Raw genomic sequence first — 230686 nt, 5'->3', positions numbered from 1 at the left:
TTGGCGCGATGTACCGGACTACGAGCACATCGGCTTTCCCATCGTCGAAGTCAACGCCGACGGCCAATTTACCGTGAATAAAGTCGCCGGCACCGGTGGGCTGATCAGCGAACTCAGCGTGTCCGAACAGTTGCTGTATGAAATCGGCGACCCGCGCGCGTATTTACTTCCCGATGTGATCTGCGATTTCAGCCAGGTCAACCTGCAGCAACAAGGCCAAAACTGCGTGCGCCTGCACGGCGCCAAGGGTTTACCGCCCACCGACCAGTACAAGGTCAGCGCGACTTACCCCGACGGTTTCCGCTGCACCGCCAGTTGCCTGATCGCCGGGATCGACGCGGTGGCCAAGGCCGAGCGAGTCAGCCAGGCGATCATCAACAAGACCTCGGAACTGTTCAGCCAACGCGGCTGGGCGCCTTACACCGAGGTAAACATTGAACTGCTCGGCAGCGAAGCCACCTACGGTGCCCACGCCCAGCGTCAGGATTGCCGCGAGGTGGTGGTGAAATTGGCGGTACGCCACCCCAGCAAGCAGGCCTTGGTGCTGTTCGCCCGCGAGATTGCCCAGGCGGCGACCGGCATGGCACCCGGCTTGACCGGCATTGTCGGCGGGCGACCGACCGTGTACCCGCTGATCCGGCTGTTTTCATTCCTGGTCGACAAATCATCCTGCGCACCGCAGGTCGACTTCCAAGGCGCGCGTCACGCCGTTGCATTGCCTTCATCAGCCCCGATGCGCACACCCGCCGCGCCGATTGATCCACCCAAACCCGAAGGCCGCGCGGACGCCAGTGTGCCCCTGGTGAAACTGGCCGTGGCGCGCTCCGGCGACAAGGGCAACCACAGCAATATCGGCGTAATCGCCCGCCACCCCGACTACCTGCCTTGGATCGCCGAAGCGCTTACCCCGGAGGTGATCGTCGACTGGATGAGCCACGTGCTCGACCCACTTCACGGCCGTGTCGAGCGCTGGTACTTGCCCGGCAGCCACAGCTTGAATTTCCTGCTGGAAAACGCCTTGGGCGGCGGCGGCATCGCCAGCCTGCGCATCGACCCGCAAGGCAAGGCCTTCGCCCAACAATTGCTGGAAATCCCCATCGCCGTGCCGCAACACATAGCCGATCAACTCTCCTAAAGGACCGTCGCCGTGGCCTTCGACTCGATCTTCAAAGCCGACCTGTTCCAGGGGCAAACCGTGATAGTCACTGGCGGCGGCAGTGGCATTGGCCGCTGCACTGCCCATGAACTGGCGGCCCTTGGTGCCAGTGTGATACTGGTGGGGCGCAAGCCGCAAAAGCTGCAACAGGTGGCCGCCGAAATCGCCGAAGACGGCGGCACCGCGCACTGGCTGGCCTGCGATATTCGCGATGAAGAAGCAGTGACAGCGCTGGTCACGCAGATCATCCGCGAGCATGGGCCGATCCATGGGTTGGTGAACAACGCCGGCGGTCAATACCCGTCGCCACTGGCTTCGACCAATCAAAAAGGCTTTGAAACCGTACTGCGCACCAACCTGGTGGGCGGTTTCCTGATGGCCCGTGAAGTGTTCAACCAGTCGATGAACAAGCACGGCGGCGCCATCGTCAACATGCTCGCCGACATGTGGGGCGGCATGCCCGGCATGGGCCACTCGGGTGCTGCACGCTCAGGCATGGACAACTTTACCAAGACCGCCGCTTTCGAATGGGGTTACGCCGGTGTACGCGTCAACGCCGTGGCGCCGGGCTGGATTGCGTCCAGCGGCATGGACACCTACGAAGGCGCGTTCAAGGCAGTGATCCCCACCCTGCGTGAGCACGTGCCGCTCAAGCGCATCGGCACCGAATCGGAAGTCAGCGCGGCCATCGTGTTTTTGCTCAGCCCCGCCGCCGCGTTTATCAGCGGTAGTACCTTGCGCATCGACGGCGCTGCCAGCCTGGGCAGCCGCGCCTGGCCGCTGCACAAGGCGCAGCCGCCGAGCGAGCCGTTCAACGGTTTCCACCGCGCCTATTTACCCGATGTGCTGAAGACGGAGCACTGAACCATGCCGGTGATTGAAAGCCTGATCGACGCCCACAGCCCACAGTTCGCGCACAACCGTGAAGCCATGCTGGCAAGCATCCAACAGTTGCGCCAACTGGAGCACAACCTGCTCGCCAAAGCACAGGAAGCCAAACCCAAGTTCGACAAACGCGGCCAGTTGTTGCCCCGCGAGCGCCTCAACCTGCTGCTGGACCCCGGCGCGCCGTTTCTGGAATTGGCCAGCCTGGCCGGCTACAAACTCCACGATGACAAAGACGGCAGCGCGGCCGGAGGCGGCTTGATCGCCGGTATCGGCTACGTCAGCGGCGTACGCATGCTGGTGGTGGCCAACAACAGCGCGATCAAGGGCGGCACCATTTCGCCGTCCGGCCTGAAAAAATCCCTGCGCCTGCAACAGATCGCCATGGAAAACAAACTGCCGGTGGTGACCCTGGCGGAAAGCGGCGGTGCCAACCTCAATTACGCTGCCGAGATTTTCGTCGAAGGCGCACGCAGCTTCGCCAACCAGGCGCGCATGTCGGCCATGGGCTTGCCGCAGATCACCGTGGTACACGGCTCGGCCACGGCGGGCGGCGCGTATCAACCGGGGCTGTCGGATTACGTGGTGGTGGTGCGCGGCAAGGCCAAGCTGTTTTTGGCCGGGCCGCCGCTGCTCAAGGCCGCCACCGGCGAAGTCGCGACTGATGAAGAGCTGGGCGGCGCCGAGATGCACGCGCAAACCGCCGGCACGGCCGAGTACCTGGCGGAAAACGATGCCGATGGCGTGCGCATCGTGCGCGAAATCGTCAGCCTGCTGCCGTGGGATGATCGCCTGCCACTCGCTCCACAACGGGCTTACAAGGAGCCGCTGTATCCTATAGACGAGTTGCTGGGGTTGATCCCCGATGACCCGAAAAAGCCCTACGACGTGCGCGAAATCCTCGCACGCCTGGCCGACGGCTCGCACTTTCTGGAGTTCAAAGGCGAGTTCGACGCCCATACCGTCTGCGGCCACTTGCATATCCAGGGCCGCGCCGTCGGTGTGATCGGCAACAACGGCCCCATCACCCCCAAGGGTGCGAGCAAGGCGGCGCAATTTATCCAACTGTGCGACCAGAGCCGCACGCCGCTGCTGTTCCTGCACAACACCACCGGTTTTATGGTCGGCACCGAGTCGGAGCAACAAGGCGTGATCAAGCACGGCGCGAAGATGATTCAGGCGGTGGCCAATGCGCGGGTGCCTAAACTCACGGTGGTGGTCGGCGGCTCTTACGGCGCGGGCAACTATGCAATGTGCGGCCGTGGCCTGGACCCGCGTTTTATCTTCGCCTGGCCCAACAGCCGCACGGCGGTGATGGGCGGCGCGCAAGCGGGCAAGGTGCTGCGCATCGTGACTGAGGCCAAGCAATTGAAGGACGGTCTGGTGCCCGACCCCAAGGTGCTGGACATGCTCGAACAGGTCACCGCGCAGAAACTCGACAGCCAGTCCACCGCCCTCTATGGCAGCGCCAACCTGTGGGACGACGGGCTGATAGATCCACGCGATACCCGCACGCTATTGGGGTTCTTGCTGGATATCTGCCACGAGGCCGAGGTGCGCCAACTGCAGCCCAACAGCTTTGGTGTAGCGCGCTGATCGTGCCCACGCTCCGCGTGGTAACGCAGCCAAGGACGCTCCGCGTCCCAACAAGGAGAACAACAACAATGATCTTCACCCAGGAACACCAGGAACTGCGCCGCACCGTGCGTGCCTTCGTCGACCGCGAGATCAACCCGCACGTGGACGAATGGGAAAAAGCCGGGCGTTTTCCCATTCACGAGATCTTCCGCAAGGCCGGCGAGCTCGGCCTGTTGGGCATTTCCAAGCCGGAACAATTTGGCGGCATGGGCCTGGACTACAGCTACTCCATTGTCGCCGCCGAAGAATTCGGCACCATCCGTTGCGGCGGCATCCCCATGTCCATCGGCGTGCAAACCGACATGTGCACGCCCGCCCTCGCCCGCTTCGGCTCCGATGAACTGCGCGACGAATTCCTGCGCCCGGCCATCAGCGGCGAGCAAGTGGGTTGCATCGGCGTCTCGGAAACCGGCGCCGGCTCCGACGTGGCGGGGCTTAGAACACACGCGCGCAAGGACGGCGACGACTACGTGATCAACGGCAGCAAAATGTGGATCACCAACTCGCCCAGCGCCGACTTTATCTGCCTGCTGGCCAACACCTCCGACGACAAGCCGCATATCAACAAATCACTGATCATGGTGCCAATGACCACCCCAGGCATCAGCGTCAGCCCGCCGCTGGAAAAGCTCGGCATGCACAGCTCCGAGACCGCCCAAGTATTTTTCGACGATGTGCGCGTGCCGCAACGCAACCGCATCGGCCACGAAGGCGCGGGGTTCATGATGCAAATGCTGCAGTTCCAGGAAGAGCGCCTGTTCGGCGCGGCCAATATGATCAAGGGCCTGGAGCACTGTATCGACAGCACCATCGAGTATTGCAAGGAGCGCCAGACCTTCGGCAAGGCGCTGATCGACAACCAGGTGATCCACTTTCGCCTGGCCGAGCTGTCCACCGAAATCGAATGCCTGCGCGCGTTGGTCTACCAGGCCACCGAGCAATACATCAAAGGCCAGGATGTGACGCGACTGGCCTCCATGGCCAAACTCAAGGCCGGGCGCCTGGGCCGTGAGGTCAGCGACAGCTGCCTGCAATACTGGGGCGGCATGGGCTTTATGTGGGACAACCCGGTGGCCCGCGCCTACCGTGACGTGCGGCTGGTGTCGATTGGCGGCGGCGCCGACGAAATCATGCTGGGCATCATCTGCAAATTGATGGGCACCCTGCCCGGGAAAAAATCATGAACACCCTGCTGCTCGAGCCGCACAACGGCGTGCTGCACATCACCCTTAACCGCCCCGCCAGCCGCAATGCGATGAGCCTGGAGATGGTCAACGAACTGCGGTCGGTATTGGCACAATTGGACAGCCAGGTGCGCGCCGTGGTGATCAGCGGCGCCGGTGGGCACTTCTGTGCCGGGGCGGATGTGAAAGACATGGTCATGGCGGGCGGGCAGTTGCCGGCGCTGAACCGCGCCTTCGGCACCCTGCTGCAAGCCGTCGAAGCCGTGCCGCAAGTGGTGATCGTGGTGCTGCAAGGCGCGGTGCTGGGCGGCGGCTTTGGGCTGGCGTGCGTGAGTGATATCGCGATTGCCGACCACCAGGCGCAGTTCGGGTTACCTGAGACCAGCCTGGGCTTGTTGCCGGCGCAGATTGCGCCGTTTGTGGTCAAGCGCATTGGCTTGACCCAGGCACGCCGGCTGGCGCTGACGGCAGCGAGGTTTGATGGGGTTGAGGCTGAGCGCTTGGGCGTGGTGCATTACGTCGAGCGCGATGCGCAGGCGCTGGCAGAGCGTCTGGATGAGGTGCTCGGGCAGGTGTTGCGCTGTGCGCCGGGGGCGAATGCGCGGACTAAAGCGCTGTTGCTCGCCAGTGTGGAACAACCGGTGGGCCCGCTGTTGGATCAGGCCGCAGAATGGTTTGCCGAGGCGGTGACGAGTGAAGAGGGGATTGAGGGGACGCAGGCGTTTGTGCAGAAGCGAAAGCCTGGGTGGTCTCGATGACGCCATCGCAGGCAAGCCAGCTCCCACAAGGGGAATGCATTTCAAACTGTGGGAGCTGGCTTGTCGGGTCGCCGCATCGCTGCGATAGGGGCCGAACATTCACCCAATGTGCCAAGGGATAAACCCATGCCTGCATTCACCAAAATCCTGATCGCCAACCGCGGCGAAATCGCCTGCCGCATCCAACGCACCGCCCAAGCCCTGGGCTACCGCACCGTCGCCGTCTTCAGCGACGCCGACGCCCAGGCACTGCACGTGCACATGGCCGACGAAGCCGTCCACATCGGCCCCGCGCCGGTTAACCAGTCGTACCTCAACATCCTGGCCATCCTCGACGCCGCCAGACGCACAGGCGCCGACGCCATCCACCCCGGCTACGGCTTCCTCTCCGAAAACGCTGGATTCGCCCAAGCCTGCCTGGACGCCGGCCTCACCTTCATCGGCCCCAGCGTTGCCGCCATCGAGCTGATGGGCAGCAAACGCCAGTCCAAACTCGCCATGCTCGACGCGGGTGTGCCGTGCATCGCCGGTTACCAAGGCAATGCCCAGGATGACGCGACCTTGCAGCAAGAAGCCAACCGTATCGGCTACCCGCTGATGATCAAAGCCAGTGCCGGCGGTGGCGGGCGTGGCATGCGCCTGGTCCACGACGGCAGCCAACTGCTCGATCAACTGCGTACCGCACGCTCCGAAGCCCTCAACGCGTTTGGCAGCGACGAACTGATCCTCGAACAAGCTTTGATCGACCCGCGCCACGTTGAAATCCAACTGTTCGGCGACAGCCACAGCAACCTCATTTACCTGGGCGAACGCGACTGCTCGATCCAGCGCCGCCACCAGAAAGTCATCGAAGAAGCGCCCTGCCCGGTGATGACACCTGCGCTGCGCCAAGCCATGGGCGAAGCTGCGCTGAAGGCTGGGCGTGCGGTCAATTACGTCGGCGCCGGCACCGTCGAATTTCTGCTCGACCGCAACGGCCACTTCTACTTCCTGGAAATGAACACCCGTCTGCAAGTGGAGCACCCGGTCACCGAACTGATCACGGGGTTGGACTTGGTTGAGTTGCAACTGAACATCGCCGCTGGCGAACCGCTGCCCTTGCAACAGGCCGACGTGACCCTGACCGGCCACGCCATGGAAGTGCGCCTGTACGCCGAAGACCCGGCCCAGGGCTTTTTGCCGCAAACCGGCGATGTGCTGCGCTGGGAGCCGGCTGCCCGGGTACGCATCGACCACGGCGTGCTTGAGGGCCAGCGCATCAGCCCGTTCTATGACGCCATGCTGGGCAAAATCATCGCCCACGGCGCCACCCGCGAAGAGGCCCGGCGCAAATTGCTGCGCGCAGTGCAAGACACCGTGTTACTGGGCGTCACCACCAACCAGGGTTTGCTGGTGGACCTGCTCGGGCAAGCGGACTTTATCGCAGGCGAGTTCAGTACCGGGTTTATCGCCAAACACTTCAATGACATCCCACGTCAGGCCGCGACAAAGGAGCAGGTCGCACTGGCCGCCGCACTGTTTTACCAACACAGCGCCAACACCCACCGCCAAGGCTTGTCGGGATGGCGCAACAAGGCCGCCTGGCGCTATCGCCTGGCGGTGAACGACGAGGTGCAGGACCTCGACGTCAACGTATTGGACGGCAACCATCTGCAAGCCAACGGCATCGAGATCCATGACCTGACCACCGATGGCCGCTGGGCCACACTGGTGATCGACGGCGTTCGCCGGCGCCTGCCCTACCATCTGGACGACACTCAACTCTGGCTGCCGGGCGTGAAGATCATCAACCGCACCCAACAGGTCGCCAGCCGCCAAGCCGACGCCAGCACCGGCATCGTCAAGGCACCGATGGACGGCGCGATTGTCGATATCCGCGTGAGCGCCGGTGAAAGCGTCAGCAAAGGCCAACTGCTGCTGGTGCTCGAAGCCATGAAAATGGAACATCCGCTGACGGCCGGCATCGACGGTGTGATCAAGGGTGTGCAGGTCGTCGCAGGTGATCAAGTGCGCAATCGCCAGGTTTTGCTGGAGATCGAATAACACCCTAGGCGGAACTACACGGCCCAGCTACGCTCTATCCCCATCAGGAAAGGACGAGTACGGGAACCTGCACGATGCCCCATTGGCTGATTATTGACCTTGAAGCCACAACGGATGAAGGCGGCTGGCCCGTGACGGAGATGGAAGTCATCGAGATCGGCGCCAGCCTCGTGAACCGCCAGGGCCGCGAACTGGATCACTTCCAGCGCTTTGTGCGGCCGCTGCGTCGCCCCTTGCTGACGCCGTTCTGTCGCCAACTCACGCATATCACCCAGGCCAACATCGACGCGGCGGCGCCGATCACCGAGGTGTGGCCCTTGTTTGAGCGTTGGCTGGGCCAACATCAAGCGCGCCTGGAAGGCTGGGCCAGCTGGGGCGACTACGACCGCGCGCAGCTTGAACTTGAATGGCAACGCCATGGCCTGACCAGCGCGCTCGCCCAGACCGCGCATGTGAACCTCAAGCAGCGTTTCGCCAAGGCCCGGCGGCTGGACAAGCCCTTGGGGCTCAACGGTGCGCTGCAATTGGCGGGGATGCAGTTCCATGGCCAGCAACATCGGGCATTGGAAGACGCGCGCAACACCGCACGCCTGCTCCCGTTGATTTTGCCGGTCTAGGCAGCACCCCCGGCCTTGGGCATACTGGCCGACCTTTCCAGACCCTTTTCCGAGGATTCACCCATGTTCAAAGTCAACGAGTACTTCGACGGCACCGTCAAGTCGATCGCTTTCGGCACCGCAGAGGGCCCTGCGACCATCGGCGTGATGGCACCGGGTGAATACGAATTCGGCACCGCCCAGCGTGAAATCATGCACGTGGTGTCCGGCGCCCTGTCCGTCAAGCTGCCAGATGCCAACGCCTGGGAAACCTTCGCGGCCGGCAGCCAGTTCAACGTGCCGGCCAACAGCAAGTTCCAACTGAAGGTTGCCGTAGACACCGCTTACCTGTGCGAATACCGCGGCTAAGGGTTACAGCGCAAAAAAATGCCCGTCTCGCAAGAGACGGGCATTTTTTATTCCAGGATCGTCACGGGCATTCCGACGGCTAATTCACCGCTGCCATCGTTGACCAGGTTCTGGCCGAACATCACGTCACCGCCCTGCTCACGGTAGGTCTTGAGTGTCGCCAGCGGCTCACGGTCGGCGCTGCGCTCGCCGCTGGCCGGGTCGATGGTGGTGAGGATGCAGCGCGAGCACGACTTGACCACGCGAAACTCCACGTCGCCGATACGCACGCGTTTCCAACCGTCTTCGGCGAAGGCCTCGCTGCCTTCAATCACTAGATTGGGACGGAAACGCAGCATTTCCATCGGCCGGCCGATGCGCTGGGACAAATCGTCCAACGAGGCCTGGCCGATCAGCAGCAAGGGGAAACCATCGGCAAAACCGACCTGATCGTCGTCCTTGCCATAACCGGCCTCGGTAGTACGTGCACGTGCCAGCGGCACCTGCACCAGCCGCGTGGGCTTGCCGATAAAGTCGCTGACCCAGGCCGCCGCCGCATCGCCGGCATCCGGCACACGCAGTGTGTCGCGCCATATCGTCACGCCGCGCAACTCGGCATCGCTGCCCGGCAGCGCCACGTCCAGCGTGGCAAAGCCAGGCGAATTCAGGGTCAGGCCACCGGCGCTGTTCCACAACGCCGACAACTGGCTCATCTTCGCCACCGCCCGCTGGGTCAGGAATCGGCCACTGGCTTCGTCCACCAGCATCCAGCGTCGATCCCCATCCAGCCCGAGTTTATCCAGGCCGATGTGCTGCAAGGCTTCGGCCTTGCCGGACTTCAAGGGGTAACGGTACAGCGCGCTGAGACGAAGCATGGGCCTGCATTCCTGAGGGGGACAAAGCGCCACCCTATAGGACGGGACTTCCAGAATCAAAGGTCGCTGGAGCTCTTGTGACCGGTAAGCTTACTGTGGCGAGCAGGCTTGCCCTGCGTTGGGGCGCGAAGAGGCCCTGAAACCAGGCGCTTCGGTTTTGCCTGAGGTTACGCGGTGTGTTTATTGGGGCTGCTTCGCAGCCCAACGCAGGGCAAGCCTGCTCGCCACAACAAGCCTGCTTGCCACAACAAGCCTGCCTGCCATCACGAGACTGCCTGCCACAATAGGCCGCCTGCTCAGGCGGGCACTTCGTCCAACATCAAGCGTTGGCGCACCACATCCACCAGCTTGTCTGGCTGGAATTTGGACAGGAAGTTGTCGCAACCGACCTTCTTGACCATTGAGTCGTTGAAGCTGCCCGACAGCGAGGTGTGCAGCACCACATAAAGGCCACGCAGGCGCGGGTCGTTGCGGATTTCGGTGGTCAGGCGGTAGCCGTCCATCTCGGGCATTTCGGCGTCGGTGAAGATCATCAGCAATTTGTCGGTCATGACCTGGCCGCTGTCGGCCCAGGCCTTGAGCATGTTCAGCGCCTTGAGGCCGTCGCTGGCAATGTGCATCTTCACGCCGAGTTGCCCCAGGGTGTCGCGCAGTTGCGAGAGGGCCACGTTGGAATCGTCCACCAGCAGCACTTCGCGGCCACGGGCACGTTCCAGCACCGGGTCTTCGAGTTTTTCGCGGGAGACTTTGGCGTTATAGGGCACGATTTCGGCGAGGACTTTTTCCACGTCGATGATTTCCACCAATTGGTCATCGACTTTGCTGATGGCCGTGAGGTAATGCTGGCGCCCGGCGCTGGCCGGTGGCGGCAGAATGGCTTCCCAGTTCATGTTGACGATGCGATCCACACCGCCCACCAGGAAGGCCTGCACCGAACGGTTGTACTCGGTGACGATAATCGTGCTGTTCGGCCCCGGCACCAGCGGGCGCATGCCGATGGCCTGTGACAGGTCAATGACCGGCAGGGTCTGGCCACGCAGGTTGACCACGCCGCATACAAACGGGTGACGCTGGGGCATCAGGGTCAACTTGGGCAGTTGCAGGACTTCCTGAACCTTGAACACGTTGATCGCAAACAATTGCCGCCCGGCCAGGCGAAACATGAGGATCTCCAGGCGATTCTCACCCACCAGTTGCGTGCGTTGATCTACCGTGTCGAGAATGCCGGCCATTAAAAGCTCCTGATGTGGGATTGTGCAGCTCACTTAAGGGTGGTTATCGGCGGCAAGCGCCAGACCTTGACCCCGGTAAAATGCCATGTAAATACATTGATGTCACACTGACATCATGGTTTACTGCAATCCGCTCTCCAGACGGTAGTACAGCGACCTTGCGCGACATTCAAATCGACGTAGGGTTCCGCTGCGTAAGGGATTCCCCTATGCACAATCAGGCCCGACCTGATATTCGCGATATCTAATAGCCATTAATGTGACGCCATTCTCATTGCATGAATGGAGTCAGGCTTTTGTTTGCCATCCCAAGCCCTCGGCCCACGGGTCTTCCAGACTTATACGTGGCGGCAACCAAAGTTGTGCAAATGACCCGAATGACCAGGGCCTTCCACGGCTACTCTGATCATTCAAGTAACGGTCCTACTGAAATTTCAGAAGCAGGCTACAGATCTCAGTCATATTTCAGCGGTAGTTTTACGCCATTCACCCGGTGCGACATCTCATCACCCGACCTTATGTTGCGGAGACTTGCATGATGAATAGCGCAAACGAATGGCAGACTGCACTTCCCGAGTTTCTGCTGGAAGCCGAAAAGCTTTTGGCCAAGTCAGAAGAGTGCCTGCACCATTTACATCTGATTCGCAACGACAGCGATGCCATCGACTGCATGAAAACCAGCCTGGCCAAGCTGGCGGAAAAAGCCGAAGGCCTGGCCCTGCAGGCGATCAGCGAGTTTTCCCGACATATCCAATACCTGATCGCCAACGCCGCAAGCCCCATGGAGCTGCACGACCAGGCGCTGAGTGCCCTGCATGACTGCCTGACGCTGCTGGCCTGGCAACTGGAGCTGATCGACATCCGCACCGGCGAACTGACGCTGGACGACAGCGAACAAACCACACTGATCGCGACCGTCACTTTGCAGATCCCGCAGAAAGACTTCACGCATAAACCACAACAGCGCGTACATCACGCGTCCTGAGTACTGACAGGTCGTATTTGATCGTCGAGTTATCTAAAAACGACCGTACATTAAACGGTCGACAATGATGCGTGGGCGATATATATCAATTAGCCATCAACGCAATATCGATACAAACAAACCAAATTAATATAACTATGCTGAGTAAACCGCTGGCTCTTTGAACTACGGAGTCAGGTTCCTCGGCGTTTGGCGCAGATTAGGCGGCACCGGGTAAGGCGCCAGGCGACCGACGGTAATAGTGGTGGTACTATGCCCCGTTCGAAGTGACTCAACTTCATCATGTATAAAAAAACGTTCCAGCACCGTATTCCACACAGAGCCCTGTCAGCCGCAGTGACCGGTCTTCCCGCAGCGAACCTTCATTGGCTCCATCCGCTATGTACGCCAGCCTAAAGTCACTCATCGCAAGGTCCGTGTCCCGCAGCAATGCTCGCCGCCTGGCCCTCGCCCTGTGCCTTTGCTCGCTGTTGGTCAGTCTGTGGGCCTACACACGCTCAGCTCCCCTGCCTTTGTTGATAGTGCTGCTCAACCTGGCCACCCTGGTGGTGGTGGGGCTGCAGCAGTGGCGCTCGCGCAAGTCGATAAAATTCCAGCCGCAGGAACTGGCCGACCGCCTGCTGCAGGTCCAGGAAAACGAACGCCACCGCCTCAGCCGCGAACTGCATGACGATATCGGCCAACTGCTGACCGCCGCCAAACTGCAAAGCGAATGGCTCAAGCGTCGCCTGCCCGACGACCTGCAAAGCCAATGCACGGTGTTATGCAATACCTTGAACGAAACCCTGGCCAAAGTGCGCGACGTGTCCGCCATCCTCAACCCCCGCCAGCTGGCCAGCCTGGGCCTTGAGGCGAGCCTGCGCGCGCACTTGCTCAAGACCCTGGAAAACACCTCGGTGCACTGGAGCCTGGAATGCCAGCAGCGCCTGACCGGCATCCCGGAAGAAATGGCCGTGGCCGCCTTTCGCATCACCCAGGAAGCGGTGACCAATATGTTGCGCCATGCCCAGGCGCAGAATTTGCTGGTACGCCTGCAACGCCTGCCCGAAGGCCTGTCGCTGATGATCTGCGATGACGGCCTGGGCTTTTCACCGGCGACCAACCCAGGCCTTGAAGGCCAACGAGGCATGGCCGGCATGACCGAGCGCATCGACCAACTGGGCGGTGCATTGTCTGTCAGCAGCCAGCCAGGCAAAGGCACGCGCATCGACGCGCTTTTTCCCTGGGCGCCCCGCGCCCTCGAACGGGCCAATTCCCCTAAGGTTCTCGAGTGACTTGCAACTTACTCCTGGTGGATGACCACGCACTGATCCGGGCCGGCGTACGCGCGCTGATCCAGGATATCCAAGGCTACAGCGTGATCGGCGAGGCCAGCGATGGCGCGCAATTGCTGGAGACATTCAGCGCGCTGCAGCCAGATATCGTGCTGCTCGACCTGTCGATGAAATACACCGGCGGCCTCGACGCCCTTCAGCAACTCAAGGCGGCCTACCCCAAAAGCAAGGTGCTGATCCTGTCGATGCACACCGACCCGGAGCTGATCATGCGCGCGCTGGAGTCCGGCGCCCATGGCTACCTGCTCAAGGACACCACCGCCAGCGAGCTGGAACATGCCCTGCTGGCCTTGCGTAACAACGAGCGCTACCTGAGCCCTGCGATTGCCCACACGGTGATCAACCAGGCGCTGATCCGCAGCCAGGGGCCTGCCTCCTCCGCCGCCGACAACCATAACCTAACGGCGCGCCAGCTGGAGATCCTGCGCCTGATCGTGCGCGGCAAGTCCACCCGGGAAATCGCCCATGGCCTGGGCTTGAGTATCAAGACAGTGGAAGCGCATCGCTCGCAGATCATGAAACGCCTGCAGATCTTCGACGTGGCGGGCCTGGTGTTATTCGCCGTTCGCGAGCAGATCATCAGCCTGGACGACTAACGGCGAGCCCAGCGGCAAGTGCACGCGCAGGGCCTTGGGCAGCGCGGAAAAACGCAGGTCATCGCCTTTCAATGGCTCGCCATCAAGGTTGATATACAGCCCTTCGGCCACTTTGATCTCGACCCATGGCAGGCGCGCGCGGACAAACATATTGTCCAGGCCCCAGCCGTCACTCATCAGGGTCATCAGCGTGCCGACCACTTCCTGGGGCGCCGGCAAAATACTGATATCAAGCAAGCCATCATCGGCCAGCGCGCCAGGGCACAGCACATGCCCACCGCCCGCCTGGCGGCCGTTGCCGATGCCCAGTGCAAGCAAATCGCCCTTCCAGTGAAAGCCCGGCCCTTCCAGCTCGCCATACGCCGCCTTCAACTCGCTGAAACGCGACAGCCCGGTGAACAGATACGCCGCGCCGCCCAGCACTTTTTTCAGGTCTTCAGAGGTATTGGCGGTGACCTGGCTACCAAAGCCGCCGGTGGCCATATTGAGGAACATCTGCCCACCGGCCTGACCGAGGTCGATGGCCCTGGGCGGCACATCCAGCAGCGCCAGCGCGCGTTCAGGCTCCAGCGGCACACCGGCGGCGCGGGCAAAGTCGTTGGCGGTGCCCAGCGGCATCAACACCAGGCTGGCGTCGGTCTTGGCCAAGGCCATGGCCTCGGCTACATCACGCAACGTGCCGTCGCCACCACCGGCGATCAAGTGGGTATAACCGTCGGCCAAGGCTTCATTGACCAGGCGCTGGGCATCGCCGCCCTCCCACGTCACCCGTACCGCCAGCTCCCAACCCTGCTCGCGCCGGGCCTGCACGGCAGCGCGCACGTCCTCATTGAGGGCTTGCTTGCCGTGCAGGATCAACAGTGCTTTGGGGGTGGTCATGGGGGCATTCTCCTGGGTTCAAGGGTTCCTGAAGGATGTGGACCTTTGAGGAGAAGAAAAAAGCCATCCGCTTGAAAATTAATTCGTCGCCGGGTTACATCAATTTCAAAGCCTGCGATTAAAAACCGACTACATTAAAACCAATGGTGCAGCGTTAACCGCTGGCGAGTCGCCAAAATTTTTGCTCAGGAGAGCCAGAATGAAAGACGACTCAACAGACGATAAACCCGCAATCGCCGCGCCCCTGGCTCGCCGGGACTTCCTCGGCAAAACCAGTCTGCTGGTTGGCAGCGCCGCGCTCGGGGTTGCTTTTGGCCCGTTGGCGCGCGCGGCACAGTCTCCCGGATCAGCCGATGAACAACTGGAAGTGCCGGCCTGGACAAAAACCTTGGGCGGCCCCACCGGTGTGCCCTACGGTAAACCGTCCAGCTTTGAGACGGATGCGGTGCGCAATCTCTACCCCGGGCTTACCGAGCGCATGTCGGCTTACAGTACTTCGCCCCTGCAGGAACTGGACGGCATCATTACGCCCAACGGGCTGTTTTTTGAACGCCATCACGCCGGCGTGCCAGCGATTGATCCGGCCAGGCACTTCCTGGTGATTCATGGGCTGACCGACACAGCGCTGCTGTTCACCCTCGATGAGCTACGCCAGTTTCCCGCCGTCTCGCGCATCCACTTCATCGAATGCTCGGGCAACCCTTCATTCCTGCCGCCCTGGGGCAAAACCGCCGCTGAAGTCGCGGGCCTGGTCAGCTGTGCCGAGTGGATCGGCGTGCCGCTGAAAACCTTGCTGCACGCGGCCGGCCTTAAGCCAGGGGCGAAATGGGTTGTGGCTGAAGGCGCCGATGGCGCTGCCATGACCCGCAGCCTGCCGCTCGAAAAATGCCTGGACGACGTGTTGGTCGCCTACAGCCAAAACGGCGAAAGGCTGCGCCCCGAGCAAGGTTACCCCCTGCGTCTTATCGTTCCGGGTTATGAAGGCAATACCCACATCAAGTGGCTGCGCCGCCTGCATGTCACCGATGCCCCGGCGTACAGCCGTGAAGAAACGGCCAAATACACCGACTTGATGCCAGATGGGCGAGCCAGGAAGTTCTCCTTCGTGATGGAGTGCAAGTCACTCATCACGGCCCCGTCCGGCACCCAGATACTCACCCGCAAAGGCCCGCATGAAATACGCGGGATCGCCTGGAGCGGCAACGGCAAAATCACCCGCGTGGACGTGTCCGTCGACGGCGGGAACAACTGGTATGCGGCCACGCTACAAGAGCCGGTGCTGAACAAATGCCTGACGGTGTTTCGCGCGCCCTTCCAATGGCAGGGCAAAGAAATGCTCATCATGAGCCGCGCCATCGACGAGACCGGCTACGTGCAACCCAGCCTGGAACAACTGAAAGCCGTGCGCGGGGACTTCTCGTTCTACCACAACAATGCAATCCAGCCCTGGCGCATCAACGCCAATGGGGAGGTGAGCAATGGCCGTGCATAACCTTACCGCCATGGCATTGGGGCTACTGAGCATGGGCGTGGTCGCGTGCGCATCGACGGCTGCGCAATCCGGCTTGGGGCAGCCCGTGACAGAGCACTACATCGCCCGCTGGAACATCGACGTCGCTCCCGATGGCAAGAGCCTGCCCGCCGGACAAGGCACGGTCATGGAAGGCGAAAAGGTCTATCAAACCAGCTGCCTTGGCTGCCACGGCGCCAACCTGGAGGGCGGCACCGGCCCGGCACTGATGGGCGGCGCAGGCTCGCTCCCCACACCCAAACCGGTCAAAACTGTCGGCAGTTATTGGCCCTACGCAACCACCCTGTTCGACTATGTCAGGCGCACCATGCCCTTCCAGCAACCACAGTCGTTGAGCAATGATCAGGTGTACGCAGTGGTGGGTTACATCCTCAACAAAAACGAGATAGTGGAAGCGAACGCCACGGTGGATGCTGCCACCCTCACTCATCTGAAGATGCCCAATCGCGACGGCTTCTACGTCGACGACAGGCCGGATGTGCGTGTGGAGCCTTGCTATAAGGAATGTATCGGCAGCCCGAAAGCACATTGATGCGCTTTTGATCCAACCACTCCGGTCGGCTTTCGATCTCAAGCGCAGATCAAAAGACCGCTGATTTCGCCAGCGAAAAGGATGTAATGGCCAGAGCAACAGAACAATACTCGGTCAACTGTGGGAGCTGGCTTGCCTGCGATGCAGGCACTTGGGTACATCAGGTACACCGAGTTGATGCCATCGCAGGCAAGCCAGCTCCCACATTTCGACCGCGGTGTCTCAGAGGATCGCCGCAATCAGCTCTTGTGCAACTTGCTCATCAACTGCGCCTCAGCCTGGGTCAACCCACACGACTGCGTCAGCTCATCCACCGTCGCCCCCATGCCGACCAATTTGGCCGCCTGGGCAAACGACAGGCTTGAAGGATCACGCTGCTCAATCTGCGCCAACTTATCCGGCAACGGCCCAAGAATCGCGCGCAGTTCATGCACTTCATCCCCGACCTTCACCGCACTCTGCTGGAAGTGATCCACACGCTTGACCAAATCCAGAATCCGTCGGTCACGCACAGCATCGCGCTCGGCCTGCTGCACGGCCAGTTCCCGTTGCTGGCGCATATAGCGCAGCAGGAATGCCAACGTCCCGGCCCACAACAGGGCCAGGACAATCACCGCCGCATCAAGGAACAATCAGATGCTCTCCAGTTCCGACCATTCTTCTTCGCTCATCATCTTGTCCAGCTCAACCAGAATCAACAGCTCGTTGTTCTTGTTGCACACGCCCTGGATGAACTTGGCCGACTCTTCGTTACCGACGTTCGGCGCGGTTTCCACTTCCGATTGGCGCAGGTAAACCACTTCAGCCACGCTGTCGACCATGATACCGACCACTTGCTTGTCGGCTTCGATGATCACGATACGCGTGTTGTCGTTGACTTCAGTAGGCATCAGGCCAAAACGCTGGCGGGTATCGATCACCGTCACCACGTTGCCACGCAGGTTGATGATGCCCAGCACGTAGCTCGGCGCGCCTGGGACCGGGGCGATTTCGGTGTAGCGCAGCACTTCCTGCACGCGCATCACGTTAATGCCGTAGGTTTCATTGTCCAGTTTGAAGGTAACCCATTGCAGGATCGGATCATCCAAACCTTGTGCGGATGCTGACTTGTTCATACCCCTGACCCCTTCAGTGTGTGCTTCTTCGACCGCGCAACCGCACGGCCCTTATTGTTCAATCAACTGCGTTTGTTCTGTGGCATCGTCTTGACCGCCCCACTGGCGATCAACTCGGCCAGTTCGGCGACGTCGAGCAACGCGCACATATGTTCAATCACGGTGCCCGCCAGCCAAGGCCGCTGGCCCCGGTGGCTGCGCCACTTGATTTCATTCGGGTCCAGGCGCAACGAGCGGCTGACTTGATGCACCGCCAGCCCCCACTCGTAGCCCTGCACCGAGATCACGTATTGCAAGCCCTGGCGAAAATCATCGCGGTAGCGGTCGGGCATCACCCAACGCGCCGTATCCAGCACCTTGAGGTTGCCGGCCTGGCTGGGCAGGATGCCGAGGAACCACTCCGGTTGCCCGAACAGCGGCGTCAGCTCCTGACCTTCCAGCGAGTAGATCGACCCCAGGCACACCAGCGGCACCGCCAGGGTCAACCCGGCGACGTCGAACAGCAGGCACTCGAACGGCTCGGCCGCCCACGATGGGCGACCGTCACCCGTGACCGGCGGCGGCGTGATGCTCGGCGGCAGGTGCACATCGACCACCGGTTCAACCACCACGGGCGTGACCACCACGGGCGCAGGCACAATCGGCACCACCACGTGGGCATCACGAGCCTGTTCTTCCAGCACCGCTAACTGAAATTCATCCAAGGTGCTTTCGGGTTCGACTACGGCCGGTTCAAGGACCAGAATCGGCTCGGGCAATTCTTCTGCCGTCGCATCCTGCAACAAGGCATCCAGGTAGGATTCCAGTGCCAGTTGCGGCCGGGTCTTAAGCTCAACGGGACGGTTCATCACGCCACCTGCGCCACAAGTTGCTGGGACAGCAGATGCTTAAGCAGCGCACGGTAAGCCAGTACGCCACGGCTCTTGCCGTCGAACTGCGACGGCGTGAGCCCGGCGCGGCTGGCGTCACGCAAGCGCGTGTCCACCGGAATGTAGCCGTTCCAGATCGTTTCCGGGTAAGCATCGCGCAACACCCGCAAGGTGCCCAGCGACGCTTGGGTACGACGGTCGAACAGTGTAGGCACGATGCTGAACGGCAGCGCCTGTTTGCGCGAACGGTTGATCATCGCCAAGGTGCTGACCATACGCTCCAGGCCTTTGACCGCCAGGTGTTCGGTCTGTACCGGGATCACCAACTGCTGGCTGGCCGCCAAGGCGTTGACCATCAGCACGCCCAGCAACGGTGGGCTGTCGATGATTGCGTAGTCGAAGTCCTGCCACAGTTGCGCCAGGGTCTTGGCGATCACCAGGCCCAGGCCGCTCTGCCCCGGCGACTGGCGCTCAAGGGTCGCCAGCGCGGTACTCGACGGCAACAGCGAAATGCTCTCGTTGCTGGTGGGCAGCAGCAATTGCCCGGGCAAATCTGCCGGTACGCTGCCCTTGTGCAGGAACAGGTCGTAACAGCTGTGCTCCAGCGCATCCGGGTCATAGCCGAAATAACTGGTCATCGAGCCGTGCGGGTCCAGGTCGACCACGACCACACGCTTGCCCGCCTCGGCGAGCAAGCCGGCCAAGGCGATGGACGTGGTGGTCTTGCCGACTCCACCCTTTTGATTGGCAACTGCCCAGACTCTCATTCAGTTGGTTCCTCCCGGTAGGCTAAGGCGCGACCGAGACATTACATAACATTATTGAGCCGGTGACGGAGAATTGACGGCGCTCTGACGAACCGGCGGCTTAACGGTTGGCGGTGCAGTTTGTGTGCCAGCCCGCTTCAAGGCTGCATCCGGTGTTGCGTTGGCAGTACCGGTGCCGGTCAGGCTGCGGCGCACATCCAGGTTACGTGACACCACCAGCACCACACGGCGGTTGCGCGCGCGGCCTTCGGCAGTGGCGTTATTGGCCACCGGTTGGAACTCACCGTAACCCACCGACGCCAGGCGCCCAGGGTTCACGCCCTGCATCGCGAGCATGCGCACGATGCTTGAGGCCCGTGCCGATGACAGCTCCCAATTGGTCGGGTATTGCGCGGTGCTGATCGGGAAATTATCGGTAAAGCCTTCGACGTGGATCGGGTTCTCAAACGGTTTGAGAATCGCCGCCACCTTATCGATGATGGTAAACGCCTGATCGCTCGGCAACGCATCGGCGCTGGCGAACAGCAGGCTGGAATTAAGCTCGATCTCCACCCACAACTCATTGCCGCGCACGGTCATCTGGTTGGATTTGATCAAGTCGCCAAACGCGGCACTGATGTCATCGGCGATGCTTTTGAGCGGGTCGCTGGTGCCACCGATGCCGGCGGCGGTTTCGTCACTGTCATTGACCAGCGGCTTGGCCGGGGTCACGGTCTTGGGCCGCTCCTCGCCAATCGGGATCGGCTTGATCGAGCGGTCGGCGTCGTTGAACACGCCCACCAGCGCCTGGGAAATAATCTTGTACTTGCCTTCGTTGATCGACGAAATGGAGTACATCACCACAAAAAACGCGAACAGCAAGGTGATGAAGTCGGCGTAGGACACCAGCCAGCGTTCATGGTTGACGTGCTCTTCAGGCTCGCGGCGGCGACGGCTCACAGGCAGATACCTCCCTGACCCCTATTGAGCGCTTCACTGGTGCCCGCTTCACTGTGGCGAGCGAGCTTGCTCGCGCTGGGGCGCGAAGCGGCCCCACTCCGGGCAATGCGTTTGTTCAGGCAGGTTGCGGTGTATGGTTTTGGGGCTGCTTCGCAGCCCAGCGTGAGCAAGCTCACTCGCCACAACAAGCCCACTGGCCACAACAAGCTCGCTCGCCACATCGAGTTCGCTCGCCACATCACGCTCACTGGCCACAGGTCGATGTGCATGGGCATTAATCCATGAAGCCCTGGAGCTTCAATTCGATGGAGCGCGGGTTCTCGCCCTCGGCAATCGACAAGATGCCTTCCAGCAGCATTTCGCGGTAACGCGATTGGCGCATGGCGATCGACTTGAGCTTGCTGGCCACCGGCAACAACACCAGGTTGGCACTCGCCACGCCGTAAATGGTGGCGACAAACGCCACGGCAATGCCGCTGCCCAGTTGCGACGGGTCGGCCAGGTTGCCCATCACGTGGATCAGGCCCATCACGGCACCGATGATGCCGATGGTCGGCGCGTAGCCGCCCATGCTTTCAAAGACTTTGGCGGCGTTGATGTCGCGGCTTTCCTGGGTGTAGAAATCCACCTCAAGGATGCTGCGAATCGCCTCGGGTTCGGCGCCGTCGACCAGCAATTGCAGGCCTTTTCGTGCATAGCTGTCGGGCTCGGCATCGGCCACGCCTTCCAGGCCCAGCAGGCCTTCCTTGCGCGCGGTGAGGCTCCAGTTGACGACACGGTCAATGCCGCCCGGCAAGTCCACGCGCGGCGGGAAGATAATCCACACCAGAATCTGCATGGCGCGCTTGAACGAACTCAGCGGCGACTGCAACAGCGCCGCGCCCACGGTGCCGCCAATCACGATCAGCGCCGCCGGGCCATTGGCCAAGGCGCCGAGGTGGCCGCCTTCCAGGTAGTTGCCGCCGATAATCGCGACAAACGCCATGGTGATGCCAATCAGGCTCAAGACATCCATCAGAGACAGGCCTCCACCAGATGTTTGCCGATGTCGTCCAGGCTATAAACCGCGTCAGCCAGGTCCGCCTTGACGATGGCCATGGGCATGCCATAAATCACGCAGCTGGCTTCGTCCTGCGCCCAGATCGCGCTGCCACCCTGCTTGAGCAGGCGTGCGCCTTCACGGCCGTCGGCGCCCATGCCGGTGAGTACCACCGCCAGAACTTTGTCGCCGTAGGACTTGGCCGCCGAGCCGAAGGTGATATCCACGCACGGCTTGTAGTTCAAGCGCTCGTCGCCCGGCAGGATTTTGATCGCGCCACGGCCGTCGACCATCATCTGCTTGCCGCCCGGTGCCAGCAGCGCCAGGCCAGGACGCAGGATGTCACCATCCTCGGCTTCCTTGACGCTGATGCGGCACAGCTTGTCCAGGCGCTCGGCGAAGGCCTTGGTAAAGGCGGCGGGCATGTGCTGGATCAACACAATCGGCGCCGGGAAGTTGGCCGGCAGTTGAGTCAACACGCGTTGCAAGGCCACCGGGCCGCCAGTGGATGTACCAATGGCGACCAGCTTGTAGGCTTTGCGCTTGGGCGCAGGCGAATGCGCGCTCGGTGCCGGGGCCCGCACCGGCGCCACTGCGGGCCGGGCTATCGGTGCCGGGGCCGGGCGAGCAAACGTCGAGGTGCTCGGCGTCGGCGCGGCAACTGGCGCAGGCGCACTGAACAGGCTGCGACGGTTACTGCGCGAAATGCTGTGCACCTTCTCGCACAGCATCTGCTTGACCTTGTCGGGGTTGCGCGAGATGTCTTCGAAATTCTTCGGCAGGAAGTCCACCGCACCCGCGTCCAACGCATCCAGGGTCACCCGGGCGCCTTCGTGGGTCAGCGAGGAGAACATCAACACCGGGGTCGGGCAGCGCTGCATGATGTGCCGGACTGCGGTGATGCCATCCATCATCGGCATCTCGTAGTCCATGGTGATCACGTCCGGTTTCAACGCAATGGCTTGATCAATCGCCTCTTTACCGTTGGTGGCCGTGCCGACCACCTGGATGGTTGGATCGGCGGAAAGAATTTCCGAGACGCGGCGGCGGAAGAAACCCGAATCGTCCACCACCAGGACCTTGACTGCCATAAACACTCCGTTAGGCGGGGCGGGCACTACCGCCCTGCCCCACCAGAATCAAATACGCCGAGCGGCGTAACGCTTGAGCATGCTCGGAACATCAAGAATCAGCGCGATCCGACCGTCACCGGTGATGGTCGCACCCGACATGCCTGGGGTTCCCTGCAGCATTTTGCCCAAAGGCTTGATGACCACTTCTTCCTGGCCCACCAGTTGATCGACCACAAAGCCGATGCGCTGGGTGCCCACGGACAGAATCACCACATGGCCTTCGCGCTGCTCTTCATGCTTGGCCGAAGCCACCAGCCAGCGCTTGAGGTAGAACAGTGGCAACGCCTTGTCGCGCACGATCACCACTTCCTGGCCGTCCACCACGTTGGTGCGTGACAGGTCGAGGTGGAAGATCTCGTTGACGTTGACCAGCGGGAAGGCGAACGCCTGGTTGCCCAGCATCACCATCAGGGTCGGCATGATCGCCAAGGTCAACGGCACCTTGATGACGATCTTGGAGCCCTGGCCCTTGGTCGAGTAGATATTGATCGAGCCGTTGAGCTGGCTGATCTTGGTCTTCACCACGTCCATGCCCACGCCACGGCCGGACACATCGGAAATCTCGGTCTTGGTCGAGAAGCCCGGCGCGAAGATCAGGTTGTAGCATTCGGTGTCGGTCAGGCGGTCGGCGGCGTCCTTGTCCATCACGCCGCGCTTGACGGCGATATTGCGCAGAATTGCCGGGTCCATGCCTTTGCCGTCATCGGTAATCGACAGCAGGATGTGGTCGCCTTCTTGCTCCGCCGCCAGAATCACCTTGCCGTTGCGGGACTTGCCCGAGGCTTCGCGTTCTTCCGGGGTTTCGACGCCATGGTCGACGGCGTTGCGCACCAAGTGGACCAGCGGGTCGGCCAGGGCCTCGACAAGGTTTTTGTCGAGGTCGGTTTCTTCACCCACCAGTTCCAGGTTGATTTCTTTCTTGAGCTGGCGCGCCAGGTCGCGAACCAGACGCGGGAAGCGGCCGAAGACTTTCTTGATCGGCTGCATGCGCGTTTTCATTACGGCGGTCTGCAAGTCTGCGGTGACCACGTCGAGGTTCGACACGGCCTTTTGCATGGCTTCATCGCCGCTGTTCAGGCCCAGGCGCACCAGGCGGTTACGCACCAGCACCAGTTCGCCGACCATGTTCATGATGTCGTCCAGGCGCGCGGTATCAACCCGCACGGTGGTTTCGGCTTCACTGGCAGGCTTTTCGGCTACCGGCGCCGCTGCGGCACGCGCAGGTGCGGCAGCCGGTGCCGGTGCGGGCTTGGCAGCCACAGGCGCGGCGGCTTTGGCTGGCGCAGGTTTGGCAGCCACAGGCGTTGCAGTCGCTGCTGCGGCCGGGGCCACTTCAGAGAACTTGCCTTTGCCATGCAACTCGTCGAGCAGCGCTTCGAATTCGTGATCGGAGATCAGGCCGTCAGCGGCAGGCTCAACGCTGGCAGGCGCAGCGCTGGCGGCAGGTGCGGCTGCGATGGCGGCGACTTCCGGCAAGGCTTCGGCAGCAAACGTGCCCTTGCCATGCAATTGGTCGAGCAGTGCTTCGAATTCGTCGTCGGTAATGTCGGTGGCGCTTGTAGATGTGGCAGACGCAGCAGGCGCTGCCGACTCAGCAGCAGGTGCCACGGCGTCCGGCGCAAACTGGCCTTTACCGTGCAACTGGTCGAGCAGGGATTCGAATTCTGCGTCGGTAATGTCTTCGCTGGTCGGCACGGCAGGCGCAGCCACCGCTTGCGGTGCTTCAGCTTCGGCTTTCACCGCGCTCAGGGAGTTGAGCAGCTGTTCGAACTCGCTGTCGGTCACATCCGGCTCGGCTTCAACCTCAGGCTCAGGCGCGGCGACCGGCGCAACCGAGGTATCGGCAGGTTCGGCCAGGCGTGCCAGCGCAGCCAGCAGCTCCGGCGTGGCGGCCGTGATCGGCGCACGCTCGCGCACCTCGCTGAACATGCCGTTGACCGCATCCAATGCTTCGAGAATCACGTCCATCAGTTCCGAGTCGACGTGACGCTCACCCTTGCGCAGGATGTCGAACACGTTCTCGGCGATGTGACAGCACTCCACCAGCTCATGGAGCTGGAGGAAGCCGGCGCCCCCTTTTACAGTGTGAAAACCGCGAAAAATTGCATTGAGCAGGTTCGCATCATCCGGTCGGCTTTCCAGCTCGACCAGTTGTTCGGACAGTTGCTCTAAAATTTCGCCGGCCTCTACAAGGAAATCCTGAAGGATTTCTTCATCGGCGCCGAAGCTCATGTGGGTGCTCCTTAGAAGCCTAAACTGGATAACAGGTCATCTACGTCATCCTGACCTGACACAACGTCTTCACGTTTATCGGCATGAATCTGCGGACCTTCACCCTTGGCGAGATGTTTTTGTGGATCTTTTTCCGAGAGGATCGCTGCGCGGTCATGTTCGATGCCGGCAAAACGGTCGACCTGGCCGGCCATCAGCACCAATTTGAGCAAGTTGCTTTCCACTTCGGTGACCAGTTGGGTCACGCGCTTGATCACTTGACCGGTGAGGTCCTGGTAATCCTGGGCCAGCAGAATGTCATTGAGGTTGCTGGCCACCGTGCGGTTTTCCTGTTCGGTGCGCGACAGAAAAGCCTCGACCCGACGCGCCAACTCACGAAACTCCTCAGCCCCCACTTCCCGGCGCATGAAGCGGCCCCAGTCAACGCTGAGCGCCTGAGCTTCGGTGGCCATGCCATTGACCAAGGGCGTGGCGTTTTCCACCAGGTCCATGGTGCGGTTGGCCGCCGCCTCAGTCAGCCGGACCACATAGGACAGGCGTTCGGTGGCATCGGTGATCTGCGAGATTTCTTCGGCCTGGGGCATGTGCGGGTCAATCTGAAAATTGACGATTGCACTGTGCAGCTCGCGTGTGAGCTTGCCCACTTCCTGATACAGGCCGCGGTCACGGGTCTGGTTAAGCTCATGGATCAACTGCACCGCGTCGCCGAACTGGCCTTTTTCAAGGCTGTCGACCAACTGGTGAGCATGCTTTTTCAGGGTCGATTCAAAATCGCCCTGTGACGTTTCTTTATGCTCCATAGCTCCCCCGTGGTGACATCAGCCGTGGATGCGTTCGAAGATTTTTTCGATCTTCTCTTTCAAGGCCAATGCAGTGAATGGCTTGACCACGTAACCGTTAACCCCGGCCTGGGCGGCTTCGATGATCTGTTCACGCTTGGCTTCGGCGGTCACCATCAACACAGGCAAGCTGCGCAGTTTTTCATCGGCGCGCACGTGACGCAGCAAGTCGATACCGGTCATGCCCGGCATGTTCCAGTCGGTTACCAGAAAGTCGATGCTCCCGCTGTTGAGGATCGGAATCGCCGTCAGGCCGTCATCCGCCTCGACCGTGTTGGTGAACCCAAGGTCACGCAACAGGTTTTTTATGATCCGCCGCATCGTTGAGAAGTCATCAACGATGAGGATTTTCATGTTCTTGTCCAATTCGACCTCCAAGCAGTCTTAAACGCGCCCAGCACCTGGACGCGCCATTTCAATCAACAGGCGTTACACAAAAAGGACTGCCCAGGGCACCACGGCACGAACCCGCAAAAGCGTAGAGCCTTTGCGGTAGCGTCTGCAGTGTCCCCACACTGCCTGTCAGCGCGCGCGCCACTCTCCCAATCGCCCCCGCAAGCGGGCGGCGCACTGGCTATGCAGCTGGCTGACACGCGATTCGCTGACCCCCAGGACCTCACCGATTTCCTTGAGGTTCAGCTCTTCGTCGTAGTACAGCGCCAACACCAGTCGCTCACGCTCCGGCAAATTGGCAATCGCCTCCGCCAACGCGCTCTGGAAACGTTCGTCTTCCAGGTCGCGCGACGGTTCCAGATGTGCACTCGCGCCGTCCTCGTGCAGCCCTTCGTGTTCGCCGTCCTGCAAAAGGTCGTCGAAACTGAACAGGCGGCTGCCCAAGGTATCGTTCAAAATCCCGTAGTAATCGTCGAGACTCAATTGGAGTTCGGCCGCAACTTCATGATCTTTAGCGTCACGACCGGTTTTTGCTTCAATTGCACGAATTGCGTCACTGACCATACGCGTATTGCGATGTACCGAACGCGGCGCCCAATCCCCTTTACGCACTTCATCGAGCATCGCACCGCGTATGCGAATACCCGCATACGTCTCGAAACTCGCGCCCTTGCTCGCGTCGTATTTGGTCGACACTTCGAGCAGGCCGATCATGCCGGCCTGGATCAAGTCCTCAACCTGCACACTGGCAGGCAGGCGTGCCAGCAAGTGATAGGCAATGCGCTTGACCAAGGGCGCATAGCGCTCGATCAGTTCGCCCTGACTGTCACGTGCCGACTTTTTGTAAAGGTTGTAGCCGCTGGATGTCATAGCACAGGTCCCGCGCTCGTCTGATGCACCAATCGCTCGACGAAAAACTCCAGATGCCCCCGAGGGTTGGCAGGCAACGGCCAAGTATCGACCTTCTGAGCAATAGCCTTGAACGCCAATGCGCACTTCGAACGAGGGAACGCTTCATAGACTGCACGCTGCTTTTGCACAGCCTTGCGCACACACTCGTCATAAGGAACTGCGCCCACGTATTGTAAGGCGACATCGAGGAAGCGATCCGTGACCTTGGTCAACTTGGCAAACAGATTTCGCCCTTCCTGCGGGCTTTGGGCCATGTTGGCCAGCACGCGGAAGCGGTTCATGCCGTAGTCACGGTTAAGCAGTTTGATCAGGGCATAGGCGTCGGTGATCGACGTGGGTTCGTCGCACACCACCAGCAGCACTTCCTGGGCTGCGCGCACGAAGCTGACCACGGACTCGCCGATCCCGGCGGCGGTGTCGATCACCAGCACATCGAGGTTGTCGCCGATGTCGCTGAACGCCTGAATCAGGCCGGCATGCTGCGCCGGGCTCAGGTGCACCATGCTCTGGGTGCCTGAGGCAGCCGGCACGATGCGAATGCCACCGGGGCCTTGCAGCAGCACATCGCGCAGCTCACAACGGCCTTCGATCACATCGGCAAGGGTGTGTTTGGGTGTCAGCCCCAGCAGAACGTCCACGTTCGCCAGGCCCAGGTCAGCATCCAGCAGCATGACGCGACGGCCAAGCTCTGCCAGGGCCAGGGACAAATTCACTGACACGTTAGTTTTCCCGACGCCACCTTTGCCGCCGGTCACCGCGATCACCTGTACGGGATGCATGCTGCCCATTTTATTTCTTTACCTTGTCTTGCTTAGACGCAGGCTACATGGCTTGGCCGCGTGAATCGCTTGCAGACCATCGATGTAGATACATTTCACGGTGTTCATCCTGCCTCACCCCACCCGCTTAGCCGGGTTGTGGTAAAGGTCGGCGAACATATCGGCCATCGCTTCCTCGCTAGGCTCTTCTTGCATTTGCACGCTGACAGCACGGCTGACCAACTGATGACGGCGCGGCAGATGCAAATCATCCGGGATCCGCGGCCCGTCGGTCAGGTAGGCAACCGGTAACTCATGACTGATCGCCAGGCTCAACACCTCGCCCAGGCTCGCGGTTTCGTCGAGCTTGGTGAGAATGCAACCGGCCAGGCCACAGCGTTTGTAGCTGTGGTAGGCAGCGGTAAGAACCTGTTTCTGGCTGGTGGTTGCAAGCACCAGGTAATTTTTCGACTTGATGCCACGCCCGGCCAGGCTTTCAAGCTGCATGCGCAGTGCCGGATCGCTGGCTTGCAGGCCGGCCGTGTCGATCAACACCACGCGCTTGCGCAGCAGCGGGTCGAGCGCATTGGCCAGGGACTGGCCCGGGTCGACGTGGGTCACTGTCACATTGAGGATGCGGCCCAAGGTCTTGAGCTGCTCCTGGGCGCCGATGCGATAGCTGTCCATGCTCACCAGCGCGATGTTCTGCGCGCCGTACTTGAGCACATAACGCGCGGCCAGCTTGGCCAGGGTGGTGGTCTTGCCCATGCCGGCGGGGCCGACCATGGCAATCACACCGCCCTCTTCCAGCGGTTCGATTTCCGGCGTGGCGATCATGCGCGCCAGGTGCGCCAGCAACATGCGCCAGGCTTGGCGCGGCTCTTCGACTTCAGCCGTCAGTGCAAGCAAATCGCGCGACAACGGGCCGGACAGGCCGATGCGTTGCAGGCGACGCCACAGGTTGGCCTGGTGCGGTTTACTGCCTTGCAGTTGCGTCCACGCCAGCGAGCCCAACTGCACTTCGAGCAGCTCACGCAGGCCATTGAGTTCAAAACGCATCGAGTCGAGCGCGCGCTGGTCGACAGCGGCGGCCGGGGCTGGCGCTGCAGGACGAGGCGGTTCTTTGAAGGTCGGTTCTACCAACGGCTCGGCGGCGGTCAGCGGCAGGCCGGCGAACAATTGGCGATTGGTGCTGGCATCGCTGTCGCCACGCATGCTCAATTCAGCCTGGGCCGAGACAATGCGCGAAGCGGTCTTGCGCAGTTCGTCTTCGAGTTCCATGTTCGGCACGCGCGGCGCCAGCGCCGACGGGGTGTAATCCAGGGCAGCCGTCAGCTCGACACCGCCGGCAATGCGACGGTTTCCAATAATCGCGGCATCGGCGCCCAGCTCATCACGTACCAGTTTCATGGCCTGACGCATATCGGCGGCGAAAAAACGCTTAACTTGCATAACCCACTACCTCAGCCGTTGGGCCCTACTGTCGCGACGATAGTCACTTGCTTATTGTCAGGAATTTCCTGATAAGCCAAAACGTGCAAATTCGGAACTGCCAGGCGACCAAACCGCGACAACATCGCTCGAACCGGGCCTGCCACCAGCAGAATCACCGGGTGGCCCGCCATTTCCTGACGCTGGGCGGCTTCGATCAACGAACGCTGCAGTTTCTCAGCCATGCTTGGCTCCAGCAGAACGCCCTCTTCCTGGCCAAGTCCGGCCTTCTGAATACTATTGAGCAATATTTGTTCCAACCTTGGTTCCAAGGTGATCACAGGCAGCTCAGACTCAATGCCTACAATGCTTTGCACGATGGCGCGGGACAACCCGACACGCACCGCGGCCACCAAAGCGGCAGTATCTTGACTCTTGGCGGCATTGTTGGCGATGGCCTCGGCAATGCTGCGAATGTCGCGCACCGGCACCTGTTCGGCGAGCAAGGCTTGCAGCACCTTGAGCAACTGCGACAGCGACAGCACGCCGGGTACCAGTTCTTCGGCCAGTTTCGGCGAGGCTTTGGCCAGCAAACCCATCAATTGCTGGACTTCCTCGTGGCCGATCAGCTCATGGGAGTGCTTGTAGAGGATCTGGTTGAGGTGGGTAGCGACCACGGTGCTGGCGTCGACCACGGTGTAACCGAGCGATTGTGCCTGGCTGCGCTGGCTGACTTCGATCCATACCGCTTCCAGGCCAAAAGCCGGATCTTTGGCGGTAATGCCATTAAGCGTGCCGAACACCTGGCCAGGGTTGATCGCCAACTCACGATCCGGGTAGATCTCGGCTTCGGCCAGGATCACGCCCATCAGGGTCAGGCGGTAGGCGCTGGGGGCCAAATCAAGGTTGTCGCGGATGTGCACGGTGGGCATCAAGAAGCCCAGGTCCTGGGACAGCTTCTTGCGCACACCCTTGATCCGCGCGAGCAGTTGGCCACCCTGGTTGCGGTCCACCAGCGGAATCAGGCGGTAGCCGACTTCCAGGCCGATCATGTCGATCGGGGTCACGTCATCCCAGCCCAGCTCCTTGGTTTCCTGGGCGCGGGCCGGGGATGGCAGCAAGTCTTGCTGGCGGGCGATTTCCTGCTGGGCCTGGACCTTGACCGCATTTTGCTTGCGCCAGAACAGGTAGGCACCACCGGCGGCCATGGCCGCCATGCTCAGGAACGACACGTGCGGCATGCCCGGCACGATGCCCATGATCGCCATGATGCCGGCGGCTACGGCCAGCGCCTTGGGCGAGGCGAACATCTGGCGGCTGATCTGCTTGCCCATGTCTTCGGAGCCCGAAGCACGGGTGACCATGATGGCTGCAGCTGTGGATAACAACAGTGATGGCAATTGCGCCACTAAACCGTCACCAATAGTCAGCAAGGCGTAGACCTTGCCCGCATCGCCGAAGGTCATGCCGTGCTGGAAGATCCCGACCGCGATGCCACCGATCAGGTTGATAAACAGGATCAACAGGCCAGCGATGGCGTCGCCGCGCACGAATTTACTCGCGCCGTCCATGGAGCCATAGAATTCGGCTTCCTGGGCGACTTCCAGGCGACGGGATTTGGCTTGGTTCTGGTCGATCAGGCCGGCGTTGAGGTCAGCGTCGATCGCCATTTGCTTGCCGGGCATGGCGTCGAGGGTAAACCGCGCGCTCACCTCGGAAATCCGCCCGGCGCCCTTGGTCACCACCACGAAGTTGATGATCATCAAAATCGCGAACACCACGATACCGACCACATAGTTACCGCCGATCACCACCTCACCAAAGGCCTGGATCACCTTACCGGCGGCGGCGTGGCCGTCCTGGCCGTGGAGCATCACCACCCGCGTGGATGCCACGTTCAGCGCCAGGCGCAGCAGGGTCGCGATCAGCAAAATGGTCGGGAATACGGCGAAATCCAGCGGCCGCAGGGCATACACGCAGACCAGCAGCACCACCACCGACAGCGCAATGTTGAAGGTGAAAAACACGTCGAGCAGGAACGGCGGCATTGGCAACATCATCATTGCCAGCATCACCAGCAACAACAACGGCACACCCAGGTTGCCCCGCGACAAATCAGTCAGGGTGCCACGGGCCGTGTTGAGCATTTGAGAGCGATCTACCACCGGTATTCCTCGTGTTCCTTGAAGCAAAGTTTTGACGCGGGAGAGCGTCCTGGAGGCGGTATTGCAAGAAGCCTTCCAACTTTGGTTTCAGGGCGACGATTGTCGAGTGGTCACCGGTTCAAATGTGGGAGCTGGATGGGGGAACGATCTTCAACCGGTTCCAGTGTGGGAGCTGGCTTGCCTGCGATTGCGGTGGGTCAGGCACTGAAGGGCCAGCCATGAGTCAGCCATCGCAGGCAAGCCAGCTCCCACAGTTGGATGGGTGTGTATCTGCTGTTACTGAGGAAATTTCCGACAAGGTTTTCGGGTTGCCCCTAGGAACCGGGCTCCCTAGTCTCCGTACACCACTGCAAATGCAGTGGTCGGGCGTCGCGGCCCGGTTTACTACGGAGTAAAAGCACCATCTCCCTTTCAGTCGACGCTTTTTTATCGTCTACTGTGCGGCGCTATGGCGGCTGTGCGCGGGATACCTTCGGGTATGCCGGGTTGCTCCTAGACCGGTCCGCGAACCTGCGTACAGCTGCCACCTTCAATCGCGTCGCGGCGATCAGTGGCGGCTCCACTTTCGCAAGGAGCTTCACAATGATCAAACCCACCCCAAATCCCCCACCCAGCGCAATCCTCACCCTAATCGACGGCATCAGCACCGAAGACCTGCTGGTCAACCTCACCGAAAACCTGGCATCCGCCCACGCCCTGATCTGCGATTTCGCCTTTGACCTGGAGGGAACACAGCGAGAAGGTGCGCTGGGTATTGCGCAGTTGATTGAGGTGGGACGGTTGTTGGCTGAGCGACTGCTGGATGACAGAACGCCGTCACCAGCGACAAAACCTGCCTGAATGATCGTGATGATCGTTCCCACGCGCAGCAAAGGAATGCAGCCAGGGACGCTCCGCGTCCCGACTTGAGCCTTGCGCAACGGTGACGCAGAGCGTCACAGGAGGCATTCCCACGCGGGAGCGTGGGAACGATCTTCATAAGGATTGGATGTTGGACGCTTGCTTGCCTTTGGGCCCTGTCGTTACGTCATAGCTGACTTTTTGGTTCTCTTGCAGAGATTTGAACCCAGCACTCTGAATCGCTGAAAAATGTGCAAAAAGATCCGGGCTACCATCATCTGGAGTAATAAAACCGAACCCTTTTGTTTCGTTAAACCACTTCACAGTACCCGTTGCCATAACCCTTCTCCTGACATTGCGCGCAAAAAATCCCGCTAGATAAGCCTGATACAAAACGCAAACACACCCTTTGGCCGGTGAATCCTGGCGAACTGCACCCGCTGGCCTTCTCTCCACCGGGTACACGCTGAACTCAAGCGGTCCAAACACACCGGTTCATCATCGCCATCCAACGCAATCAGCCCTTCACCGGTCTTGCGGTTATAAACCTTGATCGTCCCCGTTACCGCTTCCATCACCTTCCCCTGCATCTCGTTACTACTTGCGTACAGTGCCTGGCACCATCAAACCGCGAGAACGCAGAGCTGACTACTGTCAGAGTTGACAGGTAGCCGGGGATTAACGACCAGTGGTAGTGATTGTTTGCTGAGCAGGCGGGGGATTACTTTTTTCGCTTGCGGGATTGTCGCGCCTTGGGCGGCGTATCGATTTCGCCGCAGGGATTGCCCGCTGCCTGAACGGGTACCGCGTTGCCTTCGCGGTCGCGGGCGACAAAACCAATGCCCTTGACGGCGTCAAACCACCTGACCGTAGCCCTGTCCATGACCGCTCTCCCGAGCCGCGCATGACGGCGCACCTCGCCGCTCTATGTAACAGTGAAGGCGGTGCAATGGATACTGTCAAAGTTGACAGGTAACGCTGAACTTTAGACAGATGGCAACGCTGGTTGTTATGCCGCCAAGGGCTCCGCCCGCCGTGCCTGCCCCGCAGCCAGTCCGGCAAGTTCGGACAAGGGAGCAACCGAAGGGGTTGCCCAAGCAGGGTGCGGAGCTTCAAGGCTGGTGTTCAAACGTTCCGATTCTCATCTACGAGGTGTCAGCGCTTGGTAGGTCGTATCAGTTTGAAGTAGTCATGGTCTTGTTCCAGAACAGCTTTGTAACCGGCGCCTGCTTTGAGGGGAATCCTTACACTTTTGAAAATGTCATCCCATTGGGCAAATGCGGCTAGCGTTTGCTCAATGTAGTCGTTCGGCTTGAGGTACTTGTAGTCTGCGCACAGCTCCTGAATCAGCCTCCGGGTTGCCTTCCCTCGACCGTTATATGCCGTTGTGTGTTCACCCCGAGCCTCCGAGAAAGTCAGGTCGTATGCCGGCGCGAGCGTCCACCTTGCTTCGTCGCCAGGCTTCTCTGGCTCACGCCCGATGAACGCGAAGTTCTTGGTGTGATCGTCGTAGTTGTGAAACAGTGCATTGAAAACCATCACCCTGGCCATTTTTTCGACCTCTGCGGCACTACGCGTCAGCATGTTTGTGAGCTTCAGTAGCCCGCTGTAGTCCATGGATGGCAGTTTGTACGCAGCGTACATAAGCGCAGAAACCGTGATCATGTGAAGCTTTTTATCGCCCTGCCGGTCAAAGCGCTTTGTTGCGAAGAAGCCCTCGCGACTACCGTCATGCATGGTCATGTTCAGGACAGTCGACTCAGCCATTTCGACACCTGCGTCCCTGGCCATCAGGTAGTAAGCATACTCAATTGCGCCGGTTTCAACCGGCTCATCTGGTGCCCTGAATTTGACTATCCAGTGATCATAGCCCGGCAGAATTGGCCCAAAAGCGGACGTTGCATGCTGCCCATCAGGAGACATTGCGACAATCGCTTTAGGGCGGGCACCACCAGGCGATCCCCCTGCAAGCCTGAGCTTGGTAAGCACTGCCGAAGTGTCTCCTGACAGGACTTCCACGGAATTCTCGAAGAGCTCTGCAAGGTTAATTGCCCCCCTCAGCTCTCCTCTTTCCGCTTTTGGATGGTACTCAAACGCTCCCATGGCTCTGTCGCCCATGTAAGCGAGCCGATCCAGGGCAGTAACTGTGTAAGCAGTTCCCTCACCGAATGTGGCATTAAGGAATCTGTCCATCAGCAGCATGCCCCAGCCGTCTGGAAGAGAGTCCGCAAAGGGGCCGTGCAATCCTTCGAACAGTTCAGGAGCACGAGCAAGCTGGGGTTTGTCGTCAAACTTCATCGTGAACGGCGACAGGTTGAAGCCTGTAGCGAGCCATACCGGGTCGTAAGTGAAAAAAATCCCAACCCCCTCCTCCCTGTACAGATCACCGACTTTCACACCGCTTTTGGTGACCTCAAGGGATTCGAAACGCTTCAGCTTCGGATAATCCTGGCGCGGTTTCATTTAGAACCCCGTTTGCGCTTTGAGTTTTTCAGCTCTGTGAGGGAGTTCGGCTGCGAAGGTTTAAACAGAGTCGTTAGCGGAGTCAGCTCATCGAGCGCGGTGGCGAGCAGAATCATCGATTCGAGAGTAATAGAACCTGCAGTCTCGAACCGCTGGATCGACGACTCCGATACCCCTGAAAGCTCTGCCAAGGTCTTCCTCGTGAGGTTTTTCGATAGCCGTAGCTTTTTTGCATTTTTCCCCACATCGCGAGCGATCTCTGCGGGGGAGCTGAGCAAATGCATGAAGGACATGGCAGGCCTCGTTTAATTTTTACTAATGGCTAAATCTGACTTATTAAGGGCATAAAATCAGCATTATTAGTCAGTTTTGACCATTATAGTGCTATTGGCGTGCGCGAGGAAAAATCATATACCTTGCTAACAGTCAGATATGACTATTTATATGGAAAAATTCGCTTTAATAGGTCAGTTATGACTAATTATATTTTCCCTGCGCACAACTCAAACTTTGGTTGTCCGTGAGGCTCCCTATCCATTGGGGTTTAGATCATGCGCCGAACGGCGCGCTGCAAGCTCGGCGCACGGGCAGGAAAAAACGCGAGGTCGGAGCCGGGCTTGCCTGCGATGGCGTCGGTGCAGGACGACTCAGGAATCGCGGCGCAGCTCCGGCGGAATCGGCAGGTCCTTGAGCGGGTCTGGCCGCTTGCCCTTGCCCGCGCGGTATTGGCGGATCTGGTACACGTAGGCCAACACCTGCGCCACGGCCAGGTACAGGCCAGCGGGGATTTCCTGGTCGAGGTCGGTGGAGTAGAAGATCGACCGCGCCAGCTCCGGCGATTCCAGCAGCAGAATGTCGTTGGCCACGGCGATTTCGCGAATCTTCAGCGCGGTAAAGTCGCTGCCCTTGGCCAGCAACATCGGCGCGCCGCCCTTCTCCGGGTCGTACTTGAGCGCCACGGCATAGTGAGTCGGGTTGGTGATGACCACGTCGGCATCCGGCACTGCCGCCATCATCTTGCGCTGGGACATTTCGCGCTGCAGTTGGCGAATCCGCTGTTTGACCTCGGGGCGGCCTTCCTGGTCTTTGTGTTCGTCGCGCACTTCCTGCTTGGTCATCAGCAGTTTCTTGTGGCTTTCCCACAGCTGAATCGGCGCGTCCACGGCGGCGATGATGATCAGCCCGCAGGCCATCCACAGCGCACTCCAGCCCACCACCTGCACACTGTGAATAATTGCGGATTCCAGCGGTTCATGGGCGATGCGCAGCAAGTCGTCGATGTCGGATGACAACACCGTCAACGCCACAAACAGGATCAGAATGAATTTCGCCAGCGCCTTGAGCAGTTCCACCAGCGCCTTGGTGGAAAACATACGCTTAAGCCCAGGCCCAGGGTTCATGCGGCTGAACTTGGGCGCCATGCTGCCGGCGGCAAACAGCCAGCCGCCGAGGGACACCGGCCCGATCAGCGCCGCCAGCAACAGGGTGATAAGCACCGGCTGCACCGCCAGAATCGCGATCTTGCCCGAGTGCAACAGGTACTGGCCCATGGCGCCGGGGCTCAGCAGCACTTCGCGCGGCAGCGAAAAGTTGAGCTTCATCAGCTCCATCAGGTCCAGCGCCAGGCCACCGCCGTAGATCAGCAGGCCCCCGGCACCGGCGAGCATCACCGCCAGGGTATTGAGTTCTTTGGAACGGGCAATCTCGCCCTTTTCCCTGGAGTCCTTTTTACGTTTCTCCGTGGGGTCTTCTGTTTTGTCCTGGCCACTCTCGCTCTCGGCCATGGCTCAACGCGCCCGTGCCAGATCACGTAAGAACTGCAAGGCGTCGGTGGCCAGCGGTTGATACTGATTGAGAATGTCGGCCATGCCGATCCAGAAAATCCCCATGCCCAACACCAGGGTCAGCGGGAAACCAATCGAGAAAATGTTCAGCTGCGGCGCCGCGCGAGTCATCACGCCAAACGCGATGTTGACCACCAGCAGCGCAGTAATCGCCGGCAACACCAGCAACAACGAGGCGCCCAATACCCAACTCATACGCCCGACCAATTCCCAGAAGTGATTGACCACCAGCCCCGAGCCCACCGGCAAGGTGGTGAAGCTTTCGGTCATGACCTCGAACACCACCAGATGGCCGTTCATCGCCAGGAAAATCAAGGTCACCAGCATGGTCAGGAACTGCCCGATCACCGCCACCGACACACCATTGGTGGGGTCGACCATGGACGCGAAGCCCATGCCCATCTGGATTGAGATGATCTGCCCGGCGATCACGAACGCCTGGAAGAACAACGTCAGCGAGAAGCCCATTATCGCGCCGATCAATATCTGCTCGGCAATCAGCAACAACGCACTGAGGTCCAGGGCATTCACCGGCGGCATCGGCGGCAAACCGGGCACGATGACCACGGTAATGGCGAAGGCAAAATACAGGCGGATGCGCCTCGGCACCAAGGTGGTCCCGAACACCGGCATGGTCATCAGCACTGCCGTGACGCGAAACATCGGCAAAATGAAAGACGCCACCCAGGTGCTGATCTGGGTGTCGGTCAAGGCCAGCACAGATTGCATCGGTCAGCCGATCAACTGCGGAATACTGCCGTACAGCTGCAGGATGTATTCCATAAAGGTTTGCACCAGCCACGGGCCGGCGACGATCAGGGTGATCAGCATCACCAGCAAACGCGGGAGGAAGCTCAAGGTCTGTTCGTTGATCTGGGTCGCGGCCTGGAACATCGCCACCAGCAGGCCCACCAACAGGCTCGGCACCACCAGCACGGCGACCATCATGGTGGTCAGCCACAGCGCTTCACGGAACAGGTCGACCGCTACTTCTGGCGTCATGTCACTACACCCCGCCGAAACTGCTGGCCAGGGTGCCGATAATCAGCGCCCAGCCGTCCACCAGTACAAACAGCATGATCTTGAACGGCAGCGAGATAATCAGCGGCGACAGCATCATCATGCCCATGGCCATCAGCACGCTCGCCACCACCAGGTCGATGATCAGGAACGGGATAAAGATCATGAAGCCGATCTGGAACGCGGTTTTCAATTCGGACGTGACGAAGGCCGGCACCAGAATGGTCAGCGGCGCTTGATCCGGCGTGGCAATGTCGGTGCGCTTGGACAGGCGCATAAACAGCTCAAGGTCGCTGGAACGGGTTTGCGACAGCATGAAGTCCTTGATCGGACCCTGGGCCTTGTCGATCGCGTCCTGAGCCGAGAGTTTCTCAGCCAGGTAGGGTTGCAAGGCTTGCTGGTTCACCTTGTCGAACACCGGCGCCATGATGAACAAGGTCAAGAACAGCGCCATGCCGGTGAGGATCTGGTTCGACGGCGTCTGCTGCAGGCCCAGGGCCTGACGCAAAATCGAGAACACGATGATGATCCGCGTAAAGCTGGTCATCAGCATGACAAACGCCGGGATAAAACTCAGCGCGGTCATGATCAGCAAAATCTGCAGGCTGACCGAGTATTCCTGGGCGCCGGCCGCGTTGGTGCCCAGGGTGATCGCCGGAATCGACAACGGGTCGGCTGCCAACGCCAGCGGCGCGGCCAGCAACAGCATGAGCGTCAATAAAACGCGCATTACTTCTTATCCTTCTGATCCTTGCCCAGCAACTCCATCAGGCGCTGGGCGAATTCCGGCGTGGCGGTCTCGGTCCTGGTCGCTTCCACCGGCGTCTTGAGTACGTGCAACGGGGTGATGCGGCCGGGCGTGATACCCAGCAGGATTTGCTCTTCGCCCACCTGCACCAGCACCAGCCGATCACGCGGGCCGAGGGCGCGCGAGCCGATCATCTCGATCACCTGGGCATTGCCCGGCCCGATGCGCTGCACGCGGCGCATCAGCCAGGCGAGCACGAAGATCAGACCGACTACCAGCAACAATCCAAGCACCAGCTGGGTCAACTGGCCGCCGATACCACTGCTGACCACAGGTGCCGCAGCCGCCGCTTGGGTGACCGGCTCAGCCGCCATGGCGCTCAATGGCAGCGCCAGGAACAGTCCCGCCATCGAATACTTCATCTCAGCGCAACTTCTTGATGCGTTCGCTTGGGCTGATCACGTCCGTCAGGCGGATGCCGAACTTCTCGTTGACCACCACCACCTCGCCATGGGCGATCAGGGTGCCGTTGACCAGCACGTCCAGCGGCTCACCGGCCAGGCGGTCGAGCTCGATCACCGAACCCTGGTTGAGTTGCAGCAGGTTGCGGATGTTGATTTCGGTGCTGCCGACTTCCATGGAGATCGACACCGGAATGTCGAGAATCACATCCAGGTTCGGGCCGTCGAGGGTCACCGGGTCGTTGTTTTTCGGCACGCTGCCGAATTCTTCCATCGGCAGGCGTTTGCCGGCCGGCGCCATGGCGGCGTCGGCGGCCAGCAGCGCGTCGATGTCGTCCTGGCCGACATCGCCGGTTTCTTCCAGGGCCGCGGCCCATTCGTCAGCCAGGGCCTGGTCTTCGGCGGAAGTGTTTTCGTGTTCGGTAGCCATTACATGTCCTCGGCGCAGCAAAAATTCATCGATAGAAGGGGCAGATCAGCGACGGTTGATCGGTTCGATCACTTGCAACGCCAGGTTGCCCTTGTGGGAACCGAGCTTGACCTTGAACGACGGCACGCCATTGGCGCGCATGATCAGCTCTTCCGGCAACTCCACGGGGATCACGTCCCCCGGTTGCATGTGCAGAATATCGCGCAAACGCAGCTGGCGACGGGCCACAGTGGCGCTCAAAGGCACGTCGACGTCCAGCAGGTCTTCGCGCAGGGCCTTGACCCAGCGTTCGTCCTGGTCGTCGAGGTCGGACTGGAAACCGGCGTCGAGCATTTCGCGCACCGGCTCGATCATCGAGTACGGCATGGTCACGTGCAGGTCGCCGCCACCGCCATCAAGCTCGATGTGGAAGGTGGAGACCACAATGGCTTCGCTGGGGCCGACGATGTTGGCCATGGCTGGGTTCACTTCCGAGTTGATGTACTCGAAATTGACTTCCATGATCGCCTGCCAGGCTTCCTTCAAGTCGATGAAGGCTTGCTCCAGCACCATGCGCACCACACGCAATTCGGTAGGGGTGAATTCACGCCCTTCGATCTTGGCGTGGCGGCCGTCGCCGCCGAAGAAGTTGTCCACCAGCTTGAACACCAGCTTGGCGTCGAGGATGAACAGCGCGGTACCGCGCAACGGTTTGATCTTGACCAGGTTGAGGCTGGTGGGCACATACAGCGAATGCACGTACTCGCCGAACTTCATCACCTGCACGCCGCCTACCGCTACGTCTGCCGAGCGGCGCAGCATGTTGAACATGCTGATACGGGTGTAACGGGCGAAACGCTCATTGATCATCTCCAGGGTCGGCATGCGCCCACGGACGATGCGATCCTGGCTGGTGAGGTCATAACTTTTGACGCTGCCGGGTTCGGCAGCCATTTCGGTCTGTACCAGACCATCGTCGACGCCATGCAACAGCGCGTCGATTTCATCCTGGGACAGCAGGTCTTGCACGGCCATGTCGTGATCCTACTGCAATACGAAGTTAGTGAAGAGCGCCTGCTCGACCACGACTTTGCCGAGCTCTTTCTGGGCCACTTCCTGCACGCTGGCAGTGACCTTCTGGCGCAGCATTTCCTGGCCGACCGGGGTGGCCAGGCTGTCGAAGCTCTGCCCGGAGAACAGCATCACCAGGTTGTTGCGGATCACCGGCATATGCACTTTAAGCGCATCCAGGTCCGCCTGGTTACGCGCCAGCAAGGTGATGCTCACCTGCAGGTAGCGTTGGCGACCGTTCTGATTGTAGTTGGCGACAAAGGCCGGCAGCATCGGCTCGAAGATTGCCGGTTGCTTGACGTTAGTGGCGGTTTCGGCGGCGGGAGCCGGTTTGCTCGCGCTGCTGTGCATGATGTACCACGTGCCGCCAATCGAGGCGCCAATGGCCAGGAGCAGGCCCAGCACAATCAGCAGGATCAGCTTGAGCTTGCCTTTGCCTGCGGGTGGGGTTGCTGCTGCGTCGTCACTCTTCGCCATGCCAATAATCCGTCACTATTCGGGGATTCATAGATCTACGGGAAGGCAAGAGCAAGTGTTATGCCAGAGTTGTCTGGCAGTTGGGGAGAGAACTAACACCACAAACCAAATGTGGGAGCTGGCTTGCCTGCGATAGCGGTGGGTCAGTTAATACTTCTGTAACTGATGCACCGCTATCGCAGGCAAGCCAGCTCCCACATTGACCGCGTTTTCGGCTTAAGTCAGGCGTAGTAATCGACGGCGCTGGAGCCAACTATCGTCTGGCTCACCGGCGCGACCGCCGCCGCCACTTCAGCAGCGTCACCCGCTTCCCCACCATCACCGCGCCCGCCACTGCCGCTTATGCCGCGCGCCTGGTTCTGCTGCTGTTGCTCCTGGCCCTGACCCTGCCAGCCACGGGACTGGTCGGACACATTGACATCCACCTGCCCCATGCCCTGCTGGGCAAACATCTCGCGCAAACGGCCGGACTGGCTTTCCAGTGCTTCACGTACCACGGCGTGGCCGCTCATGAAGTTGACCTGGGCTTGCTGGTCGGCGGTCATATTGACCTTGATATCCAGGCGCCCCAGTTCAGCCGGCTGCAACTGAATCTCCGCCGACTTGAGGTTGGCGCTGGACAGGTACATCACGCGGTTGACCACCTCTTCGGTCCAGCCGCTCTGGTGCATGGCCAATGGCGCATTGGCCACGGGCGGCGAGGCGTTCGCGGTTTTCGGCGTGGCAGCCTGGGTCAGCGCGGCCAGGCGGTTGGCGAAATCATCCACCCGCGTGTCGCTGCCGGCGTCTTTCAAATCCTTGAGGCCACCTTCGATCAGCCCACTGAAGGCCTTGTCGCCGCCCTGGTCAGTGCTGTCTTTGGTGGCTTGCTGGTCGACCATGTTGGCAAGACCTGCGGCAAAGTTCTGCGCGGCGGTTGGCTGGTCCTGAGTGGTGGTCGGCGCGGCTTTCTGTGGCGTCTGGCTGCTGGCCGACACATGGCCGCCCTGCTCCATGGCCAAGCGCACGGCCGGCATCGAATCCAGCGGATCGGCTTCAGGGTCGAAAGCCGGTTGCTTGGCGTCATCGGTGGCTGCAAGCGGCGCCGCGACCACCGGCTGGGCCGTGTCGTCATGGGTGGCTACCGGCGCGGGCGCTGGCACCGGAACAGGCACCGGCGCAACAACGGCGACCAATGCCGGGTCGACCACCGGATCAGCCGGGGGCTGCTGCGCCACGGCCGGGTCGGCGGGCTTGTCGTCATCACTGCTGGCGCTGTTGTCAGCCTTGGCCGGCTTGGCAGGCAAGGGATTGCCGCTATCGGCAACCGCTGGCGTGCTGGCGGCAGGCTTGTCGTTGTTGGCGACCGGCTTGGTGTTGGTATCCGAAGGCTTGTCACGCGAGATTTTGACCGGAGTGTCATCGGTCTTCAGCGTGGGCTTGGGGCTTTGGTTGGCAAACACTTGAGCGAAACCAGGGCCCTTGTCCCGTGGGTCCGCGGCCGCTACAGGCGGTGTGGCGGCCGGCGCTTGAGGCTTGGCCGCAGCGGCAGCCTGAAGGAGCGAATTGGGGGCGACTGGCATAGTTAAAGGTCTCCACTGCATTGGGGGTCGGGGATGCAGTATTGGGAGGTAGAGCAAGAGTTGGGCCAGGTTTGGTTTTTTGACGGTAGATCCATTGTGCTCTGTGGGAGCTGGCTTGCCTGCGATGCAGACACCTCGGTGTATCAGGCAAAACCAGTCGATGCCATCGCAGGCAAGCCAGCTCCCACATTTGGCCGAGACCGGCTTGGCGACTCAATTCAAAGCTGAAAGCGCTGCCTTTCCGACTCATACAGCGGCCGCACCAACGCAAACTCATGATCAATCTGATCAACCAGCGCACCCAAGTCCGCCGACAACTCGACGGACTCCACCTCCAGCCGCTGACACAACTGCGCCAACCGCACCGCCCCAAGGTTGCCACTGCTGCCCTTGAAGCTATGGGCAATCCGGCCCAACGCCTTGGCGTCACCACGCGACTTGCGCAACGCATCGATACGCTTTTGCGAATCGTCCAGAAAAGTCTCCAGCAACTTCGGATATTCGCTTTCCATCACTTCCTGCAGGCCCGTCAGCACATCAGGGTCCAGATGAATCTCAAGCACTTGTTCGCTCCTTGATCAAGAATCGGCGGATTATGCCAGAGCCCCCCAGCAAAACTCCACGCACACACTGCGCCCGCCATCGGTCCAGCGTACATCGCTGCTCAGTTGCCGTACCAGGCTCAGCCCCCGGCCAGACAAACGGTCGATATCCAGCGGCCGCGCCAGCACCTGTTCCACGTCAAACCCTGGGCCACTGTCTTCGATGCGCAGCGTCATTTTGCCGCCCGTGGCAGTCGGCACCACCTGCACATGTACCCGCACATAACCGCTGTTCAACTGCGTCAGGCGCTCATTGCGCTGCCGGTAATACTCGGCAAATCCTTGGGCATCGCGCTTGAGTCGCGAATCCAGGCCCAGCACGCCATGCTCCAGCGCATTGGAATACAACTCGGCCATCACGCTGTACAACGCCCCGCTTTGCCCACGCAGGCCATGAATCTCCAGCAGCAATTGCAACAGGTACGGCAACGGGTTGTAGCTTTTGAGCGTTCGCGCACGAAACTCGAAGCTCACCGACCAATCCAACGGGCACGACTGGCCACTGTCGGCATACAGCGGCTCAGCCGCCCGCGACGGCTGGCCAGGCTGCAAGGTGATCTCCACCATGCTGACATCATCGCGCGCCTCACCCCGGAACGCCGCCAGGGCCTGCTCAATCTCCTCAAACAAGCGGTCAGGCTTGCGATTACTGGCAAATACCTGCTGCAAACGCGCCGCGCCAAATAACTGTTCACTGGCGTTGGCGGTATCCAGCACCCCATCGGACAACAAGAACACCCGGTCGCCCAAGGCCATGGGCCAGACTTCGGTGCTGTCATCAAACGCCTGTGCCGAAAGCACACCCAGCGGCAGGTGCCGGGATAACAAAGGCGTACGCTTGCCGGTGGCGATCTCATGCACATAGCCGTCGGGCATGCCGCCGTTCCATACCTCCACCACGCGCCGCTGGGTACTCAGGCACACCAGCGTGGCGCAGCAGAACATGTCCACCGGCAAGATGCGCTTGAGCTTGGCATTCATCTCGCGCAGGGTCTGCGCCAGGCCGTAGCCCTTGGCGGTCATGCCGTAGAAGACTTCCGCCAGCGGCATGGCGCCCACTGCGGCCGGCAGGCCATGGCCGGTGAAGTCACCGAGCAGCACATGCATGTCGCCGGACGGCGTATACGCCGCCAACAACAGGTCGCCGTTGAACAGCGCATAGGGCGATTGCAGGTAACGAATGTTCGGCGCCGCATTGATGCAACCCGAATGCGCCACTTTGTCGAACACCGCCTTGGCCGCGCGTTGCTCATGCAACAGGTAATCGTGGTGCCGGGCGATCTGGTCGCGCTGACGCAATACCGTGGCCTGCAGGCGCCGCAGACGGTCCATGGCATTGATCTTGGCGGCCAGGATCAGCGGGTTGTAGGGTTTGGGCAGGAAATCATCGCCACCGGCATCCAGACATTGGGCCAGGGCTTCGCTTTCGCGCAGCGAGGTGAGGAAGATGATCGGCACCAGCGCCTCACCCGCCAACTGTTTGATCCGCCGCGCCGCTTCAAAACCGTCCATCACCGGCATAAGGGCGTCCATCAACACCAGTTGCGGGCGCTCGCGGGCAAACACCTCGACGGCTTGCGCGCCATTGGTGGCGGTGAGCACCTGGTGGCCCTGACGCCGAATGATGGTCGACAGCAACAGCAAATCGGCGGCACTGTCTTCGGCGATCAGGATCGTCAGTGGTTCAAGGACCGGGGCCAAGGTGCTCAACTGATGTCGAACAGTTTGTCGAAGTTGGAGATGCCGAGGATCTTGCGCACATCGGAGTTGCTGTTGATGACCTGCACTTCAGCGTCATCGCCACCGGCATGGTCCCGCAACAACAGGAGCATGCCGAGCGCCGAGCTGTCCAGATAGGTGGCTTCTTTCAGATCTACCACGTAGATGTCGGGCACCTTGTAGAACCGCTCGTAGGCATCGCGAAAGGTCTGGTGGCTTCCGAAATCGAATCGGCCTCTTACTTTAATCGTCAACTTCGTCCCATCCAGGGATACTTCTGACTCGACTGACATGTGACTGCTTCCTTGTCATTGGCAATGTGCAACAAGGTTTAGCAGCTGAACCGGATCTGGGCAACACCGAGCACTCAATGTGGGAGCTGGCTTGCCTGCGATGCAGGCGACGAGGTGTATCAGTGATACAGCGGTGATGCTATCGCAGGCAAGCCAGCTCCCACACAAGCCAGCTCCCACCTAAGCCAGCACCCACACAGCCCAGCTCCCACAGTAGGCAAGTGGAAACTGTTAGTACTGTGACTGGCGGGGAAGGCGCTGTGACAGCTCATCGAGCAGCTTCTGCTCACGCTTGTCCTCAATCGCCCGCGCTTCGTCGATATAGCGCTGCACCAGCTTGCGCAAGCCTTCAACGCGGGCAAACGCCGCCTGCCAACTTTCACGGGCTTTATCGAGATTGTTCTGGTGCCAGGCCAGGCTCTGGCGCTGCTGGCCCACAGCGGTTTCCAACTGGTTGAGAAAGCCCTGGTAGCCCATCAACCACTGTCCGGACACACCCTTACTGCCACGCTCGATCCACTGCTGCTGGTATTCGCCGCGAAAGCGCTCCAGATCGCCCAGCTTGCTTTCCGCCAGGCGCACCTGACCCTGGAAGTAACCCAGGCGTTGCACGGCGGTTTTTTCGGCCTTTTCGGCCATGTCCACCACTGGGGCCAGGCGTGAAGAACGGGTGCTGGCCATGGCTTAACCGCCCGGCGCCGGAGCGAAGATCGAGCCCAGGTGAGCTTCGCTTTCGCCCATGCTGATCTTGTCGTTGAGCCCCTGGCGCAGGTAGCTCACCAGTTGCGGTTGCAGCGCGATGGCCAGGTCGGTTTCGCGATCACCACCGGCCACGTAGGCGCCGACGCTGATCAGGTCGCGGCTCTGCTGGTAGCGCGACCACAGTTGTTTGAAGTGCTGCGCACGCGCCATGTGCTCCGGGGTGACCACCGCCGGCATCACCCGGCTGATCGAAGCTTCGATGTCGATGGCCGGGTAGTGCCCTTCCTCGGCCAGGCGCCGCGACAGCACAATGTGGCCGTCGAGCACGCCCCGCGCCGAGTCGGCAATCGGGTCCTGTTGGTCATCGCCTTCGGACAACACCGTATAGAACGCGGTGATCGAACCACCACCGGCCTCGGCATTACCGGCGCGCTCCACCAGCTTGGGCAGCTTGGCGAACACTGAAGGCGGGTAGCCTTTGGTGGCGGGCGGTTCGCCGATGGCCAAGGCGATTTCCCGCTGGGCCTGGGCAAAACGCGTGAGCGAGTCCATCAGCAGCAGGACATTCTTGCCCTTGTCGCGAAAATATTCGGCGATACGCGTGCAGTACATGGCGGCGCGCAGGCGCATCAGCGGCGCATCGTCCGCAGGCGACGCGACCACCACCGAGCGTTTGAGGCCTTCTTCACCGAGGCTGTGCTCAATGAACTCTTTCACTTCACGGCCGCGCTCGCCGATCAGCCCGACCACAATAATGTCGGCCTCGGTAAAGCGCGTCATCATGCCCAGCAACACTGACTTACCCACGCCGGTACCGGCAAACAGGCCCAGACGCTGGCCACGACCGACCGTCAATAAACCGTTGATGCTGCGAATGCCCACGTCCAGCGGCACGCTGATCGGGTTGCGGTTGAGCGGGTTGATGGTCGGGCCGTCCATCGGCACCCAGTCTTCGGCCTTCATGCCGCCCTTGCCGTCGAGTGCGCGGCCGGCGCCGTCGAGCACGCGACCGAGCATGCTCATGCCCATGGGCAGGCGGCCGGTGTCGGCCAAAGGCACCACGCGGGCGCCGGGAGCGATGCCCGCGAGGCTGCCGACCGGCATAAGGAAAATCTTGCTGCCGGAAAAGCCCATCACCTCGGCCTCGACCTGCACCGGGTGGTAGCTGTCGTCGTTGATCACCAGGCAGCGGCTGCCCATGGCGGCGCGCAGGCCTTCGGCTTCAAGGGTCAGCCCGACCATGCGCAGCAGGCGCCCTTCGAGGATCGGCTGGCCGGGCAACTCCGTGGCCTCGGCGTAGCCGCCCAGGCGCTTGGCGAAGCTGGTGCGATCAAGGCGCATCGGCGGCGTCCAGGTCCACACTCAGGTCTGGCTCGGCCGGGTGCAGGGCTTGTTCATGCAGTTGATCAAACAGCTTGGCCATGATCTGGCTGATGCGGGTTTCCACCGTGGCATCGATGCGGCTGTGTTCGGTCTCGACGCGGCAACCACCCGGCAACAACGCCGCGTCCTCGACGATACGCCAGGTTTCTTCATGGCGCTCGCGCAGGGCTTTGACCTGTTCGAAATCCTGCGGGTTGATGTACAGGCGCACATTGCCCACGCCCAACGGCAGCAGCTTGAGGGCTTCGCGCATGACGCTTTCGATATGGCTGGAATCGAGCACCAATTCGCGCTGGATCACCTGGCGAGCAATGTGCTCGACCAGACCGACCATGGCTTTTTCGATCTGCGTATCCTGCTCGGCAATCGGGTCGAACAGCGTACCCATCAGCCGCTCAAGGCTGGCGAGTTTGACGCCGAGCGCCTCTTCGGCTTCCTGGCGTACTTTGAGGGTAGTGCTGCGAAAGCCGTCTTTTTCGCCGGCCGCAAAGCCTTCGTTGTAGGCTTCCTGGCGGATGGCTTCCAACTCTTCAAGGGTTAGTGGCTGGACTTCATCCAGTGGCACTTCTTCCATCTCTACCGGCGTTTCAACCAACGGCTCGGGCTCAGGTTCCGGCACATGTGGATCGAAGCTGGGCAGCGACCAGATGTCGAACCCGCCGACATCCCGCGCGCGAATCAGATCGCTGGGCGTCTCATCTTTGTTCGACATGGGACGCGCCTTAGATCATTTCTTCGCCGCCCTTCCCACCGAGAACGATTTCTCCGGCTTCGGCCATACGGCGGGCAATGGTGAGGATTTCTTTCTGCGCGGTTTCGACGTCGCTGACGCGCACCGGGCCTTTGGCTTCGAGGTCGTCGCGCAACAGCTCGGACGCACGCTTGGACATGTTCTTGAAAATCTTCTCTTTGACGTTTTCGTCCGAGCCTTTGAGGGCCAGCACCAGCACGTCGGAGGAGACTTCGCGCAGCAACGCCTGGATGCCACGGTCATCGACATCGGAGAGGTTGTTGAATACGAACATGAGGTCTTCGATCTGGCCGGACAGGGTGTCGTCGATCTCGCGGATCGAGTCCATCAACTGGCCTTCGACCGAGCTGTCGAGGAAGTTCATGATGTCGGCCGCACGCTTGATGCCGCCCAAGGTGGTGCGCGAAGCGTTCGAGTTGCCAGAGAACTGCTTCTCCAGAATCGTGTTGAGTTCTTTCAGGGCTGCCGGCTGCACGGTGTTCAGCGACGACACGCGCAGGATGATATCCAGGCGTACTTTATGGTCGAAGTGGCCGAGCACTTCACCGGCCTGGTCCGGGTCGAGGTAAGCGACGACGATGGCCTGGATCTGCGGGTGCTCGTAGCGGATCACGTCGGCCACCGCGCGCGGCTCCATCCACTTGAGGCTGTCCAGGCCACTGGTGTTGCCACCCAGCAGGATGCGGTCGATCAGGCCGTTGGCCTTGTCTTCGCCGAGTGCCGAGGTGAGCATCTTGCGGATATAGCTGTCGGAGCCGACGCCCAGGCTGGTCTGGTCGCCGACGATCTCGACGAACTCACTCATCACCTGCTCGACTTGCTCGCGGTGCACATTGCGCATCTGCGCCATGGCCACGCCCACGCGCTGGACCTCTTTAGGCCCCATGTGGCGCAGCACTTGGGCAGCGTCGGTTTCACCCAGGGACAGCAACAGGACTGCGGCTTTGTCGACCTTGGTGAGCTTGGCAACAGCGGCTCGATTATCACTCATCTGCGTTGATCCACTCTTTCACGACCTGGGCCACACGGCCCGGGTCTTCTGCTACCAGACTCTTGATTGCGTTCAGCTGAGCGTCATAGCCTTCGCTCGGGCTTGGCAACAGGATGCTTTGCGGGCCGCCGAGGCTGACGCGGTCGTTGGCCAGTTCGCCGTCCAGGCCGCCCATGCCACCCAACTCGACGTCGCCACCGGCCAAGGCCAGCTGTTTCTTGCCGTTGCCGGTGATGTTGTTGAGCACCGGACGCAGCACGCCGAACACCAGCACCAGAATGAACAACACGCCCAGCACTTGTTTAACGATGTCCCAGAACCACGGCTGCGTGTAGAACGCAGGGTCGGCGATCACTTCGGCGCGCTCGGCGGAGAACGGCATGTTGATCACGCTGACGCTGTCACCCCGGCTGGCGTCGAAGCCAACGGCGTCCTGCACCAGGCGCGTGAAACGGGCCAATTCATCAGTGCTCCACGGCGCACGGGTGACGGCGCCATCCGCCGGGTTGACCTTGACCTGATCATCGACCACCACCGACACCGACAGGCGATTGATCTTGCCCTGCTGCTGCTTGGTGTGGCTGATGGAACGGTCGAGTTCGAAGTTCTTGGTCGACTGGTTACGCTTGTCCGCCGGGTACGGCGCGAGCATCGGCTGGCCGGTGGCCGGGTCCATGATCTGCTGGCCGTTGGCGTCCAACAATGGCTGCCCAGGCTGGATCGCGCCAGCCGTAGCGGCCGCGCCACCGGTGGTTTGTGGTGCAGTCGCCGGAGCCGGTGGCTGGTTGCTGAGGGCACCCGGCACACCTTGCGGGCCATTGCTGGCGGTGCGTTGTTCGCTGGTGGACTGCTCGCTGCGCAGCGCCGGTTGGTCGGGGTTGAACTGTTCGGAGGTCGACTCGACCGCGCTGAAATCCACGTCGGCGGACACTTCAGCCTTGTAGCGATCGTTGCCCAACACCGGTTGCAGGATGTTGTGCACGCGCTGGGTCAGCATGCTTTCCATACGGCGGCTGTAGTCGAACTGTTTGCCGGCCTGGGTCAGCGCGGAGTTCTCGGCCTGGTCGGACAGCAGGTTGCCCTTCTGGTCGACCACGGTGATTTGCGACTTGCTCAATTCTGGAACGCTGGTGGCCACCAGGTTGATGATCGCCAAGACCTGGCCAGGCTCAAGGGAGCGGCCGGAAAACAGTTCAACCAACACCGAAGCACTGGGCTTGCGTTCGTCACGCACGAACACCGAGCTTTTCGGGATCGCCAGGTGCACGCGGGCGCCCTTGACGTTGTTCAGGCTGCTGATGGTGCGCGCCAGTTCGCCTTCCAGGCCACGCCGATAACGGGTGGCTTCCATGAACTGGCTGGTGCCCAGGCCCTGGTCCTTGTCGAGGATTTCAAAACCGATATTGCTGTCGGACGGCGTTACGCCGGCTGCAGCCAGCTTCATGCGCGCACGGGCCACGTCATCAGCCTTGACCAGCAAGGCGCCGGAGTTGGGCTCCACGGTGTAGGCGATGTCGGCGGCGGCCAGGGTTTCCATGATCTGCTTGGAATCCATGCCGGCCAGGCTGCCGTACAGCGGGCGGTAATCAGGTTGTTGCGACCACAACACCACGGCAAAACCAATCGCCACACTGGCGGCCAGGCCGACCATCAGGCCCACCTGACGCAGCATGGTCATTTCCGAGAGGTTTTCCAGGAACGACAGGCCAAACAGCGGCGGCTTGCCGTCTGCCTTGGCGGGTACGTTGTCGGAGACTGCTTCTGCCATGACTTAAATCTCGTCCTTAAACCGGCATCTGCATGATGTCTTGATAAGCCTGAACCAGCTTGTTACGCACTTGGGTCAAGGCTTGAAAGGAAACGCTGGCCTTTTGCGAGGCGACCATCACATCGGTGAGGTCCACGCCGCTCTTGCCGATCTCGAAGGCGGTGGCCAACTGACTGGAGGCTTGCTGGGTGTCGCTGACTTTGTTGATTGCCTGACCGAGCATGTCGGCAAAACTGCTTTGGCCCAATTCCGGCGCTGGCGCGACGGATTTCGGTTGAGCCATGGCATCCATTTGCATGGAGCGCATATCCAACATCAACCGATTGAACTCAATACCCTGGCTCATGACCTTCTCTCTCCGACGACCCGCAATTTTTTGACACTACGCAGCGGTTACTACGGGTGGTAGCAACAAGGGTGCCAGCTCCGTGGCAATTCGTAAGAAAAGGCGACAAACCCTGTCAGCCCAAGAATTTTTCACGTGGCGAAAAGGTAGGCTTCCACGTCCATCCCGGCGTCGCGCATCTGTGCCAGCTTGTAGCGCAGGGTGCGCGGGCTGATGCCCAGGCGCTCAGCGGCCTCTTTGCGGCGGCCGCGCTCGGCACGCAAGGTGTCGATGATCATCTGGAATTCGCGGCGGCGCAGGTCGTCGCCCAGCGCACCGCCGGACTCGGTGTCGGCAGCCGCCACCGGTGCGGGCGCCAGGCTCGGCAACGGCGCGCTGCCACTGCCCATGGCCAGGCAGAAGTCTTGCGGCTGGATCAAGCCGCCCTGCTGCAGAATCAGCGCGCGCTGGATGGCGTTGTCCAATTCGCGCACGTTGCCGGGCCATGGGTAGCTGATCAGGCAAGCCTGGGCCTCAGCCGACAACCGCGCCTGGGCGTGCTTCATTTTTTTGACGTGGTTGTTCAGCAGGCGCTCGGCCAGCGGGATGATATCCGCCGGGCGCTCGCGCAACGGGCGCCAGGCCAGCGGGAATACGGATAGCCGGTAGAACAGGTCTTCACGAAAGCGCCCCGCCGCCACTTCGCCCGCGAGGTCGCGGTTGGTGGTGGCAACCACGCGGATATCCAGCTGGATCGGCTTGCGTGCGCCCACACGCTCAACCTCACGCTCCTGCAACACCCGCAGCAGCTTGGCTTGCAGGCCCAGGGGCATTTCCGAGATTTCGTCGAGCAGGATGGTGCCGCCGTCGGCCTGTTCGAACTTGCCGGCCTGGGCCGCGATGGCGCCGGTGAACGAGCCTTTTTCATGGCCGAACAAGGTGGCTTCAAGCATGTTGTCGGGGATGGCCGCGCAGTTGATCGCGATAAAGGGTTGTTTGGCGCGGCTCGATTGCTGGTGGATATACCGCGCCAGCACTTCTTTACCGGTGCCGGACTCGCCGGAGATCAGCACGGTGGAATCGCTACGCGCCACACGCGCTGCCAGTTCCAGCAACTGTGCGCTGGCCGGCTCAAAGGCAATCGGGCCTTCGCCGTCGGCATTCGAAACAACGCCGAGTGCATGCCGGGCAACCAGCTCGATCAGGGCTTTGGGTTCAAAGGGTTTGACCAGGTAATCCGCCGCGCCCTGGCGCATGGCGTCCACCGCCCGCTCCACGGCGCCATGGGCGGTCATCAGCAGCACCGGCAACTGCGGCTGGCGCGCGCGCAGCAGGCCGAGCAACTGGTGGCCGTCCATGCCGGGCATGTTGACGTCACTGACCACCAGGCTGAAAGATTCCTGCTCGACCGCCTCCAAGGCTTCCTCGGCAGAACCGACCGCCCGGTAGTCATGGCCCGCCAACAGCAGCGTGTCAGCCAATGCTTCACGCAGGGCGCGATCGTCTTCGACCAATAAAACCTTGATAGCCATAGTCCTTTTACTCCGCGCTTGCCGTGCTGGAAAACAGCGGCAAGGTCATCAATGCACAGGTGCCACGCCCCAACCGGGAGTGCAGCTGCAATTCTCCCTGATGCGCGCGTGCCACGGCCTTGACCACGGTCAGGCCGAGGCCAGTGCCGTTGGTCTTGGTGGTAAAAAACGGTTCGCCCAAGCGTTGCAGCACACACGGCTCAATGCCGCTGCCGCTGTCGCTGATACACAGGCGCAGGGTTTGCTCGCGGGTGTACAGGTGCACCTTGAGCCGCGCCCCGGGCAGGCTTGCCTGGGTGGCGTTTTCGATCAGGTTGAGCAAAGCGCCGACCAGGGTGTCGCGGTTGCACAGCAATTCACCTTGGTGGCTGTCACACTGCCAGCGCACATTGGCGTCCTGGATATGGGTGGCCGCCGCCGCTTGCAGCGACTGCATCAACAGAGCGGGCGTAACGCGGTCGGTCAGCGGCAATTCGCCGCGGGCAAACACCAGCATGTCGCGCACCTGGTGCTCCAACTCATGCAGGCGTTCTTTGAGGCGGCCAGCAAAACGTTGGTGGGTGGCGGCCGGCAATTGCTCATCAGTCAAATGACTGGCGTAGATCAACGCCGCCGACAGCGGCGTGCGGATTTGATGCGCCAAAGAAGCGACCATCCGCCCCAACGACGACAAGCGTTCATGGCGCGCCAGTTGGTCTTGCAGGTGACGGGTTTCTGTCAGGTCGTTGAGCAACACCAGTTGGCCGGGCTCGGCGTCCAGCGAACGGGTGGCGATGGACAGGCGACGACCGTCCTTGAGGGATATTTCGTGGCCGTCGTCTTCACGCGGGGCGAAGCAACGGGCGATGACTTCGCGCCACAACTCGCCTTCCAGCGGCAGGCCGAGCATGTCGACGGCAGCCGGATTGGCTTCGCGCACGCGGCCCTGGTCATCAATGACGATCACGCCACCGGGCAGCAGCGACAGCAGGTTTTGCAGACGGTTGGCCAGGCGCTCTTTCTCGGCCAGCTCTTGCATGCGCTGGGCGCTGACCACCGCCAGTTCGCCTTTAAGCTCGGAAACCCGCGCCTCCAGCAAGCTGTAAGAGTCAGTCAGTTGGCTCGACATCTGGTTGAACAGCGAAAACGCCTGTTCCAGGCCATGTCGGCTGAGCTGCTCGACGGTCGGGACAGGCCCCTGAGCATCAGGGACCAAAGAGTGTTGGGCGGCGTGGGGCATCATGCTCTCTCGCTTGGCTGACCGTCAGTTAAACGGAACGTTGCGAGGGCTGTAGCAATACCCGTGCCGAAAAAAAACTACTGATATTTCAGTAGTTTAAAAAACAGGCGTCAATCATCCGCCTGTTCATCACCTTCCCGGCGGCTCATACCGTACTTGCGCATCTTCTCCACCAGGGTGGTTCGACGGATGCGCAAGCGTTCGGCGGCGCGGGCAACAATGCCGTTGGCATCGTCGAGCGCCTGCTGGATCAGGCCCTGTTCGAGGCTACCGAGGTAGTCCTTCAAGTCCAGGCCTTCGGGCGGCAGCATGGCGGTGGAGCCGAAGTCCGGCGTGTGGCCGTTGATGGCTACGCGTTCTTCCAGGTCGGTGCGCAGGCTGTCGACCAGTTGTTCGTCTTCGTCGTCGACGTAGCGGAATTTCTTCGGCAGCTCGACCACGCCGATCACACCGTAGGGGTGCATGATCGCCATGCGCTCTACCAGGTTGGCCAGCTCACGCACGTTGCCCGGCCAGCCGTGGCGGCACAGGGACATGATCGCGGCGGAGTTGAAGCGAATCGAACCGCGCTTTTCGTGCTCCATGCGCGAGATCAACTCGTTCATCAGCAACGGGATGTCTTCCACGCGTTCGCGCAGCGGGGCCATCTCGATGGGGAATACGTTGAGGCGGTAGTACAGGTCTTCGCGGAAGCTGCCGACCTCGATCATGCTTTCGAGGTTCTTGTGGGTGGCCGCGATGATGCGCACGTCGACGCTCTGGGTCTTGTTGCTACCCACGCGCTCGAAGGTGCGCTCCTGCAACACGCGCAACAGCTTGACCTGCATCGGCAGCGGCATGTCGCCGATTTCGTCGAGGAACAAGGTGCCGCCGTTGGCCAGTTCAAAACGCCCGGCACGGCTGGTGATCGCCCCGGTAAAGGCGCCCTTCTCGTGGCCGAACAGTTCGCTTTCGAGCAGCTCTGCCGGGATCGCCCCGCAGTTGACCGGCACGAAAGGCCCGTCGCGGCGCTTGGAGTGGTAGTGCAGGTTGCGGGCGACCACTTCCTTGCCGGTGCCGGATTCGCCAAGGATCAGCACGCTGGCGTCGGTGTCGGCGACTTGCTGCATCATCTGGCGCACGTGCTGGATCGCACGGCTGGTGCCGACGAGGCTGCGGAACAGGTTGGGTTCACGATGACGGCCGCGCTCGCGGGCCTGGTCATACATCTCGCGATAGACCTGGGCACGGTGCAGCGAATCGAGCAATTTGCTGTAGCTGGGCGGCATTTCCAGGGTTGAAAGCACGCGGCGGCGCTGGTCTTCCGGCAGGTCCACGGAAGAAATATCGCCCATCAGCAACACCGGAAGGAACTCATCCCAGGTCGACAGTGTCTTTAACAGGCCCAAAATGGCGCCAGGAGCATTTACCGTCCCGATCAGCACACAGATAACTTCACGGCTCGACGACAAAGAGCTGACCGCCTGCTGCCAGTCATGGCTGCCGCAGGGTAAATTTTCTTCACCGAGAAAATTTAAAATCACCGCTAAATCGCGGCGGCGGACGCTATCGTCATCAATCAGCAGAATTTTGGTTTCACGCCACATGCAATAGCAACTTCCCTAGTAAAACTTCCTGCCCCAGAGTGAGGGCAATCGAGACGCCTGTAGGACTTCATACCTTACTGACGCCTGAAATCTGAAAACAGCACTAGTTAAGTCAAAAATACGAGCACAGTCAAATATATGACGCGCTGTTCGGATTAACTGAGCCAGTTCAGCCGAACAGATGGTAAACCTTTGACGCACTTTGCGCGCGGTTGATCTGCGACATCTCTTCGAAAATCGCCTGGCGCTCGCCGGTCGTGACCTCCAGCAACTGCTGATACACCGCCAGCAAACTCTCCAGCTTCTCGCGCAGCCCGTCTTCGTCTTCTGGCGCCTCGCTGAGCGCCTCATCAATCACCGCGCGGCAACCCAGGTCCAACTCGCCAACAGCTTCCCAATTGCGTTCAGCCAGCGCGCCGATAAGGGCTTCGCGGGTTTCGTCAATGCGCTGCAGTGCTTGGCTCATGATGTGTACCTCAAGGCTACCCGCCTTATTGTGGAGCGATGGCATCCCAGCCACTTTTCACGGTAATCAGCAACCGTGCGACTTCATCGATAACTTCCGGATCGTTACTCGCGTTGGCTTGCACCAAGCGTGTATTCATATACTCGTAAAGGCTGTCCAACTGCTGGATCGCAGCCGGGTCTTCAGCTTTTTCTTCATCCAGACCCTGACGCAGGCCGGTAATGATGTCGATGGCTTTAGTGATCAACACGCATTTTTGCGCGACGTCGCCACGCGACATCGCGCCCTTGGCCTGCGCCAGGCGATCAAGGCCACCCTCCAGCAGCATCTGGATCAGGCGATGAGGGCTGGCCTCGGATACCTGAGCGTGGGAATTGACCTTCTGGTACTGACGAAGGGCTTTCATCGGATTCATGTTGCTACCTCGTTAAACGCCAAAAGGCGATTAGGTGTGCTCTAACCAGTTTTTCGACCATAACGTCAAAAACTTTAGTGCGGCCGGGACGGGCGGATCACCACCCTACCCGTCAGGTCGACTTAGGATTGTTCAGCGAGTTGAGCGTGGTCATGATGCTGGAGCTGCTGGCATTGATCTTGGCGATCAATGTGTCCATCGCCGTGTACTTGGCGCTCAGGGACAATTGCAGAGCGTCCATGCGGCGATCCAGGTCAGCCTGCTGCACCGTCAAGTCGCTGAACTTGGTGTTCAAGTCCTTGACCCGCGAAGCCAGCGTGCCCGTGGTACCCACATAGCTATCGGTGGCTTTGTTCATGCGCGAGATCAAACCGTTGGTGCCGGTGAACAGCTTGGCGATATCGGTCGGGTTCTTCGCCACGGCGGCATCCCACTGCTTGTCATCCAGCGACAGCAAACCGGTTTTCTGGTCAGTGGTAATACCCATCTGCGACAGACTGCTGATCGAGCCGCTGCCCGAACCGTTGACCAGCTCGCTGCGGATGCTCGACACCAGGTCGCGCATCGACGCATCACCCGTCAACGCACCGGCCGTGGTGGTCGCCTGGTCGCCGGTGGCGGTGACCTTGGTCTGCGCGTTGATCGCGGTCATCAGCGTGTTGTAGGCAGTCACGAACGACTGCACCGACGTCTTCAAAGTCGCCGTGTTGCTGGCCACGCTGACGGTGGTGGTCTTGCCCGTTTCCGTCGGTGCGACCAGATCCAGGGTCACGCCACTGATCGCGGACGTCACCGTGTTGCTGGTGGACTCCATCTTGATGCCATCGATGGAGTACTTGGCATTCACTGCCGCCGGGCCCTTGTCGTAGCCGACCGCCAGGTCCGCATCACCGCTCAGGGTGATATCAGTGCCGACGCCGCTGTTGGTGGAGCCAATGACCAGGCGCGAACCATTCGAGTCACTCAGCACGTTGGCGCTGATGCCCTGGGCCGAGAGCTGGGTGTTGATCGACTCACGGACCTGTTGCAGGGTCGCACCACCACTGATGATGACGTTGTAGCTCTTGCCCGACTGGTTGATCGTCAGGGTTTGGTTTTCTTCACCGGTGTTTGCCACGGCAGCCGCGCCCGTAAACAGCTTGCTGGTGACTTTCGAGGACGTCGCAAGGTTGTCCACCACCAGCGCGTACTTGCCGCTCGAGGCGCCATCGCCAAGGGTGACCTTGACGTTTTTGTCGTCGGTGGTCGTCGCCGCCAGGCCATTGAACGAAGCGGCGCTGTTCAACTTGGTGATTGCCGTCCGGTAAGCTTCCAGCGCACTTTTGACCGAGCCAACAGCCGACAACTGAGTGGTTGTGACCGTTTGCTGCTTGGTGATCTGGGACTGCTTGGGTGCTTTTTCAGCCCCAACCAGCGCCTTCACGATACCTTGGGTATCGTAGCCCGAACCCGGGCCGGTAATCGTTGAACTCGCCATTTGTTCTTCTCCTGTCCTGTGGCTGCCGCTTTCTTGGCGCAGTGTCGCCTATACGGCAATCAGAAACATGTTTCGTGCCAACTCAGGCCTTGCTGTCAAACAGCACGCTGCTGGCTTTGCTCAGGTCCTGCGCCAATTTCAACGCAGTCTCGGATGGAATCTGTCGAATCACTTCACCGCTGTCGGTCGCGATCACTTTGACCACGACACGACCGGTGGAGTCGTCGATGGAAAAGTCCAGGTTTCGCTGGGAAGCCTGCACAAATTCACGAATGTCGGTGACTGCTTTTTCCAGCGCCTGGCGCTGCGGCTCTACAGTGGGCGCCGAATCGGTCTCGGTTGCAGGACGAGGCTGCGCCGCAACGGCGGCATTGGCCTGGGTCGTGCCAGCCGGGTAAGACGCGTTCAGCTTGATGCTCATGTCCATGTCATCACCTCATAACTGAAAAAACGGAAGGGCACGTAGACGTACCCTTCCGTTATCTAACCGCTACCGATATTACTGAAGCAGCTTCAGTACAGCGGAGCCCAGCTGGTTAGCCTGGGACAGGATGGCGGTGGAAGCTTGTTGCAGGGTTTGCTGCTTGGTCAGCTCGGCGGCTTCGGAAGCGAAGTCGGCGTCCTGTACGCGGCTACGGGCTGCGGTGGAGTTTTCCGAGATGCTTTGCAGGTTGGCCACGGTGCTGTCAAAACGGTTCTGAACCGCACCCAGCTGGGAACGCTGGCTGTCTACTTGCTGGATCGCACCTTCCAGAGCCTGGATGGTTTGCTGAGCGCTGGCGGCGTTCAGGATGCTGAGGTCAGCAACGGTGGTGTCCATTTTGGTAGCAGTGGTGGTCACGGCTGCGGCAGCAGTCAGACCCAAAGTGGCCAGGCCAGTACCCGCGCTGCCGTCAGCAACAGTGATGTCCTTGGTGGAGAACAGGTTCAGGGTGTTGTCTGCGTTTTTGCTGGCAGTCACGCCGGTGCTGGCGCTGTTGATGGACGACACGATGTCAGCCATGGTCGAACCAGCAGTGAACTTCACTTCGGTACCGTTCAGGCTGACCGAGGTAGCCGCACCCAGCTTGGCTTCAGTAGTACCGGCCGACAGCCCCAGCTTGGCCAGTGCACCAGCACCGCCGTTGGCAGCAACGCCAGTACCGTTGCCCAGTTTGATTGCCTTGCCATCAGCCGAGGCCAGTTCCAGACGACCGTCAGCCGAAACAGAAGCAGTTACGCCGAACTTGTTGGTGGTGTTGGATGTGTTGATCTTGCCAGCGATAGCGGCCAGGTCGTCACCGGCAGCGAAGGCAACGTTGGTGCCGTTGACGTTGATTTCAGCAGCAGCAGTCAGCTTGCCTGGAACGGCAGGAGTGGTAGTGGTTACACCACCAGAGGCAGTAGCAGCGCTCAGACCGGAAGTAGTGGTACCAGTGATGGCGATCGCGGAGTTCGAAGTCAGAACGATCGTCGCACCGGTTTTGCTAGCAGTAACACCAGTAACACCGGCGCTGTTGATGGCAGTGATGGTGGCGTCAATGTCTGCGCCGCTAGCAACGTTTACGTCGGTGCCATTGATTTTGAACGTTTCAGCAGCGGTAGGAGCAGCGTAAGTAGCACCAGTCTGAACAAACGGAGTGGTGGTGCTGGTAGCCGGAGTACCGCCAGGCAGAACAACAGCGCTACCAGTTACGGAAGCCGACAGAGTGGTAGTAGTACCATCCAGCTTAGCTTCGCTGTAAGTACCTTTCAGGCCAGTAGCGCTCAGGTCGCTCATGCCGAACGAGATGGTCTGGTTAGCGTCCGAACCGATCTGGAAAGCTACGTTCTGGAACGAACCGTCCAGCAGGTTACGACCACCGAAAGTAGTGGTTTGGGCGATACGGGTCAGTTCACCGGATTTAGCGGTGAATTCTTGTTGCAGGGAAGCACGGTCAGCGTCGCTTTTATCACCGTTCGCGGACTGCAGAGCCAGTTCACGCAGACGTTGCAGAATGTTGGTGGACTCTTGCATCGCGCCTTCAGCGGTCTGGGCGATGGAAGTACCGTTGTTGGCGTTGGCGATGGCAACGGTCATGCCTTTGACCTGGGAGGTCAGACGGTTGGCGATTTGCATGCCAGCGGCGTCGTCTTTAGCGCTGTTGATTTTCAGGCCGGAAGACAGGCGGGTCATCGAGGTGCTCAGAGCATCACCGGCTTTGTTCAGGTTTTTCTGAACAGACAGGGAAGTGATGTTGGTGTTTACTGTTAAAGCCATGACGAAATCCTCGTGGGGTTGTTTACTGCGGCTTCCGGCCCTGGCAACCGCCGGGTGTGGCCTAGAGAACCTTCGTAATAGTTATCGTCGTGAAAGCAGGTTGCTTGAGGACTTTTTTGATTTTTTTTACTAGCACGGGGCCATCCTTTGTAATTCAAGCATTTACGATAGCCCAAAGCGCCGCAATTGCTGGGTTTTCTGGCGCCAAATAAAAAACGCCCAGGCTGTTTTCAGCCTGGGCGTTTTTATGTGCTGCGCTATCAGGGCATCACGGGCGATAGAGAATCGCCGAACCCCACGACAGGCCTACACCAAAACCGCTGATTGCCACGCGCTTCCAGGTAGCATCCATCACATGCTTTTCCAGCAGCAGCGGAATGCTCGACGACACGGTATTGCCAGTCTCGACCATGTCCTTGATGAACTTGTCCACCGGTGCATCTTCAAAACGCCGCGCCACGGCATCGACAATCGCCGCACTGCCTTGGTGAATGCAGAACGCATCGATGTCGTCAGCCTTGAGGTCGGACTCATTGAGCAACTCGTGCAAATGCGCCGGCACCTTGAGCAAGGCAAAGTTGAATACCTGGCGGCCATTCATAAAGAACACGCCGTCGCTGACCTTCAGGTGCGGTGCGCCGGAACCATCAGTGCCGAACTTGGACTTGCCCAGCAACCATGGCGCACCCTCGCCCATCCAGGTGGCGGTGGCGGCGTCGCCGAACAACATCGTGGTGTTGCGGTCTTCCGGGTCGACGATCTTTGAATACGGGTCGGCGGTGATCAGCAGGCCGTTTTTCAGGCCGGCGGCTTCCATGAAACCCTTCATCGCGTAAATGCCGTAGACATAGCCGGAGCAGCCCAGGGAAATATCGAAGGCGGCCACATGGGTCGGCAGGCCGAGCTTGTCCTGAACGATGGCGGCGGTGTGGGGCAAACCCTCTTCGTCGCCGTTCTGGGTCACGACGATCAGCGCGTCAATCGACTCACGCTTCAAATCCGGGTTGTTGGCAAACAAAGCGTTGACCGCCTCGACACACAGATCGGAGGTTTCCTGCGCGGCTTCCTTGCGCGGCAAGAACGCCGAACCGATCTTGCCAATGATGAACTCTTCATCCTTGGCGAATTTGGCACCCTGGGCGTAGTTATCGATCCCGTCTGCCGGCACGTAACTGGCGATGCTTTTTATGCCAATCATTGTGGCTTCCCAATACTAAATAGCTGGAGAACACCCCGCGAACTGCCTCGGGGGCGCTGACAATAAAGGGGATAACCCCGCAAAAACCTCGCTGAAAGCCTGCGCGCAACGACTTGGCGACGACTTATCCTTTTCACACGATACAGTGAAGATGCGCTTTATGACTCACAGGTCACTCAATTTTGTGTGCTTTGTGCAAAACGTTCAAACAATTGAGTCGCAAAAAAGACAACGGCCCACCCCGTTTCCAGGGTGGGCCGTTGGGTTGCTGCCAGCCGATCACATCTTGCTGAACAGGCTCAGCTGCGAGATTTTCACGAATGCCAACTGCGACGCTTGCAGCATGGTCTGTTGGAGCGTCAGGTTGACCGCCGCTTCAGCCATGTCCACGTTACCCAGAGAACTCATGGTCGAGGTATTGGCGATGCCCAAGCTGGTGTTCTCTTGCGTCTGGATATCCAGAGTGTTCAAACGCGCGCCAATGGAGCCCCGCACCTGGTCGATCTGGATCTTGGCGTTAGACAGGTTGCCGATGGACCTGGCCACTACGTCTTTAAGCTCTTTCTGCGCAAGCGGATTGCCATCTGACGGTGTTTCGAGGGTTTTACGCAACTTACTCAGCGTATCGAGCACATTTTCGTTCTTGTTGCTGGTAGCCCCAATCGAAAACTGGTCGCCCTCTGCCGGCGCCGGTGCGGTGGTGACATCGAAGGTCACCCCGGCAGCCGTGATAGACGTCGCACCGGTCGCCAGCGTGCCGTTGGCGATGGATTTGCTGTCCGTCGTATAAGGCTGCGCGTACACGTTGTAGGCACCGGCAGCGCCAAACTTGACGATCACGCCAGAGTTGGGGAACGTGCTGGCGTAAGCCGTCGAATCAGTGACCTGCCCACCGCTCAACTGCGCCGTAGTCGGATTGCTCGGCGTACGGGAAACACTAAACGTGTCCGGCTTGACCGCCAGGCTGAAGGCTCGATCTTTGACCAACGCATCGGACGGCGCACCCGGCGCCACGTCTTTGCCCAGGCTCAGGCTGATGTCGAACTTGACGCCGCGCAGGCTAACGCTTGAGGCGCCTTCCTTGGTGGAGTCAAACGTGCCGTTGCCCGGAATCTCGGAGGTAATGTCCTTACCCGTATTATCACTTACGGTGTATTGCGTGCTGCTGACGAATGTCAGCTTATAAGGCTGGCCATCGGCAAAGCTGCTGCTGTAACTGGTGCCCGAAGCAATGAGCCCTGCCGAGATGGCCACTTTGCCGTCATCGACCGCTGGCGGCACAAGAATAGGCGTGGTCTGGGTGCGGCCGGTGTTCGCCGAATTTTCCAGCATGGTTTTCGCGGTATCGCCCATCGAGATCGACAGGTTCTGCGACACCTTCAGACTCAACGGCGTGTCGTCGCCCTGGTAACTGTAGGTGCCATCGTTGTTGCGAGAATACGGTGGCGTGTCAGTCTTGCTCCCGGAAAACAGATAATTCCCATTGGCATCCTTGGAGTTGAGTAAGCCCAGCACCTGGTCCTCGATGGAGCCAACCTCGGCGGCGATGGACTTACGGTCCGCATCACTGATGCCGACGTTACCCGCCTTCAACGCCAGCTCGCTGGCCTTTTGCAGCGCCGTGTTAATGCTGTCCAGCACATTGTCTTCGCTGCCGAGCGCGTTTTTCAGCGTGTCGATATTGCCGTTGAACTGCCCAAGCATGTCTTTCTGCTGCTGCAGCATCAACAGCCGCGCCGCCGCCACAGGATCATCGGCTGCCGTTTGCACGCGAACGCCGGAGCTTGCCTGATCCTGAGCCTTGACCACGCTGGAATAGTTATCCTGGTACTTGGCGGAGCTGGTCTCGAAATATTGCTGTGTAGAAATACGCATCGTCCCAGCCTCCTTTAAAGTGCGTTGATCAGCGTGCTGAAGGTTTCTTGCGCGGCCTTGATGATTTGCGACGACGCGGTGTAGTACTGCTGAAACTTGATCATGTCGCCGGCCTCGTCATCCAGGTTAACCCCCGACACCGAGTTGCGTGCTTCCTTGTTGGCGCTGAGCAACGCACCGGTGGCCGCAGTGTCTACGTTGGCTTGGCTAGCCTTGGCACCTACCGTCGAAACCAGTTTGCTATTGGCGCCCACCAGGCTCACGCCCGCGTTACCGTCGCCCATGCCCACACTGGCTTTGGTTTGCAGGTTCAGCAGTTCCTGGGCATTACGGCCATCGGATTTACCGCCGCTGTTAAAGGCAAAGGTGGTGCTGTCGCCGTCAGCCGGGGAGCCGTTGATGGTCGTGTCAAAGCTGAAGCTCTTGCCGGTGATAACCGCACCGCTGGCGTCACGCATCGGCACATTGACCGTAACTTTGTTGCCCTGCCCCGGAATGATGGTGCCGGAGCCAATCGGGTTACCCTGGGCGTCACTGAGGCTATAGGACTGCGTGCCGTCGGCAGCCGCTTTGCCGAAGACCATTTTGACCGGCATCGAATTTTCGATACCGGCGCGCAATTGGGCCGTGTCGGCCCCCCCATGGATATCCAGTGGCACGGTCAGGGACGGCTGTGTGAAGGTACCTGTACCCGAATTGGTCTTGCTGCTGGTACCCGACAACGGACCGGCAAAAGCCAGTTTGTTTGCATCAGTGAGCGCCACACCAATACTGCTCGCCCCGGTCGCCGTAGGGCTGACCTTGAAGCTGTCACCAAACGCCATCGCCCCCTTGCCGTCCAGCGCCAGGGTGAAGCCATCCATCTGCGGCAGTGGTGTAGCAGTGATATCGAAGGTACCCATCGCCTTGCCGTCCGAGCGCAACACAGTGACCTTATTAGGGTTGGTGTTGTCGCTGAAGGTCACCTTGTAGTCGAACGTGGTCAGCTTGCTGCTGTCGCTGATCGATACATTCAGGTTGCCCGCACCGGCACTGTTACCCGAAGCACCCTGGCTTCGCGTAGCAATCGCGGCTGCGCTGTTGATGTCTTTAAACAGGGAGATCCCGAAGTCACCATTCAAGTCCAGGCCTTGGCCGAGCTGGTTATTGATGGTGTCTGCCGTCGCGATGGCGATACGCCCAAGGTCGTTGATGGCCGGCATCAATGCATCACTGCGATAACGCAACAGGCCACCGATACTGCCGCCGGTGATCACCGAGCCCAAGTCCAGACTGGTGCCGCTCACATTCAACTGAATGGTGTACTGGCTGTTATCGGTTTTGCTCGGCACCGCCGAAATAGTATTGGAAATGCCCCCCTCCACTAGCGACTGGCCACTGCCGGTGGTGACACTGAACTGGCCATTCTTCTCGGTGGCCGTCACTCCGATCAACTCATTGAGCGAGCGTACGGCTTCGTTACGCGAATCGAGCAAGTTGGCCGGCGCGTTACCCGACGCGCCCTGAGCCTGGGAGATTTGTTTGTTGAGCGAAGCGATCGAGGAGGTCAGTTGATTGACCTGGTCACTCATACTGCTCAACTGGCTATTGATGGTTTCTTTCTGCTGCGTCAACTGCGTCGAGATCGCGTTGAAACGGCTGCTCAGGGTCTGGGCATTGGTCACCAGCAACTGGCGGGCCGACAGATCACTGGGGTTCGATGCCGACGTCTGCAACGTAGCGAAGAACGAACTGAGCACCGAAGACAGGCCGGTGGTCTTGTCAGACAGCACCTTATCAACCGCGCTGACCTGGTCCTGATAAGCCTTGGCATCGTTGTTCAGCGCAGTACTGTTCTGGTAAGCCGTGTCCAGGTATTCGTTGTACACCCGGCGCACGTCAGCCAGGGTGGTGCCGCTGCCGATGAACACACCACCGAACTGGTTCGACGCATTGGCGGTCTGAGCGCTTTGCTGGCGCGAGTATCCCGGGGTATTGACGTTGGCAATGTTGTTACTCAAGACCGACAACGAGCCTTGAGCGGCATTGAGTCCTGACATCCCGATACTGAGCAAACTCATGGTTCAGACCTTATAAATGTGTGGTTGCGCCAGCGGCAGCGAAATTCTGGTAACTGTTCATCGTTTTGGCGATCTGCGAAATCTTGCTGGCGTAGTCCGGGTCGGTTGCATATCCGGCTTTTTGCAACTCGCGTACAAACTGTTCCGGGTTGTCGGCTGATTTCACAACTTCTTTATAGCGATCATTGCTTTGCAGCAATGTCACGAGGTCGTGGAAGCTGTCCTGGTAGGAGTTGTAGGAGCGAAATTGCGCCGTTTCCTTGACCATCGACCCATCACGAAACTCGCTGGTGATTGCACGCGCCTGGCCGCCCTGCCAGCTCTGCCCGGCCTTGATGCCGAACAGGTTGTGGCTGCTGCTGCCGTCCTCGGCGCGCATCACCGATTTACCCCAGCCGGTTTCCAGCGCGGCCTGGGCCACCAGGTACTTGGGATCGACGCCGATGCGCGCGGCGGCCGCCTTGGCCATCGGCAGCATGGTGGCGACAAATTCATCCTGCGAGCTGAAGGCTTTTTTCGCCGGCGCCAGCGGTGGCTGGGCAATCGCTCGGCCATAAACCTGCATGCGCCCGCTCGGCACGGCAAAGTTGCGCGCGGTGCTGTTGACCACGTTATCGGTGGCGGCGCTGTTACGCAGTGGCGCACTCGCGGCCTGCGTGGCGGGCTGAGTGCTCGGCACGATACCGGCCAGCAGGCGATCGGTCAGCTTGCTCGGCAACGCCATGCGGCGCTGGTTCATCAGTTCCATGTCGTTGGTGTGCGCACTGGCGCCTTGCGGCTCTGCAACGCGGTAAGCCCACAACGGCCGCTGGCCATTGGAGCGCCCCAACGGGCCATTAGCCAGGGTGCCGGCGCCGATTTCAGTCGGCACATCAACCTTCTTGGCCTTGACCGGCTCGGCCGCCGCCGGGCCTTGCAAGGTCGAGGACTGCGCCTCGACCGGCTTGTTCTTCTGCATCTGGCGCATCAGCACGTCAGCCAAACCGATACCACCGCCTTCGCGGGACATCGAGACCGCCAACTGCTGGTCGTACATTTCCTGGTACTGCTTGGCAGCCGGGGTGTTCAGCGGGTTGTCCTTGCCCAGCGCCTCGGTGGCCGAACGCATGGACTTGAGCATCTCGCTCAGGAACAGCGACTCGAACTCCTGCGCCACTTTGCGCATGTTGCCTTCGCTGTTCTTGTCGGCGCCGACCTTGAGCTGGTTCAGCCGGTTGAGGTCGGAGTAAGACCCCGAATCCGCCGTGCTGGTGAACCCGCTTTTGTGCATATCCATGGCCATGGCCTTAGATCACGATCAGGTCGGCTTGCAAGGCGCCGGCCTGTTTCAAAGCTTCGAGAATCGCCATCAAGTCGCCGGGCGCTGCGCCCACCTGGTTCACCGCGCGGACAATTTCATCCAGGGTGGTGCCGGGGCCGAATTTGAACATCGGCTTGGCTTCTTGCTGGGCATTGACCCGCGAGCGCGGTACCACTGCCGTCTGGCCATTGGACAGCGGCCCAGGCTGGCTGACGATCGGGTCTTCGGTGATGGTCACGGTCAGGCTGCCGTGGGTGACCGCCGCTGGCGACACCTTGACGTTCTGGCCGATCACGATGGTGCCGGTGCGCGAGTTGATGATGACTTTGGCCACTGCCTGGCCCGGGTCGACTTCAAGGTTTTCCAGGATCGACAGGTAGTCGACACGCTGGCTTGGGTCGAGCGGCGCCGTCACACGGATCGAGCCGCCGTCGATGGCTTGTGCTACGCCAGGGCCGAGCATGTCGTTGATCTTGTCGACCACACGCTTGGCGGTGGTGAAGTCCGAACGGTTGAGGTTCAGGGTCAGGCTGTTGCCCTGGTTGAAACCGCTGGGCACGGTGCGTTCAACCGTGGCGCCGCCGGGAATGCGACCGGCCGATGGCACGTTCACGGTGATTTTCGAGCCGTCACGGCCCTCGGCGTCAAAACCGCCGACCACCAGGTTGCCCTGGGCAATGGCGTAGACGTTGCCGTCGATACCTTTGAGCGGCGTCATCAGCAAGGTGCCGCCACGCAGGCTTTTCGAGTTACCGATGGAGGACACGGTGATATCCACCACCTGGCCCGGCTTGGAGAACGCCGGCAAGTCGGCACTGATCGACACGGCCGCGACGTTCTTGAGCTGCACGTTGCCCGACCCAGGCGGCACCTTGATGCCGAACTGCGAGAGCATGTTGTTGAAGGTCTGCAGGGTGAACGGCGTCTGGGTGGTCTGGTCACCCGTACCGTTAAGCCCCACCACCAGCCCGTAGCCGATCAATTGGTTGGAGCGCACGCCGGAAATACTGGCGATGTCTTTCAACCGCTCGGCGTGTGCTCCTGCGCTCAAGGCCAGCAATAACGCGGCAGCCATCAGCTGTTTGAGGTTCAAAATGGCCACCTAGAAAGGGAACAGCGGGCTAAGGAAGAAACGGTCGAACCAGCCCGGCTGACTCGCATCAGCAAACGAACCCGTACCCGAGTAGGTAATGCGTGCATCGGCAATGCGCGTGGACGGCACGGTGTTGTCGGTGGAAATATCATCGGCACGCACCATGCCCGCGATACGCACCAGCTCGTCGCCGGTGTTGAGGGTCATCCACTTTTCACCGCGTACGGCGATGATGCCGTTGGGCAATACATCCGCCACCGTTACGGTGATCGAACCGGTCAGGCTGTTGCCCTGCCCCGCCGCGCTCTTGCCATTGGTGGCACGGTCGCCGCTGTAACCGGCGTTGAGGCTCAGGTCGCCATCGCCCAAAGGGTTATTGGTGGTCAGGCCGCCACCAAACAGCGAGGTCAGGCCGATGCCGGTCTTGCTGGTCTTGCCGATCTGCGAGTTGGCATTCTTGCTGGCCTGGGTCTTCTCGTTCAACGTGATAGTGATGATGTCACCCACACGGAAGGCCTTGCGGTCGCTGTACAGGTTCTGTTCGAAACCGGCCTGGTAAATCGAGCCATTGTTGGCCGCCGCCGGCAACGGCGTGCGCGGCAACACCGGCGCGTAGTACGGGTCATTGGGTTTTGGCGTCGGGGCGACACAGCCCGCGAGCACGGCGATCCCACTCAATGCCAGAACAGAAACATAGCGATTCATGACCCTTACCTCACGGTGTTGCAGGCGCCGCAATAGGCGCCCCATAGACTTGATTACAGATTCTGCGTTACGAACGAAAGCATCTGGTCGGCGGTGGAAATCACCTTGGAGTTCATCTCGTAGGCGCGTTGGGTGGTGATCATGTTGACCATCTCCTCAACCGTGCTGACGTTGGAGGTTTCCAGGGTTTGCTGCAGGGTGGTACCGAAGCCGTTGAGACCTGGGGTGCCGATTTGCGGCGCGCCGCTGGAGGCGGTTTCCAGGAACAGGTTGTTACCCATGGCCTGCAGGCCGGCCGGGTTGATGAAGTCGGCGGTTTGCAGGTTGCCGATCACTTGCGACGCCGGGTTGCCGGCCACGGTGATGGACACGGTGCCGTCGGTGCCGACGGTAAAGGTCTTGGCATCGGCTGGAACCACCACAGCCGGCTCCAGCGCGAAGCCGTTGGCGGTGACGATCTGGCCATTGGAGTCCAGGTGAAAAGTACCGTCACGGGTGTAGGAAGTAGTGCCATCCGGCTGCAGGATCTGGAAGAAACCCCGGCCGTTGATGGCCATGTCCAGCGGCTGGTTGGTTTGCTGCAGGTTACCGGCGCTGAAGTTCTTCTGGGTGCCGACGATCTGCACACCGGTACCCAGTTGCAGGCCCGACGGCAGTTCGCTGTCCTGGGTCGACTGGGCGCCTGGCTGGCGCTTGATCTGATAAAGCAAGTCCTGGAACTCGGCGCGATCACGTTTGAAACCCGTGGTCGACACGTTCGCCAAGTTGTTGGAGATGGTGGTCAGGTTGGTGTCCTGCGCGGCCAAACCTGTTTTGGCAACCCATAGAGCCGGAAGCATAGTGTTCTCCTTCGTGCGCCTGTTTGTTGGCGCTGTGCTGCAAAATTAGTCTTCAGTAAACCGGCAATCAGCTCATCGACAGAACGCGGGTCATGGCCTGGTCGTCTTCTTTAGCGCTGTTCATCATCTTGATGTGCAGCTCGAACTGCTTGGAGAGCGACAGCACGGCGGTCATTTCTTCCACCGCATTGACGTTGCTCGCCTGCAGGAAACCCGAGGTCAGCCGCACGTTCGCGTCGGCCTGGGCCGGTTTGCCATCCTTGGTATGGATGGCGCCATCCAGGCCCTTGGTCATGTTCTTGAGGTCGGGCTGGACCAGCTTGATGCGGTCCACTTCAGCCATCACGCGCGGGCCTTCGCCCATGGCGCGGATGCTGATGGTGCCATCGGCGCCCACTTCGATTTTCTGCTCGGGCGGCACGGCAATCGGGCCACCGTTGCCCATCACCGGCATGCCGTTGCCGGCACGCAACACGCCCAACGCATCCACATTCATGCTGGCGCTGCGCACGTAGGCTTCGCCGCCATCCGGGGTTTGCACGGCCATCCAGCCGTCACCGCTGACCGCCACATCGAGGTCGCGACCAGTTTCAATCATGGCGCCCTGGGAGAAGTCGGTGCCCGGCCGTTCGGTCATGGCAAATGCCCGCGCCGGAAAGCTGTCACCGAACACCGGCATCGAGCGCGCCTGCTCCAGGTCCCGTTGAAAACCGTTGGTGGAAATGTTCGCCAGATTGTTGGCATGGGCCTTTTGCGCCAGTGCATTCTGGCTGGCGCCGGTCATTGCCACATAAAGGTACTTGTCCACGCTCTATCCTCTTTCTGACGGACGCTTGCCGCCCACCGTTGCTCTGATGAGGCTTAAGCAATTTGCGAACCAACTTTTTAAAATAGATTGAAGTCCATATGCGGCGGGGGTTTGCGGGCAGGCTTAGAGATTAGGTGGCAGGGATAGAGTCGAAAAAACGGCGGACTACTGCCGCCTGCGGCAAGCACCGGTCTTAAGGACGACAAAGATCAACTGTGGGAGCTGGCTTGCCTGCGATAGCGGTGGGTCAGTGATAAATGGGCCAGCTGACACACCGCTATCGCAGGCAAGCCAGCTCCCACAGTTTTAACCCCAGTGTGTCAGCAGGTTATTTATCGGTCTTGAGGATTTCGTAATCGCGCAACTTATTGGCAATGGTGGTGTGCGACACCCCAAGGCGCTTACCCAGCTGCCGACTGCTCGGGTGCTCGGCGTACAAAGCCTCCAGCACCGCCTTTTCAAACCGCCCAACGATGTTCTCCAACCCGCCTTCCAGGGAAAAATCCCCAAGCGGCTGGCGCACCCCATAATCCGGCAGGCGAATATGCTCAGCCTTGACCATGCCGCCGTCGCACAACGACACCGCCTGAAACAACACGTTTTCCAACTGCCGCACATTGCCCGGCCAATGGTAGTGACTGAGCCGGTCCATCGCCGCCGGCGCCAGCTTGGGCAGCGGGCAACCAATCTGTCGACTGGCCTGGTCAAGAAAGTGCTCAACCAGCGGCGCCAGGCCATCCAGGCATTCACGCAGCGGAGGGATATGCAGCGACAGCACGTTGAGCCGGTGATACAGGTCCTGACGGAATTCGCCACGGGCACAGAGTTCCGACAGGTCCACCTGGGTGGCACAGATCACCCGCACATCGAGGTACACCTCTTCATCACTGCCCACCCGGCGAAAGCAGCCGTCCTGCAAAAAGCGCAGCAATTTCACCTGCAAGCGTGCGCTCATTTCCCCCACGCCATCGAGAAACAACGTACCGCCCGCCGTCAGCTCCAGCAGGCCCAACTTGCCCTCGGCCCGCGCCCCTTCAAATGCGCCGGGGCCGTAGCCGAACAGCTCGGTCTCGGCCATCGACTCCGGCAGGCCCGCGCAATTGAGCGCCATCAAGGGCGATTGCCCGCGCGGACTGGCCAAGTGGCAAGCGCGTGCCAGCAACTCTTTGCCGGTGCCGGTTTCGCCTTCTATTAATAGCGGCGCATCCAGCGGCGCCATGCGCCGGGCTTCGCGCACCACCGCGGCCATGACCCTGGAGCTTTGGAAAATACTGTCGAAGCCGCGCAGCTCTTGCTTGCGCACATTGTAGATACGCTCGCCCACACGGTCGGCACGGTGCAGGGTCAGCACGGCACCGGCCATGGCCTCGCTGTCGTCGTGTTCGGAAGACTGCAGCGGCGCGATGTCCGCCAAAAACACGTCACCCTTGACCTTGACCCGCAAGCCGTTGATGCGCGATTTGCTCGCACGCACCAACTCCGGCAGGTCGAAATCCTCGGCATAACGCGACAGCGGAATGCCCGGCACCTCGTCCACCCGCACCCCGAGCAACTGCGCCGCCGCGCGGTTGGCGGCGACGATGGAGCCGCCCATATCAATCGACAACACCGGAAACTCCAGGGCGCCGAGCAGCGCATTGAGCTCCATATGCCGACGTTCGCTGGGCATCAGCCCTACCCTTTTAACGCCAAATACCCCGGCAATTGCTTCGAATTGCGGGCGCAGCGCCTGGAACTGCATGTTCACAAGGTTGGGGCAAAACAGGTAAATGGCGTTGCCATGTTCACCGCCTACCTCGCCTTTGGCGACGTTGACGCCGTATTCCACCAGCAGGTTGAGAATGTCCCGCAGGATGCCGATACGGTTCTGGCAGTGCACTTTAATACGCATGAAAAAGCCCAAATGGTGGGAAAGCGCCGGGGCTTTTTGCCGCTGGGCGCAGATAGTCGTCAAGATTATGTGACAGCTTGTGACCTTTTCCCAGCCCAAGACAACGAGAGGCCGGCATACCGTAACGAAAACTTTACGAATAACGGTAACTTTTCCTACGCGCAAGCACCGGAGCCCGATGGAATCCGTCGCCTTCCGCGTTATCAATAGGCTCATCGCAGGACATAACAAGAACGAATGCCTAGCAGGAGAGCCGTATGAAGCAGACGCACTACGTGGCCCGCGAGCCCGATGCGCAAGGTTTTATCCACTACCCGCCGGAAGAACACGCGGTGTGGAACACCCTGATCACGCGCCAATTGAAAGTGATCGAGGGACGCGCCTGCCAGGAATATCTGGACGGCATCGACAAGCTCGGCCTGCCCCTGGACCGCATCCCGCAACTGGGTGAGATCAACAAGGTGTTGGCCGAAACCACCGGCTGGCAAGTTGCCCGCGTCCCCGCACTGATCCCCTTCCAGACCTTCTTTGAATTGCTCGCCAGCAAGCAATTTCCGGTGGCGACCTTTATTCGCACCCGCGAAGAACTGGACTACCTGCAAGAGCCGGATATTTTCCACGAGATCTTTGGCCACTGCCCGCTGCTGACCAACCCATGGTTTGCCGAGTTCACCCACACTTACGGCAAGCTCGGCCTCGCGGCCACCAAAGAGCAACGCGTGTACCTGGCGCGCCTGTACTGGATGACCATCGAATTCGGTTTGGTGGACACGCCGCAAGGTCGACGCATCTACGGTGGCGGCATCTTGTCGTCGCCTAAAGAAAGCGTGTATTGCCTGTCGGATGAACCCGAACACCAGGCCTTCGACCCGCTGGAAGCAATGCGTACGCCGTATCGCATCGACATCCTGCAACCGCTGTACTTCGTACTGCCCGAGCTTAAGCGCCTGTTTGAAGTGGCGCAGGAAGACATCATGGGCATGGTCGAGCGCGGTATGCAGTTGGGTCTGCATGCGCCGCTCTTCACCCCAAAGGCAGTGCCGCCCAAACCCGAAGCTGCTTGAACCTTACATTTTGAGGCCAGGTGAATCTGTCCCCTGGCCGCGCGTTGCTTTAGGGTAACGCCCACTGATCTCAATCTTTCGAATTCAGGACACCCCCATGACCACCTTGAACCAAGCCCACTGCGAAGCCTGCCGCGCCGATGCCCCACAAGTCAGCGACGAAGAGCTGCCGGTACTGATCAAGCAGATTCCCGACTGGAACATCGAAGTACGCGACGGCGTGATGCAGCTGGAAAAGGTTTTCCTGTTCAAGAACTTCAAGTTCGCCCTGGCCTTTACCAACGCCATGGGTGAAATCTCCGAAGCCGAAGGCCATCACCCGGGCCTGCTCACCGAGTGGGGCAAAGTCACCGTGACCTGGTGGAGCCACTCGATCAAAGGCCTGCACCGCAACGACTTCATCATGGCCGCGCGCACCGACGAAGTGGCCAAGGACGCCGAGGGCCGCAAGTAATGCATTTTGATGCCATTGGCCGCGTGCCCGGGGACCCGATCCTCGGGCTGATGGACCTGTATGCTCAGGACGCCAACCCGAACAAGTTCGACCTGGGCGTGGGTGTGTATAAGGACGACCAGGGCCTGACGCCGATTCCGCACTCGGTAAAACTGGCCGAACAGCGCCTGGTGGACACGCAAACCACCAAGACCTATATCGGCGGCCATGGCAATGCGGCCTTCGGTTCGCTGATCAGTGAGCTGGTGCTGGGCGCCGATTCAGCGCTGATTCGCGAGCGTCGCGCCGGTGCTACGCAAACCCCTGGCGGCACCGGCGCGCTACGCCTGAGTGCCGACTTTATCGCGCAAAACCTGCCCGGCCGCGGCGTGTGGCTGAGCAACCCGACCTGGCCGATCCACGAAACCATCTTCGCCAAGGCCGGGCTCAAGGTCAGCCATTACCCGTATGTGGGCGCGGATAACCGCCTGGACGTGGCCGCGATGCTCGCAACACTGGCCACCGTGCCCAAAGGCGACGTGGTGTTGTTGCATGCCTGCTGCCATAACCCGACCGGTTTTGACTTGTCCCAGGACGACTGGCGCCAGGTGTTGCGCATCGTGCGCGAACGGCAATTGCTGCCATTGATCGACTTCGCCTACCAGGGCTTTGGCGACGGCCTGGAGCAGGACGCCTGGGCGGTACGGTTATTTGCCGCCGAGCTGCCGGAAGTGCTGGTCACCAGTTCCTGCTCGAAGAACTTCGGCCTGTACAGCGACCGTGTCGGCGCGCTGATCGTGTGCGCGGCAGACGCCGAGAAGCTCACGGACGTGCGCAGCCAACTGGCGAATATCGCGCGCAACCTGTGGTCGACGCCGCCGGATCATGGCGCCGCAGTGGTAGCGACCATCCTGGGCGACGCCGAGCTGAAAAAGCGCTGGAGCGATGAAGTCGAGGCCATGCGTTCACGCATTGCCCAACTGCGCTCCGGGCTGGTGGAGGCGCTGGCGCCCCACGGGCTGGCCGAGAAGTTTGCGCATATTGGTGCGCAGCGCGGGATGTTTTCCTATACCGGTTTGAGTGCTGAGCAGGTCAAGCAACTGCGCGAGAAGCACAGCGTGTATATGGTCAGTTCGGGGCGGGCGAATGTGGCGGGTATTGACGCGACACGCCTGGCATTACTGGCCGAGGCCATCGCCGACGTCTCGAAATAACTGAAGAAACCCAATCAAATTGTGGGAGCTGGCTTGCCTGCGATTACGGTGTGTCAGTCACTGAATAAGTTGACTGAACAACCGCCATCGCAGGCAAGCCAGCTCCCACATTTTTGACCGTGCGAACCTTCTAGCCCGCAACCATCTCAGCTTTGAGCAGCGCCTCTTTAGCCTGCGCATCCGCCAACCGATACAACTCGATACTGCCATCCCAGTGCTCGATCAACGCGGTGCACGACTCCACCCAATCCCCGCAATTAAGGTAGTCCACCTCGCCCACCTTGCGAATCTCGGCATGGTGAATATGCCCGCACACCACGCCATGCAGCTCGCGCTTGGTCACTTCGTGGGCGATCGCTTCTTCGAAATCGCTGATAAAACTCACCGCCGTCTTGACCTTGTGTTTCAGGTACGCCGACAACGACCAGTAGCCATAGCCATACCGCGCACGCCAGTGATTGAGCCAGCGGTTGAGCGTGAGGGTGAACTCATAGGCCGAATCGCCCAGGAACGCCAGCCAACGGTGGTATCGGGTGATCACATCAAATTGATCACCATGAATCACCAGCAAGTGACGGCCATCGGCGGTAACGTGTACGGCCTCATCCACCAGCTGGATATTGCCCAGGATCAGCTTGGAGTAGCGGCGCAGGAATTCGTCGTGGTTGCCGGTGACGTAGATCACCTCGGTGCCGCGCTTGGCCATGGTCAGCAGGCGGCGGATCACATTAGTATGAGCCTGAGGCCAGTACATGCCGCCGCGCATTTTCCAGCCGTCGATGATATCGCCGACCAGGTAGACCTTGTCGGCGTGGTAGCCCTTGAGGAACTGTGACAGGTGCTCGGCCTGGCAATCCCGGGTGCCCAAGTGCACGTCGGAGATCCACAGGGTACGAACCCGTTGTTTGCGGCTGGGTTTGGCGAACTCGGCACTGGTCATGGGCATCCCTCGACGGTGTTTTCGCGAGCTTGCGCCCAGGCGGTTAATAGCCCATGACAACTGTGCGTCATTCTGATGACAGCGATCAAAGCCCTTGAAGCGTTGTAGACTGCAGGCCTGCTGCCCAGGAGACCGCGATGAGACCGACCCTCACGCTGCGCCACTACATTGAAGAGCCGCTCGCCCACAGCCATGACCACGCCCAACTGGTGTTCGGGTTGTCGGGGCACCTGGACCTGGAAGTCGATGGCCTTGGCAGCCAGGTGCACGCCAGCAGCGTGATGGTGCTGCCCTTCTCGGCCCACCATGCCTGCGGCAGTCGCGACGGCAGCCGCTGCCTGGTGCTGGATGTTCCCGACGAGCATTGGGTGGCGCAGTCCTTGGGCGAACACGCCGACACCAGTCGCCGCCTGCTCGATCAACCGGCACGACTGACACTGGACGCCCGGCAAAGCCAGTTGGTGCAATGGCTGGCACACAGCCCGGTGGATGACCCGCTGATCGCCCAGCAAGGCGCGGTGTTGTTGCTGGCCAGTCTCAATCATCCGCTGGCCCAACCGCTACCGGGCAAGCGTTTGCCGTATGCCGCGTTCAATGCGCATATCGAACGCCATGCTGCGCGCCCGTTGCAGGTGGCCGACCTGGCGCGTATTGCCGACCTCTCGGTAGCGCGCCTGCATGCACGTTTTATGGCCGAGTGCGGGCAAACACCGATGGACTACCTGCGTAGCCGTCGCCTGCACATGGCGTTGAAACTTTTGCGCGAGACGCCGCTGCCTGTTGGCGAAATTGCCGAGCGCGTCGGCTACGCCTCGCAAAGTGCCTTCTCTGCCGCCATGTTGCGAGAATTTGGCGCATCCCCCGGCGCCTTACGCCGCTCATCGTAAGCATAAAGTCTGACCGCCCAGGCGGCTGATCCCAACAGCGAACACCGTCACTGTGGCGAGCGGGCTTGCCCCGCGTTGGACTGCGCAGCAGTCCCATTTTTGGGGTCGCTTCGCAACCCAACGCAGGGCAAGCCTGCTCGCCACAGGTTATTCGTTGCCTAATGGGATGATTGTGATGAGAGGCTGGCGCTAAGATTCGCGAGGTCCGCGACAGACACCGGCGCACCCAACCCTCTAGACTGCGATTCTGTCACCCCCGTTGGTTCAAGGATCGCAATGACTCCCCGCTCAGCCCTTGGCGCCCTGCATATCGGCGCACTGATGTTTGGCCTCACTGGTGTTTTCGGCAAGCTGGCAGCCGCCTCGCCGGCCATCATCGTGTTTGGTCGCGCCGCCTTTGCCGTAATCGCCCTGGCGATCTTTGCGCGATTTGCCAGCAACACCACCTGGAAAACCCTGGAGATGCGCGACTGGCGTCGCCTCGTGGTCAGTGGCGTGCTGCTGGCGGCGCATTGGGTGACCTTCTTCATTGCCGTCAAAGTCGCCGGGGTGGCCGTCGCCACCCTTGGCTTCACCGCGTTCCCGGCCTTTACCGTGATGCTTGAAGGGCTGATCTTCCGTGAGCGCATTCGCGCCAACGAAGTGTTGCTGGTGGCGCTGGTCACGGTGGGCCTGGTGTTGGTCACGCCAGACTTCGACCTCGCCAGCCAAGCCACGGGCGGCCTGCTGTGGGGGATTCTCTCGGGCCTGTTGTTCTCGCTGCTGTCGCTGAACAACCGCGCCAGCTCCGGGCGCATTCCGGCGGTGCAGGCTGCGCTGTGCCAGAACGTGGTGGTCGCGGCGTGCCTGCTGCCAGTCGCAGCACCGGGCCTGGCGGATGTACGTGCGATTGACTGGCTGTGGATCGGTCTGCTCGGGGTGTTCTGCACCGGCCTGGCCCATAGCTTGTTTGTCGCCAGCCTCGCGGTGATCAAGGCGCGCACCGCCTCGGTGGTGTTCGCCATGGAGCCGGTCTACGGCATCACCGTGGCCTGGCTGCTGTTTGCCGAAACCCCGACCTTGCGCATGCTGCTGGGCGGCGCGCTGATCATTGTCGCCATCGTGCTCTCAGGCTTGATGGGCAGTGCCAGCCAGGCCAAACAGCCGGCAGCCACCGCGTAGCCTTCAGGCTTGGCGGTCGTTGTGCCCCAGGTCGCGCTGCGGGTCGATCTGGTCGCGCACGCGCTGCTTGAGTACCTTGGTCTCTGGAAAGCCGCCGTCGGCCTTGCGCTCCCAAATCTGCACACCGTCGCAGGTGATGCGAAACGCCCCGCCGGTGGCTGGCTCAAGCGCCACACGGCCCAAGTCATCGGCAAATGTACTCAACAATTCCTGGGCCAGCCACGCCGCGCGCAACAGCCATTGGCATTGGGTGCAATAGGTGATGACGATCTCGGGTTTGCTGGCAGACATAATTAGAGAAGTTCCTGACATATCGGGCACGGACGATCGAGTGACTATAATACCGGCCTTTATCGCCCAGCCTCGAGATTCATGATGCGCCGCCTGTTGTCCTGCCTGTTTCTGTGCCTGCTTCCCCTGATCGCTGATGCCGTCGAAAGCCCACGCCCCAAAATCGGCCTGGTGCTGTCCGGCGGTGCCGCCCGTGGCCTTGCGCATATTGGCGTGCTCAAGGCCCTGGAGGAGCAAGGTATCCATATCGATGCTATCGCCGGCACCAGCATGGGCGCGGTGATTGGCGGCCTGTACGCCTCGGGCTACAAGATCGATGAACTGGAAAAGCTCGCGCTCAATATCGACTGGCAGCAGGCATTGTCCGACGCCCCGCCGCGCGAAGATGTGCCGTTTCGGCGCAAACAGGATGACCGCGATTTCCTCGTCAAACAAAAACTCAGCTTTCGCGATGACGGCAGCCTTGGCCTGCCGCTCGGCGTGATCCAGGGCCAGAACCTGGCGCTGCTGCTGGAAAGCATGTTCGCCCACTCCAGCAATACGCGTAACTTCGACAAGCTGCCAATCCCGTTCCGCGCTGTGGCCACCGACATCACCACCGGCGAAAAAGTGGTGTTCAGCAAGGGTCACTTGCCCCAGGTGATCCGTGCGAGCATGTCGATCCCGGCAGTGTTCGCTCCGGTGGAACTGGACGGACGGCTGTTGGTGGACGGCGGCATGACCGACAACATCCCACTGGATGTGGCGCGCGAAATGGGCGTCGACATCGCTATCGTCGTGGACATCGGCACGCCGCTGCGCTCACGCAAACAACTGGCGACGGTCGTGGACGTGCTCAACCAGTCCATCACCCTGATGACCCGACGCAACTCAGAAGAACAACTCAAGGCCCTGCATCCCAAGGATGTGCTGATCCAGCCGCCGCTGGCCGCCTACGGCGTGACGGACTTCGGCCGCGCCAAGGACATGATCGACGCAGGCTACCGCGCCACCCGCGCCCTCGACGTGCGCCTGGCGCATTTGCGCCCCGCCGAACCGATCGACCCACAATTGGTTGAGGCCCGCACCCCGGGCGAACGCACGCCGGTGATCACCGCCATCAAGGTGGAGAACGACTCGAAAGTCAGTGACGACGTAATTCGCTACTACATTCGCCAAACCCTGGGCGAGCCGCTGAATCTGGGCCGCCTGCAAACCGACATGGGCACGTTGTACGGCCTGGATTACTTCGAGCAGGTGCAATACCGCGTGGTGAAAAAGGGCCAGGACAATACCCTGGTCATCAGCGCGCGCGGCAAACGCAGCGGCACCGACTATTTGCGCCTGGGCCTGAACCTGTCGGATGACATGCGCGGCGCCAGCGCTTACAACCTCGGCGCCAGTTACCGCATGAACGGCATCAACCGCCTTGGCGCCGAATGGCTGACGCGCGTGCAGATTGGTGATCGCCAAGAGCTGTACAGCGAGTTCTACCAGCCACTGGATGTGGGCTCGCGCTATTTCGTCGCGCCTTATATCAGTGCCCAGGCGCAGAACGTCGACCTGGTGCTGGACAGCGACCCTATCGCCGAATACCGTCTGGAGCGCTACGGTTTTGGTTTGAACGTGGGGCGCCAGATTGGCAATAGCGGCGAGATCCGCTTCGGCGTCGGTGAAGCCTGGGGCAAGGCAGATGTGCGTGTTGGCGAGCGCGACTTGCCGAGTGTGAGCTTCAATGAGGGTTTCTATGAGCTCAAGTACTCGTTCGATTCGCTGGATAACGTGTACTTCCCCCATACCGGCGAAGACATCGGCCTGGCCTTCCGAGAGTTCGAGCCCGGCCTGGGTTCGGACCAGCGCTACCGACAGTGGGAGTTCAAGCTGGACAAGGCCATGAGCCACGGCCCGGACACCTTGATACTCGGCGGTCGTTATGGGCGCACGCTGGATAAATCCGACGTGGTGGTTTCCAGCTTTCTGCTCGGCGGTGCGCGGCAATTATCAGGCTTTCGCGAAGACTCAATCTCGGGGCAGAACATCGCACTGATGCGTGCTGTGTACTACCGCCGCCTGACGCCGCGCTCATACCTGCCGCTGGATTTCCCGCTGTACCTCGGCGCCTCGATGGAACGCGGCCGGGCGTGGAACAACGATAACCAGTTCGACAGCGGGTACATCAATGCCGCGAGTATTTTCCTCGGTTTTGATACGCCGTTAGGGCCGCTGAATTTCAGCTATGGGTTCAATGATGACAAGCAGCAGGCGGTGTACCTGAACCTGGGGCAGACGTTCTAGCTGGATGCCAGGCTTACTGTGGCGAGGGAGCTTGCTCCCGCTGGTGTGCGAAGCGCCCCCAATGCGGTGAATGCGATCATTCAGGTGCAACGAGGTTGATGGCTTTGGGGCTGCTACGCAGCCCAGCGGGAGCAAGCTCCCTCGCCACAACAAGCCCGCTCACCATTAAGTGGCCTGACTCAGGACTTTTCCAGGTTCGCCAGAATGTGCCCATGCACGCGCATGCACACGCGCAAATCTTCTTCATCCACGCCCACGAACAACTCATGGCGCAAGGCCGTGGCGATGGTTTCGATCTGATCAATCAACGGACGGGCGGTGTCGCACAACAGAATGCGTTTGGCGCGACGATCCTCCAGCACCGCCTGGCGCTGCACCAGGCCCTGGCCTTCAAGGCTGTCGAGCAGGCGAGCCAGGGTCGGACCTTCTACGCCGACGCTTTGCGCCAGTTCACGCTGGGTGGGCGCATCTACAAAACGGGCCAGGTGCAACAGCACCAGCCAACGCGCCTGGGACAAGCCCAGCCCCGCCAAACGGCGGTCGAGTTCGGCGCGCCAGCCTCGGGACATTTGCGCCAACTGCATGCCAAAGCGGTGTTGTTCGGTTAACGGCATAAAAAACTCATGATTTAGACTGAAAATAAAATGTGGCTAATTATTAGTCAGCTAAGCATGAGCCATGCCATGAGGCAAGCGGTGCTATGTACTGATTCGTTACATTGTCGTAATTGGCACATTAAATTTCGAATTCAGACTGCAAAGCGGCACGTACGCAATACAAAACCCCCTCAGGAACACGCCCGGTAAACAGCGGTGCGATCTCTGTGACAGGTGGCAATTCGCCTTCTCCGTCGAGGAAGGCATCCTGGATTTCACCGAGCAGATCTTCCGGTAAATCAAGGGCCTGCTCCAACGACAACTGTTGCTTGCCGATGGATTCAGCCAGCAAGGTGTAGACGTTTTTTTCCGAGCATTGCAGCTGGCCGGCGATCTGGATCGGGGTCATACCGGCACGTGCCAGGCTGATCAGTTCATGGCGGATGTCGGCGACTTCCTTGGGCGCCTCGGCCTGGCCGCCGAGCACTTCGAGGAAAGCCTGGCCGTAGCGTTCCAGCTTGCGCGCACCCACGCCGCTGACCTTGGCCATCTCGGCCATGCTGGTCGGTTGCTCGCGCAACATCTCCAGCAACGTGGAGTCGGGAAAGATGACGTAAGGCGGCACGCTGTGTTCCTGCGCCAGTTTGCGCCGCAGGGTGCGCAAGGCTTCCCACTGTTCGCGTTCTTCGCCACGCACCAATTGGCTGGCCGGGCTGGTGCTGCTGCTTTTGGCGGTGGTTTGCGGCTTAAGGTCGCGGCGCAGCTCCAGGCTCACCTCGCCCTTGAGCAATGGCCGGCAACTGTCGTTCAGGCGCAAGCCGCCGTAGCCTTCGATGTCGATGTCCACCAGGTTGCGCGCGACCATCTGCCGGAACAACGAACGCCATTCGCCTTCGGCGCGCGCCTTGCCGACGCCGTACACCGAGAGTTTTTCGTGGCCGAAGCTGCGCACTTTCTCGTTGTCCTTGCCCAGCAATACGTCCACCAGATGCCCCACGCCGTAGCGCTGGCCGGTACGGTAGATGGTCGACAACGCCTGGCGCGCCGGCTCGGTAGCGTCCCAGGTCTGTACGCCATCGGTGCAATTGTCACAGTGCCCGCATGGCTCGGGCATGTCCTCGTCGAAATACGCCAGCAGCGTCTGTCGGCGGCAGCGGGTCTCTTCGCACAGCGAGAGCATGGCATCGAGCTTGTGTTGTTCCAGGCGTTTGTGGCGCTCATCGCCTTCGGAGTTCTGCAACATCTGCTTGAGCATCACCACGTCTTGCAGGCCGTAGACCATCCAGGCATCCGCCGGCAGGCCATCACGGCCGGCGCGACCGGTTTCCTGGTAGTAGGCCTCAAGGGACTTTGGCAGGTCCATGTGTGCAACAAAACGCACGTTGGATTTGTCGATGCCCATGCCGAACGCGATGGTGGCCACCATGATCAGGCCTTCCTCGTTGAGGAAGCGCTTCTGATGGGCAGAGCGCGTGTCATTGGGCAGCCCCGCGTGATACGGCAGCGCCGGGTAGCCTTGCTCGCAGAGAAACGCGGCCACTTCATCGACCTTCTTGCGCGACAGGCAATACACGATGCCTGCGTCGCTGCGCCGCTCGGACAGGAACGCCAGCAACTGCTTGCGCGGTTGTTCCTTGGGCACGATGCGGTAAAAAATATTCGGCCGGTCGAAGCTCGACAGAAAGCGCTCGGCGTTCTGCAGATGCAGGCGCTCGACGATTTCTTCGCGGGTGCGTTTGTCGGCGGTGGCGGTCAGGGCGATGCGCGGCACGTCGGGGAACAATTCCGCCAGTTGGCCCAGTTGCAGGTATTCGCGACGGAAATCGTGGCCCCATTGCGACACGCAGTGGGCTTCGTCGATGGCGAACAGCGCAATTTCCAGACTTTGCAGGAAGGCCAGCATGCGTGGCTGCACCAGCCGTTCTGGCGCCAGGTAGAGCATCTTCACTTCACCGCGCTTGATGCGCGCAGCCAGCTCGCGCTGCTGTTCGGCACTCAAGGTGGAGTTCAAGGCGGCGGCGGCGACACCGAGTTCTTCTAGGGTGGCGACCTGATCGTCCATCAACGCGATCAGCGGCGACACCACCACGGCCAAGCCATTGCGCAACAGCGCCGGCACCTGAAAGCACAGCGACTTACCGCCGCCGGTAGGCATCAGGACCAGGGCATCACCGCCACTGGCCACGCGCTCAATGATCGCACCCTGGCGGCCACGAAAACTGTCGTAGCCGAAGATGTCCTTGAGGACGCGTTGAGCCTGTTCGAGCATGTAAAACTCCAAAATGGTGCCGAAATCCCTCTGTACAGGCTGGCCGAAAAAACACCGCTTCACGGGAAATAATCCGTAAGCGAAGTTTTCGCGGATTGGCGCTTGGCCTGCAGGGGCATCACAAAACGCGGCAGTATACCCGAGCGTTACCTGGCAAAGGGCGCCACTGACGAATAGTCACCCCGCTCCAGAACCCGGCAAATATGCCTTGCAGCTGGCCTGGACGCTCAAGAAAGCCTAGAATTGCGCATCGTTTATTCCCAAGGTAGCCCTTCAATGTCCTTCGCTGAGCAACTAACCCGCCTGCAAGCCTTCCTCGACGCCGATGAGCTGCATGACGAGGCGCTGGACTACGTGGCCGCTCACGGCTACCTGACCGCCCTGTCGATCTGCGCCGACGTCGTGCCCGACCGTGAATGGATCGACGCGCTGTTCGCCGAAGAACCGCACTACGCCGACGCCGCCCAACGCGAAGAAATCGAATCCACCCTGCTGGCCCTCAAGGCCCACATTGGTCGCCAACTGGCTTCCGATGAGGAATTCGAGCTGCCGTGCGAGCTGGACCTGGGCGAGGAGCCGGATGACTCCGACCTGCGCGGCTGGTGCATCGGCTTCATGGAAGGTGTGTTCCTGCGCGAAGCCGCCTGGTTCGAAACTGCCGAGGAAGAAGTCAGCGAAATGCTGCTGCCGATCATGGTCGGTTCGGGTCTGTTCGACGACCAGCCGGAATTCTCCGACATCGCCGCCGATGCCAACCTGATGGACGACATGATCGTACAGATCCCGGAAGCCCTCACCGCCTTGTACCTGCTGTGCAATGCGCCTGACGAAAAACCGGCGATCCTCAAGCCACGTCACCACTGAGTCGGTTGCCCATGACACCCATGGGCAAGCGCTCACTGCTCCTGCGCTACGTGCTGCTGGCCATCGGCTGGCTGAGCGTAGCGCTGGGCGTGATCGGTATCTTCCTGCCGGTATTGCCGACCACGCCCTTCCTGCTACTCGCAGCCGCCTGCTTCGCTCGAAGCTCCCCGCGCTTCTACCAATGGCTGGTGGAACACCCGCGCCTGGGGCCGTGGATCAAAGACTATCTGGACGGCAATGGCATTCCGCTCAAGGGCAAGGTCTACGCCATCGGCCTGATGTGGCTGAGCATTGGTTTTTCCTGCTACCTGGTGCCGCTGCCTTGGGCACGTGGGTTTATGCTGACCAGTGCAGTGTTGGTGAGCATTTACATCTTGCGTCAGAAAACCCTGCCGCGGCGGTGAGCGCGTTTTTTCGTGGTGGCGGGTGGCGGGTATATCCATTGCCGCGGTAACGGCGGCCTATGGTTCCGCTTTTACAGCGGGTCACTTTTGGCAAACGCCCGGAATGCCGGCCCAGCCAAAAGTCCAAAGTGCAAGGCAAAAGCCTATTTACCTGATGCAACGCGGTCTAAATGTGGGAGCTGGCTTGCCTGCGATGCAGACACCTCGGTGTGTCAGGTACACAGAGTTGATGCCATCGCAGGCAAGCCAGCTCCCACAGTTGACCGAGTATGGCTCTACTGTTGCTGTTGCTGTTGCTCCGGCTCTTACATCCTTTTCGATGACGAAGTCAGCGGTCTTTTGATCTGCGCTTTTGATCGTGATCTTGATCTGAAATCGCCCCCCCCAAATCAGTGTCGGATTGCGGGCATGCCGAGCCACAGCGAGGCACCGAGTGTTGGGGCGTGTACGGGACAACCACATGGGTTACACAAAAGTGAGCCGCTGTAAAAGCGGAACCATAGGCAGCCGTTACCGCAGCAACGGATATACACCCCACCCCGCCCCCCCTCACACGACCTTGGTCGACACTGACTAACCCCCAGCATCATGCGAGACTGTCCCACCGGGCTCGGAATGCCCGGGTGTTCTTATGCTCGGAGTTACCATGACGCTGTCCAGCGGGCTGATCGCCGCCGTTGCCCTGGCCTATATGGCCATTATGTTTGCCATCGCCTTTTACGGTGATCGCCGCCACGCGCCGCTACCGCCACGAATACGTGCCTGGGTATACAGCCTGTCGCTGGCCGTTTACTGCACCAGTTGGACCTTCTTCGGCGCCGTAGGCCAGGCCGCCGAGCAGCTGTGGGCGTTTTTACCGATCTACCTGGGACCTGTCCTGCTGCTGGTGCTGGCACCTTGGGTGTTGCAGAAGATGATTCTGATCAGCAAACAGGAAAACATCACCTCCATTGCCGACTTTATCGCCGCACGCTACGGCAAATCCCAATCGTTGGCGGTGGTGGTGGCGCTGATCTGCCTGGTCGGCGTGCTGCCCTATATCGCTCTGCAACTCAAAGGCATCGTGCTGGGCGTGAACCTGTTGATCGGTTCCGGCCCCGACACCACCGGCACCCGCGCCCAGGACACCGCGTTGATCGTGTCGCTGGTATTGGCGCTGTTCACCATTGTGTTCGGTACCCGCAACCTCGATGCCACCGAACACCACCGTGGCATGGTGCTGGCGATTGCGTTTGAATCCCTGGTCAAGCTGTTCGCCTTTCTGGCGGTAGGCGCATTCGTGACCTTCGGCCTATACGATGGTTTTGGCGATCTGTTCAGCCAGGCCATGCTCGCCCCGCGCCTTGAAGAATACTGGACAGAAACCATTAACTGGCCATCGATGGTGGTGCAGACCGGCGTAGCGATGATGGCGATTATCTGCCTGCCCCGGCAGTTTCACGTCACCGTGGTAGAGAACATCGACCCGCAGGATTTACGCCTGGCCAAGTGGGTGTTCCCGGCGTACCTGATCCTCGCCGCACTGTTCGTCATCCCTATCGCCCTCGGCGGCAAAATGCTCTTGCCCGCCTCGGTATTGCCGGACTCCTACGTGATCAGCCTGCCCATGGCCGAAGCGCACCCGGCCCTTGCCGTGCTGGCGTTTATCGGCGGCGCCTCGGCGGCCACCGGCATGGTGATTGTGGCGAGCATTGCCTTGTCGACCATGGTCTCCAACGACATGTTGCTGCCGTGGCTGTTGCGCCGCTCCAGCGCAGAGCGGCCGTTCGAAGTGTTCCGCCACTGGATGCTGTCGGTGCGCCGCGTCAGCATTGTGATCATCCTGTTGCTGGCCTACGTGAGTTACCGCCTGCTCGGCTCCAGCGCGAGCCTGGCAACCATCGGCCAGATCGCGTTTGCCGCCGTTACCCAACTGGCGCCAGCGATGCTTGGCGCGTTGTATTGGAAGCAGGCCAACCGACGAGGCGTATTTGCCGGCTTGGCGGCTGGCACTTTCTTGTGGTTCTACACCTTGGTCCTGCCGGTGACGGCGAAAAGCCTGGGGTGGTCGTTGAGCCTTTTCCCCGGCCTGACGTGGATGCATTCGCACCCCTTTGGTTTCACCGTCACCTCGTTGACCCTGGGTACTGTGTTTTCTCTTGCGGGCAATTTCACGCTGTTTGTGTGGGTCTCGATGCTGTCGCGCACACGGGTATCCGAGCATTGGCAGGCCGGGCGCTTTATCGGCCAGGAAATCAGCCAGCGCGCCAATGCGCGCTCGATGCTGTCGGTGCAAATCAGCGACCTGCTCAGCCTCGCGGCACGTTTTGTCGGCAAGGAACGCGCCGAGCAGAGCTTTATCCGATTTGCCTATCGCCAAGGCAAAGGTTTCAACCCCAACCAGAATGCCGATAACGACTGGATCGCCCACACCGAACGCCTGCTGGCCGGCGTGCTCGGCGCCTCTTCGACACGCGCAGTGGTAAAAGCCGCGATTGAAGGCCGGGAGATGCAGCTGGAGGACGTAGTACGCATCGCCGACGAAGCCTCCGAGGTGTTGCAATTCAACCGCGCATTACTGCAAGGCGCGATCGAAAACATCACCCAAGGCATCAGTGTGGTCGACCAGTCCCTCAAGCTGGTGGCCTGGAACCGCCGCTACCTGGAGCTGTTCAACTACCCTGAAGGCCTGATCAGCGTGGGCCGGCCGATTGCCGACATTATTCGCTACAACGCCGAGCGCGGCCTGTGTGGGCCGGGTGAGGCCCAGGTGCACGTCGCGCGCCGCCTGCATTGGATGCGCCAAGGCCGCGCGCACACCTCCGAGCGTTTGTTCCCGAATGGCCGCGTGATTGAGCTGATCGGCAACCCGATGCCCGGCGGTGGGTTTGTCATGAGCTTTACCGACATCACTGCGTTCCGGGAGGCCGAGCAGGCGCTGACCGAGGCCAACGAAGGCCTTGAGCAACGGGTGACCGAGCGTACCCATGAGCTTTCCCAGCTCAATGTCGCTTTGACCGACGCCAAGGGCGTGGCCGAATCCGCCAGCCAGTCTAAGACCCGCTTCCTTGCGGCTGTCAGCCACGACCTGATGCAACCCTTGAACGCTGCACGCCTGTTCTCCGCAGCCCTTTCCCACCAGCACGACGGCCTGTCTGCCGACGCGCGGCAATTGGTGCAACATTTGGACAGCTCGCTGCGCTCGGCCGAAGACTTGATCAGCGACTTGTTGGATATTTCACGCCTGGAAAACGGCAAGATCAACCCGCAGCGGCAGCCCTTTGTGCTCAACGAGCTGTTCGACACCCTCGGCGCCGAATTCAAGGCGCTGGCTCAGGAGCAGAACCTGCGCTTCCGCCTGCGCGGCAGCCGGTTGCGGATAGACAGTGACATCAAGTTGCTCAGGCGGATTCTGCAGAATTTTCTCACCAACGCGTTCCGCTATGCCGACGGCCCCGTGCTTTTGGGCGTGCGCAGGCGCAAGGACGAATTGTGCCTGGAAGTGTGGGACCGTGGCCCTGGCATCCCGCTGGATAAACAGAAGGTCATCTTTGAAGAGTTCAAGCGCCTGGACAGCCACCAGACCCGCGCCGAGAAGGGTCTGGGCCTGGGTTTGGCAATCGCTGACGGCCTGTGCCGCGTGCTCGGGCATACGTTGAGCGTGCGCTCGTGGCCGGGCAAAGGCAGCGTGTTCAGCGTGCGCGTGCCGCTGGCGCGTAACCAGGCCAGCCCGCAGGCCAAGATCGCGCCAGACAATGGGCTGCCATTAAGCGGCGCGCAGGTGCTGTGTGTGGATAACGAGGAAAGCATCCTGATCGGCATGCGCAGCCTGCTGACGCGCTGGGGCTGCGAAGTGTGGACGGCCACCGACCAGGCGCAGTGCGCGGCACTGCTGGCCGAGGGCGTGCGCCCGCAACTGGCGTTGGTGGATTACCACCTGGACCACGGCGAGACGGGCACGGAGCTGATGGGCTGGCTGCGGGCGCAGTTGGCAGAACCGATTCCCGGGGTGGTGATCAGTGCCGATGGGCGACCGGAGATGGTGGCCGAGGTGCATGCGGCAGGGTTGGATTACTTGGCCAAGCCGGTGAAGCCGGCGGCGTTGCGGGCGCTGTTGAGTCGGCATTTGCCGCTTTAAACAGAGTGTACTCGGCCCCACATTTTGGATTGCATTTACTCAGGCAGATGCGCCACGCCGTCTGAATCGGTCATCGCCCGTTCAAGCAAATCCGCTGGCAGACTTTTACTCGCACGCGCACCCAGCAACCGCAATTGCTCGGTACGGCTGACCAGATTCCCACGCCCATCTGTCAGCTTGTTACGCGCCGCGCTGTAAGCCTTATCCAACTGTTGTAGACGGTTACCGACTTCATCCAGGTCCTGGATGAACAGCACGAATTTGTCGTACAGCCAGCCGGCCCGTTCGGCAATTTCCCGCGCATTCTGGCTTTGGCGCTCCTGCTTCCACAGGCTGTCGATCACTCGCAGGGTAGCCAGCAAGGTCGTGGGGCTGACAATCACGATATGGCGGTCAAACGCCTCCTGAAACAGGTTCGGCTCGGCCTGCAGGGCGGCGGAAAATGCGGCCTCGATGGGCACGAACAGCAACACGAAATCCAGGCTGTGCAGCCCTTCCAGACGCTTGTAATCCTTGCCGGCCAAGCCTTTGACGTGGTTACGCAGGGACAGCACATGCTGCTTGAGGGCCGCCTGGCCAATCACCTCATCATCTGCCGCGACGTATTGCTGATAGGCCGTGAGGCTGACCTTGGAGTCGACCACCACCTGCTTGTCGCCCGGCAACATGATCAGCACGTCCGGCTGAAAGCGCTCGCCGTCCGGCCCTTTGAGGCTCACCTGGGTCTGGTACTCGCGGCCCTTCTCCAGCCCGGCATGTTCCAGTACCCGTTCAAGAATCAGTTCGCCCCAGTTGCCCTGGGTCTTCTGGCCCTTGAGAGCACGGGTCAGGTTGGTGGCTTCGTCTGACAGGCGCAGGTTCAATTGCTGCAGACGCTCAAGCTCTTTAGCCAGGGAAAAACGCTCGCGGGCTTCGTTCTGATAGCTTTCTTCCACACGCTTTTCGAAGGACTGGATGCGTTCCTTCAGTGGGTCAAGCAACTGGCCGAGGCGTTCCTGGCTGGTTTCGGCGAAACGCTGCTCACGCTCATCGAAGATCTTCCCGGCCAGCTCGGCAAACTGCGCGCGCAACTCATCGCGCGAGCCTTGCAGGTCGGCGAGGCGTTGTTGATGACTGTCCTGTTGTTCACGCAATTCGGCGCGCAAGGCAGCTGACAGCGCATCGAGGCGGCGCAGCTCGGTTTCCTTGGCGCTGCGGTCGAGGTTCCAGGCATGGGCGGCATCGCGGGCGTTATCGCGGTCGATTTGCAGCAGTTCAACTTCGCGGCGCATGGCGGCCAGGTCGGCCTGTTTCGCGGCATTGGCCTGGCTGAGGTCGCTGATTTCATCGCGGCTGGCGTCCAGTTGCGCGCCCAGCCCTTCCTGGGCCAGTTGCGCGGTTGCCAGGCGCTCTTCGAGCAGCTCCCAACCGGTCATGCGCGCGGTCAGTCGACGTTGAATCTGCCAGCACAGGGCCAATAAAGGCACTGCTGCACCCGCCAGACCCAAGGCAATACTGGTCCAGTCAAAAACCATAGCCATTTCTGCCATCACCGAAAAGGAGCAAGGTTAACCAAGCATGGGGCTCGAGGACAGCTCAGTCTTCGACCTGCCCCAACTCGCGCAGGGCGCGGCGGTCGCCAGCGCGAGCCGCCAGGCGCAGCAGGTCGTGGCCAATGCGGCGGTCGCGGGCGTTGCCGCACTCGCGGCACATCAACTGGCCCAGCCGACTTTGAGCGGCGACCACGCCATCGCGGGCCGGCTGCTTGAGCAAGCGCCCGGCGAAGTGCTTGATGTTGGCGTTATGCCCCAGCCGCGGGCTGTCGAGCAGCCACAAGGCAACCTTCAACGAAAATCGCTTGGGTGTGGTAACAGTTTGAGGGGTATCGGTAACAGAGGGTGATACTGAGCGAAACTTCATAAAGCACTGTGGGACAGATTGGAAGGCGCGCCACTCTACTCTTTTTTTCGCGCAGGTAAAGCTGGATAAATCCTACACGCCCGTTCTAGAGCAAGCGCTCGGGACAATCCACAGAAGCTGTGGATAACTCAGTGGACAACCCACCTTGAACCCGCTCAAAGCCCCATGAAACGGGGGCCGCAGTCAAACTGACGATTTTTTCACCAATAAAAAAAAGCGATGTTTTTCATTGACTTAAATTTTCGTTGCAGGCAAACGACTGCACTTGCGGGCAGTTGACAGAGTGGTTACACACCGCGCAACGAATGTGCACAAGTACCCATCCACTGGTTATATCGCCGACACTTTTTGCTTCAATCTGTCCGAAAATGTTACCGCCACAGAGCAACCAGCCTGCAAAACAGAGCACTTTTCAAAACCGCCCGCGCTCGCCACACTGCTGCACCAACGATGTCACTCTCCTGTAGGCGCAGATGAAAGGAATCCTGTTGTTCGCCGTGTTGCTGCTCGCCATCTGCGCGACATCATTGGGAATCAATGCAGCTTTGCCCTCGCCTGACGGGGCGTTGTTTGCCATCGCCATCCTGTTATCAGCGGCCTTTACTGCGGTAAGCCTGTGCATCGAGCTGGGTGAAGGCCGGATCAATGACATGCGCGACGTGATGAAGGTGATCGAAACCGGCCGCTCCTGGCGCCTGACCCTCGCGGCCTACGTGCTGGGCTGCTCGCTGGCGGCCGCCGTAACAGTGCTGGTCTATCGTGGCTTTCTAGGCAGCTGATAAAAGTTTTTTGCTCAGCCGCTTCCCTTCCCGGTTTCGATCCGTTACTATCCGCGGCGTTAGTACCAAGCTGAAAGTCAATTCTGGTCGAACAACTCCCCTGAACAACACGGGACCGACCACCTCGATGGTTTCCAGGTATCACTTGCGACGACACTGCCTTTGAACATGCAAAGGGTGCCGCGAAGTCTCAATACTCTGACCGAACCAACCTGCAAATTGATCAGGATCTTCACCCCGGGCCCAGAACCTTTGCCCCTGTTGTGCTGCCTGCCCTCCTAAGTACCTACCTGCCAGCCCAAGCGCGCCAACTTAATAGCGCTTCAAACTGGCTGCTTTGTTCCAGTCGGTTCTTCGTTTGATCAATGGTGATCAACGTTACTGGAACGTTTTAACGCTGCACGGTTCTTATCCGTGTCATTTGTAGGAACACCAATAATATGAACGCTCAAATCCACACTCAGGATGCCATTCGCACCCTCACCAACGCTTTTGCACCAATGAACTGCCTGATCATGGCCGCTCGCAAAGGCTGCTTCAGCTTCACCCTGGTCAACGAACACGGCATCGCTCGTCACAGTGAACGCCTGTACCCCGATCAATACTCCAGCGCAGAGCCGCTGCAGGCCGTGATCGAGCGTACCCGTCAGGCACTGACTGCCTGATCGACCCGAGTCGCTGAAACACAAAAACCCTGTCTAAAAAGCAGGGTTTTTTATTGCCTGAAATTCGGCATTGAAACATTTTCGCTAAGTTCAAATAGATATAAACGTTATAACTAAATGAAGAAGATGTTTTAAAAACAGTCCTTTACATCGTAAATATGACACTACACTTCAACTCAAGCGGCTTGATCCGCTTGCGACGGGCCTGAGATCCGATTCACAGCTGCCAAGCCCCCTCTCAGGCACCGTCGACCACTTTCATGGACCGAGGCTTGTATGGGTATCGCCGCCAGCGAATTGTGTCGTTATGTGATCCGGCCGACGTTGATTTACCTCGGCCGCCATGATGCGACAGCCGAAGCCCTGCTGCTGGGCATTGCTGCCAGCCAGTCGGAACTCGGCTCGGCCCTGCACGACCGGCGTGGCCACGGCCTATACAGCATCACCGAACCGCGCCACCGCGCCCTTTGGGACCATTACCTGGCGCGCGACCCCGAGCGCGCCAGCCTGGTACGCGGCCTGGCCAGTCAGCACGCATTCCTCAGTGCGCCCCAGCTTGAGTTAACCGTCAATCTGCGTTACGCCACCGCCATCGCCTGGCTGCTGGTGGAGCAGCACAGCCCTGCCCTGCCGCAGCCGGGCGATGTACTGGCAATGGCACGTATCTGGAAAGAAATTTTTCACCCACAAGGTCGGCTGCGGGACTTCACCCAAGCCTGGCAGACCTGTGTTTCATCCATGAATCAGGTCACTTGTTGACCAGGCGTTTTGCAAGATTCGGCTAAAAACCCCGATTCTGGTCGGATTGTCCTACAAAACCGCTCTATCTCCTGCATTACAGCCTATAGCGCTAACCTAAATTTATTGTTACTTTCCGCAGCGGTGATCACCACGGAGTTCTAATAATGAAAAAAGTAATGCTCAAGACCACACTTAGCCTCGCCGTTGCCATGGCCTCCACCCAACTGTTCGCGAGCGGCTTTGCCCTCAACGAGCAAAGCATCAGTGGGATGGGTACAGGTTTCGCCGGCCGCTCCTCATCTGCCGATGATGCAAGCACTGTCGCTGGCAACCCTGCCGGCATGTCACGCCTCAAGCGCGATCAAATCACTGCCGGTGTCGCAGCTATCGACGCCAAGACCGATATCAAAAACACCAGCGGTGGCCCACCCGGCAGCAGCAACGACGGTGACATGGTTCCTTTTACCAAAGTCCCGATGTTGTTTGCCGTGAAAAAAGCGACCGATGACCTGGCGTTCGGCCTGGGTGTGTATGCGCCGTTCGGCCTGATCACCAACTACGAAGACAGCTTCGGCGGCCGTTACTACGGCAAGAAGAGTGACGTTAAAGTCGTCACCCTCCAGCCGACTGTCAGCTACGCCTTCAACGAATACGTGTCCGTGGGTATCGGCCCGACGTTCAACAAGATCAGCGGTAACCTGACCTCGTCGACGCCGCTGGCGCAAACCTTCGGCCGCAATGATGGCCTGGTAGACATCAAGGGCGATGACACCGCATGGGGCTACAAAGTCGGTATTCTGGTGACGCCATGGGCGAGCACCAACATCGGCCTGACGTACACCTCCAAGGTTTCCTACAACCTGTCGGGTCACACCGATATTTCCGGCCGTGGTTTTGGTCCGTTCAACGGCGGGCGTTTTGACGCCAAGTTGAACATCACCACCCCAGAATCCTACGACATGTCCATCACCCACAAGCTGGATGACCAATGGACGTTGTATGCGGGTACCACGTGGACCCGTTGGAGCCGCCTGAAAGAAATCACCGTCAACAACTCGGGCGTTTCGCCTGCACTGGGTGGCGCGGCTGGCCCGATCGGTCGCATCAACGAGCCACAGAACTGGCATGACACCTGGGCCTCGGCCATCGGTGCTTCGTTCCAGGTCAACAAACAGTGGGTACTGCGCACCGGTTTCTCGGTTGACCAATCGCCTACCAACAACACCGACCGTTCGGTGCGTATCCCGACTGGCGACCGTAAGGCTGTCAGCTTTGGTGCCGGCTTCAGCCCTACCGAAGACTGGACGATCGACGCTGCCGTCTCCTACCTGTGGGAAGAAGAAGTCAACGTCAACCGTACCGGCAAGGGCAACGCCTACAACGCCGAGTACAAAAACAGCGCTTGGGGTTACGGCCTGGGTGCGACTTACAAGTTCTGATTCACTGCGAGCCTGACCGGCTCGCCAGCTGAATCTAAAAAAGCCCCGCTCTCCTGCACAGGAGGCGGGGCTTTTTAATCGCCGACGATCAGGGTTTGGAAGCCAATGCTTCTTCCACTGCCTTGATCAAGTCCGGGCTGTCCGGCTTGGTCAAACTGGAGAAGTTGGCAATTACCTTGCCTTGACGGTCGACCACGTACTTGTAGAAATTCCATTTCGGCGCGCTGGTCTGCTGCGCCAGCACCTTGAACAGGTGTACCGCGTCCGGTCCTTTGACTTTTTGCGGTTCGGTCATGGTGAAGGTCACGCCGTAATTCACGTAACAGACCTTGGCGGTCTCTTCACCGGTCTTGGCTTCCTGCTTGAAGTCATCGGACGGCACGCCAATCACTTCCAGCCCCTGGCCCTTGTAGCGCTGGTACAAGGCTTCGAGGCCTTTGAACTGTGGCGCGAACCCGCAGAAGCTGGCGGTGTTGACGATAATCAGGGGTTTGCCGGCAAAGCGCTGGCACAAATCGATGGATTCCTTGGCGCGCAGCTTGGGCAATTGGCCCTCAAGCAACGGTGGGCAATCAGCGGCCATGGCAACACTGCCAATGGCCATCAGGACGGGTACTGCAAGCCAGCGCATCTGCATGTCGTGAGTCCTTAACATTTCCAGACCACGAACTTAACAGATCGACATACCCAGTTGCATCAATGCCAGCCCACCACGCTGCCAGCCCCACCAGGCCAGCAGCATCAGCACGACCAGCGCCGCTACCGTCAAACACCGTGCCGTCACACTCATGCCGCCTCCATCTGCGCCTGCAAGCGCGCCACCGGCCGCTCGCGCACCGGCCAGTTCAGCGCGGCGGCGAGCACGCTCAGCAGAATCGCCACCTGCCAGATCAAATCGTAGTTGCCGGTTCGATCATAGACCACCCCGCCCAACCAGCCGCCGAGGAACGACCCGATTTGGTGGAACAGGAACACGATCCCACCGAGCATCGAGAGGTTTCGCACACCAAACAAGGTTGCGACGGTGCCATTAGTCAGCGGCACCGTAGACAGCCACAAAAAGCCCATGGCCATGCCAAACAGGTAGGCAGTGATTTCGGTGACCGGCGCCCACAGGAACAACACAATGACGACCGCACGCAGCAGGTACAGGCCGGTAAGCAAGCGCGGCTTGGACATGCGCCCGCCGAGCCAGCCGGCGGTGTAGGTGCCGAATACATTAAACAGACCGATCAAGGCCAGCACCGTGGTGCCCACCGTGGCCGGCAAATGCTGGTCGACCAGATACGCCGGCAGGTGCACGCCGATAAACACCACCTGGAAACCGCACACAAAAAAGCCGAATGCCAGCAACCAGAAGCCGGAATGGGAACAGGCTTCCTTCAAGGCTTCGCGCAAGGTTTGCTGGCCAGTCACCACCGGCAGCGGCTTGTCCTTGAGCATCGCCACCAGCGGCAGAATCAGCGCCACCATCAGCCCCAGCGCCAACAAGGCGGCCGACCAGCCCAGCCAGCCGATCAAGCCCAATGTGCCGGGCACCATGGCGAACTGACCAAAAGAGCCTGCGGCGCTGGCGATGCCCATGGCCATGCTGCGTTTTTCCGGCGGTACGGCGCGGCCCACCACGCCGAGAATCACCGAAAACGAGGTGCCCGACAGGCCGATACCAATCAGCAAGCCGGCACTTAGTGACAATGACCACGCCGAATCGGACATGCCCATCAACACCAGGCCCACGGCGTACAGTACGCCGCCGACGAACACCGTTTTGGTCGCGCCGAAACGGTCGGCCAGGGCGCCGGTGAACGGCTGCGCAAGGCCCCAGATCAGGTTCTGCAGGGCAATCGCGAAGGCAAACGTCTCACGCCCCCAGCCAAATTCGTTGCTCATCGGCGCCAGGAACAGGCCGAAACCATGCCGCACGCCCAAGGACAACGCCAGGATCAGCGCACTCCCCACAAGGATCCAACCACTGGTGCGCCACATCGAGGTCATGTTCTTATTCTCCGCTCGCGGGTATATACCCGCTTGTAATCGAACAAACCCGCGCTCAGGCGAGTTCATCCAGCAAGGCCAGCAAGGTTTCGCGCTTTTCGGCGCCTAACTGATCAATCAATTTTTGCTGCGCCGCTTCCCACGCCGGCAACGCCGCAGCCAGCCGTTCTTCGCCGGCTTGCGTCAACAGCACCAGGCGGTTGCGCAAGTCATCACCCTCGACCAACTGCACCAGGCCTTCGCCTTCCAGCACCCGCAAGTTGCGCCCCAAGGTGCTGCGATCCAGACCCATGGCGTCGGCCAGGCTGGAAATGCTCGGTTGGTCGAGACGCTGCAAGTTGCACAGCAAAGAATACTGGGCGACGTTGATCCCGAAGCCGTCGAGAGCGCCGTCGTAATGCCTGCTGACGCCACGGGCGGCACGTCGCAGGTTGGTGCATAAACATTGGGAGGCAAGCATGGAACGTGTATATACCCGCGATTAAGGAAATGCAAGAAAGTGTTACAGAGCCAAACCGATCAACACCGCGACTTCCAGCAACTCCAGGAGTGCGCCAGCTGTGTCGCCGGTGGTGCCACCCAGCCGGTTGACCATCAATTGGCGCAGGCCGATAAAACACAGCGCCGCCAGCAGAACAGCCATGCCGCCGCTGAAACCGCCGATCAGAATGCAGGCCAGGCCACTGAGGATCAGCACTTGTTGGCCGACAACCCGCGGTAAATGGTCCGACAGCGCCTGACCCAAACCGCCTGCACGCACATAGCGCGTGGTAAGGAACAGCGCCAGCATCGACGCCCGCCCGATCAATGGCGCCAGGATCAATGCCGCGCCATTACGTTGCTCGATCAACGCCACCAGCGCGGTGAACTTGAGCAACAGCACCAAGCCCAGGGTAACCACCGCAATCGGCCCGCTGCGCGGGTCTTTCATGATGGTCAGGGTGCGCTCGCGGTCGCCGAAGCCACCGAGCCAGGCATCGGCGCTGTCCGCCAGGCCGTCCAGGTGCAGGCCACCGCTAAGCAACACCCACGCGGTCAGCAATAAGGCGGCATGCAGCAACAACGGCGCGCCCATCAATACGCTGTTCAGCGCCCATAACAGCACGCCGAACAACAGCCCGACCACGGGATAAAACAGCAGCGAACGCCCCAACTCTTGTGGCTGCGGCATGCCCGGCAAACGAATCGGCAGGCTGCTGAGAAATTGCAGGGCGATCCAGAATGGCAGCATCGTCAGGTTCCTTCCTTCAACACACCATCGGCAGCCACATGCAGGCTGAACAGCCCACCATGGCCGACCTCGACATTCAACAACTGCTCGCGCGGCAAACCTCGCGCTCGCGCCAATAGCAGACGCATCACGCCACCGTGGCTGATCAGCAACACGCGCTCACCAGCATAAGCCTGGTGCAAGCGCGAGACGGCGCTGAGGACACGGTGTGAAAAGTCGCTGACCGGCTCACCCTCAGGGGGTGTGAAGCTGTAGGGATCGGCCCAGAACAGCCCCAACCCTTCAGCGTCGGTTTCCATCAGCGCCGCTGCGCTATGCCCTTCCCACGCGCCGAAGTGCAGCTCCTGCAGGTCTTTTTCCAGATTCACCGGCACACTCAGGCGTGCGCCCAACTCTTGGGCGAATAGCGCGCAACGCTGCAACGGCGAACTGATCACGCGATTCCACGGCCCCTGCTCTGCTACGGCGGCGCGCATCTGTGCCCAACCTTTGGCAGTCAAGGCGTCGTCAAGGCTGCCGCGCAGGCCGCCGCCCAGCTCGGTTTCGCCGTGGCGCAGCAGGTCCAGGTGCAAGGTCATGCCGGGCGGTCTGCCACAGCCGCTTCGGCGAATGTCGCCATTTGCCCGTGCAGCGCACACGCCAGGCGCAGCAACGGCACCGCCAGCGCCGCACCACTGCCCTCGCCCAGGCGCAGGCCGAGTTGCAGCAAGGGTTCGGCGTTGAGGCTTTGCAGTACGTGACGATGGCCCGGCTCGGCGCCACCATGGCCGAATACCAGCCATTCTCGACACGCCGGGTTCAGGCGCGTGGCGACCAGTGCGGCGACGGTGCAGATAAACCCGTCCACCAGCACGACGATGCCTTCTTGTGCGCAGGCCAGGTAGGCACCGACCAGCGCGGCAATTTCAAACCCGCCGAGGTTGAACAGGGTGTGCAATGCGTCATCGCGCTGTCCGGCATGCAGCGCCAGTGCGCGCTCGATAACTGCCACTTTGTGGCTGACGCCCCGGGCGTTCAAACCGGTGCCCGGGCCTGTAAGGTCGCTGACCTTGCAATCGAGCAACGCACAGGCCAAGGCGCTGGCGGCGGTGGTATTACCGATGCCCATTTCACCGCCGATAAACAGCTGGGCGCCACCGGCCAAAGCGCGCCGAGCGCTATCGCGACCGGCTTGCAGCGCCAGGCAGCCCTGAGCTTCAGTCATGGCTGGGCCGTTGACGAAATTCGCCGTGCCCGCGCCGATGTTCAGGTGACGCACTCCGGGCAGGTTCAGCGAGGGCGTCACCGTGCCGAGGTCGACCACTTCCAGCTGCGCATCCAGCTGACGTGCCAACACACTGATGGCTGCGCCGCCAGTGACGAAGTTGTGCAGCATCTGCCCGGTCACTTCCTGGGGAAACGCCGACACGCCTTCTGCGACGACGCCATGGTCACCGGCAAAAATGGCGATCCACACTTGGTCCACCAACGGTTTGACCTGGCCTTGCAGGCCGGCCAGTTGCACCGCCACAGCTTCGAGCTGGCCGAGCGAGCCGGCCGGTTTAGTCAGCTGTTGCTGGCGCGCCAGCGCTTGTTCGTACGCTGAGGCGTCGACAGCCTTACAAGGGTTGAGCCACCAGGTGTCAGTCATAACGCAGTACCTTTCAAAGTCAGGGGCAGGCCGGCAACCGTCAGGACAACACGCTGACACCGCTCGGCCAAGGCTTGATGCAGCCAACCGGCTTCATCCACATAGCGGCGAGTCAATTCGCCCAGCGGCACGACACCCATTCCGGTCTCGTTGCTGACAAAAATGATTTCACCCGGCAGTGCAGCCAGGGTTTGCAGCAATTGATCGCGCTCCAGCGCCAGGCGCGCCGGGTCTTCGAGCATCAGCAGGTTGGTGAGCCACAGGGTCAGGCAATCCACCAGCAGGCAGCGACCGGCAGCGGCGTTTTCGCGCAGTACGCGGGCCAGCTCGATGGGTTCTTCAATCAGGCCCCAATGATCGGGACGCCGCTCACGGTGATGCGCGACGCGCGCGCTCATCTCGCCGTCCAAGGGCTGGCTGGTGGCGATGTAGATGACGGGCAAGGTGCTGTCGCTGGCGAGTTTTTCGGCCAGGCGGCTTTTGCCGGAGCGGGCACCGCCGAGGATTAATTGATGCATGGGGTGGCACCTTGTTCGGCGGGTGGAGAGGTTGAAGTGTGCCGCGGCAAGTGGGGTGAGTCAGGTAGGCATGCAGTGGCTGAGCCATGGCCATCGCAGGCAAGCCAGCTCCCACATTTGGACTGGGTGTACACCGTCAGAGCCCGCATAGCTTGCGCAACAACGCGGTATCCAGGTGGTTCTCCACCAGGTCCGCCAAACGCTCGATATCGCGCTCGCGCAAGGCGCGGTAATCCACCTCCTGCACATCCTGCAACCCAGCCCAGCGCAACAAGGCGCTGCACGCCGCGGGGCTTTCGAACAGGCCATGCAGGTAGGTGCCGAGAATCTGCCCGTCGGCACTCTGGGCGCCGTCACTGCGGCCGTCATCCAGCCGCACGGCGGCGTTCGCCAGCGCTTCACCGCAAGTCACGCCGGCGTGGATCTCATAACCACTGACCTCGGCATCTTCCAGCAACAAGCGCCCACGCACATTGCGCAGCTGCTTCTCTTCCTCCAGCGTCGTACTGAACGCCAACAGCCCCAAGCCTTCACTGGAGCCAGCCGGCCCTTCCAGCCCGAGCGGGTCATGCAGCTGCTCGCCGAGCATCTGCAAGCCGCCGCAAATCCCCAGCACCTTGCCGCCATAACGCAAGTGCCGCGCCACGGCAGTGTCCCAGCCGTTGGCGCGCAAATAGGCCAAGTCACTGCGCACGCTTTTGGAGCCCGGCAGGATAATCAGGTCGGCAGGCGGAATCGGCTGGCCCGGCCCGACAAACTGCAAATCCACCTGCGGGTGCAGGCGCAGCGGGTCGAAATCGGTGTGGTTGCTGATGCGCGGCAATACCGGCACCACCACCTTGAGCACTTGGGCGGCCTTGTCGATCTGGCGCTGGTCGATGCCGTCTTCGGCTTCCAGGTGCAGGTCCATCACGTAGGGCAGTACGCCCACCACCGGCTTGCCGGTGCGCGCTTCCAACCAGTCGAGGCCAGGCTGCAGCAAGGCGATATCGCCGCGAAAACGGTTGATAATGAAGCCCTTGACCCGCGCCTGTTCGGTTGGCGAAAGCAATTCCAGAGTGCCGACCAGATGGGCGAACACGCCGCCGCGATTGATGTCGGCAATCAGTAGCACCGGGCAATCCACAGCCTCGGCAAAACCCATATTGGCAATGTCATTGGCGCGCAGATTGATCTCGGCGGGCGACCCCGCGCCTTCCACCATCACCACCGGGTAAGCCGCGCTCAGGCGTGTGTGAGAGGCCAGCACCGCCTGCATCGCGATGGCTTTATAGTCGTGATAGGCCACAGCGTTCATGCTGGTCACGGCGCGGCCATGGATGATGACTTGGGAGCCGGTGTCGCTGTTGGGTTTGAGCAGCACCGGGTTCATGTCAGTGTGTGGCGCCAGGTTGGCGGCCTGGGCTTGCACCGCCTGGGCGCGGCCGATCTCGCCACCTTCAGCGGTCACGGCACTGTTGAGCGCCATGTTCTGCGGCTTGAACGGCGCCACCGCGATGCCTTGGCGCACCAGCCAGCGACACAGCGCGGTCACCAGGGTACTTTTGCCCGCGTCGGAGGTGGTGCCTTGCACCATCAGCGTACTCATGGTGCTTCCTTGTAGACAGCCAGGGCTTCGTCGAGTCGCAGCCAATCTGCCTCGGTATCGGGCAAGCCAAAGCGCAGGCTGCTGTCGTGGACAAACAGGCGCAGCAGAATGCCGCGCTGGGCCATGAATTCATGCATGCGTTCGGCGTGCGGGGTGATCAGCCACTGGAACAGGGCGCAGCCACCGTGGGGTTGAAAGCCGTGGCGTTCGAGCAGGTCAAACAAGCGCCGGCCCGCTTCGACACAGCGCTCACGCTGACGAACCTGCCCGGCGGTATCACGCAGGCACACTTGGCCGAGCACGCGGGTCGGCCCGCTGACGGCCCACGGCCCAACCTGCTCGGCCAACAGCCGCAGCAACCGGCGCTCAGCCAGCACGAAGCCCAGGCGCACACCGGCCAGGCCGAAAAATTTGCCGAACGAGCGCAATACAATCAGGCCGACATGATGGGTGTGGCTGGCCAGGCTGAGCTCTGGAGTGACGTCCATGAATGCCTCGTCCACCACCAGCCAACCGCCGCGTTGGGCCAGCCGCGCGTGCCAGTCCAGCAGGCGTTGCGGGCTCAGGCTAAGGCCGGTGGGGTTGTTGGGGTTAACCACCACCAGCACGTCAAGGCTGTCGAGAAAGAAGTCGACTTCCTGCTCCTGCACTTCGCGCACCACATACCCGGCGCGGCGCCAGGCTTCGGCGTGCTCGGCGTAACAGGGCGACAACACGCCAACCTTGCCGGAGCGGCGCAGACGCGGCAGCAGCTGGATCGCGGCCTGGGAGCCCGGCACCGGCAGCAGGTGGGCGGCACCGTAATAGTCGCAGGCGGCCTTTTCCAGGCCGTCGTCGGCTTCCGGCAAACGCGCCCAGGCGCGCAGCGGGATGTCCGGGATCGACCAGGGCCAGGGCGCGAGGCCGCTGGACAGGTCAAGCCAATCGGCCTCGGCAATCCCGTATTCAATCACCGCCTTACGCAGGCGCCCACCGTGCTCAAGCATACAATTGCGCCCCCGCGCAGAGGATCAACAGCCATAACCAAACGCCACGCTGCACCAGTTGCCAGCCACGGTCGATGGCGTCGGCATCGGCGGCCGGGCCTTCGCCCAACTGCGGACGCTGATGCAGCTCGCCGTGATAGATCGCCGCGCCACCCAGCTCGACGCCCAGGGCGCCCGCCCCGGCCGCCATCACCGGACCCGCGTTGGGACTGTCCCAGGTGGGGCCTTGGGTGCGCCAGCATTTGAGCGCCAAGCGAGTTTTGCCTAAAACGGCGTAGGTCAGCGCCACCAGCCGTGCAGGAATATAGTTGAGCACATCGTCGATCTTGGCCGCTGCCCAGCCGAAGCGCTCGAAGCGTTCGTTGCGATAGCCCCACATGGCGTCGAGGGTGTTGCTCAGGCGGTACAGCACCACGCCCGGCACACCGGCGACCACAAACCAGAACAACGCGGCGAATACCGCGTCGCTGCCGTTCTCCAGCACTGACTCGGTGGCGGCGCGGGCGACTTCGGTGCTGTCCAGCTCGCTGGTCTGGCGACTGACCAGATAACTCACGCGTTTGCGCGCTTCATCCAGGTCACCGCTGCGCAACGCCTGCGCAACCGGGATCACATGTTCACCCAGGCTGCGCATGCCCAGCGCCAGGTACAGCGCCAGGATTTCCAGGACCCAGCCGATATAGGGCGCCCACGATAACGCGGTCGCCAGCAGTGTCAGCGGCACCACGGCGATAAACCATGCGGTCACGCCGTGGCTGCGCCAGCCACGGCCACCGGTGTTGAAACGTTGCTCGATGCGCCCGGCGAAATTGCCGAACGCCACCAGCGGATGCCAGCGCCTGGGTTCACCCAGCAGCGCATCCAGCGCCACCGCAGCGACACACAGCAAGGCCACACTCATTGACTCACTCCCCACACATTCTCATACAACATGTCACTCAGCGGCCGTGGTTCGGTCCAGCCTTCGAGTTGCAACATCGGTGCCGGGTAGAACTCGGCCACCGGGCCCAGGCACAACACGGCCAGGGGTTTGGCGCCGGGCGGCAGGCCCAGCAGGTCGGCCAGGGCTTGTGGCTCGAACAGCGAGACCCAGCCCATACCAATGCCCTCGACACGGGCGGCCAGCCAGAGATTCTGGATCGCGCAGGACAGCGACGCCATGTCCATCTCCGGCAAGGTGCGCCGGCCAAAAATATGGCGCTCGCGGTCGTCCATCAACGCGGCCACCAATACTTCGGCGCAGTCGTGGATGCCTTCGACCTTGAGCTTCATGAATTCGTCGGAGCGCTCGCCCAGGGCTTCGGCGGTGCGCACGCGTTCTTCCTCCACCAATTGCTGAATATTCCCACGCAGTTGACGGTCGCTGATGCGGATAAACCGCCAGGGTTGCATCAAGCCCACGCTGGGCGCCTGGTGTGCGGCCCGGAGCAGGCGGTGCAGCAATTCGGGCGCGACCGTGCCGCCGGTGAAGTGGCGCATGTCGCGGCGTTCGGCGATGGCGCGGTAGACGGCTTGGCGGTCGGCGTGGGGATAGGCGTTGTCCGTCATGGCCCTATCGCGGGCAAGCCCGCTCCCACATTTGCAATGCATTCCCCTGTGGGAGCTGGCTTGTCGGGTCGCCGCATCGCTGCGATAGCGGTCTCAATGCTCGGCGCAAAGAGTGCGGCCACCGCCGTCGGGTTAGACGGAAAATAAAAGTGCACGTATGAAGCCGTCATCCGCCCCTGCCGATACACCGCCTCCGCCCCGCGCCCGCCATTGGGGCTCAGGCCGCGGGCAATCGGCTGCCATTCGGTGCTGGTCAGGGAATGGTGATAGGTATGGCCGCGCAGCACGCCTTCGGGCAACTCGACACTTTGCAGGGCCAGGGCGGCAAGTTTCTTTTGCATCACCGCATCGCCTTGCAGCAGGCCGACCAGTTCGGCACGGGCGCCGTCCACATCGGTGAGCGAATCCAGCAGGTAGAGCATGCCGCCACATTCAGCCAGCAGTGGTTTGCCAGCCGCATGATGGGCGCGAATAGCCGCAAGCATCCGGGTGTTTTCAGACAGTGCCTGGTGATGCAATTCGGGATAGCCGCCGGGCAAGTACAGGCTGTCGGCGTCGGGCAATTGGTGATCATGGATCGGCGAGAAAAACTTCAACTCAGCGCCCATTGCCCGCAACAGATCCAGGCTGGCGCCGTAGGTAAAAGCGAAGGCTTCATCACGGGCTACGGCAATACGCACACCGGCCAACAGCGGCTCAGCCTCAATCAGTTGCGGCGCGGCGAACGTCACCGGCGGCGGCAACGCCACTTCGCAGCTGCTGCCCAGCGCCTGGGCTGCGGCGTCCAGGCGCGCATCGAGGTCATTGAGTTCACTGGCTTGCACCAGGCCCAGGTGACGACTCGGTAATTCAATTCCCGTTTCACGGGACAACGCGCCATACCAGCGCAGGCCTTCGGTGAGGCTGCCTTCGAGCAGTTGCGCATGACGCAGGGTGCCAACGCGATTGGCCAGCACACCGGCGAATGGCAAGTCCGGCTGGTAGCGCGCCAGGCCCAAGGCCAAGGCACCAAAGGTCTGGGCCATGGCGGTGCCATCAATGACCCCGAGCACCGGCACACCAAAGTGCCGCGCCAGGTCGGCGCTCGACGGTGTGCCGTCAAACAGCCCCATTACGCCTTCGATGAGAATAAGGTCAGCCTCGCCGGCTGCTTCCCACAGCAAGCGGCGACTTTCTCGCTCGCCCACCATCCACATGTCCAACTGATACACCGGCGCACCGCTGGCGCGCTCGTGGATCATCGGGTCGAGAAAATCCGGCCCGCATTTGAACACGCGCACCTTGCGCCCCAGGTTGCGGTGCAAGCGGGCGAGCGCGGCGGTGACGGTGGTTTTGCCCTGGCCGGACGCCGGAGCGGCGATCAATACGGCTGGGCAATGACGGGGCTGGTTCAAAGTTCGACGCCCTTCTGTGCCTTGATACCGGCCTGGAACGCGTGCTTGAGCATGCCCATTTCGGTGACGGTGTCGCCCATTTCGATCAGTTCAGGCTTGGCGCCACGGCCAGTCACCACAACGTGCTGCATGGGTGGGCGGGCCTGCAGGTCGCTGAGCACCTGGTCCAGATCGAGGTAGCCGTGCTTGAGGGCGATGTTCAACTCGTCCAGCACCACCAGGCCGATGGACGGGTCTTTCAGCAATTCGCGGGAAACTGCCCAGGCGGCTTCGGCGGCGGCGATGTCGCGCTGGCGGTCCTGGGTTTCCCAGGTGAAGCCTTCGCCCATTACATGGAAACGCACTTGCTCGGGGAAACGCCGGAAGAACAACTCTTCGCCGGTGCTGTTACGCCCCTTGATGAACTGCACCACGCCGCACTGCATGCCGTGGCCCATGGCGCGGGCGAGCATGCCGAATGCCGAGCTGCTTTTGCCTTTGCCGTTACCGGTCAGCACCAGCAGCAAGCCGCATTCGTTTGGGGAATTGGCGATACGCTCGTCGATCACGGCTTTTTTGCGCAGCATGCGCGCCAGGTGGCGTTCGTCGCGGTCGGGGGAATCAGTCATGGCAGCTCTCCGTTGGGGCTGGACAAAAACGGCGGGCAGGAAAAAGAAAAACAGACAGCCAAGCATCGCCCACCGTGATGCTGTTGGATGATCCAGGCCGGTCTCCGGGCTCATGAGTGGCGCTCTGCTGATAGCGCGAGCAGGCCAACGGCGCGCCTTCCCATATCACGCGGATACAGTGGCAAAAGGCACCGTTTTGACTCATTTACCGTTGCGGGGGCAGCGCCGGAATTGCGGCTGCGCTGTGTACAAACGCGCTCACTCACCGGCTTCCCTGTTTCACTCTGTCGGCACATGGGCCACAGAGCACCTGGAACAAGCCGCGAAGGTTAGTGGGTTGGGGGTGGAGCGTCAATTAAAGCTGGCCTTGCACTTGAACCATCCGACTGCCGCGCTTCTCTACCTTTACAGGTATTAAGGAGAAAACCATGCACAAAACCAGACTCGCCTTACTGATCATGCTGGCAGGCACCCTCGCCGCCTGCGGTGAAAGCTCTACCCTGCAGGTCTCGGAAGGCACCGGGCCATCGCCCAAGCTGCCGGAGCCGAACAAAACCCTTATCCCCACCGTAAACATCGCCCCGGCGATCGGCTGGCCGGAGGGTGCCAAGCCGACAGCCGCTGCCGGGACTCAAGTAGCGGCATTTGCCGAAGGCCTGGATCACCCGCGCTGGCTCTACGTTTTGCCTAACGGGGATGTGCTGGTAGCCGAAACCAATTCGCCACCCAAACCGGATGACGCCACGGGCATTCGTGGCTGGGTGATGGAGAAGGTCATGGGCCGCGCGGGCGCGGGCGTGCCGAGCCCGAACCGCATCACACTGCTGCGCGATGCCGACCATGATGGCGTGGCCGAGACGCGCACGGTGTTTCTGGAGAACCTCAATTTACCGTTTGGCATGACCCTGGTGGGTAACGACCTGTACGTCGCCGATTCGGACAAGCTGCTGCGCTTCCCTTACCAGCCGGGTGAAACCGCGATCAAGGAGGCCGGCACCAAGGTGGTCGACCTGCCGGGCGGCAGCATCAACCACCACTGGACCAAAAACGTGGTGGCCAACAAGGACGGCAGTAAGTTGTATGTGAGTGTCGGCTCCAACAGCAATGTCGGTGAGAATGGCCTGGCGGCGGAGGAAGGCCGAGCGGCGATCTGGGAGGTCGACCGCGCGACGGGCCAGCACCGTATCTTTGCCTCCGGTTTGCGCAACCCCAATGGCATGGCCTGGGAACCGCAGAGCGGCAAGCTGTGGACGGCGGTCAACGAGCGCGATGAAATCGGCAGCGACCTGGTGCCGGACTACATCACCTCGGTCAAGGATGGCGCGTTTTATGGCTGGCCCTTCAGTTACTACGGCCAACATGTGGACGTGCGGGTCTCACCGCAAAACCCCGACCTGGTCGCCAAGGCCATCGCCCCGGACTATGCCGTGGGGCCGCATACCGCGTCCCTTGGGTTGACGTTTGCCGAGGGCAGTAAACTCCCGGCACAGTTCAGCAACGGCGCGTTTATTGGCCAGCATGGTTCGTGGAACCGCAAACCGCACAGTGGCTACAAGGTGATCTTCGTGCCGTTCGAGGGTGGGCAACCCAAGGGGCAGCCGGTGGACGTGCTGACCGGGTTTCTCAATAAAGACGAAAAAGCCATGGGCCGGCCGGTGGGCGTGGTGATTGATCAGCAAGGGGATTTGCTGGTGGCCGATGATGTGGGGAATAAGGTGTGGCGGGTGTCGGCGGTTAAGTAACTGCCTTGTATGGGGCCCATGTGGGAGCTGGCTTGCCTGCGATGGAATCGCCTCGGTTTAACTGACAGACCGAGCCGCCTGAATCGCAGGCAAGCCAGCTCCCACACAAGCCGGCTCAGACACTTGGGCCCGAGTGGCTTAAGGATTACGCGCCAGGCTTGCCGGCAACACGCGCTTGGCGCTCAGGTAGGCATTCTGCCAATAGGCCTTGGACAAGGTGTCCAGCTTCACCGTACCGCCCGTTTGCGGGGCATGTACGAATCGCCCCTCACCCACGTAGATACCTGCGTGGCTTACACGCGAGCCGCCACCGGTGGCGAAGAAGATCAAGTCGCCGGTTTGCAGGTTGTTTTCGCTCACATCCTGAGCGCGCATCACGATCAGTTCGCGGGTGGTGCGTGGCAGGCTGATGCCGGCGGCGTCACGGTACACAAAGCCGATCAGGCCGCTGCAATCGAACCCGGAGTCCGGGGTGTTGCCGCCCCAACGGTAAGGCGTGCCGACCAGGCCCAGCGCACGGAAGAGCACGTCTTCGGCAGCTGGCGAGAAATTTTGGGTCGAATAGTTGAACACCGGCCTGGGCTTGACCGCGACAGGCGCAGGCGGCGGTGGACGGCTTGCGCAGGCGCTGAGGAGCGCGGCGCAAACAAGAAGAATGAGGCGGGCTGAGGTCGACATGGGCAGAACAATCCTGATCTGGATGCGGCTTTCGCTGCCGAACGCTGAAAACCAGAACGCGCAAGCAAAGCTCGCGCGAACGGATTACAACAATGTCCAGGGATTCTAGCGCTTACGCGTCAAACTTCAAGTATCACTTTAACTTTACTTACTAGCGGTAACCGTAGTCGGGGCCATGGCGAGGGCGCGCTTGGCTTCGATGAAGGTTTTGCTCCAGTAGCTGTCACCCAGGTTGTCGACTCGAACACCGCCACTGCGACGGCTGCTGGAGTGGATAAACTGGTTATCGCCCAAGTAGATACCGGCGTGGCTTACACGACCACGGCCTGCCGTACTAAAGAAAAGCAGATCACCGGGCTTGAGGTTGTTGCGTGCGACCAACGGTGCATCCACGTTGATCATTTCGCGTGTAGAGCGTGGCAAATTCATGCCGGCTTCTTCACGGAACAGGTAGCCGATAAAGCCGCTGCAGTCGAAACCGGCTTCAGAGGTACCGCCGAAACGGTAACGGGTACCGATCAGGGACATGCCGCGTTCGAGGATGCTGTCGGCCAGAACGGGAAGCTGGTAAGGCTTGTTGCCAGCGAAGGCAGCCAGTTCTTTCTCAGTAGCCTGCTCTTCTTTATAAAGAGCTTCTTCATAAACAGTAGAAGACTGCGCTGCAACGAACTTTGCCTGATTTTGAACCTGTGGTTTTTGCTGCTCAGCCACGTTTTGAGTGTGGGTGGCGCAACCAAACAACAGGGTAACGAGTGCGAGAGGCACGAGGGGTGCGAAGCGATTTAGCATGGGCACGACCGTGGCTGATGTGTAAAGAAGTCGAGACTATGCCCTCTATCACATCGATTTGCAAATTCAATCGTGATCTATGTGACTTCTGGTTTGGACTATGACATCTAAGCCCTTAACACCCTATTCATGCCTGTTGCGTGGCCAAACCGGCCCAAACGCAGGTTTTCTGGCGCCTGGAAGTTGCCGAAAACCCCACTGGACAAGGGCTGGCTACCAGCCGAGGGTTTCCTTGAGAAACGGAATGGTCAGCTTGCGCTGGGCCTGCAAGGAGGCTTGATCGAGCTGTTCGAGCAAATCGAACAACGCGCTCATACTGCGGGTGCCACGGGTGAGAATAAAGTGCCCGACTTCGTCGGTCAGGTGCAGGCCACGACGCGACGCGCGCAATTGCAGGGCACGCAGCTTGTCTTCGTCTGAGAGTGGGCGCATTTGAAAGATGAGCGCCAGGGTCAGGCGTGATTTGAGGTCAGCCAGTTTCACCGGCAGCTCACGTGGCGAGGTGGACGCAGCAATCAACAAGCGCCGGCCGCTGTCACGCAGGCGGTTGAACAGGTGAAACAACGCCTCTTCCCAATCTGCCTTGCCGGCGATGGCCTGCAGGTCATCCAGACACACCAGTTCGTATTGCTCAAGGTGGTCGAAGATGCCAATGCCACGGTCCATCAACTCAGCCAGCGGCAAGTAAACCGCCGGCTCGCCCATCTGCTCGAAGCGCAGGCAGGCCGCCTGCAACAGGTGGGTACGCCCCACGCCGTGTTTGCCCCACAGATAGATCAGGCTTTCAGTCCACCCGGCGTCGGCTTCGCAGAGCCGCTCGACATAGCCGAGTGCAGCGGCATTGGCGCCTGGGTAGTAATTGATAAAGGTGGCGTCGTCACGCAGACGCACACCCAAGGGCAGCTGAATCGGTTTCATGCTGACTGAACGGCTCCAAACGAACCGCTAGTGGCCTCTGTGTAAAGTTTGCAAAGTTTATACCCGTGAAGCCGGGCGCACAATGCAGCAGACCACAAGCAAAATCAAAGGTTTGCGTTAACTTGGGGCGATTTGCGCAAATTGTTTGACACCCCGCCCCAGAAACAACAAACCCGGCTTAGGCCGGGTTTGTTGCGAAACGGTTACAGGTCCGGGTCTTCAACCCCGGTATACGCATCCGAATCCTTATATAGATCATGGACGTGGCGCACCAACACCATGATCACCGCCGCCACCGGCAGCGCCAGCAAGATGCCAGTAAAGCCAAACAGCTCACCACCCGCCAGGATCGCAAAGATCACCGCTACCGGGTGCAAGCCAATCCGGTCACCCACCAGCAGTGGCGTCAGAACCATGCCTTCCAGAGCCTGGCCGACCATGAACACCGCGACGATCCCAAGCATCGGGTACAGGTCGCCGCCAAACTGGAACAATCCGGCCACCAGCGCCGCACCGATACCAATCACAAAGCCCATGTACGGCACGATGGCCGCCAAACCTGCGATCAAACCGATCAACAGCCCCAGCTCCAAACCAATCGCCATCAGGCCGGCGGCATAGATGATCCCGAGCGCCAGCATCACCAGCAATTGGCCGCGTACGAATGCGCCGAGCACCTCGTGACATTCTTGCGCCAGGGAAACGATGCGCTCTTCGTTGTTGCGTGGCAGCAGGCTGCGGATCTTGGCCATCATGATGTCCCAGTCCCGCAGCAGGTAGAACGCCACCACCGGGATCAACACCAGATTGGTCAACCAGCCGATCAATGCAAGGCTGGAGGCCGTAGCCTGGCTGAGCACCACACCGACAATGTCGGTGGTCTGGCCCATATGCTCACTGATCGCGGCCTTGACCTTGTCGAACTTCCAGAAGCCATCCGCCAGCCCCAGCTTGGCCTGAGCCCACGGCATCGCCGTGTGCTGCAACCAGTCGAGCATTTGCGGCGCCAGCTCATAGAGACGGAACAGCTGCTTGGCCAGCATCGGCACCAACACCAGCACCAAGGCGGTGATAATCAGCGTGAACAGTGCAAACACCGCAACCACGCCCAACGTTCGCGACAAACCGGCTTTCTCCAGGCGATCCACCACCGGATCGAACAGATAAGCGAGCAGCAACGCGACCAGGAACGGCGTCAGGATCGAATGCAGCAAGAACACAAAAACGCACAGCAGGACAACCCCACCAAGCCACACCCAACGACGCGTATCCGCCATAAACCACTCCATCTCTCATTTGCTTCCTTCTATCTATATAGAAGGAAGATCACCTACCAACGAAAACGTAACTGCGCCTGAGGCTCCGGAGCAGCCGGCGGCTGCGTACCATCGGCGACCGGCGGTTGAACCGGCGCTTCGCCCGCAGGCACTTCCTGCAACTTGGCCAGGCTCAACTGGGTGCGCAACTGATCGGCACTGCCGTTGACCCGATACACAATGCGATTGCCATCCACCCGTTGCGGCTGAGCACCAAAGGGCTCAAGCAAATGACCCAAAGCGGCATAGCGCTCCAGATTCATGCCCTGCACTTCGAGCAGCTGTTCGGTGCTCACACCTGGTTTGACGGCAAAACGCGGTGCCAGTTTTTGACTGACCGCCAACATCACGGCATCGGCCACCGCGCCAGTGTCAGCGCCCTGGGCGGTGCCCTGCTCGCTTTTGTCGCCCAGCCACAGGCGCCATTTGGCCTGCCACTGGCTGCCTTCCTGGCGCGCGTGCACGGCCAGCAACGCGTCGGCGCCGTAGCGTTCGGAGGCGGCGCGCAAGGGCGTGGCATCGGCACTTTCCAGATTCGGTGCAGTGGCGACGACCTGCTCATCCAGGTCACCCAAGGGCAAACGCAACGGCAAGCCGCGGTGTTGCGCGGCACGGCGCAGTGCACCGGCTATCGCCTGGCCATCACCGACCAGACTGCTGCCGTCAGTGGAATCGTTGAGCCACCAGCCGAGGATCGACGGCCGATTGCTGCCCCAGATCGACAAGCCGGCCTCACGCAATGCGCGATCAGTGCTCACAGGGTCGAAGTCTACTTGCAGGCTTTCCGGCGGGCCGGCGTCGTAGCCGTATTGGCTGATGATTTGCTGCGGGTCTTTGCGGATCGCCGCCAGGCCTGGGCCGTCGGCAGCCTTGGCATCGCCGGTCAGGCGGATCACCAGGGTTTGCACGGCGCGCTGGGTGGCCTGGTCACGCTCTTGGGGGGACTGGCTGGCAACCGGTTCAAGTACTTGATAAAGGCCATTGAGGGTTTCGGCATGACTCGCCAGGCTGACCAACGACAAGCAGCCTACAAAGAAGAAATTACACAGACGCATGGAAGATTCCCGAACGACAAATTTAGCGGCTGGAACAGACCGCGTGAACTCGGCTTGGCAAGGCTGTGACCACAGCAGCCGGTAAAACATTCACAGGGTCATGGCAGTTTTTGTACTGTCATAACGATAGCGGGTTAAAGGCTATACCTTAATACACGCCATTACCGGCACGTTTAGCATTTTTTTAACCGGCTTTTTTAACCTATATGGCCCTGCCCGTCGGCCCGAGGATGGCCGCTGCCCCTCAAGCCTGATAAAATCGCGCGCCTTCGCAGACCGTCAGCGGCTGGGCCTTTTACCAAAAGCGCCTGCCGGCTCGGTCGTTACCCAGAAATCCCCCCTAAAGGCCTGGATCATGAGCAAGCAACCCTCCCTGAGCTACAAGGACGCCGGTGTAGACATCGACGCCGGTGAAGCATTGGTCGAACGCATCAAGAGCGTCGCCAAGCGCACTGCGCGCCCCGAAGTCATGGGCGGCCTGGGCGGTTTTGGCGCCCTCTGCGAAATCCCGGCCGGCTACAAGCAGCCTGTGCTGGTGTCCGGCACCGACGGCGTGGGCACCAAGCTGCGCCTGGCGCTGAACTTGAACAAGCACGACACCATCGGTATTGACCTGGTTGCCATGTGCGTCAACGACCTGGTGGTGTGTGGCGCAGAGCCGCTGTTCTTCCTCGACTACTACGCCACCGGCAAGCTGAACGTGGACACCGCTGCTCAAGTGGTCACCGGCATCGGCGCCGGCTGCGAGCTGTCGGGTTGCTCTCTGGTCGGCGGCGAAACCGCTGAAATGCCAGGCATGTACGAAGGTGAAGACTACGACCTGGCCGGTTTCTGCGTCGGTGTTGTCGAAAAAGCTGAAATCATCGACGGTTCCAAAGTCGCAGCCGGTGACGCCCTGCTCGCCCTGCCATCGTCCGGCCCGCACTCCAACGGCTACTCGCTGATCCGCAAGATCATCGAAGTGTCCGGCGCCGACATCGAGAATACCCAGCTCGACGGCCAGCCGCTGACCGACCTGCTGATGGCCCCGACCCGCATCTACGTGAAGCCTTTGCTCAAGCTGATCAAGGACACCGGCGCCGTCAAAGCCATGGCCCACATCACCGGTGGTGGCCTGCTGGACAACATCCCGCGCGTGCTGCCTAAAGGCGCACAGGCGATTGTCGACGTGGCAAGCTGGACGCGTCCTGCCGTGTTCGACTGGCTGCAAGCGCAAGGCAATGTCAACGAAACCGAAATGCACCGCGTGCTGAACTGCGGCGTAGGCATGGTTATCTGCGTGGCTCAAGAGCACGTTGAAACCGCGCTGAACGTACTGCGTGAAGCGGGCGAGCAGCCTTGGGTTATCGGCCAGATCGCAACCGCTCCAGAAGGCGCGGCCCAGGTTGAACTGAAGAACCTCAAGGCTCACTGATGCCTGAGACCTGTGATGTCGTGGTGCTGCTCTCCGGCACCGGCAGTAACTTGCAGGCCCTGATCGACAGCACGCGCACCGGCGATAGCCCGGTGCGCATCGCTGCGGTGATCTCCAACCGCAGCGACGCCTACGGCCTGCAACGCGCCAGGGACGCGGGTATCGACACCCGCTCCCTGGATCACAAGGCTTTCGAAGGTCGCGAGGCCTTCGACAGCGCCTTGATCGAACTGATCGACGCCTTCAATCCCAAACTCGTGGTGCTTGCCGGTTTCATGCGCATCCTCAGCGCCGATTTCGTGCGGCACTACCAAGGGCGCCTGCTCAATATTCACCCGTCCCTGCTGCCCAAATACAAAGGGTTACACACACACCAACGCGCCCTTGAGGCCGGCGACACGGAGCATGGCTGCAGCGTGCACTTTGTCACCGAGGAACTCGATGGCGGGCCTCTGGTCGTACAGGCAGTGGTTCCGGTAGAGTCTGCAGATTCGGCGCAGACACTTGCGCAACGGGTTCACACCCAGGAACACAGGATTTACCCGCTGGCTGTTCGCTGGTTTGCCGAGGGACGATTGATTCTCGGCGAACAGGGTGCATTATTGGACGGTCAGTTACTCGCGGCCAGCGGCCACTTGATTCGAACCTAGGAGATTTTATGCGTCGCGCCCTGCTCTTCGCTTTTGCGCTGTTCGCCTTGCCCGCTGTGCAAGCAGCAGACCTTCACCCGTTCTCCGCCAGCTACACCGCCGACTGGAAGCAGTTGCCCATGAGCGGCTCGGCCGAGCGCAGCCTGGTCAAGAATGACAATGGCTCGTGGACCTTGAATTTCAAGGCGTCCATGATGATCGCCAGCCTCACCGAGACCAGTGTTATCCGTCTCGACAAAGATGCCCTGCAGCCCGTGAGCTACAGCTTCGAACGTGGCGGCCTGGGTAAGTCGAAGAAGATCAACCTGGACTTCGACCAGACGGCCAAGAAAGTCACCGGCTTTGAAAACAAAGACCCGGTCAACGTCGCCCTGCAAAGCGGCATGCTCGACAAGTCGACTTACCAGTTGGCACTGCAACGCGATGTGGCGGCCGGCAAGAAGAGCATGAGCTACATCGTCGTTGAAGGCACCGACACCGACACCTACGACTTCCGCGTGATTGGCCCGGAAAAGGTCCAGACCAAGGTCGGCTCCATCGATGCGATCAAGGTTGAACGTGTACGTGACCCGACTCAAAGCAAGCGCATCACCCAGATGTGGTTTGCCAAGGACCTGGGCGGCATTTTGGTTGCCCTGCGCCAGGTGGAAACCGACGGCAAGGAATACAACATCATGCTGCAGGACGGTACCGTTGATGGCCAGGCTATCAAAGGTAGCTGATACCGTGATGTGATTAAAAAGAGCCTCGCTGAAATGCGGGGCTTTTTTTCGCCTGGAGGTTTTGTGTTGAAACCACTACCGCTATCGCAGGCAAGCCAGCTCCCACAGGTGAATGCATTTCAAATGTGGGCGCTGGCTTGCCTGCGATGGCGGCTCAATGATCAACACAAGGCTGCAGCCGGTCGCAAACATGAAACTTTTGTCATAAAACTCAGCACTCTGCGGCGCGATGTCGCGGTTTGCACGGCCTGCAGCACTGTTGCATTTCCTGCAATAAATAGTTGCGCGCAAAATCGGTTTACTTAGCAAGCTAACAAAACATATAAAAGAGGCCTGCGACGACTTGCCGCAGATCAACCAGAGATTGGAGCAAGCAGATGACTGTAAAAGTAACTGAACGCGACGATGCACACATGTCTCACGAAGCACTGGGCCATGGGATTCACATCTGGGATGTACATCAACAAGACCAACTGGTCGGCATGTTCCACAACGAGAACGAAGCCCACAATTATAAAAACGAGCTCGAATCTCTTGAGATGAAACGCCAGGCTGAAGGCTCCTGAAACTCTGAAATCTGCCAGTCACCCAGCCCCACACAGCAGCTGGTGTGCCTACACACGAAAACCCCGCCTTTGAGCGGGGTTTTTCGTTTCTAACAGCCACCGTTTTCCTGTGTTCTGCCACGACCGCATGAAAGCAGATACACCCTACAGAACCTCAGGCTCCGTACTACAAGTCACCTCAAAGACACTGAACCAGCCTGGCTTAGCCCTTCAACCCTGATTCCAGACCTGCATGGTCGCTCTCTCCGGCTTCGAACCGCCCTCCTTTCGCCCCTGAATAATCGTTTCCGCAAAAAGCGTAACAACAAATAGACATTTGGTAATGATTCTCGATAGTATCCGTTCGCTTTTCACTCAGCCCTACGGATAAGGAGTTCGATTTGATGCACGGACAGGTCGCCACACCGGAAAAACTACTGCTGGAACGCTGGGGTGAAGCACTCTCCACTCGCCAATTCCTGGCTAAGCACGTCACGCTTGATGCCCTGATCGACACCCTCGCACCTGCCGCCGAACGCAGCTTCCAGCGCCTGATCCAAGCCCTGTTCCGTGAAGGCCTGCTCAACCCCACCACACGCACTTATGACGAACACAATCGCTGCTGGCTGGAGCTACCCGACCACACCCGCCTATGTTTTGATCACCTGCGCCCAGGCCGCATGGCCAGCTGGGATTTGCGCGGCACGGTGAGTGTCCTGCGCGCTGGCCAGCCCGAACAGAAAATCCGATTCCCCTCGCAGTTGCTGACATTACTCAACAGCAGCCTCGAATCATCTGCCGCCCCAGACGTCTTGAGCCGCCTCAACCGGGAGATAGACGACAGCTTTATCAACGATACGCTGTGCCTCGCCTTCCACGAGCAGTGGACCCTCGAGCTGCACGCCGCAATGGCCCCCGCGCATCAAAACAATTTGCTCAGCTACCTCAAGAACAACCCAAGCGTTTCCAACCCGACATCAGTACTCGAGCAGTGGGGCACCTTGGGCCATCCATGGCACCCCAACTACAAGACAAAGCTGGGCCTGGGAACAGAGCAGGTTATTGAATTCTCGCCGGAGTTCGAGGCGCGCTTTCCGGTATTACTCTGCGCGCTGCACCGCCAGTTCGCCCATGTCGAAAGCCTGGCCGGTACTGCAGATTACTGGCAGTGGTGGCAAAACCACTTCCCGCAGGCCGCCCGCCAACTGACAGCGTACTTAAGCGCTCAAGGCCTTGAGGCTGGCGACTACCTGCCGATGCCCGCTCACCCTTGGCAAGCTCGCCAAGAGCTGCCGCAACTGTTCGCCAATGAAATCGGTGACAGGCTGCTGGTGCTGACCGACATCGTCGCGTTCACCGCCCACCCCACCATGTCATTCAGGACCGTGTTGCCTGAAGGCCGGTACGACGCGCCAATGGTTAAACTTCCCGTGTCGCTGCGCTTGACCAGTGTGCAGCGCACAGTGTCGCCACGCTCCGCGCGCATGGGGCCACGGATCAGCCATTTACTGCAAACCATCCTGGCACGCGAGCCACACATTCAAAAAATCCTGAGCATCGTGCCCGAACGACTCGGCGTGCATTTCCAACCACAACCTGCCAATGACGAGCACTCCCGGCACCTGGCCGTCCTGTACCGTGACAACCCGCAGAGCCTGCTCGAACCGGGCGAAATGGCCATTCCGGTAGGCAGCCTGTTTGCCATTGATCAGCATGGGCACCCCTTGCTCAAGCAGTGGGTACGCCTGAGCAAAGGCGCTGATGACGCGCAGGCCATGCAGGCGTTTTTTAAAGACTATGCATCGATTGCAGTGCCGGCACTGCTGGGCATGTACTTGCGTTATGGCGTGGCCTTCGAGGCCCATCAGCAGAACTCCTTTATGGTCATGGGCACAAACGGGCAAGCAAACCGCCTGTTGCTGCGTGATTTCGGTGATATCCGCATCGACCGCAAGACCTTGCATGCCCATGGCCTCGACATCGAACTGCACGACCCGAAGATGACCTTGTACGACGATGCCGGCTTCGTGCGCGACAAGTTGCTGCACACCGTGTTCATGTGCCACTTGGGCGAACTGGTATTGCTCAGTGCGCGCCATTTCGATATTCCGGAGGGGCTGCTGTGGGACGAGCTGTCAGCCCAGGTCCGCGAGTGTTTCGATGATTTGCGCAGCCAGGTCGAACCCCAACGTTGGCAGACCGAACGTGCCGCGCTGCTGGAGCAGGACTGGCCAGCCAAGTCGTTTATGCGCATGCGCCTGATGGAAAGCCACGCCGATATCGTCGGACGCCTGCCGAACCCGCTGAGCACTGCCGCCAATGTCGGCTAACAACACTGCATTGCGCCTGTTGGTGGTGATTCAGTTGGTGTCGATGGGCGCCATGGAGATGAGCGGCCCCTTCTGGCCGTTGCAGATCCAGAAACTGCTGGGCGTTGCCAACGCCCAGTACACCGGCCTGCTGTCATCGCTGGTGTATGCCGGGCCGATGATGGCGGCGATGATCCTCACGCCAATGTGGGGGCGCCTGGGTGATCGTACCGGCCACAAGCCGATGATCATTCGCGCGCTGCTGGCCCTGGCGGTATGCCAGGCGCTGGCCGCTGTCACCACCGACCCGTGGCTGCTGGTGGTCATCCGCGTGGCGCAAGGCGCGCTGGCAGGTTTTATTGCAGCGGCCCAAGCCTATGCGCTGGCGTACTGCGCCGAAGGTGGGCGCGGGCACATTCTGGCGCGGCTGCAATCGGCCACCGCCGTGGGCTCGCTGGCCGGGCCGGTGCTGGGTGGCTGGCTGATGGATATTTCCGGTTTCGCGTTGCTGTGCTACAGCGCCACGGCGGTCTGCCTGCTGTGCGCGCTGATCAGCCTGTTTCTACCCAGCGATGCGCCGCGCTCAAGACCGGTACGCGCCTCAACGCCTACGGCACTGCCCAAAGGCTGGCTCGGCGCAATGCTCGCCATCATCGTGCTGATCCAGGCCGCCAAGATGATGCCCCAACCGTTTTATGCCCTGTACGTCGCCGATGTTCTGCACGCCCCTGCCTGGCTGATCGGCGCCAGCTACGCCGCCAGCGCACTGACGCTCGCGCTGTCCGCGCCGCTGTGGGGCCGCCTGTTTGACCGACACCCCGCGGCGCAAACATTACGCATCATCGAATGGGTCACGTGGTTTTGCGCCTTGACGCTGGCCTTCACGGCGATGGCCGGTGAATGGCTGGGGTTCCTCGCCAGCCGGCTGCTGTGGGGCATGTGGCAAGGCGCGCTGCTGCCGGTCGCCTACACGTTGATCGCCAACACCGTTGCACCCAGCCAGCAGGGGTTTGCCTTGGGCCTGGGCAATAGCGCCGCAAAAGGTGGCGCGTTGTGCGGTGCGCTGTTGGGAGGCGTCGGCATGGCAATGGTGGGCTTGGCGCACAGCTTTTGGCTGGTGGCACTGACCTATGCCTTGGCGGCCCTGGGTATCCGCGCCATCCGTTCGTTCACCCGAACACCTGAGACTACCGATTTTTCTGTCAATACTTCTAATAACTCAAAGGCAAGATCATGAACAAATCACAATGGGCCGTCCTGCTGCCCCTGCTCGGTTCGATAAGCGCGCCTGTCTGGGCCGATCAACCTGAAGACGCGCCAGCAGCGGCTACCAACCTGCAATTGCAGGCGACGGTCGTTTCGGCCACTCGCAGTGAAACCAGCATTGCCGCGATCCCAGGCTCGGTGCAGGTCATCGACGAAGCACAGATCCGCCAGCAGACAGCAGCAGGACGCCGGGTTGCCGATATCCTCGGGCAACTGGTCCCGGGCATAGCACCCTCCAGCGGTGGCATGAGCAACTTCGGCCAAACGCTGCGCGGGCGCAACACGCTGATTCTGATTGATGGCGTGTCCCAGAACGCCACGCGTGACAACTTCCGCCAGCTCAACAGCGTGGCACCGGAAAGCATCGAGCGCATCGAAGTGATATCCGGCGCCAGCAGCGTCTACGGCGCCGGCGCCTCAGGCGGCATCATCAACATCATTACCAAGCGCAACAAAGGCGAAGACCTGGCCTTCAGCAGCAAGATCGGCATGACCGCCGGTAACAATTTCAGCCACAAGGGGTTTTCCTACGAAGCCTTCCAAAGTGCCACCGGCCGCAAAGGCCCGGTGGACTGGTACGTGTCGGGCAATACGGTGCAACGCAACGACCAGTTCGACGGTAACGGCAAACGCATTCCCCAGGACACGTCCCAGGGCAGCAACATGGACACCGACACCTACGACCTGCAAGGTCGCTTCGGCTACGAGCTGGATGACGACAAGAAGATCAGCCTGTCGCTGCAAGACTATAAAGATGAACAGGACACCCGCTACACCAAGAACCCACGCATCACCAGCACTGCCGTCGCGGTAAAAGGCCTGGACCTGGATGACCAACCCTTCACCCACAACCAGGCGGTCAACCTCAATTACGCCGACAAGGACTTCTACGGCCAGGGCTTGCAGGTCGAAAGTTACTGGCGGCGTGCCGATGCACTGTTCTTCCCGGACCTGTCTCGCGGTCGTGCCGGGGTGTCCGACAACAACAGTGTGCAAGACGTCTATGGTGTGCGGGCAGCGATTGATACACAAATGCCGGACATCGGCTCGGCGACCGGTAACCTGGTCTGGGGCGCCGACTATGACCATGAAACCTCGCGCCAACGCGGCGACCAATACCGGGTCAACGGCCTGAGCTATACCAAGACCGGCACCACCTTTGAGATGGGCCCGGACATCGCAACCGCCACCAAAGCCATTTTTGGCCAGCTGTCCTACGATATCGATGACTGGACCTTACGTGGCGGCATCCGTCGTGAGTGGATCGAAAGCGAAGTGTCCGACAGCATTGCCTACGGCGAGATCGTGCAGACCGGCAACCGCGCCACACTGCCGGGCGGCACCCTCAAATACGATGACACGCTCTACAACCTGGGTGCGGTGTACCACCTGAATGAAAACCAGGATGTGTTCGTCAATTTCAGCCAGGGGTTTTCCCTGCCGGATATCCAGCGCTTCCTGCGGGACGTCAACAGCAAATACGACATCCAGGACTTGAACGCCCAAGCCCTCAAGGTCGACAGTTACGAGCTGGGCTGGCGTGGCAACTGGGACAAGTGGCTGGCCAATGTCACCGCGTATGAGAACACCTCGGACGTCACCCAGTTTTATGATGCCAATGACCGTGTGTTGCGCCTGATCAACCAGAAAGAGCGCGTGCGCGGCATCGAAACCAGCCTGACCTACAACGTCACCGATCAATGGTCGGTAGGCGGCACGTACGCCTACGCCAAAGGCGAGACCCAGCAAAACGGTAAATGGATCGACCTGCCCGCCACACGTATCTCGCCTGCCAAGACCACCGCCTTTGTCGGTTATGACCGTGGCGACTACAGCCTGCGCCTGCAAGGCATGCAACTGGCCGACTATGACGCCGCGGCCAAAGACAACAACGGCCGCGATATCAAAGGTTATACGCTGGTCGATCTGCTCGGTTCGGTCAGGTTGCCAGTCGGTCGCCTGGAAGGCGCGATCTACAACCTCAGTAACCGCAATTACCAGAACATGTTTGCCCAGGCCAACGCCCGTGCGCCGTATCCGAACGCTGAAGGGCGTACCTTCAGCGTGAGTTATGCAGTGGATTGGTGATCGGCTGAAGCTGCAGGTTAAAAACACAAACCCCGCCTTTTGAGCGGGGTTTGTTGTTTTTAACGCCTTACCACATCAGATCATCCGGGATCTGGTAGGCCGCGTATGGATCGTCCTCATCCGGCACCTGGCTTTCGGTGAGGATATTGAGCTGCACGATACGCTCTGGTGCGCGCTCCTGGATCTTCAGCGCCGCTTCACGCGGGATCACCTCGTAGCCGCCACCGTGGTGCACGATCGCCAGGGAGCCGTTGCTCAGTTTGTTGCGCATCAACGTGTTGACCGACAGGCGCTTGACCTTCTTGTCATCCACGAAGTTGTAGTAGTCCTCGGTAGTCAGCTTGGGCAGGCGCGAGGTTTCGATCAATTGTTTAACCTGGGCCGTGCGGGCCTTGGCCTCGGCTTTTTCCTGCTGCTGGCGGTTCAGTTCCTGGTCGCGCTTGACCTTTTCGGCATGCGCTTCGGCGGCCAGGCGCGCCTGGGTGTCATCAGCCTCGATCTGGCCTTTGTGGACCAGGCGCTGCTGCTTCTGTTTGTCTTTGCCGACCTGCTTGGCCTGCTTTTGGTTGACCAGACCTGCTTTGAGCAACTGGTCGCGAAGGGAAAGGCTCATGGTGCTTACTCACTTAGGCAACTGCTCAACCGCAGCTGGACACATTCTTTTCCTGGCGTTTGGCTTCGCCCCACAGGGCGTCCAACTCTTCGAGGGTGCAATCTTCTATGGGTTTGTGCGTATCGCGCAATGCCTGTTCGATAAATCGGAAACGTCGTTCGAACTTGGCGTTGGCGCCACGCAGCGCGGTTTCCGGGTCGACCTTGAGGTGACGGGCCAGGTTGACCGCCGCAAACAACAGGTCACCGACCTCATCGGCGATGGCCACCGAATCGTTATCAGCCATGGCTTCGAGCACTTCATCCAGCTCTTCACGCACGTTGTCGACCACCGGCAAGGCAGCCGGCCAGTCGAAACCTACCTGGCTGGCGCGCTTTTGCAATTTGGCGGCGCGGGATAACGCGGGCAAGGCCGCAGGTACGTCATCGAGCAGGGACAATTGCTCGGGTGCGTCGGATTTTTCTGCGCGCTCCTCAGCCTTGATCTGCTCCCAGCGTTCTTTAACCTGCTCTTCGCTTAACTGGGGAATATCCAACGGCGCGTACAAATCACCCGTCGGGAATACGTGCGGATGGCGACGAACCAGCTTGCGCGTAATGCTGTCGATTACCCCGGCAAATTCAAAGCGCCCTTCTTCCCGCGCCAGCTGGCTGTAATACACCACCTGGAACAACAGGTCGCCCAACTCGCCTTGCAGATGATCGAAGTCGCCGCGCTCGATGGCATCGGCAACCTCGTAGGCTTCTTCAAGGGTGTGCGGCACGATGGTCGCGTAGGTTTGCTTGATGTCCCACGGGCACCCGTATTGCGGGTCGCGCAGGCGATTCATCAGGTGCAGCAGGTCTTCAAGTGAATACATCGGTCAATCTCTGCCCATTGTCTGGAACCGCTGAAGATCTAATGTGGGAGCTGGCTTGCCTGCGATAGCCTCGACTCGGTCTATCAGACAGACCGAGTCGCCTGCATCGCGGGCAAGCCCGGCTCCCACAGAAAGCAGCCCACAGATATTTTCAGACCGCATCAAGGTGTGCGATTACGCCGCGTCTCGATGATGTTCGGCAACTGGGAAATCCGCCCCAGCAACCGCCCCAACGCGTCCAGCCCCGGGATCTCGATGGTCAGGGACATCAACGCGGTGTTGTCCTCTTTGTTCGAGCGGGTGTTGACCGCCAGCACGTTGATGCGCTCGTTGAGCAGCACTTGCGACACGTCACGCAGCAAACCGGAACGGTCGTAGGCACGGATGATGATGTCCACCGGGTAGGTGAGCACCGGCACCGGGCCCCAACTGACCTGGATGATGCGCTCGGGCTCGCGCCCGCCCAGTTGCAGCACCGAGGCGCAATCCTGGCGGTGAATGCTCACGCCACGCCCCTGGGTGATGTAGCCGACGATGGCATCGCCCGGCAATGGCTGGCAGCAGCCGGCCATTTGCGTCATCAGGTTGCCCACGCCCTGGATCTGGATATCACCGCGCTTGCCAGGCTTGTAGCCGGTGGCTTTGCGCGGAATCAGTTCCAACTGCTCGCTGCCGCGCTCCGGCTCGACCAGTTGCTGGGCCAGATTGACCAATTGCGCCAGGCGCAAGTCACCAGCACCGAGGGCTGCGAACATGTCTTCGGCGATCTTCATGTTGGCTTTTTCGGCCAATTTGTCGAAGTCCACCTGTGGCAGGCCCAGGCGCGCCAATTCGCGTTCAAGCAAGGTCTTGCCGGCCGCGACGTTCTGGTCGCGTGCCTGCAACTTGAACCAGTGAACGATCTTCGCCCGCGCCCGCGACGTGGTGATGTAGCCCAGGTTCGGGTTCAGCCAGTCGCGGCTCGGCGTGCCGTGCTTGCTGGTGATGATCTCGACCTGTTCACCGGTTTGCAGGCTGTAGTTGAGCGGCACGATGCGCCCGTTGATCTTGGCGCCCCGGCAGTTGTGGCCGATTTCGGTGTGCACGCGGTAGGCGAAGTCCAAAGGCGTGGCGCCCTTGGGCAGGTCGATGGCGTGGCCGTCGGGGGTGAAGATATAGACCCGGTCGGGCTCGATATCCACCCGCAGTTGCTCGGCCAGGCCGCCGATATCGCCCAGTTCTTCGTGCCATTCCAGCACTTGGCGCAGCCAGGAGATCTTCTCTTCGTACTGGTTGGACCCGGCCTTGACGTCGGTGCCCTTGTAGCGCCAGTGCGCACAAACTCCAAGCTCGGCCTCTTCGTGCATGGCGTGGGTGCGGATCTGCACTTCCAGCACCTTGCCCTCAGGGCCGATCACGGCGGTGTGCAGCGAGCGATAGCCGTTTTCCTTGGGGTTGGCGATGTAGTCGTCGAATTCCTTGGGGATGTGCCGCCACAAAGTGTGCACGATGCCCAGCGCGGTGTAGCAGTCGCGCATTTCCGGCACCAGTACGCGCACGGCGCGCACGTCGTAGATCTGGCTGAAGGCCAGGCCCTTGCGCTGCATTTTGCGCCAGATGGAATAGATGTGCTTGGCGCGGCCGCTGATGTCGGCGTCGACGCCGGTGGCCTGCAACTCGGAACGCAGCTGGCCCATCACGTCGGTGATAAAGCGCTCACGGTCAAGCCGCCGCTCGTGCAACAGCGTGGCAATTTGTTTGTATTGATCGGGTTCGAGGTAGCGGAAGGACAAATCCTCCAGCTCCCACTTGATATGGCCGATGCCCAGGCGGTGCGCCAGCGGCGCGTAGATGTCGAACACCTCGCGGGCCACGCGGTTGCGCTTTTCGTCGTCGGCGGTCTTGACCGCACGGATCGCGCAGGTACGTTCGGCCAGCTTGATCAGCGCGACGCGCACGTCGTCGACCATGGCCACCAGCATTTTGCGCAGGTTTTCGACCTGGCCCTGGGTGCCCAGCACCATGGACTGACGCGGGCTGAGGCTGGCGCTGATGGCGGCCATGCGCAGCACGCCGTCGATCAGCTTGGCCACCACCGCGCCGAAACGCTGGCTGACCGTCGGCAACGGGATATGCCCTTCACGCACGCCACGATAAAGCACGGCGGCGATCAGCGAATCCTGGTCCAGCTTGAGATCGGCGAGGATCTCGGCGATTTCCAACCCGGTGCGAAAGCTTGAAGTGCCTTCGGCCCACAGGTTCTTGGCCGCATTGTCTTGCTGTTCAGACTCACGAGCGAACTCGCAGGCTGCTTTCAAGGCTTCACGGTCCAGTGCCGGGTCGACACTGACGGCATGATCCAGCCATGCCTCGAGATTGATACTGCCGTCGGTGTTGATCGGCTGGTGTGCTCTCACCTGTACCATCTTGCTTACCTTCCCTACGACGCACCTTGGATGCGCCAAAAATCATCGCTGACCTGCTGCGTAACCCTAGCGGTGCAACCATTAGGCTAGGTAACACTCCCTGACAGGTCACGGCCCAGGAGACGACAGGCCAGTCGGATTAAACGGGCATCCTAGCCCGCTTCAAATAACGCCATGGCCTCGACATGCGCTGTTTGCGGAAACATGTCGAGGATCCCGGCACGTTTTAGCCGGTAGCCTTGCTTGACCAACTCAACCGTGTCCCGCGCCAGCGTGGCCGGGTTGCAGGACACATACACCAAGCGCTTGGCCCCCAGGGTGGCGAGCTTGCGCACAACCTCCAGGGCACCGTCACGGGGTGGGTCCAAGAGTACCGCAGAAAAGCCCTGTTTGGCCCACTCCGCGTCGGTCAAAGGCTGGGACAGATCGGCCTGAAAAAACTGCACATTATGCAAATTGTTGCTGACGGCGTTCTGCGCCGCCCGCTCGACCATGGCTTGCACGCCCTCTACCGCCACCACTTCGCGCACCTGTTTGGCCAGTGGCAGGGCAAAGTTGCCCAGCCCGCAAAACAGGTCCAGCACCCGTTCTTCGGCCTTTGGCGCCAACCACTCCAGGGCCTGGGCGACCATCGCATCGTTGACTCCGGCGTTGACCTGGACAAAATCTCCCGGACGGTAAGCCAGCTCCAGATCCCACGCCGCCAGTCTAAAACCAAGCGCCTGACCCGGCTCTACCGGCTCCGGCTGGCCCTCGCCATGCAGCCACAATTGGGCGTCATGGAAGGTGCAAAATTCTTTCAATACCTGCAGGTCCGCTTCGGACAGCGGCGCCATGTGCCGCAGCAACACGGCAATCGACGAACCACTGAACAACTCCACATGCCCCAACGCCTGTGGTTTGCTCAGGCGGCGCAGCATGTTCGGCAAACGCTGCATGATCGGTTGCAAGGCTTGTACCAGCACCGGGCAATCATCGATAGCGACGATATCCTGGCTGGCCACGGCGCGAAAACCCACCTCAAGCTGTTTGGCCTTGGCATCCCAGCGCACCGCCACACGGGCGCGGCGACGGTAGCCGAACTCCGGCCCGCTCAACGGTACCGCCCACTCTTGCGGTTCGACACCGGCCACACGGGTCAGTTGCTCGGCCAGCATGCGCTGTTTCAGGGCAAGTTGTTCGTCATGGGGCAGGTGCTGCACGCTGCAACCGCCACAGCGGCCGAAGTGCGCGCACGGTGCCGGGCGACGCAGCTCGCTGGCCTTGAACACACGCTCGGTACGCGCCTCGACGATTTTGCCGTGGGCGCCCAACACCCGCGCTTCGACTTCTTCGCCGGCCAGCGCGCCATTGACGAACCAGGTGCGACCTTCAAAGAACACAATGCCGCGGCCATCGTTAGCCAGGCGCTCGATGGTCAGGCGTTGCTTCTTGCCCACCGGAATCTGCGGGGCGCGGCTGCCGCCCGTCGGCTGAAAGCGCAGGCCTCTCTCGTGCTTGGCCATCAGTTGGGTTCGTCGAAGATGCCGGTCGACAAGTAGCGGTCGCCTCGGTCACAGATGATCGCGACGATCACCGCGTTTTCAACTTCTTTAGACAGACGCAACATACCGGCCACAGCGCCACCGGAGGACACGCCACAGAAGATGCCTTCTTCACGCGCCAGACGGCGGGTGGTGTCTTCGGCTTCACGTTGGGCCATGTCGATGATGCGGTCCACGCGCGTCGCGTTGTAGATCTTGGGCAGGTACTCTTCAGGCCAACGACGGATACCGGGAATGGCCGCGCCTTCCATCGGTTGCAGGCCGACGATCTGGATCGCCGGGTTCTGCTCCTTGAGGTAGCGAGAGTTACCCATGATGGTGCCGGTGGTGCCCATCGAGCTGACGAAATGGGTGATGCTGCCTTGGGTCTGGCGCCAGATTTCCGGGCCGGTGCTGGTGTAATGTGCCTCGGGGTTATCGCCGTTGGCGAACTGGTCGAGCACCACGCCACGGCCTTCGGCAGCCATGCGCTCGGCGAGGTCACGCGCGCCTTCCATGCCTTCTTCCTGGGTGACCAGGATGAGTTGGGCACCATAGGCGGTCATCGCCGCCTTGCGCTCGGCACTGCCGTTGTCGGGCATGATCAAGACCATCTTGTAACCCTTGATCGCCGCAGCCATGGCCAGGGCGATGCCGGTGTTACCCGAGGTGGCTTCGATCAGGGTGTCGCCCGGCTTGATCTGCCCACGCAGCTCGGCGCGGGTGATCATCGACAACGCCGGGCGGTCCTTGACGGAACCGGCCGGGTTGTTGCCTTCGAGCTTGAGCAGCAAGGTATTGCTGGTTTCACCCGCCATGCGTTGCAAGCGGACCAGGGGCGTGTTGCCGACGCAATCGGCGATTGTAGGGTACTGCAAGGTCATGGCGTATTCGCAATCCAGACTGCGGGGGCGAACATCATACCGGGAAAGGCCGGCGGGCCATATCACGCAAAGTGTGGTTCTTATTCCACTAAGATATAAACGTCATTACGTGCTACTGGCAAACCCCGTCCACGCCTGCTCAGTCAATTGGCGAACGAGGTTCGCCTGTGCCGTGACCATTGCCTCACCAATCCTGGCACTCTCGATGATGTATGCGTTTTCGCTCATTTCGCCACGCTGGGAGCGATCAAGCGCCTGCTCGAGGTCCTGGCTGAATTGACTGAGAGCCGAGTCGAACTCCGAGGGGTATTCGCGCCTCAAAAACGCCACCCAATGTTCCTCTTCCTTGAGCCGCTCAGGCCAGTTGATTTCGGTCTCCTCTCTGATAACACGATTGCGGTATGTATTTAACGACTGGGGGTCGATGTTCAGGGAGGATGGAGACAGGCTCGTCGTGAGCGGCATAGGCAGATCCAACGCCTTCGCCAAGGCAATCCGGCATGTGAGCAGGTAGGTACTTTGTTCGGCACTTGAGTGCAATGGATAATCAAGCCGAACCCAATATTCAATAGACTCGATCCGGCGACGTGCTCGGTAGCAGTTCAAAAAGTCCGCAGCCGAGGCTTGACTGCCAGGCGCCAGCATTTGCAATGGCAACACAGAAAGCTCCAGATCATTAAGACACAACAACCAGCCATCCGATTGCCCTTGCAGGTACCTGAATGGATCTTCACACAAGACCCGTTGGATCTGTGTGTCATGGGTTGCGCTGTCAATCAATCGCCAGACTCTACCGGTAATGTCCTCGCGCACCCCCCGATACGTTGCAGAGAACAACGGCGGATAAGAAGCCAATAGCCCCAACAATCCGAAAAAGTTCTCTGCGGTTTGCTGTGCGGCCATCAGATCCCAAAGTGCCCGCTGGCTTACACGTTGGTCTGCCGCAATCAACGCCAACCAGGGGTCAACGGAAACTAAAAGCGAAAGACTGCCATCCAGCACGCCGCTATGAACATTCTGGAAACCCGGCCTTTGGCGGTATTCGCGCAGTAGGTCCAATGTGGCCCCAGAAAGCTCGTTACCCTGCAGATCCATCGCAATATGCACGTTGAGCTCCGTGCCCAGCTGTGTTTCGGTCAGTGTATTGATTAAGTTATCGCGCAAATCAAACACTCGAAGCGCCTGCCGGGTCACCGCCCCCTTGGGCAACAGCTTGATACGTGTGCTTCTGAGCCTGAGCACTTTCAGCGCCTTCAGTTTATCTAAGTCCAGCTGTCTACCTTGCCCGAGAGGATTAAAGGAGAGATCCAGGCTGGTCAGGCGCTTCAAGGACGTCAACAGCAATTCATCCTGCAAATTCGGCCGAATGCGATTGTTCGACAAATTCAGCCGCCTTAGGTGTTTAAACTCTGTCAACCCTTCTGGTAAATGAACCAAAAGATTGTTTTCAACAGAAAGAACGCGAACAAACGGAAAACGCCATAGAAAACCTGAGGGTAACGTTTGTAATTGATTGTTCCTGAAGCTCAGCAACTCGACATGAAAGAAGCTCGCTTCAAGCTGAGGGAGATCATCCAGCGCCAGGTCGTCAAGGTTGAGCTCACTGGGCACTCCACGATTAGAGTCCTGCTTACTCCAACATCGTCGAATTCGCTCGGAGGCTTCAAGGCATGTCTTGAGCTTCACAGGGTTCGCCAGCAAGCACCACCGTTCAAGCCTAGCATTCAAGGTATCTCGCTCGCTGAAAAGGCCATTGATCAAGTCCTGCCGATCCTCGAAGAGATCACCTTCGTTGCGCAGAATCTCACTGGCCTGCGCATCGGTTTTGGTCGGATACAATTTCCGTAACGACGCCAATTGTCCGGGGTTTACATCACCTGCCCCACCGTCGCCGCTCAGCGGATACCCAATGCGTCCGTCACTCAATCGTCGTGGCGGGTTGAACCAGGGGAGCGGCTCTATGCCAAGTAGTTTTTCAATACCCAACTGCGTGATGTCCAGACGCAGCGCAATATTTTGCGTCAGCTCTTCAACGCCGGATGCATGGGTATAGCCTAACGCCTGGCGTTCAGTAACCGGCAGTGCACCGAGCAGCACCGACAGAAACCCACCGACGCTGCCGATCGGTTGACGCTCGCCATTACTTTGAGGGACGTACGCCTGATATTGACCGTCCATGACCTCCAGCACGCGCTTGAGTGGCGCGTCAGCGGGGCCAATGCTGTCAATCAGGCGCCCTCTTTCCGACACCTGCACGCGTAGATTCTTCGGCCATCCCTCGATGCCCGACACGGTATGCAAGATCAATTTAGCACTGTCTTGATTGCCCGCAGCGGGCAGATGCACGCCCTCCAAAGCCCTCACTTTGCGCAAATAATGCAGCCACCAACGTACCATCGGTGTCAGCGTCAAAGGCACACGAGCAGACTCCAGGCTGCTGCGTTCGGCAGGTGTAGCCTGGCTCACCAGGTCCTCGGCGATGACTGCGGTCAAGCTGGGAAAATCACGCTGCAGCACCCGAGCCAAAGGGTCGGACGATGGCTCGCTCTTATGACACAGGGCCTTGAAAAACAGCCGCTCCATCTGTGGCTTGTCGATGTTCAACTTTGTCTCAAGCACCGTGAGTTGATCGGTACGAGTCGCCCCCGTCGTCCCGACCAATGCGTCGGCAGCCTCAGCCCCGACTTCACCGAGCAGCTCATCGTAAAAGTCCCGCCCGACTTCCACACCCGATTTGACCCGCTGATGAATCGTGAAACGCTCAACCGTCTCACGCAGGATGGCAGGGGGGCGTTCGTTACGCACATGCACCCGGCGCAGGATAGCCGGCGTCACCCCGCTGATCTGCTGGATCTGCACAATGGCATCCGGCGTTAATTCACGCACCCAAGGCCCGAGACGCTGAAACGGTTTCTGCCCCTCCCAGGTCAGCGGGTTTTCCCATTCGTGGCGCCAGGCGCCGACACCATTGTGGGTCAACACCGGTGCATAAGCCTGCTTCAGGGACGGGTGTTGAATACGCCAGGGCTCAAGCCCTTGCTCCTGGACGACCTTGTAATACTCTCCCTCGATAAACAGGTAGTGATCGGTGCCCAGGCTGTAGAGGCCTAGCGCGTCAGGCGTGGGCACAATATTTGACGTCTCGACAACGCTGACGTATCGCCCGATCTCACGGCGTGACGGATAAAACCTGCCATCGGGCGTACGGTTGTCGAACAGGGTTCGGGCGACTGTGTGACGGAACTGAGAGGCGGCGTCCTGCGCGTCCCACCCCAACCGTAGCAGGTCGTATTCAGAGATCTGACTCACGACCGTTTGGTATAAATCATGGGTTTCGGTCGACCTTGGTTTGTGGCTTTGAGTGTCAAACACTGAGAACTGTCCGCGCCCGTGATCGATCACCACAATGGTTTTGTCCAGCGGACCTCGCGAAACATAAGGTACCGCTTGCGATTCAGGGCTGATGATCAGTACCTGGCCGGTCAGGTCGCGCAGTGCGCAGGCGGCAAACTCCGTGGCCCAATTCTGAGCTTTCTGACTAAAGCGCCGAGGATGGAGTACGCCGTCAACGATGACATCTGCGCGCGCCATCTGACGGGCAGAGCGCAGCGCGGTGTAAAGCGCTTCGGGTTGCAGTTGCGATTGCAGGAGTTGTGTCTGCTGATGTTCCGACAACGGATGTCGGCGTAGTACTTCCAGCAACCGCGCCCGGTTCAATCCGGGGTGCAATGTGTGTAACTGCTCAACCACGGGGTGCGGCGAGGTATCGCTGGCAACGCTGTCAGGCAGTAATCGAAGCACTGACGCGGGTGCGCCCGTGGCCATGGAGCGACTGGTATTACCATACGCCGTGAGCGCCTCAAACAGATCAATACGCAACGCAGCGGCTTGGTCAGCGAGTTGTTCGACCAACGTCGACCTGCCCGATAAAAAAACATCGGGTAGCAAGTCGACGATAGCCTGAGGCAAATGAACACTGATCCGGCGCGGCATTGAATAAGCGAACAAGCCGTCTTCCAACACGGTGACCGTAACCACTGCCGTGGTCTTGTGGTCCGCACGTTTGCTATAGCGCCGCACTTCCACGCCTTGCGGGTTAAGAAGGCTCAAGGATGTGTTCTTCGGCCAATCCTTATGCCGGGTGAGTAACGGTGCGAGAATATCAACGGCACCGACCGCCTCAGGACGGTTAGCGTCGGCCCCCTCGGCTGCCCAGTCGATCAACTTGTCAACGTTAAACCGATGCACCGCCTCGACCAGCGAGGCCGAGGGCGGTGCTCCATCCCAGACGTGCTCCAGGTCGGCTCGCGAGCTCTTGCTGAGGTTGACGATCCGCTCCAACGTTTGCGTGGGTACGTCAGTAGCGCCCATCATTTTTTCCACCAGTTGGCCGTCAGTCTGGCTCTTGCGCTCATCGGCCGTCATCGGTTTGCTTTGCTGGGTCAGCCGGTCGTACAGCGCTTGGTGTCGGCGCCTGACCGTCGGGGCCAACCGTGTGTGCAAGAACCTGCTACTGAGCAAGTCAGCAATATCCATCGCCACTTGCACCAAGTCTCCACGTTCATCCTTCTGCAGCCCCTGAAAAACTGTTTGCCCCATTGAAGCGAACATGGCGAACGCTCTCAACCGCCCCAGGCCTTTCAAAGGCCCTGGCGCCGGGATCAACAGCAGGTTGATGATTTCACCGAACAGCGTCTGGGAAAACTCAAGCAAGGTGGCCATGGCGCCCGGCGTTTCATGCGCCAATACCTTGAGGTTGGCTCGGCAACGCTCGATGTAAAAACGATAGAGGCTGACTGTCGGCGCGTTGTAAACGCTATCGCGCTTGTAGCCGATGTGGTTGACCTGGGTAAGCCTGCTTGCACGCCCGCACAACCGGTATAAGAACTGCGCAAATGCATTGAGCTCCTCCGGCCTGCTTTCTTTCGCCGGCCTGGCGTTCAAGCGCGCGTAGTCTGACAGCGACATGGACTGATACAACCACCCCATTTCCTTTCGCGCATAAAACGCCTTGAAGCCGACATAAAATTCGTCGGCAGCCTCCGAAAACTTGTCGTAGTGCTTGAGGGCACCGCCAGGCCGGTCGGGGAAATAGCTGAACGCGCCTTTGCATCCTTTGACCGAGAAAATCACATAAGGAATGCTCAGGTAGTCACCTCTTGGCAGGTCCGTGTATACGCCAAGCAGGCCATAGCGTTCGGTCCCATTGATATTGTTCGGGCCATAGGGAATGAACAGTTTCACTTCTTGAGTGACATCCCAAGGCGACTCGCCTGAAAACGCACCCACCACAGCGTGGTATTTTTCCCGATCAACCCGGCTCCGGTCGGTGGTCCTCAAGGCCTCTATCAACGCGAATTCAAGTTCTGCAGTTGCCAGCGCCAACACCTGCGCCCCCAATAGCGTGGAGTTCTGCAGCGCGCTGTCCAGGCGCGTGCGCAATTGGGTGCCAAGATTGAGTTCGCGCACCAGCTCGATGAAATCCGCCGCGCTGATTCCGACATTCGAATCCAGATAGCTGGCCTCCTTCAGGCTGACATGCCCCGGAAAGCCCCACCCCGACAAACCGCTGTAGTTCATGCAGGCGGCCTCCCACAGGGTGACGCTGGACAGGCCCTCGCTGTCCACGCGGTCATCTATCGCGCGTGGAACTCGCAGGGTTGGGTTGTTTGGCGTCGATGTATCAGCCGGTTTCACATAGCGGGTATGGATACGCGCAACCTTGGGATCAACCTCTTTGCCGGCCAGTGCTTTCAGCCTTGCAGTCAGGCTCGCCAACAAGGTGGTTTCAAGGTCCGCGCCGAGTTGCTTGATAGCCGCTTCGAATGTGGTTTGTGCGCTGACGTAGGCCTTTTGCAAACGTATGTAGTCTTGCTGCTCTTGCTCATCAAGGCTGCCGAAAAAGCGCTCAAGTGTCTTGCGCAAAGGTAACAAGACGCGTGTCATGGACCACTCTGCGCCAGTCATCAACGGCCCTTGGGCTTGTTGTTCCTGGATATACGCAGACAACGTATCCATGGGTCGAAGTGGGAGTGTCTCTTCAGGCTCTGTCATTTTTCCCTCAAAGGGTGTGATAAATGACGAGCCTAATCAGCGGCGCTTACGCCAGGCAGTAGCTATGTAACCTCTACGTGATTACGCTGGTAGACCGCCTCGCCCATGGCGGCAATCTGGCCTTCGATCAACGCATCGAAAGGCTTGAGCAACGCGTCAAATGAATCCGGGGCTTCGAGTACCTGCAACGCTTGCACGATTGCTTCCACCGTCGACAAAGCGCCCGGGCCGGGTGCCTTGCGTAACCGATAACGCGACACGCGCTCGCCCGCCAGGGCCGCGCGCGGCAAAGCCGCCAACAGCGGGTTGAGGTGCAGCAGCTTGCGCGCCTTGCGCCAAGTGCCATCGGGCACCACCAGCAACAGCGGTTGATCGCTCGGCGTATAGGTTTGCAACGGCTCAGCATCGTCCGCCGGGAACAGCAGGCGTGCCTGATAACCCGGCGGGCTCAACAGCGTGGCCAGGTCGTCAAACACCTCGCCCACCACCAACTGCGCATTGTTCAAGCCCAGTGCCGCCAAGCGCGCGGTATTGAGCGCGTGATTGACCTCACTCGGGTGCTGCAACAGCAAGATGCGGGTGCGGCTGTCGAGGCTGGGGATCAGCGCGCACAGACAGTGGGTAACGGGCCTGAGGCAGCGAGGGCATTGGGGTCTGGACATGGTTTATCAGGCCTGGTTGAGCTGCGCTTTGAGCAGATCGCGGAAAGTCTGGATCAGCGGTTCGCGACTGCGGCCACGGCGCATGATCATGGAAAACGGCGCCTGGTAGCCGAAGGTTGCCGGCAACAAAACGCGCAAGTCACCCTTGTCGGCCCATGCCTGGGCGTAGTGCTCGGGCAGGTAGCCGATATAGGCGCCGGACAGTACCAGGATCAACTGGGCTTCCATACTTTCCACGGTGGCCGCACTGTGTTTGAAACCATGCCGCGCCAGTTCGGCCTGGCTCCAATAGCCACGGCCGACCATGCGTTGCTGGGTGATCACTTGTTCGGGGATACGCCGCTCGTTGAACAGCGGGTGGCGCGTGCTGCAATACAGCCAGTGCTGTTCGCGATACAGCGGCATGTAGATCAGCCCGCTCATGCGGTTGGAGAACGCGCCGATGGCCAGGTCCAGGCGATTGTCCTGCACGCCCAGTTGCAGCTCGTAAGGGCTCATCACCGACAGATGCAGGTGTACGGCCGGGTGTTCAAGGCTGTAGGCGCCGATCACTTCGGCGAACGGCAAAGCCTTGTCGCTGACGGTGGAGTCCAGCACGCCAAGCTTGAGGGTGCCGCGCAGCTCGCCTTTGAGGGCGGCGGCGTATTGCTCGAAGCCTTCGAGTTCACCTAAGAGACGCAAGGTTTCCTGATGGAACAGCTCGCCTTTGCTGGTCAGGCTGAATCCACCCCGGCCGCGATGGCACAGCACCAGGCCCAAGGCCGATTCGAGTTGGCTCATGTAGGTGCTGATGGCTGACGTCGACAGGTTGAGTTCGTGCTGGGCATTGGCAAAACCCTGGTGGCGCACGACGCTGACGAAGATGCGCAGGAGTTTCAGGTCGGGCAAGGCGTTGGCCATTTGTTCTCCGCGGAACACAAAAATCCTGTGGGAGCTGGCTTGCCTGCGATCGCAACAGTGAATTCAACGCCGCCATCGCAGGCAAGCCAGCTCCCACATTTGGGCCGAGTTTAACTCAAGCATTAGTTTAGAAAAATCTGAACTAAGTATTTGCCTCTGCCGATTCTTCCCGCCACGGGCTTTTCGCAGAATCGGCCCCTAATAAACAAAACAACGATGAGGCACTCCCGTGGACAAGATTTTCCACCAACCACTGGGCGGCAACGAAATGCCGCGCTTCGCCGGCATCGCCACCATGATGCGACTTCCCCACCTGCAAACCGCCAAAGGCCTGGACGCTGCCTTTATCGGCGTGCCTCTGGATATCGGCACTTCGCTGCGCGCCGGCACCCGCTTCGGGCCGCGTGAAATCCGCGCTGAATCAGTGATGATCCGCCCTTACAACATGGCCACCGGCGCCGCACCGTTCGACTCGCTGTCGGTTGCGGACATTGGCGATGTGGCGATCAACACCTTCAACCTGCTCGACGCCGTGCGCATCATCGAAGAAGCCTACGACGAGATCCTTGAGCACGACGTGATCCCGATGACATTGGGCGGTGACCACACCATCACCCTGCCGATCCTGCGTGCTATCCACAAAAAGCACGGCAAGGTCGGGCTGGTGCATATCGATGCCCACGCTGACGTCAACGACCATATGTTCGGCGAAAAAATCGCCCACGGCACCACCTTCCGCCGCGCCGTGGAAGAAGGCCTGCTCGATTGCGATCGTGTTGTACAAATCGGCCTGCGTGCCCAGGGCTACACTGCCGAAGACTTCAACTGGAGCCGCAAACAGGGGTTTCGCGTGGTCCAGGCCGAAGAATGCTGGCACCACTCCCTCGCCCCCTTGATGGCCGAAGTGCGCGAAAAAGTCGGTGGCGGCCCGGTGTACCTGAGCTTTGATATCGACGGCATCGACCCCGCCTGGGCGCCCGGCACCGGCACACCGGAAATCGGCGGGCTGACCACTATTCAGGCGATCGAGATCATCCGTGGTTGCCAGGGCCTCGACCTGGTTGGTTGTGATCTGGTAGAAGTTTCGCCGCCTTACGACACCACCGGCAACACCTCGCTGCTCGGCGCCAACCTGCTGTACGAGATGCTCTGCGTACTGCCCGGCGTGGCGCACCGCTGATGAGCGCCCAAGAGGTGCTGAAAGCCGCCGCCGACCTGGTGGCGGCCTTCGCCGCTAATGACCGCGAGGCTTACTTTGGCGCGTTCACGGCCGATGCCAGCTTCGTGTTTTACACCCTGCCCCAGCCTCTGCTCAGTCGCGATGCCTACCAGGCGTTGTGGGACAGCTGGCGCGCGGACGAGGGGTTTGAAGTGCTGTCCTGCAGCTCAAGCAATGCCGTTGTCAGCCTGCAGGGTGACGCGGCGATTTTTATTCATGACGTGGCCACCGAGCTGCGCATGAACGGGGAGCAATTTTTTAGCCAGGAGCGCGAGACCATTGTCTTCAAACGGCAAGCGTCTCACCTAAAACAACAAGGCCTGTGGCTGGCCTGTCACGAACATTTGTCCGCTATGCCGGAAGGGCTGCCGCCCCCTTAGCCAATGTGATCGGAGCTGATCATGAATAATAAAAACAACGAAAACAGTATTCGCAAGATAGAAACCAACGGGGTCGAACAGATCCCGGACCACGAACGTACCGCCAGGCCCAAGGATCTGTTTCGCCTGATCTTCGGCGGTGCCAATACCTTTGCCACCGCCGTGCTGGGCTCGTTTCCGGTGCTGTTCGGTTTGTCGTTCCAGGCTGGGGTCTGGGCGATTGTGCTGGGCGTGTTGGTGGGCGCGCTGATCCTGGCGCCCATGGGCTTGTTCGGGCCGATCAATGGCACCAACAACGCCGTGTCTTCCGGTGCGCACTTTGGTGTGCATGGGCGGATTGTCGGCTCGTTTCTATCGCTGCTGACGGCGATTGCCTTCTTCTCACTGTCGGTGTGGAGTTCGGGTGATGCGCTGGTCGGTGGTGCGAAACGCCTGATTGGCCTGCCGGAAACCGACCTGACGCTGGGCTTGGCCTACGGCCTGTTTGCCTTGCTGGTGCTGACCGTGTGCATCTACGGCTTTCGCTTCATGCTGTGGGTCAACCGCATTGCGGTGTGGGCGGCGAGCCTGCTGTTTCTGCTGGGCATCTTCGCGTTCGCACCGGCGTTCGACAGCCACTTCGCCGGCACCGTCGCCATGGGCCAGGCTGGTTTCTGGGCTGCCTTCATCGGCTCGGCGCTGGTGGCCATGAGCAACCCGATTTCCTTCGGCGCGTTCCTGGGTGACTGGTCGCGCTACATCCCGCGTGAGACGCCGAAAATGCGCATCATGCTGGCGGTCGTGCTGGCGCAGATCGCCACCTTGATTCCGTTCCTGTTCGGCCTCGCCACCGCGACCATCGTGGCGATCAAGGCGCCGGACTATATCGCGGCCAACAACTATGTCGGCGGTTTGCTGGCCGTATCACCGAGTTGGTTCTTCCTGCCGGTGTGCCTGATCGCGGTGATCGGCGGCATGTCCACCGGCACCACCTCGCTGTATGGCACCGGGCTGGACATGTCCAGCGTGTTCCCGCGCTTGCTGTCGCGGGTCAAGGCCACGTTGCTGATCGGGGTGATGTCGATTGCCTTCATCTTTATCGGACGTTTCGCCGCCAACCTGGTGCAGAGCGTGTCGACCTTCGCCGTGCTGATCATCACCTGCACCACGCCGTGGATGGTGATGATGATCATCGGCCTGATCGTGCGCCGCGGCTTCTACTGCCCGGATGACTTGCAGGTGTTCACTCGCGGTGAGACCGGCGGGCGCTACTGGTTCAGCCACGGCTGGAACTGGCGCGGCCTGGGCGCCTGGGTCCCGAGCGCACTGGTGGGCTTGTGCTTCGTCAACCTGCCGGGGCAGTTTGTCGGGCCGCTGGGCAACCTGGCCGATGGCATCGATATCAGCCTGCCGGTGACGCTGGGGCTGGCGTCGGTGGTGTACCTGACCTTGCTTCGTGCGTTCCCGGAGCCGGCCGAGGTCTATGGCCCGGCCGTTTTGGCGAGGGAGCTTGCTCCCGCTGGGGTGCTTGCTCCCGCTGGGGTGCGGAGCTGCGCCCAAAAAGCCGGCTCCAGCTTCGCTGTCGAACGGGAGCAAGCTCCCTCGCCACAGCAAGCTCCCTCACCACAACAAGCTCCCTCGCCACAGCAAGCGCCCTCGCCAGAGCAGGCTCCCTTCCTGCAGAACACCTCTCAATAGCCTAAAAAAATAAACGGAGAACCGCCGTCATGGCTTTGGATTTATTCGTCGTACTCATCTACGCCGCCGGCATGCTCGTGCTCGGCTATTACGGCATGCGCCGTGCCAAGACCCACGAAGACTACCTGGTGGCCGGTCGTAACCTGGGCCCGTCGCTGTACATGGGCACCATGGCCGCCACGGTATTGGGCGGTGCATCCACCGTCGGCACCGTGCGCCTGGGTTATGTGCATGGCATTTCCGGCTTCTGGCTGTGCGCCGCACTGGGCGCAGGGATCATTGCGCTGAACCTGTTCCTGGCCAAGCCGCTGCTCAAGTTGAAGATCTTCACCGTCACCCAGGTGCTGGAAAAACGTTACAACCCGATGGCCCGCCAAGCGAGTGCGGTGATCATGCTGGCCTACGCGCTGATGATCGGCGTGACCTCGATCCTGGCCATCGGCACCGTGCTGCAAGTGCTGTTCGGCCTGCCGTTCTGGGTGTCGGTGCTGCTCGGCGGTGGCGTGGTGGTGGTGTATTCGACCATCGGCGGCATGTGGTCGCTGACCCTTACCGATATCGTGCAGTTCGTGATCAAGACTGTCGGCCTGATGTTTATTCTGCTGCCGATCTGCCTGTACCGCGTCGGCGGCTGGGATCAACTGGTGGCCAAGCTGCCAGCGTCGAATTTCAGCTTCACCGAAATCGGCTGGGACACGATCATCACCTACTTCATGATCTACTTCTTCGGCATCCTGATCGGCCAGGACATCTGGCAACGCGTATTCACCGCCCGTGACGAAAAAGTCGCCCAGTACGCAGGCACGTTCGCCGGTTTCTACTGCATCCTCTACGGCCTGGCCTGTGCCCTGATCGGCATGGCCGCGCATGTGCTGCTGCCGAACCTGGACAACGTCAACAACGCCTTCGCCGCCATCGTCAAAGCCTCGCTGCCAGACGGCATCCGTGGCCTGGTGATCGCCGCCGCACTGGCCGCGATGATGTCCACCGCCAGCGCCGGCTTGCTCGCCGCTTCCACCGTACTGACCGAAGACCTGCTGCCACGCCTGCGTGGCGGCAAGCAGTCGAGCCTGAGCATCAACCGTCTGTTTACGATGCTGACCGGTATCGCCGTGCTGGGTATCGCGCTGGTGGTCAACGACGTGATCAGCGCCCTGACCCTGGCCTACAACCTGCTGGTGGGCGGCATGCTGATCCCGCTGATGGGCGCAATTTTCTGGAAGCGCGCCACCACCTCCGGCGCCATTGCATCCATGACATTGGGCTTTGTGACGGCGCTGGTGTTTATGTTCAAAGACGGCTTGGACGCGAATACGCCGATCTACTACAGCCTGGCGGTTGGGCTGGTGAGTTTTGTATTGGTGAGCTTGTTGTCACGTCGGCCAGAGGCTTCGGTAGCTCGGGCCATTTGACAGGTAACAGGATTTAAAGCGGTTTCTTCAGCGGGCGCGACGTCGGATGTCGCGCCCGTTTTTTTGCCTTGCACAAAACGACTGTGGGAGCGGGCTTGCCCGCGATAGTGGTGTGTCAGTCAACTTTTTATCGACTGATACACCGCTATCGCGGGCAAGCCCGCTCCCACATTCTAAAAGCTGTTGCTACCTGAGCTTAGCGGCGACGCGGACGACGCTGCTCGTCATCCGTGCGAATCGGTATCGGCTGCAGTGGCGGTTCAATCAGGCCCAGCGCAACGCCGAGGTCGTGGAGCCAGTTTTGAATTTTCTCTTTCATGGTTGCCCCCTTTGAGGGTAATGCGGCTAGGCGGGAGTTCTGTCGCCTTTTCCTACAGTGATAGTAGCTCTAAGTCTTACGTAATGCTTGAACGAAACCACAACGAACTATTACAGGATTGATCTGAATCCTGACGGATCGTTCAAGCAATCGCGCGCGCGTCTTGCAGGAAATCGGCCTTGCCCTCTTGTTGCAGATCGATCCATGCATTGAGGTTAGCGCCGAGCATGCCCTTGCGCCACATTAACCAGGTAGTAGCAGTGGCAAAAGGCCCGGTCAACGGATGAACGGACACACTGTCCTTGCCTGGCAGGCTGTCGAGCATTGATTCGGACATCAACGCCACGCCGGAACCGGCGATCACGCAGGCGAGCATGCCTTGGTAAGACTCGATCTCGATGGCACGCCCCATGGCCACACGCTCGTGGGAAAACCAGGTTTCCAGGCGCGCACGGTAGGCGCAACTGCGTCGGAAGGTGAACACCGAACGGCCGGCGACATCCTGGGGGCCACGCACGGGCGGGTGATCCGCCTCGCAAATGATCACCAGGCGCTCTTCGCACAGCGGCACGCCGTCCAGCGTCGCGATCGTTATCGGGCCATCCACAAAGGCCGCATCCAGACGCCCGGTGATCAAGCCCTCTAGCAACTCGCCGCTGGGTGCCGATTGCACCTGGAGGTTCACCATCGGATACGCCTTGTGATAGCGCGCCAACAGTTTGGGCAAATGCACTGCGGCCGTGCTGTACATGCTGCCCAACACAAAATCGCCCGCCGGCTGCCCTCCTTGCACCGCGCCGTGGGCTTCATCATGCAGCGCCAGCAGTCGGGTGCTGTAGTCCAGCAACACTTTGCCTGCGGGAGAAAGCTGCAACCGCTGGCGTTCGCGCACGAACAACTCGACGCCCAGTTGCTCCTCCATTTGCTTGAGCCGTGTCGACAGATTCGAGGGCACGCGATGCAGGCGCTCAGCCGCGCGGGTGATGGAGCCCTCTTCCGCCACGGCCTGGAAGATGCGCAATTGACTGAACTCCATACCTTTCTCCAAAACTGAACAAGTTACTCACTATTATTCATTTTTACAGAAAGTCAATCCGCTTTAGCCTACAGGTCATTCGCTTCCCCGTAGGAAACCTGCACATGTCACCGCTCATTCGCTTAACCGCCAGCTTTATCGCCCTGATGATGGCCATGGGCATTGGCCGCTTCGCCCTCACCCCGCAGATGCCGCATTTGCTCAGCGAGGGGCAGATTGACCTGACGGGCGCGGGCCTGATTGCCGCCGCCAACTACCTGGGCTATTTCGTCGGCGCGGTGGACTCGATCTTCGCCCGCAGCCATCACCACATAAAAGCGCGTTTGTATGGCGGGCTGTGGCTGTGCGTGCTGCTGACCCTGGGGTCGTACTGGGCGCATGGCTTCTGGCCGCATTTGCTGCTGCGCTTTGGTACCGGCGTGGCGAGCGCCTGGGCGCTGGTAATGATCACCAGTTTGAGCCAGCCGCTGGCAATAGCCGCCGGGCGTCCGCGTTTGGGAGCGTTGGTGTTTGCCGGGCCGGGCCTGGGGATTCTGCTGACAGGATTGCTGGCACTGGGCTCCAATCTACTGGGCGAAGACTCTGCGACCTTGTGGCTGGTCTATGGCGTGGTGGCATTGGTGATGTTGCTGGCCATCCTGCCCTTTTTACCGAAACCGACCGTGACGGTGACCCATGCCACTAGCGCGGGCAGCAACGCCAGCATCGCGCACCTGTGCTGGATCTACTTCTTGTATGGCCTGGGCTACATCATCCCCGCAACCTTCTTATCGCAGATGGCCAACGCGCAGTTCAAAGGCGCCTGGCAAGCCGACCTGTTCTGGCCGTGCTTTGGCCTGGCGGCGGCGCTGGGTGTGGTGGTGGCGAGCCTGCGTCGCAAGGACCCGGACACCACCCGCCGCTGGTTGATGACGACGTTATGGCTGCAAGCGGCCGGGGTATTCGCCTGCCTGCAGGGCAATGGCTGGGGCCTGGCGCTGGGAGTGTTGCTGTGTGGTGCGCCGTTCCTGGCATGCATGCAACTGGTGATGGCGCGTTTGCGCGAGGTGGCGCCCCACGGCTACCAGCGCAGCACCGGGTTGCTCACCGCCAGCTTTGCCATTGGCCAATTGTGCGGCCCGTTGCTGGCCTCGGTGAGCAGCCACCTGAGCGGTGGCCTGCAACCGGCCTTGGTCATTGCCGGTTGCGGCTTGGTGGTGGCGGGCGCGGTGTTGGTCAACCGGCAACCAGCGACGTCGGCGCACGAACCTGCTCGCGCCGCGCCAGCACCAGGAAAAACAGCCCTCCCAGGAAGCACCCGGTAAACCAGGCAAAGTTGGCCATGCCCTGCAACGCGGGCGTGAAGGTGATAGCGACGCCCACCAGCGTCGCAGGCACCAAGGCTTTGACGGCGGTCCAGTTCACGCCGCCGTCGTAGTAATAACGGCCGTTGGGGCTGTCGTCGAACAGGGCATCCACGTCGATTTTCTGCTTTTTGATCAGGTAAAAATCCACAATCAAAATCCCGAACAGCGGCCCGATAAACGCAGCGAGAATGTCCAGGGTGTAGTGGATCATCAGCGGGTTGTTGAACAGGTTCCACGGCGTGATAAAGATTGAGGCCACGGCCGCGATCATGCCACCTGCGCGCCAACTGATCTTGCTCGGCGCGACGTTGGCGAAATCAAACGCCGGTGACACGAAGTTGGCGACAATGTTGATGCCGATGGTGGCGGTCACGAAGGCAAAGGCGCCGAGCAGCACGGCCATGCTGTTGTCGATGCGCGAAACCGTAGCGATTGGGTCATGCAACATTTCGCCAAACACCGGCAAAGTGCCCGAAACGATGACGACAGTCACCAGCGAGAACGCCAGGAAGTTAACCGGCAACCCCCAGAAATTGCCGCGTCGCACGTCGTGCATGCTGCGGCAGTAGCGGCTGAAATCACCGAAATTGAGCGTAGGCCCGGAGAAGTACGACACCACCAGCGCCGTCGCCACAATCACTTGGCCAAATGCCTGCCAGCCCGACAGGGATTTTTCCGCCAGGGTGAAACTGATGTTCGCCCAACCCGCCTTCCACACGATCCAGCCGGCCAGGGCAAACATCACCGCATAGACCACTGGCCCCGCCCAGTCGATAAAGCGGCGGATGGACTCCATGCCGGCCCAGAATACGGCTGCCTGCAGCGTCCATAAGCTGAGGAAGCCAAACCAGCCCAGGTAAGACAGGCCCGCAAAGTGCGGCTCTGCATACACCGCCATCTGTGGGAAAAAGCGCAGCACTACGATAATCAAGGCACTCGACGCCAAGTACGTCTGGATGCCGTACCAGGCCACGGCGATCAAACCGCGAATCACCGCCGGAATATTCGCCCCAAACACGCCAAATGCCAGCCGGCAGATGACCGGGTATGGCACCGCCGCTTGCTGGCTCGGCTTGGCCACCAGGTTGGCAATCAACTGCACGATGCAAATGCCGGTGAGCAAGGCGATCAACACCTGCCAACTGGCCAACCCGAGGGCAAACAGGCTGGCGGCGAACACGTAGCCGCCGACGCTGTGCACGTCGCTCATCCAGAAGGCGAAAATGTTGTACCAGGTCCATTTCTGCGGCAGCGGCCCGAGGTCCTGGTTGTACAGGCGCGGGCTGTAGCCTTTGGGCAATTGTTCGGTCATCGCTTGGCTCCTCGAAATACCGGCCTGCGCTGCCGTAACGGTGTGCATACGGGAGGCGGCCTGGTTTGTATACGAGGTATTCAGCAGAATATGTGCCAATGGCACACAATCCCTCTGAAACGGTGTTCCAAAGAGATTTATGAAGGCTTGTTGGCGGGGGTTATGCTCAGCAACGGTGCACGTCAATCCTGTACACAATCAATGCCGCACCCGATGTGCACACAAATAGCCGACACTGCAACAGACGGCCGTCAGGAAGGTGCCCCAGGCCATGTCCATCAGCGCCAGCTCGGCTGACCAGCCGTTCAGCGTGGCCCAGTTGCTCAGGTCATAGGTGCCGTAGGCCACCAGGCCGAGCAAAGCGCCAAGGCGTGCTGCACGTTGCCAACTGCCGCTGGGCAAAACCACGAACACCACACAACCGAGGGCATACAGCAGATAAAACAGCACAGCAGGCAGCAAGCGAGGCTGATCCAGCATCAGCGAGCCGAGCAGGGATCTGTAGGTCGGGCCCATGAGGACGCCGAGCCAGAGGCCGTCGAGCACCAGAAACGCGAGCAAGGTGCCGAGGTAGGCGAAGAGTGTTTTGCGGGTCATGGTTGCAGCCTCCATAGGCGCCGAGCGGCACCTACAGAAGAGCAAAACGCCATCAGCTTAGTTCAATGCGATCGGCGTGAATCACAATCTGGCCCTGCTTGTAGAGCGCACCAATGGCTTTCTTGAAGTTGCCTTTGCTGACACCGAACAAATTGCTGATCACCGCCGGGTCGCTCTTGTCGCTGACCGGCAGGGTGCCGTTGTTTTCACGCAACTTGGCGAGGATCTTCGAGTTCAGGCTCGAGGCCGCTTCCTGGCCAACCGGTTGCAGGCTCAGGCTGATGTTGCCATCGGCGCGGATCTCTTTGATAAAGCCTTTCTCTTCCTTGCCCGGGCGCAGGAACTTGAACACTTCGTTCTTGTGGATCAGACCCCAGTGCTTGTTGTTGATGATCGCCTTGAAACCCATGTCGGTGGCTTCGGCCACCAGCAGGTCGACTTCCTGGCCCACCTGGTAGTTGGCAGGTGTCTTATCCAGGTAGCGGTCAAGTCGCGCGGTGGCGGTGATGCGTTTGGTGTGCTTGTCGAGGTAGACGTGCACCACGCAGTATTCACCTGCGGTCAGCTGGCGTTTTTCTTCCGAATACGGCAGCAACAGGTCTTTTGGCAAACCCCAGTCGAGGAATACGCCAATGCTGTTGACTTCGACGACTTTCAAACTGGCGAATTCGCCGACTTGAACTTTCGGCTTTTCAGTCGTCGCGATAAGTTTGTCATCGCTGTCCAGATAAATGAAAACGTTAAGCCAGTCTTCATCTTCACTGGGAATATCTTTGGGGATATACCGATTAGGCAAGAGGATTTCGCCATCTTGCGCACCATCCAGGTACAAACCAAAGTTAGTGTGTTTAACCACTTGCAAGCTGTTGTAGCGCCCGACTAAAGCCATTTCCAGATACCTTCGTTACGTGGGCGGCATTCTACCCGAGTTGCGCCCGCCACGCGCGTGCGCCTGAAAAATCGCGGGCTGGCGTGGCCTCGTAATGGCACCGCCCCGCTCGTCTGATCAATCGATCGAATTTTACCCGCGGGCAGCAGCCGAATAAACCCTGTGGTTTCGAGTTAAAACAGTAAGTTAGGGGCTTATTTCAAGGTCAAATTTTGGCCGATTACATCGGCTTTGGTTATTCCCAGAGGATATTTGCCAAGCAATTGTCAAGTATTTCCTGTACGATGCCTGGCCAAGTTAATTTTCTACAGGTTAGTGGCCGCCATGCGCGTAAAAGCATCCAACAGCAAAGCAAAGCCAGCTCCCGCCGTTGAAACCAGCGAATCGATCAACAGCCAAATTGCTGCTTTCCTCAAGTCCGGCGGCGAAATCCAGCAAATTGCCAAGGGCGTGAGCGGCCAGACTTTCGGCCCGTCCAAGCAGATCAGCCTGGGCAAAAAGTAATACCCGCGCGTCCGCATCTAGCTCCTAAGCGTCTTGCCTTCCAAGGCGCCAGGACTAGAGTCTGAAACACCCTCCTGCTACATCTCCTGATGCGCTAATCGACGAACGGGGCTCACCGCGAAGCATTCGCCGGTATGCTTGCACCCGTCTAGCACGGGCATCTGTCCGATTTTTTCATTACTGCTCCTCGCTTTTCATGGAGTGAAGCATGCTCAAGCCCTGCTTGTTTCTCATCGCAGCCCTTACAGCAAGCCCCCTCGCATACGCACAGATTTTTCAGCGTGAACTGGGTGACTTCGACCTCAAATTAGGCACCACGCCCAGCCGCAGCATGGCCCAGGGTTTGGTCAAGCCCACCTCGCCGGGCAGCGATTCCTTCCACGGCGGCCTGGACCTGAGCCACGACAGCGGCCTGTATTTCGGCCAGTTTTCGCCCAATATGGGCCTGTCCTCGGCCAACAACCTTGAAGTCGACTCCTACATGGGCTTCAAGCGCCCCTTCGACCAGACCCTGGGCTACGAAGTAGGCATGATCCACTACAGCTACCCCAAGCTCAGCCCGCTCGACAGCCAGGAGTTCTACGGCGGCTTGAACCTGCTGGGCAATCGCTTCGGTGTGTCGTTCAGCAACGATCCGGATCGCCAGGACAGCACGCTGTTTGCCGACCTCGGCGGTACACAGCCCTTCGGCATCGGCGTCAGCATGAAGTACACCACTCACCAGCTCGGCACTCCAACTGCGGTGGAAGGCGGCACCATCAGCAACTTCAGCGACTGGTCAGTGCAGTTCTCCCGCGCATGGAAAGGCGTTGACCTGGACCTGATCTATAGCGGCTCCAGCCTCAGCGGTGGAGACTGCTCGGCCTACTCCGGACACAATTCGCAATGCGACGGCCTGTTGACCTTGAAGGCCGCGCGGTCGTTTTATTGATGGGCTGAACTGTCGCGCCTCGCACAGGTTCACATGCATGAACCCTCCCTGCGCAAGGACACGCCCATGCTGCGTCGGCTCAAATTACTGGTGGTATTACTGACGTTGAGCCTGGTGCTCGCCGGCTGCAATCGCGTGGGCCTGGCCTACCGCAACCTTGATGTGATCATCCCCTGGACCCTCAACGACTACCTGGACATGAACGCCGGGCAAAAGAGCTGGTTCAATAACACCCTCAAGGAACATCTGGCCTGGCACTGCACCACTCAACTGCCGGGCTACCTGGACTGGCTTGATCGCCTGCAACAAATGGTCGACAACAACCAGATCACCGACGCCGCGCTGCAAGCGCGCACCAGCGAAGCCAAGCAGGCGATCGCTGAAGTGGCCCGCGAGATCACGCCATCAGCCATCCAGTTGCTGCAGGGCCTGGATGATCAACAAGTCAAAGACATGGGAGATGCGCTGGCCAAAGACCTGCGCAAGCGCCAGGACGAATACCTCAAACCACCACTGGCCCAGCAGATCAAGGAGCGGACCGAGCGCATGAGCAAACGCCTGGATGCGTGGATGGGGCCTTTGAGTCCCAGCCAGCAGAACCGGGTGACGGCGTGGTCAATCGCGCTGGGTGAACAGAATCAGGAATGGATCGGTAATCGCGCCCATTGGCAGGCGCAATTTATCGACGCCTTGCAGCAGCGTCACAGCGCTGACTTCCCACAGAAAATCCAACAGCTGCTGGTGGATCGCGAGAGCCTGTGGACCCCGCAATACCGCACCGCCTATGCACAAACCGAAGCCGCTGCGCGCGGCCTGATCATCGACCTGATGGCCGAAAGTACGGCGCAGCAGCGCCAGACACTCACACAAAAAATCGGCAAGGTTCGCAGTGACTTCCAGGCCCTCAAATGCCTCAAGGCCGCGTCGATTTAAAATGTGGGAGCAATCCCGCTCCCACATTTTGGTCTGGGGTATGCCCTTTTACGCAATCTGCGCCTTGGAAGCCACCTCAGCAAACGTCGCCGGGTCCAGCGCGTCTGCCTGCTCGTCCAGCACTTGGCGCGGGTGATCGTTGCCGGGGATTGAGCTGTCGATCAGGGCCAGCAGTTGCGCACCTAGCGCTGTGAGGATGAAGTTCTCACCATTGCCGCCCTCTTCTTCCGGGCGCGATTCAATGAAACCGCGTTTGAACAACAGCGCTTCGTAATCGGCGGCGGTCTTTTTCAACGCGTCCAAGTTACCGGTGGATTCGCCCGCCGTGGCCTTCTCGGCGGCTTCCTGCTCGGCGTATTTGCGCGGCGCAAAGCTGCCTTCGCCGTTCTGCACTTCATGCAGTAGACGTTCGATCAGATCCCAGTTGTAAGTCGTCATCCTGATTACTCCCGCGGGCAGATTAAAAAAGTGGCCCGTCATAGGTAGTGACATGACCTGACACTGGCCGTTCATCCCAATAGACGAGCGTCATTTCTCTGAACTTTCCAGACGTTCGCGCCCTCAACTGAACACCACTGCCAAGGAGGTCCGACCATGAAAACCCTGATGAACCTGGCCATCGCCGCCGCCCTGCTGAGCGCCCTGCCCGCCTGGGCCTGCACGCCGGAAGAGGCCACGGCCAAACGCGAACAACTGGCCAGGGAAGTGACCAAACTGACCCAGCAAAACCCGGCCAAGGCCAAGGAAATCAACGATGAGTTGCAACACATGAACCTGGAGACTGCCAGCGCGGATCTGCCAGACAAGTGCCAACTGATCGACCAGCGCCTCAAGGAGCTGGACGAGGCGGCCGCCAAAGCAAAGAATTAACCACCACAACGGGACGCGGAGCGCCCCTGGCGGCATTCCCACGCAGAGCGTAGGAACGATCAACTGAGGGCATAAAAAAACCGGACAGCGTCCGGTTTTTTTATATCAGCGGCCTTATTCGGCAGCTGGCGCTTCTGGCTTGCGGCGCTTGAGCGGCGCCATGCCGTCCTTGCTGACGAGCGACAGGTTGTCGGTCTTCGGCCGGTTGGCAATCTTGCGCTTGGTTGGCGACTTGGCGCCGGTTTTCTTCTTGTCACCCTTGGCGTCGGTCTTTTTCTTCTTCACGCCAACGGCTTTGCCCGACGCCTTGACCTTCTTCGGCCCGGTGTAGGTGCCTTTGACTTCCTTGATGGTGCGGCGCTCGAACGACTGCTTGAGGTAGCGTTCGATACTCGACATCAGGTTCCAGTCGCCGTGGCAGATCAGCGAGATCGCCAGACCATCATTGCCGGCGCGCCCGGTACGACCAATACGGTGCACGTATTCGTCGCCGCTGCGCGGCATGTCGAAGTTGATGACCATGTCCAGGCCATCCACGTCCAGGCCGCGGGCGGCAACGTCGGTGGCGACCAGGATCTTCACGCCGCCAGCCTTGAGGCGGTCGATGGCCAGTTTGCGATCCTTCTGGTCTTTCTCGCCGTGCAGCACGAACGCCTTGTATTCCTGAGCCACCAGGCGACCGTAGATACGGTCGGCTGCTGCACGGGTGTTGGTGAAGACGATGGCCTTCTGATAGGTCTCGTTGGCCAGCAGCCAGTTCAGGATCTGTTCTTTGTGTACGTTGTGGTCGGCCATCACGATCTGCTGACGCGTGGTCGCGTTCAGGTCGCTGACGTTGTTGACCTGCAAGTGCTCAGGGTTGTTCAGCACCTTGGCAACCATATCGCGCAAGGTCGAACCGCCGGTGGTGGCGGAGAACAGCATGGTCTGCTGGCGATTGACGCACTCGGCAACAAGACGCTGCACGTCATCGGCAAAGCCCATGTCGAGCATACGGTCGGCTTCGTCGAGCACCAGCACTTCGACTTCCTTGAGGTCGAGGTTACCGGCGTTGAGTTGCTCGATCATCCGGCCTGGGGTGCCAATCAGGATGTCGGGCACCTTGCGCAGCATGGCGGCCTGGACCTTGAAGTCTTCACCGCCGGTGATGATGCCGGACTTGATGAAGGTGAACTGCGAAAAGCGCTCCACTTCTTTCAAGGTCTGCTGGGCCAGTTCGCGGGTTGGCAGCAGGATCAGGGTCTTGATGCTCACGCGGACTTTGGCCGGGCCGATCAGGCGGTTCAGCACCGGCAGGACGAAAGCGGCGGTTTTACCGCTGCCGGTTTGTGCCGTCACCCGCAGGTCACGCCCTTGGAGCGCGAGCGGGATGGCCGCTGCTTGCACAGGCGTAGGCTCGACAAATTTAAGCTCGGCCACGGCTTTGAGCAGGCGTTCGTGCAGGGCGAATTGGGAAAACACGGGTGCTACCTCGAAGAAATACAAAATATCAGCTGCATAGGGTAACGGTTTCGGGCGCTCAAACCGAGTTTCTTTACGCGAACGAGGCTAATCAGCTGCTTTTTTGTCAGCAGATTTGTCCGCAAAACCAACTTTGTTGCACATAAATGCTCTAATCGACCCGTGTTGTCTTACAGAAGAATCGGTTTTACCCATGGAAATCAAACAGCTCTGGCTCAACGTCCAAGACCTTTGGGGCGCCCTCGATGAACACCCGCTGCTGCATGCCAGCCTGGGTTTGCTGATATTGCTGGTAGTCGCCCTATTGGTCGGACGGGTAGCACGCTACCTCATCCTCCACGCCGTCAAACTGCTCGGCCGGCAACCGGCGCTGCACTGGCTCAATGACCTGCGGCATAACAAAGTCTTCCACCGCCTGGCGCAAATGACGCCCTCGCTGGTGATCCAGTTCGGCCTGTACCTGGTACCCGACCTGAGCAAGACCGCCACCCTGTTTATCGGCAATGTGGCGCTGGCGTTCACCATCCTGTTCATGACGCTGGCCGTGAGCGCCCTGCTCAACGCCTTGCTGGATATCTACGCGCGCACCGAACATGCCCGCACCCGCTCGATCAAGGGCTATGTGCAGTTGGCAAAGATGGTGCTGTTCGTGTTCGCCGCGATCATCATCGTCGCTACCTTGATCGACCGTTCGCCGCTGTTGCTGCTCTCGGGCCTGGGTGCAATGTCAGCGGTGATTTTGTTGGTGTACAAGGACACGCTGCTGTCGTTTGTGGCCAGCGTGCAGCTGACCAGCAACGACATGCTGCGGGTCGGCGACTGGATCGAGATGCCTCAGGTCGGCGCCGACGGTGACGTGGTGGATATCACCCTGCACACGGTCAAGGTGCAGAACTTCGACAAAACCATTGTCTCGATCCCCACTTGGCGCCTGATGTCCGAGTCGTTCAAAAACTGGCGCGGCATGCAGGCTTCCGGCGGGCGCCGCATAAAACGCAGCCTGTATATCGACGCCAGCGGCGTGCGCTTTTTGCGCGACGACGAAGAAGTGCGCATGACCCAGGTACACCTGCTCACCGACTACATCAGCCGCAAGCAGGCCGAACTCAAGGCCTGGAACGAAGCTCAGGGCCATAGTGCGCAACTGTCGGCCAACCGCCGCCGCATGACCAACCTCGGCACCTTCCGCGCCTACGCCCTGGCGTACCTGAAAAGCCACCCGGACATCCAGCCGAACATGACCTGCATGGTGCGCCAGATGCAAACCACCGCCCAAGGCGTGCCGCTGGAAATCTACTGCTTCACCCGCACCACGGCGTGGGCGGATTACGAGCGCATCCAAGGCGATATCTTTGATTATTTGCTGGCGGTGCTGCCGGAGTTTGGCTTGAGCCTGTATCAGCAGCCGAGTGGCAATGATTTGCGCGCGGGGATGGTGCCGGCGGTGTTGGGGGCCAGCCATTTGCCAGCCCTGGAAAACGAATCTGCCTAACGCCATCCATTCCCTGTGGGAGCGGGCTTGCCCGCGATAGCGGTGTATCAGTCGAAATATTTGCCGACTGACACCCCCTATCGCGGGCCGCTCCCACATCTGGATCAGCTTATGACCGGCACCTTGCGCACACCCAAGCGGCTGATCCACACCGCCCCCAGAATCACCAAACCTCCCAAAGCCAAGCGCCCCAACGGCTCATGCTGATTCCAGATCAGCAAGTTGAGCAACAACCCCACCGGCACATGCAGGTTATTCATCACCGCCAATGTACCGCCGTTGACCAGGCAGGCGCCTTTGTTCCACCAGTACATGCCCAGCGCAGTGCTGACCAGCCCAAGGAACACCAGCACGCCCCATTGCAGCGGCGCTTCGGGCAAAAAGTTGGTTTTTCCGAACAGCAAAAACGCCGGCAACACCACGATCAAGGCGCCCAGGTAGAAGTAGCCGAAGCGCCGGTAGTGCGGCAGGTCACTCGGATAACGCGCCACCAGGTGCTTGTACATCACCTGCCCGGCGGCGTAGGTGAAGTTGGCCAGTTGCAGCAGCAGGAAGCCCATCAGGAAGTTCGGCGTGATCTGGTCGAAGCGAATCACCGCCGCGCCGCCCACGGCCACCAGCGCAGCAATCAGCGCCCAATGATTGAATCGGCGGTTAAGCGCGTCTTCGATCAGGGTCACGTGCAACGGCGTGAGAATGGTGAACAGCAGCACCTCCGGCACCGTAAGTACGCGAAAGCTCAAGTAAAGGCATACATAGGTCACGCCGAACTGCAGCGCACCGATCAGCAACATGCCGCGCATGAAGGGTGGCGCCACCGAACGCCAGCGGGTCAGCGGGATGAAGATCAGCCCGGCCAACACCACGCGCACCAGCACGGCGAAGTAGCTGTCGACGTGACCTGCGAGGTATTCGCCGATCAAGCTGAAGGAAAATGCCTGAATCAGGGTGACAACCAGTAAGTAGCCCATGCGCGCCTCGTTTCGAATGGGCGGGACATTAAAGGTTTTCGGCGTTTACTGAAACTCAAGGCAAAAAAAACCCGACCTCGCTAAAGCGGCAGTCGGGCAGGAGCACTCAGGAGCAACAAGTGCAAAGGGAGGTTCGATACGCGTACTTGAAGGGTTTGCGTGGAGCGATATAAACACCACGCGATTATGTGACGATTAAAACGTTAGGCGACCTGTGCCAGCAGCGCTTTGGCGTGGTTGATGCCCTTCTCCTGGAAGTCACCGCTCAAGTTCACGCCTTCGGCATGAATGAAAGTGACGTCATGAATCCCGATAAAGGCCATGACCTGGCGCAGGTACGGCTCCTGATGGTCGGAGCTGGCGCCGGTGTGGATGCCACCGCGTGCGGTCAGCACAATGGCGCGCTTGCCGGTCAGCAAACCCTGCGGGCCGGTGGCGGTGTACTTGAAGGTCACACCGGCACGCAACACGTGGTCCAGCCAGGCTTTGAGGGTGCTGGGAATGGCGAAGTTGTACATCGGCGCGGCCATCACCAGCACATCGGCGGCGAGCAATTCGTCGGTCAGTTCGTTGGAGCGGTCCAGGGACGCCTGCTCGACGCGGCTGCGCTGGTCGGCGGGTTTCATCCAGCCGCCGAGCAGGTTGGCGTCCAGGTGCGGAACCGGGTTGAGGGCCACATCACGCACAGTGATCTGATCCGCCGGGTGGGCGGCCTGCCATTGGCTGATGAACTGTTGAGTCAGCTGGCGGGAGATCGAATCCTGCTGGCGGGCGCTGCTTTCGATGATCAGAACATTGGACATGGCTGGGTAGGCTCCATCTGTAAATGCTGTAAGACGATGGAGTGAAGATTAAACAGAGCCAATTCGATAAAAAAGCGTAAAAAACTGCTATAAACCATCTATAAATTTGTTTATAAGCGGAGTATTGCTGTGGGCATGCTCCGCTGCCGGTTTATTTTGGGGTGCAGGTCAGTGCGATACGCATTTTGATAATGGCGCGGCTGAAATTCACTGTGGTGTTGGTGGTTTTCCCCGCCGCAACTGTGACCTTGCGAGTACGCGGGGCTTCCGGGCCGTTGGTAAAACGCACCTTGCACTCCGCATCATTTGAGCCGTAGTTGGTCAGTCGGATCGAACTAATATTGCTGTCGACATCCGAGGCGCTGTAATCGATCTTCACACCCTGAATGTCTTTCGTCACATCGGTGCTGAATGCAAACGCGCTCATCGGCAGCAGCGCCAGCAACACACAACAGAATTTTCTCATTCGGCAGTCTCCAATAAGGACCGCCAGCTTAGGACAAGAGGAGCTCATCTTGAAAGCGCCCCGCGTTACCCTCGATCAATGGCGCACGCTGCAGGCCGTGGTCGACCACGGTGGCTTCGCCCAGGCGGCTGAAGCACTGCACCGTTCGCAGTCCTCGGTGAGCTACACCGTGGCCCGCATGCAAGACCAACTCGGCGTGCCATTGCTGCGCATCGACGGACGCAAGGCCGTGCTCACCGAGGCCGGTGAAGTGCTATTGCGCCGCTCGCGGCAACTGGTCAAAAACGCCAGCCAACTGGAAGACCTCGCCCATCATATGGAACAGGGCTGGGAAGCCGAAGTACGCCTGGTGGTGGACGCCGCCTACCCGAATGCGCGCCTGGTGCGTGCCCTCACCGCCTTTATGCCGCAGAGCCGTGGCTGCCGCGTGCGCCTGCGTGAAGAGGTGCTGTCGGGCGTTGAAGAGCTGTTGATGGATGGCATGGCGGACCTGGCCATCAGCGGCTTCATCATTCCAGGCTACCTGGGCACCGAAATGAGCGACGTGGAATTTATCGCCGTGGCCCATCCCGACCACTCGCTGCATCGCCTGAACCGCGAGTTAAGCTTCCAGGACCTGGAAAGCCAGATGCAAGTGGTGATCCGTGACTCTGGCCGCCAGCAGCCGCGCGACGTCGGCTGGCTCGGCGCCGAGCAACGATGGACCGTCGGCAGCTTGCCCACCGCCGCCACCTTCGTCAGCAGCGGCCTGGGCTTCGCCTGGTTGCCCCGGCACTTGATCGAACGCGAACTCAAGGATGGCCTGCTCAAGCAGCTGCCATTGGAAAAGGGCGGCAGCCGCAACCCGACGTTCTACCTGTACTCGAACAAAGACAAACCCCTGGGGCCGGCCACGCAGATTCTTATCGATTTGTTGCGCACCTTCGACACCGCTCCCCTGGACGCACCTTTCGCCGCCCCCCAGCAAGCCTGAAACGGAGTTCACCCATGGCCTGGTTCGACCACGAAGGCTGCAGCCTGCATTACGAGGAATACGGTCACGGCGCTCCGCTGATCCTGATCCACGGCCTGGGCTCCAGCAGCCAGGATTGGGAACTGCAGATTCCGGTCCTGGCCCGGCATTACCGCCTGATCGTGGTGGATATACGCGGTCACGGTCGCTCCGACAAACCCCGCGAACGCTACAGCATCCAGGGTTTTACCTTCGATCTGGTGGCGTTGATCGAACACCTGAACCTGCCGCCCGCTCATGTGGTGGGTTTATCCATGGGCGGCATGATCGCATTCCAGCTGGCCGTGGACGACCCCGCTCAGGTCAAGAGCCTGTGCATCGTCAACAGTGCGCCCGAGGTCAAGGTGCGCAGCGCCGATGATTACTGGCAATGGGCCAAGCGCTGGAGCCTGGCGCGCGTGCTCAGCCTTGCCACCATCGGCAAAGCGCTGGGCGATCGGCTGTTCCCCAAACCCGAGCAAGCCGACCTGCGGCGCAAAATGGCCGAACGCTGGGCAAAAAACGACAAACGTGCTTATCTCGCCAGCTTCGATGCGATTGTCGGCTGGGGCGTGCAGGAACAACTTTCCAGAATTACCTGTCCTACCCTGGTCATCAGCGCCGACCACGACTACACCCCCGTGGCGCAGAAAGAAAACTATGTAAAACTGCTGCCCGATGCGCGGCTGGTGGTAATCGAAGATTCCCGCCATGCCACGCCCTTGGATCAACCCGAAGTCTTTAACGCTACCTTGCTCGATTTTCTAAAGACAGTCGAAACCACTACCCAGGATCACTGACCCATGCTGAAAAAAATCGCCTTCTTTGCCGGCTCCGTATTGTTCGCAGCCAACCTGATGGCTGCTGAGCCTGCCAAGGCCCCTCACGTCCTGATCACCACCACCAATGGCGACATTGAAATCGAACTGGACCCGGTCAAGGCGCCGATCAGTACCAAGAACTTCCTGGCCTATGTCGACAAAGGCTTCTACACCAACACCATTTTCCACCGCGTGATCCCGGGTTTCATGGTCCAGGGCGGCGGTTTCACCGCGCAGATGTCGCAGAAGCCGACCGAAGCACCGATCAAGAACGAAGCCAGCAACGGCCTGCATAACGTTCGCGGCACCTTGTCGATGGCACGTACCAACGATCCAAATTCGGCCACCAGCCAATTCTTCATCAACGTGGCTGACAATGCCTTCCTCGACCCAGGCCGTGATGCGGGCTATGCCGTGTTCGCCAAAGTGGTCAAAGGCATGGACGTCGTCGACGTCATCGTCAACTCGCAAACCACTACCAAGCAAGGCATGCAGAACGTGCCAATCGATCCTGTTGTGATCAAGTCGGCCAAGCGCATCGACTGAGGTCCGCAGCAAGCTCCGCACGCGGCCCACAACGCCGCGTGCGCATTTGAAAGGAGAGCCCGCAACGCGGGCGTCAGACTGAATGCTCTATCGTCGCTTTGAACAACTGATCGACATCTTCCGCGACGCTCCCAGCGCCGCCCCTCCTGATAAAGTCCTGCCCTTCTACCTCTACTACCTGCGCCAGGTGTGGCCAAGTTTTGCCGCCTTGCTGGTGGTCGGCCTGATCGGCGCGTTGATCGAAGTGGCATTGTTCAGCTACCTCAGCCGCATTATCGATTTGGCCCAAGGCACGCCGCCCGCCAACTTCTTCCAGATTCACAGCGCCGAGCTGATCTGGATGGCCGTGGTTGCCCTGCTGCTGCGTCCGATCTTTAACGGCCTGCATGACTTGCTGGTACACCAGACCATCAACCCCGGCATGACCAGCCTGATCCGCTGGCAGAACCATAGCTACGTACTCAAGCAGAGCTTGAACTTCTTCCAGAACGATTTCGCCGGGCGCATTGCCCAGCGCATCATGCAAACTGGCAACTCCTTGCGCGATTCGGCAGTGGCGACCGCGGAAGCCATCTGGCACGTGTCGATCTACGCCATCAGCGCTTTGGTGCTGTTTGCCGAGGCGGACTGGCGCCTGATGATCCCGCTGATCACCTGGATCATTCTTTACAGCCTGGCGTTGCGTTACTTCGTGCCTCGCGTGAAAGAACGCTCGGTGATTTCCTCCGAGGCGCGCTCCAAATTGATGGGCCGCATTGTCGACGGCTACACCAACATCACCACCTTGAAGCTGTTCGCCCATACGCAAAATGAGCAGGAATACGCCAAGGAAGCGATCATCGAGCAGACCGAAAAAACCCAGTTGGCCGCGCGCGTGCTCACCAGCATGGACGTGGTGATCTGCACCTTGAACGGCGTGCTGATCGTCGCCACCACCGGCCTGGCGTTGTGGCTGTGGACGCAGTCACTGATTTCGGTGGGCGCCATCGCCCTCGCCACAGGCCTGGTGATCCGTATCGTCAACATGTCCGGCTGGATCATGTGGGTGGTCAACGGCATCTTCGAAAACATCGGCATGGTGCAGGACGGCCTGAAAACCATCGCTGCACCGCTGGCAGTGACCGACCGCGACAATGCCCCGCGCCTGAACGTGCCGCACGGCGAAGTGCGTTTCGAGCAGGTGGATTTCCACTATGGCAAAAAGAGCGGGATCATTGGCGGCCTGAACCTTCAGATCAAGGCCGGTGAGAAAATCGGCCTGATCGGCCCCTCTGGTGCGGGCAAATCAACCCTGGTCAACTTGTTGCTGCGCCTGTACGACCTGCAAGGCGGGCGCATCCTGATCGACGGCCAGAACATCGCCGAAGTCGCCCAGGAGTCCTTGCGGGCACAGATCGGCATGATCACCCAGGACACCTCGCTGCTGCACCGCTCGATCCGTGACAACTTGCTGTACGGCAAGCCGGATGCCACCGATGAGGAACTCAACGCCGCCATCCACAAAGCCCGCGCCGATGAGTTCATTCCGCTGCTGTCGGATGCCGAAGGGCGCACAGGGCTGGATGCGCACGTGGGCGAGCGCGGGGTGAAACTCTCGGGCGGGCAACGTCAGCGCATTGCCATTGCGCGGGTGCTGCTCAAGGACGCGCCGCTTCTGATCATGGACGAGGCCACCTCGGCACTCGATTCGGAAGTGGAAGCGGCGATTCAGGAAAGCCTGGAGACCTTAATGCAAGGCAAGACGGTGATTGCGATTGCGCACCGGTTGTCGACCATTGCGCGCATGGACCGGCTGGTAGTGCTGGAGAAAGGCCAGATTGCCGAGACCGGCAGCCATGCCGAACTGCTGGCCCATGGCGGCTTGTATGCCAGGTTGTGGCAGCACCAAACGGGTGGGTTCGTCGGCATCGATTGAAAACACACCGCAAAACAGCGTGGGAGCTGGCTTGCCTGCGATAGCGCACTGTCAGTACCGAATTGGTTATCTGGCACACCGCAATCGCAGGCAAGCCAGCTCCCACCTTTAATCAGCGCCAAGCCCCTAATCCACGGGCCCCTGGCGCTTTTTTTATGGCCTGGATTTGTATCAAAAGCGTGCTGTAATCAGTGCAGTGCCTAGAGGGGCGCTGAAGTAAATCTGCAGGGAGCATCACTGATTTGCTGATTCGGTAGAGCTATCTATCAAGGACGTGTCGCATGTCTTTGTTCAAACGTTCAATCACAGAGGGGTTAGGTACGTTTTGGCTGGTGTTGGGCGGTTGCGGGAGTGCGGTGTTGGCCGCAGCGTTTCCCGCCGTCGGGATCGGGTTCCTCGGTGTGGCCCTGGCCTTCGGGCTGACGGTGCTGACCATGGCGTTTGCCATCGGGCATATCAGCGGGTGCCACCTCAACCCGGCAGTGTCAGTGGGGCTGGTCGTGGGCGGGCGGTTTCCGGCCAGGGAGTTACCGGCTTACATCGTCGCGCAGGTAATCGGCGCCACTGTCGCCGCTGCGCTGTTGTACTTCATTGCCAGTGGCAAGCCGGGGTTCGAACTGGCGTCGGGCCTGGCCTCCAACGGCTACGGCGAGCATTCGCCGGGTGGCTACTCGATGGCTGCGGGGTTTGTCTGTGAGCTGGTGATGACGGCGATGTTCGTGCTGATCATCCTCGGCGCCACCGACCGTCGTGCTCCGCCGGGTCTTGCACCCATCGCCATCGGCCTGGCCTTGACCTTGATCCACTTGATCTCCATTCCCGTGACCAACACTTCGGTCAACCCGGCCCGCAGTACCGGCCCGGCACTGATCGTCGGCGGATGGGCGATCCAGCAGTTGTGGATGTTCTGGCTGGCGCCGATCCTCGGTGCTGTAATCGGCGGCGTGACCTATCGATGGCTGGGCAAGGAGCAGCCAGCCTGAGGCAAACGGGTTCAGCCCTGCCGATAAGGCAGGGCTGCCCTTGCCTCTTCGGCATACGCCAGAATCCCAACCCGCTCGCGCTCCAGAAAGTCTTCCACGGCATTCTTCAAACCCGGATGGCGCAGGTAGTGCCATGACCGTGTGATCACCGGTTCAAAGCCGCGAATCAACTTGTGTTCGCCCTGGGCGCCAGCGTCAAAACGTTGCAGGCCGTGGGCGATGGCGTAGTCCATACCTTGGTAGAAGCAGGTTTCGAAGTGCAGGCGGTCGAACTCCGCCAGGCAGCCCCAGTAGCGGCCATAGAAACTGTCGCCACCGATCAGGCTGAAGGCCATGGCCACCGGGCGTGCGCCTTGTTTGGCCAGCACCACGCGGATCGCCTCGGGCATGCGTTCGGCCAGCAGGCTGAAAAAGGCGCGGGTCAGGTAGGGTGACTGGCGACGCACCGCGTAGGTGTTGGCGTAACAGGCGTAAACAAAATCCCACTGCGCCTCGCTTAACTCGTGGCCTTGCAACCATTCAAAATCGATGCCCTGCCCCGCCACTTGCTCGCGCTCTTTGCGCATTTGTTTGCGCTTGCGTGAACTCAAGGCATCGAGGAAGTCCTGGAAGTCGCGATAGCCGCGGTTTTGCCAATGGAACTGGCAGCCCAGGCGCTGCAACCAACCCGCCTGCCCAGCCAATGCGGCATCGGCCAACGGGTCGGTGAAGTTGATATGGGCACTGGAGAGCCCTTCGATTTCCAGATACCCGGGCAAGCTACCCAGCAGTTCAACCCCGTCCTCGGCATTCCTGGCCAACAAGCGTGGGCCACTCACCGGACTGAACGGCACCGCCGTCAGCAACTTGGGGTAGTACTCGATGCCCGCACGCTCACAGGCATCCGCCCAGCCATGATCAAACACGTACTCGCCGTAGGAGTGCCACTTGCGGTAGCTGGGCAGGGCCGCCACCAGCCGCTCGCCTTCCCAATGCAGCAAATGCTCGGGCTGCCAACCGGACTGCGGGCCCAGGCTGGCGCTGTCTTCCAGGGCACTCAGAAAGGCGTGCCGCACAAAGGGTTGGGCCTGCGGCACCAGGGCATCCCAGACTTGCGGGGCGATTGCAGACAGCTTGTCCAGGCGTTGCAGCGGCATCGGCATCCTCACTGTTTCTTGGCGTGAAAGCCTGGCGAGTATCGCCTATCGCGGCGCCAGGCACACCTCGAAACGAGCGAGACAAACCTCGAAACAATTAGTTCCAGATTAAATAATTTGTCATCTAGGTGAAATCACTTAGCCACTACTCCGTCATAAACGATCGCGATACTGACGCCTGTTTTTAGAGCGCCCGGTTCTACCAGGCGGCTATTTTCCGTCCGTCATCGGTCGGTTGTGTCCTGGATGGTTTGCCATCCCTCCTCACTTTCGGAGATTGATATGCGTCTTGCTTCCACTAAAACTGCGGCGGCCCTGTGTGGCGGCCTGTTGCTGGCCCTGAGCGTTCCGGCCAGCGCTGCAGTCGACGCTAAATTGCTCGACATGCTCAAGGCCAACGGCCAGATCACCGCTGCGCAGTACACCGAACTGCAAACGGAATTAGCCAAGGACCAGAAAGAAAAGCAGATCGCACAGCAAGCTCAACAAGAGACCAACGAGCAGATCGCGGCCACCGCGAAAAAAACCAACGACCTCAGCGTCTTCGATCAGAAGCTGGCCTGGGCCGCACGCACTCAGCTCAAGGGTGATGTGCGCTTCCGTCAGGAAACCGTGAAGATCCAGGGCGAATCCAACAACGGCGGCCGCGACAAAGACCGTCAGCGCATCCGTGCCCGCCTGGGTGCCTACACCGAAATCAACTCCCAGGTCGACACCGGCATCCGCGTGGCCACCGGCAGCAGCGACGACGCGCGCTCCACCAACCAGGATCAGGACAACTACTTCGACAAGAAGTCGATCTGGCTGGACCTGGGCTACATCGACTACCACCCGGACCAGATCAAGAACCTGCACGTGATCGGCGGCAAGATGCTGCAGCCGTGGGTAAACATGGGCGACGTGATCTGGGATAGCGACATCAACCCCGAAGGCCTGGCCGTCACCTACAAGTACCCATTGGGCGGCAGCGCCGAGCTGTTCGGCAGCCTGGGTAACTACAACCTCAAGGACAACGTGGACGGCGACGGCGTGCAATTTCGCCACGACCTGCGCCTGACCTCCGGCCAGTTGGGCACGCGCTTCTCGCTCACCGACAACCTGAAAATGACCCTGGGCGGCAGCGTCTACGCCTACCAGAACGACAAGGACAGCCGCTGCACAACCACCACCACGCCATGCGCGCTGGCGGTCAACGGCAACTCGGCCAACAACGAATTCCGCCTGTATGAAGGCTTTGCCCAAGCCGACATCGGCGGCCTGGCCGTGCCTTTGGCGTTCTACGGCCAGTACGTGAAAAACAACGATGCGGTGACCGACCAGGACACCGCCTGGTTGATCGGTGCCAAATCCAAGGTGTTCGGTTTCAACCTGGACTACAACTACCGCGATACGCAACGTGATGCAGTGGTTGGCGCCTTCACCGATTCGGACTTCGCCAACGGCACCACCGGTTCGCGCGGTCACAAGCTCAAAGTCAGCTACGACATCGACAAGAACTTCGCCCTCGGCGCCACGTACTTCCTGACCAAGGCTGACTACGCCAGCCGCACGCAGCGTGATGCCAACACCAATACCTTGCAGTTGGATGCTGAAGCCAAGTTCTAAGGTAAGACAGCGGTAAGCTTCAAGCTTCAAGCTTCAAGCTTCAAGAAAGTACGTGTCACTTGCAGCTTCAAGCTTGCCGCTCGAAGCTGCTTCTCTAACAGCCTTGCGTGGGTGGGTCGATCCCCATCATCCGTTCGACTCACCCACGCGAGCCTGCCTCTTTCCCACCGTTACTGATCTTTGAGCCTTTCGGCCACCAGCCGATCAGCCAGTGCATCAGCGTCCTTTACCGGCTCCTCCGGCATGATCTTCAAAGTCGCCTGCATCAGGCGCATCTGACGAATAAATCGCCGGCAGTTGGGGCAGAACATCAAGTGATGACGCACCAGCAAACGCTCTCGAAAGGTCAATTGCCCATCGAGGTAGTCACTGGACCGCGCCACTTGTTCCTTACAGGTCAACATTCGCCCGTTTCCTCAAAATGCTCCACCGTGGCGAAGACTTTAAGCCGTGCTCGATGCAACAGCACACGGACATTGGAGAGCGAGAGGGTCAGAAGATTACAAATCTCCTCCAACTCCAGGCCCTGACGTTCACGCAACACCAATACGCTGCTTTGCAGCTCCGACAAGCTCAGGATTGTATGCTCCAGGCATTTGCGCAGTTCATCCTCGGTCAGCAAGGCTTCCGGGGTGTCCTGGTGCCAGGCATAAGGCGCAACGGCCCAGTGGCCGTCGTCGGGGACGAAGCGGTCATCGCCAATGGTGCCGTGGGGCGAAGGCAAATCGTCGAGCAATACTTCCCGTCGATTCTGTTTGTAGCGGCCCTTGGCGGAATTGGCGGTGATGGTCAGCAGCCAGGTTTTGAGGCTGGAGCGCCCTTCGAACTTGGCCAGGTTGCGTACCACTGACAACCAGGCGTCTTGCACCACTTCATCGGCGTGGCGCTGGCCGACAATGGCATAGGCTACCGCGCGCATGGCACTCTGGTAGGTGGTGACCAGTTCCTTGTAGGCCCGCTGCTCGCCCTTGAGCAGCCGTTCAAGCAGGTGCGCGTCGTCCGCTGCAGCCATTCAAACCTCGATCTTGCCTTGGAAATAGGATCAATGTGGGAGCTGGCTTGACTGCGATGCAGGCACCTCGGTGGATCAGTCACACCACAGTGATGCCATCGCAGGCAAGCCAGCTCCCACAAGATTAGCGCTTGCGCAGGATCACGCTGCCGATCGAGTAACCCGCACCGAACGAGCTGAGCACTGCAACCGAGCCCTTGGGCAGATCGTCCTGATAGGTATGAAACGCGATCACCGAGCCCGCCGAGCTGGTATTGGCGTATGTATCAAGGATCACCGGCGCTTCTTCCACCGAGGCTTCGCGGCCCAGCAGCTTCTTTACAATCAGGTGGTTCATGCTCAGGTTGGCCTGGTGCAGCCAGAAGCGCTTCACGTCGGTCACGCTCAGCTGGTTTTCTTGCAGGTGTACACCGATCAACTCGGCAACCATCGGGCAGACATCACGAAAGACTTTGCGGCCTTCCTGCACGAACAGCTTGTCCGGCGCGCCGATGCCTTCTTCGGCGGTACGGTTGAGAAAGCCGAAATTGTTGCGGATGTTATTGGAGAACTTGGTCAGCAGCTTGGTGCTGACCACGTCGAACTGGTGCTCGGAGGTCGCCAGATCAGCACGCTCAAGAATCACCGCCGTGGCCGCATCACCGAAGATGAAATGGCTGTCGCGGTCGCGGAAATTCAAGTGGCCGGTGCAGACTTCCGGGTTGACCATCAGGATCGCCCGGGCCTGGCCCAGTTGAATGCTGTTGGCAGCGTTCTGGATGCCGAAGGTGGCCGAAGAACACGCCACGTTCATGTCGAAGCCAAAACCCTGAATGCCCAGGGCTTCCTGGACTTCAATGGCGATGGCCGGGTAGGCGCGCTGCAGGTTGGAGCAGGCGACGATCACGCCATCGATGTCGGCGGCGGTCTTGCCGGCGCGCTGCAGGGCTTGTTCGGCGGCGCCGACGGCCATCTGGCAGAGTACCGACCACTCGTCGTTGCTGCGCTCGGGCAAGCACGGGGCCATGCGCTGTGGGTCAAGGATGCCGTCCTTGTCCATCACAAAGCGGCTCTTGATGCCCGACGCTTTCTCGATAAAGGCGGCGTTGGACTCGGTCAATGCCTGCACGTCACCGCGCTCGATGGCCGCAGCGTTGTCTGAATTGAACTGTTGCACGTAAGCATTGAAAGACTGCACCAGCTCTTCGTTGGAGATGCTGTTGGCCGGGGTGTACAGGCCAGTGCCGCTGATGACGACGTTATGCACGGTCGTTCCTCTAAATCTGTCAGGCAGAGAAGATATTGGTACCGTCGTACCAAACTTTAATTCGTTCGATACCCTCCAGCGGGCATCAAACTGGCAACGCTTTATCCCATCGCACCACAGTGTTTCGCGGCGTTACCGGTCTTTATGACTGCGAAGTTTGCCACAACCTCGCGCATTTGGCGCCATCCCCAGGATTAACCCCCGCAATCCACTGTGGGAGCTGGCTTGCCTGCGATGCAGACACTGCGGTGTATCAGTCAAACGGTGGTGATGCCATCGCAGGCAAGCCAGCTCCCACAGGGGTTGGGCGTTGTTTGGAGGATCGAGGAAGAACTCAGGCCTCGACCAGGCTCCACTGCTTGCTCAAACGCTTATCGGAAATCGGCACCTTGGTGCCCAACTGCTGGGCAAACAGCGACACCCTGTATTCCTCCAACCACCAGCGGTAAAGTTCCAACTGCGGGTCGCGCTTGCCTTCCTGGGCGTGTTTGTTCAGGCGGTTCTGGTACTGCGCCCACAAGCCGCCCAACTCCGAGCTCCAGACCCGATCCTTTTGCACCTGGCTTGGCAACTTCTCCAGGCGCAGCTCGATGGCCTTGAGAAAGCGCGGCAATTCCTTGAACCACTGCGCCGGGGTTTCGCGCACAAAACCGGGATACACCAGGTTGCTGAGTTGCTGTTTGATGTCGTTCAACGCCACCGCCTGGGCCAGGTCGATCTTGCCTTTGAAGCGTTTCTGCAAGCCATGCCAGAGTTTCAGCACGTCCAGGGTCAAGCGCGCCAGGCGTTCGGCGTGTTCGGTCCAACTGCCGCGCTTGCGTTCGGCCAACGCAGCCAGACCCGCACCGTCACGCGGCAGGCTGGCTTCGCCTTCGAGCACGCAGGTGTCGAGGCTGGCCAACAGAATATCTTCCACCAGCGCATCAATGCGCCCCAGCTCGCGGTACATCAGGCCCAGCTCAGTCAACCCAGGCAATTTGCCGCGCAGGAATTTTGCCGGTTCCGCCAGTTGCTGCATGAGCAGGCGCTGCAAGGCGCGGCGGTGCTGAAACTCGGCTTCGGCGGCAGTGGAGAAACGCCCTTCCTTGACCGTGCCGTTTTCTTCGACCAGTGCCGGATACACCGTCATCGACAGGCCAGCAATCTTTTGCTGGGTCTTTTCCGCCACGGCGGCAAACACCTTGGCTTCCACCGGCTGTTGGCTTTTCGCGGTTTGCGGTACAGCCAATGCGGCCTGGCTGGCCTCGGCGAAACGTGCGGTCAGCTCGGCCAGGTCGCGGCCTTCGCCCAGGAACTTGCCCTGGCCGTCAACCACCTCCAGGTTCATCTTCAGGTGGCTTTCCACCTGCTGCGCCGCCTCGGCCCAGGCTTCATCGCTGACCCGCGCGCCGGTCATGCGCAGCAATTCGCGGCCCAGCGCCTGGGGCAACGAGCCCTGGCCAAATTCGATACGTTGCAGGGCGGCCTTGACGAAATCCGGCACCGGCACAAAGTTCTTGCGCAGCGCCTTGGGCAAGTTGCGCACCAGCGCAATGCACTTGGCTTCGATCACACCCGGCACCAGCCACTCCAGGCGCTCAGGCGGCAACGCCGGCAACAGCGGCGCCGGTACGCGCAGGGTTACGCCGTCGCGGGGGTGGTTGGGTTCAAAGTGGTAACTCAGGGCCAGTTCCAGGTCGCCCAGGTTCAGGGTGTCGGGGTAATGCGCGGCGGTGACTTCACTGGCCTCGCGGGCCAGCACGTCTTCTTCACGCATGATCAGCAGTTGCGGGTCTTTCTGGCTGTTGACCTTGTACCAACTATCGAACGTGGCGGTCTGGTGGATCTCTGCCGGCAAGCGCGCGTCATAAAAGGCGTACAGGGTTTCTTCATCCGCCAGAATGTCGCGACGACGGGCCTTGGCCTCCAGTTCATCGAGCTGTTCCAGCAGTTGCTGGTTGGCCGTGAGGCACTTGGCGCGGGATTGAATCTCGCCGCGTACCAACCCTTCACGAATAAACAACTCGCGGGACACCACCGGGTCAATCGGCCCGTAATGTACCGGCCGGCGCCCGACCACAATCAGCCCGAACAGGGTGATCTGCTCAAACGCCACCACTTGGCCGCGCTTCTTTTCCCAGTGCGGTTCGAAGTGGTTTTTCTTGATCAGGTGCCCGGCCAGCGGCTCGATCCAGTCGGCGTCGATCTTGGCGACCATGCGCGCATACAGCTTGGTGGTTTCCACCAGTTCGGCGGTCATCAGCCATTGCGGACGTTTTTTGCCGATGCCCGAGGACGGGTGAATCCAGAAGCGCCGCTGCCGTGCGCCGAGGTAATCGCCGTCTTCGGTTTTTTGCCCGATCTGGCTGAGCAAACCGGACAGCACCGCCTTGTGCAGTTTCGCAAAGTCGGCCGGCTCCTTGTTGACCGTCAGCTGCATATCGCGGCAGATCAGGCTCAACTGGCGATGGGAGTCACGCCACTCGCGCAGGCGCAGGTAATTCAGGAAGTTCTTGCGGCACCAGTTACGCAACGGGCTGGCGGTCAACGCCTGGCGCTGTTCTTCAAAGCCGCGCCACAGATTAACCAGCCCGGCGAAGTCCGAGTCTGCATCTTTCCACTGTGCGTGGGCCTGATCGGCGGCTTGCTGGCGCTCCGGCGGACGCTCGCGAGGGTCCTGGATCGACATGGCACTGGCCACAATCAACACTTCCTGCAAACTGCCAAGCTTGGCCGCTTCGAGCAGCATGCGGCCCATGCGCGGGTCCACCGGCAAGCGCGCCAGTTGGCGGCCCAGCGGCGTGAGCTGGCTGTTGCGGTCGACTGCCGAAAGTTCTTGCAGCAGGTTGAAACCGTCGCTGATCGCCTTGCCATCCGGCGGTTCGATAAACGGGAAGTCGGTGATTTCGCCCAGGCGCAGGTGCAGCATCTGCAGGATCACGGCAGCGAGGTTAGTGCGCAGGATCTCCGGGTCGGTAAATTCCGGACGGCCGATAAAATCTTCTTCGCTGTACAAGCGAATGCAAATGCCCGGCTCAACCCGGCCGCAGCGGCCTTTACGCTGGTTGGCACTGGCCTGGGAAATCGCCTCGATCGGCAGGCGCTGCACCTTGGCGCGGTAGCTGTAGCGGCTGATGCGCGCGGTGCCGCTGTCGATCACATAACGGATGCCCGGCACGGTCAGCGAGGTTTCCGCAACGTTGGTCGCCAACACCACGCGGCGGCCTGGGTGGGACTGGAAAATCCGCTGCTGTTCGGCCGGCGACAGGCGCGCGTACAGCGGCAGAATTTCAGTGTGTTTGAGCTGGGCCTTGCGCAGCATGTCGGCGGCGTCGCGAATCTCGCGTTCGCCGGGCAAAAACACCAGCACATCGCCGGGGCTGCGGCGTTCGCTGCGCTCATAGGCGGCGATTTCGTCGAGGGTGGCGAGGATCGCCTGGTCGACGGTCAAGTCATCCTCGACACGGTTACCCTCCTCGTCCTGCTCAAGCGTCAGTGGGCGATACCAGGTGTCGACCGGGAAGGTGCGGCCCGAGACCTCGACAATCGGCGCATCGTCGAAGTGCTTGGAAAAGCGTTCCAGGTCGATGGTCGCCGAGGTGATGATGACTTTCAGGTCCGGGCGGCGCGGCAGCAGGGTTTTCAGGTAACCGAGCAGGAAGTCGATGTTCAGGCTGCGTTCGTGGGCTTCGTCGACGATGATGGTGTCGTAGCGTTCCAGATAACGGTCGTTCTGGGTTTCCGCCAGCAAAATGCCGTCGGTCATCAGCTTGATCAGCGTGTTGGAGTCACTCTGATCTTCGAAACGCACCTGATAGCCGACCAACGCGCCCAATGGCGTGGCCAGCTCTTCGGCAACCCGGCTGGCGACGCTGCGCGCAGCAATCCGGCGCGGCTGGGTGTGGCCGATCAGGCCGTACTGGCCGCGACCGATCTCCAGGCAGATCTTCGGCAACTGGGTGGTTTTACCCGAGCCGGTTTCGCCGGCAATGATAAGCACCTGATGCTTGTTTAGCGCCTCTTTGATCTCGTCACGCTTGGCCGCGATCGGCAGGCTGTCGTCATAGCGAATCACCGGCAGGCTGGCACGCCGCGCGGTGACTTGGGCGCAGGACGCCTGCATACGCGTGACCCATTGCGCCAGCTTCTCCTCGTCGGGCTTCTTGCGCAGCTCAAGCAACTGGCGCCGCAAGCGGTGGCGGTCGGCGAGCATGGCGTGATCGAGGTTTTTGAGCAGTTGGTCGATAGCGGGCGCTTGGTCAGTCATCAGGTACTTTGCAGGTCGTCTATTTATGCACGGCCGGCAAGTGTGGCAGAAAAGCAGCTGATCTGGCAGACGGCTAAGTAAACCGGATCAAATGTGGGAGCAACTGTCTTAACCCACGCTCCTCTGTGGCGAGCAGGCTTGCCCTGCGTTGGGCTGCGCAGCAGCCCCATTGTAGACACCGAGATACTCCTGAAAGAACTCTAAGTCTGTTTTTGGGGCCGCTGCGCAGCCCAACGCAGGGCAAGCCTGCTCGCCACAACAGCCCACTTCGCACAGACGTTGTTAAATTGGAGCAAGCCTCCTCCCAAACGGTATATGCGTTTACAGCGGGTCTTTGCGCCGATACGGAAACACATCAATCACCTTGCCGGCGCGAATCGCTTCCTGCAGGCCTTTCCAGTAGTCGGCGTTGTACAACTCACCATGCAACTCGTCGAACAGCTTGCGCTGGCCGGCGTCGGCGAACAGGAACGGCGGGAACTCTTCCGGGAACACGTCCAGCGGGCCGATGGAGTACCAGGGCTCCGAGGCCATTTCATCTTCAGGCGTGCGCGGCGCGGGGATGTGGCGGAAATTGGCCTCGGTGAGAAAACAAATTTCATCGTAGTCATAGAACACCACACGACCGTGGCGGGTGACGCCGAAGTTCTTCAGCAGCATGTCGCCGGGGAAGATGTTCGCCGCCGCCAGTTGCTTGATCGCCAAGCCATAGTCTTCCAGGGCTTCGCGCACCTGGGCGGGGTTGGCGTTGTCCAGATAGAGGTTGAGCGGGGTCATGCGCCGCTCGGTCCAGCAGTGGCGAATCAGTACCGTATCGCCCTCCACCTGCACCGTGCCGGCGGCGACTTCCAGCAGTTCGGCCAGGCATTCGGGCTCGAACTTGCTCAACGGAAAACGGAAGTCAGCGAATTCCTGGGTGTCGGCCATGCGCCCCACACGGTCAACACTTTTGACCAGCCGGTACTTCTCAATCACCGTGGCGCGGTTGACGTTCTTCGACGGCGAAAAACGGTCCTTGATGATCTTGAATACGGTGTTGAAGCCCGGCAGCGTGAACACACTCATGACCATGCCGCGCACGCCGGGCGCCATGATGAATTGATCATCGGTGGTCGCCAGGTGGTTGATCAACGCGCGGTAGAACTCCGACTTGCCGTGCTTGTAGAAACCGATCGAGGTGTACAGCTCGGCAATATGCTTGCCGGGCAGGATGCGCTTGAGAAAGCCGATAAACTCGGCCGGCACCGGCACATCGACCATGAAGTAGGAGCGCGTGAAGGAGAAGATGATCGACACATCGGCTTCGTCGGTGATCAGCGCATCGATCTGGATGCCGCGCCCTTCGCGGTGCAACAACGGAATCACCAGGGGCCATTGCTCGTCACGGGTAAAAATACGACCAACCAGATAGGCGCCTTTATTCCGGTAAAGCACTGACGAAAACAGCTCGATGCTCAGCTGCGGGTCTTTGCACACCCAATCCGGCAGGTTTTCGCGCAACTGCGCCTGGAGGCGGCGCAGGTCGCCGTCGAGGTCGGCGTAGGCTTCGCTGAAGCGGTAATCGGCGAAGATCTGCGTAAGCGTCGCCGCCAGGTCACCCGCAGGCTTATAGGTACGCGTTTGCGCCGCACGTGCCCGGCGCAGGCTGGGCCGCGTGGTGTGGACGAACATGCAGCCGTCGCTGATCAGGTCATGGCTGAACAGCCCGCAGAAGATCGAGTTGTACCAGGTCTCGGACAGCTCATCGTCAAAACGCAGGTCGATCAGGCCGATGTACGCGCTTTTGACCAATGGCCACTCGTCCACTGCCAGCAACACCGCCTCATCGAAGTGGGCACGCAGACGCGCCGTGACTTCAGCGACCTTCTCTTCATACAAATTGATCCGCGCCGCCGATGCCGCCTGCCCTTGTTGCCACTGAGCCTTTTCGAAACGCTCGCGAGCGCCGTCGGTGATCTGGCGAAAGTGCTCACGGTAATCGTCGAAGCCATCGAGGATCATGCGGGCAATGGCAGGGGCGGATGGCGACATGCGGGAAACCTCGAACGGGTATCTGGATGCCTGAGCTTAGCCAGTGAATCGAGGCAGGAGAAGGATGATTTGCACGGCCTGACTGTACAACATCATGCAATTTGTACATTTATTTTCAGTTTTCACCAATCGACCGCACGGTCAGCAAAAACACCATAAAGTCGCGCCGCCCACCGCTACAGGCCTGGAGCTGCGGGGCTTGACGCTCGTTGCCAGGAAACCGCGCAAACCTGTGAGTTCTCAACGTATGTAACACCCTTGATACCACTTAGGGGAAACCCCGATTACCACCTTGATGGCACTTTGATATATAGCGCGCCCTTCCCAACCTAACAAGGTCTGAAGACCGACCCGGGAACCGGTTCAAATCGCCTAAGGAGCACTAAGATGTCATTGAGGAATATGCCGATCGGTCTGCGCGCCAGCCTGAGTTTTGGGGTGTTGGCCAGCATGCTGGTGATCGTCGGAATGTTTGGCCTGGGGCAGATGGCCAAGCTGCGCGAAAGCGCGTTGGTGATTGAAGAATCGTGGATGCCGAGCATCGAGAATATCCACGACGCTGCAGCCTGCATCGCCAGCATCCGCCTGGAGTCGATGCGCATGGCGACCACTGACGAATCACGGATCCGCGACAACAGCAAAAGCCTGATCGCCAACCAGCGCAGCGAACTCAACACCCTGCTGGAGCACCACGCAGACCTGCTCAGCGGCGACGACGAACGCGCCATGCTCAAGCAGCTCAACATCAATGTGAACACTTACAACAGTATCGTCAGCCAGATGGTGGAGCTGGTCGACAAGGACCAGCAGCAAGACGCCATCGACCTGCTCAGCACGCGCCTCGGCCCGCAGGGCACGCTCCTGAATAAAAGCCTGGAGGACATGATTACCTTCAACCAAAAAGGCGTGGAAACCGCAGCAGACGCGGCGGCGCAGATGTATACCAGCGCACAGTGGGTGGTCGGCCTGATCATTGTGTGTGCGCTGATCGCGACCTTGTTGCTCGCCTGGCTGCTGACCCGCAGCATCACCGCCCCGCTCGGCCAGGCCCTGGCCGTGGCGCGCACCATTGCCGGTGGTGATTTGAGCCAGCCCGTCGTGGTCAAAGGCAGCGACGAACCGGCGCAACTGTTGACGGCCCTGGCCACCATGCAGGACCAGTTGCGCACCACCCTCCATGGCATCAGCGAGTCGGCGCAGCAACTGGCGTCCGCAGCCGAAGAGATGAGTTCGGTGATGGAGCAGAGCACCCGTGGCTTGCAAGCGCAGAACGATGAGATCGAACAGGCCGCCACCGCCGTCAACGAGATGAGCGCGGCGGTGGACGAAGTCGCGGCCAATGCGGTGTCCAGCGCCGAGGCATCCAAGGCCTCCGACGAAGACAGCAAGCACGGTCATTACCAGATCAGCGAAACCATCAGCTCGATCCAGAACCTGGTGGACGAAGTGCTCGGCGCCTCGAACAAGGCCGAAGGGTTGGCCGTACAAGCCCAGGACATCAGCAAAGTGCTGGAAGTGATCCGCGGCATCGCCGGGCAAACCAACCTGCTGGCGCTGAATGCCGCCATCGAAGCCGCCCGCGCAGGTGAGGCCGGGCGTGGGTTTGCAGTGGTGGCCGACGAGGTGCGCTCGCTGGCGCAACGCACCCAGGACTCCACCGAAGAAATCGAGCAGATGATCAACGGCATCCAGCAAGGCACCCAAGGCACCGTCGAAGCGCTCAACAGCAGCGCCGAGCACGCCGGCCAGACCTTGCAGCGGGCCAACAACGCCGGCAGCGCCCTGGAAAAAATCACCGCCGCCATCTCGCAAATCAGTGAACGCAACCTGGTGATCGCCAGCGCCGCCGAGCAACAGGCCCTGGTGGCTCGCGATGTCGACCGCAGCCTGGTGAACATCCGCGACCTGTCGACCCAGACCGCCGCCGGTGCCACCCAGACCTCGGCGGCCAGCCACGAATTGTCGCGCCTGGCGGTGGACCTCAACGGCATGGTCACGCGGTTTGTCCTGTAATTAGCGATTGTGTCGCGCAGGCCACTGGGCAACACTCGCCGCCTTATTGATATAGGAGTGTTCCGTGAGACCTGTCGACACCCTGTACCTGTTGGGGCTGGCTGCCATTTGGGGCGCCAGCTTCCTGTTCATGCGCATCATTGCGCCGGAAATCGGCACGGTGCCGACTGCGTTTTTTCGCGTGTCGATTGCTGCCGCCGGGTTGCTGGTAATTCTCACGATGATGCGCGTGAACTGGGACTTCCAGGGCAAGTTCAAAACCGTGCTGCTGCTCGGCGTGATCAACTCCGGGATTCCCGCCACCATGTACTCCGTGGCGGCCCAGGTGCTGCCGGCAGGCTACTCGGCGATCTTCAACGCCACCACGCCGTTGATGGGCGTGTTGATTGGTGGGCTGTTCTTCAGTGAACGCCTGACGCCTTCGAAAATCGCCGGTGTGTGTTTGGGCCTGTTTGGCGTAGGAGTCCTGACCCGAGCCGGGCCGGTAGCCTTTGATAGGGACTTGTTGATGGGCGCACTGGCCTGTCTGCTGGCCACCACGTGCTACGGCTTTGCCGGTTTCCTTGCGCGACGCTGGCTCGATCAACGTGGCGGCCTGGACAGCCGACTTGCGGCGTTGGGCAGCATGCTCGGCGCTACCCTGTTCTTACTGCCGTTCTTTGCCTACAGCGCCATCAGCCATCCACCAGCGAACTGGGGTGGTTGGCAGGTATGGTCTTCGTTGCTGGGGTTGGGGCTGGTGTGTACGGCGTTTGCCTACATCCTGTACTTCCGTTTGCTGTCGTCCATTGGGCCGGTGAAGTCGATGACGGTGACGTTTATGATTCCGCCGTTTGGGGTGTTGTGGGGGGCGTTGTGGTTGGTGTTGCGACCCGGAAAATTGGCGAAAGCGTTGTAGGAGATCGTGCCCAGCCCAGGACGGGTGTGGGCACGCTCAAGTGCCTGACAGGAAGGCCAACTAGGCGAAGGTTTCAGCCTCAGCAAAACGGGTGGCATTGGTATCTTTGGCCGACAGCGTAGGCGGCTCGGAAATCGGCCAATCGATAGCCACGTCGGCGTCATTCCAGGCAAGACTGCGCTCATGCTCTGGCGCCCAGAAATCGGTGGTTTTGTACAGAAACTCAGCACTTTCAGACAGCACTACGAAGCCGTGAGCGAAACCCTCGGGTATCCAAAGCTGGGCTCGGTTGTTCTCGCTGAGGTAAGTGCCCGCCCACTGGCCGAATGTGGGCGAGCTTTTACGCAGGTCCACTGCCACGTCAAAGACTTCTCCGCGTATCACACGCACCAGCTTTCCTTGGGCCTGCTTGATCTGATAATGCAGGCCGCGCAGCACGCCTTTTGCAGATTTTGAGTGGTTGTCCTGCACGAAGTGGACAGGTTTTCCGACAGCCTCCTCGAAAACCTTCTGATTGAAACTTTCGTAGAAAAACCCGCGCTCGTCCCCGAATACTTTCGGTTCAAACAGAATAACGTCCGGGATGGCGAGGGAAGTGGCTCTCATTTTTACGGTATCTCCAACATGTTATCGGGCCAGCTTGGCGGTGCCACGGATCGACCTTAAGGCAGCAACTGGGGATGCCGCGTTCCACTCAGGCCATCAAAAAATCTTGTCACTGAGCAATCGCTTGAGATATTGGCCATAGCCATTCTTGGAAAGCGGCACCGCAAGTTTCTCCAACTGTTCGGCGTCAATCCACTTCTGGCGAAACGCAATTTCTTCAGGGCAGGCAACTTTAAGCCCCTGACGATGCTCAAGCGTTGCAATGAAGTGGCTGGCCTGTAGCAGTGAGTCATGCGTGCCTGTATCCAGCCATGCGTAGCCACGACCCATAATCTCAACCGACAGCTTGCCCTTCTCCATATAGAGACGGTTGAGGTCGGTAATCTCGAGTTCGCCACGCGGCGACGGCTTGATGCTTTTAGCCATTTCAACCACGTCCTGGTCGTAGAAATACAGACCGGTAACCGCGTAGTTTGACTTGGGTTGCAGCGGTTTCTCTTCCAGGCTGATCGCTTTGCCCTCAGTATCGAACTCTACGACGCCATAACGCTCCGGATCGGTCACGTGATACGCGAAGACACTGGCGCCGTCCTGACGCAACATTGCGCTCTTGAGCAGCTCATTAAAATCATGACCGTGATAGATGTTGTCACCCAGCACCAGTGCAGACAGATCATTACCGATGAAGTCCTCACCGATGATGAACGCCTGCGCGAGGCCATCCGGAGACGCCTGTACAGCGTAGGAAATATTCAAACCCCAGTTGCTGCCATCGCCCAAAAGTTGCTCGAATCGCGGGGTGTCCTGTGGCGTGGAAATGATCAGAATGTCGCGAATACCCGCCAGCATCAACGTGGTCAGCGGGTAGTAGATCATCGGCTTGTCGTAAACCGGTAGCAACTGTTTGGAAATAGCCAAGGTTGCAGGGTGAAGGCGCGTGCCCGAACCGCCGGCCAAAATAATTCCTTTGCGTTTTAGCATAGTCATTTCTCTAGAATTTCTTTAAGCATCCGTGCCACACCGTCCTGCCATTCAGGCAGGCAAAGGGAGAAGGCATTCTGCAGTTTTTGAGTATTGAGTCGAGAGTTGCCAGGACGCTTGGCAGGCGTAGGATAAGCGGCCGTGGTTATCGCGCCGACGGATGCCGAAGCGACTTTGAGCTCCACACCTGCCGCCTGCGCCTGGTCGAGCACGAAACGGGCATACCGGTGCCAAGTGGTCTCACCGGCTGCCGCAAGATGGTAGATGCCTTGCAATTGAGGGTTCAAACGCACCGCACGGATAGCATGGGCGGTGACGTCCGCCAGCAGGTCCGCCCCGGTAGGGGCGCCAAATTGGTCGTTGATCACATTCAGGCTGTCACGTTCTGCTGCCAGGCGCAGCATGGTCTTGGCGAAGTTATTACCGCGCGCCGCATACACCCAACTGGTGCGCAAGATCAGGTACGTGCAGCCGGAGGCCTGGATCGCCTGCTCACCTTGCAGTTTGGTCGTGCCATAGACGCTCAGCGGGCCCGCTGGGTCGCTTTCCTGCCAAGGCGTATCACCCTGGCCGTCAAACACATAGTCCGTGGAGTAATGTACCAGCAAGGCATTCAGCTTTCGGGCTTCTGTTGCCAGCACCGCGGGGGCTTCAACATTCACGCGCAGCGCTTGGCCCGGCTCACTCTCGGCCTTGTCGACGGCGGTGTAAGCCGCTGCGTTGACGATTACGTCAGGCGCAAACCGCTGCACGGTAGCCGCCAGCCCTTGCAGATCGTTCAAGTCACCGCAGTAGTCCGGGCTTTTGGAGTGCAACGCCAGGACTTGCCCCAAAGGCGCCAAGCTACGTTGGAGTTCCCAGCCTACCTGGCCATTTTTGCCAAGCAGTAAGATTCTCATATAGAACGCTCGGAGTAGCGCTTCACTACCCGGCCCAATGCCACGTTTGCACCGATAAAGCCTGCACCGCCGGTTACTAAGATAGTCATTGAGTTAAATCTTTTCAGTAATGTCGCAAGGATGGGCCCGAAGTTTCCCATCAACGTCTGCCGATTCACACCCGCCAACCGAAACCCTAGCACTCGTCTGATAAAACCGCCTCGACGATTAACAGGCAAGCAACACGCTGAGTGAGCGCTTGAAACACGAAGAGGTCGGCGAAACGGGGAAAATTAGGCGTTGCACCAGCGAAACCGCCACTTTCAATACGACGAGAGTATAGAGACCGATTTTAAACAAATACGGCCTGCAACCACGACTTTGTCACTAGAGAGAAACCCTCGACCGAAGCCGGCAGCGTTGCTCAGCCAGCCGCCACCTGCAGACGCACCGATTACCCCATATAAAAATAACTTACATTCTAAAGGGCGGAATTATTACAGCATCGCCCTACAGGTACAACATGACCCTCTGATGCCCAAGGGGGCGTTTCGGCGTGCGATCTACCGCCCCCTTGGTGCTCACCTTCTAGTGTTTACGGAAGACAAACGCCAAGCCGATGATGATCAAAATCATCCCTAGCACACTCAATACCGCGAGCCGATTGCCAAAGATCAGATAGTCCATCACGGCCGTTACCGCCGGCACCAGGTAAAACAGGCTGGTGACATTTACCAGATTGCCTCGCGCAATCAGGCGGTACAGCAACAGCGTCGCCAGCAATGACACCACCAACCCCATCCACAACACTGGCAGGTAAAAGCCGGCGTTGTGTTCAAAGTGGAAGGGCTGGAATGGCACAAATACCGAGCACAGCAACAGCCCGGCCAGGTACTGCACCGGCAGCGTGCCCAAGGGGTTGTCAGTAATGCGCTTCTGCATGATGGAACCAAAGGTCATGCTCGCCAGCGCCAGCAGCCCGAACAGCATCCCTGCCAGAGACATGCCCGACAGCCCAATGCCCTGGTAGACCACCATGATCAACCCCGCCAACCCCAGCGTCAGGCCGAACATGCGGCTTAACGAACGCTGACGTTCCATCAGCACCACCGTCAGGATCGGCTGCACGCCCATGACGGTTGCCATCACGCCGGGCGTCACTTTGAGGTCTAGGGCCAGCAGATAGAAAATCTGATACGCCCCCAACAGCACCAGCCCGGTTGCCGCCGCATACAACATCGACTTGCCGGTGCGGGGTAGCTTCAGCTTGAGGATCGGCACCAAGATCACCAACCCTGCCAGGGCGATGGCAAAACGGATCAACAGAAAGGCAAAGGGCGAAGCATGGGCCAGGCCCAACTTGGAGAAAATCGCCCCGCTGCTCCACAGCAGGACAAACAGGCTCGTCGTGGCCGCCGCGGCCACGGATTGTTTCGAAAGGACGGACATGGTTACCACCTGTAATCAGGCAAAAAAAGCCGATTCAGCAAACGCTGAAATTCAGTTGATTTTTTTCAGGCAGGCAGACGGGAACAGCGATTCGCTGATCAGCCCGAAATGCCAACACCCGGCGGTGATACGACTGCGTACACCGGCGTGCTACTGACAGGTGGGGGGTAGTGACTGATCTGCGCAGGCTGCTTGTTCCCGCACGGCACGACCACAGCGTTGAGCGCTGAATCGATTACCGCTATGCAAGGGAAAGCTGGCATGGGCTGATCTTGTATGAAGGGGTGAACAAGCCACGACTATAACCAGCTGCCGGCAGGCTTGGCAATCACCCTGACCCGAGTCGGGCGCGTGGATGACTTTTCATTTTAAGGCAAAGGTAGGGTCGCTATAATGCCGACCAGTTTTTTTCAAGGATTACACATGCTCACCCTGCCCTGGCTGTACCTGGCACTTCTCTGCGCTGGCTATTTGATCGCGTTGGCCTACGGGCAACTTGGCGTAATCGCCGCCGTCTCAGTCGCTCTATTGCTGATCGCCGGATATGCAGTCCGCCAGCAACGCACACCTTGGGCGCGTTACCTCGGCCACGGCTTGTTCATCGTGATGGCGCTGGGCTTGGCGATGCATTGGTTGCCGGGCTTCTACAACGGACGCGGAATTGCTCCGCAGCGTTTTACGCCTGACGCCGTGCCTTTCTCGATGTACCTGAACCAGGACAAACCGCTGCTTGGTTTCTGGTTACTGCTGGCCTGCCCATGGATCGTGGCGCGGCGCTCGTTGCGTCTGACGCTATGCGTCACGGCACTGGCGTTGACGCTCACAGCCGTGGCGGCATTGGGTGGTGCAGTGTTGTTGGGGATTACCCACTGGGCACCGAAATGGCCGGAACAGGCGTGGTTATGGGTATTGAATAATCTGTTACTGGTAACACTGGTAGAGGAAGCGCTGTTTCGAGGCTATATCCAAGGCGGGTTGAGTCGACGCTTTAAACAGCTGCCTTACGGGGAAAACCTCGCGCTGTTACTGGCGTCCTTACTGTTCGGACTGGCTCATGTCGGTGCTGGCTGGCAGTGGACATTGTTGGCGGGTGGTGCCGGGGTTGGGTATGGTTTGGCGCATAGATTTGGCGGGTTGGGAGCGGCGGTGGTGACACACTTTGGGGTGAATTTGCTGCATTTTGGGTTGTTTGTGTATCCGATGGCGGCTTGAAGGATAGGATCAGGGAATCCGTCATAAATATAGTGTGCGAGCATAACGTGTCGAAAATAAGTGTTTTTGCCGAAAAAAATCGTGTCGTGAGCCATAGGCGACCTCTAAGTACGATAAAAACGCGGATTCAGTAATTAGTAAAAGCCTTACGTTTAGCTCAGTCATTGTCATTCGAACAGTCGGTGGATAATAGAATTCACCGATCAGTTCTAAATGCAAATCCCTAGCGATCACACAACCGTGTAGACAGGCTTGCTACTAAGGGTGGAGAGACCGATTTACTTAGGCAGTAGGCGCCCATAGCATCAAACGTTAGGTCGCCCCCTGCTACGCAGCGAGAGGTCAGCACGGGCTGATACAGAGTGACAAGGTAAGAAAGTGGTGAACTATCGACAAAAAGCAACTTGGAAGAAATTTACTTATTCTCGATGCTAATGTGCATTCATAAGTCAATTAACTGCGCTCTGTGGATGCTATAGCAAAGGCGATTCATATATGCAGCATAATTATAAGACACGACAGATATCAAAATGACATACCTGCTATGCGTATGTAGAATCACAGCACTAAATCGAGCTACGAAGAATGATGTGAAAAACGCACCGAAAAATTGGAACACACTCGAACACAAAAAATAGATGAGCGAATATAGAATCACTGCCAAATTACTATATAAAAACCAAAACCTCAAAAAATAAAATCCGCCTACATAGCTTAAAAAAACCAAAATGGACCATTCATGAAAAAACAGGAAAAAAATTATCTTTGCGAACCAACTAAGAGGTATCGCCGCAACAATGGTACTTCTAACACATTGGTGCGCCGTATATTGGTACAATAGATATATCGTCGCAAAATACATCCACGCACCGATAGAGACGGTTTCGGCTTCGTCTTGGACAGACCTCATAACACTACCAACATTCAATTATGGAACTCTTGGAGTTGCTTTATTCTTCCTAATTAACGGCTTTGTGATACCTTCTCATTAAAAATGACTACCACCTGAAGATTTTTATTTGCAAAAGCATTAAGAATATATCCGATCTATTTTATCGGCTCGCTAATAATGCTAACTGGGACATGGCTTTCATCAAACCACTGGGGCATCGAGTATTCACTAGATTTTTTCAATGTAGGAATCAACCTCCTCCTAATCAATAACGACTTCTCTCAACCTACAATAGATTTCATAAATTGGACACCGGCTGTAGAAATAAAATTTTACATCGTATGCGCCATACACATAACACATATAAGACAGGCGCACACGACGGCACTCCTAATGACATCAACGCTTATACTTGCCTACCGCGAATGGATTCCACCATCGCCTGACTCAATTCAGGTACTTGGGGGTAGATATTTTTTCAATACCCAACCTCAAATGGCAACTAATACTGATTAGTATATAACGGCACAATATTTTATTACTACTAATCGGGAATATTTCACTCAAGAAATTTTTAGCGCACGTATTGATACTTGCAATCATACTCACAACCGGCACATCACCCCCCCCTTTCATGAGTCCAGTCGCGATTTACAACTTCACTTATGGATTGATATTTTTTTCTTTAGCTGTTTCTCTTTGTAAATTCTCAAGAAAGAATTCGATTTTGGATTTCATGGCTAAAATAAGCTTTCCAATTTATGCAACGCACTCGATTTTAGGCTATTCCCTAATCAGAGTTCTCACGGACCAAGGAATCTCTGCTAGCGTTTCTCTACTCATCGTTTTCTTCATCACAATACTACTCGCCCTATTCATTCACATCACAATTGAAAAACCTAGTGCAACGCTGGGAAAACTTATAACCAAAAAACCGGCTGACACGGGCAAGGAAACTTCAGACGCAGCACGAGCCTAAAAAACCCACGATCATTATTAATAGTGATGGGCAATAGCGCACTATAACCAAATTTATAAATGCGAGATAAGCGACTGGACTTCTACTTAAACCCCCAGTGAACTTATAGAGATCTAAATCATAGGCCACACAATTAAAAATAGATTATATCGGACGCCTTTTCCTTCCGAGCCTAAGACCCCAACAACATTTTCTAAATATCTAAAACATACAATCACTTATAAACAATAAAAAGTCTATCCTATTAAAAGGTTCCTATTGTCTTTCAATTTTTCTAGACGTTAGATATCGGCATACGATAATGCCCCACTCTGGTTACTTCAGTAGGCGGGTAGCTCACCTTCCGACACTTCCGATTTGATCTGCGCTCCAGTACCGTGTTTTCTCTCAGCATGGAAGCTAACACCGCATAAGCGCCCCGACCAATTCAGTGCCTCAGCACCTCACTACTTACGGCGATATCGTGTCAGCAGGTGGTACTAGCAGCATAAGACAGGCAAGCCCGCGTCCACTAGATACGTATTTTACGAAGGGGGAGGGGTAGATCAGGTAGAAAATCAGTGGTGGCAGCTGTCCACCACTGACTCACCTAATTTACGGTAGCGGGCGAATAGTTAGAGTATTTAAGCCAATACCCAATAGGCGCGGATCTTCACTCACACCTAGCTGTTTAGGTGAAGAAGGACGCGGAACTTTTATAAGCAACTTATCTACTTTGTCTGGATTGTCAATGCGGACTGTGTGAGAGGTCATCTCGCCCGATAACTTTAGCGGATAGTTCTTATTATCCACCTCCACATCGAATACTTCATTCTCGTTAGGCCCATACGCATTTGCAGTAATGACCATTTCAAACGCCGCTGGCAGCGGCTGACTGAAGGTAATCGCAACATTAGAACCATCCGACCAAGTCCCCCAGTTTTCAACATGAGAAAGCCCTGAAATCTTCGTTACTGAATCTGGTGTTGAATTAGTGCTGAAGTCAATGACCAACGGGTAAAGGTTGGAAATCTTCCTGGCGAGAGAATATCCATTGAACCTCATTACTTTAAAGTCCCCTTTCACTAAGTCTACGTCACCAAACACCAAGATCCACTTTTTGTCAGAGGGCGTCTGCGCCGCAGTGTAAGGCTCACCTGGAATATAGCTTCGGTCCGGAGTCGCATGTATGTTATCAACATAAAAAAGAGATCTCATTACCAGTGCCGGGTTGTCGCCCACAACCACAAGACTGCCGAGTTCAGCTGGGGGAAGGTAACTTTTTACGAACATACCACCTAGGTCATAGGCATCAGGCACCATACGCTCTCTGACTTCCATCGTGTTGTATACAGTACTGACTGCTATACAAAGAGGTAGATAGACAAATAGAAAACCGGCAGCACCTGCACTAACCGATTTATACCAAAGGGCTAGCGTAAACACAGAGAGCGCAGCTAAAACCATTAGCCACTTATTATTAAAAGTATAACCGCGAAGCTCCGGATTATCAATATAACTCGTGGTAAAAGGTAGCATATGGTTCAGTGCTGCATAACAAATTCCTGCACCGAGAACTACAATCAGGGCAAATCGCGCATATTTATGCGTCGCATCGTGAACGCTATTGATTTTAGAGCCAACTGCAATAAAAAGCATCGGCAACATGAAATCGTAATATCTCATGTGAAGCCTGAAAGCAGTTTCAACTATATTCGTTCCCGCTACTGAAGCAGTGAAAAGCGCAACAATTGCGATCAGATTAAGTAACAAAGTAAGCGTACAAAAAGCAAATTTATCTTCGGCAAGAATAGTTTTATTAGAAAACGCTTTAAGCATTCCAAAAATAATTATTGCCAACGCGCCCCCAAACATCAACGCATTAGCGAGAATATGCCCTTCAGCAATTTTCGGAGCAGCGGATATAATGTCCAAGTAACGCTGTATCGTCGTCGTGTTTGACTCAAGAGTTGATGTATAGAAATTACCAAACAATGTCAAGCCTGATTTGCCAGCCACTAAAAAACTGATCACGAATTTTGTCGAAAGCATCGTTACCACAAAGAGTACCGAGTTCTTCAGCCCCGTTGCGATCCAGTTCTCGATGTTTTTATACGAAAAGAAAAAGATACACAAACAAAACCCTGGCACCACGAACAACGCGTGAGGCTTGATCAGTGAGGTGCACCCCATAATAACGCCAAAAATCAACCAATTCTTTACAGGAGAACTCGCATCAAGGCTCAAGAAGTAGAACATACCTATCCAGAACGATAGGAAAAAGAGCGCTTCTGGCATAAAAAAAGAAGTATAGCTGTTGATGGGTCCCAACATACTAAGCGCAACAATTATTACCGAAACACGGACGCCGCAGTATCGCCGAGCGGTCAGGTAAATAAAGGGAGCGGCAGAAACAAAAAACAATGAATTAAAAAGCTTCACACAGCCCATAAAACCATTGCCGCAGACTAGCGTGAGTTTGTAAATCGAAAGGTATAAATAGCCGGGAATACTGGCTGCTGACAGCGGCATCAACCTCGACATGGAGTTGTACGTATACTCATCACCTAGCACCGACGTGTAGAGCCCACTAGAGCGTAGCATGAGCAAAATAAAAGTGAGCACCATAATGCCCATAATTGCCACGGGTGCGTCTAAACGCACCCTATTTGATAACCGCATACAGCATCCTTCCTTATTTAATGTTTGCCCTAACAGCTTTATAGATCAGCCATCTTTATGACTTTACCGCCAGAATGATGCCGCACATTATGAAGAGAACACCGACAAAATACTGTGTGTGAAAGCGCTCGCCCAATATGAAGTGACTGCCAATTGGGACTAGGACAAATGCCAGCGCCATGAGCGGATAGGCTTTACCCAGCTCAACTTTCTGCAAAACCCAGACCCAGGCAATTGTAGTTAACCCATAAAGGGCAAAGGCGGAACCAAGAATCATCAGGGTCTTAAGATCAAAAAAGGTTCCTGCACGCTGCAGTGAACTCGCGCTTATTTTGAACATTATTTGTCCAGCGGCGATGCCAAACACGCACAATACAGCGATTGCATAAACCATCAGCGATTACCTGCCTTGGGTTTGGATTTCAGTTTTGACAAGTGAAAAGCCCTCCTGGGCACAGAGGCGATATCCTGACCTAGAAATGCCAAAATAAACTGGATGCCCAAAATGATTGGCAGGGCTGATAGCATAACAGTGCCGGCCGGTGTTGGAAGGCCAGTGTACATCGAGTTGATCCAGTGAGAGGTACCGAATATTACGCCGCTTACCAGCATCAGCAGACCTACGGGCAGTTCGATTGACGCTAACGACATGTCACGGAGGTAGTAGTTATAAAAAATACGCTTGCTAAAATTCCGCACATGCTTGACAAAGAACTCCCCCACAATTTTAGATATCTTCAAATTACTTACTTCATCGCCATACTTGGCATCCATCGGTATATCTACGACTACCGCACGAAGCGTGTTCAGCCTGAACAAAATATCGGTCTCGAAAAAGTAGCGTCGACTAATTTTGTTAAAGGGTAAGTGCTTGGCGACATCTCGATGTATCGCTGTGTAACCATTTGTTGGATCAAACAGATCCCAATAGCCGGAAGAAAATTTTGTCATGAACGAAAGTACAGCATTACCAAACAGGCGAATCTTCGGCATCGCTCGGATTTCTTCGAGGTCGTAGAAGCGGTTGCCCTTTGTGTAATCAGCCTCACCATCGAGAATTGGATTCACAAAGTTCAACAGCAACCCAGGGTCCATTTGGTCATCGCCATCAATTTTGACAATGATGTCCATTCCTTCGTCCACCGCAGCCTTATAACCATTCATCACCGCGCCACCAACCCCCTGATTCTCAGGGTTACGCAGAACCACCACTCGCCCATCAGTACAGTGTTGTTCCACGTAGGCCCCTGAACCTTCCGGACAGCAGTCATCAACAACATAAATGCGTTCGACTTCAGGACCAATTGCTGCGATCACATTCAAAATTTGGGCGATTACCTTATAGCAAGGGATTACCACGGCGATCTTATTACGCTGATCCTCTTCAACTGCGCCGATGAAGCCTCGCTCGAACTGGTCTTGGTGGGCTGTGGTCATATTTCAGTTTCCCTGCTGGTCTCAGTCTACTAATGGATCAAATTTACAAAAATAAAATGGCAAGCGACAGAGTTAAACGCGCTCAAGGGCGGTCGACTCTAAAATGCATTGGCTGGGCGGTCCATATCCGTAGGACCGAGCGGTGTAAACCTGCCGAAAAAAATTATAACGGATTGAATGATGAGAGGGTGACGGCATGCTGAATAATCCCCTCATAGCCCTGAATAATCCGCTGATTTACCCGGTCCTTCACTGGTTTTCACTCCTTTGGCAACAACTGAGGCCCGCTAAAGACGCCAACACGCGCCTCTTCATTTATTTGCTGGAGTGCTTAAAAGCTCAGCATATTTTTTCATGTATTCTTCGCCCATCTTACGAGAAGTAAAAACTTCCAAATAGCGCTCCCTTGCAGCTAGTCCGAAACGCTCAGCGAGCACTGGCGATTCCCATAGCTGCGTCATCGCTGCCCGCATTGCAAGTGCGTCCTTGGGCGGCACCACAAGGCCGGAAACCTGGTGCTGATTGATGTAGCTGGTCCCCGTGCCTATTTCACTGCACACCATGGGTTTACCAAACATGGAAGCCTCTAAGAGGCTTATACCAAAAGCCTCCGAGCGAAGGTGTGATGGAAAAACCACCGCGTAGCAGGCGGCCAATAAATTGACTTTTTCCTGCTCACTCACCTGCCCAATGAAGTGCACATTATGCAGCTCCCTCTCGGCTGCCACACTCATCAATTCCTGCTCCAACGGTCCGGCGCCTACTATCAAGAGAGGCCAGTCTTTGCCCTCAACTGCCTGAAGCAAAAACTCTAATCCTTTGTAATAACGCAACACTCCGACAAATAAGAAGAAGCGGCCACGTTGCAACTTTAATTCAGCCACTTTTTCTGGCTGAACCGGTAGATACATAGACTCTTCCAGGCCGATCGGGATTGCGCTGGTCTTATTCAGATATTTCGCTAATATCGGCGAGCTTTTCAGGTAATTTGGGCTCGTGGCTACAATAGCATCAACGCTATTTAGAAATGCATTTTGCAAGGGCGTATAGAAGCATTTTAGTACTTTCTGGCGAACGATATCAGAGTGATAAGTTACGATCGTTGGTTTCTTGAGGCGCGTGGCAAAATGCACGACGTCCATAAACGGCCACGGAAAGTGGTAATGGATAATATCCGCTGACGTGCCTAGCTCAGAAAAAACCTTGAAAGCAGAGAGCGAGACACCCGTAGATGCCAGATTAAAGTTTTCCTTGGCATGAACCAGTCGATAAGCCGGTCCTTCCTCCGACGACGCCCCTTCCGGAGCTAAAGAAAGCACAACGTTTTCACACCCTTGCTGACTTGTTGCATGGGTTAGATGGCGAATAAACATTTCCACGCCCCCATGTTGGTGGGCGGCAAAGGTTTTGTAAAAATGTAGTATCTTCAAACAGCACCTATATCGGCTTGAGGAACATCTTGCATAGAGTCAGCTCATTCGCCTTTCGTTTCGTAGACGTCGTAAAATATTCAAACGGACGTGGTTTTCAAATAGCATTGCGCTGGTATCTGCCTCCGCAGCGGAGCTGTTTTACTATAATGAACTCAATGGGTAAGCAGAGCCCTTCGCCTTCACGTAGGCCTTTAGGGTTTCCTGCGCGCAACGCGACCAGGAAAATTCACTCGCGCGGATCTTGCCGTCGTAGGACATGCGGGTACGCAACGCCGGATCCTCTATAAGCTCAGAGATGGCCGTCGCCAGTACCGCAGCATCTTCGACGTCGAATAACCTGCAGGCGCCGTTAGAAAATTCGGCCATTGAAGTTCCTGCCCCACAAATAACGGGTACACCGCTGGACATGGCTTCTAGTACGGGTAAGCCGAATCCTTCATAAATGGATGGATAGATGAAGGTAGCAGCGCCCGCATAGATAAATGGCAAGTCGTGTGAACTAACGTATTGAAGAAAGCGAACTTCGCCTTTCGCTTGCATCGCTAAGATGCGACTGATCAAATCCGCATTCCGCCAGCCCGGTGCGCCGGCAATGACCAAAGGCCAATGGCGACGAAGTACCTCGGGCAGGCGATCCCATGCATCCAGCAATACGGTAAGCCCCTTACGCGGTTCAATTGTTCCCACAAACGCCAAATAGCGACCATGTACTAAGTCATACTTGGTCAACACCGATGTGGTCGCCTCTTCAGTACGTGCTATAAAGCGGGAATCGGCGCCAAGATAGACAGCTGTCACCCGATCAGGCGCTACACTGAATTGCTCAATCAACTGCGCGCGCACAACTTCTGAGTCAGTAATAACGAAATCCGCACGGTCGAGCGTGCGCGGGAGCTGGCGAGTCAACCAGGCCACTCGCTCCGCTGGGTGGAATTCAGGATGACTGACGAATGAGAGGTCATGAATGGTGGTTACGCTAGGGCCGTCATGAGGTTTGAGAATGAAATTGGGTTCGTGATAGACAAAGTCTCGACGCGTACGGCCACCCTGCTTGAACCGCGATTCAGACCACGCTGCCTTGAGGCGATAAGCCAAAGGTAACGAGCGTAGAGAACTGCGTAGTTTGCTCTTCCATCCGCAATTGGGGCTGTCGACGCGGGCAGGCTGCGCGGAGCAGTCGTGCCCCTTCAAGACCTCTGAAGCGGGAGAGAATCGATCACCGTTAAAACAATCCACGGCCTCAATAACCTCGAGCGTGTTAAATTCTCTCAGCAAGTTGAGCGTGTAATTGCCAATACCGGTCAAGGGAGGTCGCAACGACTCCGTGCCCATCATCACTTTCACTATTCAGCCACCACACGCAAACGCCAGTCAGCCAGCAACGAAGCCAGGGTGTCTTTCAGCGGGGTAGCTGGTTGCCAGCCGAGCACGTCGCGGATGCGGTCACAGTTACCCACAGCAAATGGAATATCAGATGGACGCAAGCGCTGGGGGTCGAGTTCTACAGTAATGCTGGCAGTGCTCTGACTGATCATCTCATCAAGAATGTCGCGAATCTTGCGCGCCTGCCCCGATGCGATATTGAACAGCCGTGGATGATCACGACCATCGCTCAATTCCAGCAACTGCAAGTAAGCGGCACACACATCACGCACATCGAGAAAATCACGGCAAGCTTCAAGGTTGCCGACTTGCATGATAGGGGCCTGTTTGCCACTTTCGATCAGCGCAATCTGCCGGGCAAATGAAGCGGTCACAAAGTCAGGCGACTGACCACTGCCAATGTGATTGAAGGGACGTGCAATGACGCCACGAACGCCTTGTTTGAAGTACTGCTCAAATGCCAACTCCGCAGCCAGTTTGCTGGCGGCATAAGGATTCATCGGCAAGCACTGGCTGCCTTCATCCAGTGCTACGCCGGCCTTGAAGGCCTGTCCGTAGACTTCCGAAGAACTGGCTAATACAACAAATGCGCCCGGGGCCTTCTGCTTGATGGCTTCCAGCAGATTCAGGCTTCCTATGACATTGGTATTCCAGGTCAGCAGTGGGTCGCGAAAACTGGTCGGCACATGGGAAATGGCGGCCAGGTGGATAATATGGGTTGGGTTCAACCGCTCCAGCGTCGCTACACAAGCGCTTGGGTCTCGGATATCCAATACAACCTGTTCGACACCTGCACGGGGTGACGCGTTAGGCGTAGTACAAGCACAGCTTACTCGGTAGCCCCCGGCCAATAGTTGGTCAAGCAGTACTTTACCGACAAAGCCATTAGCTCCGGTCAACAGAACATGTTTCACCGCAATTCACCTTTGGCCTAAATAACATGAGTAGGACGGAGCGGGTTCGAACGCAAACCCGCCCGCTTACAACGCAAGTGATTGCGCTTTTGGGCCTTAGAACGAAAAGCCTTGTTCGTTACGGCGCAAGTCTTCCTGCACCATCATTCGGCACAGCTCTTCCAGGCTGGTTTTTGGCTCCCAACCCAGTACTGCCTTGGCTTTGGCAGGATCGCCAATCAACAGCTCAACTTCAGCCGGGCGGTAGAACTTCGGATTGACCTGAACCACAGTCTTGCCGCTCGCTGCGTCAATAGCGTGCTCTTGGTCACCCTCGCCTTTCCAGTCGAGGTTGATATCAACTGCCTTAAATGCCAGCGACACGAAGTCACGTACGGTTTCAGTACGGTTGGTCGCCAGAACGAAGGTATCCGGCTCATCGGCTTGCAGCATGCGCCACATACCTTCAACGTATTCCTTGGCAAAACCCCAATCGCGCTTGGCGTCCATGTTGCCCAACTCAAGGACGTCCAGCTTGCCCTGAGTGATCTTGGCCACGGAGTCGGTGATCTTGCGGGTTACGAACTCACGGCCACGCAGCGGCGACTCGTGGTTGAACAAGATACCACTGGCACCAAAGATACCGTAGGACTCACGGTAGTTGATGGTCATCCAGTGCGCGTACAGCTTGGCAACGCCATAGGGGCTGCGTGGGTAGAACGGTGTGGTTTCGATCTGCGGAATCGCTTGAACCTTGCCGAACATTTCCGAGGTAGAAGCTTGATAGAAGCGCACTTTCGGGTTAACGATACGGATGGCTTCCAGCAAGTTGACCGCGCCAAGACCAGTGATTTCAGCGGTGGTCACTGGCTGGTCGAAGGACACTCCCACGAAGCTCTGGGCCGCCAGGTTGTAAACCTCGGTGGCTTCGGTGGTCTGCAGCAGGCGAATGCTAGAGGACAGGTCGGTCAGATCGTATTCAACCAAGTGCAGGTTAGGGTGCTGGGCGACACCCAGTTCATCCATGCGCCAGAAGTTGACCGAGCTAGTACGGCGGTAGGTGCCGTAGACGGTGTAGCCTTTTTCCAGCAAGAGCTGAGCAAGGTAGGCACCGTCTTGGCCGGTGATGCCGGTAATAATTGCTTTTTTCACGTGTAGCTCCCTCAGTAAACCAAATTCAAAAATATGGAGTTTCTTGCAGTCATTGGAGGTCAGGCGGCCGTTTTATACAAAAAAACCGCTGAAGCCTGCTCACTGAAATATCACGCGCTCTAATTGTTTGGCGCTTTGTTGCCAAGTTAGCCAAGGCATTTGAACCGACGAGGGGTGCAGCCCGGCGTCGAACAAAGCCATCCATTGCTTTATGGATACTGCCAGGTCGTGTGGAGCAAGCCCTGTAAAATAAAACGCATGCTCACCTGCGACCTCCCGAAAAACAGGAATATCACGGGCAATTATCGGCAACTGATGCTGGGCCGCTTCGATTAATGGCAAGCCGAAGCCCTCTCCCTCTGACGCGGCGATTAGACACGTGCACGAATCGTATACTTTTTCCAAGTATTCATCGCTGACACCTTCCAACCAAAAGAGTCTTGAGTTTCGTTCAGGGTGATGCTCTAACATTATAATCAGTGAATCAACCAGCCAGCCCCTCTTACCCACGATTACCAAGTTACAGTCAACCCCCTCCGCCCATAGCTGCTCAAAAGCAGCTAACGTTTGAGCATGTCCCTTGCGCGGTTCAATCGTGCTTACCATCAAAAGGCTAGGACGCTCTATTAGCTTCGCAAGGACTTTCTTAGCAGTATCAGGCAACCCGCTAGACGGCACACTATTAGTGAAATCCGCTCCCAAATGGAAGCTCTTCACCTCGGGGCCACTGCGGATACGGTCAGTTAAATTAGTAGACATCCACGACGACAATTCGTTGGCGACTGCACCCGAAATGCAAACCAAACCGGTCGCTACACTCGTGATTCTATTGAGCCAATTATTGAAAAACTCCGGATTGGGCGCGTGCCACCAGTCCGGACGATGAACGAGAAGTAAATCATAGACAATGAAATTAACTTCCACACCCAGAGACTGCATTTGGGCATGGAGCGGATAGAGTTCATCCGCCAAATGCATATTCAAGTCCAACGATAGGTATACATCACCTTGGGCATAGTCGATTTGATCATCATTCGAGTCGGCCTCAACGGAAAAAAGCTTAGCGACAAACTTATTCGCATAGTAATAGTTCCCAGCCTCGTAGTAAATAGGCCGCACAATTACCGAGGCAGGCGGCGAGCTGAGGAACTCCTGCAGCAAACTTCTCACTACTCGTTGTATGCCTGACTTAGCGTCACTGTGAACAATACTCGACACATCCAACAGCAACTGACGTGCGTCACGACCTAAGAAGTTGAATGCGATACTTTTTGCAACCTGTACCACCTCATTCTCCGAGGGCGTGCAACTTGGCAGACGCGCCAGCGTATTTAGCAGCTCAGTTTGTGAGTACTGGTAACTAGAGACATTACCCTCGCGCTGTGTTACTTCAAGAGCGGCTATTGCCTTGCGAGCAGATTCGTCCCAGGAAAATTTAGCAGACTGCTTAAGCGCGTGCGCCACCAATTTTTCACGAAACGCACCATCCTCCAACGCTTCAGTCATTTTATTTGAGATTTCAACGACCGAGAATGGATCAAATAACGCTTCGTCCAAACCGATAACTTCAGGGACGCTACTGCAATTCGACCCAATGACCGGCGCTCCGCACGCCATAGCCTCCAAAACTGGAAGCCCGAAGCCCTCATGAGTAGAAGGAAATACGAACACTGAGGCAAGAGAATAAAGTGCGATAAGGTCTTCGTCCTCTACATACCCGGTTAACACTAACTCACTGTCTTTCAGGCCGAATTTTTGAGCCAAATCCAACAATTCGATTCTTTGTTGGTCATGCAATTTACTAGCAATTACCAACTGGTACCGGTCGCGCAGCTCACGTTTCAGATTGGTATAGGCTTCAAACAGGCGAGAAAAGTTTTTTCTCGGATCAAATCCACCGGGGGCAAAGAGGATAAACTTATCTTCAACGCCTAACCGACGCAGCAAGCTTACGGCGTCTGCCGCAGAAAAAACCCGTCGATGGAATTGTCCACCAATGGCCGCCGAAATATTCGCCACGTTATCCTGTGGAAAACTAAGATACTCTACAGCCTCCTCGCTAGAAGACCCTGAGATAGCTAACAGGACGTCAGCCTTTTTCAGCGAGTCAATCTTACGGAAATAGTATTCCTGCAATTCGACTGTTGGTAGGTAGACCTCCCTATTCAGCAAAGGAATCAAGTCATACAAAATAACAGCCGTTTTGTGGCGATTCTCAGTGGCACCGATGGAAGTAACCGCTCCTGCCCATGGTCCCTCGAACATGCTACTGATTAAAACGATATCTGGCGCCAACGAGCAAAAAAACTCTTCTCTAATTACTTCGGATGCACGCGCCATCCACGGTGTGGGATTCAAATCACATGGCACATCAAATACGCGCACTCGATCCTTAGGAATCAAGCCGGAGAACGCTGCCCGAATGTCCTGGACGCTCTCTTGCATGCGGGCATTAAGCGCGATCCAAACTTCATGCTCACCGGCATTCCTGGCGATGGCCAACGCCAGTGAAAGCGAGTAGCGGCCAATACCTCGAAATCGGCTTTCCGACTGAGCGCCTTGCAGATCAATGACTATCCGCATCAGTGTTTATCCTTACGCTCAAAGACAGCTTTCAATTCAGAATAAACCTTGGATACTCGCGGGCTCAGCGCCCCTACATGGGCCTCGACAGGCATTGAAGATGACACCTTCACACCCTCGGGAACTTGCTCCGGGCGCCTTGACACCAGCCCGCGATGCACTGCGAACTGCCTTAAATGTCCCCAGACACGTGGATATTTCTTCACTGCATTGTTAAGCCGTTGATGAACAACCGGCCGACGGAGTACGAAACGTAGCGCCTTCATCAAAACTGAGCGAACCACAAATTTTACGGCACGAAAGGGAAGCTTGACCAACCAAGTTCCTGCTCTCACACAGAGGCGTATCGGCGAAGTTACTTTCCAGGACGTGCTTTTGAGCAATGCGTTCACGTGCTCTTCGTGTGCGACTGCTTTCAACCACCAGTGATGAGTATCGGTCATGGCGACATCGAGGCGCTGGCTGAGCGCATGTATCTGGGCCTCAAGCTCGCATACGCGCGCGAGATGGGACTGGTGATCCGATTCCAATTGACGCTTGTGCTCTTCCGAACGCAGAAGCTGTTCAGTCAGGGTCTCCACCTGCAAACCGAGATGCCTGGGATGACCTTCCAGATATTCAACCTGCGCGTGAGCCCCTACAGCGTCCACACGCAGTGAATCACGCTCCATCTCCAGTTCACCAGCGCGATGCTCCAGCCCCTTGATCTGATCCTCAAGGGCTATTCGGCGCTGTTGCTCCACTTCGTACTGCAGCGCAACCTGCTGATGCCCTCTATAAAGCTCCAGCAATTCGTTAGTTGCCTGCCTGGCTTGATCACGCAATACGTCATTTAACGCTTCAGCCGACAGGCGCTTAAGTTCCGCCTGCGTTGCGCGATTGATACTCTCCCGCAATGCTATTTCAGTCTCCTGGCTGCGGCGCTCGGCTGATTGAATCCGAAACCCCGCCTCCTGGAGTTGAAGGCGTTGTTGCTCAGCAACGGTTTCGCTATAGATTGCACGACGCTCGAAATCCCTCACCCCCCCTTGGGCATCAAAAGCGATTTCGGCGACCTGCTCCAAGCGACTTCGCACTTTTTCAAGTTGCGCTTCCATTTCGTAACTATTCCCTAGCAATTTGCCATCTAAGTTTTTTATATAGCCACTGTGCTGACCAAGCGCTTCTTCAATCGCTTGCATCCAAAGATCTTCTGTCTTTTCTGCACTACCATCAGCGGACGCCTCATTCAAAGCGTCCAGATGCTCAAGCATGAGTCGGAAGCTCCATTGCTGCACCGGCACTGCCCACAATCCCGTTGCCCAGCTACGAAAAGGCTGTGGCAAGTTAAATGGTGCGATAGTGATTTGCCGGATAGGCGACGGATCAACAACGTGCCCCGTTGCCAACTCATGTACAAAGACCATAAAGGACAAATAAATATTATGAGGCCAGACACAGTCTTTGAAATCTTCAGATATCGCACCATAGTCTATAACCCGTGCACCTGAATCCGGTGTGACGACGATATTCCAAGCACGAAAATCACTGTGATACAGCCCTACAATCTCAAGCTCTGTCAATTGATCCAATACTTCTCTGAGTACCTTCTTTCGGTCTAAGGACGGATCATTCAAGACATCGAGCAAAAGGTCGCCCTGGAACCTTTGCATGACCACCCAGCCTTCGCTTTCACTTTCAGAACTTGCAAAGAACTCAGCAACCGGGTACTCCGACGGTGCGTTGGTCAAGAATGCTTTTTCGCGATGAAACTCGACACGGTTGTGCTCTGCACGCGCTCCGATGAACCGATACAGTTTGACGACTTCTCGTTCGCAAAAAAAATAACGACGTGTGCCCTCATGCGTATTTTTTGCTAACGCGTGGGACTCGGTGCTCCACGTATCAAACTTTCCAGCTTTACCTTCCACGGTCCAATAATGGTTACTGGCGAAATATAAAGGGCGCTGCACACTGGTCAAGTGTGTCTGACAGCGACCCATTTCACGAACACAATGAACAGATTCCAACAACACCGTAGGGTCTTCAGGCTGGGAAGTCGCCCAATATAAGTCGCCTTCTCGCAATGCAATCTCAAGAATCAGCGCACCGCACATCTCAGCAGCACGCTGAAAAAGCCGTTTGACCTCGTCAATACCACGCTCATAAATGACGTGATGAAAAACACTCAGCCCCAACACAAGGTCGTATTGACCAGGCTCCAGACGGTCAATAACGTCTTCAACACGTCCTACTTCAAAAACGGCGTCCAGTTCAGAATGCTCGTCTGAAAGCGCTGAACATACGGCGACATTCTTATCTAGAAAGTCCACCCCACGAACCGACGCGCCTCGGCTGGCAAGGCTAAGACTGAAGTAGCCTTGGGCACAGCCCAAGTCCAGCACTTTAAGGGGGCGGCCGAGATGGGCTTGCAGCGCCTCATAAATGCCAACGATAACGTCCAGCCTGTCTGCGCACGGCCGTGACACATGGTCAGAAAGGTCTGAATGGCCAAAGATCGGCTGATAAACTTCAGGTAAATCGGCTACCAATTGTTCAATCATTTACAACAACCTCAAAGCCTAAAGCATCCTGATACTCAACACTGAACGTTGCGCCCATATCAGAAATTCCCCAAAACTGAACAGCCCTGCTGATTTTCAACATCACCGAATCATAACGTCGATCCAACGGTATTAGATCGCCTGCCAGCGGGTCACCGGACGACACACCAAACGACACCAGAAAGTCTCCGGCATTTAAATTAAGTGGGAGAGAAAACTTAAACATCCTGATGTCGCCGGCCTTCACTGAAATGACAGCCTGACCACGGCTTGATACAAAGGAGTTAGTTCCGTACAAGAAGATACCGTCCAGCGTCTTGATCAAAAACCCGGGCACGACACTTTCAAAGTCCGCATCAAACTTGACCTTGAAATAAAAATCACCATTGGAATTACTTTCGATACGTGACGGAAAACGCTCACCGTCAACGATCAGCAAATAATCCAGAATCGAAGCACCGCCATGTCCCCATCGGTATTCAGATGGGTTGTACCCACCACGGCTGGCAAACACATCGCTGGTGTTCAGGAAGTCTTCCTGAACGAGGCCTGGGCTGGCGACATCGGTTTGGTGTCCTGCGCCTCTTTTCTTGCCAAACAGCTCATCCAGATAACGGTTAGTGACATCCCGAGAAGGGCCGTCAAGCTCGACGTGGCCATTCTTCAACAAGATAGCTCGTTCACAATGACGAACAATGTCATCAGCGCTGTGGGAGACCAGAATCAGGGTCATGCCCTCATCGCGATATTGCTTGATGCGCTTGAAACACTTGGCTTGAAAGTAACTGTCGCCGACAGAAAGGGCTTCGTCGACGATGAGAAGATCGGGTTTGAACGCTGTCGCTACGGCGAAAGCAACGCGCATTTGCATGCCGCTGGAATAGGTTCTCACTGGCTCATCAAAGTACTCGCCGATTTCAGCGAAGGCCTCGATATCTGGCATCGCCTCCTCGATCTCAACTGCGCTAAACCCCATGAGACCTGCTGAGTGGTATACGTTTTGGCGTCCACTCAGTTCCGGGGTGAACCCCATGCCTAACTCCAAAATGGCAGCGATACGCCCATTGATCTGCACGCCGCCCTCGGTGGGTTGCAGTGTGCCGGTGATCATTTTGAGCAACGTCGATTTACCAGCACCATTCTGGCCCACAATTCCAATAGACTCGCCAGGGCGTATTGTAAAATTCACCCCGCGCATCACCCAGTGCTCTTCACTGGGTTTTATTGGCAATCCAAACCAACGACCGATACGCTGAAACTCTGAGGCATATACGCGGTAAGCCTTGCCCAGGTTGCTGACACTTAAAAGGCTCATAGCACGTCCACCATTTCTGGCGCAGCACGCCTGAACATCATCAAGCCTAACAACATCAACACGATCGCAATAACCGTGGGAACTATCAGCCCATCGAGGTTCGGCATCCGCGCATGTACCAGCGCGTCATGGTAAGCAGTGACAACGGGGTACATGGGGTTGTAGTCCATCAAGCCTTTGAAATCGTCGGGTATGATGTTGTCCGGGTAAACGATCGGGGTAAACCAGAACCAGGCCTGCAGGACAATAGGCACAACTTGGCCCGTGTCGCGTACAAATACATTCAATATGCCAAGCACCAGGCCAATGCCCACCGCTAAGGCAGTGACGACGACCGTCAGAGGTATGACCCACAGAATTTGCACGCTCAGTGACTGACCGAGGAGCGCAAAAACCAATAACAATGCAACGAAGAGCAGCCCGTAGTTGAGCAAGCAGGAACCCACCGTAATCACCGGCAAGGTGATGCGCGGAAAGCGCATTTTCTTCATCAGGTTTCCCTGATCGATGAATAGCGTCAGGCAACGACCGATGATTTCAGAAAACAGGCTCCAGGCCAGAACGCCGGCCATCAGATAAAGCGCATAGGCATATTTATTATCAATACCCGGCAACTTCGCCGCCAGCACGTTGGAGAGCACCAGCGCATAAATCGCAACCTGCGCCAGCGGGTTAATAATCATCCACAACCCACCCAATCGACTCCGGGCAAAACGGGCAACGAATTCATTACGAATGGACGACCAGACGAAGCCACGGTATTCCCAAAGGCTTCTAAACAACCCCAACATCACTGACTCCTGAAAAAAAGGTCAAGCGTACGCCTGAACTGCTGCAACACCTATCACCGGCTCCGCACCCTCATGCTTCAAGCATTAGGAGTGCAACTCACCAACCACCAGCCGTATCTCTTCCGGCGTCTGCTCAGCCAGCGACCCGACCGTAGATATCTTCAAACCGAACGATATCGTCCTCACCCAAATAATCGCCACTCTGCACCTCAATCAACACCAGATCGATAACCCCTGGGTTCTCCAGGCGGTGTGTATGACCAGCGGGAATGAAGGTTGATTCATTTGTGTTGAGCAAAAACTCGCGATCGTTGTTAACCACGCGCGCCATGCCGCTCACTACAATCCAGTGCTCACTGCGATGATGGTGCATTTGCAGCGAAAGCGATGCCTGAGGCTTAACCACGATTCGTTTGATTTTGAAGCGCTGATCTTCTTCCAAGGTCGTGTAAGCGCCCCATGGGCGACGGACCGTAGTGTGATCAAGGTGTGCGCCATGACCATTTTTCTTCAACTGAGCCGTGATCGCTTTGATGTCTTGTGCATGATCTTTATGGGCGACCAGCAGAGCATCCGGCGTATCGACGATGATCAGATCCTCAACCCCAACCAAGGCGGTCAAGCGACGCGGGCTACGCACATAGTTGTTGTTGGCGCCGTGAAAAATCGCCTCGCCTTCAACGCGGTTGCCCTGCTCATCTGCCGGCGACAACTCGCTCATGGCGTTCCAGGAACCGATATCACTCCAGCCAATGTCGCATGGGACAGTGGCGACTTTGCTGGAGCGCTCCATCAGGGCGAAGTCGATGGAAATATCGGGAACCTTGGCAAAACTTTCAGGCTCCAGGTGCAGGCTGCGATGGCTGCTACCTGTCATCGTGCCGGAACCGGCCAGGCACAGGTCAACGGCACTGGACACATCCGGTGCGCACAACGCCATTTCTTCGATCAACGTGCCGGCGCGGAAACAGAACATGCCGGAATTCCAGAAATACTCGCCTGACGCCAAATAGCCTTGAGCTGTTTCCAGGTCCGGCTTCTCAACAAAACGCTTGACCTTGAAACCGCTGCCAACCGGGCTGTCGTTGTCTTTTTGGATATAGCCGTAACCGGTTTCCGGGTACTCCGGCTTGACGCCGAAAGTCACCAGCAAACCAGCTTTGGCCAGCTCGGTCGCAGCCGCAACCGCTTCTGCGAACGCCGCTTGATTATCGATCAAGTGATCAGCGGGCAGCACCAGCATGATGGCATCAGGCCCATGAGTCCGAGCAACTTCTTGAGCTGCCAAGGCAACGGCGGCGGCGGTATTACGCCCGAACGGCTCAAGAACAAAACTGAGATTCGTGAATTGGGGGGCTTGCGCGCCGTATTCGTCGAGCGTTTTGAAATAGAGGTCACGATTAGTGATTGTCAGTACTTCGCTGACCGCACCAAGAGCCAACGCCCGGCCGTAGGTTTTGCGAATCAGATTGCCGCCGTCCGGCAGTTCGATAAACGGCTTAGGATGTGCTGAACGTGAGACAGGCCACAGGCGGCTGCCTGCACCGCCGCAGATAATGACTGGAACAAGTGTCACATTGTACTCCTTTACGTACTGCCACCTCATTTCGACTGCCGCTCTCGCCCCCTCCGATGCGGCAGATTCGAATACAAAGTGACGTAGAGTCTTTCAGCTATAGAAGAGTCAAATCGCCGAAGCGTCTGGGGGATGAAATATGGTATTTTTCTTACAGAATAACCCGATCATTCTCAATTAAATGGTCATTTATGTCTAGAAAAACAGGGAATATTCCTACACGCAGAAGCCTTTTTGATCATTCCGCAGTGCCCGCGCGCCCAGAACATGTCACTTTTAAAACCCCACACCACCACACACATTCATAAAAGGCTTTGTAAAAACACGCAGCCCTGATCTAGAGCCTTCGCAACAGCTGTCGGTTTTCAGCCTGTAGCCCCGACTACACTGTTCATCGGAAATTTCCCTCAACAAATACGCACAACCGCCGATAACCCCTGAAAGCCTTGCGGATTGAACAACCATGCGTAATAACCAACCCGTTACCCAGCGCGAACGTACCTTCCCCGCTCAGCAACGGTTGATCTCCACCACAGACGCCAAAGGTGTGATCACCTACTGCAACGACGCTTTCGTCGAAATCAGTGGGTTCACCCGCGACGAACTGGTCCGAGCGCCGCACAACCTGGTGCGTCACCCGGATGTTCCGTCGGCTGTGTTCGCGCACATGTGGTCCACGCTCAAACAAGGCTTGCCATGGATGGGCATCGTCAAGAACCGCTGCAAGACGGGTGATCACTACTGGGTTAACGCCTATGTGACGCCAGTCTTCGACGGCAACCAGGTGATCGGCTACGAATCGGTGCGCATCAAGCCCACCGCCGAGCAGATCCGCCGGGCCGAAGCGCTCTATCAACGCATCAACCAGGGCAAGTCCGCCGTGCCGCAGCGCGACAAGTGGCTGCCGGTGTTGCAGGACTGGCTGCCGTTTATCCTGGTCAGCCAGCTGAGTTTCATGATCGGTGCATCGCTCAATTCCCACTGGGGTTTTGCCCTGGCGGCAGGCTTGTCGGTGCCACTGGGTCTATTGGGGCTGAGCTGGCAGCAGCGCGGCCTCAAGCGTTTGCTGCGTTTGGCCGAGCAGACCACCTCCGACCCGTTGATCGCGCAGATGTACACCGACAGCCGAGGCGCGCAGGCGCGGCTGGAGATGTCGATTCTCAGCCAGGAAGCGCGGCTGAAGACCTGTCTTACACGCTTGCAAGACACGGCTGAACACCTGAACGACCAAGCTGCGCGGTCCAACACCCTGGCGCATAACAGCTCCAGCGGCCTGGAACGCCAGCGTGTAGAGACCGAACAAGTAGCCACGGCGGTCAACCAGATGGCAGCGACCACTCAGGAAGTCGCCAGCCATGTACAGCGCACGGCGGACGCCACTCAGGAAGCCAATCGCCTGACCGGTCGCGGCCGCGATATCGCCGGGGAAACCCGCGAGGCGATCCAGCGTCTGTCGGTGGCCGTGGGCGAGACGGGTGTGACCGTCACCCAACTGGCCAAGGACAGCGATGAAATCGGCGGTGTGGTCGATGTGATCAAAGGCATTGCCGACCAGACCAACCTGCTGGCACTGAACGCAGCCATCGAAGCGGCCCGCGCCGGTGAGATGGGCCGAGGTTTTGCGGTGGTGGCTGACGAAGTTCGCCAACTGGCGCAGCGCACTGCGGAGTCCACCGGGCAGATCCATACGCTGATCGCCAAGCTGCAACACACCGCAGCGGCGGCCGTGCAAACCATGGACGCCGGGCATCGCCAGGCCGAAGAAGGTGTGGCGCGGGTGATGGAGGCGGATCAGGCGTTGGTGGGCATCAGTGAGGCGGTGGCCAATATCACCGACATGACGACGCAGATTGCAGCCGCGACCGAAGAGCAAAGCGCAGTAGCCGAAGAGATCAGCCGTAACATCAGCACGATTGCGCTGTTGGCGGACCAGACCTCGGAACAGGCGATGAACTCGGCGCAATTGAGTGAGGAGCTGACGCACACCGCCAATACCCAGTATTCGCTGGTAGAGCGTTTTAACCGGTAAATCGCTATCGCAGGCAAGCCAGCTCCCACATTTGAAGGTATTCACAATTCAAAATGTGGGAGCTGGCTTGCCTGCGATGGGGCCCTAACAGGCGCCCAAAAACCCAGCCACCTTCACCGCAGCCGCCTCCAAATGCTGCTCATGACCAAACCCCGAAGCCTTCAACGGCTTCAAATCATGATCCCCCGCCACCAGCCACATCACTTCGATGCTCGGCGATAACGCATACCCTTCCACCGCCGCCCGATTACCCAGCGCATCGCGCTCACCCTGCACAATCAACGTCGGCGTCTTCAACCCGGCCAGATGTTCGACTCGAGGTTTTTCCGGCTTGCCCACCGCATAAAACGGATAACCCAAACACACCAGCGCGTCAGCCCCCAGATCATCGGCCAACAAACTGGCCATGCGCCCACCCATGGACTTGCCGCCAACCGCCAGCGTCCCAGCGACATGACGTCGCACCTCGGCATACACCTCGCGCCAGCATTCGAGCAGTTTCGGCGCCGGGTTCGGCGGGCGTTTACCACCGTCCACGCGGCGTTGAGCCATGTACGGGAACTCGAAGCGCAACACGTTCACACCATGCCCGGCAAGGCGTGCAGCCATGTCGCCCATGAAGGCTGAGTCCATCGGTGCACCGGCGCCGTGGGCCAGGATCAGTGTCACCGGCGCACGCGCGATAGACCCCGTCGCGGCATTCCACAACCAGCCATGTTCCCGTACACACTGCGCCCATTGATCCCCGTCAATACTGGCCTTGTGCTCTTTGCCCATGCTTGCCTCGCTTTTTAGTCTGCCTATAACTCCAGCCCAAGTGCCGCATTTGCTTGGGTTGAACCGTGGATGGGGAACCATGAACACTACTTTAAGTACCGCCTATAACTACAAGGTGGTCCGCCAATTCGCCATTATGACGGTGGTGTGGGGCATCGTCGGCATGGGGCTCGGGGTTTTTCTCGCCGCCCAATTGGTATGGCCTGCGCTCAACTTCGATTTACCCTGGACCAGCTTCGGCCGTTTGCGCCCGCTGCACACCAACGCGGTGATCTTTGCCTTTGGTGGCTGCGCACTGTTCGCCAGCTCGTTTTACTCGGTGCAACGCACCTGCCAAACCCAGCTGTTCGCGCCGAAAATTGCCGCGTTCTGCTTCTGGGGCTGGCAACTTGTGATTGTGCTGGCCGCTATCAGCCTGCCACTGGGCTACACCACATCCAAGGAGTACGCCGAGCTGGAATGGCCGATCGCCATTCTTATCGCCGTGGTCTGGGTCGCCTACGGTGTGGTGTTCTTCGGCACGGTGATGAAGCGCAAGACCAAGCACATCTATGTCGGCAACTGGTTCTTCGGTGCGTTTATCATCACCGTGGCCATTCTGCACATCGTCAACCACGCGTCCCTGCCAGTGAGTTGGACCAAGTCCTACTCGGCCTATGGTGGTGCGACGGATGCGATGGTGCAGTGGTGGTACGGGCATAACGCGGTAGGCTTTTTCCTCACCGCAGGCTTCCTGGGGATGATGTACTACTTCGTACCCAAACAGGCCGAGCGTCCGGTGTATTCCTATCGCTTGTCCATCGTGCACTTCTGGGCGCTGATTACCCTGTACATCTGGGCCGGCCCCCACCACTTGCACTACACCGCGCTGCCGGACTGGGCACAGTCGCTGGGCATGGTGATGTCACTGGTACTGCTGGCACCCAGCTGGGGCGGCATGATCAACGGCATGATGACCCTCTCGGGCGCCTGGCATAAGTTGCGCAGCGACCCGATTCTGCGCTTCCTCGTGGTCTCCCTGGCCTTCTACGGCATGTCGACCTTCGAAGGGCCGATGATGGCCATCAAGACGGTCAACGCCCTTTCCCACTACACCGACTGGACCATCGGCCACGTACACGCCGGGGCGCTGGGTTGGGTAGCGATGATTTCCATCGGCGCGCTGTACCACATGATCCCGAAAGTCTTTGGCCGCGAGCAGATGTACAGCCTCGGCCTGATCAACGCGCACTTCTGGCTGGCCACCATCGGCACCGTGCTCTACATCGCTTCGATGTGGGTCAACGGCATCGCCCAGGGCCTGATGTGGCGTGCGGTCAACGAAGACGGCACCTTGACCTACTCCTTCGTCGAAACCCTGGTGGCCAGCCACCCTGGCTTCATCGTGCGGCTGGTGGGCGGTGCGATCTTCCTCAGCGGCATGTTGCTGATGGCTTACAACACCTGGCGCACCGTGCGTTCGGCGCAACCTGTCGAAGCCACTACCACTGCGCAGTTGGCCTGAGGAGTCGATGATGAAACACGAAACGATTGAAAAGAACGTCGGCCTGTTGATGCTGCTCATGGTGCTTGCCGTGAGCATCGGCGGCCTGACCCAGATCGTCCCGCTGTTCTTCCAGGACGTCACCAACAAACCGGTGGAAGGCATGAAGCCCTACACCGCGCTGCAGCTTGAAGGCCGCGACATCTACATCCGCGAAGGCTGTGTGCAGTGCCACTCGCAGATGATCCGCCCGTTCCGCGCCGAAACCGAACGCTACGGCCACTACTCGGTCGCCGGCGAAAGCGTGTGGGACCACCCGTTCCTGTGGGGTTCCAAGCGCACCGGACCGGACCTGGCACGCGTTGGCGCACGTTACTCGGACGACTGGCACCGCGCGCACTTGTACAACCCGCGCAACGTGGTGCCGGAGTCGAAAATGCCAGCCTACCCATGGCTGGTCACGGCCCCGGTCGACAGCAGCCACACCGAGACCAAGTTGAAGGTGATGCGCACCCTCGGCGTGCCGTACACCGACGACGACATCAGTGGCGCCGTCGCGAGCCTCAAGGGCAAGACCGAGATGGACGCGCTGGTTTCGTACCTGCAAGTGCTCGGCACTGCCATCAAGAGCAAGAGGTGAGCCATGGGATTTGAATTCGATGCGGGCACCATCCGCGGCCTTGGCACGCTGGTGGTCGCCATCGCCTTTATCGGCCTGTCGCTGTGGGTGTTCAACAACCGGCGCAATGCGGACTTCGAGCAGGCCCGCCTGCTGCCGTTTGCCGATGAACCTTCTCCATCCGACGCTCAAGAAGAGCCTGCAACAAGGAGCACCCGCCCATGACTACCTTCTGGAGTACATGGATCTGCGTACTGACCCTCGGCAGCCTGATCGGCCTGACTTGGCTACTGATCGGCACCCGCAAGGGCGAGACCAAAGGCAGCGTGGACCAGACCATGGGCCACGCCTTCGACGGTATCGAGGAATACGACAACCCGCTGCCCCAGTGGTGGTTCATGCTGTTCGCCGGCACCCTGGTGTTTGCCGTCGGCTACCTGATCCTCTACCCGGGCCTGGGCAACTGGAAAGGCGTGTTGCCGGGCTATGAAGACGGCTGGACCCAGACCAAGGAATGGGACAAGGAAATGGCCAAGGCTGATGCCAAGTTCGGGCCGATCTTCGCCAAATTCTCGGCCATGCCGGTGGAAGAAGTGGCCAAAGACCCGCAGGCGCTGAAAATGGGTGGGCGCCTGTTCGCCTCCAACTGCGCGGTGTGCCACGGCTCGGATGCCAAGGGCGCGTATGGTTTCCCGAATCTGGCGGACAACCTCTGGCGCTGGGGCGGCTCGGCTGAGGCGATCAAGGCCACGATCATGAGCGGGCGCCATGCGGCAATGCCGGCCTGGGGTGAAATCCTCGGTGAGGACGGCGTTAAGAACGTCGCCGCCTATGTGCGTCATGACTTGGCCAAGCTGCCATTGCCGGCTGACAACACGGCCGACCTGGTAGCCGGCCAAGCCGCGTTCAACACCACCTGCGTGGCGTGCCACGGCCCACAAGGCCACGGCATGGAGCCCATGGGCGCGCCGAACCTGACCGAGCCTGCCGGCTTCATCTACGGCACCAGCCTGGCCCAGTTGCAGCAGACCATCCGCCATGGTCGCCAAGGGCAGATGCCGGCGCAGGATGTACTGCAAGGCAATGACAAGGTGCACCTGCTGGCGGCCTATGTGTATAGCCTTTCGCATCAGTAGCAGCAGATGAGCTGCCAGTTTTGAGCTACAAGCTGCAAGAGCAGAGCTCCCAACTCTGATCTTGCAGCTGCTTTTTCTTGCGGCTTGCAACTTGCCGCTTGCAGCTGCTCCCCTGCGGCCCTTCGTCACACACCTGCGAAGTCCAACTTTCCCCTCCTCACTTTCGGGTCTACGCTTGTTCCCACAGTGGACCAATCCTGGCCTACGCGACGGTATTCGTTGCGCCCCTGAAAATTCCTGTCCACTCGATCAGCTTTCCATTTCCGATTTTGTCCCTACGTAAAACATGGAAAGGGCGCAGAATCTGGCTCGGAACGCATTGATACAGGTCAGTCATTGCGTTGCAATGGCCCCTCGCTTTCTACATACTTGCGGCCGATTTTACCTATAAAAAAACCTAAACCGTGGAACCTTAGAATGAGCACAGCAATCAGTCCGACTGCTTATAACTATAAGGTCGTCCGCCAGTTCGCCATCATGACGGTGGTCTGGGGGATCCTTGGCATGGGGCTCGGGGTGTTTATCGCCTCGCAACTGGTGTGGCCGGAATTGAATTTCGGTTTGCCCTGGACGACCTTCGGCCGCCTGCGCCCGCTGCACACCAACCTGGTGATTTTCGCCTTCGGTGGTTGTGCGTTATTTGCCACTTCCTACTATGTCGTGCAGCGAACCTGCCAGACGCGACTGATCTCCGATGGCCTCGCCGCCTTCACCTTCTGGGGCTGGCAAGCCGTAATCCTCGGCGCCATCATCACCCTGCCGCTGGGCTACACCACCACCAAGGAATACGCCGAGCTGGAATGGCCGATCGCGATTTTGCTCGCCATCGTCTGGGTGACCTACGCCCTGGTGTTCTTCGGCACCATCGTCAAGCGCAAAACCAAGCACATCTATGTCGGTAACTGGTTCTACGGTGCGTTCATCCTGGTGACGGCGATGCTGCACATCGTCAACCACGCTTCCCTGCCGGTGAGTTGGTTCAAGTCCTACTCGGCCTATGCCGGGGCGACCGATGCGATGATCCAGTGGTGGTACGGCCACAACGCCGTGGGGTTCTTCCTCACCACCGGCTTCCTGGGGATGATGTACTACTTCGTGCCCAAGCAGGCCGAACGCCCGATCTACTCGTATCGCCTGTCCATCGTGCACTTCTGGGCGCTGATCACCCTGTACATCTGGGCCGGTCCCCACCACCTGCACTACACCGCGCTGCCGGATTGGGCGCAATCGCTAGGCATGGCGATGTCGATCATCCTGCTGGCCCCAAGCTGGGGCGGCATGATCAACGGCATGATGACCCTGTCGGGCGCCTGGCATAAGCTGCGCACCGACCCGATCCTGCGTTTTCTGGTGGTGTCGCTGGCGTTCTACGGCATGTCGACCTTCGAAGGGCCGATGATGGCCATCAAGACGGTCAACTCGCTGTCCCACTACACCGACTGGACCATTGGCCATGTACACGCCGGCGCGCTCGGCTGGGTGGCGATGATCTCCATCGGCGCCCTGTACCACATGATCCCCAAACTGTTCGGCCGCCCACAGATGCACAGCGTTGGCCTGATCAACGCGCACTTCTGGCTGGCCACCATCGGCACCGTGCTCTACATCGCGTCGATGTGGGTCAACGGCATCACCCAAGGCCTGATGTGGCGCGCCATCAACGATGACGGCACCCTCACCTACTCCTTCGTCGAAGCGCTGCAAGCCAGCCACCCGGGCTACATCGTCCGCGCCATCGGTGGTGCGTTCTTTGCCAGCGGCATGCTGTTCATGGCCTACAACGTCTGGCGCACCGTGCGTGCCGCCGACCCGGCAGAAGCCGAAGCCGCCGCCAAGATCGCTGTTGTGGGAGCTCACTGATGAAGCATGAAGTAGTCGAGAAGAATATCGGCCTGCTGGCCTTCTTCATGGTCATCGCCGTGAGCATCGGCGGCCTGACCCAGATCGTTCCGCTGTTTTTCCAGGACGTGACCAACAAACCCGTAGAAGGCATGAAGCCTCGCCCAGCGCTTGAAGTTGAAGGCCGTGACGTGTTCATCGCCAACGGCTGTGTAGGTTGCCACTCGCAGATGATCCGTCCGTTCCGTGCCGAAACCGAACGCTACGGCCACTACTCGGTTGCCGGGGAAAGCGTCTGGGACCACCCGTTCCTGTGGGGCTCCAAACGGACCGGCCCGGACCTGGCCCGTGTCGGTGGGCGCTACTCCGATGACTGGCAGCGTGCGCACTTGTACAACCCGCGCAACGTGGTGCCTGAGTCGAAAATGCCGGCGTACCCGTTCCTCGTGGAAAACAAGCTCGACGGCAAGGACACCGCCAAGAAACTCGAAGTCTTGCGCACCCTGGGCGTGCCCTACACCGATGAAGACATCGCCGGTGCAGCCGCTGCCGTGAAGGGCAAGACCGAAATGGACGCACTGGTGGCCTACCTGCAAGGCCTTGGCACCATCATCAAAAGCAAACGGTGATCTTCATGGATATCGGGATGATTCGTGGCCTGGGCACCGTTGTGGTGATGGTGGCCTTTGTCGGCCTGGCGCTGTGGGTGTTCAGCCCGCGCCGCAAGTCGGAGTTTGACGACGCGACCATGCTGCCCTTTGCAGATGATCCCGAGGCCATCAAGCACGTCGAGCAAGCTTCTAGGAGTAACAAAGAATGACTACGTTCTGGAGTCTGTACGTCACAGTCCTCAGTCTGGGTACCATTTTCGCCCTGACCTGGCTGCTGCTGTCGACCCGCAAGGGCCAGCGCACCGAGCAGACGGACGAGACCGTCGGCCACTCGTTCGACGGCATCGAGGAGTACGACAACCCGCTGCCCAAATGGTGGTTCATGCTGTTCGTCGGCACCATCATCTTCGCCCTCGGCTACCTGGCGCTGTACCCCGGCCTTGGCAACTGGAAAGGCCTGCTGCCAGGCTACAACTACCTCGACAACGACAAGCAAACCCCTTTCGCCAACGGCCAGACCGGCTGGACCGGCGTGCACGAATGGGAAAAGGAAATGGCCAAATCGGACGCCAAGTTCGGCCCGATCTTCGCCAAATTCGCTGCAATGCCGATTGAAGACGTCGCCAAAGACCCGCAAGCCTTGAAGATGGGTGGCCGCCTGTTCGCCTCCAACTGCTCGGTGTGCCACGGCTCCGACGCCAAGGGCGCCTACGGCTTCCCTAACCTGACCGACGCCGACTGGCGCTGGGGCGGCGAACCAGCCACCATCAAGGAAACCATCATGAAAGGCCGCCATGCGGTGATGCCGGCCTGGGCCGATGTCATTGGCGAACAAGGCGTGGCCGACGTGGCGGGCTTTGTGGTGACTAACCTCGATGGCCGCAAACTGCCGGAAGGCGCCAAGGCCGACGTGGCCAACGGCGCGAAACTGTTCGCCGCCAACTGCGTGGCCTGCCACGGCCCGGCCGGTAAAGGCACGCCAGCAATGGGCGCGCCGGACCTGACCCACCCGGGTGCATTCATCTACGGCTCAAGCTTCGCGCAATTGCAGCAGACCATTCGTTATGGCCGTCAGGGCCAGATGCCGGCGCAGGAGTTGCTGCAAGGCAATGACAAGGTGCACTTGCTGGCAGCGTATGTTTACAGCTTGTCCCATGGCGATGAGCCAGCCAGTCCGGAGTGATACGTTAAAATCACAAAAGCCCTGCCGATGTTGAATCCGCAGGGCTTTTTTGTATTGTGAGGATCAGGCACCCTCACGCAGCGGCCATATACGACTTATCGAGCTTCCGCGCCAGCTGTTGTTTCCTCATGCTCCCTCAACAACACGTCCATGTAGGCACGGATGTCCTGCCGGTCAAACTTGCCGTCGCGCTCGCCTTTGTCATCCATATCAAGCGACGCGGTGAAACCGCCACGCTTGAGCACTTCCAAAGCGAGCACTTGGTCCGCCGAGGTAAATTTGTTTCCGGCCATACCCATGGCGATGTAACCCAAAAATTCTACCGTCAAAAACCCCCTGTTTTCAGGGTCTTCAAATCGCTCAAATTGGTTACCCAATAGCTTGCCCAGCTCATACCTGTCCATGTTGGCGTACACAGTGGACATCTCTCGCAGCGTTGCACGTGCATATTGGGCGTCTACAGCCGAAGGTGCTGAGGCGTTATAAGTTGGAAGCGTCGAAGAAATATTCAAGTTTTCATCTCATTAGTAGTAAGCAATCCCACACCCGACACGGGTGCTGGATCACGCATGAGTGTTCTATCTCAACGCCTCAGTTCCGCTCTCACATACGGACTTACACACTGCGTCACGCCGCCACACCTCTGGCCCGGACCGCCCTGTAGTGGGTGAGACAGATGTTCAGTCAGGCTGCGTTCCACTGATTAATCCCGAATGGACGCATGACCGCTGGTAACGACAAGCTTGATGCCTGTTATCGCCAAGTAGTAACGTAACTACATCGAACTCACCCAAGGGGAGTACCCCATGACCATCACCACCATTTCCAGTCGTGAATTCAATCAGGACACAAGCGGTGCCAAAAAAGCCGCCAGTAAAGGCCCGGTTTTTATCACCGATCGCGGCAAGCCTGCCCATGTACTGCTAAGCATTGAGGACTACCAGAAACTGACAGGTTTGAACGTCAACATCGTTGACCTGTTGGTGATGCCGGAAGCGGCCGAAATCGACTTCGAAACCGAACGTGCCGTGATCACTCATCGACCCGTGGACCTCTCTTGATGTATCTACTCGACACCAACGTAATCTCTGAACTGCGTAAACCCCACGCCGACGCCAGGGTAGTGGCCTGGGCAAAAAGTGTTATCGCTGCGCGCATGTTCATCTCGGCCATTACGCTGAAGGAATTGGAAACCGGTGTACTGCGGATGGAACGCCGAGACCCGGTTCAGGGGAAAGTGTTACGGACATGGCTCAAACGCCATGTGATGCCAGCGTTCGATGCCAGGATATTGCCGGTTGATGCCGCCGTTGCGCTGCGTTGTGCCTATCTGCATGTGCCGGACCAGGCCAACGAGAGTGACGCATTGATTGCCGCAACCGCTCTGGTGCATGGGCTCACCGTGGTGACGCGCAACGTCAGTGACTTCAAGTCCAGCGGGGTTCCATTGCTTAACCCATGGGACGAATGACCTGCTTACCGGCAAAAACCGTCCATACTTGCCAAGTCAATTGATCCAGATCACATATACCATCGATTGATATTCCCCAACGCGACCAAAGGTCGCACCCGTTAAGCAGCATCAGGGGCGTATCATTACGCCACTGCAACACCCCCAATTTGACCCCGGTTGGCACGTACTGGCCGAGGCAAATCTCCACCGCCGTGGGATGCAATGATGAGCAACCAGATACCGGTACATGACGTTACCCCGCCTGCCAATAACGCCAGCAGCACTGTCGACCTCTACGCCTCGCGCGAGAAAATCTACACCCGCGCCTTTACCGGCCTGTTCCGCAACTTGCGCATGCTCGGTGGCGCCGCTCTGTTCTTGTTGTACTTCGGCACCGTGTGGCTGAACTGGGGTGGCCACCAGGCCGTCTGGTGGAACCTGCCGGAACGCAAATTCTTCATTTTTGGCGCCACTTTCTGGCCTCAGGATTTCATCCTGCTCTCGGGCATTCTTATTGTGGCGGCCTTTGGCCTGTTCTTTATCACCGTGTACGCCGGGCGCGTGTGGTGCGGTTATACCTGCCCGCAAAGCGTGTGGACATGGATCTTCATGTGGTGCGAGAAGGTCACCGAAGGCGACCGCAACCAGCGCATCAAGCTCGACAAGGCGCCGATGGGCGCGAACAAATTCCTGCGCAAGTTCAGCAAGCACACGCTGTGGCTGCTGATCGGCTTTGTCACCGGCATGACCTTCGTCGGCTACTTCTCGCCCATCCGCGAGCTGGTGTTCGACTTCTTCACCGGCCAGGCCGATGGCTGGTCGTATTTCTGGGTCGGGTTCTTCACCCTGGCCACCTACGGTAACGCCGGCTGGTTGCGCGAGCAGGTGTGCATCTACATGTGCCCCTATGCGCGTTTCCAGAGCGTGATGTTCGACAAAGACACCCTGATTGTTTCCTACGACCCGCGCCGTGGCGAAGTGCGTGGCCCGCGCAAAAAAGGCATCGACTACAAGGCCCAGGGGTTGGGCGATTGCATTGACTGCACGATGTGCGTGCAGGTGTGCCCCACCGGCATCGACATCCGTGACGGCCTGCAAATCGAGTGCATCGGTTGCGCCGCCTGTATCGACGCCTGCGACAACATCATGGACAAAATGGACTACCCACGCGGCCTGATCAGCTACACCACCGAGCACAACCTGTCCGGGCAGAAAACCCATAAGTTGCGCCCGCGCCTGATCGGTTATGCCTTGGTGCTGCTGGCGATGATCGGCCTGTTGGCCGGCGCATTTTTCATGCGCTCGCTGGTGGGCTTCGACGTCAGCAAAGACCGCGTGCTCTACCGCGAAAACGCCGAAGGTCGCATCGAAAACGTCTACAGCCTGAAAATCATGAACAAGGACCAGCGCGACCACACTTACGTGCTCGATGCCTCGGGCCTGCCGGATCTCAAGCTGCAAGGCCGACGCGAGATCAAGGTCGCCGCCGGGGAGATCTTCACGATGCCGGTAGAGCTGTCCAGCGCCCCTGAGCAACTGCCATCGAGCACCAACGAGGTGAAATTCATCCTCAAGGATGCCGACGACGACAGCGTCCACATTGAAGCCAAGAGCCGATTCATCGGCCCACAAGTCCGCTAATAACAGAGAGCACAACAATGCCCGCAGCTACTGCCGCAAGCCCTTGGTACAAGCACCTCTGGCCCTGGATCATCATTGGGATCCTGGCCTGCTCGGTGACCTTGACCCTGTCCATGGTGACCATTGCGGTGAAGAACCCGGACAACCTGGTCAACGACAACTACTACGAGGCCGGCAAAGGCATCAACCGCTCCCTGGACCGTGAGCGGCTGGCCCAGACCCTGCAACTGCGCGGCAAGCTGCACTTGGACGAGTTGACCGGTGAAGTCGAGTTGCAACTGACGGGCTACAGCAACCCGAACACTCTGGAACTGAACCTGATTTCCCCGACCCAGCCGCAGAAGGATCGCAAGATCAACCTGACCCGCAGCGACAGCGAACCCGGCCGCTACATCGGCCAGGTCACCGACAAGGTAGAGGGTCGGCGCTTTGTGGAATTGCTCGGCGTGGAGGGCGACAAGACCTGGCGCCTGTTCGAAGAAGAAGAGGTCAGCCACGACAAGGACTTGCTGCTGGGTGATGAACCGTTGCAGGGTGCCGAAGACCTGAAAAAGTAAAACCCTTGCGCTTCGCGCATCGCGGGCAAGCCCGCTCCCACAGTGGATCGCGGTCTCCTGTGGGAGCCGGGCTTGCCCGCGATGAGGCCCTCCCAGCCGATATAGATTTCACACCATGACCAGCCCAACCCCCTGCTACCACTGCGCCCTGCCCGTCCCACCCGGCAGCCGGTTCACCGCCGAAATCCTCGGCGAGCGCCGCGAACTCTGCTGCCCGGGCTGTCAGGCCGTGGCCGAGGCGATTGTGGCCGGCGGGTTGCAAAGCTATTACCAGCACCGCAGCGAAGCCTCGGCCAACCCCGAGGCGCTGCCGGTGCAACTGGTCGACGAATTGGCGCTGTACGACCGCGCCGACGTGCAAAAACCCTTTGTGCGCCACGAAGGCGATCTGGCCGAAACCACCCTGTTGATGGAAGGCATCAGCTGCGCGGCCTGTGGCTGGCTGATCGAAAAACACTTGCGCAGCCTGCCCGCCGTGGCCGAGGCGCGGCTGAACCTGTCCAACCATCGCCTGCACGTGCGCTGGGCCGATGGGCAATTGCCGTTGAGCCAGGTGCTCAGCGAACTGCGCCATATCGGCTACGCCGCCCACCCTTACCAGGCCGATCGCGCCGCCGAGCAATTGGCCAGCGAAAACCGCCGGGCCTTGCGCCAGCTGGGCGTGGCGGGGTTGTTGTGGTTCCAGGCAATGATGGCGACCATGGCGACCTGGCCGGAATTCAATATTGACCTGAGCCCGGAGTTGCACGTGATCCTGCGCTGGGTGGCGATGTTTCTGACTACGCCCATCGTGTTCTACAGCTGTGCGCCGTTCTTCAAAGGCGCCCTGCGCGACCTGCGCACGCGCCACCTGACCATGGATGTGTCGGTGTCCCTGGCGATTGGCGGCGCGTACCTGGCGGGCATCTGGACCGCCATAACTGGCACTGGCGAGTTGTACTTCGACGCGGTGGGCATGTTCGCGCTGTTCCTGCTCGCCGGGCGCTACCTGGAGCGTCGGGCACGTGAGCGTACCGCCGCCGCCACCGCGCAGTTGGTCAACCTGCTGCCGGCGTCATGCTTACGCCTCAAAAGTGATGGTCAGAGCGAGCGCATCCTGCTCAGCGAACTGGCCGTAGGCGATCGCGTACTGGTGCATCCCGGTGCCGTGCTGCCGGCCGATGGGCTGATTCTTGATGGCCAGTCGAGCATTGACGAGTCCCTGCTCACCGGCGAATACCTGCCGCAGCCGCGCAACGTCGGCGACGCGGTCACCGCCGGCACGCTCAACGTCGAAGGCGCGCTGACCGTCGAGGTGCGCGCCTTGGGGCATGACACCCGCCTGTCTGCCATCGTGCGCCTGCTGGAGCGTGCCCAGGCCGAGAAGCCGCACCTGGCGCAAATCGCCGACCGTGCTGCGCAATGGTTTCTGCTGTGCTCGCTGATCGCGGCCGCGCTGATCGGCCTGCTGTGGTGGGAAATGGACGCGTCACGCGCATTCTGGATTGTGCTGGCGATGCTGGTGGCAACCTGCCCTTGCGCGTTGTCGCTGGCGACACCGACCGCCCTCACCGCCGCCACCGGCACATTGCACAAACTCGGGCTGTTACTCACTCGTGGGCACGTGCTGGAAGGCTTGAACCAGATCGACACGGTGATTTTCGACAAGACCGGCACCCTGACCGAAGGCCGCTTGGCCCTGCGTGCCATCCGCCCGTTGAGCACGTTGAACAGCGACGACTGCCTGGGCCTCGCCGCCGCGCTGGAAAACCGCTCCGAGCACCCGATTGCCCGCGCCTTCGGGCGTGCGCCGCTGGCCGCCGAGGAAGTCCTGAGTTTCCCAGGCTTAGGCCTGGAAGGTCGTGTGGGCGAGCATCAATTGCGCATCGGCCAGCCGGGCTTTGTGTGCCAATTAAGCGGCTGCGCGATTCCCGCCTCGCCGGACGAAGCAGGCCAATGGTTGCTGCTGGGCGATCGTGAAGGCGCCCTCGCCTGGTTCGTGCTCGATGACCGCCTGCGCAGCGATGCGCCCGCCCTGCTGGCCGCGTGCAAAGCGCGAGGTTGGCGTACGCTGTTGCTGTCGGGTGACAGCTCGCCGATGGTCGCCAGTGTCGCGCTTGAGTTGGGGATTGACGAGGCCAAGGGCGGCTTGCGCCCCGACGACAAACTGCAGGTGCTGCACCAGTTGCACCAGCAAGGCCGCAAGGTGCTGATGCTTGGCGACGGCGTCAACGATGTGCCTGTGCTCGCCGCCGCCGATATCAGCGTGGCGATGGGCTCAGCCACCGACTTGGCAAAAACCAGTGCCGATGCCGTGCTGCTGTCCAACCGTCTCGACGCGCTGGTGCAGGCGTTTACCCTGGCGCGGCGCACGCGGCGGGTAATCATTGAAAACCTGCTGTGGGCCGGGCTGTACAATGGCCTTATGCTGCCGTTTGCCGCCCTCGGTTGGATCACCCCGATCTGGGCCGCGATCGGCATGTCCCTCAGCTCGTTGACCGTGGTGCTCAACGCCTTGCGCCTGACTCGGCTGCCGAGCACGCAGGCAAACAGTGCCACCTTAGTAACCCGCCCGCTGCCGGCTTGAGCCGCGTGGGCATGGAGTACCGATGCCAGCTCTCTACGTGATGATTCCGGCGGCGCTGCTGTTAGTCGGCGTGGCCATTTACATTTTCTTCTGGGCGGTGGACAGCGGCCAGTACGACGACCTCGACGGCCCGGCCCACAGCGTGCTGTTCGACGACCAGGATCCGAACCACCTGGCGGGCGTCGACGAAGCCAACCGGGCCGAGCAACCGCCCAAAGACCCACCCCATGCTTGAGTTGGCGCCATTGCTGGTCTCGGCCTTGATCCTCGGGCTACTGGGCGGCGGCCATTGCCTGGGCATGTGCGGCGGGCTGATGGGCGCACTGACGCTGGCAATCCCCAAAGAACAACGCAGCCGCCGTTTTCGCCTGCTGCTCGCCTATAACCTGGGGCGCATCCTCAGCTACGCCGCTGCCGGGTTATTGATCGGCCTGGCCGGCTGGGCGGTGGCCAACAGCCCGGCGGCGATGTTCATGCGCGTGCTCGCCGGGTTGTTGCTGATCAGCATGGGCTTGTACCTGGCCGGTTGGTGGAGCGGCCTCACCCGTATCGAAAGCCTGGGGCGCGGCCTGTGGCGCTACGTACAGCCGGTCGCCAACCGTTTGCTGCCGGTGTCCAGCCTGCCACGCGCATTGCTGCTGGGCGCGCTGTGGGGCTGGTTGCCGTGTGGGTTGGTCTACAGCACGCTGCTGTGGGCGGCGAGCCAGGGTAATGCACTGGACAGCGCAATGCTGATGCTGGCCTTTGGGCTTGGAACCTGGCCAGTACTGCTGGCGACTGGCTTGGCGGCGGAACGTGTCACGGCGGTGCTGCGCAAACGCAGCGTGCGTGTGGCCGGTGGCGTGCTGGTTATGCTCTTCGGCGTTTGGACGTTGCCAGGCCCGCATCAACACTGGCTAATGGGCCATTAAATCGCCATGTGGCATAGCGCCGCTCCCCGTTGATGCAAATCAAGATGGTACCTGCGGCGTGCCCCTAGACTCGGCCCACTAGCCAATCCCGGGGACCGCCCGCATGCTCGACGCCATTCGTTGGGACACAGATCTGATTCACCGCTACGACTTGGCGGGGCCGCGCTACACGTCCTACCCCACCGCCGTACAATTCGACAGCCAGGTCGGCACCTTCGACCTGCTCCACGCCCTGCGCGACAGCCGCAAGGCCGTACGGCCCTTGTCGCTGTATGTGCATGTGCCGTTCTGCGCGAACATCTGCTACTACTGCGCCTGCAACAAGGTCATCACCAAGGACCGTGGCCGTGCCCAGGCCTACCTGCAACGCCTGGAGCAGGAAATCCAGCTGGTGGCCTGCCACCTGGACCCGAAACAGCCCGTGGAGCAACTGCACTTCGGCGGCGGCACGCCGACTTTTCTCAGCCACGACGAACTGCGCCAGGTGATGACCCGCCTGCGCCAGCACTTCAATTTGCTCAATGATGATTCCGGCGACTACGGCATCGAGATCGACCCGCGTGAAGCCGACTGGGCGACCATGGGGCTGCTGCGCGAACTGGGCTTTAACCGCGTAAGCATCGGCCTGCAGGACCTTGATCCCGAGGTGCAGCGTGCGGTCAACCGCCTGCAAAGCCTGGAAGAAACCCGTGCGGTGATCGATGCGGCGCGCACCCTGCAATTTCGCTCGATCAATATTGATTTGATCTACGGCCTGCCCAAGCAGACGCCGCTGAATTTTGCGCGCACCGTCGAAGAGGTGATCAACCTGCAACCGGATCGCCTGTCGGTCTTCAACTACGCGCACCTGCCCGAGCGCTTTATGCCGCAGCGGCGCATTAATGCCGACGATTTGCCCTCGCCGGCAGAAAAACTGCTGATGCTGCAAACCACCATCGAGCAGTTGACCCGCGCGGGCTACCGCTACATCGGCATGGACCACTTTGCCCTGCCGGATGACGAACTGGCCGTGGCCCAGGAAGAAGGCACGCTGCAGCGTAACTTCCAGGGCTATACCACCCACGGGCATTGCGATTTGATTGGGCTGGGCGTGTCGGCGATCAGCCAGATCGGCGACCTGTATTGCCAGAACAGCAGTGACCTCAATCACTACCAGAACGCCCTGGCCGGGGCGCAACTGGCCACCAGCCGTGGCCTGGTCTGCACCACGGATGATCGTTTGCGCCGGGAAGTGATTCAGCAGTTGATCTGCAATTTCAGCCTGGCATTCGAGCGGATCGAACAGGCTTTCAACATCGATTTTCGCGGCTATTTCGACGAACTATGGCCACAGCTGGAGACAATGGCCGCCGACGGCCTGATCGAACTGGATGCACACGGCATCCGCGTATTGCCCGCCGGGCGCTTGCTGGTGCGTTCGGTGTGCATGGTGTTCGATGCCTACCTGGAGCACCAGAACAGGCAGCGATTCTCGCGGGTGATCTAAAGGCAGCTACTTCATTGCCAGGGCAGCGGTCTTAGCTGCGTCGCTCGCGCTCATGTCTTTCATCGCCTTAGTCAAAGACGCCTGCATGCCAACCAAGCTGGCTTGTAAGGCGCTCAACGCACTTTGCAGACCGGAGAGGCGGGCTCGCATCTGATCAGGGCTGAGGTTTTTATCTGCCATCAGCGCAGCCATCTCAGCCTGCTTCTCGGCAATCTGCTTTTTGATCTCACGAATCATCTTCAGCAGATTCTTGACGTTATCCGCCAGGCCGCTGTCGTCGATATCGCTGTTGGAGGTTTTCTCATCCGCCGCAGCTTTCATCGCCGCGCCGGAAATTGTAACCGCCACACCTTCGACCGCCGCGGAATCGGCCTGCGGTGTCGAAGCGCTGTTGGTGTTGTCTGCCACCGCGTCCTTTTGGGGTTGTGGCGCAGCAGGAATACGAATACTTGAAGGATTGACACCCATGATGGAAGACATGGCTCTGGTCCACGGTTATTGAGTTGTGATCTTGTATCGACCCCGATACAAAAAGCTTTATATCTTTGCTGCTTTTTTGTACACGCTGGCCTCACAGTCCCCCGGTGCGTTACCCTTACGTCTTATGTGTGTTTTCCCACAAGGATTTAAGAAATGTCCGAGCCAGTTAAACTGCGCGCTCACAGCCAGGCTCACTGCAAGGATTGCAGCCTGGCCCCCCTCTGCCTGCCACTTTCGTTGAATTTGGAAGACATGGAAGCGCTGGACGAAATCGTTAAACGCGGCCGACCGCTGAAAAAAGGCGAGTTTCTGTTTCGCCAGGGCGACAAGTTCGATTCCGTTTATGCAGTACGTTCAGGCGCGTTGAAGACCTTCAGCCTTAGCGACGGCGGCGAAGAGCAGATCACCGGCTTCCACCTGCCCAGCGAGCTGGTCGGGTTGTCTGGCATGGACACCGAAATTCACCCGGTGTCGGCCCAGGCCCTGGAGACGACCTCGGTGTGCGAAATCCCCTTCGAGCGCCTGGATGAATTGGCCCTGCAGCTGCCGCAACTGCGCCGCCAATTGATGCGGGTGATGAGCCGCGAGATCCGTGACGACCAACAGATGATGTTGCTGCTGTCGAAGAAAACCGCCGACGAGCGCATCGCCACGTTTTTGGTCAACCTGTCGGCACGCTTCCGTGCCCGTGGGTTCTCGGCCAACCAGTTCCGCCTGAGCATGTCGCGCAACGAAATCGGCAATTACCTGGGACTGGCGGTGGAAACCGTGTCCCGCGTGTTTACCCGTTTCCAGCAAAACGAACTGATTGCCGCCGAAGGCAAGGAAGTGCATATCCTCGACCCGATCCAGCTGTGCGCGCTGGCCGGGGGCTCGCTGGAAGTCTGAGGCAGACACTTGCGGCCGCGCCAATCGGCAGGGCCGCAGGTATACTTCGAGTCCGTTTTCCGCTCCCAGGACTCTTCGACGATGACCTTCGATTCGTTCGACATCAAATCCCTGATCCGCCCCGTCATCGACTTCCCCAAGCCTGGGGTGATCTTTCGTGACATTACCCCGCTGTTCCAATCGCCCCGCGCCCTGCGCCTGGTGGCCGACAGTTTTGCCCAGCGTTATGTCGAGGCCGACTTTACTCACATCGGCGCGATGGATGCCCGTGGCTTCCTGATCGGTTCGATCATCGCGTACCAGTTGAACAAACCGCTGATCCTGTTCCGCAAACAAGGCAAGCTGCCCGCTGACGTGCTGGCTGAGGGTTACCAGACCGAATACGGCGAAGCGTTTCTCGAAGTGCACGCCGACAGCCTGTGTGACGGCGACTCGGTGCTGATGTTCGATGACCTGATCGCCACTGGCGGCACCTTGATTGCTGCCGCGAACCTGGTGCGACGTATGGGCGCGAAGATCTTCGAAGCGGCGGCGATCATTGATCTGCCGGAGCTGGGTGGTTCGCAACGCCTGCAGGATATGGGCATTCCGACGTTTTGCCTGACGCAGTTTGGGCTGACCGAAGTTTAAAAGTTGCCTGGGCCGGCGTTATCGCAGGCAAGCCAGCTCCCACATTTTGATTTGCAAACACAGTCAAAGGTGGGAGCTGGCTCGCCTGCGATAGCGCCTGAAAGAACACCACTAATCACAACCCCATCTGCTTGCTGATGATCTCGTTCATCACCTCACGGGTGCCACCGCCAATCGACAGAATGCGGTTATCCCGATACAGCCTCTCCACCAGGCTGCCACGCATATACCCCTGCCCACCCAGTATCTGCACCGCGTCATAGGTCACCCGATCCGCGGTATCAGTGGCCAGGTTCTTGGCCATGGAAATCTCCTTGATCACACTCTTGCCGGCCGCCATCTTCGCCGCCTGGCGGTAGGTGAACTCGCGGGAGACTTCCACTGCGGTGGCCATTTCCGCCAGCCGATGCTTGAGCACCTGGAATTTGCCGATGGGTTTGCCGAAGGCTTCGCGCTGGCTCGCCCACTTGAGGCTTTCTTCCAGGGCGAGCTGCGCAGTCATGTTCGCCATCAGCGCCAGCGCCAAGCGTTCGCTCTGGAAATTGCCCATGATGCAGGCAAAGCCCATGTTCTCGACGCCGATCAAGTTGCCTACCGGCACGCGGCAATCGTCGAAGAACAACTCAGCCGTGTCCGACGCCCACCAGCCCATTTTCTTCAACGGTTGGCCGACGGTGAAACCTGGCGTCTGTTTTTCGATCAGCAATAAGCTGATGCCGCCGAAGCACGGCCCGCCGGTGCGTACGGCTACCGTATAGAAGTCGGCGCGGATGCCGCTGGTGATAAAGGTTTTGCTGCCGCTGACGCGGTAACAGTCGCCATCGCGAAGGGCGCGGGTTTGCAGGTTGGCTACATCGGAGCCGCCACCGGGCTCGGTGACGGCCAGGGCGATGATCTTCTCACCGGTCAGCACTTGAGGCGCAACGCGCTCACGCACCTCGGGGCGCGCCCATTTGACTACCGGCGGCAAGCCGATATCCAGCGAACCCAGGCCCGCGACCACGCCACCCGAACCGCAACGCATCAACTCTTCGCTGGCGGCGACCTTCGCGAACAGGTCGCCTTCATGGCTGCCGCCCAGGCTTTCGGGGTAGCCGATGCCCAGGATCCCCGCCGCGCCCGCCTTGAGGTACAGCTCACGGGGAAAGCTCTCGCCCTCCTCCCATTGCTCGATGCCCGGCAACATCTCGCGCTCGACGAAACGGCGCACGCTGTCGCGGACCAATTGGTGGCTGGGGTCGAAGTAGTCCTGATAGGCAGACATCGGCAAGCTCCACGGTGAGGTGGAGAGAACTTACCAAGCGCTTGCTTGGTTATCAAGATATCCCTGACAACACAAAACCACTGTGGGAGCTGGCTTGCCTGCGATAGCGGAGTGTCAGGCGACATCAATGTCACTGATCCACCGTTATCGCAGGCAAGCCAGCTCCCACATTTTAGAGCGCGATCGGCTTGCGACCGGCGAACGAATGCGCCAACGTGCCGCCATCCACCAATTCCAGCTCGCCACCCAACGGCACGCCATGGGCGATACGCGAGGTGATCAAGCCTTTGTTGGTCAGCAATTGGGCGATGTAATGCGCCGTCGCCTCGCCTTCCACCGTCGGGTTGGTTGCCAGGATCACCTCGGTAAACGTGCCCTGCTCTTCAATGCGCGTCACCAGTTGCGGAATGCCAATGGCTTCCGGCCCCAGGCCGTCCAGCGGCGAAAGATGCCCCTTGAGCACAAAGTAGCGCCCGCGATAGCCGGTCTGCTCGACGGCGTACACGTCCATCGGCCCTTCAACGACGCACAGTAAAGTGTCGTCGCGACGTGGGTCGGCGCATTGCGGGCACAGGTCTTCTTCGGTCAGGGTGCGGCACTGGCGGCAGTGGCCCACGCCGGTCATGGCCTGGCTCAAGGCCTGGGCCAACCGCGTGCCGCCGCTGCGATCACGCTCCAGCAGTTGCAGCGCCATACGCTGGGCGGTTTTCTGGCCCACACCCGGCAAAGTGCGCAGGGCGTCGATCAGTTGGCGAATCAGGGGGCTGAAGCTCATGGGCGAAGGGTCCGACAAAACAACGAGACGCGGTTTATACCCGCGCCTCGGATTAGCGTCAAATGCTCAATCCTGTGCGACGCGCACCACCAACTTGCCGAAGTTGCGCCCCTCGAGCAAACCGATAAAGGCTTCGGGTGCCTGTTCCAGGCCATCGACCACGTCTTCGCGGAACTTGATCTTGCCGTCGCGCACCCACGGCGCCATGGCGCTGAGGAATTCGGGCTGGCGATCGCCATAATCGTCGAACACGATAAAACCCTGGATGCGCACGCGCTTGGTCAACAAGGTACGTTGCAGTGCCGGCAGCCGATCAGGACCGCTGGGGGCTTCATGGGCGTTGTAACCGGCGATCAGGCCGCACAGCGGAATGCGTGCCTTGGGGTTGAGCAGCGGCAGCACGGCGTCGAAGACTTTGCCGCCGACGTTTTCAAAGTAGATATCCACGCCTTTGAAACAGGCCAACGCCAGCTCATGGGCAAAATCGGCGCTCTTGTGGTCGATACAGGCGTCAAAGCCCAGCTCATCGACCACGTAGCGGCACTTGTCCGCGCCGCCGGCAATACCCACCACGCGCAAACCCTTGAGCTTGGCCACCTGCCCGACCACCGAACCCACCGCGCCGGAGGCAGCCGCCACCACCAGGGTTTCGCCGGCCTTGGGCTGGCCGATATCCATCAGGCCCATGTACGCGGTCATGCCAGGCATACCCAATACACCGAGCGCCATCGAGGGGCTGGCCAGGCCTTTGGGCAGCGGGATCAGGTTGTTTCCGTCTGAGATGCTATGGCTCTGCCAGCCGGTGGAACCCACCACAAGATCACCCGCTGCGAATTTCGGGTTACGCGATTGCTCGATACGGCTGACAGCACCACCGGTCATCACTTCGTCGATTTCCACCGGAGCTGCGTAGGACGGCGCGTCACTCATGCGCCCACGCATGTAGGGATCGAGGGACAGGTACAGGGTTTTGAGCAGCACCTGGCCATCTGCCAATTCCGGCAGGTTCACGCGTTCCAGGCGAAAGTTTTCCGGTGTCGGCGCGCCTTGCGGGCGCGAGACCAGGACAATGCGCTGGTTAAGAATGGGTTCTTGAGGCATGAGGGGCTCCTTTAACGAATCTTTCGGTATAGGGTGCAGACCCTGCTTGCCATGCCAGGGTTCGATCGGATTAGCACAAACAAAAATGCCAGGCGCGATGCCTGGCATTTGAGTCTAGCTAACGCTGCACGATCAAAACGGCAGTTTCATGCCCGGCGGCAGTTGCATGCCAGCGGTCACGCCACCCATTTTTTCCTGGCTGTTGGCTTCGATCTGCGCACGGCGTCGTTGACGGCCGCGGCGAACAGCGCTTCGAGCATTTCCAGGTCATCTTCGCCGACGCCAGGCAATACGCTTGGGTCGATGCTCACGCGCTTGATGTCGTGACGACCGGTCATCACCACGCTGACCATATCGCCACCGGCTTTACCGGTGACTTCGGCGTTGGCCAGTTCTTCCTGCATCTTGGCCATCTTTTCCTGCATCTGCTGCGCCTGCTTCATCAGGCCGGCCATGCCACCTTTCATCATGGGAATCACCTCAAAGTACGTGGATCAATCAATTAGTAGCCCGGTTTTATGACGCTTGGGGCACCGGGGCTTCGACAGGTTCAATAGTATCGTGACGCACCACCGCACCGAACTGTTGCATCAACTGTTGGATGAGCGGATCGCCATGGATCGAGTCTTCAGCCTCGCGCTGACGGTTGATGCGCTTACGAGTCGCCGCCTGGGCCGGGGTTTCCTGCTCAGGCTTGATCAGTTCGATGGCGATGGTCAACGTGCGTTCATGGTACTGGTTGAGCGCATCGTTGAGTCGGCGTTGCTGAGTGGCGTTGAACAAGGCGCTGTGGGCCGGGTCCAGGTGCAACAGCCAGTGGTCGCCCTCGATGGCGATCAAGGTGCAGTTGGCGGCGATGCTGCCGGTCATGCCGGAGATCGGCAATTTCGGAAACAACTCCAACCATTGCAACGCCAGGCCAGTGGCCGGGGCCGCAGCGGGTTCCGCTTCGGGCTCGGGGGCCGGTTCGGCGGTGTGCTCGCTGGCCAGGTCGTCCAGGTAGCTGTAGGCCGAATCCATGTCCGGCTCGATGTAATCTTCGTCCAGCGGCGGCTCGTCATCAAGGTCGATGCCCGGCGTGGCAGCGTCCACCTGCGCGACAGTCGGCTCGGCAACCGGTGCCGACACCCATTCCGGCGCGTCCGGCACCGCACTGTCCGGAGTCGGCGTGGGCATCGGCGTCAGCTCGGGCTGCTCGCCGGTGGTTTGCAGCACGGGCTCCACAGCAGGCACTTGCTCGACTTCAGGTTCAGGCTCAGGTTCAGCTTCTGCGTCGACCGGATCGTTCCAAGGCAGGTCAACCACCGGCGCGGGAGCAGGTTCAGGCTCAACCACGGGCGCAGGTTCGACCACCGGCGCGGCAACCGCAGGCTCGGGTGCTGGCGCAGGTGCAGGCGGCGCAGGTTCAGGTGCAACAACTACTGGCGCGACTACCGCCGCGCCAGCCACTGGTTTGGCGGAATCAACTGTGGCCTGGCTGATCCCCACTGGCTTTAGCGGCTGTCTCGGTGCGTCCGCCGAGTCGGCGGGCCGGAAGGCCAGCATCCGCAGCAAGACCATTTCAAAGCCGCCACGCGGGTCTGGCGCCAAGGGCAAATCGCGGCGGCCGATCAGGCCCATCTGGTAGTAGAACTGTACATCTTCGGCTGGCAACGCCTGGGCCAGCGCCAACACGCGGTCGCGGTCGCCATGGCCGTTGTCGACACCTTCGGGCAATGCCTGGGCGATGGCCACGCGGTGCAGCACATTGAGGATTTCCGAGAGCACGCCGTTCCAGTCCGGGCCTTGCTCCGACAAATGGCGCACGGCTTCGAGCAACGCCTTGGCGTCACCTTCGATCAGCGCGTGCAACACGTCGAACACCTGGCCGTGGTCCAGCGTGCCGAGCATGGCGCGTACATCCGCGGCCATGACCTTGCCTTCACCGAAGGCGATGGCCTGGTCGGTGAGGCTCATGGCGTCACGCATCGAACCATCGGCGGCGCGGCCGAGCAGCCACAACGCGTCGTCTTCGAACGGCACGTTCTCGACGCCGAGCACATGGGTCAAATGCTCGACCACGCGCTCGGGCGTCATGTTTTTCAGTGAGAACTGCAGGCACCGCGACAAAATCGTTGCAGGAAGTTTCTGCGGGTCGGTGGTGGCCAGGATGAACTTAACGTAGGGCGGCGGCTCTTCCAGGGTTTTCAACAGGGCGTTGAAGGAATGGCTGGAGAGCATGTGCACTTCGTCGATCAGGTAGACCTTGAAGCGCCCACGGCTCGGCGCGTACTGCACGTTGTCGAGCAGCTCGCGGGTGTCTTCGACCTTGGTGCGGCTCGCGGCATCGATCTCGATCAGGTCGACAAAACGCCCTTCGTCGATCTCGCGGCATACCGAACAGGTGCCACAAGGCGTCGACGTGATGCCGGTTTCACAGTTCAGGCACTTGGCAATAATGCGCGCGATAGTGGTCTTGCCGACCCCGCGAGTACCGGTGAACAGGTAGGCATGGTGCAGCCGTTGGCTGTCCAAGGCATTGATCAGAGCCTTGAGCACATGGGTCTGGCCGACCATTTCGCGGAACGAGCGCGGGCGCCATTTACGTGCAAGAACCTGATAACTCATCGAAAACCGTCGCAACTGGGAAGCGGAAGCCGGTAATGCTAGCGGAGCAAGGGGGAAATTGCATCCGGCACGCTCGTCTAATCTGACTAAGCTTGCCTGACTGGCCCCACAAAGGCCTGAACCCGGAGAGTGTATGCGTGTAGTCCTGGGCGCTTTATGGATGATTTCCGTTGCTTGCCTGGCGGCGCCCGCACCGTTGCGTTTTTCGGTTTCCGACAGCTGGGCAATGCCCATGGCACAGATAGAGGGTGACCAGCCCACACAGGGCATTTTGTATGACTTGATGTTGAGCCTGGCCACCCAGGTCGGGCGGCCAGCCGAGTTCCACGTGCTGGCCCGGGCGCGACTCGCCGGTGCCATGGCACGCGCAGAGGTCGATGTGCGCTGCTATGTCGCCCAGGATTGGCTCGGCGAATTGTCCGGCGACTACAGCTGGAGCGTACCCTTGATGGTGCAGCGCAATGTGTTGGCCAGTGTCCACGCACCGCCCGTTCAGGTGGCCAGGTTGGCACCGCAGGCCATTGGCACGGTGCTCAACTACCGCTATGTCGTCCTCGAACCGCTGTTCGCCAGTGGCCAATTGACCCGCGACGATTCGCGCAGCGAGGAGTTGGTGCTGCACAAGCTGGTGGCCGCGCGTTTCGAATACGCCGTGATCAACGAATGGACCCTGGACCGTTTCAACCTGAAAGTGCCCCCAAGCCTGCGTCTGCACAACGTCGCGGTGATCGACGAACAAAACCTGGGCTGCATCGTGCGCAATGACCCGAGCGTGCCGGTGCAACGGATCTTGCGCACGCTGCTGCGGATGAAAATGTCGGGCGAGATCGATGACCTGATCAAACTGTACACCGGGGAGAACGCGCGACCGCTGCGCACTCCTGACAAGAACGCTCCTGACAAGAACTGACAGGGCCGTCCCCTAGACTGGGCTCACTTAACCGCCCGTAATCAAGGAGCCTGCATGCACACCGTCGCCCATTACTTCCTGCTCTACGTCGACAGCCCGGCCACCAGCGCCAACTTCTATAGCCGCCTGCTGGGCAAGCCGCCGGTGGAACTGAACCCGACGTTCGCCCTGTTCATTCTCGACAACGGCGTCAAGCTGGGGCTGTGGTCGCGTCACACCGTAGAGCCTGCGGCTCAGTTTACCGGCGGAGGCGGTGAGGTAGGTTTTTCGCTGGGGGACCCAGCCGCCGTAGACGCCCTTTACGCTCAATGGGTAGAGCGCGGCGCGACCATCATTCAGTCACCGACCCACCTTGACTTCGGCTACACCTTCGTCGCCGAGGACCTCGACGGTCACCGCCTGCGCGCGTTCAGCCTGAGCGATTGAGCGCCAGCGCCCTTCAAGGCTGATGGCGGCGACACTGGCCAGCACGATCACCGCGCCCAATATCACTTGCAGGGCAATGTGCTCGCCCAGCAGCGTCGTCGCCATCAGCATGGCCACCGGCGGAATCAGGTACATCGCCACCGAGGCGCGGCTGACGTCCACGTGCTTGAGCACATAGCCCCAGGCCAGGTAGGCCAGGGCGCTGGGGAAAATCCCCAATACCAGCACCGACAGATTCTCCGGCATTGGCGCCTGGGCCACCGCAGCCGGCAAGCCCGGCAGGTTCACACACAGCATCAAGGTGCCCGCCCACACCATGTAACACGCCATGGTCAGCGGGCTGTAGCGATGGGCGTAGTGTTTCTGGATGACGAAATACACGCTCCACGACACGGCTGCCAGCAAGATCAGCAAGCCGCGCGGGTCGATATCACCGACGCCATGATCACCCCAGATCACCACCAGCACACCCAGCAAGCCGAGCAAGACGCAGCCCCAACGCCAGAGGCTGACCCGTTCCTTCAAACAGAAAAACGCGATCACCACACTGAACAGCGGCACCGACTGCGCCAGTACACTCGATGCCGCCGCCGTCACCCACTGTTGCCCGTAGTTGAGGCTGGTGTGGTGCAGGAACACGCCGAAAAAACCCAACACCAGCAACCACGGCAGATCCCGCACACGCGGGCAGCCGATGCCTACCGCCAGGGCGATGCCGCCCATGAACACCGAGGCGATCAGAAACCTCAGCAACGCCAACTGGCCAGGGCTGTAGCTGTGCAGCCCCATGTGCACGCCAATCGGCGAATAGGCCCAACAGAGAATCACGCCAGCAATGACTAGCGTAAGCTTTACGGGTGACGGGGCATTCATCGACGGCATCCAGATACTGAGAAGGAATACCGTCAGTCTTGAGCCGCGCAAGGCGCAGGACAATTAAGCGTTTCTGACTTCTGAAATCATTGGAACTGAGCAATGGAACTGGCCCAACTGAAAATGGTGCGCGCCGTGGCACAAACCGGCAGCGTGGCCCAGGCCGCGCTGCAACTGCACTGCGTGCCGTCCAACATCACCACGCGCATCAAGCAGCTGGAAAGCGAGTTGGGCACACCGCTGTTTATTCGCGCAGGCCGTGGGCTGGCCATCAGTGCCGCCGGGGAAATCTTCCTCGATTACTGCGAGCGCATCCTGGCCCTGGTGGATGAGTCCAAACGCGCAGTGGATGCCAACGCCATCCCGCGCGGCACGCTGCGCATCGGCGCGGTGGAATCCAGCGCCAGCGGCCGCCTGCCGCCGCTGCTGGCCGAATACCACCGGCGCTACCCGGACGTCAGCCTGGAACTGGTCACCGGCGCCTGGGCGCAACTGCTCGACGACCTGCAACACCATCGCCTCGATGTGGCGCTGGTGGCCTCGGGCGGCAAGCGCGCCAAGCTCGAACACAGCGTGGTCTACAGCGAACGCCTGGTGCTGATCGCCAGCGCCTCCAGCGCGCCGATCAACAGTGCCGAAGACTTGGCAGGCCGCACCTTGCTGGTGTGGCCGCCCGGTTGCCCGTATCGCGCGGCGCTGGAGAACTGGATCAAACCGCACGCCTTCAAACCAAGCATCGCCAGCTATGCCAGTTGGGGCACCATCATCGGTTGCGTCAGTGCAGGGATTGGCGTGGCGTTGGCGCCGGAAGGCATCCTGGCCCGCTACGAGCAGGCCAATCAACTGGCCTCCTACCGATTCGAGGAGTTGCAGGCCGTGGACAACCTGCTGTTCTGGCACAAAGACACCCAGCGCCACCTGGCGCGGGATGCGTTTGCCGGGCTGCTGCGGGAGACGTTTGGCTAGTTGGCTTGCGGCGCCGTCAAGCGTGCGTACTGGTCCTGGCTGATCCAACCGGTGTAGGTATGGTCTTTGGCATTGGTGAACTCGACCTTGGCCCAGCCGTCCTTGAACGCCAGCACGCCGACCACATCGTCCTTGACGATATACGCGCGTTTGGCCGCTTCAGCGCCTGGTTTTTTCAGCAGGTAAGCCTTGTCGGCCGTCACGGTCACCAGGCCGATCCATTGCTTGCTGGCCGTTTGGGCCAGGTCCAGGCCGGTGGCTATTTCCGGCATCAGCACGCTGATGCAACCGGGATGCTCGCGCCCCTGCTCCACCGTCAAAGTCACGCCGTCGGAGGACGCTGCGACGCTGCCAGGGTAGGCCTTGTCTAGCCAGGTGGTGAGCGCTTCAGGCTGGCCTTGCAGGTAAAACGTGCAACTGCGGGTCACACCCTCGCCCAGTTCTTCTGCGTAGTAGCCTTCGACCTGATGCTCAGGGGTGACCGCCAGCATCAGTCCTTCGTATTTGCCAGAATGCAGCTCGGTCGCACCTGCCGCTGCAGACACCACCGCACATAGCGACAACACAGCAACCCCTAGGAAACGGACCATATTATTTTTTCCCTTCAAGTGCTTCATAGGCCTTTTTCATAAGGACGTCATAGTTACCGTAGTCCTCGCCATTATAGTTACGGGCCATGGCAGTAAAGTTCTTCTCTTTCATCGCTTTCATCAGCGCCGGGCTGTGGCTGCACAGGGCAAGAAAGGCCTTGAGCTGGTTGCCGGCATTCACCTTCAGCGCGGCGACGAACTCAAACACCGTCTTGAAACCGCACGAGGCGAAGTTGAATCCCATGATCTGAAACATTCCCCAGGAGGCAGACAGCAAGGCCGCTTCCTGGTCCAGAGCAAACGCGGTGCCCATGGTTTCCCACGCTTTGGCCTGATCTTTGTTATTGACCTGCCACTGCGGGCCGGCCTTTCTCACGTAAATGTATGACAGCAGTGGGTGCGCTTGATCGTAGATGTGCTTGGTGTACTTGCGGAACTGGTGACCTTCAAACGCAATCACCGGCAACTTGGCCGGCCCGAACCCGGAACGCCCGCCGGATTCGACCGTGGCGAAAGCCTTGATGATATTCACCGAAATGCCGCTGCCCAACTGGGTGGCAGCGCTTTGAAAGTCGGTATCGGTCAGCGTCATGCCACCATCGCACGTGGCCTGGAGCATCAACTGGCGGTTACGCCGCTCGGCCTCGATAGTCGCGCGCATGCGCTCCAGGTACACATTGACCGTGGCCTGTACCGCATCGCCGCCGTTATTGCCAAACGCGTTGAGAAAGCTCGGAATGCGCATCGTCGGAAACGCCTTCACCGGCACTTTGACCGCCTCTTCTATCAGGCTATTGAAGGTTCGACCGGTCGGGTCGATCACGCCATCAGGATGCGCATACTTGAGGTGCCGGAACTGATACTGGCTGATGCACTGCACCAATTGCCCATCGCACTTACCGTTTTCGGCCAGCGCAAAACCCATCTTGGGAATGATCAGATTAAATAGATACTGGATGCACTGAACATCGGCGGGCAAGTTGCGCGCTTTACCCGGCGCGCCCACTGAAGCACTGATAAGACGGGGCAACCCTTGCAGGCTTTTCATCATGGACATCCTTGTTAGTTCAAGAAGTGATAGCACTTCAATATCAGCACCGCACACCTGTCATAACTTGAAACAAGTGGCTGGCGGAAACTAACAAGATGATTTTGGGTTGTCCAGTGGGCCACCTCAACGATGTGAGGCAGCCAGCAGGTGCGGCTATTTTTTCCGTTCCAGCGCCTCGAAGGCTTTTTGGATACGCCTGTCGTAGTCGCCATAGCTTGAGCCATTGTAATTGCGCGCCATGCCGGCAAAGTCCTTGCTTTTCATCGCTCTGAGCAAGGCTGGATTCTTGCGGCAAAAGCCGCAGAACGCCATCAATTGCTGGCCGGCGTTAAGCTTCAGTGCAGCCACAAACTCGAACACGTTCTTGTAACCACAGGCAGCAAAATTAAAGCCCATGACCTGGAACATACCGTAGGACGCCGACATCAGCGCTGCTGCCTGGTCCAACGTATAAGCATCGACCAGAGTCCGCCACGCAATCGCCTGGGTTTTATTGTTGGCTTTCCATTGCGGGCCAGCATTGACCAAAAAGGGGTAGGACAAAAAGGGGTAGGTCCTGTCGTACTTATGTTGAGTGTACTTGCGAAAGATATGGCCCTCGAAGGCGATAACCGGCATGTTGGCCGGCCCGAACCCGGATCGCCCACCAGACTCAACGGCGGCGAACGCCTTGATCAGGTTCACCGAAATACCGTTGCCCAGCGCTGCAGCCGCGCGCTGAAAATCAGCCTCGGTCAGGGCGATTTGACCGTCACAGGTGGGCCTGGTGACTAACGACTGGTCGGGAAGAACAACGGCATTGGCTTTGCCTGCATCGTCGACCAGGCTATTGAACGTCCGACCGCCCGGGTCAATCACCCCATCAGGTTTGCTGACCTTGAGACGATTCGCCTGATAGTCGCTGATGCGCCGCAACAACAGCGGGCCGCACTTTCCGTCCTCCACAAGGCGCGAAGCGGATTCTGGCGTGATCAGATTAAACAGATGCTGGATAAAGCGAACATCAGCAAGCACATTCTGCGCCTTGCCTGGGGCGCCGACTGAAGCACTGAGCGTTCTGGGTAAAACGGGAAGGCTGGGCATGGCAATCATCCTTGTTGATCAAAGGAGTGCCATCACTTCTTTACTACTCCAGCACAGGGTCGCTCACAAGAATGACGCTAGCAGGCCGCTGAAAGTTTTCCAGCACAACGCCGTCATCGCTGCGCAAAAAATGGCAGATGGGCGAGTAAAACAATGTTTGATTTGAAACAGGAAGGGTAGAAACAAAGGAGAGCGTTATGGAGGCAACCCCACCAGCCACACCCCGGCACACAATGTTCCCGCTGTGGCTGCTGCCTTCCGGCTCTGACCAGGTTCACGGGTAATCGTTGCGGGGGGACCGATGGGGTCACCATAACGACGCTGGCCTCTCGGCAAGCCGCGCCATTGTACCGATCTCATCGGAACTTACAACCGTTGTTCCGGATTAAAAATATGAAGGGGCTCAAGCACTTGTCCACAACCTCGATAACCTGCCAGAACCTTGTGGGAGCCGGGCTTGCCCGCGATTGCGGTGCATCAGTTGGGGCATTCACTGGATGATGCACCGCAATCGCAGGCAAGCCAGCTCCCACATAGGGGTGGATTACTGTGCTTGTACGACTTCGTCGGCCCTGCCGCCCTCCTCCTGAATCACCAAGTGAATGAAGTGCAGCTTGGCGATCACCGCCGGCGGCAACACAAAGGGGTAGAAATCCGGCTGGCCCATGCTGCGCGACAGTTCGTTGAGCATGCCGGCCAGTTCGATCCAGGCGTTGACGAACGACAGGAAGGCCGGGCCGCCAGGGTGTTCGGGGTCGTAGAGCGTGGTCAACGGGAAGGGCTGGTAATCCAGGTCCATCTCGCGGGCACTCATGCCAAAGCCCAGTGCGGTGTCGACGGCGTCCATCATGTGCAGGTAGTGAGCCCAGGTTTCGGCCCAGTCTTCCCAGGGGTGCATGGTCGCGTAGGCGCTGACACAGGTTTGCTGCCAGTCGGCGCGCGGGCCGTTCTGGTAGTGCTGCTCGAGTGCCTCGGCGTAACTGGCGCGTTCGTCGCCGAACAGGCTACGAAACGATTCAAGCCAATGGCTGTTGGCAATCAGCCGGTCCCAATAGTAATGGCCGACCTCATGGCGAAAGTGGCCGAGCAACGTGCGATACGGCTCGCGCATTTGCACACGGACTTTCTCGCGATGGGCGTCGTCCGCTTCCTTGATATCGAGGGTGATCAGGCCGTTGGCGTGGCCGGTGGTGGGTGCGTTGCCTTCAAGGTCAATGCCGACGAAATCGAAGGCCAGGCCGCTGTTTTCGTCAACACTTTTGGGCACCACTTGCAGGCCCAGGCTGATCAGTTGCGCCACCAACCGGCGCTTGGCGGTTTCGACTTTGCGCCAGCGTTCGGGGTTTTCCGGCACCGATAAGTCGGGAATGGTGCGGTTCAGGCTGCACGCGACGCACAGCGTTGCGGTGCTGTGGGCAGGAATCAGCCAGTTGCAGGCGGCCGGGGTGTCGAGGTTGGCGCAGCGGCGGAAGGTGCCGGCGTCAAGGTTATCGTCCTGTAGCCATGTGCCATCGACTGGGCCGGGCTGTAGCGACGACAGCCGGCTTTGCTGGGGCTGATAGCCCAACAGCGCAGAACAGACCAGGCACTGGCTGTTGCGAAAGAACAGCGACTGGCCGCACCGGCACTGCCACACCTTGCTGCTGCGCGAGGATCCGGCCATGAACGGTGCGGCGATGCGCGTGCTGAGTTGCTCGAAGTAG

208 protein-coding genes, 1 other RNA gene, 1 pseudogene and 1 riboswitch (2 of these 211 cut by a window edge) are annotated in these 230686 nt (G+C 59.3%); of the genes and pseudogenes, 76 read left to right on the top strand and 134 right to left on the bottom strand.

Annotated features, from left to right (window positions below):
• From ACQY47_RS23830 to ACQY47_RS23795, 8 genes are all read left to right on the top strand, one after another.
• Positions 1-1135, top strand: partial view of an acyclic terpene utilization AtuA family protein gene (locus tag ACQY47_RS23830; RefSeq protein WP_428552431.1) — the 3' portion only. Its footprint begins 644 nt before the window's first position; 1135 of the gene's 1779 nt are visible here — the last part of the coding sequence; its start codon lies beyond the left edge, outside the window; its stop codon occupies positions 1133-1135.
• 12 nt (positions 1136-1147) lie between these two features.
• Positions 1148-2020 carry an SDR family oxidoreductase gene (locus ACQY47_RS23825; RefSeq protein WP_428552428.1) on the top strand — a complete coding sequence of 291 codons (873 nt, stop codon included), beginning with the start codon at positions 1148-1150 and terminating at the stop codon, positions 2018-2020.
• 3 nt (positions 2021-2023) lie between these two features.
• Positions 2024-3637 (top strand): geranyl-CoA carboxylase subunit beta, encoded by a 1614-nt coding sequence (atuC, locus tag ACQY47_RS23820; RefSeq protein WP_428552425.1) that lies wholly within the window; start codon positions 2024-2026, stop codon positions 3635-3637.
• Between the two features lie 68 nt (positions 3638-3705).
• On the top strand, positions 3706-4863 hold the full coding sequence (gene atuD / locus ACQY47_RS23815) for a citronellyl-CoA dehydrogenase (RefSeq protein ID WP_428552422.1): 1158 nt from the start codon (positions 3706-3708) through the stop codon (positions 4861-4863).
• Positions 4860-5621 carry an enoyl-CoA hydratase/isomerase family protein gene (locus ACQY47_RS23810; protein ID WP_138448967.1) on the top strand — a complete coding sequence of 254 codons (762 nt, stop codon included), beginning with the start codon at positions 4860-4862 and terminating at the stop codon, positions 5619-5621. Before atuD ends, ACQY47_RS23810 begins: the two co-directional genes overlap by 4 nt.
• A gap of 126 nt (positions 5622-5747) precedes the next feature.
• A complete protein-coding gene (locus ACQY47_RS23805; protein ID WP_428552419.1) occupies positions 5748-7664 on the top strand; it encodes an acetyl/propionyl/methylcrotonyl-CoA carboxylase subunit alpha in 1917 nt (638 codons plus the stop codon).
• Between the two features lie 74 nt (positions 7665-7738).
• Complete coding sequence (locus ACQY47_RS23800) at positions 7739-8281, top strand: exonuclease domain-containing protein (RefSeq protein ID WP_017134973.1); 543 nt, start codon at positions 7739-7741, stop codon at positions 8279-8281.
• A 63-nt stretch (positions 8282-8344) separates the two neighbouring features.
• A complete protein-coding gene (locus tag ACQY47_RS23795; RefSeq protein WP_010566373.1) occupies positions 8345-8629 on the top strand; it encodes a pyrimidine/purine nucleoside phosphorylase in 285 nt (94 codons plus the stop codon).
• 47 nt (positions 8630-8676) lie between these two features.
• Here the strand turns inward: ACQY47_RS23795 and ACQY47_RS23790 are convergent, their stop codons facing one another.
• Positions 8677-9483 (bottom strand): MOSC domain-containing protein, encoded by an 807-nt coding sequence (locus ACQY47_RS23790; protein WP_017134972.1) that lies wholly within the window; start codon positions 9481-9483, stop codon positions 8677-8679.
• Positions 9484-9779: 296 nt separating this feature from the next.
• The gene (locus ACQY47_RS23785; RefSeq protein ID WP_017134971.1) at positions 9780-10715 is read right to left on the bottom strand and encodes a chemotaxis protein CheV; all 936 of its coding nucleotides are present in this window, start codon (positions 10713-10715) and stop codon (positions 9780-9782) included.
• A gap of 535 nt (positions 10716-11250) precedes the next feature.
• On the opposite strand from ACQY47_RS23785, the gene ACQY47_RS23780 reads away from it, so the two are divergent.
• The 3 genes from ACQY47_RS23780 to ACQY47_RS23770 all read left to right on the top strand — a co-directional run bounded on the left by ACQY47_RS23780 (position 11251) and on the right by ACQY47_RS23770 (position 13630).
• On the top strand, positions 11251-11700 hold the full coding sequence (locus ACQY47_RS23780) for a hypothetical protein (RefSeq protein ID WP_169984806.1): 450 nt from the start codon (positions 11251-11253) through the stop codon (positions 11698-11700).
• A gap of 380 nt (positions 11701-12080) precedes the next feature.
• Complete coding sequence (locus ACQY47_RS23775) at positions 12081-12974, top strand: sensor histidine kinase (RefSeq protein ID WP_026013517.1); 894 nt, start codon at positions 12081-12083, stop codon at positions 12972-12974.
• Positions 12971-13630 (top strand): response regulator, encoded by a 660-nt coding sequence (locus ACQY47_RS23770; protein ID WP_428552412.1) that lies wholly within the window; start codon positions 12971-12973, stop codon positions 13628-13630. Before ACQY47_RS23775 ends, ACQY47_RS23770 begins: the two co-directional genes overlap by 4 nt.
• Here ACQY47_RS23770 and yegS read toward each other — a convergent pair.
• The gene (yegS, locus tag ACQY47_RS23765; RefSeq protein ID WP_056861072.1) at positions 13589-14509 is read right to left on the bottom strand and encodes a lipid kinase YegS; all 921 of its coding nucleotides are present in this window, start codon (positions 14507-14509) and stop codon (positions 13589-13591) included. The genes ACQY47_RS23770 and yegS overlap by 42 nt on opposite strands.
• Before the next feature lie 199 nt (positions 14510-14708).
• Here yegS and soxC point away from each other — a divergent pair, with 199 nt between their 5' ends.
• Both soxC and ACQY47_RS23755 read left to right on the top strand, forming a co-directional pair.
• The gene (gene soxC, locus ACQY47_RS23760) at positions 14709-16001 is read left to right on the top strand and encodes a sulfite dehydrogenase (protein WP_428552408.1); all 1293 of its coding nucleotides are present in this window, start codon (positions 14709-14711) and stop codon (positions 15999-16001) included.
• A complete protein-coding gene (locus ACQY47_RS23755) occupies positions 15988-16572 on the top strand; it encodes a c-type cytochrome (protein ID WP_428552405.1) in 585 nt (194 codons plus the stop codon). Before soxC ends, ACQY47_RS23755 begins: the two co-directional genes overlap by 14 nt.
• Before the next feature lie 239 nt (positions 16573-16811).
• Here the strand turns inward: ACQY47_RS23755 and ACQY47_RS23750 are convergent, their stop codons facing one another.
• From ACQY47_RS23750 to flhA, 14 genes are all read right to left on the bottom strand, one after another.
• Positions 16812-17204, bottom strand: a complete 393-nt coding sequence (locus ACQY47_RS23750) for a DUF2802 domain-containing protein (protein WP_017134964.1) — start codon at positions 17202-17204, stop codon at positions 16812-16814.
• Positions 17205-17687 (bottom strand): chemotaxis protein CheW, encoded by a 483-nt coding sequence (locus tag ACQY47_RS23745; RefSeq protein ID WP_017134963.1) that lies wholly within the window; start codon positions 17685-17687, stop codon positions 17205-17207.
• A 62-nt stretch (positions 17688-17749) separates the two neighbouring features.
• On the bottom strand, positions 17750-18535 hold the full coding sequence (locus ACQY47_RS23740) for a CheW domain-containing protein (protein ID WP_099548890.1): 786 nt from the start codon (positions 18533-18535) through the stop codon (positions 17750-17752).
• Positions 18535-19323: a ParA family protein gene (locus ACQY47_RS23735; RefSeq protein ID WP_017134961.1), complete on the bottom strand. Its 789-nt coding sequence runs from the start codon at positions 19321-19323 to the stop codon at positions 18535-18537. The genes ACQY47_RS23740 and ACQY47_RS23735 overlap by 1 nt, the downstream gene beginning before the upstream one ends.
• 51 nt (positions 19324-19374) lie before the next feature.
• Positions 19375-20262 carry a flagellar motor protein MotD gene (gene motD / locus ACQY47_RS23730; protein WP_428552400.1) on the bottom strand — a complete coding sequence of 296 codons (888 nt, stop codon included), beginning with the start codon at positions 20260-20262 and terminating at the stop codon, positions 19375-19377.
• A 274-nt stretch (positions 20263-20536) separates the two neighbouring features.
• The gene (locus ACQY47_RS23725) at positions 20537-21277 is read right to left on the bottom strand and encodes a flagellar motor protein (protein ID WP_005790033.1); all 741 of its coding nucleotides are present in this window, start codon (positions 21275-21277) and stop codon (positions 20537-20539) included.
• Positions 21277-22392, bottom strand: coding sequence for a protein-glutamate methylesterase/protein-glutamine glutaminase (locus ACQY47_RS23720; protein ID WP_428552396.1), 1116 nt, complete (start codon positions 22390-22392; stop codon positions 21277-21279). The genes ACQY47_RS23725 and ACQY47_RS23720 overlap by 1 nt, the downstream gene beginning before the upstream one ends.
• A 48-nt stretch (positions 22393-22440) precedes the next feature.
• The gene (locus tag ACQY47_RS23715; protein WP_428552393.1) at positions 22441-24666 is read right to left on the bottom strand and encodes a chemotaxis protein CheA; all 2226 of its coding nucleotides are present in this window, start codon (positions 24664-24666) and stop codon (positions 22441-22443) included.
• An 11-nt stretch (positions 24667-24677) separates the two neighbouring features.
• Positions 24678-25466 carry a protein phosphatase CheZ gene (locus ACQY47_RS23710; RefSeq protein WP_017134958.1) on the bottom strand — a complete coding sequence of 263 codons (789 nt, stop codon included), beginning with the start codon at positions 25464-25466 and terminating at the stop codon, positions 24678-24680.
• 18 nt (positions 25467-25484) lie between these two features.
• A complete protein-coding gene (locus ACQY47_RS23705) occupies positions 25485-25859 on the bottom strand; it encodes a chemotaxis response regulator CheY (RefSeq protein ID WP_003192908.1) in 375 nt (124 codons plus the stop codon).
• A gap of 168 nt (positions 25860-26027) precedes the next feature.
• Positions 26028-26768: an RNA polymerase sigma factor FliA gene (fliA, locus tag ACQY47_RS23700; RefSeq protein WP_017134957.1), complete on the bottom strand. Its 741-nt coding sequence runs from the start codon at positions 26766-26768 to the stop codon at positions 26028-26030.
• Complete coding sequence (fleN, locus tag ACQY47_RS23695) at positions 26765-27598, bottom strand: flagellar synthesis regulator FleN (protein ID WP_003192912.1); 834 nt, start codon at positions 27596-27598, stop codon at positions 26765-26767. Before fleN ends, fliA begins: the two co-directional genes overlap by 4 nt.
• A gap of 105 nt (positions 27599-27703) precedes the next feature.
• A complete protein-coding gene (flhF, locus tag ACQY47_RS23690; protein ID WP_017134956.1) occupies positions 27704-29020 on the bottom strand; it encodes a flagellar biosynthesis protein FlhF in 1317 nt (438 codons plus the stop codon).
• Between the two features lie 11 nt (positions 29021-29031).
• On the bottom strand, positions 29032-31146 hold the full coding sequence (gene flhA, locus ACQY47_RS23685) for a flagellar biosynthesis protein FlhA (protein WP_032865399.1): 2115 nt from the start codon (positions 31144-31146) through the stop codon (positions 29032-29034).
• A 600-nt stretch (positions 31147-31746) separates the two neighbouring features.
• On the opposite strand from flhA, the gene ACQY47_RS23680 reads away from it, so the two are divergent.
• Entirely contained in the window at positions 31747-32004 is a 258-nt protein-coding gene (locus ACQY47_RS23680) for a DUF6124 family protein (RefSeq protein WP_428552386.1), read from the top strand.
• A gap of 135 nt (positions 32005-32139) precedes the next feature.
• On the opposite strand, the gene ACQY47_RS23675 is transcribed toward ACQY47_RS23680, so the two are convergent.
• From ACQY47_RS23675 to ACQY47_RS23485, 39 genes are all read right to left on the bottom strand, one after another.
• Entirely contained in the window at positions 32140-32343 is a 204-nt protein-coding gene (locus ACQY47_RS23675) for a cold-shock protein (RefSeq protein ID WP_428552383.1), read from the bottom strand.
• A gap of 382 nt (positions 32344-32725) precedes the next feature.
• Complete coding sequence (locus tag ACQY47_RS23670; protein ID WP_428552380.1) at positions 32726-32887, bottom strand: cold-shock protein; 162 nt, start codon at positions 32885-32887, stop codon at positions 32726-32728.
• Between the two features lie 272 nt (positions 32888-33159).
• On the bottom strand, positions 33160-34467 hold the full coding sequence (locus ACQY47_RS23665; RefSeq protein WP_428552377.1) for a type II toxin-antitoxin system HipA family toxin: 1308 nt from the start codon (positions 34465-34467) through the stop codon (positions 33160-33162).
• Positions 34464-34760, bottom strand: coding sequence for a helix-turn-helix domain-containing protein (locus tag ACQY47_RS23660; RefSeq protein WP_099548883.1), 297 nt, complete (start codon positions 34758-34760; stop codon positions 34464-34466). The genes ACQY47_RS23665 and ACQY47_RS23660 overlap by 4 nt, the downstream gene beginning before the upstream one ends.
• Positions 34761-35114: 354 nt before the next feature.
• Positions 35115-36251, bottom strand: coding sequence for a flagellar biosynthesis protein FlhB (gene flhB, locus ACQY47_RS23655; protein WP_056859763.1), 1137 nt, complete (start codon positions 36249-36251; stop codon positions 35115-35117).
• Positions 36252-36254: 3 nt separating this feature from the next.
• A complete protein-coding gene (gene fliR / locus ACQY47_RS23650; RefSeq protein WP_428552372.1) occupies positions 36255-37040 on the bottom strand; it encodes a flagellar biosynthetic protein FliR in 786 nt (261 codons plus the stop codon).
• 3 nt (positions 37041-37043) lie between these two features.
• On the bottom strand, positions 37044-37313 hold the full coding sequence (gene fliQ / locus ACQY47_RS23645; RefSeq protein ID WP_003214552.1) for a flagellar biosynthesis protein FliQ: 270 nt from the start codon (positions 37311-37313) through the stop codon (positions 37044-37046).
• A gap of 4 nt (positions 37314-37317) precedes the next feature.
• Positions 37318-38061, bottom strand: coding sequence for a flagellar type III secretion system pore protein FliP (fliP, locus tag ACQY47_RS23640; RefSeq protein ID WP_056859761.1), 744 nt, complete (start codon positions 38059-38061; stop codon positions 37318-37320).
• Complete coding sequence (gene fliO, locus ACQY47_RS23635; RefSeq protein WP_428552367.1) at positions 38061-38501, bottom strand: flagellar biosynthetic protein FliO; 441 nt, start codon at positions 38499-38501, stop codon at positions 38061-38063. The genes fliP and fliO overlap by 1 nt, the downstream gene beginning before the upstream one ends.
• 1 nt (position 38502) lies before the next feature.
• Entirely contained in the window at positions 38503-38970 is a 468-nt protein-coding gene (fliN, locus tag ACQY47_RS23630; protein ID WP_017134946.1) for a flagellar motor switch protein FliN, read from the bottom strand.
• Between the two features lie 45 nt (positions 38971-39015).
• Complete coding sequence (gene fliM / locus ACQY47_RS23625) at positions 39016-39984, bottom strand: flagellar motor switch protein FliM (protein ID WP_010166091.1); 969 nt, start codon at positions 39982-39984, stop codon at positions 39016-39018.
• Between the two features lie 9 nt (positions 39985-39993).
• Positions 39994-40497 carry a flagellar basal body-associated protein FliL gene (fliL, locus tag ACQY47_RS23620; RefSeq protein ID WP_017134945.1) on the bottom strand — a complete coding sequence of 168 codons (504 nt, stop codon included), beginning with the start codon at positions 40495-40497 and terminating at the stop codon, positions 39994-39996.
• A gap of 221 nt (positions 40498-40718) precedes the next feature.
• On the bottom strand, positions 40719-42059 hold the full coding sequence (locus tag ACQY47_RS23615; protein ID WP_428552362.1) for a flagellar hook-length control protein FliK: 1341 nt from the start codon (positions 42057-42059) through the stop codon (positions 40719-40721).
• 218 nt (positions 42060-42277) lie between these two features.
• A complete protein-coding gene (locus ACQY47_RS23610; protein ID WP_017134943.1) occupies positions 42278-42622 on the bottom strand; it encodes an Hpt domain-containing protein in 345 nt (114 codons plus the stop codon).
• A gap of 30 nt (positions 42623-42652) precedes the next feature.
• The gene (locus tag ACQY47_RS23605) at positions 42653-44371 is read right to left on the bottom strand and encodes an ATP-binding SpoIIE family protein phosphatase (RefSeq protein WP_428552359.1); all 1719 of its coding nucleotides are present in this window, start codon (positions 44369-44371) and stop codon (positions 42653-42655) included.
• The gene (locus ACQY47_RS23600; RefSeq protein WP_099548877.1) at positions 44368-44673 is read right to left on the bottom strand and encodes an STAS domain-containing protein; all 306 of its coding nucleotides are present in this window, start codon (positions 44671-44673) and stop codon (positions 44368-44370) included. Before ACQY47_RS23600 ends, ACQY47_RS23605 begins: the two co-directional genes overlap by 4 nt.
• A 231-nt stretch (positions 44674-44904) precedes the next feature.
• Complete coding sequence (gene fliJ, locus ACQY47_RS23595; protein ID WP_016972024.1) at positions 44905-45354, bottom strand: flagellar export protein FliJ; 450 nt, start codon at positions 45352-45354, stop codon at positions 44905-44907.
• A 3-nt stretch (positions 45355-45357) separates the two neighbouring features.
• Positions 45358-46716: a flagellar protein export ATPase FliI gene (gene fliI / locus ACQY47_RS23590; RefSeq protein ID WP_017134940.1), complete on the bottom strand. Its 1359-nt coding sequence runs from the start codon at positions 46714-46716 to the stop codon at positions 45358-45360.
• Entirely contained in the window at positions 46706-47470 is a 765-nt protein-coding gene (gene fliH, locus ACQY47_RS23585) for a flagellar assembly protein FliH (protein WP_428552354.1), read from the bottom strand. The genes fliI and fliH overlap by 11 nt, the downstream gene beginning before the upstream one ends.
• A gap of 10 nt (positions 47471-47480) precedes the next feature.
• Positions 47481-48500, bottom strand: a complete 1020-nt coding sequence (fliG, locus tag ACQY47_RS23580) for a flagellar motor switch protein FliG (protein WP_010208743.1) — start codon at positions 48498-48500, stop codon at positions 47481-47483.
• Positions 48493-50268, bottom strand: a complete 1776-nt coding sequence (gene fliF / locus ACQY47_RS23575; RefSeq protein WP_017134938.1) for a flagellar basal-body MS-ring/collar protein FliF — start codon at positions 50266-50268, stop codon at positions 48493-48495. Before fliF ends, fliG begins: the two co-directional genes overlap by 8 nt.
• A gap of 16 nt (positions 50269-50284) precedes the next feature.
• A complete protein-coding gene (gene fliE, locus ACQY47_RS23570) occupies positions 50285-50614 on the bottom strand; it encodes a flagellar hook-basal body complex protein FliE (RefSeq protein WP_017134937.1) in 330 nt (109 codons plus the stop codon).
• A 131-nt stretch (positions 50615-50745) separates the two neighbouring features.
• A complete protein-coding gene (locus tag ACQY47_RS23565; RefSeq protein WP_428552349.1) occupies positions 50746-52125 on the bottom strand; it encodes a sigma-54-dependent transcriptional regulator in 1380 nt (459 codons plus the stop codon).
• Between the two features lie 7 nt (positions 52126-52132).
• Entirely contained in the window at positions 52133-53344 is a 1212-nt protein-coding gene (locus ACQY47_RS23560) for a sensor histidine kinase (protein WP_428557383.1), read from the bottom strand.
• A gap of 110 nt (positions 53345-53454) precedes the next feature.
• Positions 53455-54930, bottom strand: coding sequence for a sigma-54 dependent transcriptional regulator (locus tag ACQY47_RS23555; protein ID WP_017134934.1), 1476 nt, complete (start codon positions 54928-54930; stop codon positions 53455-53457).
• Between the two features lie 169 nt (positions 54931-55099).
• Positions 55100-55396, bottom strand: a complete 297-nt coding sequence (locus tag ACQY47_RS23550; protein ID WP_428552345.1) for a flagellar protein FliT — start codon at positions 55394-55396, stop codon at positions 55100-55102.
• A 25-nt stretch (positions 55397-55421) separates the two neighbouring features.
• A complete protein-coding gene (fliS, locus tag ACQY47_RS23545) occupies positions 55422-55811 on the bottom strand; it encodes a flagellar export chaperone FliS (RefSeq protein ID WP_219266169.1) in 390 nt (129 codons plus the stop codon).
• Between the two features lie 112 nt (positions 55812-55923).
• A complete protein-coding gene (fliD, locus tag ACQY47_RS23540) occupies positions 55924-57288 on the bottom strand; it encodes a flagellar filament capping protein FliD (RefSeq protein WP_428552342.1) in 1365 nt (454 codons plus the stop codon).
• Positions 57289-57370: 82 nt separating this feature from the next.
• Entirely contained in the window at positions 57371-57715 is a 345-nt protein-coding gene (locus tag ACQY47_RS23535) for a flagellar protein FlaG (protein ID WP_428552339.1), read from the bottom strand.
• 72 nt (positions 57716-57787) lie between these two features.
• Positions 57788-59527, bottom strand: coding sequence for a flagellin (locus ACQY47_RS23530; RefSeq protein ID WP_428552336.1), 1740 nt, complete (start codon positions 59525-59527; stop codon positions 57788-57790).
• Between the two features lie 268 nt (positions 59528-59795).
• Positions 59796-60725: a ketoacyl-ACP synthase III gene (locus ACQY47_RS23525; protein WP_428552333.1), complete on the bottom strand. Its 930-nt coding sequence runs from the start codon at positions 60723-60725 to the stop codon at positions 59796-59798.
• 279 nt (positions 60726-61004) lie between these two features.
• Positions 61005-62600 carry a flagellar hook-associated protein 3 gene (locus ACQY47_RS23520; RefSeq protein ID WP_428552330.1) on the bottom strand — a complete coding sequence of 532 codons (1596 nt, stop codon included), beginning with the start codon at positions 62598-62600 and terminating at the stop codon, positions 61005-61007.
• Between the two features lie 14 nt (positions 62601-62614).
• Positions 62615-64660 carry a flagellar hook-associated protein FlgK gene (gene flgK / locus ACQY47_RS23515; protein ID WP_219266175.1) on the bottom strand — a complete coding sequence of 682 codons (2046 nt, stop codon included), beginning with the start codon at positions 64658-64660 and terminating at the stop codon, positions 62615-62617.
• Positions 64661-64670: 10 nt separating this feature from the next.
• The gene (flgJ, locus tag ACQY47_RS23510) at positions 64671-65942 is read right to left on the bottom strand and encodes a flagellar assembly peptidoglycan hydrolase FlgJ (protein WP_032865398.1); all 1272 of its coding nucleotides are present in this window, start codon (positions 65940-65942) and stop codon (positions 64671-64673) included.
• Positions 65943-65946: 4 nt separating this feature from the next.
• Complete coding sequence (locus ACQY47_RS23505; protein ID WP_225933067.1) at positions 65947-67035, bottom strand: flagellar basal body P-ring protein FlgI; 1089 nt, start codon at positions 67033-67035, stop codon at positions 65947-65949.
• A gap of 27 nt (positions 67036-67062) precedes the next feature.
• Positions 67063-67758 carry a flagellar basal body L-ring protein FlgH gene (gene flgH, locus ACQY47_RS23500; RefSeq protein WP_017134923.1) on the bottom strand — a complete coding sequence of 232 codons (696 nt, stop codon included), beginning with the start codon at positions 67756-67758 and terminating at the stop codon, positions 67063-67065.
• Positions 67759-67811: 53 nt separating this feature from the next.
• Complete coding sequence (gene flgG / locus ACQY47_RS23495; RefSeq protein ID WP_056859743.1) at positions 67812-68597, bottom strand: flagellar basal-body rod protein FlgG; 786 nt, start codon at positions 68595-68597, stop codon at positions 67812-67814.
• A 67-nt stretch (positions 68598-68664) separates the two neighbouring features.
• Positions 68665-69405, bottom strand: coding sequence for a flagellar basal body rod protein FlgF (locus ACQY47_RS23490; RefSeq protein WP_017134921.1), 741 nt, complete (start codon positions 69403-69405; stop codon positions 68665-68667).
• Positions 69406-69733: 328 nt separating this feature from the next.
• The gene (locus tag ACQY47_RS23485; RefSeq protein ID WP_305454682.1) at positions 69734-71296 is read right to left on the bottom strand and encodes a sigma-54-dependent transcriptional regulator; all 1563 of its coding nucleotides are present in this window, start codon (positions 71294-71296) and stop codon (positions 69734-69736) included.
• Between the two features lie 257 nt (positions 71297-71553).
• Between ACQY47_RS23485 and phhA the strand changes: the two genes are divergently transcribed.
• From phhA to ACQY47_RS23470, 3 genes are all read left to right on the top strand, one after another.
• On the top strand, positions 71554-72360 hold the full coding sequence (phhA, locus tag ACQY47_RS23480; RefSeq protein ID WP_017134919.1) for a phenylalanine 4-monooxygenase: 807 nt from the start codon (positions 71554-71556) through the stop codon (positions 72358-72360).
• A 97-nt stretch (positions 72361-72457) separates the two neighbouring features.
• On the top strand, positions 72458-72814 hold the full coding sequence (locus ACQY47_RS23475; protein WP_017134918.1) for a 4a-hydroxytetrahydrobiopterin dehydratase: 357 nt from the start codon (positions 72458-72460) through the stop codon (positions 72812-72814).
• Positions 72814-74007, top strand: coding sequence for an amino acid aminotransferase (locus ACQY47_RS23470; RefSeq protein ID WP_428552321.1), 1194 nt, complete (start codon positions 72814-72816; stop codon positions 74005-74007). The genes ACQY47_RS23475 and ACQY47_RS23470 overlap by 1 nt, the downstream gene beginning before the upstream one ends.
• Before the next feature lie 130 nt (positions 74008-74137).
• On the opposite strand, the gene ACQY47_RS23465 is transcribed toward ACQY47_RS23470, so the two are convergent.
• A complete protein-coding gene (locus ACQY47_RS23465) occupies positions 74138-74947 on the bottom strand; it encodes a UDP-2,3-diacylglucosamine diphosphatase (RefSeq protein ID WP_017134916.1) in 810 nt (269 codons plus the stop codon).
• A gap of 137 nt (positions 74948-75084) precedes the next feature.
• Between ACQY47_RS23465 and ACQY47_RS23460 the strand changes: the two genes are divergently transcribed.
• Positions 75085-75834: an AraC family transcriptional regulator gene (locus tag ACQY47_RS23460; protein ID WP_177034568.1), complete on the top strand. Its 750-nt coding sequence runs from the start codon at positions 75085-75087 to the stop codon at positions 75832-75834.
• A gap of 276 nt (positions 75835-76110) precedes the next feature.
• On the top strand, positions 76111-76995 hold the full coding sequence (locus tag ACQY47_RS23455; protein ID WP_099548867.1) for a DMT family transporter: 885 nt from the start codon (positions 76111-76113) through the stop codon (positions 76993-76995).
• A gap of 3 nt (positions 76996-76998) precedes the next feature.
• Here ACQY47_RS23455 and ACQY47_RS23450 read toward each other — a convergent pair whose 3' ends face one another.
• A complete protein-coding gene (locus tag ACQY47_RS23450) occupies positions 76999-77286 on the bottom strand; it encodes a SelT/SelW/SelH family protein (RefSeq protein ID WP_428552316.1) in 288 nt (95 codons plus the stop codon).
• An 84-nt stretch (positions 77287-77370) separates the two neighbouring features.
• Between ACQY47_RS23450 and ACQY47_RS23445 the strand changes: the two genes are divergently transcribed.
• On the top strand, positions 77371-79560 hold the full coding sequence (locus ACQY47_RS23445) for a patatin-like phospholipase family protein (RefSeq protein WP_428557382.1): 2190 nt from the start codon (positions 77371-77373) through the stop codon (positions 79558-79560).
• A gap of 179 nt (positions 79561-79739) precedes the next feature.
• Here ACQY47_RS23445 and ACQY47_RS23440 read toward each other — a convergent pair whose 3' ends face one another.
• Entirely contained in the window at positions 79740-80174 is a 435-nt protein-coding gene (locus ACQY47_RS23440; protein WP_017134911.1) for a MarR family transcriptional regulator, read from the bottom strand.
• Positions 80175-80295: 121 nt separating this feature from the next.
• Positions 80296-82425 (bottom strand): DNA helicase RecQ, encoded by a 2130-nt coding sequence (recQ, locus tag ACQY47_RS23435; protein WP_058422156.1) that lies wholly within the window; start codon positions 82423-82425, stop codon positions 80296-80298.
• A gap of 276 nt (positions 82426-82701) precedes the next feature.
• Between recQ and ACQY47_RS23430 the strand changes: the two genes are divergently transcribed.
• The 3 genes from ACQY47_RS23430 (at position 82702) to ACQY47_RS23420 (ending at position 87810) form a co-directional block, all read left to right on the top strand.
• The gene (locus ACQY47_RS23430) at positions 82702-83289 is read left to right on the top strand and encodes a YecA family protein (protein WP_017134909.1); all 588 of its coding nucleotides are present in this window, start codon (positions 82702-82704) and stop codon (positions 83287-83289) included.
• A gap of 11 nt (positions 83290-83300) precedes the next feature.
• Entirely contained in the window at positions 83301-83693 is a 393-nt protein-coding gene (locus ACQY47_RS23425; RefSeq protein WP_428552311.1) for a YbaN family protein, read from the top strand.
• Positions 83694-84339: 646 nt separating this feature from the next.
• Positions 84340-87810 (top strand): hybrid sensor histidine kinase/response regulator, encoded by a 3471-nt coding sequence (locus tag ACQY47_RS23420; protein ID WP_017134907.1) that lies wholly within the window; start codon positions 84340-84342, stop codon positions 87808-87810.
• Positions 87811-87845: 35 nt separating this feature from the next.
• Here the strand turns inward: ACQY47_RS23420 and rmuC are convergent, their stop codons facing one another.
• Positions 87846-89210: a DNA recombination protein RmuC gene (gene rmuC, locus ACQY47_RS23415; RefSeq protein ID WP_428557381.1), complete on the bottom strand. Its 1365-nt coding sequence runs from the start codon at positions 89208-89210 to the stop codon at positions 87846-87848.
• Between the two features lie 175 nt (positions 89211-89385).
• Positions 89386-89709, bottom strand: coding sequence for a hypothetical protein (locus ACQY47_RS23410; RefSeq protein WP_099548863.1), 324 nt, complete (start codon positions 89707-89709; stop codon positions 89386-89388).
• A 473-nt stretch (positions 89710-90182) separates the two neighbouring features.
• Between ACQY47_RS23410 and ACQY47_RS23405 the strand changes: the two genes are divergently transcribed.
• From ACQY47_RS23405 to ACQY47_RS23390, 4 genes are all read left to right on the top strand, one after another.
• Positions 90183-90488 carry a hypothetical protein gene (locus tag ACQY47_RS23405; RefSeq protein ID WP_099548862.1) on the top strand — a complete coding sequence of 102 codons (306 nt, stop codon included), beginning with the start codon at positions 90183-90185 and terminating at the stop codon, positions 90486-90488.
• A 440-nt stretch (positions 90489-90928) separates the two neighbouring features.
• A complete protein-coding gene (locus ACQY47_RS23400; protein ID WP_005790139.1) occupies positions 90929-91153 on the top strand; it encodes a hypothetical protein in 225 nt (74 codons plus the stop codon).
• Positions 91154-91429: 276 nt separating this feature from the next.
• Complete coding sequence (locus ACQY47_RS23395; RefSeq protein WP_395600747.1) at positions 91430-91912, top strand: hypothetical protein; 483 nt, start codon at positions 91430-91432, stop codon at positions 91910-91912.
• 146 nt (positions 91913-92058) lie between these two features.
• Positions 92059-93333 carry an OmpP1/FadL family transporter gene (locus tag ACQY47_RS23390; protein WP_017134902.1) on the top strand — a complete coding sequence of 425 codons (1275 nt, stop codon included), beginning with the start codon at positions 92059-92061 and terminating at the stop codon, positions 93331-93333.
• 88 nt (positions 93334-93421) lie between these two features.
• Here the strand turns inward: ACQY47_RS23390 and ACQY47_RS23385 are convergent, their stop codons facing one another.
• The 13 genes from ACQY47_RS23385 to cobO all read right to left on the bottom strand — a co-directional run bounded on the left by ACQY47_RS23385 (position 93422) and on the right by cobO (position 104831).
• Positions 93422-93970: a glutathione peroxidase gene (locus tag ACQY47_RS23385; RefSeq protein ID WP_428552304.1), complete on the bottom strand. Its 549-nt coding sequence runs from the start codon at positions 93968-93970 to the stop codon at positions 93422-93424.
• A 149-nt stretch (positions 93971-94119) separates the two neighbouring features.
• The gene (locus ACQY47_RS23380; protein ID WP_178075639.1) at positions 94120-95319 is read right to left on the bottom strand and encodes an MFS transporter; all 1200 of its coding nucleotides are present in this window, start codon (positions 95317-95319) and stop codon (positions 94120-94122) included.
• A gap of 64 nt (positions 95320-95383) precedes the next feature.
• Positions 95384-95788, bottom strand: coding sequence for a MarR family winged helix-turn-helix transcriptional regulator (locus ACQY47_RS23375; RefSeq protein ID WP_017134898.1), 405 nt, complete (start codon positions 95786-95788; stop codon positions 95384-95386).
• Positions 95789-95830: 42 nt separating this feature from the next.
• Positions 95831-96559 (bottom strand): adenosylcobinamide-GDP ribazoletransferase, encoded by a 729-nt coding sequence (locus ACQY47_RS23370; RefSeq protein ID WP_176991398.1) that lies wholly within the window; start codon positions 96557-96559, stop codon positions 95831-95833.
• A gap of 2 nt (positions 96560-96561) precedes the next feature.
• Entirely contained in the window at positions 96562-97137 is a 576-nt protein-coding gene (gene cobC, locus ACQY47_RS23365; protein WP_428552299.1) for an alpha-ribazole phosphatase family protein, read from the bottom strand.
• On the bottom strand, positions 97134-98189 hold the full coding sequence (cobT, locus tag ACQY47_RS23360; RefSeq protein WP_428552296.1) for a nicotinate-nucleotide--dimethylbenzimidazole phosphoribosyltransferase: 1056 nt from the start codon (positions 98187-98189) through the stop codon (positions 97134-97136). Before cobT ends, cobC begins: the two co-directional genes overlap by 4 nt.
• The gene (gene cobU, locus ACQY47_RS23355) at positions 98186-98707 is read right to left on the bottom strand and encodes a bifunctional adenosylcobinamide kinase/adenosylcobinamide-phosphate guanylyltransferase (protein WP_177034580.1); all 522 of its coding nucleotides are present in this window, start codon (positions 98705-98707) and stop codon (positions 98186-98188) included. Before cobU ends, cobT begins: the two co-directional genes overlap by 4 nt.
• Positions 98708-98843: 136 nt before the next feature.
• Positions 98844-100295, bottom strand: a complete 1452-nt coding sequence (locus tag ACQY47_RS23350) for a cobyric acid synthase (protein WP_428552292.1) — start codon at positions 100293-100295, stop codon at positions 98844-98846.
• Entirely contained in the window at positions 100292-101281 is a 990-nt protein-coding gene (cobD, locus tag ACQY47_RS23345) for a threonine-phosphate decarboxylase CobD (RefSeq protein WP_017134892.1), read from the bottom strand. The genes ACQY47_RS23350 and cobD overlap by 4 nt, the downstream gene beginning before the upstream one ends.
• Complete coding sequence (gene cbiB / locus ACQY47_RS23340; protein ID WP_236447266.1) at positions 101274-102182, bottom strand: adenosylcobinamide-phosphate synthase CbiB; 909 nt, start codon at positions 102180-102182, stop codon at positions 101274-101276. Before cbiB ends, cobD begins: the two co-directional genes overlap by 8 nt.
• A complete protein-coding gene (gene bluB, locus ACQY47_RS23335; RefSeq protein ID WP_428552287.1) occupies positions 102179-102829 on the bottom strand; it encodes a 5,6-dimethylbenzimidazole synthase in 651 nt (216 codons plus the stop codon). The genes cbiB and bluB overlap by 4 nt, the downstream gene beginning before the upstream one ends.
• Positions 102826-104223, bottom strand: a complete 1398-nt coding sequence (locus ACQY47_RS23330) for a cobyrinate a,c-diamide synthase (RefSeq protein ID WP_428552284.1) — start codon at positions 104221-104223, stop codon at positions 102826-102828. Before ACQY47_RS23330 ends, bluB begins: the two co-directional genes overlap by 4 nt.
• The gene (gene cobO, locus ACQY47_RS23325) at positions 104220-104831 is read right to left on the bottom strand and encodes a cob(I)yrinic acid a,c-diamide adenosyltransferase (RefSeq protein WP_428552281.1); all 612 of its coding nucleotides are present in this window, start codon (positions 104829-104831) and stop codon (positions 104220-104222) included. Before cobO ends, ACQY47_RS23330 begins: the two co-directional genes overlap by 4 nt.
• A 78-nt stretch (positions 104832-104909) precedes the next feature.
• Positions 104910-105160: riboswitch (cobalamin riboswitch) on the bottom strand.
• A 99-nt stretch (positions 105161-105259) separates the two neighbouring features.
• Between cobO and ACQY47_RS23320 the strand changes: the two genes are divergently transcribed.
• A complete protein-coding gene (locus ACQY47_RS23320; protein ID WP_428552278.1) occupies positions 105260-106573 on the top strand; it encodes a PQQ-dependent sugar dehydrogenase in 1314 nt (437 codons plus the stop codon).
• A 138-nt stretch (positions 106574-106711) separates the two neighbouring features.
• Here ACQY47_RS23320 and ACQY47_RS23315 read toward each other — a convergent pair whose 3' ends face one another.
• From ACQY47_RS23315 to ACQY47_RS23295, 5 genes are all read right to left on the bottom strand, one after another.
• Complete coding sequence (locus ACQY47_RS23315; protein WP_017134887.1) at positions 106712-107251, bottom strand: C40 family peptidase; 540 nt, start codon at positions 107249-107251, stop codon at positions 106712-106714.
• Between the two features lie 144 nt (positions 107252-107395).
• Positions 107396-108040: a C40 family peptidase gene (locus tag ACQY47_RS23310; RefSeq protein ID WP_017134885.1), complete on the bottom strand. Its 645-nt coding sequence runs from the start codon at positions 108038-108040 to the stop codon at positions 107396-107398.
• A 213-nt stretch (positions 108041-108253) separates the two neighbouring features.
• Positions 108254-108958, bottom strand: a complete 705-nt coding sequence (gene hda / locus ACQY47_RS23305; protein ID WP_017134884.1) for a DnaA regulatory inactivator Hda — start codon at positions 108956-108958, stop codon at positions 108254-108256.
• A gap of 203 nt (positions 108959-109161) precedes the next feature.
• Positions 109162-110235, bottom strand: coding sequence for an AI-2E family transporter (locus ACQY47_RS23300; protein WP_056861686.1), 1074 nt, complete (start codon positions 110233-110235; stop codon positions 109162-109164).
• Positions 110236-110288: 53 nt separating this feature from the next.
• Positions 110289-111329, bottom strand: a complete 1041-nt coding sequence (locus ACQY47_RS23295; protein WP_017134882.1) for a DUF2066 domain-containing protein — start codon at positions 111327-111329, stop codon at positions 110289-110291.
• 355 nt (positions 111330-111684) lie between these two features.
• Here ACQY47_RS23295 and purM point away from each other — a divergent pair, with 355 nt between their 5' ends.
• The 7 genes from purM to ACQY47_RS23260 all read left to right on the top strand — a co-directional run bounded on the left by purM (position 111685) and on the right by ACQY47_RS23260 (position 120323).
• Complete coding sequence (gene purM, locus ACQY47_RS23290; protein ID WP_017134881.1) at positions 111685-112743, top strand: phosphoribosylformylglycinamidine cyclo-ligase; 1059 nt, start codon at positions 111685-111687, stop codon at positions 112741-112743.
• Positions 112743-113393, top strand: coding sequence for a phosphoribosylglycinamide formyltransferase (purN, locus tag ACQY47_RS23285; RefSeq protein ID WP_017134880.1), 651 nt, complete (start codon positions 112743-112745; stop codon positions 113391-113393). The genes purM and purN overlap by 1 nt, the downstream gene beginning before the upstream one ends.
• A gap of 8 nt (positions 113394-113401) precedes the next feature.
• A complete protein-coding gene (locus ACQY47_RS23280) occupies positions 113402-114115 on the top strand; it encodes a DUF3108 domain-containing protein (RefSeq protein WP_138449002.1) in 714 nt (237 codons plus the stop codon).
• A gap of 377 nt (positions 114116-114492) precedes the next feature.
• The gene (locus tag ACQY47_RS23275; protein WP_017134878.1) at positions 114493-114681 is read left to right on the top strand and encodes a hypothetical protein; all 189 of its coding nucleotides are present in this window, start codon (positions 114493-114495) and stop codon (positions 114679-114681) included.
• A gap of 383 nt (positions 114682-115064) precedes the next feature.
• Positions 115065-116990 (top strand): IucA/IucC family protein, encoded by a 1926-nt coding sequence (locus tag ACQY47_RS23270; RefSeq protein ID WP_428552270.1) that lies wholly within the window; start codon positions 115065-115067, stop codon positions 116988-116990.
• Positions 116980-118206, top strand: a complete 1227-nt coding sequence (locus ACQY47_RS23265; protein WP_428552267.1) for an MFS transporter — start codon at positions 116980-116982, stop codon at positions 118204-118206. Before ACQY47_RS23270 ends, ACQY47_RS23265 begins: the two co-directional genes overlap by 11 nt.
• Entirely contained in the window at positions 118203-120323 is a 2121-nt protein-coding gene (locus ACQY47_RS23260) for a TonB-dependent receptor (protein ID WP_138448996.1), read from the top strand. The genes ACQY47_RS23265 and ACQY47_RS23260 overlap by 4 nt, the downstream gene beginning before the upstream one ends.
• 67 nt (positions 120324-120390) lie before the next feature.
• Here the strand turns inward: ACQY47_RS23260 and ACQY47_RS23255 are convergent, their stop codons facing one another.
• From ACQY47_RS23255 to ACQY47_RS23220, 8 genes are all read right to left on the bottom strand, one after another.
• Positions 120391-120936: a DUF2058 domain-containing protein gene (locus ACQY47_RS23255; RefSeq protein WP_017134874.1), complete on the bottom strand. Its 546-nt coding sequence runs from the start codon at positions 120934-120936 to the stop codon at positions 120391-120393.
• 25 nt (positions 120937-120961) lie between these two features.
• Positions 120962-121795 (bottom strand): nucleoside triphosphate pyrophosphohydrolase, encoded by an 834-nt coding sequence (gene mazG / locus ACQY47_RS23250; RefSeq protein WP_017134873.1) that lies wholly within the window; start codon positions 121793-121795, stop codon positions 120962-120964.
• 161 nt (positions 121796-121956) lie between these two features.
• A complete protein-coding gene (gene relA, locus ACQY47_RS23245) occupies positions 121957-124200 on the bottom strand; it encodes a GTP diphosphokinase (RefSeq protein WP_017134872.1) in 2244 nt (747 codons plus the stop codon).
• Positions 124201-124352: 152 nt separating this feature from the next.
• Positions 124353-125705, bottom strand: coding sequence for a 23S rRNA (uracil(1939)-C(5))-methyltransferase RlmD (gene rlmD, locus ACQY47_RS23240; protein ID WP_428552262.1), 1353 nt, complete (start codon positions 125703-125705; stop codon positions 124353-124355).
• Positions 125705-126607, bottom strand: coding sequence for a cysteine synthase CysM (cysM, locus tag ACQY47_RS23235; protein ID WP_017134870.1), 903 nt, complete (start codon positions 126605-126607; stop codon positions 125705-125707). Before cysM ends, rlmD begins: the two co-directional genes overlap by 1 nt.
• 105 nt (positions 126608-126712) lie before the next feature.
• A complete protein-coding gene (locus ACQY47_RS23230; RefSeq protein ID WP_428552258.1) occupies positions 126713-132553 on the bottom strand; it encodes an NEL-type E3 ubiquitin ligase domain-containing protein in 5841 nt (1946 codons plus the stop codon).
• A gap of 170 nt (positions 132554-132723) precedes the next feature.
• Positions 132724-133323 carry a tRNA-uridine aminocarboxypropyltransferase gene (locus tag ACQY47_RS23225; protein ID WP_428552255.1) on the bottom strand — a complete coding sequence of 200 codons (600 nt, stop codon included), beginning with the start codon at positions 133321-133323 and terminating at the stop codon, positions 132724-132726.
• 6 nt (positions 133324-133329) lie between these two features.
• Positions 133330-134223 (bottom strand): LysR family transcriptional regulator, encoded by an 894-nt coding sequence (locus tag ACQY47_RS23220; protein WP_017134867.1) that lies wholly within the window; start codon positions 134221-134223, stop codon positions 133330-133332.
• Positions 134224-134452: 229 nt separating this feature from the next.
• On the opposite strand from ACQY47_RS23220, the gene speB reads away from it, so the two are divergent.
• The 4 genes from speB to ACQY47_RS23200 are packed head-to-tail and all read left to right on the top strand — an operon-like array spanning position 134453 to position 138911.
• Entirely contained in the window at positions 134453-135403 is a 951-nt protein-coding gene (gene speB / locus ACQY47_RS23215; RefSeq protein ID WP_017134866.1) for an agmatinase, read from the top strand.
• Entirely contained in the window at positions 135403-135822 is a 420-nt protein-coding gene (locus tag ACQY47_RS23210; protein ID WP_170039182.1) for a YybH family protein, read from the top strand. Before speB ends, ACQY47_RS23210 begins: the two co-directional genes overlap by 1 nt.
• A 21-nt stretch (positions 135823-135843) precedes the next feature.
• Positions 135844-137499, top strand: coding sequence for a cytosine permease (locus tag ACQY47_RS23205; protein WP_428552250.1), 1656 nt, complete (start codon positions 135844-135846; stop codon positions 137497-137499).
• 29 nt (positions 137500-137528) lie between these two features.
• The gene (locus ACQY47_RS23200; protein ID WP_017134863.1) at positions 137529-138911 is read left to right on the top strand and encodes a sodium:solute symporter; all 1383 of its coding nucleotides are present in this window, start codon (positions 137529-137531) and stop codon (positions 138909-138911) included.
• A 196-nt stretch (positions 138912-139107) separates the two neighbouring features.
• On the opposite strand, the gene ACQY47_RS23195 is transcribed toward ACQY47_RS23200, so the two are convergent.
• Together ACQY47_RS23195 and ptrR are read right to left on the bottom strand one after the other, a co-directional pair.
• Positions 139108-139230, bottom strand: a complete 123-nt coding sequence (locus tag ACQY47_RS23195; protein WP_017134862.1) for a PA1414 family protein — start codon at positions 139228-139230, stop codon at positions 139108-139110.
• Positions 139231-139372: 142 nt separating this feature from the next.
• On the bottom strand, positions 139373-140266 hold the full coding sequence (ptrR, locus tag ACQY47_RS23190; RefSeq protein ID WP_017134861.1) for a putrescine utilization regulator PtrR: 894 nt from the start codon (positions 140264-140266) through the stop codon (positions 139373-139375).
• 104 nt (positions 140267-140370) lie between these two features.
• Between ptrR and ACQY47_RS23185 the strand changes: the two genes are divergently transcribed.
• Positions 140371-141570, top strand: coding sequence for an MFS transporter (locus ACQY47_RS23185; RefSeq protein WP_428552245.1), 1200 nt, complete (start codon positions 140371-140373; stop codon positions 141568-141570).
• Here the strand turns inward: ACQY47_RS23185 and ACQY47_RS23180 are convergent.
• The 3 genes from ACQY47_RS23180 to ACQY47_RS23170 form a co-directional block, all read right to left on the bottom strand.
• The gene (locus tag ACQY47_RS23180; RefSeq protein WP_017134859.1) at positions 141482-142924 is read right to left on the bottom strand and encodes an NCS1 family nucleobase:cation symporter-1; all 1443 of its coding nucleotides are present in this window, start codon (positions 142922-142924) and stop codon (positions 141482-141484) included. The two genes, ACQY47_RS23185 and ACQY47_RS23180, sit on opposite strands and share 89 nt — an antisense overlap.
• 198 nt (positions 142925-143122) lie before the next feature.
• The gene (locus tag ACQY47_RS23175; RefSeq protein WP_428552242.1) at positions 143123-143521 is read right to left on the bottom strand and encodes a DUF2177 family protein; all 399 of its coding nucleotides are present in this window, start codon (positions 143519-143521) and stop codon (positions 143123-143125) included.
• A 52-nt stretch (positions 143522-143573) separates the two neighbouring features.
• Complete coding sequence (locus ACQY47_RS23170) at positions 143574-144410, bottom strand: CvfB family protein (RefSeq protein ID WP_017134857.1); 837 nt, start codon at positions 144408-144410, stop codon at positions 143574-143576.
• Between the two features lie 324 nt (positions 144411-144734).
• Here ACQY47_RS23170 and ACQY47_RS23165 point away from each other — a divergent pair, with 324 nt between their 5' ends.
• From ACQY47_RS23165 to ACQY47_RS23155, 3 genes are all read left to right on the top strand, one after another.
• Entirely contained in the window at positions 144735-144914 is a 180-nt protein-coding gene (locus ACQY47_RS23165) for a hypothetical protein (protein WP_003193095.1), read from the top strand.
• A gap of 208 nt (positions 144915-145122) precedes the next feature.
• Entirely contained in the window at positions 145123-145845 is a 723-nt protein-coding gene (locus ACQY47_RS23160) for a TorF family putative porin (RefSeq protein WP_138452598.1), read from the top strand.
• Between the two features lie 66 nt (positions 145846-145911).
• Positions 145912-146778, top strand: coding sequence for a DUF6279 family lipoprotein (locus tag ACQY47_RS23155; protein ID WP_428557380.1), 867 nt, complete (start codon positions 145912-145914; stop codon positions 146776-146778).
• A 48-nt stretch (positions 146779-146826) separates the two neighbouring features.
• Here ACQY47_RS23155 and ACQY47_RS23150 read toward each other — a convergent pair whose 3' ends face one another.
• Positions 146827-147216 carry a hypothetical protein gene (locus tag ACQY47_RS23150; RefSeq protein WP_017134854.1) on the bottom strand — a complete coding sequence of 130 codons (390 nt, stop codon included), beginning with the start codon at positions 147214-147216 and terminating at the stop codon, positions 146827-146829.
• 156 nt (positions 147217-147372) lie between these two features.
• Between ACQY47_RS23150 and ACQY47_RS23145 the strand changes: the two genes are divergently transcribed.
• Positions 147373-147648, top strand: coding sequence for a hypothetical protein (locus ACQY47_RS23145; RefSeq protein WP_017134853.1), 276 nt, complete (start codon positions 147373-147375; stop codon positions 147646-147648).
• 114 nt (positions 147649-147762) lie between these two features.
• Here ACQY47_RS23145 and ACQY47_RS23140 read toward each other — a convergent pair whose 3' ends face one another.
• On the bottom strand, positions 147763-149109 hold the full coding sequence (locus tag ACQY47_RS23140; RefSeq protein WP_026013512.1) for a DEAD/DEAH box helicase: 1347 nt from the start codon (positions 149107-149109) through the stop codon (positions 147763-147765).
• Between the two features lie 193 nt (positions 149110-149302).
• Between ACQY47_RS23140 and ACQY47_RS23135 the strand changes: the two genes are divergently transcribed.
• Positions 149303-150601, top strand: a complete 1299-nt coding sequence (locus ACQY47_RS23135; protein WP_428552235.1) for a mechanosensitive ion channel family protein — start codon at positions 149303-149305, stop codon at positions 150599-150601.
• Positions 150602-150705: 104 nt separating this feature from the next.
• On the opposite strand, the gene ACQY47_RS23130 is transcribed toward ACQY47_RS23135, so the two are convergent.
• The 3 genes from ACQY47_RS23130 to ACQY47_RS23120 all read right to left on the bottom strand — a co-directional run bounded on the left by ACQY47_RS23130 (position 150706) and on the right by ACQY47_RS23120 (position 152841).
• Positions 150706-151572, bottom strand: coding sequence for a carboxylate/amino acid/amine transporter (locus ACQY47_RS23130; protein WP_428552232.1), 867 nt, complete (start codon positions 151570-151572; stop codon positions 150706-150708).
• Between the two features lie 203 nt (positions 151573-151775).
• Positions 151776-152375, bottom strand: a complete 600-nt coding sequence (locus ACQY47_RS23125) for an FMN-dependent NADH-azoreductase (protein ID WP_017134849.1) — start codon at positions 152373-152375, stop codon at positions 151776-151778.
• A 151-nt stretch (positions 152376-152526) separates the two neighbouring features.
• The gene (locus ACQY47_RS23120) at positions 152527-152841 is read right to left on the bottom strand and encodes a 3-phosphoglycerate kinase (protein WP_169984859.1); all 315 of its coding nucleotides are present in this window, start codon (positions 152839-152841) and stop codon (positions 152527-152529) included.
• A gap of 49 nt (positions 152842-152890) precedes the next feature.
• Here ACQY47_RS23120 and ACQY47_RS23115 point away from each other — a divergent pair, with 49 nt between their 5' ends.
• From ACQY47_RS23115 to aqpZ, 5 genes are all read left to right on the top strand, one after another.
• Positions 152891-153814, top strand: coding sequence for a LysR family transcriptional regulator (locus ACQY47_RS23115; protein WP_017134847.1), 924 nt, complete (start codon positions 152891-152893; stop codon positions 153812-153814).
• 14 nt (positions 153815-153828) lie between these two features.
• Entirely contained in the window at positions 153829-154632 is an 804-nt protein-coding gene (locus ACQY47_RS23110; RefSeq protein WP_017134846.1) for an alpha/beta fold hydrolase, read from the top strand.
• Positions 154633-154635: 3 nt separating this feature from the next.
• Positions 154636-155199, top strand: coding sequence for a peptidylprolyl isomerase A (locus tag ACQY47_RS23105; RefSeq protein WP_016979352.1), 564 nt, complete (start codon positions 154636-154638; stop codon positions 155197-155199).
• Positions 155200-155281: 82 nt separating this feature from the next.
• A complete protein-coding gene (locus tag ACQY47_RS23100) occupies positions 155282-157114 on the top strand; it encodes an ABC transporter ATP-binding protein (RefSeq protein ID WP_428552225.1) in 1833 nt (610 codons plus the stop codon).
• 281 nt (positions 157115-157395) lie between these two features.
• Complete coding sequence (gene aqpZ, locus ACQY47_RS23095; protein ID WP_017134844.1) at positions 157396-158097, top strand: aquaporin Z; 702 nt, start codon at positions 157396-157398, stop codon at positions 158095-158097.
• Between the two features lie 11 nt (positions 158098-158108).
• Here aqpZ and ACQY47_RS23090 read toward each other — a convergent pair whose 3' ends face one another.
• Entirely contained in the window at positions 158109-159233 is a 1125-nt protein-coding gene (locus ACQY47_RS23090; protein ID WP_138453895.1) for a GNAT family N-acetyltransferase, read from the bottom strand.
• A 282-nt stretch (positions 159234-159515) separates the two neighbouring features.
• Between ACQY47_RS23090 and ACQY47_RS23085 the strand changes: the two genes are divergently transcribed.
• Complete coding sequence (locus ACQY47_RS23085) at positions 159516-160838, top strand: putative porin (RefSeq protein ID WP_017134842.1); 1323 nt, start codon at positions 159516-159518, stop codon at positions 160836-160838.
• Positions 160839-161008: 170 nt separating this feature from the next.
• On the opposite strand, the gene ACQY47_RS23080 is transcribed toward ACQY47_RS23085, so the two are convergent.
• From ACQY47_RS23080 to aceK, 5 genes are all read right to left on the bottom strand, one after another.
• Positions 161009-161242, bottom strand: a complete 234-nt coding sequence (locus ACQY47_RS23080; protein WP_017134841.1) for an anti-sigma factor family protein — start codon at positions 161240-161242, stop codon at positions 161009-161011.
• Positions 161236-161850 carry an RNA polymerase sigma factor gene (locus ACQY47_RS23075; protein WP_016973332.1) on the bottom strand — a complete coding sequence of 205 codons (615 nt, stop codon included), beginning with the start codon at positions 161848-161850 and terminating at the stop codon, positions 161236-161238. The genes ACQY47_RS23080 and ACQY47_RS23075 overlap by 7 nt, the downstream gene beginning before the upstream one ends.
• A 124-nt stretch (positions 161851-161974) precedes the next feature.
• The gene (locus ACQY47_RS23070) at positions 161975-163096 is read right to left on the bottom strand and encodes a beta-ketoacyl-ACP synthase III (protein ID WP_428552218.1); all 1122 of its coding nucleotides are present in this window, start codon (positions 163094-163096) and stop codon (positions 161975-161977) included.
• Positions 163097-163430: 334 nt separating this feature from the next.
• Complete coding sequence (gene hrpA, locus ACQY47_RS23065; protein ID WP_428552215.1) at positions 163431-167342, bottom strand: ATP-dependent RNA helicase HrpA; 3912 nt, start codon at positions 167340-167342, stop codon at positions 163431-163433.
• Between the two features lie 321 nt (positions 167343-167663).
• Positions 167664-169373, bottom strand: coding sequence for a bifunctional isocitrate dehydrogenase kinase/phosphatase (gene aceK / locus ACQY47_RS23060; protein WP_428552212.1), 1710 nt, complete (start codon positions 169371-169373; stop codon positions 167664-167666).
• Between the two features lie 387 nt (positions 169374-169760).
• Here aceK and ACQY47_RS23055 point away from each other — a divergent pair, with 387 nt between their 5' ends.
• Together ACQY47_RS23055 and ACQY47_RS23050 are read left to right on the top strand one after the other, a co-directional pair.
• Positions 169761-171386: a methyl-accepting chemotaxis protein gene (locus ACQY47_RS23055; RefSeq protein WP_099548840.1), complete on the top strand. Its 1626-nt coding sequence runs from the start codon at positions 169761-169763 to the stop codon at positions 171384-171386.
• Positions 171387-171450: 64 nt separating this feature from the next.
• Entirely contained in the window at positions 171451-172284 is an 834-nt protein-coding gene (locus ACQY47_RS23050) for a DMT family transporter (RefSeq protein ID WP_428552208.1), read from the top strand.
• 60 nt (positions 172285-172344) lie between these two features.
• Here ACQY47_RS23050 and rfbC read toward each other — a convergent pair whose 3' ends face one another.
• The 4 genes from rfbC to ACQY47_RS23030 form a co-directional block, all read right to left on the bottom strand.
• Positions 172345-172890, bottom strand: coding sequence for a dTDP-4-dehydrorhamnose 3,5-epimerase (gene rfbC / locus ACQY47_RS23045; RefSeq protein WP_170039198.1), 546 nt, complete (start codon positions 172888-172890; stop codon positions 172345-172347).
• 96 nt (positions 172891-172986) lie between these two features.
• The gene (gene rfbA / locus ACQY47_RS23040) at positions 172987-173871 is read right to left on the bottom strand and encodes a glucose-1-phosphate thymidylyltransferase RfbA (protein ID WP_099548837.1); all 885 of its coding nucleotides are present in this window, start codon (positions 173869-173871) and stop codon (positions 172987-172989) included.
• A 2-nt stretch (positions 173872-173873) separates the two neighbouring features.
• Positions 173874-174770, bottom strand: a complete 897-nt coding sequence (gene rfbD, locus ACQY47_RS23035; RefSeq protein ID WP_099548836.1) for a dTDP-4-dehydrorhamnose reductase — start codon at positions 174768-174770, stop codon at positions 173874-173876.
• Positions 174771-175337: 567 nt separating this feature from the next.
• The gene (locus tag ACQY47_RS23030) at positions 175338-176198 is read right to left on the bottom strand and encodes a DMT family transporter (RefSeq protein WP_428552203.1); all 861 of its coding nucleotides are present in this window, start codon (positions 176196-176198) and stop codon (positions 175338-175340) included.
• A 423-nt stretch (positions 176199-176621) separates the two neighbouring features.
• On the opposite strand from ACQY47_RS23030, the gene ACQY47_RS23025 reads away from it, so the two are divergent.
• Entirely contained in the window at positions 176622-177410 is a 789-nt protein-coding gene (locus ACQY47_RS23025) for a CPBP family glutamic-type intramembrane protease (RefSeq protein WP_428552200.1), read from the top strand.
• Between the two features lie 2465 nt (positions 177411-179875).
• On the opposite strand, the gene ACQY47_RS23020 is transcribed toward ACQY47_RS23025, so the two are convergent.
• The 12 genes from ACQY47_RS23020 to ACQY47_RS22965 all read right to left on the bottom strand — a co-directional run bounded on the left by ACQY47_RS23020 (position 179876) and on the right by ACQY47_RS22965 (position 197048).
• Entirely contained in the window at positions 179876-181942 is a 2067-nt protein-coding gene (locus ACQY47_RS23020) for a DUF7024 domain-containing protein (RefSeq protein WP_428552197.1), read from the bottom strand.
• A 55-nt stretch (positions 181943-181997) separates the two neighbouring features.
• On the bottom strand, positions 181998-182336 hold the full coding sequence (locus tag ACQY47_RS23015) for an EamA family transporter (protein ID WP_428552194.1): 339 nt from the start codon (positions 182334-182336) through the stop codon (positions 181998-182000).
• Positions 182336-183379, bottom strand: a complete 1044-nt coding sequence (locus tag ACQY47_RS23010; RefSeq protein WP_428552191.1) for a glycosyltransferase family 2 protein — start codon at positions 183377-183379, stop codon at positions 182336-182338. The genes ACQY47_RS23015 and ACQY47_RS23010 overlap by 1 nt, the downstream gene beginning before the upstream one ends.
• A gap of 311 nt (positions 183380-183690) precedes the next feature.
• Positions 183691-184809 carry a glycosyltransferase gene (locus ACQY47_RS23005; RefSeq protein WP_428552188.1) on the bottom strand — a complete coding sequence of 373 codons (1119 nt, stop codon included), beginning with the start codon at positions 184807-184809 and terminating at the stop codon, positions 183691-183693.
• A 144-nt stretch (positions 184810-184953) separates the two neighbouring features.
• Positions 184954-186147, bottom strand: a complete 1194-nt coding sequence (locus ACQY47_RS23000) for a glycosyltransferase family 4 protein (protein WP_428557379.1) — start codon at positions 186145-186147, stop codon at positions 184954-184956.
• 8 nt (positions 186148-186155) lie between these two features.
• Positions 186156-187109 (bottom strand): GDP-mannose 4,6-dehydratase, encoded by a 954-nt coding sequence (locus tag ACQY47_RS22995; RefSeq protein WP_428552185.1) that lies wholly within the window; start codon positions 187107-187109, stop codon positions 186156-186158.
• A 96-nt stretch (positions 187110-187205) separates the two neighbouring features.
• The gene (gene gmd, locus ACQY47_RS22990) at positions 187206-188240 is read right to left on the bottom strand and encodes a GDP-mannose 4,6-dehydratase (protein ID WP_428552182.1); all 1035 of its coding nucleotides are present in this window, start codon (positions 188238-188240) and stop codon (positions 187206-187208) included.
• A 99-nt stretch (positions 188241-188339) separates the two neighbouring features.
• A complete protein-coding gene (locus ACQY47_RS22985) occupies positions 188340-190823 on the bottom strand; it encodes a glycosyltransferase family 4 protein (protein ID WP_428552179.1) in 2484 nt (827 codons plus the stop codon).
• Positions 190823-193366 (bottom strand): methyltransferase domain-containing protein, encoded by a 2544-nt coding sequence (locus ACQY47_RS22980; RefSeq protein WP_428552176.1) that lies wholly within the window; start codon positions 193364-193366, stop codon positions 190823-190825. The genes ACQY47_RS22985 and ACQY47_RS22980 overlap by 1 nt, the downstream gene beginning before the upstream one ends.
• Positions 193359-194681: an ABC transporter ATP-binding protein gene (locus ACQY47_RS22975; protein ID WP_428552173.1), complete on the bottom strand. Its 1323-nt coding sequence runs from the start codon at positions 194679-194681 to the stop codon at positions 193359-193361. Before ACQY47_RS22975 ends, ACQY47_RS22980 begins: the two co-directional genes overlap by 8 nt.
• On the bottom strand, positions 194678-195472 hold the full coding sequence (locus ACQY47_RS22970) for an ABC transporter permease (RefSeq protein WP_428552170.1): 795 nt from the start codon (positions 195470-195472) through the stop codon (positions 194678-194680). Before ACQY47_RS22970 ends, ACQY47_RS22975 begins: the two co-directional genes overlap by 4 nt.
• Before the next feature lie 133 nt (positions 195473-195605).
• Positions 195606-197048, bottom strand: a complete 1443-nt coding sequence (locus ACQY47_RS22965; protein WP_428552167.1) for a mannose-1-phosphate guanylyltransferase/mannose-6-phosphate isomerase — start codon at positions 197046-197048, stop codon at positions 195606-195608.
• A 463-nt stretch (positions 197049-197511) separates the two neighbouring features.
• On the opposite strand from ACQY47_RS22965, the gene ACQY47_RS22960 reads away from it, so the two are divergent.
• Positions 197512-199077 carry a methyl-accepting chemotaxis protein gene (locus tag ACQY47_RS22960; RefSeq protein WP_305454847.1) on the top strand — a complete coding sequence of 522 codons (1566 nt, stop codon included), beginning with the start codon at positions 197512-197514 and terminating at the stop codon, positions 199075-199077.
• Positions 199078-199161: 84 nt separating this feature from the next.
• Here ACQY47_RS22960 and ACQY47_RS22955 read toward each other — a convergent pair whose 3' ends face one another.
• Positions 199162-199854, bottom strand: a complete 693-nt coding sequence (locus ACQY47_RS22955) for an alpha/beta family hydrolase (RefSeq protein WP_428552163.1) — start codon at positions 199852-199854, stop codon at positions 199162-199164.
• Positions 199855-199933: 79 nt separating this feature from the next.
• Here ACQY47_RS22955 and ccoN (ACQY47_RS22950) point away from each other — a divergent pair, with 79 nt between their 5' ends.
• From ccoN (ACQY47_RS22950) to ccoP (ACQY47_RS22915), 8 genes are all read left to right on the top strand, one after another.
• Entirely contained in the window at positions 199934-201358 is a 1425-nt protein-coding gene (gene ccoN / locus ACQY47_RS22950) for a cytochrome-c oxidase, cbb3-type subunit I (protein ID WP_099548824.1), read from the top strand.
• Positions 201359-201368: 10 nt separating this feature from the next.
• Positions 201369-201977, top strand: a complete 609-nt coding sequence (gene ccoO / locus ACQY47_RS22945) for a cytochrome-c oxidase, cbb3-type subunit II (protein WP_017134815.1) — start codon at positions 201369-201371, stop codon at positions 201975-201977.
• Positions 201978-201980: 3 nt separating this feature from the next.
• Complete coding sequence (locus tag ACQY47_RS22940) at positions 201981-202181, top strand: cbb3-type cytochrome oxidase subunit 3 (RefSeq protein WP_017134814.1); 201 nt, start codon at positions 201981-201983, stop codon at positions 202179-202181.
• The gene (gene ccoP / locus ACQY47_RS22935) at positions 202178-203092 is read left to right on the top strand and encodes a cytochrome-c oxidase, cbb3-type subunit III (protein ID WP_428552158.1); all 915 of its coding nucleotides are present in this window, start codon (positions 202178-202180) and stop codon (positions 203090-203092) included. The genes ACQY47_RS22940 and ccoP (ACQY47_RS22935) overlap by 4 nt, the downstream gene beginning before the upstream one ends.
• 417 nt (positions 203093-203509) lie before the next feature.
• The gene (ccoN, locus tag ACQY47_RS22930) at positions 203510-204952 is read left to right on the top strand and encodes a cytochrome-c oxidase, cbb3-type subunit I (RefSeq protein ID WP_428552155.1); all 1443 of its coding nucleotides are present in this window, start codon (positions 203510-203512) and stop codon (positions 204950-204952) included.
• A complete protein-coding gene (ccoO, locus tag ACQY47_RS22925) occupies positions 204952-205560 on the top strand; it encodes a cytochrome-c oxidase, cbb3-type subunit II (protein WP_053257425.1) in 609 nt (202 codons plus the stop codon). The genes ccoN (ACQY47_RS22930) and ccoO (ACQY47_RS22925) overlap by 1 nt, the downstream gene beginning before the upstream one ends.
• A gap of 5 nt (positions 205561-205565) precedes the next feature.
• The gene (locus ACQY47_RS22920) at positions 205566-205751 is read left to right on the top strand and encodes a CcoQ/FixQ family Cbb3-type cytochrome c oxidase assembly chaperone (RefSeq protein WP_005790274.1); all 186 of its coding nucleotides are present in this window, start codon (positions 205566-205568) and stop codon (positions 205749-205751) included.
• Positions 205748-206725, top strand: coding sequence for a cytochrome-c oxidase, cbb3-type subunit III (gene ccoP / locus ACQY47_RS22915; RefSeq protein WP_428552151.1), 978 nt, complete (start codon positions 205748-205750; stop codon positions 206723-206725). Before ACQY47_RS22920 ends, ccoP (ACQY47_RS22915) begins: the two co-directional genes overlap by 4 nt.
• 95 nt (positions 206726-206820) lie before the next feature.
• On the opposite strand, the gene ACQY47_RS22910 is transcribed toward ccoP (ACQY47_RS22915), so the two are convergent.
• Positions 206821-207237 (bottom strand): hypothetical protein, encoded by a 417-nt coding sequence (locus ACQY47_RS22910; protein ID WP_428552148.1) that lies wholly within the window; start codon positions 207235-207237, stop codon positions 206821-206823.
• Between the two features lie 294 nt (positions 207238-207531).
• On the opposite strand from ACQY47_RS22910, the gene ACQY47_RS22905 reads away from it, so the two are divergent.
• The 8 genes from ACQY47_RS22905 (at position 207532) to hemN (ending at position 215339) form a co-directional block, all read left to right on the top strand.
• Positions 207532-207786 (top strand): type II toxin-antitoxin system Phd/YefM family antitoxin, encoded by a 255-nt coding sequence (locus ACQY47_RS22905; protein WP_428552145.1) that lies wholly within the window; start codon positions 207532-207534, stop codon positions 207784-207786.
• Complete coding sequence (locus tag ACQY47_RS22900; protein ID WP_428552142.1) at positions 207786-208196, top strand: type II toxin-antitoxin system VapC family toxin; 411 nt, start codon at positions 207786-207788, stop codon at positions 208194-208196. Before ACQY47_RS22905 ends, ACQY47_RS22900 begins: the two co-directional genes overlap by 1 nt.
• 207 nt (positions 208197-208403) lie before the next feature.
• Positions 208404-209819, top strand: coding sequence for a cytochrome c oxidase accessory protein CcoG (gene ccoG, locus ACQY47_RS22895; protein WP_428552139.1), 1416 nt, complete (start codon positions 208404-208406; stop codon positions 209817-209819).
• A 17-nt stretch (positions 209820-209836) separates the two neighbouring features.
• Complete coding sequence (locus ACQY47_RS22890; protein ID WP_017134808.1) at positions 209837-210376, top strand: FixH family protein; 540 nt, start codon at positions 209837-209839, stop codon at positions 210374-210376.
• A gap of 115 nt (positions 210377-210491) precedes the next feature.
• Positions 210492-212942: a heavy metal translocating P-type ATPase gene (locus tag ACQY47_RS22885; protein ID WP_428552135.1), complete on the top strand. Its 2451-nt coding sequence runs from the start codon at positions 210492-210494 to the stop codon at positions 212940-212942.
• A 22-nt stretch (positions 212943-212964) separates the two neighbouring features.
• On the top strand, positions 212965-213177 hold the full coding sequence (gene ccoS / locus ACQY47_RS22880) for a cbb3-type cytochrome oxidase assembly protein CcoS (protein WP_017134806.1): 213 nt from the start codon (positions 212965-212967) through the stop codon (positions 213175-213177).
• Positions 213170-213853: a sulfite exporter TauE/SafE family protein gene (locus ACQY47_RS22875; protein WP_017134805.1), complete on the top strand. Its 684-nt coding sequence runs from the start codon at positions 213170-213172 to the stop codon at positions 213851-213853. The genes ccoS and ACQY47_RS22875 overlap by 8 nt, the downstream gene beginning before the upstream one ends.
• Before the next feature lie 103 nt (positions 213854-213956).
• Positions 213957-215339, top strand: a complete 1383-nt coding sequence (hemN, locus tag ACQY47_RS22870; RefSeq protein ID WP_428552130.1) for an oxygen-independent coproporphyrinogen III oxidase — start codon at positions 213957-213959, stop codon at positions 215337-215339.
• 6 nt (positions 215340-215345) lie between these two features.
• On the opposite strand, the gene ACQY47_RS22865 is transcribed toward hemN, so the two are convergent.
• Entirely contained in the window at positions 215346-215819 is a 474-nt protein-coding gene (locus ACQY47_RS22865) for a hypothetical protein (RefSeq protein WP_170039244.1), read from the bottom strand.
• Between the two features lie 153 nt (positions 215820-215972).
• Here ACQY47_RS22865 and fnr point away from each other — a divergent pair, with 153 nt between their 5' ends.
• Together fnr and ACQY47_RS22855 are read left to right on the top strand one after the other, a co-directional pair.
• Positions 215973-216707, top strand: a complete 735-nt coding sequence (fnr, locus tag ACQY47_RS22860; protein ID WP_056861531.1) for a fumarate/nitrate reduction transcriptional regulator Fnr — start codon at positions 215973-215975, stop codon at positions 216705-216707.
• 81 nt (positions 216708-216788) lie between these two features.
• Positions 216789-217337: an adenine phosphoribosyltransferase gene (locus tag ACQY47_RS22855; RefSeq protein WP_017134800.1), complete on the top strand. Its 549-nt coding sequence runs from the start codon at positions 216789-216791 to the stop codon at positions 217335-217337.
• Between the two features lie 115 nt (positions 217338-217452).
• Here ACQY47_RS22855 and ACQY47_RS22850 read toward each other — a convergent pair whose 3' ends face one another.
• The 5 genes and pseudogenes from ACQY47_RS22850 to dnaX all read right to left on the bottom strand — a co-directional run bounded on the left by ACQY47_RS22850 (position 217453) and on the right by dnaX (position 223084).
• Complete coding sequence (locus tag ACQY47_RS22850; protein WP_428552125.1) at positions 217453-218601, bottom strand: acyl-CoA dehydrogenase family protein; 1149 nt, start codon at positions 218599-218601, stop codon at positions 217453-217455.
• Between the two features lie 172 nt (positions 218602-218773).
• Complete coding sequence (recR, locus tag ACQY47_RS22845) at positions 218774-219376, bottom strand: recombination mediator RecR (protein WP_017134798.1); 603 nt, start codon at positions 219374-219376, stop codon at positions 218774-218776.
• Between the two features lie 66 nt (positions 219377-219442).
• Positions 219443-220477 (bottom strand): NADP-dependent oxidoreductase, encoded by a 1035-nt coding sequence (locus ACQY47_RS22840; RefSeq protein ID WP_017134797.1) that lies wholly within the window; start codon positions 220475-220477, stop codon positions 219443-219445.
• Positions 220478-220609: 132 nt separating this feature from the next.
• Positions 220610-220947 (bottom strand): annotated as a pseudogene (locus ACQY47_RS22835) (YbaB/EbfC family nucleoid-associated protein).
• Positions 220948-220993: 46 nt separating this feature from the next.
• Complete coding sequence (gene dnaX, locus ACQY47_RS22830) at positions 220994-223084, bottom strand: DNA polymerase III subunit gamma/tau (RefSeq protein WP_428552120.1); 2091 nt, start codon at positions 223082-223084, stop codon at positions 220994-220996.
• 133 nt (positions 223085-223217) lie between these two features.
• Between dnaX and ACQY47_RS22825 the strand changes: the two genes are divergently transcribed.
• Together ACQY47_RS22825 and ACQY47_RS22820 are read left to right on the top strand one after the other, a co-directional pair.
• Positions 223218-223994: an amino acid ABC transporter substrate-binding protein gene (locus ACQY47_RS22825; protein WP_099548816.1), complete on the top strand. Its 777-nt coding sequence runs from the start codon at positions 223218-223220 to the stop codon at positions 223992-223994.
• A 54-nt stretch (positions 223995-224048) separates the two neighbouring features.
• Positions 224049-224420 carry a VOC family protein gene (locus ACQY47_RS22820; RefSeq protein ID WP_017134794.1) on the top strand — a complete coding sequence of 124 codons (372 nt, stop codon included), beginning with the start codon at positions 224049-224051 and terminating at the stop codon, positions 224418-224420.
• Here ACQY47_RS22820 and ACQY47_RS22815 read toward each other — a convergent pair.
• The gene (locus ACQY47_RS22815; protein WP_428552115.1) at positions 224334-225293 is read right to left on the bottom strand and encodes a DMT family transporter; all 960 of its coding nucleotides are present in this window, start codon (positions 225291-225293) and stop codon (positions 224334-224336) included. The genes ACQY47_RS22820 and ACQY47_RS22815 overlap by 87 nt on opposite strands.
• A 102-nt stretch (positions 225294-225395) precedes the next feature.
• Here ACQY47_RS22815 and ACQY47_RS22810 point away from each other — a divergent pair, with 102 nt between their 5' ends.
• On the top strand, positions 225396-226259 hold the full coding sequence (locus tag ACQY47_RS22810) for a LysR family transcriptional regulator (RefSeq protein WP_395600730.1): 864 nt from the start codon (positions 225396-225398) through the stop codon (positions 226257-226259).
• Here the strand turns inward: ACQY47_RS22810 and ACQY47_RS22805 are convergent.
• The 5 genes from ACQY47_RS22805 to ACQY47_RS22785 form a co-directional block, all read right to left on the bottom strand.
• Complete coding sequence (locus tag ACQY47_RS22805) at positions 226256-226849, bottom strand: hypothetical protein (RefSeq protein ID WP_428552112.1); 594 nt, start codon at positions 226847-226849, stop codon at positions 226256-226258. The genes ACQY47_RS22810 and ACQY47_RS22805 overlap by 4 nt on opposite strands.
• Position 226850: 1 nt before the next feature.
• Positions 226851-227897, bottom strand: a complete 1047-nt coding sequence (locus ACQY47_RS22800; protein WP_428552110.1) for an N-acetylmuramidase family protein — start codon at positions 227895-227897, stop codon at positions 226851-226853.
• A gap of 156 nt (positions 227898-228053) precedes the next feature.
• The gene (locus ACQY47_RS22795; protein WP_017134789.1) at positions 228054-228983 is read right to left on the bottom strand and encodes an N-acetylmuramidase family protein; all 930 of its coding nucleotides are present in this window, start codon (positions 228981-228983) and stop codon (positions 228054-228056) included.
• A gap of 207 nt (positions 228984-229190) precedes the next feature.
• Positions 229191-229287, bottom strand: an RNA gene (gene ffs, locus ACQY47_RS22790) — signal recognition particle sRNA small type.
• A gap of 240 nt (positions 229288-229527) precedes the next feature.
• A protein-coding gene (locus ACQY47_RS22785; protein WP_017134787.1) for a zinc-binding metallopeptidase family protein crosses the window boundary here: on the bottom strand, positions 229528-230686 show its 3' portion. It continues 8 nt past the right edge of the window; 1159 of the gene's 1167 nt are visible here — the last part of the coding sequence; its start codon lies off the right edge, out of view — the gene reads right to left on this strand; the stop codon is at positions 229528-229530.

The sequence above is a fragment of the Pseudomonas edaphica genome, from assembly GCF_965277385.1.
Lineage (GTDB): Bacteria > Pseudomonadota > Gammaproteobacteria > Pseudomonadales > Pseudomonadaceae > Aquipseudomonas > Aquipseudomonas edaphica.
Note: the sequence above shows the minus strand (reverse complement) of the source record. Positions and strands in the feature narration are given on the sequence as shown.

Excerpts from the sequence above, each read along its gene's own strand:
- atuC (WP_428552425.1), top strand. The coding sequence starts at position 2,024 with ATGCCGGTGATTGAAAGCCTGATCGACGCCCACAGCCCACAGTTCGCG.
- atuD (WP_428552422.1), top strand. The coding sequence starts at position 3,706 with ATGATCTTCACCCAGGAACACCAGGAACTGCGCCGCACCGTGCGTGCC.
- ACQY47_RS23810 (WP_138448967.1), top strand. The coding sequence starts at position 4,860 with ATGAACACCCTGCTGCTCGAGCCGCACAACGGCGTGCTGCACATCACC.
- ACQY47_RS23805 (WP_428552419.1), top strand. The coding sequence starts at position 5,748 with ATGCCTGCATTCACCAAAATCCTGATCGCCAACCGCGGCGAAATCGCC.
- ACQY47_RS23800 (WP_017134973.1), top strand. The coding sequence starts at position 7,739 with ATGCCCCATTGGCTGATTATTGACCTTGAAGCCACAACGGATGAAGGC.
- ACQY47_RS23795 (WP_010566373.1), top strand. The coding sequence starts at position 8,345 with ATGTTCAAAGTCAACGAGTACTTCGACGGCACCGTCAAGTCGATCGCT.
- ACQY47_RS23790 (WP_017134972.1), bottom strand. The coding sequence starts at position 9,483 with ATGCTTCGTCTCAGCGCGCTGTACCGTTACCCCTTGAAGTCCGGCAAG.
- ACQY47_RS23785 (WP_017134971.1), bottom strand. The coding sequence starts at position 10,715 with ATGGCCGGCATTCTCGACACGGTAGATCAACGCACGCAACTGGTGGGT.
- ACQY47_RS23780 (WP_169984806.1), top strand. The coding sequence starts at position 11,251 with ATGATGAATAGCGCAAACGAATGGCAGACTGCACTTCCCGAGTTTCTG.
- ACQY47_RS23775 (WP_026013517.1), top strand. The coding sequence starts at position 12,081 with ATGTACGCCAGCCTAAAGTCACTCATCGCAAGGTCCGTGTCCCGCAGC.
- yegS (WP_056861072.1), bottom strand. The coding sequence starts at position 14,509 with ATGACCACCCCCAAAGCACTGTTGATCCTGCACGGCAAGCAAGCCCTC.
- soxC (WP_428552408.1), top strand. The coding sequence starts at position 14,709 with ATGAAAGACGACTCAACAGACGATAAACCCGCAATCGCCGCGCCCCTG.
- ACQY47_RS23755 (WP_428552405.1), top strand. The coding sequence starts at position 15,988 with ATGGCCGTGCATAACCTTACCGCCATGGCATTGGGGCTACTGAGCATG.
- ACQY47_RS23745 (WP_017134963.1), bottom strand. The coding sequence starts at position 17,687 with ATGAACAAGTCAGCATCCGCACAAGGTTTGGATGATCCGATCCTGCAA.
- ACQY47_RS23740 (WP_099548890.1), bottom strand. The coding sequence starts at position 18,535 with ATGAACCGTCCCGTTGAGCTTAAGACCCGGCCGCAACTGGCACTGGAA.
- ACQY47_RS23735 (WP_017134961.1), bottom strand. The coding sequence starts at position 19,323 with ATGAGAGTCTGGGCAGTTGCCAATCAAAAGGGTGGAGTCGGCAAGACC.
- ACQY47_RS23725 (WP_005790033.1), bottom strand. The coding sequence starts at position 21,277 with ATGGATGTCTTGAGCCTGATTGGCATCACCATGGCGTTTGTCGCGATT.
- ACQY47_RS23720 (WP_428552396.1), bottom strand. The coding sequence starts at position 22,392 with ATGGCAGTCAAGGTCCTGGTGGTGGACGATTCGGGTTTCTTCCGCCGC.
- ACQY47_RS23715 (WP_428552393.1), bottom strand. The coding sequence starts at position 24,666 with ATGAGCTTCGGCGCCGATGAAGAAATCCTTCAGGATTTCCTTGTAGAG.
- ACQY47_RS23710 (WP_017134958.1), bottom strand. The coding sequence starts at position 25,466 with ATGGAGCATAAAGAAACGTCACAGGGCGATTTTGAATCGACCCTGAAA.
- ACQY47_RS23705 (WP_003192908.1), bottom strand. The coding sequence starts at position 25,859 with ATGAAAATCCTCATCGTTGATGACTTCTCAACGATGCGGCGGATCATA.
- fliA (WP_017134957.1), bottom strand. The coding sequence starts at position 26,768 with ATGACATCCAGCGGCTACAACCTTTACAAAAAGTCGGCACGTGACAGT.
- fleN (WP_003192912.1), bottom strand. The coding sequence starts at position 27,598 with ATGGGCAGCATGCATCCCGTACAGGTGATCGCGGTGACCGGCGGCAAA.
- flhF (WP_017134956.1), bottom strand. The coding sequence starts at position 29,020 with ATGCAAGTTAAGCGTTTTTTCGCCGCCGATATGCGTCAGGCCATGAAA.
- flhA (WP_032865399.1), bottom strand. The coding sequence starts at position 31,146 with ATGCTCAACACGGCCCGTGGCACCCTGACTGATTTGTCGCGGGGCAAC.
- ACQY47_RS23680 (WP_428552386.1), top strand. The coding sequence starts at position 31,747 with ATGATCAAACCCACCCCAAATCCCCCACCCAGCGCAATCCTCACCCTA.
- ACQY47_RS23675 (WP_428552383.1), bottom strand. The coding sequence starts at position 32,343 with ATGGCAACGGGTACTGTGAAGTGGTTTAACGAAACAAAAGGGTTCGGT.
- ACQY47_RS23670 (WP_428552380.1), bottom strand. The coding sequence starts at position 32,887 with ATGGACAGGGCTACGGTCAGGTGGTTTGACGCCGTCAAGGGCATTGGT.
- ACQY47_RS23665 (WP_428552377.1), bottom strand. The coding sequence starts at position 34,467 with ATGAAACCGCGCCAGGATTATCCGAAGCTGAAGCGTTTCGAATCCCTT.
- ACQY47_RS23660 (WP_099548883.1), bottom strand. The coding sequence starts at position 34,760 with ATGTCCTTCATGCATTTGCTCAGCTCCCCCGCAGAGATCGCTCGCGAT.
- flhB (WP_056859763.1), bottom strand. The coding sequence starts at position 36,251 with ATGGCCGAGAGCGAGAGTGGCCAGGACAAAACAGAAGACCCCACGGAG.
- fliR (WP_428552372.1), bottom strand. The coding sequence starts at position 37,040 with ATGCAATCTGTGCTGGCCTTGACCGACACCCAGATCAGCACCTGGGTG.
- fliQ (WP_003214552.1), bottom strand. The coding sequence starts at position 37,313 with ATGACGCCAGAAGTAGCGGTCGACCTGTTCCGTGAAGCGCTGTGGCTG.
- fliP (WP_056859761.1), bottom strand. The coding sequence starts at position 38,061 with ATGCGCGTTTTATTGACGCTCATGCTGTTGCTGGCCGCGCCGCTGGCG.
- fliO (WP_428552367.1), bottom strand. The coding sequence starts at position 38,501 with ATGAAGTATTCGATGGCGGGACTGTTCCTGGCGCTGCCATTGAGCGCC.
- fliN (WP_017134946.1), bottom strand. The coding sequence starts at position 38,970 with ATGGCTACCGAACACGAAAACACTTCCGCCGAAGACCAGGCCCTGGCT.
- fliM (WP_010166091.1), bottom strand. The coding sequence starts at position 39,984 with ATGGCCGTGCAAGACCTGCTGTCCCAGGATGAAATCGACGCGCTGTTG.
- fliL (WP_017134945.1), bottom strand. The coding sequence starts at position 40,497 with ATGGCGAAGAGTGACGACGCAGCAGCAACCCCACCCGCAGGCAAAGGC.
- ACQY47_RS23615 (WP_428552362.1), bottom strand. The coding sequence starts at position 42,059 with ATGCCAGTCGCCCCCAATTCGCTCCTTCAGGCTGCCGCTGCGGCCAAG.
- ACQY47_RS23600 (WP_099548877.1), bottom strand. The coding sequence starts at position 44,673 with ATGTCAGTCGAGTCAGAAGTATCCCTGGATGGGACGAAGTTGACGATT.
- fliJ (WP_016972024.1), bottom strand. The coding sequence starts at position 45,354 with ATGGCCAGCACCCGTTCTTCACGCCTGGCCCCAGTGGTGGACATGGCC.
- fliI (WP_017134940.1), bottom strand. The coding sequence starts at position 46,716 with ATGCGCCTTGATCGCACCAGCTTCGCCAAGCGCCTGGGCGGCTACGCC.
- fliH (WP_428552354.1), bottom strand. The coding sequence starts at position 47,470 with ATGTCGAACAAAGATGAGACGCCCAGCGATCTGATTCGCGCGCGGGAT.
- fliG (WP_010208743.1), bottom strand. The coding sequence starts at position 48,500 with ATGAGTGATAATCGAGCCGCTGTTGCCAAGCTCACCAAGGTCGACAAA.
- fliF (WP_017134938.1), bottom strand. The coding sequence starts at position 50,268 with ATGGCAGAAGCAGTCTCCGACAACGTACCCGCCAAGGCAGACGGCAAG.
- fliE (WP_017134937.1), bottom strand. The coding sequence starts at position 50,614 with ATGAGCCAGGGTATTGAGTTCAATCGGTTGATGTTGGATATGCGCTCC.
- ACQY47_RS23565 (WP_428552349.1), bottom strand. The coding sequence starts at position 52,125 with ATGGCTATCAAGGTTTTATTGGTCGAAGACGATCGCGCCCTGCGTGAA.
- ACQY47_RS23560 (WP_428557383.1), bottom strand. The coding sequence starts at position 53,344 with ATGCCCCACGCCGCCCAACACTCTTTGGTCCCTGATGCTCAGGGGCCT.
- ACQY47_RS23555 (WP_017134934.1), bottom strand. The coding sequence starts at position 54,930 with ATGTGGCGTGAAACCAAAATTCTGCTGATTGATGACGATAGCGTCCGC.
- ACQY47_RS23550 (WP_428552345.1), bottom strand. The coding sequence starts at position 55,396 with ATGAGCCAAGCACTGCAGCGCATTGACGAAACCCGCGAAGCCCTTATC.
- fliS (WP_219266169.1), bottom strand. The coding sequence starts at position 55,811 with ATGAATCCGATGAAAGCCCTTCGTCAGTACCAGAAGGTCAATTCCCAC.
- fliD (WP_428552342.1), bottom strand. The coding sequence starts at position 57,288 with ATGGCGAGTTCAACGATTACCGGCCCGGGTTCGGGCTACGATACCCAA.
- ACQY47_RS23535 (WP_428552339.1), bottom strand. The coding sequence starts at position 57,715 with ATGGACATGAGCATCAAGCTGAACGCGTCTTACCCGGCTGGCACGACC.
- ACQY47_RS23530 (WP_428552336.1), bottom strand. The coding sequence starts at position 59,527 with ATGGCTTTAACAGTAAACACCAACATCACTTCCCTGTCTGTTCAGAAA.
- ACQY47_RS23525 (WP_428552333.1), bottom strand. The coding sequence starts at position 60,725 with ATGATTGGCATAAAAAGCATCGCCAGTTACGTGCCGGCAGACGGGATC.
- ACQY47_RS23520 (WP_428552330.1), bottom strand. The coding sequence starts at position 62,600 with ATGCGTATTTCTACACAGCAATATTTCGAGACCAGCTCCGCCAAGTAC.
- flgK (WP_219266175.1), bottom strand. The coding sequence starts at position 64,660 with ATGAGTTTGCTCAGTATCGGGATGTCAGGACTCAATGCCGCTCAAGGC.
- flgJ (WP_032865398.1), bottom strand. The coding sequence starts at position 65,942 with ATGGCCATGGATATGCACAAAAGCGGGTTCACCAGCACGGCGGATTCG.
- ACQY47_RS23505 (WP_225933067.1), bottom strand. The coding sequence starts at position 67,035 with ATGGCTGCCGCGTTATTGCTGGCCTTGAGCGCAGGAGCACACGCCGAG.
- flgH (WP_017134923.1), bottom strand. The coding sequence starts at position 67,758 with ATGAATCGCTATGTTTCTGTTCTGGCATTGAGTGGGATCGCCGTGCTC.
- flgG (WP_056859743.1), bottom strand. The coding sequence starts at position 68,597 with ATGCTTCCGGCTCTATGGGTTGCCAAAACAGGTTTGGCCGCGCAGGAC.
- ACQY47_RS23485 (WP_305454682.1), bottom strand. The coding sequence starts at position 71,296 with ATGCGTATTAAAGTGCACTGCCAGAACCGTATCGGCATCCTGCGGGAC.
- phhA (WP_017134919.1), top strand. The coding sequence starts at position 71,554 with ATGAAGCAGACGCACTACGTGGCCCGCGAGCCCGATGCGCAAGGTTTT.
- ACQY47_RS23475 (WP_017134918.1), top strand. The coding sequence starts at position 72,458 with ATGACCACCTTGAACCAAGCCCACTGCGAAGCCTGCCGCGCCGATGCC.
- ACQY47_RS23470 (WP_428552321.1), top strand. The coding sequence starts at position 72,814 with ATGCATTTTGATGCCATTGGCCGCGTGCCCGGGGACCCGATCCTCGGG.
- ACQY47_RS23465 (WP_017134916.1), bottom strand. The coding sequence starts at position 74,947 with ATGACCAGTGCCGAGTTCGCCAAACCCAGCCGCAAACAACGGGTTCGT.
- ACQY47_RS23460 (WP_177034568.1), top strand. The coding sequence starts at position 75,085 with ATGAGACCGACCCTCACGCTGCGCCACTACATTGAAGAGCCGCTCGCC.
- ACQY47_RS23455 (WP_099548867.1), top strand. The coding sequence starts at position 76,111 with ATGACTCCCCGCTCAGCCCTTGGCGCCCTGCATATCGGCGCACTGATG.
- ACQY47_RS23450 (WP_428552316.1), bottom strand. The coding sequence starts at position 77,286 with ATGTCTGCCAGCAAACCCGAGATCGTCATCACCTATTGCACCCAATGC.
- ACQY47_RS23445 (WP_428557382.1), top strand. The coding sequence starts at position 77,371 with ATGCGCCGCCTGTTGTCCTGCCTGTTTCTGTGCCTGCTTCCCCTGATC.
- ACQY47_RS23440 (WP_017134911.1), bottom strand. The coding sequence starts at position 80,174 with ATGCCGTTAACCGAACAACACCGCTTTGGCATGCAGTTGGCGCAAATG.
- recQ (WP_058422156.1), bottom strand. The coding sequence starts at position 82,425 with ATGCTCGAACAGGCTCAACGCGTCCTCAAGGACATCTTCGGCTACGAC.
- ACQY47_RS23430 (WP_017134909.1), top strand. The coding sequence starts at position 82,702 with ATGTCCTTCGCTGAGCAACTAACCCGCCTGCAAGCCTTCCTCGACGCC.
- ACQY47_RS23425 (WP_428552311.1), top strand. The coding sequence starts at position 83,301 with ATGACACCCATGGGCAAGCGCTCACTGCTCCTGCGCTACGTGCTGCTG.
- ACQY47_RS23420 (WP_017134907.1), top strand. The coding sequence starts at position 84,340 with ATGACGCTGTCCAGCGGGCTGATCGCCGCCGTTGCCCTGGCCTATATG.
- ACQY47_RS23410 (WP_099548863.1), bottom strand. The coding sequence starts at position 89,709 with ATGAAGTTTCGCTCAGTATCACCCTCTGTTACCGATACCCCTCAAACT.
- ACQY47_RS23405 (WP_099548862.1), top strand. The coding sequence starts at position 90,183 with ATGAAAGGAATCCTGTTGTTCGCCGTGTTGCTGCTCGCCATCTGCGCG.
- ACQY47_RS23400 (WP_005790139.1), top strand. The coding sequence starts at position 90,929 with ATGAACGCTCAAATCCACACTCAGGATGCCATTCGCACCCTCACCAAC.
- ACQY47_RS23395 (WP_395600747.1), top strand. The coding sequence starts at position 91,430 with ATGGGTATCGCCGCCAGCGAATTGTGTCGTTATGTGATCCGGCCGACG.
- ACQY47_RS23390 (WP_017134902.1), top strand. The coding sequence starts at position 92,059 with ATGAAAAAAGTAATGCTCAAGACCACACTTAGCCTCGCCGTTGCCATG.
- ACQY47_RS23385 (WP_428552304.1), bottom strand. The coding sequence starts at position 93,970 with ATGCAGATGCGCTGGCTTGCAGTACCCGTCCTGATGGCCATTGGCAGT.
- ACQY47_RS23380 (WP_178075639.1), bottom strand. The coding sequence starts at position 95,319 with ATGTGGCGCACCAGTGGTTGGATCCTTGTGGGGAGTGCGCTGATCCTG.
- ACQY47_RS23375 (WP_017134898.1), bottom strand. The coding sequence starts at position 95,788 with ATGCTTGCCTCCCAATGTTTATGCACCAACCTGCGACGTGCCGCCCGT.
- ACQY47_RS23370 (WP_176991398.1), bottom strand. The coding sequence starts at position 96,559 with ATGCTGCCATTCTGGATCGCCCTGCAATTTCTCAGCAGCCTGCCGATT.
- cobC (WP_428552299.1), bottom strand. The coding sequence starts at position 97,137 with ATGACCTTGCACCTGGACCTGCTGCGCCACGGCGAAACCGAGCTGGGC.
- cobT (WP_428552296.1), bottom strand. The coding sequence starts at position 98,189 with ATGACTGACACCTGGTGGCTCAACCCTTGTAAGGCTGTCGACGCCTCA.
- cobU (WP_177034580.1), bottom strand. The coding sequence starts at position 98,707 with ATGCATCAATTAATCCTCGGCGGTGCCCGCTCCGGCAAAAGCCGCCTG.
- ACQY47_RS23350 (WP_428552292.1), bottom strand. The coding sequence starts at position 100,295 with ATGAGTACGCTGATGGTGCAAGGCACCACCTCCGACGCGGGCAAAAGT.
- cobD (WP_017134892.1), bottom strand. The coding sequence starts at position 101,281 with ATGCTTGAGCACGGTGGGCGCCTGCGTAAGGCGGTGATTGAATACGGG.
- cbiB (WP_236447266.1), bottom strand. The coding sequence starts at position 102,182 with ATGAGTGTGGCCTTGCTGTGTGTCGCTGCGGTGGCGCTGGATGCGCTG.
- bluB (WP_428552287.1), bottom strand. The coding sequence starts at position 102,829 with ATGACGGACAACGCCTATCCCCACGCCGACCGCCAAGCCGTCTACCGC.
- cobO (WP_428552281.1), bottom strand. The coding sequence starts at position 104,831 with ATGACTGATTCCCCCGACCGCGACGAACGCCACCTGGCGCGCATGCTG.
- ACQY47_RS23320 (WP_428552278.1), top strand. The coding sequence starts at position 105,260 with ATGCACAAAACCAGACTCGCCTTACTGATCATGCTGGCAGGCACCCTC.
- ACQY47_RS23315 (WP_017134887.1), bottom strand. The coding sequence starts at position 107,251 with ATGTCGACCTCAGCCCGCCTCATTCTTCTTGTTTGCGCCGCGCTCCTC.
- ACQY47_RS23310 (WP_017134885.1), bottom strand. The coding sequence starts at position 108,040 with ATGCTAAATCGCTTCGCACCCCTCGTGCCTCTCGCACTCGTTACCCTG.
- hda (WP_017134884.1), bottom strand. The coding sequence starts at position 108,958 with ATGAAACCGATTCAGCTGCCCTTGGGTGTGCGTCTGCGTGACGACGCC.
- ACQY47_RS23300 (WP_056861686.1), bottom strand. The coding sequence starts at position 110,235 with ATGGCGGATACGCGTCGTTGGGTGTGGCTTGGTGGGGTTGTCCTGCTG.
- ACQY47_RS23295 (WP_017134882.1), bottom strand. The coding sequence starts at position 111,329 with ATGCGTCTGTGTAATTTCTTCTTTGTAGGCTGCTTGTCGTTGGTCAGC.
- purM (WP_017134881.1), top strand. The coding sequence starts at position 111,685 with ATGAGCAAGCAACCCTCCCTGAGCTACAAGGACGCCGGTGTAGACATC.
- purN (WP_017134880.1), top strand. The coding sequence starts at position 112,743 with ATGCCTGAGACCTGTGATGTCGTGGTGCTGCTCTCCGGCACCGGCAGT.
- ACQY47_RS23280 (WP_138449002.1), top strand. The coding sequence starts at position 113,402 with ATGCGTCGCGCCCTGCTCTTCGCTTTTGCGCTGTTCGCCTTGCCCGCT.
- ACQY47_RS23275 (WP_017134878.1), top strand. The coding sequence starts at position 114,493 with ATGACTGTAAAAGTAACTGAACGCGACGATGCACACATGTCTCACGAA.
- ACQY47_RS23270 (WP_428552270.1), top strand. The coding sequence starts at position 115,065 with ATGCACGGACAGGTCGCCACACCGGAAAAACTACTGCTGGAACGCTGG.
- ACQY47_RS23265 (WP_428552267.1), top strand. The coding sequence starts at position 116,980 with ATGTCGGCTAACAACACTGCATTGCGCCTGTTGGTGGTGATTCAGTTG.
- ACQY47_RS23260 (WP_138448996.1), top strand. The coding sequence starts at position 118,203 with ATGAACAAATCACAATGGGCCGTCCTGCTGCCCCTGCTCGGTTCGATA.
- ACQY47_RS23255 (WP_017134874.1), bottom strand. The coding sequence starts at position 120,936 with ATGAGCCTTTCCCTTCGCGACCAGTTGCTCAAAGCAGGTCTGGTCAAC.
- mazG (WP_017134873.1), bottom strand. The coding sequence starts at position 121,795 with ATGTATTCACTTGAAGACCTGCTGCACCTGATGAATCGCCTGCGCGAC.
- relA (WP_017134872.1), bottom strand. The coding sequence starts at position 124,200 with ATGGTACAGGTGAGAGCACACCAGCCGATCAACACCGACGGCAGTATC.
- rlmD (WP_428552262.1), bottom strand. The coding sequence starts at position 125,705 with ATGGCCAAGCACGAGAGAGGCCTGCGCTTTCAGCCGACGGGCGGCAGC.
- cysM (WP_017134870.1), bottom strand. The coding sequence starts at position 126,607 with ATGACCTTGCAGTACCCTACAATCGCCGATTGCGTCGGCAACACGCCC.
- ACQY47_RS23230 (WP_428552258.1), bottom strand. The coding sequence starts at position 132,553 with ATGACACGCGTCTTGTTACCTTTGCGCAAGACACTTGAGCGCTTTTTC.
- ACQY47_RS23225 (WP_428552255.1), bottom strand. The coding sequence starts at position 133,323 with ATGTCCAGACCCCAATGCCCTCGCTGCCTCAGGCCCGTTACCCACTGT.
- ACQY47_RS23220 (WP_017134867.1), bottom strand. The coding sequence starts at position 134,223 with ATGGCCAACGCCTTGCCCGACCTGAAACTCCTGCGCATCTTCGTCAGC.
- ACQY47_RS23210 (WP_170039182.1), top strand. The coding sequence starts at position 135,403 with ATGAGCGCCCAAGAGGTGCTGAAAGCCGCCGCCGACCTGGTGGCGGCC.
- ACQY47_RS23205 (WP_428552250.1), top strand. The coding sequence starts at position 135,844 with ATGAATAATAAAAACAACGAAAACAGTATTCGCAAGATAGAAACCAAC.
- ACQY47_RS23200 (WP_017134863.1), top strand. The coding sequence starts at position 137,529 with ATGGCTTTGGATTTATTCGTCGTACTCATCTACGCCGCCGGCATGCTC.
- ACQY47_RS23195 (WP_017134862.1), bottom strand. The coding sequence starts at position 139,230 with ATGAAAGAGAAAATTCAAAACTGGCTCCACGACCTCGGCGTTGCGCTG.
- ptrR (WP_017134861.1), bottom strand. The coding sequence starts at position 140,266 with ATGGAGTTCAGTCAATTGCGCATCTTCCAGGCCGTGGCGGAAGAGGGC.
- ACQY47_RS23185 (WP_428552245.1), top strand. The coding sequence starts at position 140,371 with ATGTCACCGCTCATTCGCTTAACCGCCAGCTTTATCGCCCTGATGATG.
- ACQY47_RS23180 (WP_017134859.1), bottom strand. The coding sequence starts at position 142,924 with ATGACCGAACAATTGCCCAAAGGCTACAGCCCGCGCCTGTACAACCAG.
- ACQY47_RS23175 (WP_428552242.1), bottom strand. The coding sequence starts at position 143,521 with ATGACCCGCAAAACACTCTTCGCCTACCTCGGCACCTTGCTCGCGTTT.
- ACQY47_RS23170 (WP_017134857.1), bottom strand. The coding sequence starts at position 144,410 with ATGGCTTTAGTCGGGCGCTACAACAGCTTGCAAGTGGTTAAACACACT.
- ACQY47_RS23165 (WP_003193095.1), top strand. The coding sequence starts at position 144,735 with ATGCGCGTAAAAGCATCCAACAGCAAAGCAAAGCCAGCTCCCGCCGTT.
- ACQY47_RS23160 (WP_138452598.1), top strand. The coding sequence starts at position 145,123 with ATGCTCAAGCCCTGCTTGTTTCTCATCGCAGCCCTTACAGCAAGCCCC.
- ACQY47_RS23155 (WP_428557380.1), top strand. The coding sequence starts at position 145,912 with ATGCTGCGTCGGCTCAAATTACTGGTGGTATTACTGACGTTGAGCCTG.
- ACQY47_RS23150 (WP_017134854.1), bottom strand. The coding sequence starts at position 147,216 with ATGACGACTTACAACTGGGATCTGATCGAACGTCTACTGCATGAAGTG.
- ACQY47_RS23145 (WP_017134853.1), top strand. The coding sequence starts at position 147,373 with ATGAAAACCCTGATGAACCTGGCCATCGCCGCCGCCCTGCTGAGCGCC.
- ACQY47_RS23135 (WP_428552235.1), top strand. The coding sequence starts at position 149,303 with ATGGAAATCAAACAGCTCTGGCTCAACGTCCAAGACCTTTGGGGCGCC.
- ACQY47_RS23130 (WP_428552232.1), bottom strand. The coding sequence starts at position 151,572 with ATGGGCTACTTACTGGTTGTCACCCTGATTCAGGCATTTTCCTTCAGC.
- ACQY47_RS23125 (WP_017134849.1), bottom strand. The coding sequence starts at position 152,375 with ATGTCCAATGTTCTGATCATCGAAAGCAGCGCCCGCCAGCAGGATTCG.
- ACQY47_RS23120 (WP_169984859.1), bottom strand. The coding sequence starts at position 152,841 with ATGAGAAAATTCTGTTGTGTGTTGCTGGCGCTGCTGCCGATGAGCGCG.
- ACQY47_RS23110 (WP_017134846.1), top strand. The coding sequence starts at position 153,829 with ATGGCCTGGTTCGACCACGAAGGCTGCAGCCTGCATTACGAGGAATAC.
- ACQY47_RS23105 (WP_016979352.1), top strand. The coding sequence starts at position 154,636 with ATGCTGAAAAAAATCGCCTTCTTTGCCGGCTCCGTATTGTTCGCAGCC.
- ACQY47_RS23100 (WP_428552225.1), top strand. The coding sequence starts at position 155,282 with ATGCTCTATCGTCGCTTTGAACAACTGATCGACATCTTCCGCGACGCT.
- aqpZ (WP_017134844.1), top strand. The coding sequence starts at position 157,396 with ATGTCTTTGTTCAAACGTTCAATCACAGAGGGGTTAGGTACGTTTTGG.
- ACQY47_RS23090 (WP_138453895.1), bottom strand. The coding sequence starts at position 159,233 with ATGCCGCTGCAACGCCTGGACAAGCTGTCTGCAATCGCCCCGCAAGTC.
- ACQY47_RS23085 (WP_017134842.1), top strand. The coding sequence starts at position 159,516 with ATGCGTCTTGCTTCCACTAAAACTGCGGCGGCCCTGTGTGGCGGCCTG.
- ACQY47_RS23080 (WP_017134841.1), bottom strand. The coding sequence starts at position 161,242 with ATGTTGACCTGTAAGGAACAAGTGGCGCGGTCCAGTGACTACCTCGAT.
- ACQY47_RS23075 (WP_016973332.1), bottom strand. The coding sequence starts at position 161,850 with ATGGCTGCAGCGGACGACGCGCACCTGCTTGAACGGCTGCTCAAGGGC.
- hrpA (WP_428552215.1), bottom strand. The coding sequence starts at position 167,342 with ATGACTGACCAAGCGCCCGCTATCGACCAACTGCTCAAAAACCTCGAT.
- aceK (WP_428552212.1), bottom strand. The coding sequence starts at position 169,373 with ATGTCGCCATCCGCCCCTGCCATTGCCCGCATGATCCTCGATGGCTTC.
- ACQY47_RS23055 (WP_099548840.1), top strand. The coding sequence starts at position 169,761 with ATGTCATTGAGGAATATGCCGATCGGTCTGCGCGCCAGCCTGAGTTTT.
- rfbC (WP_170039198.1), bottom strand. The coding sequence starts at position 172,890 with ATGAGAGCCACTTCCCTCGCCATCCCGGACGTTATTCTGTTTGAACCG.
- rfbA (WP_099548837.1), bottom strand. The coding sequence starts at position 173,871 with ATGCTAAAACGCAAAGGAATTATTTTGGCCGGCGGTTCGGGCACGCGC.
- rfbD (WP_099548836.1), bottom strand. The coding sequence starts at position 174,770 with ATGAGAATCTTACTGCTTGGCAAAAATGGCCAGGTAGGCTGGGAACTC.
- ACQY47_RS23030 (WP_428552203.1), bottom strand. The coding sequence starts at position 176,198 with ATGTCCGTCCTTTCGAAACAATCCGTGGCCGCGGCGGCCACGACGAGC.
- ACQY47_RS23025 (WP_428552200.1), top strand. The coding sequence starts at position 176,622 with ATGCTCACCCTGCCCTGGCTGTACCTGGCACTTCTCTGCGCTGGCTAT.
- ACQY47_RS23020 (WP_428552197.1), bottom strand. The coding sequence starts at position 181,942 with ATGCGGTTATCAAATAGGGTGCGTTTAGACGCACCCGTGGCAATTATG.
- ACQY47_RS23015 (WP_428552194.1), bottom strand. The coding sequence starts at position 182,336 with ATGGTTTATGCAATCGCTGTATTGTGCGTGTTTGGCATCGCCGCTGGA.
- ACQY47_RS23010 (WP_428552191.1), bottom strand. The coding sequence starts at position 183,379 with ATGACCACAGCCCACCAAGACCAGTTCGAGCGAGGCTTCATCGGCGCA.
- ACQY47_RS23000 (WP_428557379.1), bottom strand. The coding sequence starts at position 186,147 with ATGATGGGCACGGAGTCGTTGCGACCTCCCTTGACCGGTATTGGCAAT.
- ACQY47_RS22985 (WP_428552179.1), bottom strand. The coding sequence starts at position 190,823 with ATGCGGATAGTCATTGATCTGCAAGGCGCTCAGTCGGAAAGCCGATTT.
- ACQY47_RS22980 (WP_428552176.1), bottom strand. The coding sequence starts at position 193,366 with ATGATTGAACAATTGGTAGCCGATTTACCTGAAGTTTATCAGCCGATC.
- ACQY47_RS22975 (WP_428552173.1), bottom strand. The coding sequence starts at position 194,681 with ATGAGCCTTTTAAGTGTCAGCAACCTGGGCAAGGCTTACCGCGTATAT.
- ACQY47_RS22970 (WP_428552170.1), bottom strand. The coding sequence starts at position 195,472 with ATGTTGGGGTTGTTTAGAAGCCTTTGGGAATACCGTGGCTTCGTCTGG.
- ACQY47_RS22960 (WP_305454847.1), top strand. The coding sequence starts at position 197,512 with ATGCGTAATAACCAACCCGTTACCCAGCGCGAACGTACCTTCCCCGCT.
- ACQY47_RS22955 (WP_428552163.1), bottom strand. The coding sequence starts at position 199,854 with ATGGGCAAAGAGCACAAGGCCAGTATTGACGGGGATCAATGGGCGCAG.
- ccoN (WP_099548824.1), top strand. The coding sequence starts at position 199,934 with ATGAACACTACTTTAAGTACCGCCTATAACTACAAGGTGGTCCGCCAA.
- ccoO (WP_017134815.1), top strand. The coding sequence starts at position 201,369 with ATGAAACACGAAACGATTGAAAAGAACGTCGGCCTGTTGATGCTGCTC.
- ACQY47_RS22940 (WP_017134814.1), top strand. The coding sequence starts at position 201,981 with ATGGGATTTGAATTCGATGCGGGCACCATCCGCGGCCTTGGCACGCTG.
- ccoP (WP_428552158.1), top strand. The coding sequence starts at position 202,178 with ATGACTACCTTCTGGAGTACATGGATCTGCGTACTGACCCTCGGCAGC.
- ccoN (WP_428552155.1), top strand. The coding sequence starts at position 203,510 with ATGAGCACAGCAATCAGTCCGACTGCTTATAACTATAAGGTCGTCCGC.
- ccoO (WP_053257425.1), top strand. The coding sequence starts at position 204,952 with ATGAAGCATGAAGTAGTCGAGAAGAATATCGGCCTGCTGGCCTTCTTC.
- ACQY47_RS22920 (WP_005790274.1), top strand. The coding sequence starts at position 205,566 with ATGGATATCGGGATGATTCGTGGCCTGGGCACCGTTGTGGTGATGGTG.
- ccoP (WP_428552151.1), top strand. The coding sequence starts at position 205,748 with ATGACTACGTTCTGGAGTCTGTACGTCACAGTCCTCAGTCTGGGTACC.
- ACQY47_RS22905 (WP_428552145.1), top strand. The coding sequence starts at position 207,532 with ATGACCATCACCACCATTTCCAGTCGTGAATTCAATCAGGACACAAGC.
- ACQY47_RS22900 (WP_428552142.1), top strand. The coding sequence starts at position 207,786 with ATGTATCTACTCGACACCAACGTAATCTCTGAACTGCGTAAACCCCAC.
- ccoG (WP_428552139.1), top strand. The coding sequence starts at position 208,404 with ATGAGCAACCAGATACCGGTACATGACGTTACCCCGCCTGCCAATAAC.
- ACQY47_RS22890 (WP_017134808.1), top strand. The coding sequence starts at position 209,837 with ATGCCCGCAGCTACTGCCGCAAGCCCTTGGTACAAGCACCTCTGGCCC.
- ACQY47_RS22885 (WP_428552135.1), top strand. The coding sequence starts at position 210,492 with ATGACCAGCCCAACCCCCTGCTACCACTGCGCCCTGCCCGTCCCACCC.
- ccoS (WP_017134806.1), top strand. The coding sequence starts at position 212,965 with ATGCCAGCTCTCTACGTGATGATTCCGGCGGCGCTGCTGTTAGTCGGC.
- ACQY47_RS22875 (WP_017134805.1), top strand. The coding sequence starts at position 213,170 with ATGCTTGAGTTGGCGCCATTGCTGGTCTCGGCCTTGATCCTCGGGCTA.
- hemN (WP_428552130.1), top strand. The coding sequence starts at position 213,957 with ATGCTCGACGCCATTCGTTGGGACACAGATCTGATTCACCGCTACGAC.
- ACQY47_RS22865 (WP_170039244.1), bottom strand. The coding sequence starts at position 215,819 with ATGTCTTCCATCATGGGTGTCAATCCTTCAAGTATTCGTATTCCTGCT.
- fnr (WP_056861531.1), top strand. The coding sequence starts at position 215,973 with ATGTCCGAGCCAGTTAAACTGCGCGCTCACAGCCAGGCTCACTGCAAG.
- ACQY47_RS22855 (WP_017134800.1), top strand. The coding sequence starts at position 216,789 with ATGACCTTCGATTCGTTCGACATCAAATCCCTGATCCGCCCCGTCATC.
- ACQY47_RS22850 (WP_428552125.1), bottom strand. The coding sequence starts at position 218,601 with ATGTCTGCCTATCAGGACTACTTCGACCCCAGCCACCAATTGGTCCGC.
- recR (WP_017134798.1), bottom strand. The coding sequence starts at position 219,376 with ATGAGCTTCAGCCCCCTGATTCGCCAACTGATCGACGCCCTGCGCACT.
- ACQY47_RS22840 (WP_017134797.1), bottom strand. The coding sequence starts at position 220,477 with ATGCCTCAAGAACCCATTCTTAACCAGCGCATTGTCCTGGTCTCGCGC.
- dnaX (WP_428552120.1), bottom strand. The coding sequence starts at position 223,084 with ATGAGTTATCAGGTTCTTGCACGTAAATGGCGCCCGCGCTCGTTCCGC.
- ACQY47_RS22825 (WP_099548816.1), top strand. The coding sequence starts at position 223,218 with ATGCGTGTAGTCCTGGGCGCTTTATGGATGATTTCCGTTGCTTGCCTG.
- ACQY47_RS22820 (WP_017134794.1), top strand. The coding sequence starts at position 224,049 with ATGCACACCGTCGCCCATTACTTCCTGCTCTACGTCGACAGCCCGGCC.
- ACQY47_RS22815 (WP_428552115.1), bottom strand. The coding sequence starts at position 225,293 with ATGAATGCCCCGTCACCCGTAAAGCTTACGCTAGTCATTGCTGGCGTG.
- ACQY47_RS22810 (WP_395600730.1), top strand. The coding sequence starts at position 225,396 with ATGGAACTGGCCCAACTGAAAATGGTGCGCGCCGTGGCACAAACCGGC.
- ACQY47_RS22805 (WP_428552112.1), bottom strand. The coding sequence starts at position 226,849 with ATGGTCCGTTTCCTAGGGGTTGCTGTGTTGTCGCTATGTGCGGTGGTG.
- ACQY47_RS22800 (WP_428552110.1), bottom strand. The coding sequence starts at position 227,897 with ATGAAAAGCCTGCAAGGGTTGCCCCGTCTTATCAGTGCTTCAGTGGGC.
- ACQY47_RS22795 (WP_017134789.1), bottom strand. The coding sequence starts at position 228,983 with ATGCCCAGCCTTCCCGTTTTACCCAGAACGCTCAGTGCTTCAGTCGGC.